This window comes from Aequorivita flava, assembly GCF_038742595.1.
Taxonomy (GTDB): Bacteria; Bacteroidota; Bacteroidia; order Flavobacteriales; family Flavobacteriaceae; genus Aequorivita; species Aequorivita marisscotiae.
Map to the genome: position 1 here is coordinate 173014 of NZ_JBANCF010000002.1, position 230686 is coordinate 403699.

Sequence of the window (230686 nt, forward strand, 5' to 3'; positions counted from 1 at the left end):
CGTTCACTCTATTTACGTTACCGACAAACACGGAAAACTAAAAGGAAGGCTTTCGTTAAAAGATTTACTTACCGCCCCCGGACGTGCACATATTAGCGAAGTTTATATTCCAAAAGTAGATTATGTAAACGTGCACACCGAAGCCGAAGATGTAGCGCGTATTATGCAGAAATACGATTTGGAAGCTCTCCCCGTTGTTGATGAAGATGGCATTCTAGTAGGACGAATTACTATTGACGATATAGTAGATTTTATAAAAGAAGAAGCCGAGAAAGATTACCAAATGGCTGCGGGTATTACAAAAGATGTGGAGGCAGACGATGGTATTTTTAAACAAACCCGTGCCCGTTTGCCTTGGTTGTTAATTGGTATGTTTGGCGGCTTGGGCGCTGCGAGTATTATTTCTGGGTTTCAGGAAATATTGGAGAGCTTTCCGCGAATTTTGATTTTTGTTCCACTTATTCAGGCAACTGCCGGAAATGTAGGGGTACAATCCAGCGCCATTGTAGTTCAAGGTTTGGCAAACAATACTTTAAAAGGCAACATAATTGCCCGTCTTTTTAAGGAGTCTGGGCTGGCGTTAATTAATGGTCTTTCAATCGCAATGATTGTTCTTTTTATAAGTCATTTTATATTTCACACAAGTTATTTAGAATCCATTAGCATTGGAGCAGCGCTTATTTCAGTTATACTTTTGGCTGCACTCATTGGTACTTTTATACCAATTATCTTAGACAAAAGAGGTATTGATCCCGCAGTAGCAACCGGTCCGTTTATTACAACTAGCAACGATATTTTCGGAATACTTACCTATTTTTTAATTGCAAAAATGATTTTAGGATTTTGAAAACTTCTGTTTATAAACATCGCTTTATCGTACCGGCTTCGGCTATAGACGAGTTAAACCATGTAAATAATGTAACGTACCTTCAATGGTGTTTAGATACCGCTGAAGAACATTGGATTTCAAAAACTACCGAAGAACAACGCAAAGAAAATGTGTGGGTAGTTTTAAATCATTTTATTTCGTACAGAAACCCTTCATTTTTAGGCGAAGAATTGGAAACCCAAACCTGGATAGACAGTTATGAAGGCGTTAAAAGCGAACGGCATTATAAAATAATTCGACCAGCAGATGGTAAAACAATCGTAGAAGCAAAAACACTGTGGTGCTTTTTAGACGGAAAAACTTTTAGACCTACAAAAATTCCACGGGAAATTGGCGAACTTTTTAATTGATAAGCCCAATCATAATTACCTGATTGCCCAATATTTTCAATACTTTTATGCTATAAAACTTCACCCAATTGAGCGTTTTCAAAAAACTTTTTAAGCAAACTTTTATTTATGGGCTGGCCACCGTACTCCCGCGTTTGCTTACGGTTATTCTTGTTCCGCTATACGTAAAAGTGCTATTGCCCGAAGAATACGGAATTTATTCTACCGTAATGGCTTTTCTTATTTTGGGAAATGTGCTTCTTAGCTACGGAATGGAAACCGCCTTTTTTAGATTTATTACCAAACACACCTCGCAGCAAAAAATTGTACAATCCACTACCCTTACCTCACTAACGGTTTCAACTTTACTCTTTTTGGGAATTACCCTGTTATTAAGAAATAATATTGCAGAAATTTCTGAATTTAAACCCGAGTTCGTTACCTATGGCTTAATAATCTTGGCGTTAGACGCTTTGGTGGTACTGCCCTTTGCCTGGTTTCGCGTAAATGAAAAACCTACTCGATATGCCGCAATTAAAATTTTTAACGTGGTAATAAACCTTGCTTTTAATATATTTTTCCTCTTAATACTTCCCAAACTAGCTGCTAATAGCAGCTATTGGAACGCCCTATGGTATCCCGAAAATAAGGTGGCTTACGTTTTTATTGCCAATTTAATAGCAAGTGCGGTAACACTTTTGGTATTACTTCCGCTCTATGTAAAAATTGGTTTGGGCTTCAATCGTGTTATTTGGAAACAAATGATGCGTTATGCCCTGCCCGTGCTATTTGCGGGTATTGCTTTTAGTATAAATGAAGCCTTTGACCGGATTCTCTTAAAATATTTATTGCCCGAAAATATTGCCGAAATACAGGTGGGGCTTTATTCCGCCTGTTATAAACTCGGCATGTTTATGACCCTTTTCGTAATGGCTTTTAGACTGGGGATAGAACCTTTCTTTTTTAATCATTCAAAAGAAAGTAACGCAAAAACTACGTATGCAACCATCACAAAATATTTTACCCTTTTTGGGTGTTTTATTTTATTGGTGGTAGTAGTTTATATTGATGTTTTTAAACGCATTTTAATTCCAAATAGTCAATATTGGGAAGCATTAAAGATTGTACCGCTCATTTTATTGGCCAACTTGTTTTTAGGAATTTATCACAATCTCTCGGTTTGGTACAAGGTTACAGATCGTACAAAATACGGCGCATATATCTCTATTTTTGCAGCAGCAGTAACTCTCGTGCTCAATTATATTTTAATTCCAATAATTGGTTATATGGGCTCTGCCATTGCAACACTCGCCGCCTATGGCAGTATGATGGTGCTTTCGTATCTTTACGGCCGGAAGTACTACGATGTGCCCTACGACGTAAAAAAAATAAGCAGCTATCTATTGTTGGCAGTTGGCTTTTCCGGTATTTCCTTTTACATTTTCAACGGAAATATTTATCTCGGAACAGCGTTGTTATTAGTATTTACAGCTATTATGTATTATTCCGAAAAAAATGATTTTTTAAAAATTATTAAAAAGTAATCAAAATCTCGGTCTCGGGCAGCCAGGCCTTTTTAAATTGTATATATGAATATAAATGAAGATATGCCCTCAGCGAATAAGGTTCAGCAATGCGTACCTACCGGCATAAAAATCATCAATAAATCTAACCATCCGTTGCCATCGTATGAAACTATTGCTTCGGCCGGAATGGATTTGCGTGCAAATGTAGACCAACCTTCAACCTTAAAACCATTACAGCGCGCCATAGTAAAAACCGGACTTTTTATAGAATTACCTATTGGTTTTGAAGCGCAAGTTCGGCCTCGAAGTGGGCTCGCAGCCAAAAAAGGAATAACGGTATTAAATTCTCCCGGAACAATTGATGCCGATTATCGCGGCGAAATTGGAGTAATTTTAGTAAATCTTTCCAACGAAGATTTTACCATTGAGCACGGCGAGCGCATCGCCCAATTAGTAATCGCAAAACACGAACGCGCCGTTTGGGAAGAAGTGGAAGAATTAAGCAATACTTCGCGAGGTACGGGCGGTTTTGGAAGTACTGGAACAAAATAATAACAGCGTCGCAATACAATAGTGCACCGCTATAAAATAAATTATCAACTTTAAAAAATTCCCGCCATCGCGGGCATACATATGAAAATAATAGTACCAATGGCAGGCCGCGGAAGTCGCCTTCGCCCACATTCACTAACAGTCCCTAAACCATTAATTCCAGTTGCAGGAAAACCAATTGTGCATCGTTTGGTTGAAGATATTGTCGGGGTGTTAGATGAAGAAATAGACGAAATAGCATTTATTCTGGGCGATCCAGCTTTTTTTGGAGACGACGTTATAAAAGCGTTAGAAGAACTGGCAAAATCTCTTGGAGCCAAACCCACAATTTATCGTCAACTTGACCCAAAAGGAACGGGTCACGCTATCATGTGCGCTAAAGAATCGCTTTCAGGCCCAGCGGTAATTGCATATGCCGATACATTAATTCGTGCCAATTTCAATTTAGACAAAGATGCAGACGCGGTTATCTGGACAAAAAAAGTTGAAAATCCCGAAGCTTATGGCGTAGTAAATCTCAACCAAAAAAATGAAATAATAGAACTTGTTGAAAAACCAGAAGAATATGTAAGCGACCAAGCCGTTATAGGTATTTATTATTTTAAAGATGTTGCACAACTTAAGAACGAATTGCAGTTCGTTTTAGACAACAACATAATAAACGGTGGCGAATACCAAATTAACGACGGTATAAAAAGGATGATGGCCGCAGGTAAAATTTTTAAAACCGGAACGGTAGACGAATGGATGGATTGCGGCAACAAAGAGGTAACTGTAGAAACCAATAAACGAATGTTAGGTTTCCTTTCAGCAGCAAACAGCCCGCTTATTTCGGAGAATATTCGCAATGAAAATTCAAAAATAATCGAGCCGTGTTTTATCGGTGAAAATGTTACACTTAAAAATAGCACCGTGGGTCCTTACGCCTCTATTGGTGCAGGAACGGTAGTTGAAGACAGCACAATAAAAAACAGTATAATCCAAACCCATGCAACAATTAAGAATGCAACTTTAAACAACGCAATGATTGGTAATTATGCTACTTTTGATGGTAAATTCACCAATGTTAGTATTGGTGATTATTCAGAGTTAAAACAATAATAAATATACACGGGCGCGGCCGAGGGTTTTAAAATAAATGAATTAAAAAAGTCTCCACTGCGCTCGAACAGACATTAAATTTGAAATTAAAATTTTTAAATATAGTACTTCTTTTCTGCGGAATTCTTCTTCCGAAGCAACTCTGTGCGCAGGAAATTAAAAATGATTCCATCCAAAATCCGATGGACCAATTAGGCGATGTAACCGACGATTTTCAGGAAAATTTCTTTGAAGCTTTAAAACAAAAAGGTATTGAAAATTATGAATTGGCGCTCACGGCACTACAAAAAGCCGAAAAAGCAGCTAAAACCGATGAAAATAAAGCTGTTGTGTATTTTGAAATGGGTAAAAACCACACCTATTTAAAACAGTATGCCGAAGCCGAAGCAAATTTTAACAAAGTGTTGCAGAGCCAAGGCGACAGGCTAGATGTTTTAGAGCAGTTTTACGAATTGTACCACCAACAGAAAGAGTACGATAAATCAATTCCGTTGGTACAGCGGCTTATTACTTTTGACGAAGATTATAAAGAAGATCTAGCCAATCTTTACACGCTCACAAAACAATATAACAAAGCTTTGGCACAATTGGATGAGCTGGACGAAGCTTGGGGCGAAAGCGACATCCGAAACGCGCTACGGGCTCAAATATATCGCGCAACTGGCAATACCGATGGCGCAATAGAAAACCTAGAAGAGAAAATAGATAACAACCCAAAAAACGAAAAAGAATACCTAAACCTCATCTTTCTTTACAGCGAACAGGGCAATACCGAAAAAGCTTTTGAAGCAGCTAAAAACCTCTTAAAAAACAATCCAAAATCGCAGTTGGTACATTTGGCTCTCTATAAATTTTATTTGGATACGGGAAATACTTCGGAAGCCATTTCTTCAATGAAAATTATTTTTTCTTCAGAAGAAGTTGACAAGGAAACCAAGTATAAAGTGTTGGGCGATTTTATTCAATTTGTAGATAAAAACCCTTCATTTGAAACCGATTTAAATCAAATTGTAAATCAATTTTCTGTTGAAAATGGTCGTGTTTATGAAAAAATCGGCGATTATTATGCCACAAAAAACAGGAAAAAAGATGCGCTTAATGCATACGAAAAAGGTATTGCTCGCGCGCCAGATAATTATAATCTATTGCGAAATACGCTGCTATTTCAAATTGAATTTAAAAAATATGAAGCCGCAGCCAAATTAAGTTCCGAAGGGCTCGAAATTTTTCCTGCCCAAGCGCTTTTATATTTATTAAACGGCGTTGCCAACAACGGCCTTAACAAAAGCGATGCAGCTATTGAAAGTTTAGAAACCGGATTAGACTTTATATTGGGAGATCCGAAAATGGAGCGCGATTTTTACCAACAGCTGGCATTTGCATACACGGCAAAAGGCAATGTTGAAAAAGCAAAAATGTATTCCGAAAAAGCCACTGCAACAAAATTGCCGAACTAATATTTTATGAAATTGAAACCCTTCTATTTAATACTTTTATTATTATTTGTTTCCTGTGGTGGCGCCAAAAGCATTACAAATATTGAAAGCGCCTCTGCCAAAGATGTAATTGCCGCACACAAAGCTGCCACTCCAGATTTTAAAACACTGGCCGGACGGGCACAATTGGTTTACGAAACCGAGGAAAAATCGCAGAGTATAACGGTTAGTCTTCGGATGGAGAAAGACAAAAATATTTGGATAAAAGCTTCAATTTTAGGAATTACCGTTGCCAAAGCTTTAATAACACCCACACGTGTAAGTTATTATGAAACCATCGGAAAGACCTATTTTGAAGGTAATTTTGCCTTGTTGGGCGAATGGTTAGGTACGCCAATTAATTTTCAGCAAACGCAAAATTTACTTTTGGGACAGTCTATTTTTACCTTAAATCCCTCGGAATATAAAGTGGCAATCGCACAGAATAAGTATAAAATACAACCCAAACAACAACCGCAAGATTTTATACATTCGTTGATTTTAAATCCAGAAAATTTCAAAATTTCATCAGAAACACTTGGGCAACCCAGTGCAGAACGCCTGTTAAGTATTCGCTACGGCGATTATCAAAATATTGAACGACAATTTTTTCCCTCAACTATATTAATAGATACTTCTGAAAAAAATTCAAAAACCAAAATTGAAATTAATTACAGAAAAATTGAAATTAATGCAAACGTTAGTTTTCCGTTTGAAATACCCCAAGATTACGAAGAAATACAACTTAATTAAATGAAGCAGTTACGCACATATCTCTTTTTATTCGTTTGCATTATTTCGGTTTCAACGCTTTCTGCACAAGTAGATAAGCAAAAGGAACTGGAAGAAAAACGGCAAGCCATTTTAGAGGAAATAAAACAGATAAACTCACTTCTTTTTAAAACAAAAAAAGAAGAAAAGTCTGTGCTTTCGCAAGTTGAAGATTTAAACCAGCGTATTGCTGCTTCAGAAAATTTAATTCGCGTTACCAATCAACAAGCCAATTTGCTCACCCGAAGCATAAATAGTAATATTGAAAAAATAAGTTCTCTTCGCGAAGAATTAAAAATAATGAAGGCAGATTATGCGGCAATGATTCAAAAGTCGTACAAAAGCAAAAACCAGCAGAGCCGCATTATGTTTTTACTATCTTCACAAAATTTTTTGCAGGCGTACAAGCGCGTTCAGTATATGAAGCAATATGCAAAATTCAGAAAAAAACAGGGAGAGGGTATCCGGATAAAAACCGAAGAACTTCAAAAATTGAATGCCGATTTAATATCACAAAAAAAGACGAAACAAAAACTAATAGCCGAAAACGAAGTGGCGAAAGCCCAATTAACCGAAGAACGCAAGGATCAGCAAGCTTTAGTTGCTACTCTTAAAAAGGATGAAAGCAAATTTGCTTCGCAAATCAGGACAAAGCAAAAACAAGCAGACGCTATAGATAAACAAATTGATGAACTCATTAGAGCCGCTATTGAAGAGGCCAATAGAATTGCCCGCGAAAAAGCACTGGCAGCCGAAAAAGCAAAAGGTACGGCCAGCACTTCTACTTCAACTAAAAATGTAATTACCAAACCTGCTAAAACAGAGGAATTTGCACTAACGGCAGAAGAAAAATCACTTGCGGCTAACTTTACCAATAATAAAGGAAAACTACCGTGGCCAGTGGAAAAAGGAATGGTTGTAAAAAGTTTTGGAACACATCAGCACCCGCAATTTCCCAATGTAACTACAAATAGCAGCGGTGTAGAAATAGCAACAGCAGATAACGAGCAGGTACGCTCTATTTTTGATGGGCAGGTTATGTCTATTCAAATAATAAAAGGTGCAAACAAGGTGGTCTTTATTCAGCACGGAGATTATATTTCGGTGTATAGCAATCTCGCAACCGTCTCCGTAAAAAAAGATGATAAAGTTTCAACTAAACAAACTATCGGAACCGTGGCAAAAAGTCCAACGGAAGGTAGAACGGTTTTAAAATTTTATATCTATCAGAACAAAACGAAAATTAATCCTGCAGACTGGATTTATAGAATGTAAAAAAAGGGAGCCAAATTGGCTCCCTATAAAGTTTAGCTATTAATTGATTTTGCTATTGAACTATTAATTTTTTAGTTGCAAGTTTCTCTCCTGCTTTAATAGTTATAAAATAAACTCCGCTAGCATAACCCGAAACATTGAGTACGCCCACTGATTTTCCAGCCATTTGGCTTTCTGAAATAGTTTGCAAACGTTGCCCCAAGCTGTTGAATAAGCTAATGGAAACATTGTCTTGCACTGCGTTATTCAAATTGATAAATACTTCGCTCGATGCAGGATTTGGATAAATTGCAAGCTCAGTAAAATCTGCTTCAACAACACTTAATACACCGCTAACGTTTATATTATCTATAAATGTACCATTTCCGTAGCCATTAATATTCACAAATCGCAATTGAATATTGTTACCTAAGAATGCTGCCAGGTCAATAGTTTCTGTTCTCCAATCACTCGCAGATGTTGGCTGCCAGTTTGAAGTATTATAACCGGAAATGGTAGATAAATCCAACCCATCTTTATAATAGATTTGAGTAAATGTAGCTCCACAATCAACTGAGATATCTACTCTAAAAGCATCTGAGAACCCTGCAGAATATTGCGCTTTCGCCAAATCAAAATCTAAAGCAGCTGAGCTTGCCATCGTTAAATCTATAAACAATGTTTCTAGAGTGTCTTCTTCACCTTGCCCATTATAACCAAAATTATCTATATAAGCAGTTACTGTCTGAGAGCCAGAGCTACCCACAGTAGTACGTTGCACCCAAGTATCTGAATTATCCGGATTAATAATATTCCATCCTGCCGGAGGCACTCCGTTTACATCAAACGGCTCTGCATAATCCAACTGTTCAGAGTCAGTAGCTGCAAAAAATGTTAGTGAGTCCATATCGTTACTCGGATTTTCATCCCCGGTTAAATCTACTGTCACGGTAAGTGTATAAGTTCCTGAGTTAGTAATATTTAATGGCGTAGAAAAATCATAAATCTCTTGCTGTCCGGATGCTACGGTGCCAGTAAATGTTTCGGTTACTACTGGTTGTGCATCTAATTGATAGCTAACATCAAAATTACTTTGTGATGCTACTCCTGTATTTAAAATTACAACCGAAACTGTTGCAGGGCCCGGATTACAAACCAAATTAAAATCGGCAGGATCGTTATTGCTTTCTATGCCAACATCGTTTGCAAGTGAGCAATTCAATAGTCCTCCGGAATAATAGGTTGCTATTGATCTTCGGCTTTCCCAATTATCTGTAGCATTTTTTGCCACTGCTGCAAACCACATCGGACTATTAGGATCTGTAATTGGTACGGTAATGCTGTTCGTAGCAGAGGTACCTACCACTTCCATATATTTAGTACCTAAAATATACAAATCGTACGATTCTGCTCCCGAAACGGCGTTCCAAGCAAATGTTGCTTCATCTGGGCAAACTTGATTTAAATGAACGTTGGTAACTAAAGGTGCAATAGCGAAATTTTCATCACTAACATCCTGCGAAGCGCCGTTGCTAACCCTAATCAATGCGCTCCCAGTTACAGAGTTTGGCACATTCCAACCGTAGTTGGTAGTTGTATTAGAAACTGTTGCAATAGCATTCCAACTAGCACCATTGTCAATAGAGTATTCCAGTTCAAAATCTGAAGTAGTATTTACAGCCACCGCATCCCAGTGAATTGATTCGGTTTCGCCTGGAACAAAGCTTTCGCCTGCATTCGGGTAAGTAACTGTTATGTTATCTGAAATAATTTCATAAACTACAAAATATTCCTGAGGCCCTACCGGAACATTAAACCCATCAACATTTATGGTATAATTGCCAGCTGCCGGATTATTTATAAGTACTTGTTCCATATTATTTAAATGGTCTGGACCATTTGTAGCAGGAAGGTTTAGTGTAACAGGATTTGGAGTATGGTCTAAAATATAAGGTTCCAAAACTGTGCTAGATGGATCTGTAACTAATAAATCCAAATCGTTTACCAACGCCGGATTAGCTCCGGGCGATGCAGGAACATCGCTCCAATAAACCATAAACCGAACTTGTTTGGTACCCGCAGGAACATTTATATTGTGATTGTTAGAAGTACCTTGTGTAACTTGATCTGAGAGAAAACGATTTTCTTCAATCAATTTTGCGGCTCGTAGGCCGTTTACAATTCCCCAACCAAATTTATAATCCGGTCCAACATTTCCAGCATCGTTCGCCGTGTTAAGCAAGGTAGCCTTAATAAGAGCCGATGGTGGTAGAACGTTGCCATTTGCTTCGGAATAGGCTTGATAAAGTTGTGCAGAAACTCCGGCAATTCCAGGAGAAGCGCCCGAAGTACCACCAAAACTCTGATAGGTATTATTTTCCGCAGTTGATATCTGGTTTTGACCATTAGCAGCAATATCCGGTTTAATTCTACCATCGTGCGCAGGGCCACGACTACTAGAATTTACCAACGAACCATCAAAAAATACGTTTGCGGTTGCAATTACGTTTTTACCTTGTTTGTGGCCACCCGTAATATTACCCCACTGATTTCCGGCTCCATAACCACAGTTATTATTGTTAGAATTTCCTGCCGAAAACGTATGTTGTAAGTTTGGCAAGGTTTTAACTTGTGTGTCAACGGTTTGGGTAATGGTAGTATAACCGGCATTACACCCATTACTATAGGATGAGTTTGTGATAACTGCATCTCCACTGTTTATAAGTGTAACTGTTGGTGAATCTAAAAAGCTTGGCTCATAATTTACAACGTATAACATAGAGCCCGCAGCCATACCTCGATTAGAAGGATTGAGGTTTCCAGCGCCAGCCATAATACCCGAAACGCCATCGCCGTGCGTTTGGCCAGTACCACTAGCCAAGGTATTATCTATTCTACCCTGAAAGTCTATATGCGGACCAACGATACCGTCATCCCGGCACATTACCCCTATATCTAGACCTGTATAATTTCTTCCCGCTGTAGTCTGTGTATCTAAATTGCTTGAGCGGTGTAAGCTGCGGCCACGAGTGTCATCATGTACAGATGGCGCTACAATTAATTCTACCCATTTAACAAAAGGCAGATTTGCCAAATCTACCAAACAATTATTAGGAATAGAAAGATCTATATTATTAGCTCCTTTATACGCTTGTTTTACCGTTATTTGATGCGCAGCCAATTGCTGAATTACATAATCAATAGCAACGAATTTATGAAATTGAAGTGTTACTAAAATATTATCGCCGTCCATAGCCCAACTCTCATAAGGCGGATTTTTTAATGTTGAAGAAATTTTTGCACTGGCTTCTACCGGTACAATTGTACGCACACCGTGGTTTCTAAGAAAATTTACGGAAGTGTTATTCGGAAAATAAAAAAGATAGGTTTTATGTGGAATATACTCCAGAAGCTCTAGATTGTTTCTTTTAAAAGCGTCCTGTATTTTCTGTGTTGGCGTTTCATAAAATTGAACCCAACCCACATAACCATTTGCCAATTTTGAAGATTCTGGCATTTGGCTCCATTGAAAATTAGCTATATTTTCAGGCATTGCAATGGTTTCACCCTGAAAGTTAATGGTAGCTGAATTTTGGCCAAACGACATGGAAAACACCAAGGCTAAGGTTAAAAACAGCAGGCTTCGAAATGAAGGAATAGTAGTTTTTTTCATAGTTGAAATAGATTTTGAAATAGATTCGAAAAAATCCTTACAGAAAATATTCTTGCGAACATTTTAATAAAGACTTCCAAATATATTTAATACCACTATGAAACGCACTATTAAATTGATGAAATAATTAACTTTTAACTAAAATGAATTGATATTTAAACCTACACTTTCAGAAATTTAAACAGAATACCTCCTATTATTGAAACAACGCTTTAAGCTCCGTAGCATCTTTCGGTTTCATTTTTCCGGCGAGTACCAAGCTTAATTGTTTTCGTCGCAAGGCTGCCTCAAACCGCGATTTTTCAACTTCAGTTTCTGGAACTAACTCAGGCACACGCACAGGATTGCCAGTTTCATCAACAGCCACAAAAGTATAAATAGCTTCGTTGGAAAGACTTCGTTCCCCACTTTCGCGGTCTTCGATAAAAACGTCCATATATACTTCCATAGAGCTACTAAAAGCCCGTGAAACTTTGGCTTCAACCGTTACAACACTTCCCAACGGAATCATTTTGTTAAAGGCCACGTGATTTACCGATGCGGTAACTACAATTCTGCGGCTGTGGCGGCGTGCGGCAATGCTCGCAGCACGATCCATTCGCGCTAATAGTTCGCCTCCAAACATATTGCCAATGGGGTTGGTTTCGCTGGGCAATACCATATCGGTATATACGGTTAAAGACTGTTGCGGTGTTTTGGCTTGCATCTGTGAAATTTTTTGCAAAGATACCTAAGTATAAATATTGGGAAGTGAAAAATGAATAAAGAATTTTTACTTAATTTCCTGCACCAATAGCCAGGCATCGGCATTTTCGGTTTTTTGAATTTCAAGAAGTTTTCGCTGTGCTTCCAATTTATCGTCAAAACTGGCGTAAAGCACTTGGTGCAGTCCGTAGCGATTGGCATCCATTTTTAAAGGAGAATATCCTTTTTCGCGTAATTGCGCTACTTTCTTAGAAGCGTTTGCTTCCATCCGATAGGCACCGGCAACCAGGTGGTACATTCCCGTGTGTTTCGGAACTTGCAAACTAAGTACGGGCAACGGATTTTCAATTATAAAGGTGGCTTCCTGAATTTGGTTCTCAACAAGCGAATTTGCCTTTTCGCGTTCCGCATAATTAAACTGCTGAACTTGATTTTCGTAAACTTTCATTCCTCCAAAACCTAAAGCTGAAAGCGCAATAATGGCAATTGCGGCGTATTTAAGATAGGGTTTAGCCTCTCTTCTTTCGGGCGTAAAATGAATGGCCGCCTTTTCTTCTAAATCAGAAACTGTTTCCTTATAAGTTTCGCGATTTATTTTAGGTGAAACAAATGATGAAAGACCAAAAGCCGAAGTACTGTAATTATGTTGGGTAAAAGGCTCAAATTGAAGTAACTTTTCATCGTTCAACGAAAACTCGCCTATATTTTTGAATGAAACAGTTTTTCCTTCATATAAATCGCGTGTAATTTGAGCTGTAAAATTCCGTATTCTTTGTAAGGCGGTTTCATAACTACATTTCTCCACCGAAGCCACGTAATTCGCAAACAAGCCATCGTTTGCCTGCAATTGCTTATTAAACGAAACTATTTTAGAAGGCGGGTTAAACGTGTTTGATACCTCGTCAACATGTGCAGATTTGTAGCGGGTTAAAAACGCTCCAAAGCCAGGAATAATAACACATTCGTAACGATAAAGCAGATCGGAAATGTAGGTTGTAAGTTGCATAATAACAAATTTAGCCTTTTTTCGAGGCAATCCAATTTTTGTTTTGGTAATTTATTAACAACTTAAAATTTTCGTATTTTTAAAAATCCTCCCCGGTTGTAAATTTTAAGATATGCTTTCCAAAAACGAACTACGCTATACGCTTGCTTTACAGCGAATACCCAATTTGGGCGATATTTCGGCAAAAAAGCTATTGCGTAAAATGGGCTCTGCAGAAGCTATTTTTAAAGAGAAGAAAAGTAATCTCGCCAAAATAGATGGCATCGGCATTATTCGTTTAAAGGAAATTAATCTGAAGCTACAACTGGATCAAGCAGATGAAGAACTTCGCTTTATTGAAGAAAATAATATTGAATTCAGCTATTTTAAAGACAAAACCTATCCCGACAGATTAAAACATTGTATTGACGGCCCTATTTTATTTTTTCATCGCGGAAACATTGATTTGGTGGGCAAGAAAATAATTAGCATTGTAGGTACACGCAAAATTACAAGCTACGGCAATACGTTCTGCCAAAATTTAATTGAAGAAATTGCACCCCTAAACCCCGTGATTGTCTCGGGCTTGGCATACGGTGTAGATATTTGCGCGCACAAGGCAGCCATTGAAAACAAATTGCAAAATATTGCGTGTTTGGCGCACGGACTAAATCAAATTTATCCGAAGGATCACAAAAAATACAAAAAGAAGATTGAGGAAAATGGCGGTTTTATTTCTGAATTTTGGAGCAGCGACGCCTTTGACCGCAACAATTTTTTAAAGCGAAACCGAATCATAGCAGGGCTTTCCGAAGCAACCATTGTTATTGAATCTGCTGAAAAAGGAGGTAGTTTAGTTACGGCAGATATAGCCCATTCATACAACCGCGAAGTTTTTGCCGTACCCGGACGAGCCACAGACAATCAAAGTCGCGGCTGTAACAATTTAATAAAACAACAGAAAGCCCAATTGCTCTCAAATGCCGCCGATATTATTTATATGCTAGGCTGGGAATTGAAGGAAAACCAAAAACCAAAACAGACCCAACTCTTCGTTGAACTGGATGATACGGAAAAAGTAATTTTTCGATTTTTAAAAGAAAAGGAAAAAGAACTGCTAGATACCATTGCCTTAGAATGCAACCTTCCGGCCTATAAAGCAGCAAGTATTTTAATGAATATGGAATTGAAAGGCGTTGTGCGGCCACTGCCGGGAAAGTTATTTCAATTGGTTTAAAACACATTTAAACATCTAAAATTCATTAAAGATCCTACTTAACTGTGAAGCCATTGGCTCCTCAAAACTGGGTAGCTAAGCGCAGCCGAAGCTAATACCCAACCTTCTCCCGAACTCTTTTCAAAACGCCATCGGCAACTTTTTGAGCTTTTTCGGCACCGGCAGTTAAGGCTGCTTCTATTTCCGAAAGGTTTTGCATATAGTAAGTATAGCGTTGGCGTTCTTCAGAAAATTTTGTAACTATTAACTCAAACAATGCTTGCTTTGCGTGACCGTAACCGTAATTTCCGCCTTCATAATTTTTACGCATTTGCGCAATTTCTTCTTTTGAAGCCAATAATTTATAAATGCCAAAAACGTTGCAAGTGTCCGGATTCTTTGGTTCCTCTAGCGGCGTGCTGTCAGTTTCAATTGCCAGGACTTGTTTCCGAAGTTGTTTGTCATTCAAGAAAATATTTATGTAATTTCCTTTAGACTTACTCATTTTAGTTCCATCTGTACCGGGAACGTACATGGTTTCTTCCTGAACTTTTCCAACGGGCATAACAAAAGTTTCTCCCATCTGCGCATGAAAACGAGAAGCGACATCGCGAGTAATTTCCAAGTGTTGCATTTGGTCTTTTCCCACGGGAACAATTTCGGCATCGTATAAAAGTATATCGGCAGCCATAAGCATTGGATACGAAAACAGCCCTGCATTTACATCTTCCAAACGATCTGCCTTGTCCTTAAACGAATGTGCCAACGTTAATCGCTGAAACGGAAAGAAGCAACTTAAATACCAAGACAATTCGGTAGTTTGGGGTACATCGCTCTGCCGATAAAAAGCCACCCGTTCTATGTCTAAGCCAAAAGCCAACCACGTTGCCGCAACGCTATAGGTGTTTTCGCGAAGTGTTTTGGCATTCTTTATTTGCGTTAAAGAGTGCATATTCGCAATAAAAAGAAAAGAATCATTTTTCGGATCGTTCGTCATTTCAATAGCGGGAATAATTGCCCCCAAAAGGTTTCCGAGGTGTGGCGTGCCCGTGCTTTGTATTCCTGTAAGTATTCTAGACATTATTTTAAAAAATTTTAGCAAAGGTACTTTATTTGATTTATTTGCATCGTTCAATTTGTTACTTTTGAACTTCAATGAAACTATTTCAACAACTTTTTGCAGTCTTTTACCGTATTTGGTTTTATTTGGTAATAGCGATAGCCACATTACTGCTATTTCCATTTCTTATAATTAGCATTTTAAAACATTCTTGGTACCCACTTTTCTTTAAAGTTGCCCGAACTTGGTCGGCATTTATAATTTACGGTATTGGCTGCTATCCGATACTTAAACGCGAAGTTGAATATAAAAAAGGCAAAAGTTATATGTTTGTTGCCAACCATACTTCTATGACAGACATAATGTTAATGTTTTACGCTACCAAAAACCCGTTTGTTTTTGTTGGCAAAAAAGAATTGGCAAAAATTCCATTATTCGGTTATATTTATAAACGCACCTGTATTTTGGTTGATCGCGGAAATACCAAGAGCCGCGTTGAGGCTTTCCGAAGGGCTGAAAAACGCTTGGACGAAGGTTTGAGTGTTTGCATCTTTCCAGAAGGGGGCGTGCCCGAGGATCTTTCACTAATATTAGACGAATTTAAGGATGGCGCCTTTCGGCTTTCAATTGAGCACCAAATTCCTATTGCGCCCATGACTTTTCACGATAATAAAAAGCGTTTTCCCTATTCATTTTTTAAAGGAGGGCCCGGTAAAATGCGAGTGAAAATCCATAAACTCATTCCTACAGCTGGACTAACATTAGAAAACCGAAAGGAACTAAAGAAAAATACGCGCGATGTAATTTTAAACGAATTAAAAAACCCTACGGTTTAAGATAAGTTCCAAAACAGACTCGTAAGATTACATTTGACACAGGAATAAAAAAACCGTCCTATGGCGCAGAACGGTTTTCCCAATCATTTTGCTTGAAGTATATCAAACAAGTTCAACTAAAAATTAACCTAAAACTTGAAACTCAATCCACTGTAAACGCCCAAATAGTATGGCTTAAAGTTTACAGATGAATCGGTATAAGGGTTGAGCTGGTACTTAAACATTGGCTCAATATTAAACGTAAATTTTTTGGACAATTTGTAGTCCACTCCCAGCCCGACGTTAGTTGAAAAACTTAGTGCTGAAAGATTATTGGCTTCTCCCAATACACTATTAAAATTATCGGCTTTTACCGAAACTTCATTATTTCCTAAAAATAAGGTGCTAATTCCACCAATTAGGTTAAGGCCAAATTTGCCATCAATTACGGCGTATTTAAGCTCTACCGGTACTTCGTAATAGTTTATATTCTGAATAAGTCTTGCTTCTCCTTTTGTAGATTTCGGCATAATTTCACCAAAACCATTAGATGGCGCGGCATTGGCCAAGGCACCTTTATCAACCGCGGTAAGCACTATTTCTCTACCGCCATAATCTACAGTGCGAAGTGCCAGTGCAACAGGGCCCGAACCTACCTCAATGCCAGCCGTGCTATAACTTAAATCTACATTATTTACACCTGTGCGAACGCTCAATCTGCTATTTAACGCATAACTAACCTGCACGCCATAACTCATATTAACGTCACCTTCCTGCGGATTGTCGCCAAAACTTGGGTCTATCGAAGAGCCGTTGCCCAAACTGCTGTAATATACTGGCGCAATATTTGGCGCAACATTCCAGCGGTGTTCAGGTTTTTGTTTGGCCTTCTTTTCAGAAATTATTTCATCGTCTTGTTCAGCGATTGCTTCAAAAATTGACTTTTTGTTTTTATTCTCTTCTGCTAATTGTGCCTCGGTTTTAACAATACTTTCTTCGGAAGAATCTTTTTTTGGAGGTTTGTTAACAGCGAGGTTTTCCGTTTTGGAATCAAAAATTGGGTCGTCTTTTCTGATAATATTCTCGTGGGTTTTATCTGAAATATTATCGGCTTTTACTTTTTCAGAAATATTTTTTGAAGTGGCAATTCCTTCCTCCAAATTATTTATTGAAGTGTTTTTTTGAATTGCATTTTTATTTGAATTTTCTTTAGAATCGTCTGAAGCAATTACCGAGCGGTTTGATTTTTCAGCATTATTTTTGAAAACTTTATTCGAAGATTTTGCATCGGTTCCTTTTTCAGAAATATTCGATTTTGAAGCATTTTCGGTTTCAACGGCTTTTCTTTCAATTATTTTTTCTTCCGAAGCTACTTGTGGAGTTTTATAGAAATTTTCTATTTCAGATTTATTTTTTTCAAAAGAATTTTCAACTTCATTTACATTTTCATTTGTAATAGAAGGAGCGGTATTGGAAGAATTATAAAGTGAATTACCCACGGTTAACAATAGAGCAATTAACGCAGCAACACCGCCAAACTTAATCCACAGTGGAATAACTTTACGATCTTTTTTCTCCTTTTGCAACTCCGCTTGGATGTTTTCCCAAACGCGCGGCGAAGGAGTGGCTTCAAAATTTTTGAAACCTTCGTTAAAAATGTTGTCTATGTTTTTCTTTTCTTTCATTCTAAATAAACCTTTGGTTCCGTACAGGATACGCCGGTTTTAAGCTTTTTTTTTAAAAACCCCAACCCTGAGGCAGGGGCTTTCTCTTTCAATCTAAACAATCATACAATGCTTTAAGTGTTATAGTTTTTAGCATTATAATGTTCTATCTTATTTTTTAAAATCGCTCTAGCACGCGCTAGGTTTGATTTAGACGTTCCATCGCTGATTCCTAACATTTCTGCTATTTCTTTGTGCTGATAGCCGTCCATCACGTACATACTGAAAACCAATCTGTATCTGTCTGGCAGCTCTTGCACAATTTTCAGCAAAAATTCCAACGGAATTTCTTCACTTTCAATGTCAACCTCGGCTTCATCTGCTATCTGGCCTTCATCAACAATATCAAAAGTGCGTTGCTTTCGGTATTTCTGAAGTACGGTGTTAACGGTTACCCGTTTCATCCAACCTTCAAAAGAACCTTTGCCATTATACTGCTCCACTTTTTTAAAAATGGTTATAAAAGCATCCTGCAAATTATCTTCTGCCTCTGTATAATTAGGCGAATAGCGAAGACAGATGGCAAAGAGAACGCTGCTGTACTTTTTGTACAATTCGCCCTGCGCCGTTGCATTCTGCTTTTTGCATTGTATTATGAGCTCGTCTAACGTCAAATGTGGTACCGTGAGTTATCGTTCCGTTGTAAATACCTCTTTTTTTAGAGGGCAACCGTACTAATCAAGGTTCCTACACTTGGTAGATGCCACAGTATCAAAAGGGTTGCGTGGATTGCCGAAGTTTTATTCGTTTATTGTAGCTATAGCGGCTTTAATTTTTGTTTCCAACTCTTCCATTAATTCAGGATTGTCCAATAGAAGCGCTTTTACGGCGTCGCGACCTTGCCCCAGTTTTGTATCGTCATAGCTAAACCAAGAGCCTGCTTTTTTCACAATTTCAAAATCTACACCTAAGTCTATAATTTCGCCAACTTTTGAAATTCCTTCGCCATACATAATGTCGAATTCCACTTGTTTAAAAGGCGGCGCCACTTTGTTTTTCACAACTTTTACGCGCGTTTTGTTTCCGGTGGCATTGCTGGAAGTGTCTTTAATTTGTGTGGAACGGCGTATATCTAAACGTACCGAGGCGTAGAATTTTAATGCATTTCCACCTGTAGTGGTTTCAGGGTTACCAAACATTACTCCAATTTTTTCACGCAATTGGTTAATAAAGATAACCGTACATTTTGTTTTGCTGATGGAACCCGTAAGTTTTCTAAGTGCTTGACTCATTAAACGTGCGTGAAGCCCCATTTTGCTGTCGCCCATTTCGCCTTCTATTTCGCTTTTTGGCGTTAATGCCGCAACGGAGTCAATTACTACTATGTCTATCGCACCACTTCTAATTAAGTTGTCGGCAATTTCGAGGGCTTGTTCGCCATTGTCGGGTTGCGAGATTATTAAATTTTCTACATCCACCCCAAGTTTTTCGGCATATACACGATCAAAAGCGTGTTCTGCATCAATAAAGGCGGCAATGCCTCCTTTTTTTTGGGCCTCTGCCATTGCGTGAAGCGTTAATGTGGTTTTACCCGAAGATTCCGGGCCGTATATTTCAATAACCCTTCCGCGTGGATAACCGCCTACGCCTAGGGCAACATCCAAACCTAACGAACCGGTTGGAATTACGTCTACATCTTCTACGGCGCTATCGCCCATTTTCATTACCGTTCCCTTGCCGTAAGTCTTGTCTAATTTATCGAGAGTAAGCTTTAAAGCTTTTAGTTTTGCGTCTTTTTCAGTGCTCATTTTCAGTATGTTTTATGATGGAATTTTAAGTAGCTAAGATACTATTTCTTTGGGCGTGGGACAAAATTTAAATGGAAGGCAGAAGGATTTTTGTTAACAAATGACGCTTTGAGCCAAGACGGTTTGAAACCCGCCCTTAACTTTTACAAAGTTTAAAACTTTGTCAAAGTTGTGTAAACCAAAACAGCCACTACTAAAGCGGCTATTCGGGAATTAATGATTGTTTTAAAGTTATTCCTTCATGAATTTTTTGATTGTGGTGTTGCCATTTTCATCTTCTATGTTTAGAAAGTAGATGCCGTTTAGGAGTTGGGAGACATCTATTGCCTTTTGGTCTTGAAGCGTTATGCTTTGTGCGCTTAACACTTTGCCTTCTATATTGAAGATTTTTACTTTTAGATTTTCTGTGGTGTTTTTTGCAGTTAAAAACAGTTCGTTTTTGGCGGGGTTGGGGTGGATAGCGAACTGTGAACTGTAAAAATCTTCACTGGATAAAATATTGTCGCCGTAAATGGCCTTGTCTCCAGTAGGCGATGTTAACAGCAAAACTTTATAACCGTTTGTGTCTGTGGTAATTGAATAGTTATAAATACTACCAAAGGGAGCGTAAAAAAAATTAAAATAAAGCCCCTCATAGTCTTCGTTCACTTGAAGAGTACACGTAATGAATGTGTTTTCTTGATAGGTAAACGAAAAAACAGGATTAAATTCATCATAAATTAGCAGTCCGTATATTTCATTACAAACGAAGGTAATAAACGCATCGGCACTATCGCCATTTGAAATGGCATAAAAACGAGCTTGCACGTTTTGTATCTCGGAATTACGAGGAGGAGGATGATGCTCGCCGTTTATAATAAGGTCTTGTAAATACCAATCGACACCCGCCAATTGTGGGTCTTGGGCATAAGAGATAGCGCCTATATTGAGGATTAAAATATATAATAATGTTTTCACGGTCTATTGTTTTATAAAGTTAGTTAAATTACTAAATTATGCTACAACATTTAAATAAAAAATGGTTTTTTCCTGTTATTCTAGGCCGATCCTAATTTTACAAAAAAACCCGTACTTTTGCCCCATTATCAAAATCAATTCTTTTCACCTAAAAAAGTATAGCATGCAACTGTACAATAAATTAAGTGCAAAAGAGAGGGAAACACTTTTGGAACAGGCCGGCGAAGAACGGCTTACCCTTTCTTTTTATCAATATGCCAAAATTGGCAATCCACATTTATTCAGAAATCATTTGTTTATCGCTTGGCACGAGCAGGATGTTTTGGGCCGAATTTATGTTGCCCACGAAGGTATTAACGCCCAACTTTCGGTTCCGGCAAAGCGTTTTAAGGAGTTCAAGAAATTTCTGGATGGTATTTATTTTTTGAAAGACGTTCGATTAAACATCGCCATTGAACAGGATTTAAAATCGTTTCTAAAACTGAAGGTAAAAGTGCGCGATAAAATTGTGGCGGATGGTTTGAACGATGAAACTTTTGATGTTACCAACAAAGGAATTCACGTAGATGCGCAAAAATTCAACGAACTTATTGAAGATCCGAACGTGGTTTTGGTAGATATGCGAAACCATTACGAAAGCGAAATAGGCCATTTTAAAAACGCTGTAACGCCAGACGTTGATACGTTTCGTGATTCTTTAGACATTATTGAAGCAGATTTAAAAGATCACAAAGAGGATAAAAAACTGGTTATGTATTGCACCGGCGGAATCCGTTGCGAAAAAGCCAGTGCCTACTACAAACACAAAGGTTTTAAAAATGTGTTTCAGCTTGAAGGCGGCATTATTGAATATGCGCGACAAGTAGAAAATCTAGGTTTGGAAAATAAATTTATTGGTAAAAATTTCGTCTTTGATCATCGTCGTGGCGAACGTATTACGGAAGATATTATTAGCCATTGCCACCAATGTGGAGAAGCCTGCGACGAACATACCAACTGCGCCAATGAAGCCTGCCATTTGCTTTTTATTCAATGTAAAAAATGCGCCGTGGCAATGGAAAACTGCTGTTCTGAAGAATGTGTGGAAATAATTCAACTGCCTTATGAAGAGCAAAAAAGACTCCGCCAGGGCATCCCAAATAGCAACAAAATTTTTAAGAAAGGGCGTTCGGAAAAGTTGAAGTTTAAGAAATAGTTTTCAGTACAGATGCTAGATGTAGTGAGGCGGTGGATAAAATTTAGCATGTCTTACAACCTGCTGCGCTCAATATCGTAAAATGATTTTATTTCTTTAATTTTTTAAGTAAGATTGAACATAATATTTTAAGTATAAATTGAGTATTTCATAATTGCATAAATTTAGGATAAAATAGTATGAAAATTTAAAGATTATATGATAAATAATGCCTATTTCAAATGTCTTAATGTAGGTTTTAAAATTATGTATGTATAGTTCAGACTGCCTTAATGTAACGTTCATGCCTTGTTAATGTATTGTTCATGTACCTTTCATGCTACTCTAGTGCTACTTTTATGCTAGTCTTTCCCTACTCTCCCCCTAGTATCGTACTACTTTCAAAACACAAGTACTCTTTAAATATGAAGTGTTCACACAAACATTTTTAGTCTTAAAGCAGTCAAGTGGAATAAGAGACAAGCAGTGCATTCAAAACACCCAAACATCTTTGACAGAAAATCGAAAAACTGAAATCCGAAATCGAAAAATTTATTGGTATCTTTACCGATTAACTGTTTTGTTTAATTTTCGTCCCTCTTCAATTAGAAAAGGGCTTTATATATAAAAAATATGGGCTGTACCAGCTGTGCCACAGGCACCACGGGACAACCAAAGGGTTGCAAGAACAATGGTACTTGCGGAACCGATGGCTGTAACAAATTAACGGTGTTCGACTGGCTTTCAAATATGCAACTTCCCGCCGATATGGAACCCTTTAATGCGGCCGAAGTGCGTTTTAAAAACGGGAGAAAAGAATTCTTCCAAAATTCTGAAAATATTACTTTAAGTATTGGCGACATTGTAGCTACAGAAGCTTCGCCGGGCCACGATATAGGTATTGTTACACTCACCGGAGAGCTAGTACGTGTACAAATGAGGAAGAAAAAAATACCTTTAAAGGTTCAAGCGCTTCCTAAAATTTACCGAAAAGCCACTCAAAAAGATATTGATATCTGGCAAGGCGTTCGCGATAAAGAAGCCGATGTTCAAAAACGCTCGCGACAAATTGCCATTCGCCTCGGACTTCAAATGAAGATTAGCGATGTAGAATTTCAGGGCGATGCCTCAAAAGTAATTTTTTACTACACCGCTGAAGAACGCGTAGATTTCCGCGAATTAATAAAAGAATTCGCTCGTACGTTCAACACCCGAATTGAAATGAAACAAGTAGGTTTTCGCCAAGAAGCTGCTCGTTTAGGCGGTATTGGTAGCTGTGGCCGCGAACTGTGCTGCTCTACTTGGCTCACCGATTTTCGCTCGGTAAACACATCTGCTGCACGGTATCAACAACTTTCTTTAAATCCACAAAAACTCGCCGGCCAGTGTGGAAAACTGAAATGTTGTTTAAATTACGAGTTAGACACCTATTTGGAGGCATTAGAATCCTTCCCCAGCACCGATACCAAATTGCAAACTGAAAAAGGGTATGCAACCTGCCAAAAAATTGATATTTTTAAAGGCGTTCTATGGTATGCTTATGAAAAGGAATTTATGAATTGGCACGAGCTATCTGCCGAAAAAGCCAACGAAATAATTGAACTTAACAAAAAAGGCAAAAAGCCAATGGCTTTGGAAGAATTTATAATTGAAGCTCCCAAAATTGACAAAGAGCCCTTTAGCAATACTGTCGGGCAAGACAGCCTTACACGTTTTGATAAACCAAAGCAAAAAAGTAAAAAACGCCGAAATAAAAAACGCAATAAAAAAAGTAGTGTTGATGCAACTTCAGGAAATGCGCCCAAACGCAAACCAAGAGGTAATTCATCAAAACCTTCAGGAAATAGGTCCCAAAAAAATAGAAATCGCAAGCCGAAAAAAGATGAATAGAGTATTGGCATTTTTATTGATAACCGTTCTCTTAGTTTCTTGTGAGTCTGATACGGTTTTTAGCGAAATTCGCGCTATGGATGATCATTGGGGCGCTAATGAAGTAGTATCCTTTGCACTCCCTGAGTTAGACTCGCTTAAACAGTACAATCTATTTGTAAATATTAGAAATTCGAATGAATACAAGTTTAACAACCTATTTTTGATAGTTTCAATGAACTTTCCGCACGGAAAAACCGTTACCGACACCCTCGAATACCGAATGGCAAACCCAGATGGTTCTTGGATGGGTCAAGGCATTGGCGATGTAAAGGAAAATAAGCTGTGGTATAAAGAAAACGTCCGGTTTTTAGAAAACGGTCACTACACAGTAGATATAGCCCAAGCAATGCGCAATAATGGTGATGTAGAAGGCGTTACAAAACTCGAAGGCATAACCGATGTTGGTTTTAGCATTGAAGAAGCTTTCAAACAGTAAATAATTTATGGCAACAAAAAAAGCAGCTTCCAAAAAAAAGAAACAGAATGATGTAGGCCGTCATATTAAAACTTTTTGGAAAATTTTTGCAGGGTTTATATTCGTATTTATAGCGTTCTTTCTCTTGGCTTCCTGGGGCGTTTTCGGCAGTCTACCCGATGAAACGAGCCTTGAAAATCCAGAAAAAAACCTCGCAACCGAGATTATTTCTTCAGATGGAAAAACAATTGGAAAATTTTATAAGGAAAACCGAACACCTGTACCTTACGATTCCTTGCCCGATCATTTGGTAAATGCGCTAATAGCCACCGAAGATGTACGTTTTCACGAACATTCCGGTATTGATGGAAGAGGAACCGTAAGAGCGGTTGCATTTTTAGGCTCTCGCGGCGGCGCAAGTACCATTACCCAACAGTTGGCAAAATTATTCTTTACCGGCGAAAGAGCTTCCAATAAAGTAGAACGCGTGCTTCAGAAAATAAAGGAATGGATTATCGCTACCCGTTTAGAACGACGCTATACCAAAGAAGAAATAATAACCATGTACTTTAACGAGTACGATTTTCTAAACCAAGCCGTTGGTATTGAAAGTGCAGCCCATATTTATTTTAACAAGCCGCCTTCGCAATTATCTACGGCCGAGTCAGCGATGTTGGTAGGTATGTTTAAAAACTCTTCACTTTTTAATCCAAATCGAAGACCAGAATTGGTTCGCGATAGGCGAAATGTTGTATTGGCCCAGATGGAAAAGTACAATTATATTTCAGAAACAGTTATGGATTCCCTTCAAGCCCAGCCGCTTAATTTAAACTTTACACCTCAGGGCCACGACGAAGGAAGCGCTACCTATTTTCGCGAATACGCCCGTCAATTTATGGAAGACTGGATAAAGGAAAACCCTAAAACCGATGGCAGCAAATACAACATCTATGAAGATGGCCTTAAAGTGTATGTAACCATAGACAGTAAAATGCAGGAATATGCCGAAAAAGCTGTGAAAACGCATATGGCGCGTTTGCAAAAAGTTTTCGATGAGCAAAACGAAAAAAACAAAACCGCACCATTTAGGGATATTACAGAAGCAGAAACCCAAAATATTTTAAATAACGCCATGCGCAGAAGCGATCGCTGGCGCGAAATGGAAAAACAGGGCAAAAATGAAGAGGAAATTATCAAGAGCTTTAAAAAGAAAGTACCCATGCGTGTATTTTCTTGGAAAGGCGATATTGATACCATTATGACTCCATTAGACTCCATTCGTTATCACAAATCGTTTTTACAAGCAGCAATGATGTCCATGACCCCACAAACGGGCGAAGTAAAAGCGTGGGTGGGCGGTATAGACTATAAGCATTATAAATACGATATGGTGAAAAAAGGAAAACGCCAAATTGGCTCCACTTTTAAACCATTTGTTTATGCCACTGCTATGGACCAAATGCATATGTCGCCTTGCGATACTTTGCCAAACACGAGCTACACAATTCCCGCAGGAAAACACAATTTATTAAAACCTTGGACCCCAAAAAATGCCGGCGGCGGTTACGGCGGTATGGTTACACTTAAATATGCCTTAGCAAATTCTATAAATACAATTACCGCAAGATTGATAGATAGAGTTGGTCCTGAACCGGTTATAGATTTAGTAGAAAAGATGGGGGTAGATACTAAAAATATGCCTGCCGTGCCTTCCATAGCATTGGGCACCCCAGATGTATCGGTCTATGAAATGGTTGGTGCCTATAGCACTTTTGCAAATGAAGGGGTATATATAGAACCTATTTTAATACAGCGCATTGAAGATAAAAACGGAACAGTACTTTATCAAAATGTACCTAAAACAAAAGATGTTATTAGTAATGAGGCGGCTTATGTTACCGTTAGTTTAATGGAAGGTGTAACGCAATCAGGAACCGGCGCGCGTTTGCGTGGTACTTGGGCCAAAGATAATGCGTACTATAAGAGCGTAATTACCGGATATCCATACGATTTTAAAAACCCAATTGCAGGAAAAACCGGAACAACTCAAAATAACAGCGATGGTTGGTTTATGGGAATGGTGCCAAACTTAGTTACAGGGGTTTGGGTCGGAGGAGACGATCGGGCAATTCATTTTAGCTCCACACGCTATGGCCAAGGCGCAACTATGGCATTACCCATTTGGGGAACCTATATGAAAAGTTGCTATGAAGACGAAGACCTCGATGTTTCAACCGGTAGCTTTAAACGTCCGGCAAATCTTTCAATTGAAACTGATTGTTCTAAATGGAAAGAAGGAGACCCAGATGTAGAAGAAATTCCGGATGAATTCGATTTCTAATATTAATATTTCAACTTAAAAGTTTAACCTCACAAGTTTTTTGAAGCCTTGTGAGGTTTTTTTATAGTTCGAAATTTTGTAATTTTCAGAAAATTTTAAACATGATAAAAAAGACAGTTGCAAACGTTCGCGAAGCCTGTGAAGGCATTGAAGACGGAATGACTTTTATGCTCGGTGGCTTTGGTCTCTGCGGCATTCCTGAAAATATTATTTCAGAATTGGTTCGAAAAAATATCCAAAACGTTACTTGTATTTCAAATAATGCAGGGGTGGACGATTTCGGTCTTGGACTTTTACTGAAAAAACATCAAATAAAAAAAATGATTTCTTCGTATGTTGGCGAAAATGCCGAATTTGAACGCCAAATGCTCAGTGGCGAAATGGAGGTAGAACTTGTGCCGCAGGGAACTTTAGCGCAACGTTGTGAAGCCGCGCGCAGCGGAATTCCAGCATTTTTTACCCCCGCCGGTTACGGTACAGAAGTAGCAGAAGGTAAAGAAACACGCGAATTTAACGGAAAAATGTACGTGATGGAACAAGCATTTCAAGCAGATTTCTCGTTTGTAAAAGCTTGGAAAGGCGACGAAGCCGGAAACCTCATCTTTAAAGGTACCGCTCGAAACTTTAATCCTGCCATGTGCGGCGCCGGAAAAATTACAGTGGCCGAAGTAGAAGAACTAGTGCCGGCCGGACAATTAGACCCGAACCAAATTCACATTCCCGGAATCTTCGTACAGCGAATTTTCCAAGGAGAAAAATTTGAAAAAAGAATTGAGCAATTAACAGTTAGAAAAAGAAACTAATGGCTTTAACTAAAGAACAAATAGCACAACGCATAGCGAAGGAGGTAAAAGATAGGTACTACGTTAACTTAGGTATCGGAATTCCTACTTTGGTTGCCAACTTTGTACGCGACGATATAGATGTTGAATTCCAAAGTGAGAATGGCATACTTGGCATGGGCCCCTTCCCTTTTGAAGGTGAAGAAGATCCAGATTTAATCAACGCCGGAAAACAAACAATTACAGCCCTTCCCGGCGCGTCCTTTTTTGATTCGGCAATGAGCTTTGGTATGATTCGAGGGCAACACGTAGATTTAACCATTCTTGGAGCAATGGAAGTTTCACAAAACGGCGATATCGCAAATTGGAAAATTCCCGGCAAAATGGTAAAAGGTATGGGTGGCGCTATGGATTTGGTTGCCTCAGCAGAAAATATCATCGTTGCCATGATGCACACAAACCGCCAGGGAGAATCAAAATTATTACCCGAATGTTCCTTACCACTAACTGGAGTACAGTGCGTTAAAAAAATAGTGACCAATCTCGCGGTGCTCGAAATTCGTGACGGAAAGTTTCATTTGCTCGAACGCGCTCCCGGAGTGTCCATAGAAGAAATCAAACAAGCAACAGCTGGCGATTTGGTCGTGGATGGCGAAATCCCTGAGATGAAAATTTAAGTTTTAACCCATAAAACTGCTTTTAAAAACCATGATATTCATGGTTTTTTTGGTTAAAAGAACCAAATTTAGCTCCAAATGTTAAATTTATATGTATTTCATCGAATATTTATGTATTTAATCGTGTAATTCGATTTATTCCCGCATATTTACAAACCCAAATCTTACCAACCTAACCTCATATGGAGAAAGTAATCAGATCGTTAAAAAGAACAAGTGGATTGATACAAAACGTACTTTTCATTTTTAAGAAAGTGTTCTTCTTTGTCTGATTTTTTTTTATGGTTTTTTGTCCCAAATCTGTCACAGTTACAGATAAATTATTAAATCCCGTTCTTCGTGAGGTTAGAACGGGATTTTTTTTGTTGCAGTCTATGGCAATCACCAAAATTCATTTAGTTATTAAAAAATCATTTCATGCTCCTCCTCAAATTATAATATAAACTACATAAAACCCGTAAAAGTTAAATTTTTATGCATTTCATCGAATAATCTTGTATTTTATCGTTTATACTAAAAATTTTTGCATCTTTGAAGTCCCAAATTTTACCAAACCTATCTAATGAAAAAGTATTAGATCTAATAAACACCGTAATGCGAAAAACCTACTTTTCAAATTTAAAACTGTGTAATTGTTAACCTAATCTTTTTCTTATGGTTTTTTGCCCTAAATCTGTCATAAACGCAGATTTATAATAAAGCCCGTTCTCAATTAAAATTGAACGGGCTTTTATTTTGTACAAAAACAAGTTTAAATTCCTTTAGGAATTGCAGCTATAAGCTTTTTGGAATATACGGTCTGTGGATTTTCATAAATTTCATCGGCATCGCCCAATTCTTCAATCTTACCACTATTCATTACCAAAAGCTGATCCGACATATATTTTACCACGGCCAAATCATGCGATATAAAAATATAGGTAAACCCAAAATCATTTTTTAATTCGTTCAATAAATTAAGGACTTGCGCCTGAACCGAAATATCCAAAGCAGATACAGACTCATCGCAAATAACAAGTTTTGGTTCCACTACAATTGTACGGGCAATTCCAACACGCTGCCGTTGCCCTCCAGAAAGCTCGTGCGGATAACGATAAAAATAACTTTTGTCTAAACCCACCCTTTCCAAAAGTGAAAGCACCCGGTTTTTTCGTTCGCTTTTAGAATTTCCTAAACCGTGCACTTCCATCGGCTCCATTAACGCCTGGCCAATCATTAAACGCGGATTTAACGACGAATAAGGGTCTTGAAAAATAATTTGCACTTCCTTTCGCAGTTTTCTAATCTCCGTTTTAGAAAGTTTTACCAGCTCTCTTCCCCGATATTTAATGCTGCCACCCGTAACATTTTCTAATTGAAGAATTGTTCTTCCCAATGTAGATTTACCACATCCCGATTCGCCAACCAGCCCTAAGGTTTCGCCTTCAAAAACCGAAAAACTAACCGCATCCACGGCTTTAACAATTTCCTTTTTAGCAAAAATTCCCACACTGCTGAAATAGTATTTCTTTAAATTGGCAACCTCCAAAATTGGTTGTTGCGTATATATATTTTTATGTCTTTTGGCACGTTCCACAGGTTTAATCTCTCGCGGTTTAAAACTTTTATCGGCGATGGAAGCAATGGTTGGCAGTTTTGCCAAACGCACATCTAATGCAGGTCGCGACGCCAAGAGCGCTTTTGTATATTCCGCTTGGGGATTTTTAAAAATTTCAATAGTAGTTGCCTTTTCAACAATATTACCTTTATACATTACCACAACCGTATCAGCAATTTCAGAAACTAAGCTCAAGTCGTGCGAAATAAATAGCATCGCCATTTTAGTTTCCTGCTGTATGGATTTTAAAAGTGAAATAATTTCCTTTTGCACCGTAACATCGAGTGCTGTGGTTGGTTCGTCTGCAATTAGTAGTTTGGGTTTGCAGGCAATGGCCATAGCTATCATAACCCGCTGCATTTGTCCACCGCTTATTTGATGCGGATAACTATTATAAATTTCAGTTGGCCGCGGTAATTTCACCTTTTTAAAAAGTGAAATGGTTTCATTTTTGGCCTCTTTTGCATTCATCTTTAAATGAAGTTGAAGCACTTCGGCAACTTGAAATCCGCATGTTAAGGACGGGTTTAATGCGCTCATGGGTTCCTGAAAAATCATAGCTATTTCCCGGCCTCTTATTTTTCGAAATTCCTTTTCATTGAGTACCAGTAAATTTTGTTTTTCAAAGAAAATTTCACCCTCCACATGTGCATCTTTTGAAGGCAACAAACCCATAATTGATAATGAAGTAACCGACTTTCCCGAACCGGATTCGCCTACAATTCCTACAATTTCACCCTCGTGAACATCAAAAGATATGGTGTGTAAAACCGAGGTTTCGGTATTCCCTTTACCAAAGGAAACCGATAATTTTTTGACCGAAAGAAGAGGGGGTGTATTCATAATTTCAAAGATAGAATAAATGCCGTGAATAATACTTTAACAGTATTTCATCGAAATAAATAGGTTTTAATCGAAACATGTTGTTAATTTATATGATTTTATTAAGAAATCAAACACAAACATTCACTAAAACCTATTTATTATGAAAAAAATTAACAAATTCGTTTTATTCTTTTCGTTGCTTATCTTCGGGTTTTCAGCGGTAGTTTCCGCCCAAAACAAAGATCGAGAAATGAAAAACAACACGTCATCCCAAAGTTTAGTGGTTTTTGATGCCTCACAATCGTACTCGCTTCAAAATGCTACACAAATTTTTAAAGAAGTTTTTAATCCTTCGGGCCCAACTTCTTTTACTTCGCTAAAACAAGAAATTGATCCGTTAGGTTTTACGCATAAAAAAATGCAGCAGTATTATAACGGTATAAAAGTGGAATTCGCAACAATTACACTTAACAGCAAAAATGGAACGGTGCAGACTTTAAATTCTTCCTACGCTCCTATTGCCGAAGATTTTTCTACCACTCCTACTATTAGTAAATCGCAAGCATTTAACAACGCTACTGCCCATGTAGGTGCCATAAAATACATGTGGCAAAACCCAAACGAAGCTGCGATGGCAGACTATCAAAAACCATTGGGCGAACTCGTTATTTTCCCCGCGATTAAAAATATTTCTGAAACAAACCGACTTGCTTATAAATTTGATATTTATGCAACAGCACCGTTATACAGGGCCGATGTATATATTGATGCAACAACGGGACAATTTATCATGGAAAACAAAAAAATTCATCACGCCAATGTACCCGCCACCGGAACCAGCCTTTATAATGGCAACGTTTCCTTTACTGCCGATAATGCATCGGGGCCTTATCGTTTACGGCAAACAGCAGATGGCGGTGGAATTCAAACTTTTGACTTGAATAATGGCACTAATTATAACAATGCCGTGGATGTTACAAGTAGTTCAACAAACTTTACTTCCAACCCAACCGGAGTTCAAGCACATTTTGGTGCTGAACGCACGCACAAATATTTTAGCCAGAAACATGGCAGAAACTCCTACAACAATGCTGGAGCTATTATAAAATCGTATGTGAGTTATTCCACCAATTATGTAAATGCATTTTGGGATGGTAGCCGAATGACTTACGGCGACGGTGATGGTGTAAACTATGGCCCATTGGTATCCTTAGATATATGTGGTCACGAAATTACTCACGGGGTTACTGAGTATTCTGCAAATTTGGTTTATAGCTACCAGTCCGGAGCGTTAAACGAATCGTTTTCCGATATTTTCGGCGAATCTATTGAAAAGTTCGCCTCTGGCACAAACGATTGGCTAATGGGCGACGACATTGGCGCTGGCGGTAGCGGTGGAGCTTTGCGCTCCATGAGTAATCCAAATGCCTATGGCGACCCCGATACATATCAAGGTACAAACTGGTATTCCGGTTCGGGAGATAATGGAGGAGTACACATTAACTCTGGTGTACAAAACTTCTGGTTTTATGTGTTAAGTGTAGGTAAAAGTGGAACCAACGACAAAGGAAACAGTTACAATGTTACCGGAATCGGGATGGACAAAGCCGCAGCAATTGCTTACAGAAACCTAACGGTATATTTAAATTCAAACTCACAATACAGCGATGCCAGAAATGGGGCCATTCAAGCTGCGAGAGATTTGTACGGCGCAGATAGCCCTGAAGAAATTGCAACTACAAACGCTTGGTATGCAGTTGGTGTTGGTGCTGCTTATGGCGGTGGCGGTGGAAGCGACTATTGTGCCTCACAAGGAAATAATGTGAATGATGAATATATTAGCCGCGTACAATTAAACACAATTGACAATGCTTCTGGTGCGCAGTTTTATTCAGACTTTACGAGTATTTCTACTTCGTTAAATGAAGGCTCAACGTACACTATAACTGTTACCCCAACTTGGACTGGAACTGTTTATAACGAAGGCTACGCTGTGTGGATTGACTATAATGGCGATAGTGATTTTGGCGATGCTGGCGAATTGGTCTGGTCTAAAGCCGCTTCAAAAAACACACCGAATAGTGGAACGTTTACCGTACCTTCGGGCACAGTAGGCGGAGAAACTAGAATGCGGGTTTCTATGAAATACAATGGAATTCCAACTTCGTGTGAAACTTTCAGTTATGGTGAAGTAGAAGATTACACTATAAACTTGGGCGGTGCCGGACCAGATACCCAAGCACCAACGGCACCTTCTAGTTTGGCAGCTTCAAATGTAACGCAAACCACCCTCTCACTTTCGTGGAATGCTTCCACAGATAATGTAGCTGTTACGGGCTACGATGTTTTTGAAGGCAGTACAAATTTAGGAAGTGTTACAGGTACTTCGGCAAATATTACTGGTTTGTCCCCTTCAACTGGGTATTCATTTAAAGTACGGGCGCACGATGCTGCCGGGAACAATTCTGGTTTCAGCAATACGGTAAATGTTACTACACTTTCAAACTCCGTAACCTATTGTACTTCGCAAGGAAACAATACAAATGACGAATATATAGATCGCATTCAACTGGGAAGCATCAATAATTATTCTGGCAATAATGGTGGTTATGCAGATTTCACAAGTATGTCTACCACACTATCTAAAGGAAGTAGCAATACCATTACAATTACTCCAAGATGGACCGGAAGAAAATACCGTGAAGCGTATAGAGTGTGGATTGACTACAATCAAGATGGCGATTTTAATGACTCTGGCGAACAAGTATATTCACGTTCGCGAACTACTTCTACTTCTATCTCTGGAAGTTTTACGGTGCCATCATCTGCCCTTTCCGGAGCAACGAGAATGCGAGTTTCTATGAAGTACAACGCCTACCCATCTTCTTGTGAAACCTTCAGTTATGGTGAAGTGGAAGATTATACTGTAATTATTAGTAATTCGGTTAATCAAGGAATTACGGGCGATACAGGTTTTAATAGTTCAGAAATTTCTATCTACCCAAATCCTGCCAAACACACGCTGAATATTTCATTGGTTAACTCAGTGGGAACAGATTACGTTATCTATAACGTAATTGGGCAAGTAGTTGGCAAAGGTGCGTTTACACCGAGCTTAGACATTTCTACTTTGCAAAGCGGTGTTTACATAATGGAAGTAAATACAAATTTTAACAAACTTATGAAACGATTTGTGAAAGAGTAATTTTTAATTACAACAAATAAAACGGCCCGCTTCATATTTGAAACGGGCCGTTTTTATATATAATTTGTTTAAAGCGGATCGCCCACTTTTATATCGCACCTGTGTCCTGGCTGTCCGTGTGGCGGATTTATACCACTACCAGAAGCCGGAGTTGAAACAGGCACTGCATTTGATGAATTAATTGCAGGTGCTTTGTTAGCACTGCCAGCCGCTGCATTTAATGGAGCGCCTACCGGAATATCACAACGGTGGCCCGGTTGTCCGTGGGCAGGATTTATTCCACCCGCTGTATTTGTTGTTGTACGCGTATTTGCAGGAGGTGCTACATTTTGTAGCGCTTGTTTCTTTTGCTCAAGGGTTGCTTCCTGTACCGCTGCCGGCGCTGCTTCCTCAGTGGTTTCTTTGTCTTTACAAGAAATAAAGAAAATAGAAATTGCAAACACAGGAATTAAAAACGTTTTTAGATTAAATTTCAGAATTGTCATAAAAGTATATTTTGAATATGGCTGGTAAATCTACTAAATTTTAAATAGAATTCCATATTGAAAGATTTGCCTTCTTAAAACTTCTTTAAATTGAAAGAATTTCGTCGGCAACTAATATTTCTTCATTCCGAAGTCTTAAGAAAATTTGTGCAACCGTAACGGTGTCCTTTTCGCAATAAACAATTATTCTATCAATATCCTTTTCTTTGTAAAAAACATCTCGCACCTCGCTGCCATCAATATCATCTTTTGGGGATGGAATACCTAAAACGTGCGCCATTAACTTGAGAGAGGTAAAGGTTTTATAATCGCCAAATTTCCAAAGCTCCAAGGTATCCAAGTGCGGAACTTCCCACGGCTTTTTTCCGAAAAGATCTAATTTAAAAGGAATGTCTATGCCATTGATAATCATCCGGCGGGCAATGTAGGGGAAGTCGAATTCCTTCCCATTGTGGGCACAAAGTAAATGATGCGGTTTATTAAAATGGGATTCGAGCAATGTTTTAAATTCCTTTAAAATCTTTACTTCATCACCGTGAAAACTGGTTACACGAAAGTTTCTTACATCGCCTTTTAGTACAAAATAACCCACCGAAATACAGACTATTAATCCAAATTCTGCCCATATGCCGGCACGTTCGTAAAAGTCTTCGGCCGAAATATCATCCTTTCGTTGGTATTTGCTTTTCAATTCCCAAAGCGTTTTGGAAGTGTCGTCCAATTCGGAGTAATATTCCTTTTGCGGGACGGTTTCAATATCCAAAAAAAGGATATGCTGTAAATTAATACGCTTAATCATGTTTCTGAAATTATAATCGGGGAGATGCTTAAAGCTACGTAAAATTATTGATTTTCTCCAAGCATCTTATAAACTTCATCAATATATACGTAGAAATCTGAACTAAAAGGCAAGTCGGTTTTTGTTCCTCTTTGGTGGCCTAAGCGTACAATTATTATATCGTCCTGAGGGATTACGATAACATACTGCCCTAAAATGCCACGCATTGCAAATATTTTCTTTCCCAAAAAATCGCTCAACCAAAAGCCATATCCGTATTCGGGACTTTTAGCAAACCTCGGAGTAATGCTTTTCGCCACAAAGGTAGAATCTAACAATTGCTTACCGTTCCATTTGCCGTAATCTTTATACAATTTTCCGAAACGTGCAAAGTCGCGGGCATTGCTTCCCAAACAGCAGTACGCTTTTACCAACCTATTTTCTGCATCATCAATTTGCCAAAGGGCCGGTTGTTCAAAACCCATTGGTTGCCAAAAGCTTTCCTGTAAATATTCACTTAAATCAATACTTGCATTTTGAAGCGATTTCTGAATAACCATCGCCAAAAGCTGTGTGTTTCCACTTAAATATTTAAAATTTTGGCCCGGTTTATCCACCACTTTTAGCTTCAGAATTGTTTCTGCCAAATGTGAGTCATAATACGCTTTTGCTGTCATTCCGAACGGATTGGAGTACGATTCGTCCCAATCTAAACCAGAAGCCATTGACGAGAGATCGCCAACCGTCATTCCACTATGAGCGTATTGCGGGTAAAAATCGCCAACGGGCTGATTTAAACTTTCAATAAAACCATCGTCAATTGCTTTTCCCAATAAAGCCGATGTAATACTTTTAGCCATGGAGAATGAATTGGTCTGCGAATTCTTTCCAAATCCGTCAAAATATTTTTCGAACCAAATGCTGTCATTTTTTATAACCAGAAATGCAACCGTTCCAAGTTTATCATTTATTTCAGAAAGCGCGTTAGTTGCTTGAACCGTGTTATAATCTTTATGAATTTTCCAAGGTTGCGGATGGGCACTTGCGGGAATCATTTCGGTGTCAAAAAATTGAAAATCATCAATATAAGCGGTGGTGTGACCGTGGAGGTAAACCACCCAAACACCCTTTAAAATATACCCATAGCCCGTAATATAAAGACCCAAGACTACAAAAATAAGTAGCATTAAGACCCATTTTAAAAATTTTAATATTTTTTTCATCTAAAACAACGATTGTTGTGGCCACGGGTTTTCGTGTTCCAATAACCATTTTTTTCTGTACAATCCGCCGGCATATCCAGTGAGGGAGCCGTCGCTACCAATAACGCGGTGACAGGGAATAATAATTGAAATGGGATTTTTACCATTGGCCGAAGCAGCCGCGCGAATTACTTTTGGATCGCCAAGTTTGTTCGCCATTTGCTGATAGCTAGCAGTTTTTCCGAAAGGTATTTCCTGTAATTGTTTCCAAACTCGTTTCTGAAAATCTGTACCCTCCGGCGCGAGTTTTAAATTGAATTGGTGCCGCTTCCCTTCAAAATATTCTCGCAATTGAACAATCGCTTCATTTAAATATTCGGGGCATATTTTAGAAATAGCCACATTTTTATCGTCTGTAAAATAAACCGAAGCAAGACCCTGGGCACTGCCTTTTAGTTCCAAAACTCCTATTGGTGAATTTATATAGGCCGTTTCCATTATGTGTTGTTCTCCTCGTCTTCGCCGGTAATATCTGTATTGATTTGAATTCCCATCCGTTTGGCCCGACGCTCCCAATTTTTACGCGCTTGTAGTTGCATATCTTCTATACTGTCACTTTCGTCCATAATTTCAAGACCCAAGAGCGTTTCAATAATATCTTCCATAGTAACTACACCAATGGTATTGCCAAAGTCGTCAACTACAGAAGCAATATGCACGCGTTGTTTTATAAATGTTTCAAAAAGTTCCGGGATTGGCTTTTCGGCAGCAACAACAAATATTTCGCGTTTTAAATCGCTTAACAGCTTATCGCCCCGATCTTCCACAATTTCTTCCAGCACATCATCCCGAAGCACAAAACCGGTAATGTTATGCGATTTGTCTTTATAAACGGGAATACGAGAAAACCGCAAACTTTTATGATCTTGATGAAAAGCCTCGAGACTTTTAGATTCGTCTTCTAAAGTTACAACTGTAAATGGCGTCATTACATCTTTTGCGTGTACGCTTTTAAACACCAATAAGTTTTTAATAACGGTAGTTTCATTTTCTTCAAACACTCCTTCTTCTTCGGCGGCATCTGTAATTGCCATAAATTCTTCCCGACTCATGGTACTTACATGGGCAGATTTGCCCACCAAGCGGGTAATTAGCATTAACAGCCACAGAATACCAGTGTACTTTAAGGGAAAAATAATTAGTTTTAGAAAAAGTGCTGTAAACGACCCCAATTTTTTCCAATAGGTAGCACCAATAGTTTTTGGAATAATTTCAGAAACCACTAAGATGAGCATCGTCATTATAGCTGAAACAATTCCCACAATATTTACTCCCCATATTTCAACTTTATAGGGGAGTTTTTCAGCTTGAACACCTACTAAAATTGCTCCTACAGTATGTGCAATTGTATTTAAGGTAAGTATAGCAATTAATGGTTTGTCTATATCTTTTTTAAAATTTGTTAAGGTTATGGCGTACGATTTTCCTTCATTGGTTTTCATTCGCAGATAAGTAGGGGTAAAACTAAGCAGCGCTGCCTCCAATATAGAACACAAAAACGAAAAGAAAATAGATAGTATAGCGTAGATTAATAATAAGGCCATAGGTGGTTTTAATAAATTTCAACTAAAATAAAGATTTATTAATTCTTTTTATGCAATGCTTTGTTAATTGCATAAAAAAAACCGCCACAAAGGACGGTTTTTTTAAATTATACTACGAAGCTTTTAGCAACGGTTTTAATGTGGTCTCCCAGCGTTTGGCGTCTTGTAGGCACACGTGGGGATCTCTTGTGTATTCTTCGTCATTCGTTTCAATATAGAAAGGAATTTCAAGTCGACCAGATTTAGCAACAAATTCCAGTCCTACCCAATCCAGGGATTTGCCAGAAAGTTTTACGCTTTTTGCGCGACAATCTTTAATTTCTTCCATATCAATTATTTTGAAATCGCCTGTAGGATTTGACTTTGAAGTATAAACCAATTTTTTGGCGTTTTCATCTACTGCAATGATACAATTACCAATAAAATCGATGTTTTTTAATTGAATACCATTGTTGTGCGAAAGTTGCGAAATAACATTTCGAAGTTTCTTTTCCTTGCCTGAAGCATTTACGATTAAATAGGTTACAGGCACGAATATCAATAATAATATAACTACCCCGATAAAGGTTGTGTTTAATTCCATTTTAAAAAAATTTTAAGTGAATAAATTTGAGTGAATTTATGCTCGAAAAAGAAATCGAGCAGGCCAAACAAGCATCAAAAAATCACCAAAAAAAATGAAATGGAAATAAGTGCTTAAAGATAAGTTCGCGTTTATCTTTTGAAGAATAATAACATTTGTAATTTGAAGAAACACGTGCGTAAACAACATTCTGGTAAGCAAAAATGCTTCCCGCCAAATCTAAGCCCAAATATTCGTGTTGCGAAACTGTTTGCGAAACTTCGCCAACAGCGATAGCGTCAAAAACAAAAGGCTTGCCTTGGTCTTCATCCTGAAGCGCAGATATTACAGTAGCTTTACCGTTATCTGCAATTGCTCCATGAGCTAAAAGCACATTCCCAAATACCAAAAATATGGCTGTGGAAAATATAAAATTAACTATGTGTTTTTCAGTGCTTTTCACCACGCAAATGTATGCGAAAAATTGATGCGGAAGTAAAAAATTTTGCTAATTAATAAGCTTCACTACATCTTTCGCAAAATAGCTGGCAATCATAGAAGCGCCGGCTCTTTTTATGGCCGTAACTTGCTCCAGCATAACTGCATCGTGGTTAAGCCAGCCTTTTTCAGCTGCAGCTTTTAGCATTGCATACTCACCACTAACTTGATATACGGCAACGGGAACATGTACCGCATTTTTTATTTCGCGAACTATATCTAAATAGCAAAGGCCAGGTTTCACCATTACAATATCGGCGCCCTCGTCAATATCCATCAAAGTTTCTCTAATGGCTTCTTCGCGATTGCCAAAATCCATTTGATAGGTTTTTTTATCTTTCGGAATATCCTTGACATCAACGGGAGCAGAATCCAAAGCATCGCGGAACGGCCCGTAAAAGGCAGAAGCATATTTAGCGCTGTATGCCATAATTGCGGTATCGCAAAAGCCTTCATCTTCCAGCAGTGTTCTAATTTCGAAAATACGACCGTCCATCATATCGCTCGGCGCAACAACATCTGCACCAGCTTTGGCGTGGCTTAAAGCCATTTCGGCTAAAACCGCATTGGTATCGTCGTTAATTATTTTTCCTTCGGAAATTATCCCGTCATGGCCAAAACTTGAAAAAGGATCCATCGCCACATCGGTCATTACTATCATTTCAGACACAGCATCTTTAACCGTTTTTATAGCGCGTTGCATTAATCCGTCGGGATTTAAAGCTTCTTTCCCACTATTGTCTTTCAATTTGTCGTCAACTTTTACAAAAAGCAAAACAGATTTAATGCCGAGTTTCCGCAGTTCTTTCACTTCCTTTTGAAGCAAATCCAAGCTCAATCTGTAATAATTTGGCATGGAGGCAATTTCCTCTTTCACGCCTTTTCCTTCCACCACAAAAAGTGGAGCTATAAAATCGTTAGGGCTTATAATTGTTTCCCGAACCAAGTTTCTCATGCTTTCATTGGTTCGCAATCTTCGGTTTCTTCGTAATGGATACATAATTTTTAAATTTGTCCGGTCGAACGCAGTCGCGACCTATTTAGCATTCTATTTTTTGTAAAAACCCCTCCACTGCGTTCGAGGGAATAGTGTATTATACCCAATCTTTCGGATTTTTTAAAACCTCCACAAGTTTGTATTCTTCACTTCCAGCTTCTGGATGATAATCATATTTCCACTGCACATGTGGTGGTAAACTCATCAAAATGCTTTCGATCCGTCCGTTAGTTTTTAGTCCGAAAAGCGTTCCTTTATCGTGAACCAAATTGAATTCAACATAACGACCACGGCGTATTTCTTGCCAGTTTCTATTTTCTTCGGAAAAAGATAGACTTTTTCTTTTCTCAACAATTGGAATATAGCATTCCAAAAAACTATCACCAATTTCGGTTACAAAATTATACCAATCTTGCATCTCCATTTCATCTGTTTTCTTTAAATAATCGAAGAAAAGTCCGCCAACTCCTCTCGCTTCATCACGATGTGCATTCCAAAAATAATCATCGCAACGTTTTTTATAGGTTTCGTAAAAAGCTGGATTGTGTTTGTTGCAAGCAGTTTTGCAAACTTGATGAAAATGGATGGCATCTTCTTCAAACAAATAGTAGGGCGTTAAATCCTGCCCACCGCCAAACCAACTATCTACAATGTTTCCTGTGGCATCATACATTTCAAAATAACGCCAATTGGCGTGAACCGTAGGTACCATCGGGCTTTTTGGGTGAAGTACCAAACTCAATCCACAGGCAAAGAAATCGGCATCTTTTACACCAAAATAAGCCTGCATACTTTCGGGCAATTTTCCGTGCACTTCACTAATGTTAACGCCGCCTTTTTCGAAAACATTTCCGTTTTCAATCACGCGCGTTTGTCCGCCTCCACCTTCAGTGCGTTTCCAAACATCTTCTTTGAATTTTGCTTTTCCGTCAATTGCTTCCAAAGCGGAAGTGATTTCGTTTTGCAAATTTTTTATATATGCTACAAATTTTTCTTTCATTGAATTAGTGGGTATTGAGTAAGGTTGCCGTTGGTTATTTCCTGCAAGGTGTTCCCCCGTCTTTTCAGCGGGGGCTCCTTGTAGGTCTTTCTCCCCTAATACGGCGCCAATTATTTGTATCTCTTTTGAATGTGAATACTCTAGGTTTTTTGCGGAATCAAAAAGATTATTAATTACATAAGTTTTTGAAAGTTTAAAATAATCAGGTTCACTATTATTTAAATAATTATGATAAGAAGAGAACCTATAAGTTTTATGATTCTGAATTTCTGTTGGATTTTTGTGAATATAAATCAAGAGGTTCTTAATATAATTTTCATCTTCAATTTTTTTTCTTTTAAAATGTTTTTCAAACAAACTTCCCGTGCGCCCAGCAAATCTATTGAATGCTTTTGCATAAGCATTAAAGAAATTTGACATTGCCTTGGTGAATTCTTCCGAGACAGAATTCACTTTAATTAGAAAATGAAAATGATTGTCCATTAAACAATATCCAAAAATTTCCACGTGTTGTGCAACATACTTTCCAAACAGCTGGAGAAAGTAGCGTTTATTTTCGTCATTTTTAAATATAGCAGTTCCATTAATGCCACGATTATAAATGTGATAATAATGAGATTGTTCTATATTTTGTAAATTCATAATGTCTTAATTTTTAGACCTACAAGGTTTTGGAAACCTTGCAGGAGGTTTTGGAAACCTTAATTCCTATCCAATTCTCCGTTAAAGCCAATTTGCTTCGTTGATTCCAAAACTTTTAGAGTCTCCGTACTCGCGGCAGTTACCGAAAGTGGTAAAACTAAAATTATTCCCACAACGGGAATTAAAAGCATTAGCATAAAAACCATGCCATTGCCAATTGCCAAACCTTTGTTCCTACTCACAAACTGGATGCTTTCGGAATATTTATAGTGCCGTTCCAAAGTGTAATCCATATTTCCGAAACCTGCGTAATAGCTCTGTACTAAAAACAAAAGTACCGAAGAAATTATCCCGATTACAGGTATAAAACCTATCAAAATAATTGGAATAGTGAACAATAATTCCATTAATAAATTGCGAACGTTTATACGTATGCCCCGCCAAAGCTGACCCAGATTTGAGGTATTACGGTGCGAATGGTTTTCGCCAAAAAGATGTTTTTCAATCTTTTCTGAAACGGGACTCATAAATGGAGCGCTCAAGGCCATTACAATATGCCGGTAAAGAATTAAACCTAAAGCAATTATTATTAAAGCTCCAATAAAATCACTGATGGTTCTAAAAGTTTCAGCGCCCCATTCCCAAAACCAAATTTTCGAAATAAAAGCTCCCAAATTGTCACTCAAACCCCAAGCTAAAAAACCAATTGCAACCGCGGTTAAAAAGCTAATGGCCATAGGTACGCCGAAATACTTCCAAAGCCCAAGTTGCCCAATAAGCTTGAAAGTGCCTGCGTATGCTTTTATTGCATTTAAAATGTTTTTGATCATTCCCGTTCAAATGTCTGGTCGAGCGCAGTCCAGACCTAAATTGAAGTTCGCGACTGCGCTCGAATAGACAATTCATTCTATATAAACTAAATTATTCTCAAGTTGTTCTAAATTTTTAACAGTTGAAATCTTTATTGCTTCCGAAGCCTTTTGTTTCAAGAATGAAACGATTTCCGCTTCGTTTTTATTTTTTATTGATTCAAAATAAAGAATTCCAACGCGATTATTATGCAAATCCATTGCTTTTGCCAAAGCCTTGTTAGGCGAAAATTTTTCATGCCAATCTGTAAATTCCTTTGCCCATGCTTTTGCCATCTCTTCATTATTGCGCCACTTTAAACATTTTTTAATAATTAAAGTTACCCATAGTGCATGCCGAAATGCATTAGCTTTGTTGCTTAAATGATGCCTGCTTCCGTATTCTTTATAGGCAATATTCATACAACGCTTTGTAGCAAAAATAGTAGGAAATGCGTAAAGCGGATTTTTTAAAAACATATAAAACAACCCGAAAAGTTGCCTAAAATCTAACTTTTTAAAAATCTGCCAAAGCATTTATTCTTGTTTGTATTCCTTTACAGCTTCAATAAAAGCACCCGCGTTCTCCAGAGGAATATTTGGCAGAATTCCGTGACCTAAATTTACGATGTAACGGTCTTTTCCAAATTCATCAATCATTTGTTTTACCATCTTTTTTATTTCCGATGGCGGACTAAAAAGGCGTGTTGGATCAAAATTTCCTTGTAATGTAATATTTCCACCGGTTAAATATCGAGCGTTTCTTGGCGAACACGTCCAATCTACTCCTAAAGCCGAAGCGCCGCTTTTCGCCATGGTATCCAAAGCAAACCAGCAACCTTTTCCGAAGGCGATAACTGGAGTTTCATCCTTTAAAGCATCTATTATTTGCTGCATATATTGCCAGCTAAATTCCTGATAATCGGTTGGCGAAAGCATGCCTCCCCAACTGTCAAAAACCTGCACCGCGTTTACCCCAGCCTTTACTTTTTCTTTTAGGTATAAAATTGTTGTATCGGTAATTTTCTGAAGTAATTCGTGTGCCGCAACTGGCTGCGTAAAACAAAATTCCTTCGCTTTGTCAAAATTTTTACTGCCTTGCCCTTGCACGCAATAACACAAAATTGTCCACGGACTCCCAGCAAATCCAATTAACGGAACCTCATCGTTTAGTTTTTCCTTCGTCATTTTTATGGCATCCATCACGTAGCCAAGCGTTTCGTTAATATCTGGAACAATAACGCGTTCCAAATCCTTTTGCGAACGGATAGGCTCTGGCACCCACGGTCCAATTCCGGGTTTCATTTCTACATGAATGTTCATGGCTTGTGGAATTACCAAAATATCGCTAAACAAAATGGCGGCGTCCATGCCGTATCTGCGGATGGGTTGTACGGTAATTTCACTGGCAAGCTCGGGAGTTTGGCAGCGAGTGAAAAAATCGTATTTCGCTTTTATTTCCTGAAATTCGGGCAGGTATCTTCCAGCTTGGCGCATCATCCAAACGGGTGGTCTTTCCACGGTTTCGCCGCGGAGGGCTTTTAAAAATAAATCGTTTTTAATCATAATTATACTTTTGTCGTTTCGAGCGCAGTTGAGAGTTATAAGGAGTACTCGATTGCGATCGAACGGATATTACGTTATTAATAATTTTGCTGCCTTAGCAATAACACTTTCAACAGTCGTGGTATTTGAAATTACCACATTTTCCATAAATTTTCTTGCTTCGGAAGCAGTTGTTGTTCCTATACAAACCGCCGTTCCGTTAGTGAGTTTATTTTCTAAAAAAAAGCTTCGGACGCCACTGGGACTAAAAAAAAGCACGGCGTTAAATTGTCTGTTAATTTTTATAGGATTTAGCGTGGTTTTATAAGCCACTATTTCTTGAAATGAAACGTTATTTTCTTTTAATTTCGAGGGAATTTCTTCACTTCGAATATTTCCGCAGAAAAAATGAAAGGTATCGTCTTTATGATTTTCAACTAAATATGAAGCCAAATCTGCAGCATATTCAGTCATTTTAATCACCTTTAAACCGTTTTTTTCGAGAAGTAATTTTGTTTTTTCACCAACGCAAAAACAATTTTTAATTTCGCTCGACCGATTGTTCTCAAAAAAGGAATGAACCCCGTTCTGACTTGTAAATATTGCGTTTTTAATTTTCGGGGGAATTTCAAAAACTTCAAATTGAATTTTTATCGCGTTATATTCAACCAACGAAACAGATGCATTCAGCAACAACTCTCTTTGAGAAAGACTCAATTTTTTAGTTGAAAGAACGCTTTTCATTAAATTGAATATAAAAATTACTTATTGATCTGCTTTTTAATCTGCGCCATTAATTCGGTACCGCCGTTATTTAGGATATGCAAAGCACATTTTTTTCCAAATTCTTGGTAATTAGTTATTTTAACGGTTTTTTCAATTTCGAGTTTATTTTTACCATTTAAAGAAAATAAGCAACCTTTAAAAAGCACTTCATCGCCAATAATTTCGGCAAATGCTCCTATCGGAGCCGTGCAGCCGCCTTCTAAAGTTCTTAAAAATTCGCGTTCAATATGCGTACAAATCTGTGCTCGAATATCATTTAATTTTGACGTGGCTTCCGTACAAAATTTATCATTTTCCAAAGCCACCACAACCATTGCACCCTGTGCCGGTGCAGGAAGCATCCAGTGTAAGGCTTCGCCAGCCCCTGTAAAGGACGGACTTTTAATGGCATCGCCATTGGCAATACCCAATCTTTCCAATCCTGCTTTTGCGAAGATCGCACCTTGCCAATCGCTATCCTTTAATTTTTGAAGTCGAGTATTAACATTGCCGCGAATATCTACAACTTTGTGGTGTGGGTACCGATTAAGCCATTGTGCCTGTCGGCGGAGGCTTCCCGTTGCGATAGTGCACGGTTTTTCAAAATCTATTTTGGTTGTAGTTACTAAAATATCGTCTGAAGAAGCGCGCTCTAAAACAGCTGTTTGCACGATACCGTATGGCAATTGCGTTGGCACGTCTTTCATACTGTGTACGGCAATATCAACTTTGCCCTTTATCATGGCAACATCCAAGGTTTTTGTAAAAATACCGGTAATTCCCATTTCGTAAAGTGGTTTGTCTAAAACAAGATCACCTGTAGATTTTACGGGAACAAGCTCAGTGGTGTAACCTAAATTTTCGAGTTTAGACTTTACAGTGTTTGCTTGCCAAAGTGCAAGTTCACTGTCGCGCGTACCAATTCGGATTGTTTTTTTCAAGGTTAGGCAGTTTCAAGTTGGAAGACCCTTCTAATAAGTTCAATACTTTCGGCAGAGCCTTCTTCGCCCTTTAGATGGTTGGCGAAATGTGTAGTAATTTTTTGAATAAGGCGGTCGCTGATTATTTCGGCCTGATCTTGGTTAAAACCATCAATTTTTTTACTTTGATAATCTAATTCGCCGGCTTTAATTTCAATCAACTTATTTTTTAAAGCATTAATGGTTGGCGCATATTTTCTATGATCCGCCCATTTGTTGAATTCCTTTTCTATTTCGGCAATAATTTTTTTAGCGAGCGGAAGTTGCGCCGCACGTTGCTCCAACGTATGATCGGTGAGCGCCGAAAGCTGATCCATGTGCACCAGGGTTACCAATTCATTTTCCAAAACATCATCCGAAACGTTTTTAGGAATTGAAAGGTCTAAAATTAGCAACGGTCTATTTAGGTACAAAAGTTCCTGCGAAATAGTGGGTTGCTGTGCCCCGGTGGCGACAATAAGCACATCTGCCTGGGCAATTTCGCTTTGAATATCGGCGTAGTCTTTTACAACTAAATTAAATTTTCCAGCAACCTTTTCCGCCTTTTCCTTTGTTCGATTAACAAGCGTTATATGATCGTTTTTGGTATGTTTAATTAAGTTTTCGCAGGTATTTCTGCCTATTTTTCCAGTTCCGAAAAGGAGAATGTTTTTTTCTGAAATTTGCGGCACATGGGCCATAATATATTGTACCGCGGCAAAACTGACAGAAGTGGCACCCGAAGAAATACCTGTTTCATTTTTTATACGTTTGCTGGCCTGAATAACGGCATTGGCAAGACGCTCCATAAACGGATTAATCATGTCGCGCTTTTTAGACTCGCGGAAGGCATTTCGCAATTGACTTATAATTTCAAAATCGCCTAAAATCTGACTGTCTAGTCCGGTTCCCACGGTAAAAAGATGTGAAACGGCATCGCGGTTTTTATAAATGTACGCCACTTTTTCAAATTCCTCAACCGTGCCGTTGGTATATTGGCAGAGCAGTTTTATAAGCTGATACGGATGCTGGGCAAAACCGTAAAGTTCGGTGCGATTACAGGTAGAGATAACGGTAAGTGAAGGAATTCCGTCTGCCTTGCCCTGCTCTAATATTTTTTCCTTTGCGGTATCGTCAATGCTAAAATGACCACGTATCTCGGCATCTGCTTTTTTGTAGTTTAACCCGATGGTATAAAAATTACCTTCGAGTGCTTCTCCAGAATATGTTTTCAAATTAGTTTTCATTCATGGATTATATTTGTGAAATTTGGAAGGCTTTTTCGCAACGCCGAAAAGAAATAATGTAATTAAAATATTTTCTTTTGGTTGGTTTAAAATTTATTCGAAGCCATTTCATATAAAACAGAGCAAATGTAAGTGCATTGTTTTTTAAAAAGTAACGCCAGCGGTATCTTTTATGTCGATGTCTGTTAAAAATATTTAAAAAATGACTTTTATCATACTTTAGCCCTAAATTCGCGGTTTCCAAACCAAATTAATAGCGCTTTATTTAGAACAGTTCTAAATAGAATTAATTTAAAAACGAGATGGATTTACAAAAAAATGTCGCTCAAGGTTTCTACAGAGAAACTACAATTGAACCAGGGTTCCTTATCTTAAAGTTTAACAACGAAAGTGATGAAAATCAAACTTTTAAACGCGAAGTAAGCTCTAATTTTATACAGTTTCATTTTTGTATAAAAGGTACGGCGTCGTTTATTTTTAATGATGGAAATTACAAGTTACCAATTCAGGAAGGAAATTCGTTATTGCTGTATAATCCGCAGCGTGATTTGCCACTAGATTTAACGCTCAATATAAATTCGTGGGTGCTTTCTGTACTGCTTCCCATAAATAAATTTCACAGTCTTTTTTCTACGGAAGCAAACTATATTACCTTTTTAAGCGATGAAAATAAAGATCGAAAATACTATAAGGACGCACAAATTTCGCCATCGATGGCCATTGTGTTAAACCAATTGATGAATTATAATTTGCATCCTACCATTAAACCGCTTTATTTTAAAGCAAAAGCCTACGAACTGCTAAGCCTCTATTTTAATAGGCCTGTAGATGCCGATGTAGAGCAATGTCCCTTTTTAGCAGACGAAGACAATGTTTCTAAAATAAAAAAAGCGAAACAAATTATAATTGCCCGAATGACCGAACCCCCAACTTTGCAGCAATTGGCAGACGAGATAAATTTGCCCTTAAACAAATTAAAAGAAGGTTTTAAGCAAATTTATGGCGATTCGGTTTTCAGTTTTTTATTCGATTATAAAATGGAGGTTGCACGCCAACTTTTAGCCACGGGTTCGCACAATGTAAATGAAGTTGGACTAAAAGTGGGATATAGTGCCTCCAGCCACTTTATTGCAGCTTTTAAAAAGAAATTTGGCACAACGCCAAAAAAGTTTTTAATGGGATTGAATGTATAATTAATTAAAATAGCACTATTATTTTAAAGTGTCATCACCTTTGAGCATTGCGTTTTAAAAACGTAATTTTGCCTAAAATTTTTTCCTATGAAGGGAGTTCTCCTTGTAAATCTCGGCTCGCCAGACAGCACCGATCCAAAAGATGTTAAAAAATATTTAGACGAATTTTTAATGGATCCTCGGGTCATAGACGTGCCCTTTTGGTTGCGTTCCTTTATCGTTCGTGGAATTATTTTAAATACGCGACCAAAAAAATCTGCCGAAGCCTATCAAAAAATTTGGTGGGACGAGGGTTCGCCATTAATAGTGCTTTCTGAAAGACTTCAGAAAAAAATACAAAACAAAACTACGGTTCCGGTGGCCTTGGCAATGCGCTACGGTAGTATGACACTTAAAAAAGGATTACAAGAATTGGTAGATCAAGGCGTAGATGAAGTATTAACAATTCCGCTTTATCCGCAATTTGCAATGGCAACTACAGAAACCATTGACGTGAAGGTGGAAGAACTTAAAAATGAATTTTTTCCACAATTAAAAATTACTTCCCTCCCCGCATTTTACAATAAACCCGAATATATTGAAGTACTCGCAAAGAGCATGGCAGAAAAGCTGGAAGGTTTAGATTATGAGCATCTAATATTTAGCTATCACGGGGTTCCGGAAAGACATATTTATAAGCGCGATATTACAAAAAGCCACTGTAAAATTGATGGCAGCTGCTGCGTAACCGAGTCACCAGCACACCAATTTTGCTACCGTCACCAATGTTTTAAAACCACCGAATTAGTTGCTGCAAAATTAAATTTAAAACCGGGCACCTACTCCAATGCCTTTCAATCGCGTTTGGGTTTTGACCCGTGGTTAAAACCGCCAACCGATAGGACCATTGAGCGTTTAGGCCTCGAAGGCATAAAAAAAATAGCCATTGTAACTCCGGCATTTGTAAGCGATTGTCTTGAAACTTTAGAAGAAATAGCCATGGAAGGTGAAGAAATTTTTCACGAAGCAGGCGGAAAGGAATTCACGGTAATTCCATGCTTGAACGACCGCGACGATTGGGCCGAAGTGCTAACGGGCTGGATTGATCAATGGCGTATAGTTGATACAAAAACTGCGATTGCCTAAGCCCCTTTCAGATTAAAGGAACTAAAAGAAATGAACAATAAATCTGCCGCTTTAGGCACAGAACCCATTGGAAGTTTATTAATTAAACAAGCGGTTCCTGCCTCTATTGGAATTCTAGTGATGTCGCTGAATATTTTAGTCGACACCATTTTTGTAGGAAATTGGATTGGTTCCATCGCTATAGCTGCAATTAATGTGGTTCTGCCTGTTTCATTTTTTATCGCTGCCTTGGGAATGGCCATTGGAATTGGCGGTTCATCTATAATTTCGCGTGCTCTTGGAAGCGGAAATAAAGAGCGCGCATTAAAAACCTTCGGCAATCAAATTACCCTAACGCTGTTACTTACTACCGCAATGGTAGTATTCGGATTAATTTTTATAAATGAACTTATTCCGGCCTTCGGTGGTAAAGGGGCCATTTTTGAACCTGCCAAAATCTATTACCGTATTGTGCTCTACGGAGTGCCACTTTTGGCGTTATGTATGATGGGCAATAATGTAATCCGCGCTGAAGGAAAACCGAAGTTTGCAATGATTGCGATGATAATTCCGTCGGTGGGGAATCTGATCTTAGATTACATTTTAATTTATCATTTAGATATGGGAATGGCTGGTGCCGCTTGGGCAACCACCATTTCGTACGGTTTATGTTTTTTGTATGTGCTTTATTTCTTTTTAAGCGATAAATCGGAACTACAAATAAGTATGCCGCACTTTGGTTTAGATCTGCCTATTTTAAAGGAAATGTCTGCACTTGGATTTGTTACGCTTTCTCGACAGGCTGTGGTGAGCATAACCTATCTTTTAATGAACAATATTTTGTTCGACATTGGCGGCGAATCCTCCGTTGCTTCCTATGGTATTATTGCCCGCATGTTAATGTTTGCACTCTTCCCTATCCTTGGGGTTACACAAGGTTTTTTACCCATAGCTGGGTATAATTATGGAGCACATCAATTTACACGCGTACGCGAAAGTATTAACAAAGCAATACTTTATGCTGGCGGCTTGGGCCTCGTTATATTTACCGTTATAATAATTTTCCCTGAAGCTATTGTTTCAGTATTTACAAATGATATAGATATACTTTCAAAAACCCCTGAATATATGCGTTGGGTTTTTGCCGCAACACCTATAATTGCAATCCAACTTATTGGCTCCGCATACTTTCAAGCAATTGGGAAGGCTGTTCCGGCCCTGCTTCTAACTTTAACACGGCAAGGGTTTTTCTTTATTCCACTTATTTTTATACTGCCCCATTATTTTGGCGAACTTGGGGTTTGGATTTCCTTTCCCGCGGCCGATGTGCTCTCTACTATTGTAACGGGTTATTTTTTGAATCGGGAAATCCGGAAAACGCTTACGGACTAGGTCGATTTTTTAGTATCTTTAAAATACTAATTCCTCGGTTATGAAAAAACTACTACTTCTTGTATTTGGTATTTCAATGTTGTCATCATTCGCGCAGCCTGCTGGAATGCTGAACGAGACTTTTCGCTTAAAATCCTTATACATTGGAAATACGTATCTAACCCCTAATGGCGAAAATCCTAATTTAACCATTTACGAAGTTGCAGGGGATTACGTTTTGGAGGCTGACGGCATTTTCAATACAATGAATGCAGCGGCAAGCTTCAACGGAAATTCAATGACGCTCAATGATTATGGTGTTACGCTACACGATTGTATAGAACCTAATTGCTATTATGAAGATTTATATTTTTATGATGTCTTAACAAATCTGAATCTCGAGACTAAAACATTCACCTTTTTCTATTCTGAAAACAACGGTTTTAAATTTTTAAGGCTGAGAGATACAAATTACAATACAGCATATTATAGCACAGAACCTGCGCCCATAGCCAATCCCATGTTGTTTCAAACTTGGTATCTCTTTATGCAAGAAGGAGACATGGGCGATCCCATTTTTTATAACGGACCCAATCCACCACAAATAACTATAAATCCAGATTTTACATATACTGGCATTGAAAGCTGCGCAACAATTAGTGGCGATTTTATTTTAGGAAGTGGCGATATTTATTTATTTCAATTACAGCCACAGAATTATATAAATGACGAAAGCAATTGCCAGCCGGGTGAAGCAGAATACGCTTTGTATGAAATTCAAGGCAGAATGTTATTAGACACCAGTGTTTATGAAGGAAATGACGGAAATGATTATCTTTCATGGGAATATGCCCCAGGCTTTCTCTCCCATTTTACCAACATATTACTCTCCACTTCTGAAAATAACTTTTCTGATTTGAAGCTCTTCCCTAATCCAGCCCAAAACAAATTATTTATACAATCCATTATTAGTGACTTCGATTCAGTTTCCATTACAGATATTAACGGCAGAATAATTGTTTCATTTAAAAATATGATTTCAAATGAAATAGATGTTTCAGCATTAAAAGCTGGTATGTATTTTTTGAATATCACTTCTTCCGAAGGAAATACTACGAAGAAATTTATTAAAAATTAAGTTATGAAAAAACTGCTGTTTCTTTTTTTAATCCTTTTTACCACTCAAATTGCAGTTGCCCAACCACCAGAATATTTTGTTGACAACTGGTATTTGCACAGTTTTTCATTCAGTGATGAAGAAGTTTTCATAAATACATTAGGATTAACTGAAGGTCCTACCTTAATTACAGAAAGTGACTTTACGCTTCACGGAACTTCCTTTTGTAACAATTATTCCGGAAATTATGAATATATAGAACCTGGTCCTATAGGTGTTAATGAGATGTTTATTCCTCGGAATATTGTTCGTGAAACTGAAAATTGTGGAGATTTTGAGGCCATGGAAACACACTTTTTCATTCCTTTCCTTAATGAAGATGTGGCCGATATTTATTTCATAGATCTACCTGGGACTGAAAAAATGATCGTACTGCAATATTTTAGTTTTCCTGGATACCAAGTATATAAAAACTTTCCTGCGCTCAACATATCAGACAATAAATCTATTAAGGACTTACTTGTTTTTCCAAATCCGGCACAGAATAAATTAATTATCCATTCCGCTATTCACAATTTTGAATCTGTTTCAATAACAGATATTAACGGAAGAATTGTAATGAATTCGGTAAACAATAATTCAAAAGAAATAGATGTTTCCAACTTTAATGCAGGAATGTACTTTATTACCATTCAATCTTCCGAAGGAAATATTACAAAAAAATTCATCAAAAATTGAATCTCGATAAATAATTCGTCACTACTATTAGTTGATTAATTAGGTATCTTTACGGCCAAGTTTTTACGAAACTGAGCTATTAATGGAACAATATTACCCCTACATAAAATCGCTGCACTTAATATTTGTAATTACCTGGTTTGCGGGACTTTTTTATATTGTGCGTTTATTTGTTTATCAAATTGAAGCTTCACAAAAACCATCGCCCGACAAGGAAATTTTGGGCGAACAACTAAAAATAATGGCTTCGCGGCTATGGAATATTATTACATGGCCCAGTATGGTTTTGGCATTGGTATTCGGGTTTTGGTTACTCGGAATGCGTTTATTTTTTGTGAGCGACGCTTGGATGCAGGTAAAACTGGCTTTTGTAGTGGCTTTAATAATTTATCAATTTAAATGCCACCAAATATTTAAACAACTTCAAAAAGGCGAGGTTAAATACTCGTCCAATTATATGCGCCTCTTTAACGAAGTGCCCACTCTCATTTTATTTGCCGTGGTATTTCTGGTTATATTAAAAAGTGCCGTTAACTGGATTTATGGCACCGTGGGTATTTTCGTTTTTGCAATTATGTTAATGATGGGATATAAAATTTACAAAAGAATTAGAGAGAAAAACAATTGATATTTAAATTTTCATATTCAACTTCACAATTGAGCACAGAATGATTTTTTTTTGAAATTTTCCTTTTAGGTTCGATTATTGCTATCTTTCTATCTTCAAAATAATGTAAATGTACTTTTACAGAAAATCACTTCGCACGCGTATTTTTCTTTCCTTGTTCCTATTGGTTTTGGGAGCCTCTGTACTAATTGCTATTGTTACCGTTTTTCAATATAAAGAAGAAGCGCAGGATTATCATCGCGACAGACTTTTACGAAAAGAAGCCGCAATCAGGGAGAACATTAATTACATTTTAAAAACCACTACTTATCCCGTAGAAACCGCACAAATTCCGCTAATTTTTAAAGAGAAAATTTACGAAATTAAAGACATTCACAGTCTCGAGATTTTTCTTTACGATTTAAATGGCAATCTTTTAAAATCGTCAAAGCCTTCATTTTTTAAAGATACCGTTTTACCCAAGATGAATGAAAAAGCGCTGAATGCGCTTCAAAATTCGCCAACCAAAAGCTATATAAAAGAGTTTGAAGAAGGCGGCCAAAAGTATCAATCCTCTTACACCTACATTACCGATAGTTATTTTAAACCGCTGGCAATACTTAATCTGCCCTATATTGAAGACGACGGTTTTATAACCAAAGAACTCACCGAATATCTTTATAGGCTTGGGGTAGCCTATTTTTTTATGTTGCTAGTGGCAACTATAATGGCCTATTTTCTTTCTAAATATATTACCCGATCCCTAAAGGAAATTAGCGACAAATTATCTGAAACCCGTTTTGACACCCGCAATAAAAAAATTCATATTAGCGATACACCCCAAGAAATTGCCGTACTTATAAACAGTTACAACCAAATGATAGACGAGCTGGAAAAAAGTGCCGCACAACTTGCCGCCAGCGAACGGGAGACTGCTTGGCGCGAAATGGCAAAACAAGTTGCGCACGAAATTAAAAACCCGTTAACACCCATGCGGCTTACCGTACAAAGTTTTCAACGAAAATTTGATTGTAACGACCCCGATTTCGACACCAAAATGGCCGAATACACCAATACTTTACTTCAGCAAATTGATACGTTAAGCTCCATTGCATCGGCCTTCTCTACCTACGCAAAAATGCCTGCGCAGCAAGACGAAACACTAAATGTTGTGAAAATAAGCAAGTTGGCGTTGGATATTTTTAATGAGGATTATATCTATTTCTTTTCAGATGAAGATGAAATTCGAGCTCGGTTTGATCGTACACAGCTAATTCGCGTTGTTACTAATTTGGTAAAAAACAGCATTCAGTCTATAGAACAAAAGAAACCTTTAGATCCGCGGATAGACGTAATCGTAAAATTAGAAAATACCATTATTGATATTTTAGTATCCGATAACGGAATTGGCGTGCCCGAAGAAAATAGAAGTTGCATTTTTGAACCACAATTTACAACCAAAACCAGCGGAATGGGCCTAGGTTTAGGAATGGTAAAAAATATTGTTGAAACTTACGGTGGCACAATAACGTTGGTATCTACCCAAGAAAAAACCACTTTTAAAGTTTCATTTCCCGCAATGATTTAGGATTTTAGTAGCTTTGTGAGCTGACTGCGAATGCACGAATTTTTACATAATTATTCGTTAGCTCGTGGTAAATAAAATTCGACAATTCAAAAAAAATACAAATGAAATACAACAATATACTTTCTGAAACCAGTAACGGCATTACAACCATTACAATTAATCGCCCGTCTAAATTAAACGCTTTAAACCGCGAAACCATTCAAGAATTGCACAATGCGTTTGACGAAGCCAATGCATCATCAAAAACAAAGGTTATTATTGTAACCGGAAGCGGTGAAAAAGCCTTCGTTGCAGGTGCAGATATTAGCGAGTTTGCAAACTTTTCGGTTAAAGAAGGTGCAAAACTTGCTGCAAAAGGTCAGGAACTATTGTTTGATTTTGTGGCAAATCTATCTACACCCGTAATAGCTGCCATCAACGGTTTTGCCTTGGGCGGTGGTCTAGAGTTGGCAATGGCGGCTCACTTCCGTATTGCGTCCGATAACGCTAAAATGGGACTTCCCGAAGTATCTTTGGGCGTAATACCTGGTTACGGAGGTACGCAGCGTTTACCCCAATTGGTAGGCAAAGGCGGTGCGATGGAAATGATTATGACCGCCGGAATGATAGACGCAAATCAAGCGCTTCAGTACGGTTTGGTAAACCACGTAACCACTTCAGAAGATTTATTGGAATTCACGGAAAAAATTGCTGGAAAAATTATGAAAAATTCCTCCGTTGCAATCGCATCGGCAATTAACGCCATAAACGCAAACTACGAAGATGGCGAAAATGGCTTTAAAGTAGAAATTGAAGAATTTGGCAATTGCTTTGGCACTGAGGATTTTAAAGAAGGCACCCAAGCTTTTCTTCAAAAAAGAAAGGCAAATTTTCCGGGAAAATAATATTTTATTGTCGGTAATTTGATTTGGTTTTGTACTTTGGCAACCGTTAAACCCAAATCTTATTATAGATGAAAAAAATAATACTTCTCCTATTTTTAATAGGCTCATATGTTACGTTCGCCCAAGATATTTCAGTAAAATCTACTACTAGCGAAGTTTTTAAAGACGACAAGAAAAACACATCATTACTTTTTTCTGAAAGTGATGGAAATGGCGGCTTTATAACCGTTCGCGAATACAGAAGCGGCTTGCTGCAAATGCCAAAAGGCTACTATATAGATCATTACGACGCCAAACTAAATCAGATTAACGAAGCTGAAATTGAAATAGACAAAAGCCAGATAAAAGGCTTAATGATTAACAACGGAACTGTATTTTTACTAGAATCTGCACTGGACACAAAAGCAGACGTTTTTAATTTCAACATTCTTGAAAGCTCACTCAGCAAATTAAATTTTGAAAAACGAACGCTTTTTTCACTCGATGAGGAGGAAATAAAGAAATTTTTCGGTGTGGGCATAGGTCCCTTCTTTATGACCAATGGTTTTAATCAAATGGATTCAAATCCCTTTGGTGAAGTTACTTTTTCGGCTAAAAAGAACTTCTTTTGTGTAAATTTCGATATAAAGGACAAAGAAGCGCAAACGCAGCGATTGTATGTTTTCGACAAAGATTTTAAACCTGTTTTTGAAAGAGAGTTTAAAAGAAACATTCAAGACAGGTTATTTCAGTACGAAAACATTGACGTTGACGATGAAACGGGTGAGATTTATCTGCTCGGAAAAGTATTCGAAAATAATTCAACCAGAACCAAAAAGAAAGGCAAGGCAAATTACAATTACGAGCTTCATAAAATTACAGCATCTACCGAGAAAAGCGTAAGTTTTTCGCCAGACGAAAACTTTATAGGCTCACTGTTTACCGTGCGCGGCAAAAATAAAATTAGCTGTGCAGGTTTCTATTCTGAAAAAAATGATTTTCGTTACAAAGGCGTTTGCCGCTTTAATTTAGATCCAGAAACGCTTGCAATTACCAAGCAAAGCTATATGCCATTTTCTGAAGAGTTTATTAAAGATAAGTACGGAAAAGTAAAAGATAAAGAATTAAAAAACCTCAGTTTTAGAAGTGCTTTTATAAACGAAAAGGAAGACATTGTTCTAAACGCCGAAGAATTTTACACCGTAACCCACACACGATCTAGTATGAATGGTGGGATGAGCACAACTACCACCTATCATTTTAACGATATTGTATCTGTGAAAATGAGTCGCGATGGCGAATTATTGTGGGCTCGGAATATAAATAAAAACCAATCTACCGCCGGAGCAGTAATAGAATATTTATCATTTTCTTCATCTGTAATTGGTGATGACACCTACCTTTTTATAAATTGTTCCGATAAAATTAGGAAGATTAGCAACGACCGTATTGAGTTTAAACAAGGCAATATGAAGAAAGCCAATTTGTACGCCATAAAAATTGATAATAACGGAAATTACACCTTTAAAAACGTTGTAGACGCCGATGATTCCGATGTTTCCTATTTTGTGAAACAAGGCATTCACACTGCTATGGACGGCAGTGAATTGGTTTTTATAGGAAGAAAAAAATCTAAAAAACAATTTTTGAAACTAAATATAATGTAGGCCACAAGTGTAACTCGTATTTTTGAGGTAGAAAAAACCATACTTTTTACAACGCAATTTCCTTGGCCTTTCTTTAAAACGAAGGGCCATTTTTTTAAGTAGTATTTACACAATTATTCATAAATTATGAAAGCTATCCTTTTATCTATTTTTCTATTACTAAGTGCAATAAGTTATGCACAAACAGATTCGCTTAAAATTACAGCAAGTGAAATTTTTAAAGATGAAAAATTTAAAACAACGCTACTATTTGCCAAGGAAGATACCAACGGCGATATTTTTACGGTTCGAAATTATTATTCAAGCGTTTCAAACCCAAAAGGATATTATATTGAACATTACAGCAAAGATTTAAAATTGCTTAAAAGAACTACTGTTGACGTAAACCGAAACGAAATAAAAGGTCTGTTTTTAACCGAAGATTCGGTGGTTTTGCTACAGTTTCAGTATAATTATAAAGCGAAAGAATATGCCTTTGCTACCTTAACTTCTTCAAAGGAAAATTTCAATTTTAGCGAAAAAGAAATCTATGCCATAGACCGAAAACGTCTTAACAAATACGATCATTTTGGTATTCGCAGCGAGCCAGAATACAACCTGCATCATAATTATAACTTCGGTGATATTGTAGAATCTGAAAATGGAGAATTTATAGCACTAAATCTATTCACCAAAACTAAAAAGGGCAGTGCATTGTTGGTTATTGCTTTTAATAAAAATTTTGAAAAGCTATATGAATACGAATTTGAAAGTTTAATTTCTTTTAAAGAAATGGCAAGTAAACCGTTGCAATTACAATATTTCAATATGGTAATGAGTAACGATGGCACAGTTTATTTTTTAGGACGGGTTTTTAACGACAAGATAATTTTAGAAAAGAAAAACGCTCCAAATTATTATTTTATCCTTTTTTCAGCAGATAAAGTTTCTAAAAAACAACAGCCAATTTCCATAATGAGCAACAATATTATTCGTTCGCTCCAATTGGTAAATAATGCAGATAAGCTTGCCGCAGTGGGGCTTTACACAGACCCGTCAACCACAGGTTTTTTTGATAATTATATGGGCTATAGTGGCGTGGTGCGATTTAATTTGAACCCAAAAACATTAGCAACATCCACAGAATCTTTTCAACCTTTTTCGGAAGAATTTATGGTTGAAAAATACGGAAAAGTGAAAGAAAAATTAAAATCGTTCCTCTCTTATCGAAGCACATTTATGCTAGAAAATGGCGACATTATTATAAATGCTGAAGAATTTTGGATGGATGGATCTGGCGATTATGTAAATGCCAATAGAATCTATAAAGACATAATTAGTTGCCGAATAAGTGGTAATGGCGAATTAGTTTGGGCAAAAAACATCAATAAAAAACAAAGCGCTTGGTCGTTGGATAATATTCCTTTTCTATCCTATGCTTCCACTACAAAAAACAATGTTTCTTATTATTTTGTGAATGCGGCTTCCGATTTAAAAATTTTGAAAAATAATGAAGTAGAGTTTAAGGAAGGACCGCGCTTATACCTTCTAAAAATGTACGAAACTGGGGCATTTAGATATGAGAAAATTTTGTATCCAGATATTTACAACGCACACCTCGGGCTTCGATTTGGGATTATGTTAAACAAATCTGATATTTTGGTGCAAGCAGAAAGCAACGACAAACCCATGATGGTGAAACTGGCTTTTGAGGATTAAAATTGTATTATTGAAAGCTATTAAGCTTTCAGGAAGATTCGTAACTTTAAAAAATTCTTTTTAGAAATTATATTCTAAATATTATGAAAACTTACTTTCTATTATTTGCGGCTTTTCTATTTACTATTTCATCAATAGCCCAAGAAAAAGCCGAACCGTGGTTTAAAGATGGCGAAGCACAAATTGTTCCAGCTTTTGAAAATCAAGCAGATTGGATTCGTACCGATTTATGGGTGGAAACTACTTTTGATACCGATGGCGATGGGAAACCAGACCGTATGCACGTTGACGTTACAAGGCCAATACAAACCGAAACCGACGGTTTAAAACTGCCTGTTATTTATGAATCAAGCCCATATTTTGCCGGAGTGGCGCCAGAAACCGAAGGAGCATTTTATAACGTATACCAGGAATTGGGCGATGTAAGCGATCCAATAGTGCATCCATCTGTTACAAGACGCGGGGAGCGACCCATAATTTCAAACTCTCAAATACATACTTGGGTGCCGCGCGGTTTTATTGTTGTGCATTCCTCTTCGCCTGGAACGGGACTTTCGCAAGGCTCACCAACCGTGGGCGGGGATAACGAATCGCTAGCTCCAAAGGCAGTAATTGATTGGTTAAATGGTCGTGCAAAAGGCTATACAACTCCCACCGGAAACGAAGAGGTAAAGGCTTATTGGGCCACTGGAAAAGTAGGTATGACGGGCACTTCGTATAATGGAACTATTCCCTTAGCAGCTGCAACTACAGGCGTTGAAGGGCTCGAGGCAATTATCCCGATTGCGCCAAATACTTCGTATTATCACTATTACCGCTCCAACGGATTGGTGCGTTCCCCCGGAGGATATTTGGGGGAGGATGTGGATGTTCTTTACGATTTTATTCATAGTGGCGACGAATCTAAACGTGCCCACAACAACGCTAAATATCGTGATGACGAAATAATAAAAGGCATAGACCGCAAAACAGGAGATTATAACGAGTTCTGGGCTGGCCGCGATTATTTAAACGATATGGAACCGATGACCTCCGCATTGTTTATGGCGCACGGTTTTAACGACTGGAACGTAATGCCTGAACACAGTTTTAGAATTTATAAAAAAGCCAAAGAAATGGGGCTTCCAGTAAAAATTTACTACCATCAAAAAGGGCACGGCGGACCGCCACCGCTGCCGATGATGAATAAATGGTTTACAAAATACTTATTCGGAATTGAAAACGAAATAGAAAACGGCCCAAAAGCTTGGATTGTTCGCGAAGATGACGATAATAACAATCCTACCCCCTACGCCAATTATCCAAATCCGGATGCTGAAAAAGTTATGCTTAATTTAATAGCAACTTCAAAAAATGAAGGAATCTTAACGGTTGAAAAAACTAAAAAGCAAGGCACGCGAACTTTGGTTGATGACTATCATTTTTCGGGAGATTCACTCGCACAACTTGCAAATTCTATTCACAGATTACTATTTGTAACACCAGTTTTAAAGGAAGATTTACATCTTTCGGGCCTTTCAAAATTGCATATAAAATTGGCCAGCAGCAAACCAGCGGCTAGCCTTTCGGTTTGGATGGTTTCTTTGCCGTGGAACAATGCGCCAGATGCAAAAATAACCGACAATATTATCACTCGCGGTTGGGCAGACCCTCAGAATTATAAATCCATTTCGGAAAGTGAGCCTTTACAACCCGGTACATTTTATGAACTTTCTTTTGACTTACAGCCGGACGATCAAATAATTCCTGCGGGGCAGCAAATTGGACTAATGATTTTTTCGAGTGACAATAAATTCACTTTATTGCCAAAACCGGGAACAATTTTAACAATTGATCTTGATGAAACCACAATTGAAATTCCAGTTGTTGGTGGAACAGAGGTATTCAAAAAAGCCGTTGCCAACTAAAAACATTTAGTTTAATAGCCAATCGGAAAAAATTTGAAAATTTGTCATTTTAAAAATGTCAAAATGACACTATAAGTACAATAACTCTGAAAGTCTTTTGATAATTTTCTTAAAAATTTTTAAAAATTTCTTTAAATCAAAATATCTTTCAGTTTGGTATTTTTTTTGTTCCGTTATCGTTAAAAAGTTTAACTTAAATCTTAATTATTATGAGCACAGTAATGAATGTTCCTAAAAATGGAGGTTTAACTAGAACAACCAATAATAGTTCCAGCTACCTCCCTACTTGGTCCTCTTGGATAGACGATATTTTTAACAGGGAATTATCTTCCACCTTTTCGCAAAATTTCAATACCGGAATGAGTCTTCCTAAAGTAAATATTAAGGAAACCGCCGATGCGTATTTTGTGGAAATGGCAGTTCCGGGTCTAAAAAAATCTGATTTTAATATAAATCTGGAAAACCAAGTACTTTCTATTGCAACCGAGGTGGAAGAAAATAACGAAGAGACCAAGGAGAATTACACTCGAAAGGAATTTGGTTACTCCTCCTTTAAACGAAGTTTTACCCTTCCTGAAACCGTGGAAGACGGGAAAATTAAAGCTACTTATAACGAGGGAGTTTTACGAATCCATCTTCCAAAAAAAGAGGAAGCAAAACAAAAACCGCCTCGCAATATCCAAATTTCTTAAAGGAGTTTTTAACTGTATTAAAGGGTCTTTATTGACCCTTTTTTTACTCCAATCTAATATTAATTGTAGGAATAAATCCCATTTAATTAGGAATATTTCCAAATAATAAATATCTTTGAAGGTTTAAATTCTTCAACGTTTTTATGTCTGATACTATTTTAAAAGGTCGTGGCGCCCAAAAAAATGTTCACAATCGTTTCTCCGAAAACCAACACGAAGTGCTGAACGAGTATTTAAACTTCTGTGAAGCGGAAGGCGAAGAAGCAGATAAAAACAAAACAAAATACATTGAAATTTTCCCCAAAACCTTTGTAAACAAAGTAAATAGCCCAGACGTTGGAATGGGTTTTTCGGCAAATCCCTATCAAGGATGCGAGCACGGTTGCGTGTATTGTTACGCCCGAAATAGTCACGAATATTGGGGGTACGGCGCGGGCTTGGATTTTGAACGGAAAATTCTTTTTAAAAGAAATGCACCCCAACTTTTAGAGGAAAAAATCACTTCAAAAAATTGGGAGGGCGAAACAATTGTATTTTCAGGAAATACAGATTGCTACCAGCCTTTGGAGCGCAAAATGGAAATAACCCGAAAATGTTTGGAAGTAATGTCAAAGTGGAAACACCCAACCGGCATTATCACTAAAAATTCATTGATACTTCGCGATCTGGATATTTTAAAAGAAATGGCTAAACTGAACATAATTTCGGTAAATCTTTCCATTACTTCGCTTTCTGAAGATACGCGCAGATTGTTAGAACCTCGAACTGCAAGCATAAAGCAACGCCTTAAAACTGTGGAGATACTTTCGGCCAATGGCATTCCCGTTCGGGTAATGATGGCGCCAATAATTCCGTCGTTAAACAGCCACGAAATTCTTCCTTTAGTAAAAAAAGTTGCAGAGCTCGGAGCAAAGGATGTTAGCTACACCATTGTTCGCCTAAACGGACAGATTGCTGAAATCTTTACAGATTGGGCGCATAAAACCATTCCCGATAAAGCGGAGCGAATTTTAAATCAAATAGCCGAATGCCACGGCGGAAACCTCAACGATAGCAATTGGGGAAGACGAATAAGAGGCGAAGGTACCATTAGCGAGCAAATTAAAAACACGATGGCCATTGCTAAAAAACGATATTTAATTAATAGGGTAGCAGCGCCTTTAGATACATCGCATTTTCTTCAGCTTAAAAATCCACAGACTACGTTGTTTTAGTTTTTAATCCTGCGGTTCGGTTCGCAGATGCAAAATTCTACCTTGTGCCATTCCATTCGGCATAAAATTGTTGTAAAAACGCTTCCATAAAATCATGTCTTTGGGCGGCAATTTTCTTTCCGGTTTCGGTATTCATTCGATCTTTTAAAAGCAGCAATTTTTCATAAAAATGATTAATAGTAGGTGCGCTTGACGCTTTGTATTCAGATGGAGTCATTTTTAAATTCGGTTTAATTTCGGGGTCGTAAAGTTTTCTGTTTTTAAATCCGCCGAAATTAAAAGTGCGCGCAATGCCAATAGCTCCCAACGCATCTAACCTATCTGCATCTTGCACGACATCTAATTCTTTTGAGCTAAAACTTTGAGTTCTGTTGCCGCCTTTAAACGAAATATTTTCAATAATTTTTACAACGTGGGCTATAATTTCTTCAGAAACATTTTGAAATTTTAAAAATTGTCGCGCCTTTTTAGGACCAACCGTTTCGTCGCCACTGTGAAATTTTGAATCGGCTATATCGTGAAGTAAAGCTCCAAGAGCAACAACTGTTTTATTCACATTTTCACCTTCGGAAATTAGGAGCGCGTTTTTATAAACCCGTTCCACATGAAACCAATCGTGGCCGCCTTCGGCATTTTCTAATTCATCTTTTACAAAGGCAATTGTATTCTGAATTAATTCTTCAAAAGTAACTGAAATCATTATTCGTGTATTTTTGAAATAACCGTTTTTTCTACGTTATCAATTAATTCTTCCACTTCAAAATCTGAAATTTTAATGGCAGGATGTGCAATTAATTCTAAGCAAACGCCCATTTGTATCGGAAACATTCCATTTCGTTGTAATTTCCACGAATTATTTATAGTTACCGGCACAACATACCCATCCGGAATTTTTTTGAAAAGCGTTTGTAAACCGGTTCTTCTAAAAGGTTTTGGCGCTCCAGTTTTACTCCGTGTTCCTTCGGGAAAAATAACGCCGCTGCGGTTGTGCGTTTGAAGATATTTTGAAAACTTCACCATTTCAACAATGGCTTGTCGTGGGTTTTTTCTATCTATTAAAATTGAACCGCCATGGCGCAGGTTAAAAGATATGGACGGAATTCCCTTGCCCAATTCAACTTTCGAAATAAACTTGGGATGATATTTTCGCAAATACCAGCTTATGGGCGAAATATCCCACATACTCTGATGATTGGAAACAATTATAAGTGGTACGTTTTCGGGAATATTTTTATCAATTTTTATACTGAAAGTTGTTCCCACAACATTTAAACATCGCAAAAGTGTCCAATTAAAAGCATCGACCATTTTTTTATGGGCGCTGTACCCGAACCAATTAAACGCAGCCCATTGCAATGGATGAAAAACCAATATGGTTATCCCAAAAAATAGGTAAAACAATACTGAAAAGGGATAGCTTATGAGTTTTAAGAGTGCTTTCATTTGTATTCAAAAGTAAGAAAACCGCCCTAAAAAAGACGGTTTTTCCATTTGCAAATTTCAGTTGCTGATTTTAAGATTTTCTTTGTTTCGAATTCCGTTTAGATTTCGATTTATTCTTAAGTGTATTTCGGTCAATCTGGATAAAATTATAAACGCATATCGCAATTACCACAACCCAAAACGCACGGTAAAGCCAATTATTAACTTCCTTTCCCAATAAATGGGAAACTTGTGGAGCGTCGTAAAAATTATAAATAATGGCCCCGAAAGCTAAAACACCTATAACAATAGTTAGTGGTTTGTTGAGCTGTATCACTGCGTTTTAGCAATATTCGTTGTATGCTCCTTTTAGGTTTTCAGCAATCATTTGTGCAGGGCGGCCTTCAATATGGTGACGCTCTAACATATGTACCAATTCGCCGTTTTTAAACAAAGCCATTGATGGTGAACTTGGTGGGAACGGAACCATATTTGCTCTTGCCGCATCTACGGCCTCACGATCTACTCCGGCAAAAACCGTTACCAAGTGGTCAGGTTTTTTATCGTTTTGGATAGACATGGCTGCTCCCGGACGTGCATTGGCAGCTGCGCAACCGCAAACCGAATTTACCACTACCAAGGTTGTTCCTTCTTTTTCTAAAGCCGTTTCTACATCGGCTGCGGTATGTAATTCAGAAAAACCTATTTTTGTTAGGTCTTCGCGCATTGGTTTTATTAATTCTGGTGGATACATATTATTTCTATTTAAAGTGTATTAAAAATTGACTGCAAAGATACAAAATTTGAAATCGAAATGTTTTCAAATAAATCCCAAATCCCAAACATCAAGTTTTAAAAAAATAGTACATAAATGGCACAATAATTAAAAGCAATTAGTTTAATTATTGTTGTTTGTAATTTAGTTTTTCAAAATTATTTGGTATTTGAATTTTGAGATTTGGAGCTTTTAATAGTTACCTTTGTCGCCGTTTTAAAAGAAAAATTACAATTTATGATTCGTTGGTTATTAGCCGTACTAGGTTATTTTTTATATCGCTTCCCCGGTGCTGTGGCAGGATTTATAATTGGAAGCCTATTAGATAACCTAAGTGTAAAAGGCAAGACTTTTCAAACATCATTTGGTTCGTCACGACAAGTTACCCCGGCAGATTTTGAGCTAAACTTACTATCATTGGCTTCTTTAGTTATAAAGGCCGATGGGCAGGTTAGCCAAACCGAATTGGATTACGTTAGGCAGTATTTTGTGCAAGCCTACGGTCGGGAGCGGGCTAATGCAACTTTTAAGGTTTTTAACGAAGTAATTAAAAAGCGTGAAATATCTGCACAAAGCATTTGTAGCCTTTTGCGCCAAAGAACGCGTTATGAAAGCAGGTTGCAAATTCTTCACTTTTTATTCAGCATTGCAAATGCAGATGGAAGCGTTTCTACTGCCGAAGTAAATGAAATAAACCGTATTGCGGGTTTCTTGGGCGTTTACGCTCGCGACTTTGAAAGCATAAAAGCCATGTTCTTTAAAAATCCGGATAGCGCCTACAAAATTTTGGAAATAGACAAAACAGCCACGAATGCCGAAATAAAAGCTGCCTATCGCACAATGGTAAAAAAATACCACCCCGACAAACTACAGCATATGGACGAAGCACACCAAAAAGGAGGCGAAGAAAAGTTCAATAAAGTGCAGGAGGCCTACGAGCAGCTTCAAAAAGAGCGTGGATTTTAAATTCTAAAAGGACACGCAATTTTGTAGTTATTGTTTTTCAGATATAGTTTTTTCTAAAATTTCTGACAGTTGTTCCACATTTAAATATTGAAAATACCGGGCTTGTGCCTTAAATTTTTCATCTAAAATAATGAGCGCTGGTAACGAAAATGGTTTGTTTTTTCTGCTCGCCATTAGCAATGGAATTTGATGAATGGGGTTTCTGCGGTTCTGTCGTTCATTAAAAAAAACATCATTGCCAAACTGAATGGTATCTGTACTTTCAACATTCATTTTTACTGCGTAATACTGCTTACTTAATAATTTAATTATTTTTTTATCGGTAAAAACATGGCGCTGCATTTGCAAACACGGGCCGCACCAATCTGCATAAAAATCAATAAACACTTTTTTCGGATTTGTTTTTAACGAATCTTCCAATTGTTCAAAAGTAAGCCAGTTTACCGCTCCTTCCTCCTGCGAAGAAGCGGAACTGGCCCAAACCAAAAAACAAATTAGCAAAACAAAAATTCGTTTCATTTTAGATAGACTTAATTTTTAAACCCGCGAAAACAGTACGCGGTGCTCCCGGTCCGTAAACATAATTACTGTCGCGATTTTTTCCGAAGTCGAAATCATTTTGATAGCTATTGGTTATATTTTTTACACCTCCATAAAGTTCAAGTCCGGTGTTTATTTTTGAGAGATTAATAGTGTAACCCATTCGCAAACTCAATTCAGTAAAACTAGGAGTTGCGTAATATTCATTTATAGCCTGCCCCGTATTTGGGCCAGCAAGGTGAAGAATATCCATAGTGCCCGTGTACACCAAATTGGCAGTTGCGCTCAGTTTTTTGGTAGGAGTGTACGTTAGTGTTGCGTATCCGTAATTATTGGGAGTTCGTAAAAATTCGCGTTTTGCCGGAAGGCTATCAATATTTAAAACGGCCTCGTTAAACAAACTAGATTGAATGGTAAATCCGGCATCCAGTTCTAGCAAATAGTCGTAATTGGCTCTCGCCTCCAAAGTAATTCCTTTTACGGTAGCGCCATTACCATTGCGTTTTTCAAAACGCTCACCATAATCATCCTCCCCCAACGGAAAAAGATAAAACGCATCTTTTAAATGTGTGTAAAATCCTTCAACAGTAAAGCCCGCTATAAAGTGCTCGGTAGCTTTATCGTAATTTACCGAAGCGGTAAAACTGTTGGATTTCTCTTCAAATAAATCTTCAGCAAGTGAAATTCGCGATACTCCGCCGCCAGCAAAGGCTATGTGCAAATCTGTATCAAACGCTTGTGGCCCGCGAAAACCTGTACCCCATCCAAGCCGAAATTGTGTAGTTTCCTTTAATTTGTACAAAAGTGAAAGTCGCGGACTAAAAATGGCGTGATCTACCAAGTTGTGTTTGTCTATTCGGAACCCGGAAAGAAAATTAATATTTTTAAAAATGTCCCAGTCATTTTGTACAAAAGCACCCAAATTTTTAGTGGTTTGATCTGTTAGGTAGTTGTACGTTTCAATTTGATCAAAAACATCGTCATAAACGTATTCCAGACCCCCAGTTAGCACCGTTTTTCCACCTAAAAAGCTATTGATCTTGTGGTTGTATTGCGCTCCACCTTGATGCGTTGTAACTTCAGAGACACCGTATGGTGGAGCCGCAAAAAAGGCTTGTTGCTCCGCTTGATCATCAGGTATTATTCCCGTGTAATGATCGCGATCTGTTTTTTGAGCGCCATAATACACTATGAGCGAACTTTTATCTTCATTAAAATTAATTTGATAATCTAAACTTCCCATTAAAACATTGTGGGTACGCTCTTCCGATTGATTTGCTAGATATGCAGGTTTGTCAACCATTTCGCCGCCGTAACGATATTCGTTTAGGCTGCTAATACTCATCTCAAGTTTTGAATTTTCACTGGGAAGATAAAAAGCATTTACTCCAAATGAATTGCTTTTTAATTCGGGCAATTCAGAAAAGTTATCATCATTTGCATCATAAGCAGTTCTATTTCTATTACTTACAAAAAAATTTGCTCCTGCATTGTAATCTTTGTTTACAACTGTGGCATTTCCGTTAATTACATTTTGATACGCTTTACCGTCAATACTTTCGTAAGTATTGCTTAAGCTATAATTATTTTGTTTCGGAATTTTAGTAATTACGTTTACCGTTCCGCCAATGGCACTAGATCCGTAGAGTGCCGAAACGCCACCGCGAACAACTTCAATACGTTCAATCATATTTACAGGAATTTGTTCTAGGCCGTATAAACCGGTTAACGGACTGAAAATGGAGCGGCCATTAATGAGTATTTGTGAGTAGCCACCCTGTAATCCATTCATTCGAATTTGCGTGTAATTACAAGTCTGACAATCGGTTTCTACGCGTAGCCCTGGCTGAAAACGCAGGCCGTTGGCTAAATCTGTGGCAACTACCTTTTCGAGGGTTTCACTGTTAATTAAATTTACAATTACAGGTGAATCTACCCGGCGTTTTGCAGTACGTGTACCCGTAACTACAACTTGATCCAGTTCTTCATTTCGTTCAGATAATTCAAAATTCAGAGATACAAATTGCTTATTTTCTATAGTAATAGTTTTGCTTTCGGATGTGTATCCTTGCGATTGCGCTACGATTGTAAACGTGCCTTCGTCTAAATAAAATTGATACTTACCATCCTCGTCAGCACTTGCACCTTGTGTAGTACCTTTAACAAAAACCTGTGCAAAGGGAATGGGATTGCCCAGAGTCGATACTGTTCCGGAAATTGTAGATTTATTTACTTGAGCCGAAACTATGGTTGCTGAAAAAAGAAAAAAACATTGAAAAAATTTCATATAATTAGCTTTGGGTAATTAATATTTTAGGCAAAACTAAAACTATATTTTAGGATAAAAAAATATATCTTTGCATAAATATAAATTTAATGATGACACTTGCGGAAGAAAATTATCTAAAAGCAATATTCCATCTGGAATTGGAAAGCACGGGAGAGATTAGCACCAACGCCATTGCTGAGAGTATGGAAACCAAGCCATCTTCAGTGACAGATATGGTGCAAAAATTGGCAGAGAAAAAAATGCTTATTTACAAACGCTACAAAGGTGCTCAACTAACTGAAAAAGGCAGAAAAATTGCTGCTTCCGTAATACGGAAACATCGTTTATGGGAAGTTTTTTTAGTGGAAAAATTAAATTTCCATTGGGACGAAGTCCACGAAATTGCGGAACAATTGGAACATATTCAATCTGATGAGTTAATTACGCGTCTCGATAAATTTTTAGGCAGCCCCGATTTTGATCCTCATGGCGATCCCATCCCCGATAAACACGGCGTGTTAAAGCGTACCGAAAAAAAATTGCTTTCAGAAATTGAGAAAAATCAGCAGGGTGTTTGTGTGGGTGTAAAAGAATCCAGCACAGAATTTTTACAGTATCTCGACAAAAAACAAATAAGTATAGGCACTAAAATAAAGGTATTGGGTAAGGAATTTTTTGATGGCTCTATGGTTATTTCCGTGGGAAAAGATCAGTTTTTTATTTCGAAAACCGTGGCTGAAAATATTTACGTGCAAACACTTTAAGTGTGTAGGTATAATGCAAATACCGATTAAAATTATTGATTGGAAAAAGATAAAATACAATGAAAAAACTTATAGTACTAGCAATTTTAACCCTTCTAATTAGCTGTAATGACAAGGCTACGGACGATGGTAGAATAAAAGTTGTAACTACAACTACCATGCTAACCGATGCTGTTTCTGAAATTGGAGGGGACAATATTTCGTTAGAAGGACTTATGGGCGCTGGTGTAGATCCGCATCTTTACAAGGCGAGCGAAGGAGACGTTTCAAAACTTTACAACGCCGATATTATTTTTTATAGTGGCCTGCATTTGGAGGGAAAATTGGTTGATATATTCGAAAAAATGGAAGGATCCAAAAACACTGTCTCTCTAGGTGATAGGCTTCCGAAAGAGCAATTGATAGCTTCAGAAAATTTTGCTTCAAATTTTGATCCGCATGTTTGGTTCAATATTCAATTTTTCAAACAGTTTGCACAAATAATTACTGAAGAACTATCTAAAGCCGATCCAAAAAATGCCGAAAGCTATTCAGAAAACAACACTATTTATCAAAAAAAATTAGACAATTTAGAAAGCGAAGTCAAGGCTATTATTGCTACCTTACCTAAAGAAAAGCGCATTTTAGTAACAGCGCACGATGCCTTTAATTACTTCGGAAAAGCGTACGATTTTAAGGTAGTTGGGCTACAAGGCATTTCTACCGCAACCGAAGCGGGCGTAAAAGATGTGCAAAATCTTTCGGATTTTATTATTCAAAATAACATAAAAGCCATTTTTGTGGAAAGCTCCGTACCACGCCGAACTATTGAAGCGCTGCGAGCGTCTGTGCTGTCTAAAAACCACAATGTGGAAATTGGCGGCTCGCTCTACAGTGATGCTCTCGGAAATACGGGCACAGTAGAAGGCACCTACATTGGGATGTTTAAATACAACGTAAATACAATTGTAAACGCACTTAAGTAAGGTTTAAAATTTAAAAGAAATGAAGCAAAAAATTGCAGTTCAGATAGACGACCTTACCGTAGCGTATAATTATAAACCTGTGTTATGGGATATTGATCTGTCCGTTCCCGAAGGTGTGCTAATGGCTATTGTAGGTCCAAATGGTGCGGGTAAATCTACTCTTATAAAAGCTATTTTGGGCATCATAAAACCCATTGCGGGCAGTATATCTATCTATGGCAAACCGTATTCAAAACAACGAAAATTAGTGGCTTATGTCCCCCAGAAAGGCAGTGTAGATTGGGATTTTCCCACAACTGCGCTCGATGTGGTAATGATGGGCACCTATGGTAGTTTGGGCTGGATAAAGCGACCGGGGACAAAGGAGAAAAAAATTGCCTTAGAATCTATGGAAAAAGTTGGTATGCTTCCCTACAAAAATAGGCAGATAAGCCAATTAAGCGGCGGCCAGCAACAACGTGTTTTTTTAGCGAGGGCTTTGGTACAGGATGCTTCCATCTATTTTATGGACGAACCGTTTCAGGGCGTTGATGCTACTACCGAAATTGCAATTATTAATATTTTAAAGGAATTGCGAAAAGCTGGAAAGACCGTAATTGTAGTTCATCACGATTTACAAACCGTACCGGAATACTTTGATTGGGTAACTTTTTTAAATGTGAAGAAAATAGCCACCGGGCCGGTGAAAGATATTTTTAACGATGATAATCTAACCAAAACTTACGGAATTAACTATAAAGTTGCTGTGAATAAATAGCAACTAGCTAGTAGCGTTTAAACGAATCTGAAATACATTACATTGAAATATCCAATTTTTAAATTTGAAGGGTTCGTAGTGTATCAAAAACAGATGGGGGTTTAAATATAGTTTAACTCCAAAATGCAGCGAAACTCTGTTTCTGTTGGGAAAAAATGAATATATCACTACACAAATATGTAAAGAAAAACCAATAAAATCAATCGGCTAGCAACTTAAGACTTCTGACTCAATATTATGTCAATAACTGAATATTTCAACTTACTCTGGACAGATTACACCATGCGCACCATAACATTGGGAACGGCCGTGTTAGGCGCTATTTGTGGTATGTTGGGTAGTTTTGCCGTACTTAGAAAGGAAAGTCTGTTGGGCGATGCAATATCGCATGCAGCACTGCCAGGCATTGCAATGGCGTTTTTAATTACGGGAGCCAAAGATTCTGGCACCTTATTATTGGGCGCATTGGTCAGCGGCTTAATCGGTACTTTTTGGATTCGCGGAATTACTTCAAAAACTCATTTAAAAAGCGATGCTGCCCTGGGGATTATTCTTTCGGTATTCTTCGGTTTTGGAATGCTTTTGCTCACCTTTATTCAAAAACAGCCCAATGCAAACCAAGCGGGATTAGACAAATATCTTTTTGGGCAAGCGGCCACACTCGTAGAAAGCGATGTAAATTTAATGATTATCGTTACCGGAATTTCACTTTTGGTAATGCTCCTTTTTTGGAAAGAATTCAAAATACTTCTTTTTGACCCAGACTATACAAAAACCCTTGGTTTTAATACCAAATTTATTGATGTACTAATTACATTTTTAATTGTGTTGGCAATAGTATTGGGGCTGCAAACGGTCGGGGTGGTTTTAATGAGCGCTATACTCTTGGCTCCGGCGGCGGCGGCTCGGCAATGGACAAATAACTTGGGAACCATGGTTATATTGGCAGCCATTATTGGAGCGTTTTCGGGTGTATTCGGAACGGCAATTAGTGCGAGCCAAAACAATCTTTCAACCGGTCCAGTAATTGTATTGGTGGCCGGTGTATTTGTATTGTTTTCATTTATATTTTCCCATAAAAGAGGATTGCTATTTCGCGAAATTAGATTTCGTAAAAACCGATCTAATTTAAAACTAATGAAAACCCTTCAATTTATGTATGGCATCGTACAGGACCACAAAAATATTTCGCATCCGCACGCCATTCGTATCCTGAATAATTTTCACGGATTCACAAAGGGTTCGCTTAAAAAATTAGAAAATGAAGGCTGGATAGTTGTCGAAGGGCAGCAATGGGCTATGACACCAAAAGGTTATAAACAGGCACAGGAAATGTACAATCAAAAAACCGAAAATGAGTAATCCGCAAATAGAAATACAGCTTATTGCAGCCGTAGTGGCCATGGCTTGTGCCATACCCGGTGTATTTTTGGTACTTCGGAAGATGTCATTAATTAGCGACGCGATAAGTCATTCAATTTTACCGGGCATTGTTATTGGCTTTTTTATAACCCAAGATTTAAATTCGCCATTACTTATTTTATTAGCAGCACTTTTTGGTGTTATTACGGTGGTATTGGTAGAGTTTATTCAAAAGACTGGCCTTGTAAAGGAAGATACGGCTATTGGCTTGGTTTTTCCTGTATTATTTAGCATCGGAGTTATTTTAATAGCTAAGAATGCCAGTGACGTGCATTTAGATATTGACGCTGTTTTGTTAGGCGAACTAGCCTTTGCCCCTTTTAACCGGTTTATGGTAGATGGTGCAAATTGGGGCCCAAAATCCTTGTGGATAATGGGAAGCATTTTATTGATTACCGTAAGCTTATTAATACTGTTTTTTAAAGAATTAAAAGTAAGCACTTTTGATGCTGGCCTATCTTCGGCATTGGGAATTTCACCATTACTAATGCACTACGGCCTAATGTCTGTATCATCAATAACTGTAGTAGGCGCTTTTGATGCCGTTGGCGCAATCTTGGTTGTAGCTTTAATGATTGCTCCGGCCGCCACTGCCTATTTGCTCACTGAAGACTTAAAAAAAATGATTGCACTTTCGTTATTTTTCGGAGTGTTTTCGGCTGTATCGGGTTATTGGACCGCTAATTTATTAGATGCTTCCATTTCGGGTTCTATCGCTACTATGTTGGGTGCAATATTTTTATTGGTTTATTTATTTGCGCCAAAAAAAGGGCTTATTTCTGTGCTTTACCGCCAAAAACAACAGCGGATAGAAGTTTCGCTTATAACCTTTTTATTACATTTAAATAGGCATGAGGAAGTAAGTGAACGACATATAAATCATTTACAAGAACATATTAATTGGGGTGCCGTTAGGGCTAAAACCGTTTTAGATTTAGCCGAAAAAAACAATCTCGTTGAAATAGAAACCGATATAGTTTCACTAACGGAAAAAGGTCTCGCTTTTACCGAAAAATCGCTTGAATATATAATCAGCAATAAAGACGAAAAAATAGAACCGATGAAAAAGGATTTCTTCCTTTTTAGAGGATAAAATAGTTATCCGGATCACAAAATTTGCAGAGCTCATTTTACATCGCCGGTTTTTTGGCACTATTTTTTATAGTATCTTTAAATTCGAAAAAAAATAAATACGATGAAAAATTCACTGTTAGCTATACTTATTCTTTTTTCAACATTTGCCTTTGCACAGGACGATGCTGCCGAAACTCCTAAAATTGCAGTAAAAGTACCCAAAGGAGAAACCGTTGTTTTAAAAGGCATTTCAATAAAATTTTTGGAAGTGGTAGAAGATTCTCGCTGCCCAACGGGTGTAGATTGTATCTGGGCCGGACGTGCGAAAGTAAAAGTTGCCGTAACGGCAAACGGGAATACCGAGGAAAAAATATTAACTTTTGGCGAAACTAGACCTGGCGAAGCGAAGAATACGAATATATTCAGCTCCAAAGAATTTGCAATTAACGGTTTAAAACTAAATCCTTATCCAAGCTCAGAAGATGCTGGAAAAGAGAAAAAATATGTATTGTTAATTTGTGAAGAAAAGAACAAATAATCAGTGGCAACCACAGTCTCTTTTGCCACATTTTGTTTTTCCGCCATCCAAAGTGCCACTTGAGTTTTGGCGCGATTCAAAAATAGGGTTCCAAACAAACTTTTTAAGTAAAAAGCCTGCAGCGATTGAAAAAGTTATTAAAACTAATATTGTTTGCATAGTGCAAAGATACTCAATACCCTTCTATTTTACAACGAGGAAAATACTGTTGAATAAAAAACAGAAAGTTTAATGGAAACTACAACTACTGCAATCTGAATGGTCTCCGGGCTTATTTTTTATTCCACTTTTACTAGTTTTAAAAGGATTCCAAATAAACTTAGTAATCATATAAAATACGGCCAAAGCGAATGTTATTAAAACTAAAATTGTTTGCATAATAAAGCTATTTATTTTAAAAATTGATATGCTGCCAAGGATACTACATAGGCGATTACGGTCATAACAACCAACTGCCACATAGGCCATTTCCAGCTATTTGTTTCGCGTTTTACAATTGCTAGGGTACTCATACACTGCATTGCAAACGCATAAAATAACAAGAGCGACACACCACTGGCAAAATTAAACAACGGCCCTCCCAAAACAGGATTTACTTCGGCGGCCATTCTACTTTTAATAGTTTGTTCGTCGTCGTTGCCCACACTATATATGGTGGCGAGGGTTCCTACAAATACTTCGCGTGCAGCAAAAGAGCTAACCAGTGCTATTCCTATTTTCCAATCGTAACCCAAAGGGCGCACTGCGGGCTCAATGGCATGACCAATGTGGCCAATGTACGAATGCTCCAGCTTATACGAATCTATGTGCATTTCAATTTCTTCTTCTGAAAGATTTTGCGAAGCGTATTCAGATTTAATAATTTCTTCGGCATTATTAAAATTACCCGGTCCGTAGGAAGCTAAAACCCAAAGTATAACTGAAATAGCAAGAATTATTTTTCCGGCTCCAAAAACAAATGCTTTCGTTTTTTCAACAACGGTTATGAGTACATTTTTTGGCAGCGGAAGTTTGTAATTGGGCATTTCTACCACAAAGAAACTCTTGGAGCGTATTTTTAATATTTTATCGAGAAGATATGCCGAAAAAATTGCAGCTCCAAAGCCCAAAATATACATAAACATAAGGGTAAGCCCCTGTAAGCTGAAAATTCCCAAGACACGGGTATCGGGAATTACCAAAGCAATAATAATTAAATATACTGGCAAACGCGCCGAACAAGTAGTAAAGGGCGTAACTAAAATGGTTATTAATCGTTCTTTCCAGTTTTCAATATTACGGGTGGCCATAATTGCAGGAATGGCGCAAGCGGTACCAGCTACCAGTGGCACAACACTCTTACCGCTCAGCCCAAAGCGACGCATTAGTTTATCCATCAAAAAAACAACGCGGCTCATGTAGCCGGTTTCTTCCAAGATGGAAATAAAGAGAAATAGAAAGGCGATCTGTGGAATAAATATTACTATCCCTCCCAATCCTGGAATTATTCCTTCGGCTATTAAATTAGAAAATTCTCCCGCCGGCAATGTAGTTTTAGCCCATTCGCTCAAAGAGGCAAACGTTTGGTCTATAAAATCCATAGGGTATTCGCTCCAATCAAAAATAGCTTGGAAAATAAGGAGTAAAATTCCAAAGAAAATAACGTAACCCCATACTTTATGGGTTAATATACGGTCTAGACGACTGCGTAAATCTTTGGCGTTTGCCGAATCTATATGAAGGGTTTGTTTTAAAGTTTCGTTTATAAACTGATACCGAATAATGGTTTCTTTTTGCTGAAGCCGTTTTAAATTGCTCTTTGATTCTGTTTTAAAGGAAACCACTCCCTTTAATTCATTTCGGTCTAACTTTCCGAAGTTAACGTCCTGGGTTATAACCAACCACAATTTGTAAAGATCCTGATTTGGGAATGCCTTGCGCAAACGGTCAAAGTATTCAGGAGAAATACTACTGGCATTTAAACACGGCTTTGTGGAAAGCTGATTGTAATTTTCAATTAATTCTTTTAAATACTCGAATCCTAGATTTTTCCGTGAGCTTATAAGCGCAATTTTTGTCTGTAATTTTTCTTCGAGCAGCGGCACATCCAGCGATATTGCTTTCCGTTTCATGCGGTCAGACATATTAATGGCTAAAATGGCAGGAATACCTAAATCTTTAATTTGGGTAAATAATAACAAATTGCGTTTTAAATTTTCTACATCGGCAACCACAACGGCAACGTCTGGAAAATCTTTATCGTTTTTGTTGAGTAATAATTCAATTACTACATTTTCATCTAAGGAGGAGGCATTTAAACTATAAGTACCTGGCAAATCTAAGACGTGTACTTTACACGCACGGCCAAATTTGCACGAGCCTTGTTTTTTTTCTACTGTTATTCCGGGATAGTTACCCACTTTTTGGTTTAGTCCCGTAAGCCTATTAAACACAGATGTTTTTCCGGTGTTTGGGTTTCCAATAAGTGCTACATTTATGTGTTTTGCCATATTTTGACTTCGCTCAATAACCTAAATTAGGCTCCGCTCAAAGACAGCGGAATATTTTAAAAAATTAAATCAGTTCTATCTCAATCAAACAAGCCGTTTCTTTACGAATGGCAAGATGACTTCCGTTTATGTTTAAATAAAGCGGATCGTTAAAAGGCGCAATTTGTACTAGACTCACCTCATTACCGGGCAGACAGCCCATCTCTAATAATTTTAGGGGTACTACATCTACGGAAAATTCTTTAATAATGCCCCGTTGACCTTTCTTTAGTGAAGCAATCGTAATTGCCATATTTTTATTTAGATTGAGTTTAAACAAGGCAAAAGTAAGTGTTTTAATTTAGAAAGAAGAATTCGTGATTAATAATTATTAAACCCGACTAGCACAAAGCCGCAACCGGTACTTACCCTTACCGCTTAGTCTTCCTGTTCCAGTACTTTAATATCGTGAAGGAGTGATTCTATGGCTTCGGGATCTGTTCCGTCATAAAATCCGCGAATGCGTTTCTTTTTATCTACCAAAACAAAGTTTTCGGTATGTACAAGATCATTTTCCTGAAAAGGAACGTCCTTCGCAGCTAGGTACGATTTTCGAGCCAGATTATATATTTCCTTTTTGTCGCCGGTAACCAAGTTCCATTTATCATCATTCACTCCTTTTTCCAAAGCGTATTTTTTTAATTGCGGCACGCTGTCTATTTCAGGTGTTACCGTATGGGATAACAAAAGAACGTCGTGGTCGTTTTTGAGTTTTTCCTGAATTTCAACCATATGATCGGTCATTATTGGACAAATTGTTTGGCAGGTTGTAAAGAAAAAATCGGCAACGTAAATTTTATCTTTGTAATCGTCTTGCGTAATGGTCTTTCCGTTTTGATTTATTAAACTAAAATCTGCAATGGTATGATATCTTTTTACATATTGAAGTGTACTATCTACAAGCTCTGCCGAAACATCGGCCGGTTGAAATATTTTTAACGATTCCTTCGGCTTCATTATTTGATAAATCGCCGTTATAATAATGGCAGACAGGATAAATAAAACAATTGCGAAGAATTTATATTTACGGAAAAAAGAAAGCATTGCGTTAAATTTTAGACTCAATTTCTATATTCGAGAGCAAAAATAGTCTCTAAATTCATCAAAATGAATACATTTAACATTCAGAATTATTCTACTGAAATATTTCATTTCAACGCCTCATTTTTAAGAGATACGTTGTTGAAATTATTAAATTAAAAAATTATTTTAAAATGAAAACACTTCTACTCCCCGCCTTACTACTTATCTCACTTGTATCCTTTTCACAAAATTTTCAAAACGAATACATTAGCGAAGCCGAAGCTAAAGCAGCAACTGGCTGGTTTGGAAAACCAGTAAACCTAAACACCGGTAATTACGACCTTAAATACCACAGATTAGAATTTAACATAGACCCACAGCAGGCATTTATTTCGGGTAAAGTTACCTCGCATTTTGTAGCAAAAGAAGATTTAAACACTGTAACCTTTGAACTTGTAGATAATATGACGGTATCGCAAGTTACGCAGCGCGGCACCCCACTAAGTTTTACGCAAAACAACAACGACGAAGTTGTTATTACCTTACCGCAAATGCAGGCTACTGGCGTTTTAGACTCGTTAGCAATAAGCTACTCGGGCAATCCCATTAGTTCCGGTTTTGGATCTTTTGAAATAGACACACACAACGGCGACCCCGTAATGTGGACTCTTTCAGAACCTTTTGGCGCAAAAGCTTGGTGGCCGTGCAAACAGGATTTAAACGACAAAATAGATATGATAGACGTTTATATTACCACACCACGACTCAATCCTTCAAATGAAGAGTATATTGCGGTTGCCAACGGTTTGGAATTAAGCCAGACTATAAATGGAAACACTAAAACCACCCATTTTAGGCATCAATATCCTATTCCGGCTTATTTAATTGCCATTGCTGTTACCAATTATTCGGTTTATTCGCATACCGTTGCCAATAATGGGAATCCGTTTGAAATAATAAATTACATCTACCCCGAAGATCTTTCGTATGCACAATCGCGTACGCCCGTAACGGTAGATATTATGAATCTGTTTTCAGATCTCTTTGAACCCTATCCCTACGCCAGCGAAAAATATGGTCACGCCCAGTTTGGTTGGGGCGGCGGGATGGAACACACCACAGTTTCGTTTATGGGCAGCCTTGGACGCGGATTAATTGCACACGAACTTGCTCACCAATGGTTTGGTGATAAAGTTACGTGTGGTAGCTGGCAAGATATTTGGCTTAACGAAGGTTTTGCTACTTATTTGTCAGGGTTGGTGGTAGAAGATTTTGACGGGAGTACAGATTTTAGAGCTTGGAGGCAGGACAAAATTTCTTCAATTACCAATTATCCCGATGGTTCGGTTTATATACCCGCCCAAGACACTACCTCGGTAAACCGAATTTTTAGCAGCAGGTTAAGTTATAATAAGGGGGCGATGGTGCTGCACATGCTTCGCAAGAAATTGGGCGACGCCGTTTTTTATCAAGGACTAAAAGATTATCTGGCTGACCCTCAACTTGCTTATGGGTATGCCAAAACTGGCGATTTAATAAGAAATATGGAAACCGCCAGTGGCGCTAATCTTTCCGAGTTTTTTGATGATTGGGTATATGGCGAAGGATATCCGCGCTACACAATTACGTGGAATCAAGTAAATTCTGGAAGTATTTATGTGAAGATTTCACAAACTCAAAGCCATTCTTCCGTTTCGTATTTTGATGCGCCGGTGCCATTACGAATTAACGGAACACAGGGCGAAGTACTAGATATAGTTTTAGACAATACCACAAACAACCAAACCTACCAGCCAGCGGTAAACTTTACGGTACAAAGTGTGCGTTTTGATCCGGAATACGATATAATTTCAAGAAGCAACAATGTAATATTGGGTACTGAAAATTTCGCTTTAGAACAAAAAATTGTTGTTTATCCCAATCCAACTTCGGGAATTATTACTCTTGAAAAACCCGCATATTTAGACGTTCAGAAAGTTGAGATTTATAATTCGTTAGGGCAAGTTTTATACGCCGAAGCATTTTCAAAAACCATAAATGTATCAAAATTTAACACTGGAATATTGTTTCTTCGCTTAGAGACTTCGGAAGGCGTAATAAACAAGACAATAGTAAAAAATTAATTTTACCGTATTACCAGCTAGAATTTTTCTGCAAAACCACTGCTGTAATCACATTTTAATTTTTACAATTATATATTAAATACATCATAAATAAGCGGAACACACCCGCTTATTTTTTTTGCTAGTTGTAAAAGAGTACTTTTGTGCGATTTTTTATTGAATCGGTTAATTAATTATCGGAACCAAAAAATTACTGACAATTTTAAATTTGGCGCGTTTTTAGCGAAGCCAGCTTAAAATTTGACACTTTTATTAAAATTTCTAGTTAAACACCTATGACTCCATTTGCTGTAAAAGCCATACAATTACTTGTAAGTTTATCATTGTTAATCGTACTTCACGAATTAGGACACTATATACCCGCAAAACTTTTTAAAACCAGAGTAGAGAAATTCTATCTTTTCTTTGATGTAAAATTTTCACTCTTTAAAAAGAAAATTGGCGAAACCGTTTACGGAATTGGCTGGCTCCCGTTGGGTGGTTATGTAAAAATTTCTGGAATGATCGATGAGAGCATGGATAAAGAGCAAATGGCTCAACCCCCACAACCCTGGGAATTTAGAAGCAAACCGGCTTGGCAACGATTAATAATTATGCTCGGGGGAGTTACGGTAAATATTATTGTTGGTTTTGTAATATATATGGGTATACTTTATGTGTACGGAAGAAATATTACCACTAATGAAGATTTACCCCAAGGTTTTGCAGTTACTGAACAATTTAAGGAATACGGGTTTCAGGACGGCGACCAGATTTTAAGTATTAATGGTGAGCCATTAGACGATGTTTTAGAAATAAACCGTTATATTTTTGTTCGCGATGTTTCAAACGTAGAAGTAAAACACGCAGACGGCAGCGTTGAAATTGTTAAAGTACCAGAAAACGCTGGCTCCAAAATGTTTGAAAGCGGTATTATGCCTGCATTTAGTCCGAGACAAGAAATATCGGTTGACTCGGTATTTGGACCTGCTAAAAAGGCCGGCTTATTAGCAACTGATAAAATAGTTTCAATCAATGGAAAAACAGTAGAATACCGCGATGAATTTCAACGTATAATTGATGAAAACAAACTTGAGGCTAAACAAATTGTTTTTTTAAGAGGAAACGCAACGGATACCCTAAATATTACTCCCAATGAAGACGGATTTATAGGAATAGGATATTCTAACGAAAAAATAATATCGCAACTAGGGAAAACTAAAATAGATTACACTTTGGGCGAAAGCATTGTGGGAGGATTTGGTTTTGGTTATAATACTCTAAAAGACTATGTAGCCCAGTTTAAGTATGTTTTCACCAAAAAAGGAGCTACACAGGTAGGTGGATTTGGAGCAATTGGCAATCTATTTCCGGGTGTTTGGGACTGGCAAAGCTTTTGGGCAACCACAGCCTTGATTTCTATTATATTAGCGTTTATGAATATTCTTCCAATTCCCGCCTTAGACGGGGGTCATGTTATGTTCTTATTATACGAAATAGTTACTGGAAGAAAACCCAACGATAAGTTTATGGAATACGCCCAAATGGTCGGATTCTTTCTACTAATCGCGCTCGTGTTATTTGCCAACGGGAATGACATCTATCGCTGGCTGTTTGAATAAAGCGGTATCAACTTCTAAAAAAATACTTCGTTTCCACAACGAAGTATTTTTTTTTATGATAATTTTTTGATGACATTTCAACAGCTCTTCCGATGAGGTTATAATGGCAATGTATTTTTTTGGAACCAAGGGCGCAATAGTAACTCGTAAAACAGTTCATTTAAACAAAAAAAAGCGCCCGTTTATCCGAAACTGCCAAAAAATTTAGAGCGATTGTATTTTAATTGTATCTTTCTGTATTGTTTTATAACCAATGCATACAAGAAACGGAATAAATTTATACGATTTGCCAATTACAGAAGTTGTTGCGCTCATAAAAAATAATGATGCCAACACATTAAAAAAACTGTATGTACATAACTACCCTAATGTACGGCGTTATGTACTTAAAAATAGTGGTAACGAACATCAAGCAAAAGATGTATATCAAGAAGCATTTGTAGCAATGTGGCGAAATATTAAAGATGATAAATTTTCTGCTAAGAACCCGAAAATAATTAATGGGTATCTATTTCAGATTGCCAAATACAAATGGCTAGACCACGTACGATCTGTAAAATACAAAAATACCACATTTATTAATCGCGAAATAGAATCTGTTGAACCGGACCTTGAAATTGATACAGATAAAAATGAAAAAATAAATACAATAATGCACTGTATTGGCAATCTGGGCGATCGTTGTAAAGATTTATTAAAGTTGTTTTATTTTGAAAGAAGAACGTATAAAGAAATAGCTCAAATTTTAAAAATAGACGAAGCTTCAGCGCGTAATGCCAAGTATCGATGCCAAGAACAGTTAAAAAAAATGACTCAATCCCCCCCCAATGGAAACACATAATAATATAACAAACAATCAAGAAAATCAAGAGACGATAGATGCGTACTTATTAGAAAGTATGGATGCTAAAACACGTGCCCAGTTTGAAGAAAAAATGAAAAATTCCCCAGAATTCAAACAGGAAGTAGAAGAACAAAGAGCCGTAATGCAAAGTGTTGAAGAACTAAATCTCATAGAATCTTTAGACGGTTTTCACCAAGAAATTCAAGAAAAGCCTATTAAAAAGTGGGTTACTCCAGGCCTGTTGGCAATTGCAGCTTCCTTGTTACTTTTAATTGCTGTGAGTACCTGGGCTATCTTTTTTCACGAAAATTCGTATGATCGGGTTTTTGCAACCTACTTTAAACCAGACCCCGGACTCCCAACAACTATGGGAACAAATACAGACTATCAATTTTACTTTGGAATGGTAAATTACAAACGTAAAAATTATTCTGATGCCATTGCTAGCTGGGAACCACTATACGCTGCAGAACCAGAAAATGATACGTTGGTATATTTTCTGGGAGTAGCAAATTTGGCCAACGACAATCCCCGACAAGCTGAAAAATATTTTCAAACAGCCGAAAAAATTTCTGAAAGTGCTTTTTATGAAGAAATAAGATATTATTTGGCACTTACACTTCTTAGAAAAGACGAATTACAGGAAGCCAAATCGGTACTCAAGCAAAGTAAATCGCCCGCCAATAAAGCGCTACTAGCCGAATTGCAAAGTCTTTAACCCATAGACACTCGCTGTACTTTAAAAAATATTCAATTTAATTATTGATAAAGTTTCAAGTTTATTTTGATGGAATTAAAAAATAGACATATATTTGCAACCGCTAACGCAAAATTCCTCCTTAGCTCAGTTGGTTAGAGCATCTGACTGTTAATCAGAGGGTCCTTGGTTCGAGCCCAAGAGGAGGAGCTTAGTTAGAGAAAGCCTTCACAGAAATGTGGAGGCTTTTCTGTTTTGGGCACTTTTAGCTTGGGTATACGTATAAATTTTACAACCGTTTTTTAAAGAAGGTATAAAACAAATTCTGCCAAACACTTAACCGCTACACAAACCTTTGCGTTACAGACTCCTTAAAAAATCTTAAGAAGAATATAAAGTTACAACGGTCAAACTGTTTTTGTTCTATTTTTAAAGAAAAAACAATGTACCATAGAAAAAGGCACGGCAAAGGTTTTACATATAAGTACGAAAATGGAGCAACTATTAAAGATAAATCTACGCGCAAGTGGATAGAATCTCTTATTATCCCACCCGCTTGGACAGCCGTAGAAATAAATGAAAACAAAAATGCAGACCTATTGGTTACAGGTCGCGACGATAAAGACCGAAAACAATACATTTACCATCCCAATTATATAGAAAAGCAGAATTCCAAAAAATTTGACCGTATTGTAGATTTTGCAAATCAATTAGAACACATGCGCCGGGTAACAGGACAGCATTTGCGAAAACGTAAGTTAAATAGGGAAAAAGTTTTGGCCACCATGCTTCGTTTATTAGAGACTGCCTTTTTTAGGCCCGGCAGCGAAACCTACTCCAAAGAAAACGAAACCTATGGCCTAACAACATTGCGGTCCAAGCATTTAACCATTAATGGAGACGAAATAATTTTTAGCTACAATGGCAAATCTGGACAAGAGCAAGAAAAACAAATTGTAGATAAAAAGTTAGCCAAGATTGTTAAAGAGGTAGATAGCTTGCAAGGCTATGAGGTTTTTAAATACCTGGATGAAAATAACAACATCATAGACGTTAAAAGCGACGACCTGAACGCATATATCCGCGAGGTGATGGGCGACGAATTTTCAGCAAAGGATTTTAGAACGTGGGCCGGAACCATGATTGCCGCAATTGCACTCGACGAACTTGGCGTAGTAGATAAAAAGGATCAAAAATTATTAGACAAAAATATAAAGGAGGCTGTAAATCGCGTTTCAGAAAAACTTGGAAATACGCCTTCCGTTGCACGCGACTCGTATATAGACCCCAGGGTTATTGACGATTATACCAAAGGAAGAACCCTAAAATATTTTGAAAAGGAAATAAACAAATTGCTTACGGAAATTGAAAGCCTTTCAAAAGAAGAAGTCGGAGTGCTGTGCATGCTTCGCAATCGATTAAAAAAGAAATAACACCAGCTAGTTTCTAAATAAAAAACCAAAGAAAAACACCTTACGTAAGCCTTGCTAAAACACTAATATATGCAAGGTTTTGCAAATTACCTCACACCCAATTCTTTCCGTTTATTTAAAATTGTTGATAATCATTTAACAACATAATCTGGGTTGGATGAAAACACATTGATATAATTTTCATCTTTATACTTCAAATTTATTTCTAATTTTTAGTTCGCATTTCCATGGAAATTACCCACGTTATTAAAAGAGATTTCACCACAAAACTATTTCATTTACAGAAAATTACCGATGCAGTTTTAAAGGCAATGACCGCTGCAAAACACGGTAGTTTAGAAGATGCACAACGGATATCAGAAAAAGTTTATGCTGCCCTACTCGACCGAAAAAATCAAGACAGTAAATATATTCCTACAGTAGAGGAGGTTCAGGATTTTGTGGAAACTAAATTAATGGAAGGCGGTTTTTTTGATGTTGCCAAAGGATATATTCTCTATAGAAATCAACAAACCCAAAAACGAAAACTCAATATTTTTGAAAAACGCATAAACCTAAAACCATACGAATATCCCGCCTTGTACGAATATGTACCTGCCATCAGACATTCGTACTGGATACACACAGAGTTTAATTTTACGAGCGATATCCAAGATTTTAAAACCAGACTAACCAATGTAGAACAAAGCGCTATTAAAAACACCATGCTTGCAATTTCGCAGATTGAAGTTGCCGTAAAAAGTTTTTGGGGCGACATATACCACCGTATGCCAAAACCCGAAATTGGTTCGGTAGGAGCAACATTTGCCGAAAGCGAAGTTCGCCATCACGATGCCTACTCGCATCTCCTCGAAATTTTGGGTTTAAATGAAGAATTTAAAGACCTCAAAAAAAAGCCGGTCATTATGATGCGCGTACATTACCTTGAAACCGCACTCAAAAATGCTAAAAGTGAAGACAATAAAGAATATGCCGAATCTATATTGTTGTTCTCTCTTTTTATTGAACACGTTTCCCTCTTCTCCCAGTTTTTAATCATTATGGCTTTCAACAAGCATAAAAATATGCTTAAGGGAATTTCAAATGTGGTTGAAGCCACTTCAAAAGAAGAACAAATACACGGAGATTTCGGAATAGATATTATTAAAATTATAAAAGAAGAAAACCCAGAGTGGTTTGATGAAAGTTACAACGCCATGATTCAGGAAATCTGCAAGGAAGCCTTTACTGCCGAAAGCAGAATAGTAGATTGGATATTTGAAGAAGGCGAATTAGATTTCTTGCCGAAAGCAGTTGTAAACGAATTTATAAAAAACCGATTTAACAATTCGCTTGAAAGCATCGGAATTGAAAAAATATTTGAAATAGACGAAACCCTCTTGGCACAGACCGAATGGTTTGACGATGAAATTATCGGTACCAAACACGGTGATTTTTTCGTAAAACGCTCCATCAATTACAGTAAAAGAACTCAAAGTATAACCAGTGATGACCTTTTTTAAATGAACGAACAAAATCTAAACCTCGACACACAGACTACAAAAACAAATTCTGAAGCCAATAATCTTGTAAACGCTCGAAAGGAAGCGCTTCATCAGACCGAAAAAAACGAACCAAAAGGCTTTGAATGGCTTACGGAACACAGCCGTAATTTTTTGGCTTCAGGTTACCTAACTCCAGGTGTAACCGCGGAAGAACGAATTCGCGAAATAGCAGATAGAGCAGAGAAAATACTCGGTATTCCTGGGTATTCAGATAAATTTTACGGTTATATGTCTCAAGGATTTTTCTCTCTTGCCTCGCCTGTTTGGTCTAATTTCGGAAAAAAAAGAGGATTGCCCATTAGTTGTTTTGGCTCACATATAGACGACGATATGGGGAACATTCTATATACACAATCTGAAGTGGGCATGATGTCTAAACTCGGAGGTGGAACCTCTGGTTATTTCGGTAAAATTCGTCATCGTGGGGCCGAAGTAAAAAATAATGGACAAGCTTCGGGGGCAGTACATATCATGCAATTGTTTGAATCTATGGTCGATGTAGTTAGCCAAGGTTCGGTAAGACGCGGTCGTTTTTCTCCTTACTTACCTGTGGAACATCCAGATATTATGGAGTTTTTAGAAATAGGTACAGAAGGAAACCCCATTCAGGAACTAACCCATGGGGTTACCGTAACCAACCAATGGATGGAAGAAATGATTGCCGGCGATGTAGAAAAACGCTCCATTTGGGCAAAAGTGTTACAGCGTAGAGGCGAAATGGGATACCCGTACATTTTCTTTAAAGACAATGCCAACAATACCGCTGCAGATGTTTATAAAGATAAAAAACTGCCTATCTATGCCAGTAATCTCTGCACCGAAATAATGTTGCCGTCTAATGACGATTGGTCGTTTGTGTGCGTACTTTCTTCGGTTAATTTGTTGCATTACGACAAGTGGAAAAATACAGATGCCGTAGAAACAATGGTATATTTCTTAGATGCAGTAATAACCGAATTTGTTGAAAAACTAGAAGCGTACCGCGATTCTGAAAGCAGAGAAGACAAACAAACTTTCCTGTTTATGGAACGGGCCTATAATTTTGCCAAAGACAACCGCGCTTTGGGCTTAGGAGTTTTAGGGTGGCATTCTTTATTACAATCTAAAATGCTGCCTTTAAATAGTGCGGAGGCATACGACCTAAACAGCGAAATATTTAGAGTTATTAAAGAAAAATCGTACAAAGCTTCGGAAGAATTGGCAGAAAAATTCGGCGAACCAGAAGTGCTTAAAGGCTATGGCAGGCGGAATGCAACCTTAAATGCGGTTGCGCCAACAACTTCGTCGGCTTTTATTTTGGGTCAGGTTTCACAAGGAATAGAACCTATATGGTCTAATGTTTATGTAAAGGACATTGCCAAAATAAAAACCACGATTAAAAATCCATTCTTGGAACAATTACTGGAAGAAAAAGGATTCAATACACTTGAAGTTTGGCGAAACATTCGCGATTATGACGGCTCTGTTCAGCATCTTGATTTTTTAACCGATGAAGAGAAAGATGTATTTAAAACTTATTCGGAAATAGATCAAATGGATTTAATTTACCAAGCTGCCAACCGTCAAAACCATATAGACCAAGGACAGTCCGTAAACATTATTGTACATCCAGAAATGCCAGTAAAAGAAATTAATAAAATACACGTTACAGCTTGGAAATTGGGATTAAAGTCATTGTATTACCAACATAGCATGAATGCCGCCCAAAAATTTGCGCAGAAAAAAGACTGTGCAAGTTGCGAAGCGTAAACTTTTAATCGCAAATACTTTAATATAAAACAGGTTTCGGCATTGCTAAACCTGTTTTTTTATTTTGAATTATTGAAGAAGTAGGTTTAATTCATAAAGCAAACAATCTAAATTTATTTAAATTTGCAGTGAATTCTTTGGCTTCAAAATACAACGCACCTCACAAACCTTGAAGTTTTAGGGTCCCATAGTTCAAGGGATAGAATAGGAGTTTCCTAAACTCTAGATCCAGGTTCGAGTCCTGGTGGGATCACTAGTAACACACCCTAGTTTTGCTTAGTTCAGTTTGAAAACCTTTTTCACTTTTAAGAATATATCTTTTTTCTTTAGCCCGTACAGGTAAATCCAATTAAGGCACTTAATTACCCACAGCATAACGCAAATGTGATAAACTTTACCATCCATTTCATCAATCACAAACAATAGATTATTACTTTTTATAATAATTTTAAGGAGTGTCCAGCATTATTTCATTTAATTTATACCGTTGTATTATATATTGAATTATGAGAGAAAATAAAATAGCTTTTTTAATTATTGTTGGAGTTTTGGCGTTTGTTGGGATACTTTGGTACGCCTTTGAAAATCCAGCACTCAATCCTCGATTGGAAGAAGAAACCTATACCATTATACGCAAATGGGACATGCCTTTGGAGTTAAATGAAATTAGTGGCATTCGATGGATTTCAGAAAACAGAATTGCCGCCGTGCAGGACGAAGAGGGAATAATTTTTATTTATAACCTTAAGACAAATCTTGTAGAAAAAAAGATTTCCTTTGGAAAATCTGGAGACTACGAAGCAATAACCACTACAGATAATGCCGCATACGTAATGGAAAGCAGCGGCCGCCTTTTTGAAGTAGAAGATTTTTTAAGCGATACTTTCACCACAAATGAATATCAAGTGCCTTTTTCGGGCAGAAACAATATGGAATCATTGGTTGCCGATACCCTTAAAAACAGACTTCTTTTTACTGTTAAAGACAAGGATCCCAACAGCGAGGCATATAAAGGCATATATGCGTTCAACCTAGAAACTAAACAAACAAGTAGCTTGCCTGTTTTAAAAATTCCTTTAGATAGTTCCATTTTTAAACCGAAGGATGCCGATGACGATGTTGAAGCTTCAAACAATTTTTTTCCGTCAGATATGGCAATTCATCCTAAAACAGGACACTATTATATTCTGGAAGGAAAATATCCGCAGATGTTAATAATGGACAGTCTTGGAAAACCGTTAAAACTGCACAGATTATATAAAGAGTCCTTTGCCCAACCCGAAGGAATTACTTTTGCACCCGATGGCACACTGTATATTTCCAATGAAGGAAAAAATGGAACCGCCAATATTTTGGAAGTAATATTTAACGAGGATAAATAACCCTAATATTTATCGTTTAGGTTTGTAAGCATTATTTCGGTCATTTCATCTAAAGAAATTTCGCTTTTCCAACCCCAATCATCACGTGCTTCGCTGTCATCAATACTTTGCGGCCAACTATCTGCAATGGCTTGTCTAAAATCTGGCTCATAACTTATTTTAAACTCAGGAATGTGCTTTTTAATACTTGCAGTTATTTCCTCAGGATTAAAGCTCATGCCCGAAAGATTGTAAGCATTCCGCGTTTTAATTTTTTCCGTATTGGCTTCCATAATATTTACAGTGGCTTTAATAGCGTCGTCCATAAACATCATAGGCAAGGTAGTTTCAGCATTTAAAAAGCAAATGTATTTTTTATGTTTTAACGCTTTGTGATAAATATCTACCGCATAATCTGTAGTTCCGCCTCCTGGTAGGGTTTTGTAGCTAATGAGCCCCGGATACCGAACGCTGCGCACATCTACCCCGTACCGCTTAAAATAATATTCGCACCAACGCTCACCAGTTTGCTTGCTAATTCCGTAAACAGTACTCGGCTCCATCACGGTGCGTTGCGGCGTATCTATTTTAGGAGTGGTTGGACCAAATACAGCTATACTTGAAGGCCAAAATATCTTTTCAATTTTTTTATCTTTTGCTAAATTCAGCACGTGAAAAAGTGAATTCATATTTAAGTTCCAACCCTTCATCGGAAATTTTTCGGCAGTGGCCGATAGCATCGCAGCCATTAAATAAACGTCTGTTATTTCGTATCTAATTACTACTTCCTGAATAGCGTCGTAATTCATAGCGTCCAAAATTTCAAAAGGTCCGCTCTGCATAAGCTCTGCCTCGCCTTCTCTTATATCGCTCGCAATTACTTTATGATTGCCAAATTTTTCGCGTAAATAAAGGGTTAATTCAGTACCTATTTGGCCACAGGCGCCTATAATTAAAATCCGTTTTTTCATGGGTTTAATTTTCAAAAATGAAGTGTAAAGATACGTATTATGAGTTCTTTCAGCGTTAAAAAAAAGATATGCCATTTGGTTAATAACCAGTATATTTGTGGCCCTTTCGTTTTTTATGAAGATTTTAATTCCACTTTTAATGGTTGTTGGCTTTGTTTTTTCCTGCGGAAATAATTCCGAAGAAAACTTAGCTGAAGTTCCAAATAACGACGCATCAATTATTTTTGGCAATAAAAACCATGCCTTCCCACAACTCTCTGAGCCAGCACAAAAACAGGCGGTGCATTGGGGCGTTTTAGAAGATTTTCTGGCCGAAGCACAAAATGCAAACGGAACTAACTACCAAGATTTGCGAAACCGATCGGAGCTTTTAAACGAATACGCCGATTCGCTTTTTAAAAAAATTCCAGATACGCTAAATACCAAACCCATCCACAGCCGGTTAGTAGTGTTAAAAACCCGAACAGCGCTGCTTTCTCAAGTTTCGCATCAAGCAACTATCGATTCGCTAAAGGTGCAACTATCCTTAGAAGAAATGAATAGTGCGGTAAAAGATTTAATAGTACAACTAAATGAAAAGTTTCAAAAAGATAAAATAGACTTTTCAAGAAAAGAAGACGAAGAAAACGAATTAAAAAAACAACAACGCACCAAAGATTCCATTTTCAATTTGGAGCTTCAAGATAAAAAAAATAAAAAAGTGTAACATACCCACTTAAATGGCAACTTATACTTTCAGAATAATTTTAAATCAACAATTACTTTAATCTAAAATAATAAAATGAAAACCAATTTTTTAAAACCCGTTGTGGCTTTTGCAGTTATTGCAGTCGCCACAACCGCTTGTAAGGAAAAAACCGAAGTGGCCGTAACAGACAACGAACCACACGGAATTATTCTCGCAAACATGGACACCACCGTAAGTCCAAAAGACGATTTTTACAATTACGTGAACGGAAACTGGATGAAGAACAACGAAATTCCAGACGATGAAACCAGTTGGGCAGGCTTCACTATTTTGCGCAAAAAAACCAGTAAGGACATGCTGAATATTTTAGCAAAAGCCAAAGAAAGCGGTAAATACGCCCCCGAAACCGATCAAGCCAAAGCGTTAATGATATATGAGTCAAAACTGGACTCGGTTGCTAGGGACAAAGCGGGTATTGAACCGCTAAAACCAGCGCTCGAAAAAATTGCCGCTATGAATAGCATGGAAGATTTTCAAAAATTAATGGCGGAAGATGCCGTTGCAGTTTCACAACCATTTTTGGGGCTTGCAGCATTTTCAAACCCAAACAATAGTGCTATAAATTCGGCCTATATTACTCCTGGAAATTTAGGTCTGCCAGATCGCGATTTTTATACCAATACAGATCCTGCTTCGGTAAAAATACGTGAACAATATGTAGATCATATTACGAGAATGCTTCAGTTTTTGGGCGATACTGAAGAAGCTGCCCGCGAGCAGGCAGAAACTATTCTAGCTTTTGAAACTAAACTTGCCTCTCCGAGATTAGATAAAGTAGCGAGCCGCGATTTTAGAAATTTCAACAATCCAAGAAGTATTGAAGAATTGCAAAAAATGCTACCACAAATTAAGTGGGAACAAGCTTTTGAGCAAATGGGCATCGATAAAAAACTGGACACTGTTATCGTAATGCAGCCAAAATATATGGAAACTTTAAAACAAATGTTTGCCAACCCAGATTTAGATACCTGGAAAACCGTGATGCGTTGGTCTACCTTAAACAGTTCCGCAGGAATGTTAACCACTGAAATTGAAAAGGCAAATTTTGATTTTTATGCTACAACCTTAAAGGGCACCAAAAAACAAAAACCAGCAGATGAACGTGCTCTTGCCACCGTTAATGGAAGCGTAGGCGAAGCTTTGGGTAAACTTTATGTAGATGAAATGTTCCCACCAGAAGCAAAGGCTAAGGCAGAATCCATGATCGAAAATGTAATTGCAGCCTACAAAGACCGCATTAATGCCTTAGAATGGATGAGCGATAGCACTAAAGTGAAAGCCATTGAGAAGCTTGATAAATTCACTGTAAAAGTAGGGTATCCAGACAAATGGAAAGATTACTCCTCTATGGAAGTAAAACCAGAAAACACCTGTTATGACAATATGGTCGCGGTGCAAACTTGGAATCTTAAAGATAACCTTGAAAAAATAGACGAGCCTGTAGATCGTACAGAATGGGGCATGAGCCCACAAACCGTGAATGCGTATTTCAATCCTTTTAATAACGAAATCGTTTTCCCAGCTGCAATTCTTCAGCCGCCTTTCTACGATTATAAAGCAGACGAAGCCGTAAATTACGGTGGAATTGGCGCAGTAATAGGCCACGAAATTTCACATGCTTTTGACGATAGCGGCTCGCGTTTTGATGCTAACGGAAACCTGGTAAACTGGTGGACAGATACCGATCTTAAAAACTTTACCGAGCGTGGTAATAAACTTGCAGAACAGTACAGTAATGTAGAAGTTTTAGACAGTGTTTACATCAACGGACATTTTACCCTCGGTGAAAACATCGGTGATCTTGGCGGGGTACTTGGTGCTTATGATGGCTTACAACGTTTTTACAAAGAAAACGGACGTCCTGATAACATAGACGGTCTAACACCAGAGCAACGTTTCTTTATGAGCTGGGCCACGGTATGGCGTACCAAATCTCGCGACGAGGCATTGCGTAACCAAGTAAAAACAGATCCGCATTCTCCGGGTATGGTTCGTGCTACACAGCCTTTACTAAACATTGATGCGTTTTACGAAGCTTTTGATATTAAGGAAGGCGACCCTATGTATCTTGCGCCAGAAGATAGAGTGCGTATTTGGTAGTTTTTTAAAGTATTTTAATTGATTGAAAAAGGAGCTGTAACAGGCTCCTTTTTTTATATAGAAGTTTTAAACGAATAATCCAAGACTGATTGTAAATTATCGGAATCCACTTGCTTAAAAGTTCCGTTTGAAACCGCTTCCGCAAAAGTGGGAGCTTCCAACCCAAGCTCCTTTGCCTTTTGGATATAATATTCCGCTTTTTTTGGATGGTTCGGGTTTACTGCGTTAAAAACTTTTCCGAAGGCATCTTTCTTTAAAATTTCAACCAAGATATTAATACAATCATCCCGATGAATCAAATTTACGGGAGCGTTAGCATCAATCAAATCTTTTCTTCCTGCCAAATATTTCACAGGGTTTCTACTGCCGCCTATCAATCCGCCAAAACGCACTACGGTAGTCTGCAAGCCTTCGGCATTCATAAATAATTCTTCTACTTGCCGCAATTGCTTGCCGGCGATGGTTTCGGGTTTTGGCTCGTCCCGCTCCGTCACCCTCCCCTGTGAATCATCATAAACCGAAGTACTACTCACTAAAATAATTTTTCTTACGGCAGATTCGTTGATAGCCGAAAGTAAATGCGCCATCTTTAATACGTAATCTGCGCCCGTGTTTCTTCGTAGTCCGGGCGGAATCATTATCATAAAACAATCGGCATTTAATAACAATGCCTCTATTTCGCCTTCAATACCGTTTTCAGAAACTTCAACAGGAAAAGCGTTAAAACCGTTTTGTTGTAATAAAGTGGCTTTTTCAATAGAAGTTACCGAACCTTTTACCGTATAATTTAAAGCCGATAAACGATATGCTAAAGGTTGTCCGAGCCAGCCAAGACCCGTAATAGCGATTGTATTATTCATTGTGAGGGGATATTTTGAAAGTTTGCCTTTGTTGTATCTTCAACATGTATTCTAAGCGAATCTACTGAAAAAGTTCGTTTAACCATAATAGCATCCGTAATAACAAATGGTTTTGGCATGGTATAAATTGGTCTTTGGGTAATTTCAAATTGTGGCTCAGTCATTAAATTGAAAGAATATTCCATAATTTTAAAAGAAACCGGAGTATTTTTCTCTGCGGAATACGCCACTTTTAGCGAATCGCCTTCAGACACGTAATAATTAATTAGTGCACTATTTTTTGTACCTCTATAGTTGCTCGAAACTTTTGAAACAGGCATCGTTTGTCCGTTAAACTCCAAAGCTTTAAAAGCCGAAACTGCTCCACTGTATAAATCAATTTTATTCACTCTTCGGTGCGGAACGATGATAAACTTCACGTTCCGAAGTGCTTCAATTAAGGTGTCTTCTTTTAATATTATTTCAAAATCTGCAATATTTCTTTGTGGAGCTTTTGCCGCATAAGTAAAATTGGCGCCGTATTTACTGTATGCTGCATCGGCAACTACCGCAGATGCTTTTTTAGGGTTTTCACCTAAATAATTCTGCGTCCATTCATCAATTTCTTCGTCGTAGGTAAGCCAATAAAATTTATTGGTATCTGCATCCTTATAATAAATTAAACTGTTTGGTTTTCTTCGTTCTTCGGAATAATTACTTTTTGAATGCGCTATTCCGAAGCAAGTTATTGCAAGCAGCAAACACACAACAGAAAGTAAGCGTTTCATTTTGTAAAAACCAAAAACGGGCCAGAGCAACGCAAATAGTAAAACCGTAAAAACACAACTAATAACCAGCATTTTTAAACCCAAACCAACAGGAAAAAATTGAATAAGCGGTGCAAAAATAAAAAGCGCCGGAGCTGCCAAAAGCGCCATTGCCAAAAGATTTGGGCGCTCCTGCCGAAGCATTATAAAAAACGACAATAACCCAAAAAATACGGGAATAATAAAATACGCTGCTCCTTTTAAAACTATAAATACAGCCACGTTAATTAATAACCAAAAAAACAAGGGTGCTACGTAAAACGCAGGCTCATTAAATTTTTGGGTGAACTTTTTATAAATAGCGAAGGATACTGCCAATGAAATAAAAACGAAAAAGGCGATATACCAATGGCCATTATAGGTAAAACCTTGTTGAATTTCGGCGTATTGTGGGTATAGTGCCAAAATTAATTTCCAACCAAAAAAACCAAGTAGGCCACATAAAAGCAAGGAAAGCAAAAACGGAACAAAACCCAAACCAATAGATTTACCATTGAGCTTTTTTTGTTTTAAACCGTAATAAATTAAAAGAATAAATAGAATTGCAGCAATAATAAGCATAGGCAAAATCCATGCAAAAGGATAGCTTAGCATTTTAACCAGAGGTAGGTTTACGTACACATTATCTGTTTCGGCTTTTAACTCGGACAGATTGGCATCAGCAAAATAATGAATAAGCGGAAGCAAGTAACTACCTTGATGCATTAAACTATTCCATGCTAAATGGTACATATTGTCATTTGCTGTATGGTAGTTAAAATGGCTATCTATAAAGGCGAAGAAAAAACTATCAATATCGCCATCTTCCCTAAATACAGTAGAATCGGTATCGTTGGGCAACATTTTATAAACACTATACATTAATGAAGAAGCCACCGGAAAGTCTGGATTTGCCGCGATAAACTCCTTTACAAGTTTTGAATTTCCACCGTTGGTTTCTAAAATCATATTACTTGGACCGCTCGTACCACGCGCTTCAAAATTCAGTACCAATCCCACATTTTTTGCCCAAGGATGGTCATTTACAAATAATTTTGCGCCATCTAGCCCGATTTCTTCAGCATCGGAAAATAAAATTATAATATCGTTTTTAGGTTGTTTTCGGGAAGCCAGATACGCGCGTACACTTTCTAAAATAGTAACCAGGCCACTTCCGGCATCGCTGGCACCAAACGACGGTACAAGCGCGCTATCGTAATGCGAAAGTAACAAAAGCGCCTTTCCATCTTCGCTGCCCTTTATTCGCCCAATAATATTAACTGGTTTATTGAGCGTTTTAGAATCTGGATTCAAGCTAAAACCCGTTTGAATGTGAGGGTCTAAACCCAATTTTTGCATTTCGGCAATTAAAATTTTACGCACTTCTTTATGTCCATCAGAACCCAGATAATGTGGTTGTTTAGCAATTTCGCTTAAAGGTTCCAACGCTCTGTCAACCGAAAATTCAGTAGCTGGATAGGTTTTATTTTCATCGTAATGCGGGGTAAGTGAATAAAAGCTATAAAATAATAAGCCAACGATAAGCAGAAGGGAAAGAATGGCGCCAAGTTTTTTCATGGTTGGGAAGTTTTGATTGATAAAAATACACTTTTAATCACATTATGTTAAATAGATAAGGATTAATGAAACAGCAATATTAATAGGCAGTTCGCTATATAAAATAATTACTTATACCTCGAATAATTTAATTTGATAAAAATGATTATATTAGAAGTTCGCAAAAATTTGATATTATGGGAATTAAAAGTTTTATTGGTAGAAGGGCGAAGCCCAAAAAAGGGTCATCGGAAAAGGTAAAAGTTTCTGATTATATGACCCGTAACCTAATTACATTTAAACCAGAGCAATCTATTTTGGAAGTTATGGAAGTGCTTTTAAAAAAGCGAATTTCGGGCGGCCCAGTGGTTAATGACCAAAATGAGTTGGTTGGCATTATTTCTGAAGGAGATTGCCTTAAAGAATTGAGCGATGCCCGGTATCACAACCACCCCATGGAAGATGTAAAGGTAGAAGAGCACATGATTAAAAACGTTGATACTATTGATGGTGAAATGAATGTGCTGGACGCAGCCAATAAATTTTTGGAATCAAAACACCGTCGTTTTCCAATCTTGGAGAATGGTAAACTTGCAGGTCAGATTAGCCAAAGCGACGTACTTCGCGCTGCTATGAAATTAAAAGGCCAGACCTGGTAATTAGGCTTCTTCCTTAAAAATAATTTCTATCCGCTTATCGGGAATAAGCCACATTAAAGCCACCAAAATATATAACATACCCGCAATCCAAGGATTTACGAACGATCCCATTATTGCGATGGAATAAATAATGGGCGATGCCTTTCCTTTAAAGTCTTTTCCCAATGCTTTATTTAATAGAGAATCCTTCCCTTGTACCGCTAAAATACTTCGCTGTAAAATAAAATAGGCAATGGCAGCCATTAAAAGAACCCCTCCGTAGAGTGCCATAGGTAATTCGGCAAAATGATTTTCTCCCACCCACCCCGTAACAAAAGGAATTAAAGAAAGCCAAAACAACAAATGAAGATTGGCCCAGAGAATGGTGCCGTTTACTTTCTGTACCGTATGCATCATATGGTGATGGTTGTTCCAGTAAATGCCTACATAGATAAAACTTAAAATGTAACTTAAAAATACGGGCAATACGGGTACCAGATCATTTAACTTGGTGCCGTGCGGCACTTTTAATTCCAATACCATAATAGTAATTATAATAGCGAGCACGCCATCGCTAAAAGCTTCCAATCTGTTGCGGTTCATGGTAAGTTTATTTAAATGATATAAAGATAAAGTTGATTTTAAGTAGATTAAATTACTGAAAATTCGCAATATATTTCAGATTTAAATAAAGGATTTTATAAGCATACATCCAATTACAAACGCTTACAAACAACTATAAACGAAAGTAAATAAGTAAAAACCAACTAGCATTTGCCTGTCGCCGTAAGTTTGTCCTGTCGAATAAAATGAAGTTCGATAGTATCAATTGTTTAACATTAAATTTTAGAAATTATGAACGCACTTAGAAACAAAGTACAGTTGATTGGAAGATTGGGCCAAGACCCAGAAATAATAACTTTTGCCGATGGCAACAAAATGGCAAAATTCTCTATGGCCACAGACGACAGCTACAAAGACAAAAGTGGACAAAAAGTAGAACGCACCTATTGGCATAATATAGTGGTAAAAGGCGGTTTGGTAAAAGTTGTAGAAAACTATATAACCAAAGGCAAGGAAATTGTAATTGAAGGAAAACTTACCAACCGTTCCTGGGACGATAAGGAAGGCAACAAACATTATATTACCGAAGTATTTTGCAACGAGCTGGTCATGCTGGGGAGTAAATAAATGATCGGCCAATCAAGCCCTCGATTTTCTCGGGGGCTTATTTTATTTAACTTCGAATAGTTATTTTTACAAAAATGGAAACATCTGCCCAGCTTGATAAATTCGATTTACTTAAAACATTTTTCGGATACGACAAATTTCTTCCAAATCAGGAAGAAATCATAAATAATGTATTAGCTCAAAAAGACACTATTGCCATCATGCCCACCGGCGGTGGAAAGTCGTTGTGTTTTCAATTGCCAGCCTTGGCTTTGGAAGGTACGGCAATAGTAATTTCACCACTAATTGCATTGATGAAAGACCAAGTAGATGCTTTAAAAGCAAACGGAATTTCAGCCGCATTTTTTAATAGTTCGCAACCCTATGATAAACAGCAACAAATTTTAAAAGAATTACAAGACGAAAGTTTAAAATTGCTTTATGTAGCTCCCGAAAGTCTTCCGCAGGTAAATTTTATTCTGAAATCAATAAAAATAAGTCTCTTCGCGGTAGATGAAGCCCATTGTATTTCCAGTTGGGGACACGATTTTCGCCCTGCATACACACAACTTAATAGTTTAAAAAAACAGTTTTCACAAGTACCAATAATTGCACTTACGGCAACGGCAGACAGGCCCACGCGGGTAGATATTGCAACACAACTTACCATTCCAGACGCTAAAACTTTTATCGCTTCCTTTGATAGACCCAACTTGTATTTAGATGTCCGGCCGGGTCAAAACCGAAACAAGCAAATTTTAAACTTCCTCGCCAAACGCGGCACCCAAAGTGGCATAATATATTGCTTAAGCAAGAAAAGCACCGAGAAGCTCGCGGCAACTTTAAATTCCAAGGGCCACAAGGCACAAGCCTATCATGCCGGTCTTACTTCAGAAGAGAGAAGTAACATTCAAGATAATTTCTTAAACGACCAAACACCAATTATTGTAGCAACCATTGCTTTTGGAATGGGCATAGATAAAAGCAACGTACGTTGGGTAATACACTACAATTTGCCGAAAAACATTGAGGGCTATTATCAAGAAATTGGACGAAGCGGAAGAGATGGTTTAAACGCGCATACATTGCTTTTTTACAGTTTGGCCGATGTAATTATGCTTCGAAAATTTGCCGAAGGCACCGAAACCGAAACCTATCAATTGGCAAAGTTGGAACGCATGCAGCAATATGCCGAAGCCTTGAGTTGCCGAAGAAAAGCATTGCTTGGTTATTTTGGTGAACACATCACCGAAGATTGCGGCAATTGCGATATCTGCAAAACGCCACCCAAATATTTTGACGGAACTTTAATTGCACAGAAAATCTGTTCTGCAGTGGCGCGATTGCAGGAACAGGAAGCCTTGGGAATGGTTTTAGACGTACTCCGCGGCGCACAAAACGCACAGGTTTTCGACAAAGGCTACCAAAACATAAAGACCTTTGGCGCCGCTAAAGATATTTCATGGCGTGATCTTCAACAATATGCCATTCAACTTTTAAATCAAGGCGTGCTGCAAATTTATTTTCACGAAAACGGGAGGTTACTCCTCACCCCGCTTGCAAAAAAAGTTTTATTTGAAGAAAAAAAGGTACGTCTGGCAAATATTATACAAGAAGTTGAAAAGGTAAAAACCGAAAGAACGCCACGAAAACGAGCCGATCTTTTCGAGAAACTGAAAACCCTTCGTTTAAAGTTAGCGCAGGAAATTAGTATGCCCGCATATATAATTTTTAGCGATGCAGCTTTGGAAGATATGGAACATAAAAAACCGCGAACTCGCGAAGAATTTGCAGAGATTTCAGGCGTTGGCGAGGCGAAACTTGAAAAGTATGCAGACGATTTTCTAAAAGTTATCAATCGGCATTTAGACAGTTTGGAAAGTACCTTGCCTACCCACGAACGCAGCTATAAAATGTATGTTGAAGAAAGTCTTTCACCATTAGAAATTGCTTCAAAACGTGGGCTTTCAGAAGACTCAGTTTATGGACATTTTATTAAAATGCATAGACAGGGAAATGATTTCGACTTTTCACAATTTATTTCTTCCAAAGAAATTAAAAAAATAAAAAAAGCAAAAGAAACACTCGAAAATCCAGATGCATTAAAACCCTATTTTGAATATTTTGAAGAACGTTTGCCATACTGGAAAATTAAATTGGGGCTATATTTATAGCTCTATTTAGGCAGATTTTTCAGAATTTCCAAATATTGAACTCGCTGCATTCGTTGTTCAACAGTAAGATCAAAACACGGACAGCGTTTGCAGCGTTTATGTTCGCCTTTTTTTAAATACTTTTCGCAGCATTCGGTCTTAAAACCTTTTTTCTTGTCTGCTTTGTTTTTTTTCTTCCCCATTCAGAAAAAAATTTCCTGCGCCAACCGAAAAGTATTGGCATGCGCGTCAATAATAGTTTTTATTTCTGACGAATAGCCTCCACCCATGCTTACCTGCACCGGAATTTGCAAATCTTTGCAAAACTCTAAAACAAAACGATCGCGCGCTTTGCTTCCCGCAACAGTACAATTTAATCTTCCTAATTTATCGGTCGCCAAAATATCAACACCGCTTAAATAAAATATAAAATCCGGCTTTTGGTTATCGATTAATTTTGGTAGAGTTTCTTTTAATTTCTGAAGATAAATGGCATCGCCACTGCCGTCGGGAATTGCAATATCTAAATCGCTCTTTTCCTTTTTAAACGGATAATTGCCCGCGCCGTGCATGGAAAATGTAAATACAGAATCGTCATTTTGAAAAATCTGCGCCGTGCCATTGCCTTGGTGCACGTCTAAATCCACTATCAGAATTTTCTTTGCATATCCATTATTCTGAAGGTATCTGGCCGCAATAGCTTGATCATTAAGCAAGCAAAATCCTTCACCGTGTCCGGTGTATGCGTGGTGCGTTCCTCCCGCAATATTCATTGCAATTCCGTACTGTAATGCATATTCGCTCCCATCAATTGTTCCCTGGGCAATGCGAAGTTCCCGCTCAATTAGTGATTTAGATATAGGAAAGCCAATTTTTCGAGCAGCTCGTTTATCCAGTGTAAGATTCAATAAATCAGTAAAATATTCTTGGGTGTGTACAGCAAGAATAACGGCTTCCGCAGGGATTTTCGGTTTAAAAAAATTTTCAGGGGTGCAACTCCCTTCGTGTAACAGCTGTTGCGGCAGCAATTCATACTTCTCCATTGGAAAGCGATGTCCCTCTGGCAAGGGATGTTTATAAATAGAATGATAGGCTATTTTCAACATTTTAGAATTCAATTAAAACTTGAGTATAATAATGTTTAAACCTAACAAATATCATATTTTAAAAAGAACAGTTGGCCGACTTTTGTAGCAATTTTCAAATTTTACGGCAATGACTTCTTCTGGAAAAATAGAATTAATGGCTCCTGCGGGCAATTTTGAATCGTTACAGGCAGCATTAGACAATGGCGCAGACTCTGTATATTTTGGTGTTGAACAATTGAACATGCGCGCTCGGGCAAGCATTAATTTTACAATTGCCGATCTTCCCGAAATTGCTAAACGTTGTAAAAAAAATGGAGTTCGCACCTACCTTACTTTAAATACTATAATTTACGATCACGATTTATCGTTGATTAAAACTTTACTCGATGCCGCAAAAGCTGCCAGACTTACTGCGGTAATTGCCATGGACCAGGCCGTAATTGCATACGCCAGGCAAATTGGGATGGAGGTACACATTTCAACCCAAATAAATATTACAAATATTGAAACGGTAAAATTTTACGCACTTTTTGCAGATACCATGGTAATGAGTCGCGAATTGAGCCTGCGACAAGTAAAAAAGATAACCAGTGATATTGAAAAAGAACAGATAAAAGGGCCGTCGGGGAGTTTAGTTGAAGTTGAAATTTTTGGCCATGGCGCACTCTGTATGGCAGTTTCGGGCAAATGTTATTTGAGCCTTCATTCGCATAATTCTTCTGCTAATCGCGGAGCTTGCAAACAGAATTGCCGAAAAAAATACACGGTTATAGACCAAGAAACAGGTTTTGAAATTGAATTGGACAACGAATATATGATGTCGCCCAAGGATCTTTGCACGGTAGATTTTTTGGATCAAGTAATTGACACTGGCGTAAAAGTCTTAAAAATTGAAGGTCGCGGTCGCGCTCCCGAATATGTGGCCACTGTAGTAAAAACCTACCGCGAAGCCATAGATGCTTATTATGAAGGTACGTATTGCGAAGAAAAAGTAGAACAATGGATGCTCGAACTGGCTAAAGTGTATAACCGCGGATTTTGGAGCGGTTACTATCTGGGTCAAAAATTGGGAGAATGGAGCAACACCGATGGTTCCCAAGCTACGCAGAAAAAAGTTTATATAGGAAAAGGTGAACACTATTTTGCTAAAGCGAAAATTGCAGAATTCAAAATTGAAGCATACGATTTAAATTTAGGTGATAAAATTTTGGTTACTGGCCCAACAACTGGCGCCAAGGAGTTTCAACTTTCAGAAATGTTAGTAAACGACCAAGCCTTAACTACAGCGAAAAAAGGCGATTCCTGTACTATTCCAGTGCCGTTTAGAGTGCGCCCATCAGACAAACTGTATAAAATAGTAACTTCATAAATGGTAGTGGTAACGCTTCAGCGGAATAAATGCATTGGCTGCAATTACTGTGTAGAATTGGCTCCGGCGTATTTTAGAATGTCTAAAAAAGACGGCAAAACCGTATTGCTGCATTCTGAGGAAAAACGTGGTTTCTTTACGAGGAAAATTTCGGACAATGCCGAATTCGAAACTTGTGAGCAGGCCGCAAAAGCGTGTCCGGTAAAGATTATTTCAACAAAACTTATTTAACGGTTCTAAACTCCTTTTTCAATTTTTATCTCCTTGCCAATAATTGGGATTTTTTTGGAATAGAAAGTAACCCAAATTCCGAATAATAGAATAATTCCACCAATAATCATTTGGAAAGTAACCGTTTCATTTATAAACAACCACGCAAATATGGTGGTTAAAACCGCTTGGCCCAGCAAGCTCACCGAAACCCTTGTAGCACGCATGTGTTTTGTGGCGTAGCCCAACAATAACCACGCCGCCAATTGGCAAACTAAGCCTTGAATTAGCAACGAAATCCAACCCATTTCGGTAAAGCCCGTAAAGGGTTCATTTATAAAAAAACTTAGTACTCCCAGAAAAACGGCAGAGGTAAAAGTGCTTAAAGTAATAAACGGAAGTACCTCAACATCATAAAGCACAAACTTACTCACCAACATATAGATGGCATAAAACACACCTGAAAGAATTGCAAAGATAAAGGCCAAATTAAAATCTAAATTCACAAAAAAGTGGAATCCAACTAAAGTTATCATTCCAAAAATTGCGATCACTGTGCCAATCCAAAAATTGCGTGTGGGCTTATTTTTTAAGAAGAAAAACGCGCCTATTCCTACCCATACGGGAGATAGATTAGTTAAAAGTGTGGCTTGCGTAGCCGTAGATTCCTGAATTGCAATATTCCATACGGCCACATCTAACGCGAAGATAGTACCACATACCATGGTAAGTAAAAACAATTTTATAGAAGGAATTTTAAATTTTCCCGATAACAGCGCAAAGGGAACCAATATTGAAGCGGCAATTGCCATTCTATAAAATGCCGAAACTATGGCAGGCGCCAACTTGAGTTTCACCAAAATAGGAAAGATTGAAATACAAATAATTCCTAAGACAAGGGCAATTCTAGGCTTTGTCATATCACTGAATTTTAGCGATTTAAAGTAAAAAGCCGCAAAATTAGTCTTTAAATACCACTGTTTAATGATTTAAGTGAAATTTTAAGAATACCTAAGGTGTTAAATTATTTTTGTAACATTGAATTAAACCCTTACTGCACCTAAACAAAAATCTAAATTTTAATAGCTTTTACACATATTTAGCTGCAATTGCATAATCTATTTATTGAATTCATAAAAAAGATATTGTTTTTTTGCGTATATTTAAAACTGTATCCCCAATTATATTACAGAGATAGTAAATTCATTATTGCTGAAAATTATTTTATTATGTTGGGAGAAACGATAAAAATTGCATTGGGCGAATTGGGCCAAAAAGAAATTAAAGGTACCAATCATAACGAACGTATTCTTGAATATCAAGAAATGACAGGGCTAAACTTTGGCAACGACGAGGTTGCTTGGTGTAGCATTTTTGCAAATTGGGTGGCATTACAGGCCAATTTGCCGAGGTCTAATAGCGCCATGGCTAGAAGTTGGTTGAATATTGGCGCTAAAACAGATTGGCCGCAACCGGGCGATGTAGTGGTATTTTGGCGAAAAAGCAGAACCAGTGCCTTTGGCCACGTCGGTTTCTTTTTGGGCTTCACTAAAAGTGGTAAATCCATTTATTGTATTGGAGGCAATCAAGATGACGAAGTAAATATTCAAACTTTTCCCATATCCAGAATACTGGAATTCAGAAGTCTTACTGCAGATTTACAAGAAGATATAAAAGTTCCTACTGGCTATTTAAGGAGAGGCGACAGCAACGGAAACGTAAAATTACTGCAGAAAATATTGATTAAATTAGATTTTTTGGATGGTAGCGCAGATGGTGTATTTGGACCAAAAACCGAAGCCGCATTAAAAGCGTTTCAAACAAGCAATAATATTACGGTAGATGGTATTTACGGCAGCCAATCGAGAAGTGTACTTAAAAATGCATTAAATCTATAAGCTATTTATGCAATTTTAGCTGAATCCGTTTCCGCGCAACATCAACATCAAGCACTTTTACAATTATTTGTTGGTGCAAATGTACATGCTCGCTCACATCAGAAACATAAGCATCTGCAAGGTTCGAAACGTGGATCAAACCGCTTTCCTTTATACCAATATCCACAAAAGCGCCAAAATTGGTAATGTTGTTTACAATCCCCGGCAGCAGTTGTCCTTCCTGCAAATCAGCAATGGTTTTTATATTTTGATTGAAGGTAAAAACCTTCGCCTCTTCACGAATATCCAAGCCCGGTTTTTCAAGTTCCTTTAAAATATCCTTTAAAGTTATAAGCCCTATTTTTTCTGAAATATAGTTTTCAAGATTTATTTTCTGAAGCAATGTTTTATTGCCAATTAAATCTTGCACGTTTACTTTTTCATCCTTCGCCATTTTTGAAACAACCGAATAACTTTCGGGATGCACCGAAGAATCGTCCAACGGATTTTTACCATTTTTAATACGAAGAAAGCCAGCCGCTTGTTCAAAAGCCTTTTCACCCAAACGTGACACCTTTTTTATTTCTTCACGGGAAGCAAAAGCGCCATTTTCTTCACGATAATTCACCACATTTTCAGCCAATTTTGGACCAATCCCCGAAACATAACTCAGTAGCGGAATGCTCGCGGTATTGATATTTACCCCCACCGAATTCACACATAACGCTACGGTTGTATCGAGCGAATTTTGAAGTTTTGTCTGGTCTACATCGTGCTGATACTGCCCAACACCGATAGATTTGGCATCAATTTTTACCAGCTCCGCCAACGGATCCTGCAAACGACGACCGATAGAAACTGCGCCGCGCACCGTAACGTCGTAATTCGGGAATTCATCACGTGCAATTTTTGACGCCGAATAAATTGAGGCCCCGGCTTCGCTAACCACAAAAACCTGTGGTGGATTTTTAAAGTGAATTCGTTTTATAAACTGCTCTGTTTCTCGCGAAGCTGTTCCGTTGCCAATCGCAATTGCTTCAATTTTATGGGCGTCGGCAAGCGAACTTATCTTTTTCATCGCGGTTGAAGAATCGTTTTTTGGCGGATGCGGAAAAATGGTTTCATTGTGCTGCAAATTGCCTTGTGCATCCAGGCAAACTACTTTGCAACCCGTTCTAAACCCAGGATCAATTGCCAAAACACGTTTTTCACCCAAAGGCGAACCGAGCAAAAGTTGCTTTAAGTTTTTGGCAAAAACGTTAATAGCTGTTTCATCCGCCTTTTCCTTTGCAGCGGAAAGCGTTTCGTTTGAAAGTGCCGGAAACAAAAGACGTTTGTAGCTATCTTCAATCGCGAGTTTTATTTGTTTTGAAGCGGCATCTTTAGACTTTACAACGCGGTCTTCAATTTTAGAAAGTGCTTTTTCATCGTCGATTTCTATTTTATTTCGAATAAATCCTTCGGAAGTTGCACGAAGAATTGCCAATAATCTATGTGAAGGAATTCTGTTTAATGCTTCATTCCAATCAAAATAATCACGGAATTTCTGGGCTTTTTCATCATCGGCCATTTTCTTTACAACTTTAGTCGAAATTGTTGCATAACGTTCCAATTGATTCCGAAGCATATTCCGAATATCGGTGCGTTCGTTTATCCATTCGGCAATGATGTGTCGGGCGCCCTCCAAAGCTTCATCTTCGGAATTTACTTCGCCTTTTACATATCTTGAAGCGAGCGAAGAAATTTCAGAACTCGAAATACTTCGTGTTTGCGCCATTATAATTTTCGCCAAAGGCTCCAAACCATTTTCGCGCGCGGTATCAGCTTTTGTTTTTCGCTTCTTTTTGTACGGCAAATACAAATCTTCCAAAGCGATTAAATCTGTTGCTTCTTCAATGCTTTTTTGAAGTTCTGCTGTTAAAACTTCTTGCTCTTCCAAGGATTTTAGGATAGTAGCTTTCCGCTTTTCTAATGCTTCATATTGTTCCTTGAATTTTACGATTTCGCCAATTTGAACCTCATCCAGATTTCCAGTCAGTTCCTTTCGATAGCGTGAAATAAAGGGAATGGTGCAGTCCTCGTTTAGAAGTTTTACGGTGTTTTCAACGCTTTTTTTTGGGAGTTGGGTTTGGGAGGTTATATAAGCTACTAATGTTTTCAATAGGGTATGTATGTTTAATATCGCCCGCAGATCGCGCAGATTTTCGCAGATTTTTTTGTTAGTTTATCGTAGCCCCATTTTCAACCCCTTCTTCCCCAGGGTTAACAAAAACAAGTTTCCCTTCCGCATTTTCAGTCATTAAAATCATACCTTGGCTTTCCACGCCACGCAGTTTTCTTGGAGCAAGATTTACCAAAACCGTAACTTTTTTCCCGATGATATCTTCAGCCTTAAAACTTTCAGCAATTCCTGAAACTATAGTACGAACGTCGATTCCTGTATCTACTTTTAAAACTAAAAGCTTATCTGCTTTTGGCATTTTTTCAGCTTCAATGATTGTTCCCACTCGCATATCGAGTTTTGTGAAATCATCAAATTGAATTGTTTCTTTCTGCGGCGTTACTTTTTTATTGGCAATCTCATTCATCTTTTTACTGGCTTGTAGTTTATCTAATTGTTGCTGAATTTGTTCGTCTTCTATTTTGCTGAAAAGCAATTCGGCTTTGTTTATTTTATGACCCGGTTTTAATAATTCTGTTTTTAAAGAAATATCGTTCCAGCCCAATGAGGTCTCGACTGCGCTCGACCTGACATTGAGCATGTCTTTCAACTTGTCTGAAGTAAACGGCAAAAATGGTTCACTCAAAACTGCCAAAGCAGAAGCTATTTGCAAGGCAACATACATTACTGTTTTGGTGCGCTCTTCGTCGGTTTTTATTGTTTTCCACGGCTCTTCGTCTGCAAGATATTTGTTTCCGAGGCGGGCGACGTTCATTAATTCTGCCTGAGCTTCGCGGAAACGGTAACGTTCCAACGAACTTGCTATTACTGCAGGATACGCTTTTAATTCGTTTAAAATCTGCTCGTCAATTTCTGAAAAAACAGCAGGCTCGGGCACAACTCCTTCGTAATATTTATCAGTTAAAACCATCACTCGATTTATGAAATTTCCAAAGATGGCAACCAATTCATTATTATTTCGGGCTTGAAAATCTGCCCAAGTAAAATCATTATCCTTTGTTTCTGGGGCATTTGCCGTTAATACATATCGCAAAACATCTTGCTGGTTTGGAAAATCCTCCAAATATTCGTGCAACCAAACCGCCCAGTTTTTACTGGTTGAAATTTTATTGCCTTCCAGATTCAGAAATTCATTAGCTGGAACGTTTTCGGGTAAAATATAACCCCCTTCGGCTTTTAACATTGTTGGAAAAATAATGCAATGGAAAACAATATTGTCCTTCCCAATAAAGTGAAGCATTTTGGTTTTATCGTTTTTCCAATAATCTTCCCAGTTTTTTCCTTCGCGCTCGGCCCATTCCTTCGTTGAAGAAATATAACCAATGGGCGCGTCAAACCATACGTATAGTACTTTTCCGTCTGCTCCTTCCACTGGCACGGGAATTCCCCAATCTAAATCGCGGGTTACCGCACGCGGCCGTAAACCGTCATCGATCCAGCTTTTGCACTGTCCGTAAACGTTGGTTTTCCAATCCTTTTTATGGTCAACGAGTATCCACTGTTTTAGGAAATCTTCGTATTCGTTCAGTGGTAAAAACCAATGCTTTGTTTCTTTAAGAATTGGTACATTTCCCGAGATAGCACTTTTCGGATTAATTAATTCGGTAGCGTTTAAACTGGAACCACATTTTTCACATTGGTCGCCATAAGCTTCTTCATGGCCGCATTTTGGACACGTACCGGTAATGTATCGGTCTGCAAGAAATTGATTGGCTTCTTCGTCATATAATTGTTCGGTAATCTCTTCGGTAAATTTACCGTTCTCGTATAACTTCTTAAAAAATTCTGAAGCAGTTTTATGATGAATTTTCGCAGAAGTCCGCGAATAATTATCAAAGGATATTCCGAATTCCTCAAAACTCTTTTTAATAATGGCGTGATATTTATCTACCACTTGCTGAGGCGTAATACCTTCTTTTTTTGCCTTTATAGTAATTGGCACGCCGTGTTCATCGCTTCCGCAGATAAAGGCAACATCCATTTTTTGAAGTCGTTGATAACGCGCGTAAATATCTGCTGGCACGTAAACGCCAGCCAAATGGCCAATGTGTACGGGTCCGTTTGTGTATGGCAACGCGGCGGTAATGGTATATCTGTTTGGGTTCTTGTCCATAATTTTTTTTGAAAGCCCGCCAAAATGAGCGGGCAGGCACAAAAGTACATATAAATGTAGTAATTTGTGGTTTTAAATAAATCCATGATTACTCCAAACAGACTACAAAAGAACGATACAGTTGGCATCGTTTCAACCGCGCGTAAAATTTCAAAAGAAGAAATTAAACCGGCACTGCAACTGCTTGAAAGTTGGGGGCTGAAAACTGTTTTGGGTAAAACCATCGGTGCCGAAGAAAACCAATTTGCAGGAAGTGATGATTTGCGTGCAGCAGATTTTCAACAAATGATTGATGACCCTAAAATAAAGGCTATTTGGTGCGCAAAAGGCGGGTATGGCACCGTTCGGATAATTGATAAGCTGGATTTTTCAAACTTTAGAAAAAATCCGAAATGGGTTATTGGTTATAGCGATGTAACTGCGCTTCATTCACATATTCATACATTGGGAATTGAAACTTTGCACGCCCAAATTTTACAAAATCTTGAAAATAAGTCGAAGGCAACTTCCACTTCAATTAAAGAAATATTGTTTGGAGGTGATTACGAAATCAGTATTGCTTCCAACGAGAAATTAAATACACTCGGAGCCGCACAAGGGCCATTGGTTGGCGGAAACCTCTCACTCATTTATTCGCTATGCGGAAGTAATTCTTCGCTGAATACCGAAGGTAAAATACTTTTTATTGAAGATTTGGACGAATATCTGTACCATATTGATAGAATGATGATGAATCTAAAACGCAACGGCATGCTACAAAATCTTTCAGGATTGATTGTAGGCGGAATGACCAATATGCACGATAATGCTGTTCCTTTCGGAAAAACGGCGGAAGAGATTATTTTTGATTTAGTTTCAGAATATAATTTTCCCGTGTGTTTCAATTTTCCGGCGGGACATATTAATGATAATCGGGCTTTGATTTTGGGTCGGGAAGTAGAATTAAAAGTAACGAAAAACAATATTGCTTTAAGCTTTAAGAAGTAAACTTTTACGCTCTTTAAAAAAATGGCAAGCCACAACGAACTAGGAAAAATAGGTGAAGAAATAGCCGCACAATATTTATTGAAAAGGGGTTATAAAATTCTACGTCGTAACTTTTATTTTCAAAAGGCCGAAATAGATATAATTGCTCAAAAAGAAGAAGGAACCGTTGTTATTGTAGAAGTAAAGACCCGAAACAGCGCATTTTTTGGCGATCCGCAAAGCTTTGTAACTCCTTCAAAAATCAAACTTTTGGTAAAAGCGGCCAATGAATATATTGTTTCAAATAATTTAAATGTGGAAGTTCGGTTTGATATTATTGCAATTCTAAAAAACCAAAAAGAGGAAAAACTGGAACATTTTGAAAATGCTTTTTATCACTTTTAATTCCTGTGCTTCAACTGTCGCTCAGGATAAACTTTGGCGGAAATCTCTTTCGGTTTTTAATAAATCTTCAATTTTATAAAGCAAAATAATTTGCAAAATAGTAGCCGGAATTAAAAAGGCAAGTCCCAACCACGCCATAAAAACCAAGGTGAACAATATTCCGCTCACTACCTGAAATCCGCCGGCAATTTCTGGAATTTTCCCGAAATTACCTTTCAATCGCATTAACGCCAATCCAAAAATAACACTTCCAATTCCACAGAAAATAGATTGTATTGTAATTACGTATTCAATATAAAATGGCTCAAAATAAAGTGAAACCATATCATACCCATAAAATAAAATGGTGGTGCCAATTAAAAAGTAAGCTCCAATTTTCAGCAAATAATTATTGAAGATTTTCCCGCTTAAAACAAAACCCCATGAAAAATAAATAAAGGCCAGCATTATAATAAATTTCATACTTATGTAAGCGGCTTTTGGCAGTATCAATTCATCTTCATAAAATCGGGCGTAGTCCACTGCAAATTCCACAAAACCGGAAAGGAAATAAATAATTCCACAGATCCAAGCGAGTTTTATGTAAAACGCTGAAAATGCTATTTCCTTTAAATCGATATTTTTAAAAAAAGAAGGTTCTGATTCTTGCAATTTTTCCAAATCTTCGCCCAACACATTAAGTATGGTTTTCAGTGTAAAGCTGCGCGGCATTACTTCACCCGCTTCAATACGCTGAATGGTCCGCACGTTTATGTTGCATTGCTCCACAAGTTCTTCCTGCGTAAAGCCTTTTTGCTTTCGGAGTTCCAAAATTTTTCGACCGAGTTCTGGTTGTTTCATTTTTTAAAATTTTATGAAGCAATAGTACGATGGCAGTAAATATAGTACAATCTTTTCAAGTGAATTTCACCCGACATTTGCCCGACATTTGTTGATTTTAGAAGATATTACTTATTTTCTGAAAACCTTAAATTTATTATCAGGATTCATATTTGTCGGGAAAATTCGAAAAATTTTCACATTTTCCGAATCAATTTTGTAAAGAATAACGAACGGGAATTTTTTGACTGGAACCTGTCTAAAATCTTTATAAACAAATTGAAAAAGAAAAGGATTTTTCGATAAATACGCTATGGTTTTCTTTATTTCAGTAAGAAAGGACGCGCAAATTTTCAATGATATTTTTGAATACCAATCGTAGGCTTCGGCAATATCGAATTTTGCATCCTCTTCTATCAAAATTCGATAGTTGCCCATCAGCTTCTATTCTTCACATAATTTTCAACTTCTTCCCACGTATGAAAAACCGCTCTTCCTTCATTTTCCTTTTCTGAAGCAAAATCCAAAGCTTGTTTCTGGATTTCAGTCAAATCATTTGAATTTTTAAACCATTCTTCTGGTAGAAGAGATGCAAGTTTTGCTCTTTCAGAAATACTCAATTCCTGAAAAGCCTCGGCAAGTTGTTTAATAGTAAAATTATTTGTTGCGGACATAAACCAAATATACGAAATGCCTGTAAACAATTTGCATATAAACCGACGATGAATAATTCGGGCATTCCATCTTTCACTTTATCAAATATTCTATACAGATGAAATGATTTGTTATTCAGAAAAAGGCTCCAAAGCCCGAAGCGCTTTTTCAACCGAATAAATTCCTTCAAAATTAAGCAATAATCGCAATCCGTTGCGGGTTTGCTTTTCCTTCATTGTTACTTTTTGTGAATGGGTTTGCACGTATTGAAGCACTTTTGTAAACGACGGACTTTGGTAAAAAGCACTTTGTTGGTCTGCCACAAAATAACCTACCATTTTTTTCTGCTTCATAATTAATCGTTCCAAGCCCATAGATATTGCAATCCATTTTATGCGAACACTGTTCAGTAAATCTTCGGCTTGTTTTGGCATTTCCCCAAAACGGTCCAGCAATTCTTTTTCAAACTTTTGAAGCTCGGCTTCGTTTTTCAACTCGTTCAGTTTGGTATATAGATTAAGTCTTTCGGTAATATTGTTAACGTAATCATCTGGGAAAAGAAGTTCGAAATCGGTGTCGATGGTCATTTCTTTTACGAAATTCTTCTTCGGACCTTCTGTTTCTTCGTACAAATTTTTAAACTCTTTATCCTTCAATTCCTCAATCGCTTCGGCTAGAATTTTTTGATAGGTTTCAAAACCAATTTCGTTTATAAATCCACTCTGCTCACCACCCAATAAATCGCCAGCACCGCGGATTTCCAAATCCTTCATCGCGATGTTGATGCCGCTGCCCAATTCTGAAAATTGTTCCAAAGCCGTAATTCGTTTTCGCGCTTCGTCCGTCATTGCCGAATATTCCGGAGTGATAAAATAACAAAACGCTTTTTTGTTGCTTCGCCCAACACGACCGCGCATTTGGTGTAAATCTGAAAGTCCGAAATTATTAGCATTATTGATGAAAATAGTATTGGCGTTCGGTACGTCCAAGCCACTTTCAATAATAGTTGTGGATACCAAAACATCGAATTCATTGTTCATAAATCGAAGCATTAAATCTTCCAGTTTTTTCCCGTCCATTTGGCCGTGACCAATTCCAATTTTGGCATCTGGCACCAAACGTTGAATCATCCCAGCGACTTCTTTTATATTTTCAATTCGGTTGTGAACAAAGAAAACCTGGCCTCCGCGCGAAATTTCATAGCGAACCGCATCGCGAATACTTTCTTCCCCGAAACGAATAACGTGCGTTTCCACGGGATAGCGGTTTGGCGGCGGCGTGGTAATTACCGAAAGGTCACGTGCGGCCATCAAACTAAACTGCAACGTTCGCGGAATGGGCGTTGCCGTTAGCGTGAGCGTATCTACATTTTCTTTAATGGTCTTTAATTTGTCTTTTACGGCTACTCCAAATTTTTGCTCTTCATCAATAATCAAAAGTCCCAAATCCTTAAATTCAACCGATTTGTTTACTAATTGATGAGTGCCGATAACAACATCGAGTTTACCATTTTTCAACTCTTCCAAAACGGTTCTTCGTTCTTTCGCAGTTCTAAAACGGTTTAAATAATCAACTTTCACGGGCATCTCCGAAAGACGCTCTGAAAATGTTTTAAAATGCTGAAATGCCAAAATAGTTGTTGGCACCAAAACTGCGACCTGTTTTCCATTGTCAACTGCTTTAAAAGCCGCTCGAATGGCCACTTCCGTTTTTCCGAAACCCACATCGCCACAGACCAAACGATCCATTGGGCGCTCGTTTTCCATATCTTTTTTTACATCTTCGGTTGCTGTACTCTGGTCCGGGGTATCTTCATAAATAAAGGACGATTCCAATTCGGCTTGCAAATAGCTATCGGGGTCAAAGGCGAAACCTTTTAGCGTGCGGCGTTTGGCGTATAATTCAATTAAATTGAAAGCAATTTCCTTAACGCGCGTTTTGGTTTTTTGCTTTAATTTTTTCCACGCATCGCTGCCCAATTTATAGATTTTGGGCTCTCTCCCATCCTTGCCGTTGTATTTTGAAATCTTATGCAGCGAATGAATACTGAGATATAAAATATCGCGCTCGCCATAAAAAAGTTTAATGGCTTCCTGCATTTTTCCTTCTACCTCAATCTTCTGCAAACCGCCAAATTTCCCTATTCCATGGTCAATATGCGTTACATAATCGCCCACTTCCAGATTGGTAATTTCCTTTAAAGTAATTGCCTGTTTTTTAGCGTATCCATTTTTCAGTTGAAATTTATGGTAACGCTCAAAAATTTGATGATCAGTGTAGCAAACAATTTTTAAATCGTCATCAATAAATCCTTGAAATAGCGGAAAAACAATAGTTTCAAATTGATTTACATTCTGTTCAGCATCTTCAAAAATATCGTGAAATCGTTTTGCCTGCTGTTCGCTGCTGCAAAAAATGTAGTTTTTATACCCTTTTTCGGTATTATCATTCAAATTTTCAATCAGTAAGTTGAATTGTTTGTTGAATGATGGTTGCGGTTTGGTTGAAAACGAAAGCCCACTCCCAGCCCCTCCCGAGGGGAGGAAAGTTTTATTAATGCTTAGTTGAACTTTTGTAAAATCATTCAATTGCTCGTTTAACAATTCCGAAGTACAGAATAATTCCGAAGGTTTTGCGCGTTTTATTTCTGAATCGATTGAATTAAAAGCTTCTGTCGCTTTTTTGAAAAGATTATTTATCGCGCTACTGAAAAGCTCTTCGTTTTTTAGAAAAACCACTGTTTTTGAAGCTATATACTTCAAAAAACTTTCGCGATTTTCATCGACCATTTTGTTTTCCACATTCGGAATGATTGATACTTTTTTCACCTGTTCCAACGAAAGTTGCGTTTCCACATCGAAGGTTCGAATACTATCAACCTCATCCCCAAAAAATTCAATTCTGTAAGGTTCATCGTTGCTAAAACTGAACACGTCCAAAATTCCCCCACGCACTGAAAATTCGCCCGGTTCGGTAACAAAATCGGTACGTTTAAAGCGGTATTCAAACAAAACCTCGTTTACAAAATCTATTGAAAGTTGGTCGTTTATGGCAATTTTCAAGGTGTTGCGTTCCAACTCTTTTCGAGTTACAACTTTCTCAAAAAGCGCTTCGGGATAGGTTACAATAAGCGCGGGTTTTTTGCGGGAATTTATTCGATTTAAAACCTCGCTTCGCAATAAAACATTGGCGTTGTCTGTCTCTTCAATTTGATAGGGCCGCCGATAGCTTCCCGGATAAAAAAGCACATTTTTATCGCCCAATAAATTTTCCAAATCGTTTAAATGGTAAGCGGCTTCTTCTTTATCATTTAAAATTAGCAAAAATGGCAAATCCGTATTTCGAAAAGTTTGGGCTAAAACTATCGAGAGCGAAGAACCCACAAGACCTGAAACCGATGTACTTTTTTGAGATTGGACAATAGTTTCCTCCAGTTTTCGTGTTTGCGAAGACTGAGAATAAAGTGACGTAACTAGAGTTTTGCTCATCGGGACGGCAAATATAAATCAAACCTCACAGGTCTCAAAGACCTGTGAGGTTTTTCAAACAACTTTATCATTTTGATAACATAATGACCATTTTGCATTAACTACTTTTAGATTCGTAGATTATCATTAAAAGTTACCCGACAAAGTTTATCCTGAGCGATAGTCGAAGGGCGGGTATTGTTATGGCACAAAAAGAATACGACGTTTTTGTAATAGGAACCGGAACTGCAGGCAAAACTGTGGCATACGATTGTGCTGCCGAAGGAATGAAAGTGGCGATTGCCGACAACCGAGAATTTGGCGGAACTTGCGCCAATAGAGGTTGCGATCCGAAAAAAGTTTTGGTGGGAATTACAGAAGCAATGCAGCTTTCAGAAAATTTAAAAGGGAAAGGAATTGTTTCCGTTCCAAAAATAAGTTGGAAGGATCTTCAAAAGTTTAAATCCACTTTTACCGATGCCGTGCCGGCTGCCACTGAAAGAGATTTAAATGAAGTGGGAATTGAAATGTATCATCAATCGCCCAAATTTTTAGATGAAAACACTCTTTCGGTAGAGGGAAAAACAGTCCGTGCAAAAAAGATTGTAATTGCAACGGGACAAAAGCCAATAGAGCTGAAAATTCCTGGAAGGGAAAATCTGAAGGTTAGCGATGATTTTTTGAATTTGGAAAATCTGCCCGAAAGCATTGTATTTGTGGGCGCCGGATATATTGGGATGGAGTTTGCACATATTGCAGCACGTTGTGGCGCAAAAGTAACAGTGATAGAATTTGAGAATCGTCCGCTCGCACCTTTTGAAGCCGATATCGTTTCGCACCTCACAAAAGCTTCGGAAGAATTGGGAATCAAATTTATTTTCAATGCCGAAGTTTCTAAAGTTGAAAAACTTCAGAAAAATTATCGTGTTTCATTTAAAAAAAATGGTAAAACCGAATCAATTGATACCAGAATGGTTTTTAACACTGCTGGTCGCGCACCTTCAATTGATGAACTTGATTTGGAAAAAGGAAATGTTACTTTTGAAAAAGGTGGAATTTCGGTGAACGAATATCTTCAAAATACAACCAATAAAAACGTTTACGCTTGCGGTGATGTTTCGGCAAGTGGTTCTTTACCGTTAACGCCCACTTCTTCGCAGGAAGCTCGGATTGTTTCATTGAATATCCGTCAGGGAAACAGTACTAAAATGGATTTTCCGCCGGTTCCATCGGTTGTTTTTACTATTCCGCAGATTGCTGCAATAGGTTTAACCGAGAAAGAAGCAAAAGAAAAGGGCTACGATTTTGTGGTGGAATACAAAAGCGTTCCGAAATGGTTTAACGCGAAGCGAATCAAAGAAGAAGTTTATGCGTACAAAACAATTGTGGACAAAGAACGAAATATTGTATTGGGCGCCCATATAGTCGCTGCCGAAGCCGGAGAAATGATCAATCTTTTCGTCCTCGCAATGTGCGGAAAATTAACTACCGAAAATTTAAAAGCAATGATTTTTGCGTACCCCACTTGGGGCAATGACATTAAGGGAATGGTATAAAGAAGTACGAGTTGGGAAGTGAGAAGTACGAAATTATCTATTTAAATATTCCTTGCATTTATTCACAGGACTGGTATCGCGATTTTTGAATGCGTGATATCCACTGCTCACAAAAAGCACAGCAGCCACTGCAATTGCGGCATAGGCAACGGTTTGGCTCACTTCCCAATTAGCGACTGCTATTGCCGCTAAGGCCCACACGCCCACCAAGGCAAATTCGCGCATGTTTCTTCGCCATGTAACAACTAGATTAATGATTCCCGCTATGATTATCATCGTTACCGTCCACGAAATCTCGCTATAACCCCAGGCATTCCAATTAATGCTTGTTAAATATGCTGCAACATTTGCGATACTGGCAACGGTAACCCAACCGCTGTAAAAAACGAAAGGCCACCAAAGAAATGCAATGACCGAAATTGGTGCGTCCCAAAGTTCCATCCGGTTATTCATTACAATTTTTAAAAGTGAAAAAAGCAGTATAAAAATGGCGAGAATTGAATATTCCATGTAGCCATATAGCCAGAAAGTAATCCACATAATGTTGGCAAAGCAAGAAAGTACAAACCACCAGCCAGTTTTCAGGATAAAATCATCATCCTTCACTTTTGCGAAAAGACTTCGACTTTGATAAATTATAAACCCCAAAAGCATTAAATAAATAAGTCCCCATATAGAAAAAGCGTATCCCGCAGGCGTAAAAAGATTTTTGGAGGAATTTGAAATTTCGCCAATCGTCGTGTTGTTAATCGCCCCAGTGTTAGAAAGATAGTTTACGAATACCGTTGCCACAAAGGCAATGATGTTAGCTATTTGTAGTGTTTTTTTCATAATAAATTAGTTTCTTGAAACACAAATTACTTCTCCTTCAACAATGGCGAATATTTCATCATTTTCTGAAGGTTTTAAAATATGCTTTCCCGTAAAGTTTCCAAAAGCAGGGAGAATAAGGCTGTTAAGGGTTTTATAAAAACACGAAAACCGCAGGTATTGCCTGCCCACGCCCTTCATCCGAACGCCCGGATGCACGTGTCCACAAAAATTGAAGGTACCTTTTATTTCAGTGGGATGGTGGGTCAACAAAAAACCGTCGAGCAAAAATTCGTCAAAAACCTTAATTCCCAACTCTTCGTATAAATACTTTGGAATAATATCGTGATTGCCTGAAATAAGCACTATCTCGGCTTTTGTGTATTCCACCCACTTTTCAAAATCATGCCACTCTTGGTTTAGTTTACTGTGAAAAAGATCGCCTAAAAAACAAATAGTTTTAGGCTGAAAGTGATTACTGAGTTCGGTAAGTTTCTCTAGATTCTGAAATGATGCACTTGCCGGAACGGGCGCGCCGTGTTTTCTGAAATGTGCCACTTTTCCCAAATGAACATCGGCGATTAACAGCATTTTCTTGTCTTTCCAAAAGATGGCGCCACTAGGGTGTAATTTGAAGTCGTTATTTTTAATTGAAATATTTTGTATCATTTTTCCAATTGCAAAGTCATTTTTTTAATCCGATCCGCCAATTTTTCCGAAGAAAGTTTTTCGCGGAGCCTGTCCGTAATAATCGGAAAGCTGAAAGGCGTTGCTTTTTCACATTGTTTCCAAATTATTTTTTGTGAATTTATACGTTCCAAAGCTTGCCGCAATCTGCCTTCCTCCAATTGATGTTCAAAAGTTTCACGATAGGCTTGAAGGTACAAAAGATTGTCGGATTCGTAATCCCGAAAAACGTCAAAAAGCAATTGACTGTTGCTTTGCAAATGTTTTGTTTTAATGACTTTGTTTGGATATCCTTGAAAAACCATGCCGCTAATTACAGCAATATCTCGAAATTTTCGACGAGCCAATTCAGTGGAATTTAAACTTTTTTGAAGGTCTTCATATAAATATTCTGAAGAAAAAAGATTGTTGTCCAACACCGTTTGAATATCCAAAAACTGATCGCTTAGAAGTTCAAAGCCGTAGTCGTTGTACGCCAAAGAGAAGGTAATCGGCAATAGCAAACTTATCCGGTATGCCAGCAAACTGCTCATTGCCTCGTGTACAAATCGCCCCTCAAAAGGGTAAAAAAGCGCGTGATAGCCCTCGCGAGTTTTAAAGGTTTCAATCAAAAATTCGTTTTCGCCGGGAACAATACTTTCGCGTTCCTGTCTGTCAAAAATGTGACGCAGCGCCTTTAATTCTGGCGTGTTTCGTTTATGGTCCGCCTCACTCTGCATTTCTTCACGTAAAATTTTGCTCATTTGTGAAGAAAGGGGCAAACGCCCACCCATAAAACTTACAATATTTGCAGTTCGTTTGCTGCTTTTTCGAACTTGAGCCTGCATTTGCCGAATTCTGACCAATTCCAAAGTTCTTCCTGCAAAAACAAAGGTGTCACCGGGTTTCATTTTACTGATAAACCATTCTTCAATCGTGCCAATAAATCCGCCGGAAACATATTTTACGAGCATCATACTATCACTCACTATTGTGCCAATACTCAAACGGTGCATCATTGCAATCTGCCTGCTTTCCACTTTAAATAGCCCTTCGGGAGTAACTTCAACTTTTTTATATTCGTCGTAGGCTTGCAAACTTTGGCTTCCAATAGTTATAAAATTTAGGCACCATTTCCACTGTTCCTCTGTTATTCCTTGAAAGCAAAAGGTTTTTTTAATTTCTGGGAAAATTTCCTTTGGAAAAAATCCGTTACTTACCGAAAGTGTCACCAAATACTGAATTAACACGTCAAAACTGAGCAAATACGGATTTCTATCTTCAACAACTTCATCTTTTACAGCCCGTTTTAAAGCCGAAGCCTCCAACAATTCCAAAGCGTGGGTTGGCAAAAAGTAAATAACCGAAGGCTCCCCCGGACGGTGATTACTTCGCCCTGCACGTTGAAGAAATTTGGCAACTCCTTTAGGTCCGCCAATTTGAATTACCGTTTCTACAGGTGCAAAATCAACCCCCAAATCGAGACTGGAGGTTGCAACTACCGCCAATAACGATTCATTGCGAATAGCCTGTTCCACCCACAGCCGCGTATCTTTACCGATGCTTCCGTGGTGCATTGCAATTTCGCCGGCAAACTCGGGATGTTTTTCGAGTAGTTTCTGAAACCAGATTTCGCACTGTCCGCGTGTATTTGTAAAAATAATCGTGGTTTTGCTAGTCTTAATTATTGGAACAATTTCTTCCAAAAGATGCAGTCCTAAATGCCCGCGCCAAGGAAAAGTTTCCATCTTTTTTGGAATGATGGAACGTACTTCTATTTTCGACTTTTGATTGGATTTAATCAAAACTGCATTTTTTCTGAATTCAGAATCCATTCCCAAAAGTACATCCTGTGCTTCTTCAAGATTTCCAATGGTCGCCGAAATTCCCCAAATTCTCAAATGTTTTGAAACCGTTTTTAAACGTGAAAGCGCGAGTTCCATTTGTACGCCGCGTTTACTTCCCAAAAGTTCGTGCCATTCATCAACCACAATCGCAGTTAATGGCTTAAAGATTTTATCATAATCTTTTGACGCCAGCAAAAGCATCAGACTTTCGGGTGTCGTTATCAGCAGATCGGGCATTTGGCGTTTTTGCTTTGCGCGTTCGCTTTGGGTGGTATCGCCTGTGCGGATCCCAACGGTTAATCCTGTTCCCAAATCGTCGGCAAAACGCTGTGCCGCTTGTTGAATTTCTACAGAAAGAGCGCGCAATGGGGTAATCCAAATGGCTTTTAGTCCTTTTGTATGTTTTGTTTTATACGCGGGATTTTCCTTTAAATATTGAAGTACGATTGGTACCCAAAGCGCATAGGTTTTCCCACTTCCGGTTGGGGCATTTAAAAGGCCGTGCTTCCCGCCCAGAAATGCTTTCCACGTTTTTTTTTGAAAAGGAAATGACTTCCAATTTTTTGATTGAAACCAATCTTCCGCAATTGAAATAAGTTCAGATTGTTTCATTTTGGAATTAAGGCTTTAAGATCATCCAGAGTATTGGCTTCAGAAATTGGTTTGTCTTTTCTCCAACGAAGAATCCGCGGAAATCTAGTTGCAATACCGCTTTTATGGCGGCTACTTTCAGCAATTCCCTCAAAAGCAATTTCAAAAACATGATGCGGAGTTACACTTCGTACAGGCCCGAAACGTTCTAAGGTGTTTCGTTTTATCCAATTATCAACTTGTCTGAATTCCGCATCTGTTAATCCGGAGTAAGCCTTTGCAAAAGTTACCAGCTCGCCTTCATTCCAGAGTGCAAAAGTGTAGTCTGTATAAAGATTGGCGCGCCTTCCGTGCCCACGCATGGCGTAGGTTAAAACTGCATCAATAGTAAAGGGATCAATTTTCCACTTCCACCAATCTCCTTTTTTTCTGCCTACTAAATACGGTGAATCCTTGCGTTTCAGCATCAAACCTTCGCTGCGTTTTTCTCTGGAAAGATCGCGCTCTGCGGCGGCTTCTTCCCAGGTTTCAAAAATCATTGTTTCACTTAAATACAGCCCTATTTCTTCGGAATTGATTCTTTGAATTATTTCATCCAAAATCTCCCTTCTTTCCGCAAACGGTTTTTGCCTAATATCCTCACCATTCCACTCCAGCAAATCGTACGCATTTAAAATTACGGGTGTTTTTTTTAAGAGTGCTTTTGAAACATTTTTTCTTCCTATACGCGTTTGCAGTGCATTAAAATTACCGATCTCCCCGTCGCCGAAAGGCAATATTTCACCATCAATCACGGTGCCGTTGGGAATTGCCTTCAAAAAATTTTGAAACTCGGGATATTTATCTGTCACCAATTCTTCACCTCTGGACCATACAAATACCTCGTCGTTTCGAATAATAACCTGACTCCGGATGCCATCCCATTTATGCTCAAAACTCCAATCGGAAATTGGTCCCAAATCTTCCTGGAAACCGTCTTCGACTGCATAGGCCAAATAAAACGGATAGGGTTTACTTAGGTAATCCTCTTTATTTGTTTCGAGAATTAGTTTTTCATACGTAGTGGTTTCTGGGGTCCAATCGCCCATTAATTTATACGCCAAAACATCTTCATCAATCTCTGTAGCTTTGGCGAGAGCGCGCGTCATCAATTTTTGGCTAACGCCTATTCTAAAACTTCCAGTGAGGATTTTATTGAAAACAAACCTTTCAAAATAGTTTAAAGCCAGCCAATTGTCGTGTAAATATTTCTTTTTTTCCGGTTCGGAAAGTGACCGCAATTCAATAATTTCGGAAATAAATTGTGAAAGCGATTTATCGGAATGTGTTTCCGAAGTTGGCAAAATTAAAGCAATGGTTTCTGCCAAATCGCCCACAATATGATAACTTTCTTCAAAAAGCCAAAGAGGAATGCCACTTATTTCCGTTGCCCAAAGTCTGAGCAACGTTGTATTTACGGGGCGTTTTGGGCGACGGTGCGAAAGAATGGCGATGGTCCACAGTTTATCTTCCTCATTTGCATTTTGAAAATAAGTTGTTAGCGCCGCCACCTTTTCATTGGTTTTGTTGGTGCTGTCGAGCTTTTTTATGAGTTGGGCAAATTGCTTCATAGTCCCCCTTGCCCCCAAAGGGGGAATTTTATATGTATTGAAATATTAATCTTCATTTTCAATTTTCTTATCAATTTCGGCACTCTCCTCTTCGTATTGCGTTTTTTCGGTTCTTGCGTCGTAGCCTAATTCTTCCCGCAAATATTTCGCAAAAATATCTGTGTATCCGTGCGTGGCGATTACTTTTTCGCAGCCCGTGGCATCAATTGCCGAAAGCAAACCCTCCCAATCGGCGTGGTCGCTCAAGACGAATCCGCGGTCTATTGCGCGTCTTCTTCGCGCGCCGCGAAAGGTCATCCAGCCGCTGGCAGAAGCGGTTACATAGGGCACAAATCTTCGAATCCACGTACTGCCGTGGGCGCTCGGTGGGGCAACAATTATGTTTCCTTTTATTTCTTCTTTGGATGTATTGCGCGTGATTAAAGTAGTTTCGGGTAGTTTATAATTTTCCTTAACTACTTCCGTCATATTTTCAACGGCGCCGTGGGTGTAAATTTTTCCGATGGAAGCGTCTAAATGTTTTAGTAATCGCTGCGCTTTTCCTAAACTATAACCAAAAAGAATTGACGTCCGCCCCTCACTTTTATTGGTTGCCCACCAATTGTTTATATCGTTGAAAACTACCGCTTGCGGAGTCCATTTAAAGGCGGGCAAACCGAAAGTACATTCGGTAATAAATGTGTGGCATTTTACAGGTTCGTAAACTTCTGCCAAGCCGTCGTCTTCGGTTTTAAAATCGCCCGTAAAAACCCAAACTTCACCTTTATATTCAACCCTTACTTGCGATGAAGCAATAATATGCCCTGCGGGGTGAAGTGAAAATTTTACGCCATTAATGGTGAACGTTTCATTCCAAGCTTTACCGGTTACTGAAATTTCACCCAGTCGATGTTTAATAATCGGCACATTATTAGTGTGTGTAATATATTGCTTATGCCCCCACCGGCTGTGGTCTGCGTGGCCGTGGGTTACGATGCATTTATCTACAGGCCGCCAGGCGTCTATATACACATCTGCCTGCTGGCAGTAAATTCCTTTATCGTTAAAAACAAGTAATGGTTGCGTCATTTTTCCTTTTATAGCAGCTTAAAAATACTGAAAGACGAGTTTGTGGTGTGGGTTATTAAGAAAAGTTTAGGGGTCCTGCTTTTTTCAGAACAAATAAGGTGTAAAAAGTGGATTACAAATTTTATATTTGTACCATAAAACCAAATTTATGTCATTTACAGATTTATTCGAAAGTGGGGAGCATTCCCGAAATTTAGGACACTTTGCATCTATTGCAAATATTGCTTCGGTTAATGGTGAAATTAATCCAGAAGAGGAAAAACTCTTAAAGCGTTTTGCCCGAAAGCTCGATATTGAGGAATCTGAGTATATAGCTGTATTAAAAAATCCCGGAAAATACCCGATAAATCCTCCCAATGATGCAGAACGGCGTTTAGAGCGTATTCACGATTTGTTCGAAATGGTTTTTGCAGATAATGAAATTGACGATCACGAGCGTTTTCTACTTGAAAGATATGCCATTGGTTTGGGATATAATGCTGAAACTGCCCAACATCTTATTAAACGTTCCATTGAAATTTACAGCGGCGGGCTAGATTTTGAAGATTACCGTTATTTATTGAATAAAAAGTAAGTTGCCATAATTTCCTTACTGGAAATATAACATCTATAAAATAAAGAAGCTCCTTTCGGAGCTTTTTTTATGTGTTTAAATTAGGGTTGCTTTATTTAAAACTGCTAAAAATGAACTATTGAGACTTTTTCATAAATTCTTCGGCCTTCTCTACCATTTTAGTGCTTCCGCAGAAAAACGGAACGCGTTGGTGCAAACTTGTAGGTTTAATATTTAAAATATCCTCAAAACCATTACTAGCCTTTCCTCCTGCTTGTTCTGCGATCATTGCCATGGGGTTGCATTCGTACAAAAGTCGCAGTTTTCCATTTGGATCTTTGGATGTATTTGGATAAATATAAATTCCGCCTTTAATCATATTTCTGTGAAAATCTGAAACTAACGAACCAATATATCGCGAGGTGTACGGACGATCGTCTTCTTCTTTTTGACAATATTTTATATAATCTTTTACACCTTGGGGAAAGTGAACATAGTTTCCTTCGTTTACAGAATATATATGTCCGTCTTCAGGAAATTTCATATTTGGATGTGAAAGATAATAGGTGCCAATTGCCGGATTTAAAGTAAAGCCATTTACGCCGTGCCCAGTGGTATAAACAATCATGGTAGAAGTACCATAAACTATATATCCTGCGGCCACCTGATTAATGCCAGGTTGCAGAAAATCGTCGATAGTAACAGGAGTTCCCGAAGGCGTAATTCTTCTAAAAATTGAAAAAATAGTACCTACTGAAACGTTAACATCAATATTTGAGGACCCGTCTAAAGGATCCATCAGGACCACATATTTATTATCGTTTTTCTGATTTCTACCTTTAATGGTTATAAAGTCGTCTTCCTCTTCACTGGCAATTCCGCAAACAATTTCACGATTGGTAAGCGTGTTTATAAAAACCTCATTGGCAAATACATCTAGTTTTTGTTGGTCTTCGCCTTGCACGTTGTGGTTTCCGGCTGTTCCCAAAATATCTACCAATCCTGCTTTGTTTACTTTGTGATTTACAACTTTTGCAGCTAAGCGAATAGAATTGATTAGCCGTGAAAGCTCTCCGGATGAATATTTAAATTCGCTTTGGTTTTCAATGATAAATTCTCCGAGAGATTGATTTATTTTTGCCATAGGGTTGAAGGTATCCTGAATTTCCCGCAAATATCGGGATTTTTAAGAAATTGAACCGATATTTGTTGAGGTAAAACAAAATAGAAACTGAAATAGACACCATTCAGTTAAAAAACATAAAATGATGAATATACGGGAAGCTGTAAAATCTGATATGCCACAAGTTTTAGAACTAATAAAAGAGCTCGCTATTTTTGAAAATGAACCCAATGCGGTTGAAGTAAATGTTGCAGAATTGGAACGCGAGGGCTATGGCGAAAATCCGTTATTTACATGCTTCGTTGCCGAGTTGGAAAATGAAATTGTTGGGGCCGCACTAATTTACTTCCGTTTTTCTACTTGGAAGGGACGCACGCTTCACTTAGAAGATTTAATTGTAAAAGAATCTGAACGAGGAAAAGGCATTGGCGAAAAACTTTATAAACAGGTAATGCAATTTGCTTACGATCGTGGCTTAAAACGTGTGGCGTGGGATGTTTTGGATTGGAATACCGGAGCAATAAGATTTTACGAGCGTAGTGGCGCCAACGTTTTAGAAACTTGGCGTGTTGTACATATGGACGAGAACGCCTTACAGAATTATATTAAAAAATCAAGCAAAAAATAAATTTTGACCACAATCACACGAATATATTTAAAGAAGTTATTCGTGTATTCTGGTAAACTTTTTTATTTATGAAAATATTCAAATTTGGCGGTGCCTCCACAAAGGATGCCGCAAACATAAAAAATGTACTTTCAGTAATTAATCAATCTGGCGAAAAAAATCTGGTGGTGGTTATTTCTGCGATGGGTAAAATAACAAATGCCTTAGAAGATGTGGTAAATGATTATTTTTCTGACAAAAACAATCTCTATAAATCGCTTAACACTGTTTATGATTTTCACTTCGAAATTTTAAAGGGATTATTTTCGCCTTCACACGGATGTTTTGCTAAATTAGATACGCTTTTTAACGAGTTAAAACATTTTCTGGAAACCAATAAATCAAAAAATCACGCCTTCGTTTATGACCAAGTAGTTTCATACGGCGAACTTATTTCTTCAACAATTATTTCAACTTATTTTACAGAAAAGGGCATTCAAAACAAATGGTTAGATGTGCGCCAATGTATAAAAACCAATGAGAATTACCGCGATGCAACAGTAGATTGGGAAAAAACGCAACAAAAAATTTCAGAAAAAGTAAGTGATACAGGAATTACTATTACCCAAGGTTTTTTGGGTGCTGAAAACACAAATAATTTTACCACCACCTTGGGCCGTGAGGGTAGCGACTATACCGCCGCAATTTTTGCATATTGTTTAAATGCCGAAAATGTTACAATTTGGAAAGATGTTCCCGGGGTATTAAATGCCGACCCGCGTTATTTTACACAAACGCAACTTTATAACCATATTTCGTATAGAGAGGCTATTGAACTTGCTTTTTACGGTGCCTCTGTTATACACCCAAAAACGTTACAGCCTTTGCAACGAAAGGAAATTCCGCTGTATGTAAAATCGTTTCTTAATCCTTTAGCCCCCGGAACCTGCGTTGGCAAAGGAGTTGTTCTGGATCCGTTTACTTCATCTTTTATATTGAAAAAGGAGCAGGTATTAATTTCGTTATCGTCTTTAGATTTTTCATTTATGATGGAAGACAATATTGGCGATGTGTTTAAACTACTTCACGAATATAAAATGAAGGTGAATTTAATTCAAAATTCAGCCATTAGTTTTTCTGTTTGTGTAGATAACAAATTCCAAAATTTAGAGGCTTTACTGGCAAAACTTAGAGAAAACTTTAGCGTTAAATGGAACGAAAATGTTACCCTCTACACCATTCGTCATTTTAACCCTTCAGAAGTAAAGGCACTTGCCGAAAACAAAAATGTACTTTTAAAACAGGAAAGTAAAGAAACGGTTCAATTAGTAATTAAGGAATAAGCAATTTTATTTGTATTTAGAAATTGGATTTTAAAAGCCAAGTGAAACATCTTTACAGGACATTGATTGATTTGTATAAAGTTTATCATTGATGTTTCGTTATCTTTGTTTGATACAAACAACCAATTAATTTCATGGGATTAGTCAACGCAAAGGAAGTTGCAAAAGCGATAAACGTCGATAAATTCGGCTTTCTGGGTACATTTATGGGTTGGTCCTTAATGAAGGTTTTAAACATTTCTACACTCAATCAGATTTACGACAGAAACAAACATTTAAACGACCTTGAGTTTATAAATGGGTTAATTTCAGAATTCGAAATAAAGTTTGAAATTCCCGAAGAAGATCTTCGACGTATCCCAAAAACAGGTGCTTTTATTACAATTTCGAACCATCCGCTCGGTGGTATTGATGGTATATTGCTCCTAAAATTATTGCTGGAACAACGCCCAGATTTTAAAATAGTCGCCAATTTTTTACTGCATCGTATAGAACCGTTAAAACCTTATGTAATGCCCGTAAATCCTTTTGAAGATAGAAAGGATGCTAAATCGAGTATTTCAGGTTTTAAAAATGCCATCCTACATCTGCGTCAAGGACAACCGTTGGGTATTTTTCCGGCTGGCGAAGTTTCTACCTATAGAGATGGCAGATTATTAATAGACAAACCTTGGGAAGAAGCGGCAATGAAACTCGTACAAAAAGCCGAAGTACCCGTAGTACCAATTTATTTTCACGCCAAAAACAGCAAACTATTTTACCGTTTGGCAAAAATGAGCGATACACTGCGAACCGCAAAACTACCTTCAGAATTATTAACACAAAAAGAGCGTTTAATAAAGGTGCGGATTGGTAATCCTATTTCGGTTGAAGACCAAAAGGAACACCAATCGCTGGCTTCATTTACCGAATTTCTCAGGAAGAAAACGTATATGCTCTCCAATGCGTTTCAGAAGAAAAAATTGTTGGATAGCATTCCAAAAACGCTAAAATTTCCAAAGCCACCCAAGAAAATTGCAGGCCCCATTCCGTTGGAAGCCATGGAAGCCGAAATTGAAAAACTTCGCGAAAACGATAAACGATTGCTTATAAGTAAAAATTACGAAGTGTTTTTGGCCGAAGCAAATTCAGTTCCATACATATTACAAGAAATTGGCCGATTGCGCGAAATTACCTTCCGCGAGGTGGGAGAAGGCACCAATAACAGTACCGACTTAGATAAATTTGACAGCTATTACCACCATATGTTTTTGTGGGATAATGATGCGCAGAAAATGGCCGGAGCATACCGGATGGGACTCGGTTCCGAGATATTTGCGCGCTTCGGAATAGACGGGTTTTATTTACAGGATCTTTTTAGGTTTGAACCCGAATTGTACGACATGATGAGCAAGTCTATTGAAATGGGACGCGCTTTCATTATAAAAGAATACCAACTCCGGCCCATGCCACTTTTTCTACTTTGGAAAGGAATTGTACACACCACACTGCGCTACCCCGAACATCGTTATTTAATTGGTGGAGTTAGTATTAGCAACAAGTTTTCAGAATTTTCAAAAAGTTTGATGATTGAGTTTATGAAATCTAACTACTACGATCCGTATGTGGCGCAATATATAAATCCAAAAAAAGAGTATAAAGTAAAACTGAAAGATGCCGACAAAGACTTTATCTTCGACGAAAGTGAAGCCGATCTCAATAAATTTGATAAAATAATAGACGAAGTAGAACCGGGAAGTCTTCGTTTACCCGTGCTAATTAAAAAATACATTAAGCAAAATGCAAAAGTAGTGGCGTTTAATGTAGATCCGCTCTTTAATAATGCGGTAGATGGTTTAATGTACATTCGTATTGCAGATTTACCGGAAAGCACAGTAAAACCAGTGATGGAAGAATTTCAAGCCGAACTGGAAAAAAAATATTCAGATAGAAACAACGAAAATTTTGATTCTGAAAATTCTAAAGAAGAGCTTAAACCTGAATAATTTTTTAAAACCAATGATTTATGACCGCAACAAATATTGATGAAGTTATAGCGCGGTTAGATACTATCATTGAAGCCGAATGTCTGCAAAATTCTTGTATGGCATATTTTCCAATTCTTTACAGAAAGGTTACCATTCGAATAAAAGAAGGTATTTTAAACCGAGAATTTGCAAATAACCCACGAATGGAAAAGCTCGATGTGCTTTTTGCAAATCGTTATATTGATGCCTATGAGTGTTTAGCAAGCGGTAAACCCATAACAAAGAGCTGGAAAAAAGCCTTTGATGCCTCTAAAACAGAAAAGTTGCTGATTATGCAACATTTGCTGTTGGGCATTAATGCACATATTAATTTAGACCTCGGGATAGCCGTTGCCGAAACTGTTGGCAACGATGACGAATTGATAGATTTTGAAGACGACTTTAATAAAATTAATGAAATTTTAGCTTCGATGATAGCCGCTGTAGAATCGAAAATAATTTCGGTTTCCCCTTTGTTCGGAATGCTGGATAAGTTCGGCAAAGGACGGGAGGATAAATTAGTTAGTTTCAGTATAAATATTGCTCGCGACGGAGCTTGGCTTTTTGCAAACCAATATTACTTTTCACACAATAAAACGAACGAATTAAACGATCGGGACGTAATAATAGCAACCTTAGCCCAAAAGTTAATTCGTCAAAAAAGCTGGATTTTAAAATATTTAGTAAAAATTATTTACTTTTTCGAAAAGAAAGATGTTGCCAAAATAGTTGCCGTTCTTAAGGAATAAAACTATAAATTCTATACTGCAAAGTGCAAACAAAAGCCCTGCATTAGGCAACATTCAGCATCCTAATTACAAGTAATTTTTTCAACCTCTGTATCTAAGCCAGAAGTAGGGTTATCTCCCGTTATAATTGCTTTATCGTCGCGAAGTACAATTGTTATTGCCGTGGTTTGTTCAACACCTTCTTGCATAAAATGGTATGTAGCCTTAACGGTATTTTCGTTAATGGTACCATTTAAAAATCCGTTGCGCTGATTTTTTAACGCTGGCAGCCAATTGTAATTTCCCGATACCGCGTCCTTTAGAATAGTAAGGTTTAGCTCGAGAACATCAATATTTTCGGTACTGTCGGGAAAAGTATATTCATTTCGAAAACATAACGATTGTGCTGTCTCTGGTTCAATTTCTATTTTCTTTACTTCACTATTTTTAGTATTACAGTTAACGAAAAACAATAAAACAGTACAGAGTAAACAAAGCATTTTCATAATTTATTCTTTAAATTGAACTATTCCAAATACGGGTTGTAGCTTCCAAAATTCCAAATGTTTCCTTCCGGGTCTTTACAGCTATAACCGCGGCCGCCGTAGCTCTCATCTTTAATTTCTATTATAATTTCAGCGCCATTCGCTATCGCGTTTTTATAATGCGCATCAATATTTTCAATTACAAAATAAGGTGTTTGGGTATTATAACCATTTAGATTTTTAGGCAAATTCAACATCTTTCCAAATGCTGTGTAAGGGTTAAATGGATTCACCATGATTAAGGCATTGCCCAATATTAGTTGGGCATGAACAATATTGCCACTATCATTTTTATAAACCTTGTGTTCCTTAAAACCAAAAGCCGTTTTTATAAATGAGACCGCAGTATTTACATCGCTGTAAATTAAATTGGGGATTGCACCAAATTTGCTCATATATTAAAAATTTCTATAAAAATGTGCAGAAAATCAACACGCTAAAACCAGCCTTTTTTACCTACTTGGTATGTTTGGTAAAACTCCTCATCGCTTTTTGTAAGGTATATAATTCCTTCAATTAATGGAATTATACCACCAATACCGCAGGTAACAATAGTTATAACTATTTGTATTATACCCTCCTGTGTATACCCAAGAATAAATTTGTGAATACCTAAAGAGCCAATAACAATTGCCAATACACCAGCGAGCAATTTTTTATTTTCTTGACCGTGTGTTGCCTCATTCCAGCTTTCGTTAAAATCATTGGCACTATTTCTTGCCTGCTGCTCTGTAGTGTCTGTTTGTTTTGTGCTATCGTAGCCTGAATTTTGTTGTTCTTCCATTGTATAAATTAGTTAGTTTATATTCTTATTAAATATATAAAAATTTACAAGAATGCGCTATCCACAGGTTCCCAAAGTTCAATTTTGTTTCCTTCGGGATCTAAAATCCAACCAAATTTTCCGTAGTCATATTCTTCCATTTCACCAACAATAGTAACGCCTTCCTTCTTTAAAACTTTAAGAAGTTCAACTAAATTGTCAACTCTATAATTTATCATAAACTCTTTTTTGCTGGGCGAAAAATATTTGGTATCTGCCGCAAAGGGGCTCCATTGTGTGGAGCATTTATTACCGTTTTCGTCTTGCCACCAAAAAGTACAACCATAAGTATCGGTGTTTAAACCCAAATGGTTTTTATACCATTTTTTTGTAGCCTCGGGATCATCTGTTTTAAAAAAAATACCGCCAATACCGGTAACTCTATTTTTCATTTTTTTACTGTTTTAAAATTTTGAATAATCTTTTGGGCAATCACTGTTGCAAGCTTCTCTTTGCTTTCTATGGTCCAACCTGCAATATGTGGACTCAATATAACATTTTCCATCGAAAATAATTCCTTTAAGGAATTTGGAAGGTTATCGGAATCAAAAAGTGTTTCAAAAGAAAGTTTTTCGAATTCTAAAACATCCAATCCGGCACCTAAAATTTTGCCCGATTTTAATGCCGAAACCAAATCTGCCGTAACCACACTTTTGCCACGTGCCGTATTGAGAAACCAAAAAGGTTTTGAAAATGAGTTAATAAATTCTGAATTAATCATTTTATCGGTCAAGGGTGTCCAGGGGGTATGAACACTTAGTACATCAACTTTTTGTTGAAGCTCAGGTAACGAAACCTGCATTGCATTTTCATCGCCAATATTGTTTTTTATATCGAAAAATAGTACATCGCAGTCAAATCCTTTTAGTTTTTTTGCGAACGCTTTGCCCATGTTTCCGTACCCTATAATTCCCACGACTTTTCCGTCTAGTTCTACACCGCGATTGGCTTCGCGGTTCCATAAACCGTTTTTAACCTCGTTATCGGCTTTATTTAATTTGTTGAATAGCGAAAGAAGCATACCCAATGCATGTTCGCCCACAGCGTTTCTATTTCCTTCCGGGGCAGCTATTAATTTAACGCCTCGTTTTTCGGCATAATCAATTTCTATACTTTCCAAGCCCGCTCCAACCCGCGCTATAAATTTTAAATTTTTGGCAGCATCTAAAAATTGTTGGTCTATGTTAAAACGACTTCTAATTACAAGGCCATCATATTTTGAAATAATTGTTTCAACTTCAGACTTAGAGCTTTTATAATTTTCATCATTAGAAAATCCCGCTTCCTGCAACATTTTTAGCAAAAGCGGGTGATTGTTATCGAGGTGAAGTACTTTCATGATTTAGATTTTAGGATAATCTACAACTGTTTTTTTAGAAGAAACGTTGCCGGTGTGTTTGGTAGATAGTTTTTCAAAAAGTAGCACGTGCACCTCTTCACCGTTTTGAGTTTTTGGACAATGCTCCACACCTTTGGGAACAACTATTATTTCACCTTCGGAAACCACTTCAATTTTATCGCGAAAGTGCATTTCCAAAGTTCCTTTTTGTACAAAAAACAACTCATCCTCTTCTTCATGAGCATGCCAAACAAATTCATCTTTTAGTTTTGCCAACAAAACCTGCATGGAATCTACAATTGCAATTTGGTGCGGATGCCAATGTGCTTTAAAGCTAGAAAATTTCTTTTCGATGTTTATTGTATGCATAACTATTCATGTTGGTTTGGATTAGCCTGCGGGTACGGTATCATATCCCTTTGTGAAAGATTAGTGATTTTATAATAATTCCTTTTTTCTTTGTACTGATATTCCACCATCGCCTGATTGTGTTCTAGTTGAAAGGGAAATGATTTTGAAATGGTATTTTGCGTTTCCTTTACTGGATTTTCATCCATTATAATGTCGCGTTGTGCACTATTTTGTAAATATCCCACAAATTTGTTGGGGGACATTTCTGTGCTTTTAGCCGTAAGAATATGGTTTCTAAAGTAGATGTTTTTAACAATAACTGCGGGTTCCATTTCACCAAATGTTATATGCACATTAGTGCCCGAACCTCCTTCTTTTATGCCAGCAACCCAATTTTGATAGTAGGCTTCGGTAATTTTAAAGGGTGGATTTTGCTCCAACGAAATTTTCATATTGGTGTCCTTGGTTCCGCCACAATTGGTAAAACTTAAAAACAAAAATGGCAATGTTATAATTATAGCTAGGGTTTTCATAATATTTATCATTCACGAAATTTACGAATAATATAGAACAAAAAACCAAGCGACTTTTGAAAAAATAGAATTGGCAAAAAATACTTACAATTTAATTCCGCCTCCAATAAATACGGCAATTCCGCTAGCAGCATCTACATTTAGGGTAATATTATTTGCGTCAAAATACGGCAGCAATAGTTTTAAAAACCATGCTTCATTAATATTGTAATGCGCCCCAGTCCCAATATTAAAGATAGTTAAAGCACTGTTTTGAATAACACCTTGAGTTTGGTCCTCGAAGCCATAGCCATATCCTATTTGTGCAAAAACGTTCCATTTTTTCTTGTTGATAAAGTAGTAGTGGGCAGACGGAATAAAACTGTAGGAATGAATGGTTACTTGGCTATTATTTTTAAATAGTGTATTATTTGATATAGAAAAGGTTCCGGAAAGCGATATATTTTTGAAAGCGAAAAATTCAAAACTAGCCAAGCCCAAAATACCGAAGTCGTTTTTATTATTAGTAGTTGTGGGATAAGGTGAAGCCGAAAGTGAAAGCAGAGATTCTCCTTTTTGTATTTGGCCATAAGTTATGGAACTGAGTAAAAATAAAACAAGAATTATTACTTTCTTCATTTGTATAAAATTAAAAATGAAGATACTTAAATAATTTAAACAAAAAACCCCAAAGATCTTAAAGATCTTTGGGGTTCAAATAATGTATTGGTAGCCTAACGAGCGACAGCAAAACTATCCGGCCAGTGCCTCTGCACCTCCAACAATTTCTAATATCTCGTTAGTAATTGCAGCTTGACGGGCTTTGTTATATTGCAATTTAAGCGCATCGCGAAGCTCCGTTGCGTTATCGGTTGCCTTATGCATTGCGGTCATACGCGCGCCATGCTCACTAGCAACACTATCGCGTAGCGCTTTAAATAACTGTGTTTTTAAACTCTTTGGAATTAATGCCTCAACAATTTCTTCTTTTGAAGGTTCAAAAATGTAAAATGTATCGCTCGTCTTTACATCTTTACCTTCCATTGGTTTTGGAGGTAATATAGGTAAAAACTGCTCTGTCATTACTAATTGTGTGGCAGCATTTTTAAAATTATTGTAAACCAGAATAATTTTGTCGTACTTGCCTTCGGAGAATAAAAGCATCAATTTTTCGGCAATCTCGGCAGTATTTTCAAACGAAAGATCGTCGAAAATATCGTTATTGTTCTCGAGTATAGTGCCCGATTTTTTAAGTATATCGTTTCCTTTTTTCCCGAGCGTCATAAAATCTACTTGCTTCCCTGCGTATGAATTTACTGCAAGGTTGCGAGACTGCTTAATAATATTGTTGTTAAAAGCTCCGGCCAAACCACGATTACTCGTAATGGCAACCACTAAAACTTTATTTACTTCACGTTGATCTGAATATTTGCTACCAGTGTCGGCATCAAGCGTAGCGCTAAGATTCTGTAAAAGTTCTGTAAGCTTTTCGGAATAAGGACGCATTGCGGTAATAGCATCCTGAGCCTTCTTCAATTTTGCAGCAGAAACCATTTTCATGGCACTGGTAATCTGCATCGTTGAACTAACGGATGATATTCGGTTACGTATTTCTTTAAGATTCGCCATTCTATTATAGAATTGAGTATTTAGTATTGAGTATTGAGACCAAATAGCTCAATACTCAATACTGAAATCTAACTATTTTTTATATTTCGCTGAAAGCTCGGCTGCAACTGTTGTCATAACATCAATTGCTTCGTCAGTAAGTTTTCCTGCTTTCAAATTGTCCAAAGTATCTCTGTGCTTAACGTTAAGCATTTCAAGATAGTCTCTTTCAAATTCTTTGATTTTATCTACAGGAACGTTGCGCATTAGGTTCTTAGAACCTGCATATATAACTGCAATTTGATCTTCTACCGTGTACGGATCGTTTTCAGATTGCTTTAATATTTCAACGTTACGTTTTCCTTTTTCAATTACATTTAAAGTTGCGGCATCTAAATCTGAACCAAATTTTGCGAAAGCTTCCAATTCACGGAAAGCTGCTTGATCCAATTTTAAGGTACCTGCTACTTTTTTCATCGATTTAATCTGAGCGTTTCCACCCACACGCGATACCGAAATACCTACGTTAATCGCCGGACGAACTCCTGCGTTAAACAAATCTCCATCAAGGAAAATTTGCCCATCGGTAATGGAAATAACGTTTGTTGGAATATAAGCCGAAACGTCACCTGCTTGTGTTTCAATAATTGGAAGTGCAGTTAAGGAACCACCTCCTTTTACAATTCCTTTTAATGATTCTGGAAGATCGTTCATTTCTTTTGCAATATCGTCATCTGCAATTACCTTCGCGGCACGCTCTAACAATCTTGAGTGCAAGAAGAAAACGTCTCCAGGATACGCCTCACGTCCCGGTGGGCGACGAAGCAAAAGAGACACTTCACGATATGCTACCGCTTGTTTTGAAAGATCATCGTAAATAATTAGTGCGGGACGGCCCGTATCTCTGAAATACTCACCAATAGCTGCACCTGCAAAAGGAGCGTAAACCTGCATTGGCGCCGGATCTGATGCGTTTGCAGCAACAATAGTTGTATATGCCATTGCACCTTTTTCTTCCAAGACATTTGCAATGTTGGCAACAGTTGAAGCTTTTTGTCCGATAGCAACATATATACAATAAACAGGTTGCCCTGCATCGTAAAATTCTTTTTGGTTCAGGATGGTATCAATACAAACGGTAGATTTACCTGTTTGACGGTCGCCAATAACAAGCTCACGCTGGCCACGACCTACAGGAATCATTGCATCAATAGATTTAATACCAGTTTGAAGTGGTTCAGTTACCGGTTGACGGTAAATAACCCCAGGAGCTTTACGCTCCAATGGCATTTCGTAAGTTTCGCCTGTAATTGGACCTTTACCATCTATAGGCTGGCCCAGTGTATTTACCACACGACCAACAATACCTTCACCTACATTAAGAGATGCGATACGTTGGGTACGCTTTACGGTAGAACCTTCTTTAATTTCTTTTGAAGGACCTAAAAGTACAATACCTACGTTGTCTTCTTCTAAGTTCAATACAATACCTTCAAGACCACTTTCAAAGGCTACTAATTCGCCGTATTGCGCGTTAGATAGTCCGTATGCACGAACAATTCCGTCACCCACGGTTAAAACAGTTCCTACTTCATCCAGGGAAGCAGTTGCTTCGTAGCCTGTAAGTTGTTGCTTTAATATTGCTGATACTTCAGCTGGTTTTACTTCTGCCATTTTATTTAGATATTAGATGCTAGATTTTAGACGTTAGACTAAACCTAATTTCCTTATTATATTGATTTACTGAATTCTCTTTTTAAATTTCCTAATTGGTTCGCGATGCTTGCGTTGTATTGCGTATCGCCCATACGAAGGATAAATCCTCCTATAATTTCTGAATCAATTTGGTGGTTTAAGGTTACCTTGTCGCTGCCTGTTAATTCCTTAACCTTGGCCAAAACTTTGGTTTCCATTTCGGAAGTAAGTGGTACGGCCGTAATTACGGTTGCCGTCTTTACTCCCTGCTGGGTGTTGTAAATATCTACATAGCTTTTGGCCACACTTCCCAATAGCGAAGCACGTTTGTTAGCTATTAAAATATTAATTAACGAATGCGTAGCCTCAGATTGCTCCTTGAAAATTTTCAACAAAGCTTCTTTTTTATCATTGGCCTTAATAACTGGACTTTGAAGTACGGCTCTCAATTCGCGGCTATCTTCCAGCGTTGTATAAACAGACTGCATATCGCCAAAAACCACAGCTTCGGTGTTGTTTTCGTTTGCTTTCTGCAAAATTGCTTTCGCGTATCTTATGGCTGCTCTGCTCATTTAATATTAGTTTAATTTGGCTTCTCCCAACATTTCATTCACAAGCTTCATTTGCTTATCGCTATCAGAAAGTTCGTGTTTTACAACTTTCTCGGCAATGTCTAAAGAAAGGCTTGCTACTTGTTGTTTTAATTCCGCGATTGCCGCTTTCTTTTCGCTTTCAATGGCCGCTTGTGCTTGTGCTACCATTTTGTCGGCTTCTAATTTAGCATCTTCCTTGGCATCGGAAATCATTTTCGCTTTTAATTCACGAGCTTCTTTCATCATTGCTTCGCGCTCTGCACGGGCTTCTTGAAGTAGTTTCTCGTTGTCTGCATGCATGTTTTGCATTTCGAGTTTTGCCTTTTCGGCAGCTTCCAATGCATCATTAATAGAGGTTTCACGAGATCTTACGGCGCCCAAAATAGGTTTCCACGCAAATTTTCGCAAAAGAAATAAAAGCAATAAAAATATGATGGTTGTCCAAAATATTAAACTCTCAGGTGCTACTATATTCATTTGATGATATTTTTTAAAAAAACTTTTTTGTTTAAAACAACATCTCGTGGCCAACCGCCACGAAATGTTGTGTTTTAAAAATTAGGCAATTAATGCCACAACCACTGCGAAAAGTGCAACACCCTCTACAAGAGCTGCTGCAATAATCATTGCGGTTTGAATTTTTGCTGTAGCTTCTGGTTGTCTAGCGATTGCGTCCATTGCTGAACCACCAATTCTACCAATACCAATTCCGGCACCTATTACGGCTAATCCGGCTCCTACTGCTGCTAATGTTCCTGTCATAATTGAAACTTTTTAAAAATAATTAAACAAAATTAATGATGCTCCTCTACTGCCTGACCAATAAACAGCGCTGCTAACAATGTAAACACATAAGCTTGTAATGCGGCAACTAAAAGTTCCAGCACGCTCATAAATAGTACAAATGCTATAGACACCGGCGAAATGGCGGCAGTTTCGAAAATAAAAATCAAGCCAACAAGGCTTAAAATTATAATATGCCCAGCAGTAATGTTCGCGAATAAACGAACCATAAGTGCAAAGGGTTTTGTAAACATTCCAATTATTTCAATCGGAATCATAATTGGGTATAATGCTTTTGGCACATCTGGCGTAAGGATGTGTTTCCAGTAATATTTATTTCCACTGAAAATAGTAACGATAAATACAATTACCGCCATTACTAAGGTGAAAATAATGTTTCCAGTTACGTTTCCACTAAAAGGGAAAAAAGGAATTAGACCTATTAAATTATTTAACCATATAAAGAAAAAGATGGTTAATAATAACGGCATGTATTTTTGGTATTTGTTCCCGATATTTGGCAATGCAATTTCGTCGCGAACAAAAAGAATAACAGGTTCTAAAAGTCCAGAAATACCTTTTGGCGCCTTTTTATTTTTCTTGTAAGAGCGCGCTGCAAAACCGAATATAAGTACTAAAAGTAGCGACACCAAAAGCATAGAAAATACGGTTTTGGTTATAGAAAAATCTAACGGTCTGTCTTCATAAAGAAAGGGACGGCCCATTGTGCTAGCTGCTTCAAACTTCTCTTTGTCAAAACGGTCTGCATAAAAAATATGCTCCCGATATTTAACGAACTCCTGCCCATTAGCCTCAACCACCGTAGTCCCGGAATTATCGTGATGAAATTCTGAAGAAGGAAAAACGGTAAGACCATTTTCTGTCCAAAGAATTACGGGTAGCGCCAACGTGATAGGGTGCCCAGACCAGTCGGCAATATGAAATTCATGCGAATCCCATACGTGACTATTTATCAATTCCTTGGGATCAAATTTCCCATCACCCTCTTCTGGGTTAGGACCCGAAGCGGTTCCTAAAAAAGGCATCAATAAAAAAATAATTAATGCTAAGCTACCGATAAGTGTTTGAGTAAGCCTCATATGTTAATAACTATAAAATATTGTGCTCGTTAAAATTTGTGCAAAAGTACAACTTTTAACGACAAAAAAAAGGGGGGAAGTACGATTGTTTTATTTTTATGAAAATAATCGAGTTTACTTACGGAGCAGATTGACGTAAAAGCCTTAATGTGAGCACTATTTCAAGAAATAAATAAAGAAAATAAGGGCTGAAAAAGGATACAAAATCTGGAATTTTTGAAACTTGCTCCATTTTTATGAGCGGAATTAAAAACACAATGGCGGCAATCATCTTCAATAAAATAAATCCTAAAAAGGCAAAGCCTATATAATTAGGAACAATTTTACTAACAAGGTAAAGCACCGAAAGTATTACTAAAGTTACTACGAAATGAAAGGTATATACGCTCCAAATTGAATAGTAGAAAATAAAGCTATCAGAAATACTATCTACTATTAATCTATGAAGGAAGTACAGCGGCAGTGTTACTAACACCAAAAGCGTAGGAATGAAGTAAAATTTATTGACTTTCAAAATGTTTCAATCTTTTTTATTCATATTTTGAAGCTGTTTAATTACAGCATACAGCGAAATAAAAACGCCTAAAAGAGAAAAGATAATGGTATAGGCAGCGTATTTATTTGGATAAATTTCGTCTAATTTTCTGCCAGCAAATACCCCGATACCAATTGTTACACCCATCTGTATTGCAATGCCAGAAAACACAGCCCATTTTCGGAGATTATTATTATTGTCCGACATGCGCAAAATAGATTATGTTCATTCTTAAGAATCTGCTACTTTTTTGATCTGAGATTGACGGTCAAAAAGATTCGCTTTAGAATTCTCTGAATTTGAATTTGACTGATTAATAGCTGTTACAGTTTTAGCTTTACCCCCCTGCATTACACAGGATGCATTTAATGTAGCGCCAGGTTCAACAGATAATTTACCCACTGTTACATCGCCTTCAATTACTGCCGAAGCTCTTAAAGTAAGTGTTCCCGAAACCTGCAATGTTCCTTCAAATTTACCTTCAATATCTGCATTTTCGCAAGTAAGGGTTCCTATTATAACCCCTGCCTTTCCCAAGACTACCTTAGACGGTGTATTAACGTTACCATCAATTGAGCCATCAATTCTAAAAAACCCAGATGAGGAAACATCGCCTTTTAACTTGGTTCCTTCATTGATTCTATTTTGGGCCGAACCAGGTTCGGCATTTATTCGTTTTTCTTTTTTGTCGGAAAACATAATAGGTTGTATTTATATAATTTCTATACTGTTGTTCTGATTGCTTTAAAAATATTACTCAGCCACTTGACCTTGTAAATATTCGTCCAAGTTTTTATGGATTTGAATGATTTTATAATTCGGTGTAGAAATTTCAAAGAATTTATGTTTTACTTTATATTCTTTCTTTTCTTTTAGAATGTCGCCAAAGCCCTTGGCACCCAGTTTTGTATTTAGTCCGTGCACAATTACAAAATTTGTCTGCGGGGTGTAATAATCAATTGAGGTTACCATATTTGTATAGTGGTAATCTTTTATGGCCTTTTCAAGTTTATCTTTTAGTTGTTGTGCGGCCTCGGCTTCTTCATTGCTAAATTTGTAAACAAGCTTCCAACTATCGGATTCCTCTTCAGTTACAAAATCCTTTTCTGCTAAAAGAGGCAATGTATTGCTGTAAATTAGCTGCGCTTGCTTTCCTTCTTCGCTATTAGGGTAGTTTAGCGAAACAAAATTCAATGCTTTTTTATATGCCTCAAATCCTTGTTGACGGCCTATGGCGGTTGCTTTCAATAGTTCAAATTTAGGTACGATATCATTGCCGTTATACACTATAATATAATTATCTGCTTTGTTAATTACATCGGCATATTTAGATGCTTCAAATTCTTTATACAACTGTTTGTACTTAAATTCAGGACTGGATTCGTCCGTAGGTAATTGCGAATTTGGATTGCGGAGTATTTCTGCATAGCGTGTATCGGCGTGATTGGTCAATACATCAATTTTGTATTTATCTGCTGCGGAAGGGTTCTCCAAAATTTCGTAAATCTTCACCAGATTATATTTTGCCGGAACCACCAAACGCTCTTCAGGATTGTAAGAAAGTAATTTTTCAAGTCTGTTTGCGGCAAGATTGTATTCTTTAAATTTTTCTTTGTAAATCAAGCCTAATTGGTAATACGCAAAGTTTCTATCTTTTGCCAAACTATCAATTACTTTTTGCTCTGTGGGAATTTTAGCAATATAAGACTGAGGTTGGTAAAGTTCGTTCTCGGCAATTGGCGTTTCGGCAACTTCCTCCTCATCCTGCGTAATTAAAGAGCTCCTTTTACTCGATAGCCTCCAATTATCCTCTAAATTCCGATTGCCCCATATTTTTCTAAATTCTCCTTTTCCGTATGCTACGGTAGAAGTATTGTAAAAATAGAAGGTGCTTCCTTTGTTCGGACCTGCCGTGGTTTTTCCTTTTTCGTAGAATTCCTTATTGGCTATTTTTTCTTCAATTTTTATGGCTTCCAAGGAATCTTTGATAGCTTGTTCCTTTAGTCTAGTTGTGTATTCAGTAAAAAACGCAAGCTGTTCTGCCTCGTTCATTTTTGTTAACCTTAGAATACTGTCGTTTGCAGTGGCAATTTCTTCGTATTTTATTACATCGTCCAAATTTTCGCGCTTCTTTTTTACACGGCGCCACTGGCGGCTGTTTTCCTCCAGAAATGTGAGCGTACTATCGTAATAAGCACCGGCATTTTTATATTCTGCCGCATCAAAATTTATTAAAGCCAGGGTTTGGTAATTTACAGATTGAAGAATTCTGTCCTGCTTAAAAGCCTTAATAGATTTATTGTAATATTTTACTGCCGTTGCAATACTGTCGCTATTGTAATAATAATCTCCGAACTGATTGTAGATTTTATCTAAAAACGGACGGTTTTCGCGGTTTTTTTCAAGGTCTTGCAAAAGCTCTAAAAATGCGGTGCGATCTCCTTTTTCATAATCGAAGTTTTTACCTCTTTCCAAATAGGCATTAATCATATAGATTCTTGAAGTTTTTCTATTCATCTCTATAACTTCTTCAAAAGCTATATTAGCACTGTCTTTTGCGCCCAAACGATTGTATAACTGTCCTTTTATAAAAGTGTATCGGCCTTTTAACTCATTGTCTTTTACATTATCTGTCGCAATTTTAATGTAGTCTAGCGCGGGCTGTAACGAATCTAAATTTATAAAGGCCTGCGCCATCATTGCTGCGCCTTCTGCAGTTTCTTCTTCAGTAAGTTCAGCCTGCTCAAACATTTTTTTAAGGTTCTCTATGGCAAATTCTTCATTTTTTAAACGAATGTTCGTTTTAGCCTTCCAAACCTTAGCCACGTTTATATTATTGCTGGTGGGATAACGATCTAAAATAAAATTGAAAGCATCTAATGCAGGAATAAAACGACCATCGTAGTAACGGGCCTTCCCTAGTAACATATAAGCCTCGTCTATCTGCGGGTTATACTCCTTGCCGTCTATGTACATGGAATGTTTTTGAATTGCTTTAGTAGCTTTCTCCTCAGCTCGGTTAAAACCTCCGCTGTTCTGTTTATTGGCGCCAGGCGCCTTGACTTTTACCTCAGCTTCTACAACATCTATACGTTCTACAGGAAGTATCTCCCAAAAATTATCGCGAAATCCATATGCCAATTGGTCTTTAGCGTCTTCAAAAGCCATTTCGCCATTATACAGGGTATTGTATTCCGTAGTAACCGCTTGAATATTTCGGCTTAAAAAGGTATTTTTTTTACGAGAACACGCCGCTAAAAAAATAACAGCGAGAATAAATAAGGTAAGTTTATATGTGCCTTTCATCTATATTTTATATGCTATAATTGAATGATTGAATTTGCCGCTAAACATTATTTTGGTTGTGTAAAAAAATGTGTGCCGGCTCTTTTCAAAATGTATTCAGTTTATATGTTATTGTAACTTAAAAGGTTCTATTTTAGTATGTAGAATCGCTATAGAGCGGTAAAAATACATTTCTTTTTAATATCTACTTAAGGAAACACCGAAAAAAATGCTACATATTAAAGCGGCTGAAGCTTTGTTTCCTTGATTTCCTTTGTACTTTTGCAGAAAAAATATACGATTATGAGCGACTCTCATACGCTTACTGTTTCCGAAGTAAAAAAAGAAACCCCAAATTCCGTTTCTATTGCCTTTACTATTCCCGAAAAACTAAAAGACACCTTTGCTTTTAAGGCCGGTCAATATATTACAATAAAATACAACAAAGACGGAAAAGAGCTTAGGCGCGCCTACTCTATCTGCTCTTCACCAAAAAGTGGCATTTTAAAAGTTGGGGTGAAAAAGGTAGAAAAGGGTGCTTTTTCTGCGTATGCTAATTCAAAATTAAAAGCTGGTGACACTTTACAGGTAATGCCACCAACAGGAAAATTTATTCTGGAGCCTAATTTAAAAAATTATGTAGCTTTTGCTGCCGGAAGCGGAATTACCCCAGTACTTTCATTAATAAAAAGCACATTGGAAGAAATGCCCCAGAGCAATTTTCTTTTAATTTACGGCAATCAAAATATTGAAGAGGCCATGTTCTACAACGAGATTTTGGATCTTCAGAAACAATTTCCAAAACGTTTTTCAACCGAATTTGTTTTTAGTAGAAAAGAAGAAGAAAATGCTAAATTTGGTAGAATTGACCGGGCTATCGTTAACTTTTTTCTGAAAAATAAATACAATCAGACTACTTTTGAAGCATTTTACTTATGTGGGCCCGAAGAGATGATAGATGAAGTTTCAGCCACATTAAAGCATAACGGCATTAACTCAAAACAAATTCATCACGAACTTTTTTCAACTGCCGAAAAAGGATTGCTGGTTGAAAAGCATGACGGCAATTCGAGCATTACCGTAATTCTTGATGATGAAGAAGAGATTTTTGATATGCCACAAACAAAATCTATACTTGAAGCCGCATTAGACGAAGGATTAGATCCTCCGTATTCCTGTCAAGGCGGTATTTGTAGTACATGTATAGCTCGATTAAAAGAAGGAAAAGCCGAAATGCGAAAAAACCAAATTCTCACCGAATCTGAAATCGCAGACGGATTAATACTTACTTGCCAGGCCCATCCCACTACGCCAAAAATCGTGGTAGATTACGACGATGTGTAAACCGCTATCATCCCAAATGGTAAGATTTTACACTGGTTGAAAACGAATTACAAGGTATTTTAAGTTTTTAGGAATCCGGAAGTTAAATGCAATTTATTTAAGCAAATCGAAAATCTTTTCTACTATTGTTTTTGGTGAAATAGTCTGCATAGCATTTTTATATTCCTTCGGAAATTTATTGCCATAGATTGAAGTAGGAATCAACGGAAATTTTTCACGGTTAGCAAGCAATTGATTTTGAGCTGGCTGATTAAAAGGCACAAAGCCCGCATACGGATGTGTTACGCCCCAAAGTGTTACCACCGGCACCCCGTACATTGCCGCTAAATGCCCATTGCCGCTGTCCATGGAAAGCATTAAATCTAAATTTGAAATTAAGGTGAGTTCTTCTTCAAAGGTGATTTTTCCGGCTACATTGGTAACATTTGTAAATGGATTTTCAAGCTGCTGAAGTTGCTTTACTTCCCTTTTTCCTCCGCCAAATAGAAATATTCGGTACGTGTCCTTTTTGTCTAATTCGCGAAGCACTTCTGCCATTAAATTCAAGGGATACATTTTACTATCATAAGCCGCAAAGGGCGCGATACCAATCAATTTTTTCGGTTCCACCCCAATGAGCCCGTTTAATTTTGGCGTTAATCGTTTTCTTTCGGGTGCGATAAAGTTTTTTAAATCTATCGGAAAACCGAGTTTTTCAAAAACATCTGCATATCGCTGATGTGTGGTTTTAAGTTGTGAAATATTTTCCCCTACAGCAGCAATCAAAGCTTTTTTTTCTGCTCGGCCTTTATCGATTGTAGCGGTATTTAATCCTTTAAACTTTAAATATTTCGTTATTATTTTTGAACGAATTACATTGTGAAGATCTGCCACAGAATCAACGCCAAGCTCCTGAGCTTCTTTAGCCAATTTTAACAATCCGAGACGTTTATGTTCACCATAAACATCGGCTTCTAAAAAATTAAGATTCGGAATATCTTTAAAAAAAGGTTTAAAAAACGGACGGGAAACCACCGTTATCTTTACATCGGGATAGGTTTGCGCCAAAATGCCAATTACGGGAACCGTCATAGCCACATCGCCCATTGCAGAGAGACGGATTACCAGTATGTGGGTGGGTTTAGCCATTTGGGATTTGAAAAACCTCACAGGTTTTGAAAACCTGTGAGGTTTAAAATAATACTATTTTTTTCCGCGAAGCACTGGGTTTAGCTCATCGTCATTATACATTTTCATTTGCTTATAGACTTTCATATACTTTCTGCCGTGGGCAATATCATCCAACAATTGGTTAATTGCAGTACTTAAATCTACACGCTGTTCTAGCAGTATATTTAGTTTGGCTTTGCAGGCCATTAAATGCTCTTGTGAAGCATCTGTACGCGTTGCTTCTTCATTCATATGATAAACTTTTAGGGCTAAAATTGAAAGTCTATCAATTCCCCAAGCAGGGCTCTCGGTATTAATCGTTGCGTTCTCCTTCACCTTAACATCCTTGAATTTTTCAAGAAAGTAGCTGTCAATATACTCCACCATATCTGTACGATCTTGATTGGAGGCATCAATTTGGCGTTTTAATTTTAAGGCCCCTACTGGGTCAATATTTGGATCGCGGATAATATCTTCATAATGCCACTGTACGGTATCTATCCAACACTTTCTGTAGAGTAAATGTTCAATTAACTGGTTGTCTTTATCGTACGGATTATTAAATGGTTGATCCACGGTATTTATTTCGTGATATTTTTCGATAACTTCTGCAAAAATTTTATTGGCTTTGTCTGAAAACATAGTTTTATTTTTATTTTGAAATCTTAAGTAGGTTTCGACTGCGCTCAACCTGACATTTGGATTATGATTTTTCTAAAATATGCAAATATTCAAAAGTTGCTGTGGCCTTGTGGTTTCGGTTTTCGGTTTTATCGGCTTTAAAACGTTGGTATTTTTTGGTTTTCAAAGTATATTTTCCGAACCGTTCCATAACCGCTTGCACTTCTTTTTGACTCATTAATCCTTCGTTATTGTAACTCAGGAAAATATATTGAAATTGTGCGTTCTCAATCAATTCTTCAAAACTTTTTAGCACTTCGCCTGTTTTGCACCAATCACTTTTGTAGTAATCGCGCAAGCCAGTTTTCCCCTTTGGCACAAAGGTATCATATTTTGCGATAGTATTTAGCAAATGATAGTTGGCGCCGTATTGACGCGCGTTGTACGGCGGGTCTAAATATAGAATATCGCCTTTAATTTCCTTGATAAGTTGGTTGGCATCCTTTTGGAAAATTTGGTTTTTTTGAAAGGGCAATACTTTGGAAAACAGATCCTTTTTTGTCATTGCAGGTTGAATTATCATCGTTTTTGCTGCCGATTTTTTAATGTGTTTTAAATACGCCCCGTAAACCGAAGCCGTATTCGCCACTTTATCGGCACTTTCTAATAATGAAGCGAGCAAAAAGAAATATTGATCTTCAGTAATTTTTGAAGATTCTTTCCATTTCTCAATTTCAATACGAACAGCGTCAATTTTCTGCCCGTTTTCTGAAGTAAAATAGTTTCTGCCGGCTTTTCCATCTTCGGAATAATTTTGGAAAATGAAGCCTTTTTCGCCTTTTAGAAGATTCAATTCATTTATAAATCCTTCGTAATTGAAAACTATATGATTGCCGATATAATTTCGGTTTAACACAAAACTGTAATACTCCACATCGTTTGCGATAATTTGTTTTACGTGGGGTTTAAAATTTCGGCCTACGATACCCGTACCCGCGAATAGGTCGCAGAATGTTTTATTATGAAGGTCATTTCCGCAGGTTTCGGTAACTGTTTCAAATATGAAACTGGAGAGTTTGTGTTTGGAGCCTATGTAGTTCATTGAGAAACCCAGATAATATCGCTAAAAGTTTTCTGTTCGCCTACAAAAGTAAAGGAATGAAGTTGCTCCGGCCGGAAAGAATCAACATATTTTTGAATGGCATTTTTAAGCAGTGAAATTTCAGCTTTTAATTTCCAGTGCTCCCCGGTTTCATTATAAACAACAATAAAAAGTCGGTTTTTAAAATGATGTCTTTTTTGGGTGCTTTGATTTTTATAGAGCCACGAAATAAGTTCGTGTTTATGCGTTTTGGCATAGTTAAAAGTTTTGCCAAATTGTTTTGGGAAGACCGATGTTTTATGATCAAAAGGAATTCCGAAGAGGTAAAAATCCTTTTCTGAATCTTTGCAATCCGCCACCGATTCTACACCTTCTATTTCATTAAAAATTTGCTCTACCGCTCGAGCGCTCCAAAAGTTGTACCAGCGATTGGCGGCATATTGAAAAATATGCTGTTTGTTTAACTTCTGGGTGTCGGCCACATCAGCAATTTTCTGAATTAGAGCGTTCCAATTGTCTGTTCGGTATATAAAGTTTGTGTAACTGTCCCAAACATCGTTTTGCCTTTGAAACCATTTATAGGAAAAAGCCTGTCTTTTTTTAAGTTCTTTTTCAATATTTGAAAGAATTAATTTCATAAAAACAAAAATATAACGGGCAAGATTACAACCATCCACAACATAATTTCCTTAAACCAAAACTCTGAGGCGTCGTTTCTTCGATTCCTGTCCTTAAATGAACTTTCAATATAATTAGCGCATATAATTGAAACCGGAGCTAGAACAAAAAGTACCTCGGCACCCGTTTTATCGGGCGCGCCCAGCGCTACGAAAAGTGTGGTAAGACTAACATATAACAGTAGGATAAAATTTGGTTTTTCTTTTAATGGCAATGCCGGAATCTTTAAAACGCGATAAAAGCCAGTCCAAATATAAAATGCTGAAATAATAGTGACCGGAATTAATATTGAAACTGAATTATAAGCCGAAAAATTAAAACGTATTTCTTCTTTCCAAGTATAGAGCCACCCAATTGAATTATTAAACAACAATTGATAGGCCGTGTTCAAAAGTACTACGGCCAGAAAACCTGTAAAAGGGATCAATAATTGCTTGTAATTGCTATTAGGTTTTTGAACGATCGCAATCCAAAGAGGAATAAAAAACAACAGGCTCCAAAAATAGAACAGAGCCGCTAAGGTTATCCACAGACTGGCGTCCAATATTTTTTTAGACGAATTCCGATCGCTCCGCAAGCTCATAATTCTTCGCAGGGCTAGCAGTAAAAAGGCATTGGCAAATATTATTTTATGCTGAAGAAAAATTACAGGTAGCATTAGCATAAAACAAGTAAAGAAAAGAATAGCGTACGTATTGTTTTTAGTTAATTGATTTTTCCGGATTATAAAGTCCAAAAGCAACATGGCCAGCCCACTAATGAGCATAAAGAGTAAATGAAAAAAAACCTCTGAAATGGAAAAAGCTATAGCATTCGCCGAAATTTCGGCATACAAATACCCAGCAATTATAAAAACACCGAGAATTAAATAGTTTATTGGGTTAGATTTTCCAAAAAAGCTTGTTAGCATAGGGTGTTATTTTATATTTTTGTCTCTTAAAGATTAAAGATATGACTTGGAAAGGTTTTTGGGAAGGAATAGCTTCCCTTTTTGAAGATTTTCTATTTATACCCTACGACGCTTTAATGAAGTTAGAGCTCGATAGTTGGTGGTTGGCAAATATAGTTTCTTGGATATTTTTACTTATTGGTGCGGCAGCCTTTATTTATTGGCTACGCAAATTGAAAGATTTTAATGAAAATACCGAAGTAACTTACACCTTCGACGAAAATCCATAATTTTTATAGGTCGAAACCTATATCAGTACGATATTGCATCCTATCAAAAGATATATTTTTTATGTTTTGGTAGGATTTTTTTAATGCCTTTCTAAAATCACTATCCAGCGAAGTTACGGCCAATACTCGTCCACCATTGGTAAGTATTTTATCATTTTCAGCTTTGGTTCCCGCATGAAAAACAATAGAGCCTTCAATATTTTCTAATCCTTTAATTATTTTGTTTTTTTCATAATTTTCAGGATATCCACCAGAGACGAGCATGACAGTGGTTGCGGCTCTTTCGTCAATTTCAATAGTGCTATCGTTTAATTTTTTATGGTAGGTAACTTCAAATAAATCTACCAAATCCGTTTTTATGCGCGGTAGCACAACTTCGGTCTCAGGATCGCCCATCCGTACATTGTATTCTATAACATATGGTTCGTTCTTCACTTTAATCAACCCAATAAAAACAAAACCTTTATAATCAATATTTTCTTTTGCAAGCCCGTTAACCGTAGGTTTTACAATTCTATTTTCAATTTTTTCCATAAGCATTTCGTCTGCGAAGGGTACCGGGGAAATAGCGCCCATTCCGCCCGTATTCAAGCCCGTATCGCCCTCGCCAATACGTTTGTAGTCTTTGGCCGTGGGAAGAATTTTGTAGTTTTTACCATCTGTTAATACAAAAACACTGAGTTCTATTCCGTCTAAAAACTCTTCGATAACCACTTTGGAACTCGCTTCGCCAAATTTACTATGGGTGAGCATATTTTCAAGTTCTTGTTTGGCTTCATTTAAATTGTTTAAGATTAAAACACCTTTTCCTGCCGCCAATCCGTCTGCTTTTAACACATAAGGAGGGTTCAGTTTTTCCAGAAATAATTTTCCAGCTTCCAAAGATTTGGCCGTAAAGCTCTCGTATGCAGCCGTGGGAATGTTGTGCTGCATCATAAACTCCTTTGCGCGCTCTTTACTGCCTTCGAGCAAAGCACCTCTTTTTGAAGGTCCGATGAGCATAACCTTTTTTAAGTCTGGCGTTTCGGCAAAATAATTGGCTATCCCCTGCACTAAAGGATCTTCTGGACCCACAATTACCATTTCAATATTATTGTCAACAACGCATTTGTTTACCGCTTTAAAATCGGTTATGTTTAACGGAATGTTAGTTGCAATAGAGGCTGTTCCTGCATTTCCAGGTGCTACAAAAAGTTTATCGCAGCGTTTGCTCTGCGAAATTTTATAAGCAAATGTATGTTCGCGACCTCCAGACCCAAGAATTAAGATATTCATAATTGAAATGTTTTGTTTCGGTGTCAAAAATAATTGTTTGTAAATTGACACCCTAATTTATTCTAAAATGAATTTGTTCGAATTTACATTGAAGTTTAGTGGTTTCCCCATTGCCGAAGCCAAGCGGAAATTAAAGAATATTCAGCAAATTCCAGAAAATGAATTTGAAAACTATGTTCTTAGAGCGCGAGAAGAAATAGTTAAATACCACTTACAAAACACTCCGTTTTATAAAAATTTTATAGGAAAAAACAACGTGGCTTGGAAAGAAATTCCGGTGCTGACCAAGAGCCATCTTCAACAACCTTTAGAATTACGACTTTCTACCGAATATCAAAAAAATTCAATTTATATAAGTAAAACATCGGGTTCTAGTGGCACGCCATTTATTTTTGCGAAAGATAAATACTGTCATGCATTAGCTTGGGCAAAATTTTTATCCAGCTACGGCAAATTAGAAATTGATTTAAACACATCATTACAGGCGCGATTTTATGGAATTCCACTAGAATTAAAAGGATATTATAAAGAACGGTTTAAAGATTTTTTAGGTAAGCGATACAGGTTTCCAATTTTTAATCTTTCAGATGAAAAGTTAAAGGGAATTTTAAATTCATTTAAAAAGAAAGAATTTGTTTATATGAATGGGTACACTAGTTCAATTGTACTTTTTGCAAAATATATAAAAGAACAAAAGGTGGTTTTAAAACACATTTGCCCCACTTTAAAATACTGCATTGTAACTAGTGAAATGCTATTTGAAGACGACAAAAGATTGATGGAACGTGTCTTTGGTGTGCCCGTTATAAACGAATACGGCGCCTCCGAACTAGGGATGATCGCTTTTACGGATAAACAAGATAATTTAATTGGTAATAGCGAAGACCTATTTATCGAAATTCTTGATGACAATAATAATGCAGTTCCGTTAGGCCAAACTGGCCGTATAATAGTTACCTCCCTATACAATAAAGCACATCCGATGATTCGATACGAAATTGGAGATTCCGGAGCGCTCTCTACTTGCAGTACGTTAAAGCGACCGGTGTTGGAGAAACTAATAGGACGAACAAACGATTTTGCCAAATTACCAAGTGGTAAGGTAGTTCCGGGCCTTACGTTTTATTATGTTACCAAAACAATAATTTCAAATAGTGGTAACGTTAAAGAATTTGTTATTGAACAGTCTAAAACCAATACTTTTAATATCCAATATGTTGCAAATAGGGCGCTAGAACCGCAGGAAAAGTTAGATATCGAAAAATCGGTTGCTAAATATTTGGAAACCGATTTAAAACTTATTTTTGAAAAAATGCCGGTTTTAGAGCGAAGTAAAAATGGAAAGTTAAAACAGTTTACTTCATTGGTCGAGATGGAATAAGGTTTAATTTAAAGTTTCAATAAATTTAGGGCGAATAAAAAAATATTCCCATAAAAAGCAACTCATAAAATAGATTGAAACGGGAATTGAATACCCAAGGTGTTTTTTATAAAAATTATAGTTATGCTTCAACAGCCTCACTTTATTAGCACTTACAGAATCCTTTCTAATTCTGTAAAACGCCAAATCTTGAACAATTCCTTTTGCAGGTTTTTTACTTCTTTTTATTGCTTCCAACCACAATGCCCAATCTTGTCTCTTCGGAATTTCCGGCGACGCGATTTTTCCTAATGTGGCCGCGTGATACATTCCGGTTAAATTGCCAATATAATTATTGCTACGCTGTTTTTTAAAAGAAAGTACAGGCATTGCTATAACTCTTTTATTAAGTGGATTTCCATTTTCATCAATGTGAAGATAGCTTGTAAAAGACACGGCGCAAGCATTTTTTAGCATAAACTCTAATTGAACCTTTAATTTTTCTGGCGCCCAAAGATCGTCAGAATCTAGAAAGGCAATATAGGCGCCTTGGGCTATGTTTGTGGCTTTATTACGGCAATATCCAGGCCCTTGATTGGCAGATAATTTTAAGCACTTAATTCTGTGATCTTTGGCGGCAAGTTCTTCTATAATTGCGGCCGTATTATCGGTAGAGGCATCATCTACAATTATCAATTCCCAGTTATGATAAACCTGAGAAAGCACACTATTTACTGCTTCAGCAACAAATTTTGAAGAATTGTGAACTGGCATTATAACCGAAACAAGTACATCTTCGTTCACATCAATATGCTTTTTCTTCTCCTCGAATGGCATTGAAAATAGTTTGAAAAACAATTTTTATATCGAGGAAAAGACTCCAATTTTCTAGATAAAAAATATCAAACTTAACTCTATTAATAATATGATTATCGTCTTCTACTTCGCCGCGAAAACCACTTACTTGTGCCAATCCGGTAATGCCGGGTTTTATAAAATGGCGCACCATAAATTTATCTATTCTTTCGGCATACATATGGGTGTGGCTAACCATATGCGGACGGGGCCCCACCACAGACATTTCGCCTTTTAGCACATTTATAAACTGCGGCAACTCATCTATACTAGTTTTTCTAATAATCTTGCCAACTCGTGTAACTCGCTCGTCTCCTTTTCTTATTTGCTCTAGGTGAGCCATTGGGTTAGGAATCATACTGCGAAATTTATAACAGTAAAACTCTTTATAATCTAAGCCATTCCTTTTTTGCTTAAAAAAAACAGGTCCTTTGGATTCTAGTTTTATTAATAACCCTAGTAATGGAGTAAGCCAAGAGAGTATGCCAACAATGATTAGTAGCGACAATACTATATCGAAACTGCGTTTTAAAAACTTGTTGAACGGTTCGTCTATCGGTATTTTTCGCATCGATAGAATGGGCAAGACACCATAATATGAAAAGTCTAGTTTTTTACTGTAAATCTCTTTATTATCGGGAAGAAATTTTAATATTTTAAGGTTATTATCTACAAAATCAATTAATTTAATAAGGTCTTTATTGCCAATTTCGGCAACGGAAGAATATACCTCATCTATATTTTCTTTTAAAATATAGTCCATACATTCTTCAATAGTAACCTTATTTGGACCTCTTAAATCGAACGTTTTGTAAAGCTTATACCCATATACTGGATTGTCGGTGAAGAATTTTCGCAGCAATTCCGTTTTTTGGTTTAACCCAATAATTACCACTTTCCTAACATTGCCTCCAAGATGTAAGCGATACTTTTTAAGTAGAAAGAAAACGCTCAACTTCATAACAGTAACGCACAACAATACTAAACCAATATATTTAAATATGGTTAAAGCCGAAGTTGGCAACTCATTGTAAAAACCGAAAAAAGAAAAAACTATTAAAACGAAAATGATGCCCTGTTTTCCTATAAGCGACATGATTTTTGCTAGATGGGTAAATCTATAGATTTCATAAAATCCCGAACGTGTTGAAAGCAGCAACCAAGCAATGGTTAAGTAAATTACATAGTTAAAATAAGGGAATGGCAACCCAAAAAATTCAAATGCAAAAAAATGAATAAAGAAGAGATCTATTCCGTATGAAATAGGCCGTAATAAACCTGAATATCTTCCGCTTTTAAACATTTCTTTTATTTATTGTGCTTTGAAAAATCTTTGTGTTCGCTTTTCGTTAGTTCTTCCTTAGAAAGATTCTTAAAATACGCGAACGTTTTTCTCATTCCTTCTTCTCTTGAAATTTTAGGTTGCCAATCTAATATTTTTTTCGCCTTAGAAATATCGGGCTCGCGTTGCATGGGGTCATCCTGTGGCAAGGGTTTGAAAACAATTTTTTGTTGCGTACCGGTTAATTTAATAATTTCCTTTGCAAAATCTAGGATAGTTATTTCTTCCGGATTGCCAATATTTACTGGCAATGGATAATCGCTCATTAATAGGCGATAAAGTCCTTCTACCTCATCATCAACATAACAAAATGAGCGCGTTTGTAACCCATCGCCAAAAACCGTTAAGTCTTCTCCTCTTAATGATTGCCCTATAAAGGCAGGTATTACTCTCCCGTCGTTTAAGCGCATACGCGGACCGTAGGTATTAAAGATACGGGCAATTCGTGTTTCGAGTCCGTGAAATCTATGGTATGCCATAGTAATAGATTCCTGAAAGCGTTTAGCCTCATCGTAAACTCCTCGAGGACCAATGGTATTAACATTTCCGAAATATTCTTCGGTTTGTGGATGCACAAGAGGGTCTCCGTAAACTTCGGAAGTTGATGCAATTAAAATTCTCGCATTTTTTTCTCTAGCTAGACCCAATAAATTATGCGTTCCCAGCGATCCTACTTTTAAGGTTTGAATAGGTATTTTTAAATAATCTATCGGGCTTGCGGGAGATGCAAAATGAAGAATATAATCTACCTTTCCGGGAACGTGAACAAATTTGGTTACATCGTGATGATAAAATTCAAAAGTTTCTAGTTTAAAAAGATGGGCTATGTTTTTAAGATCGCCAGTAATTAGGTTGTCCATACCTATTACGTGAAAATCTTCGGCTATAAACTTATCGCAAAGGTGCGAGCCTAGAAATCCAGCAGCACCAGTAATTAAGACCCGTTTCTTCATAAATTTACAGCCTTTCTTCCAATGGAAATATAGGTAAATCCTTCTGTTTCCATATCGTTTATATTGTATAAATTTCTTCCGTCAAAAATAACTGGATTTCGCAGTAGTTCTTTCAATTTGTTGTAATCTGGGGTGCGGAAAATACTCCACTCGGTACAGATTAATAAAGCGTCTGCTTCTTCCAGAGCGCTATACATAGATTCTGAATAGGTTAATTTGTCACCAAAACGCTTGCTGATGTTTGGCATTGCCTCTGGATCAAAAACTTGAAGAATCGCTCCTTTTTCTAACAATGCATCCATGATAGCTATAGATGGCGCTTCGCGTATATCGTCGGTTTCGGGTTTAAATGCCAAACCCCAAACTGCAATGGTTTTTCCTTTTAAATCGTCATTGAAATATGCATCAATTTTAGGTAATAGAATTGTTTTTTGAGCTGAGTTAATTTCAATTACTGATTTCAATATTTTAAAATCATAGTCTGCATCCTTCCCTGCTTTTTTAAGGGCCTTTACATCTTTTGGAAAACAAGAGCCCCCATAACCAATGCCCGGAAACAGAAAGCGTCTGCCAATACGGCTATCGGTTCCCATACCGGCCCGGACCATATCTACATCTGCGCCAACTCTTTCGCAGTAGTTTGCAATTTCGTTCATAAAGGTAATCTTGGTAGCCAGAAACGAATTGGAAGCGTATTTTGTAAGTTCAGCAGATTTTTCGTCCATTACTATTATTGGGTTACCCGAGCGAACAAATGGGCTGTAAAGCTTTTTCATAAGTGTAGTTGCTCTTTCGCTACTTGAACCTACCACAATGCGTTCGGGTTTCATAAAATCATCTACTGCAAAGCCTTCTCTCAAAAATTCGGGATTGGACACAACATCAAATTCGCATTTTGCATTTTCAGCAATTATAGCACGTACTTTATCTGCCGTACCCACGGGGACCGTACTTTTATCTACAATTACTTTATAATTGCTAATTTTTTTTCCTATTTCTTCAGAAACGCTTAAAACATAGCTAAGATCTGCCGAACCATCTTCGTCTTCCGGCGTTGGAAGTGCTAGAAAAATAATTTCGCCATGCGCCAATCCCTCGGCAAGTGAAGTTGTAAATTTTAACCGATTGGCCTTAATATTACGCTCAAAAAGAACATCTAGATGTGGCTCATAGATAGGCACTTCGCCATTGCGCATTTTATCTACCTTGGTTTTATCTATATCTACACAAATTACTTCGTTCCCTGTTTCGGCTAAACAAGTACCCGTTACTAAACCAACGTAGCCAGTTCCTATTACTGAAATTTTCATAATTCTACCCGCGTTTTTATTTGTTCCCTACACTATTTAACTAATAAGCTCGGAGATATTCTATTGCGGTATTTTTTTAGTTTAACGCTTGCAAAAGTACAATTTGCAAATCTTATTATATCGTTTTTATGTTGTTGTTTTCCCCAGACCTAGCACTTGTAATTAATACAATTAAAATAAAACCTACATAGTAAGCTCCAATTTGTCTGTGGAAGAGATTTTCAATCATACAATATATCAGCAATATTGCTAACAATGCCATGGGGAAAAATTGTTTTCGGATCGATATAAAACTAGTAGCAATAAATGCCAAGAAAAGTACCAAGGCAATTATCCCTGCACTTAAGTAAAAATCTATAAATTGATTGTGTGTGTTGTAGCGTTCTGCTATAAATCGCTGTTTTTTATTTACATCGTTAATTTGGTTTTCATAACACGAAACCAATCTATCTTTTGTTATATCAAAGCCAATGCCTGTTAAAGTAAAACCTTCGTCATTAACTATATTTTGTGCACATTGCCACACTACGGCACGTAATTCGTAGGTTAATGAATTTTCAATAAATGTGGGTGAATTTCCTTGTTTAAAGGTTTTGTTTAGCCCAATATCCTTTTCACCTTTAATAACCACGAACAATACCCCCACCGCCATAATTGCGGCTAGTGCAATAAGGATTCTCCAAATTTTTCGCTTGCCATAAAATTGATGTATTAATACTAACACCAATAATGAAACCACTGCAATTTTTGAAGCGATAAGTACTATAAATACAGCATTTATTAAAATATTGGCCAAATAATAATTGTTATTTGGATGGTATTTTTTCTGAATTTCCTGAAATGAAATTAAAATACTAAATGTACAGAGTAGGCCCAAATACAGTCTGTCTATCAACAGCGATTCTACAACTTGCGGCGAATCGCCAAGGGCGAAATTTCCTACGGCGTCGGTTATAAGTACAAAATTATAAACCGAAAAAATGATTGCCGCCAACGAAGAAAAAATGATGGCGCTATTAATTTTTTTTGCATCAGCCACTGGAATATATAGTATTGCCAAACCTACTGCTATCATTACCTTTTTAATAATATTGAAATCTTCGACCAGTCTTCCACTGCTAAACGAATCAATAAATAAATAGCCGAAAAGAACTAAAAATATGGCAATGGGAAGCGATTTAAGTTTTTTGAAGTCTTCCTTCTTCACTATAAAAGGAAATGCGACCACCAAAATCGCCAACAGAATGTTTGGTAGCGCCCTAATATAATTATCAAAAGGTATAATGAGGTAGAGCAACAAAAAAGCATAGGGATATATGGCAGAAAGAAGTATCCTCATCGTTGTAAAATCTATTTTCTAAATTTTAGGGGAAGATAAAAAACTCTGACGAGATAATTTATGTTAAGTGCAACATATTAAACCCGGGTACATGTGTTACGCGAGTTTTGACAATCGCTTTTGCAAAAGCGCTAGCTCTCTATTAACGGAATGTATTTTCTTTTAAATTTAATCATCAATGCCACAGCTCTATACGCCACCCAAACAATAAGGGCGCTCCAAATGCCTATGAGCCCCCAACCCATATATTTTGAAAAATAAAGAACGGGTATAAAACCAAAAATTGTTGCGCCCAAAAGCACATTACGCAAATAACCCATTTCGCCCAAACCTTTAAAAATTGAATCTAAAGTAAAAGCCAAGGCATTAAATGGCAGACAAAGCAGTACCATAAAAAACATACCGTAAAATACAGTAAGTACTTGTGTATCTTTGTTAAAAAGTAACCCTAAGGGTTCATACAGTAAAAACCCCACAAAAACTAGTACAGCAGCTACCCCAACATTGTAAAGATTTACTTTTTTGGTTAGTTTCCATAGAGAACCATAGTTGCGCTCCCCTAAAAGTCTTCCTCCTAAAATATTTCCCGCCGCACCGTAGCCATCGATAAAGAAAGCAGTGAAAATCCAAATGTTAAAAGCAATGGTGTGTGCTGCAATATATTCCTTTCCTAAATCGGCCGCTTCTCGGGTTGCAAGTATCAATGCCGTATTTAAAGCCACAGATCGTAAAAATAAATTGAAACTCATACGCACCAATCGGGATATTTCCGGATGCAACGGAAATGTAAGTTTTAATGAAACCTCGGTTTTTTTTAAAAGAAAAAACAATGCCATTAGCGCCATGATGGCTTGGGCAATTAAACTAGCCCATCCAGCTCCTTTAATACCCATTGGTGAAATATATCCGTCTATCCCGTAAACTAATGCAAAATCGAGCGCAATATTTAGTGCTGCACCAATTGTAGCAATTACCATAGGCCAGAAAGTATTTTGCAAACCCCGGAACAATCCAAAAACGGCAAATGTAAAAAGCGTTAGCGGAAAACCCCAAACCCTAATATTGTAGTAATCTATGCTAAAAGACAATATCATTCCCTCAGCATTTAACAATCTGAAAATTTCTTCCACAAAAAAATATGTAGAAAATAGGACGATTATACTCAATGCAATATTAAAATAGATTGCCTGCGCGGGAAAGTTTTGTAAATCTTTTAATTTTCCAGCGCCCAAATTTTGTGAAACTATTGCCGAAATGGCGCTTCTAGTCTGCCCCAATATCCAAATAAGGGCAGAAAGAAATGAACCTACTATACCAACGGCTGCAAGAGATTCTATTGCAAATATGTCTAGATTTCCAACGACCGCTGCATCGGTAGCAGAAAGTACGGGTTCGGCAATTCCAGAAATAATAGCCGGAATAGCGAGTTGCTGGATTCGTTTAAAAGAAATATCGGTGTATTGCATAAATGCGCTAAGCTACAAAATAGCGGCCGTTAAGATGTTTTTTTTGGCAGTAGGAATTCGTAACAGTAAAAAGGATACTCACTTTGATTATAAAAATAAATAGCGTCCAAACGTATATACCCGCGCGCTTCATAAAATTTTTGATTACGTGCATTCTGGCTAAAGGTATCTAAGCGAATAGAGACCAATTTATTTTCAGCTCCTAATTTTTCAGCAAAATCCATCAGCGTTCGTGCGATTCCTCTTCCTTGACTATCGGGGTGAACTGCCAATCTGTGAATATAATAATTGTTAGAAGTAGGCGCGAGCCAATTTACAGTTTTGTACACAGCATCCATTTTGGTTGAAATTACAATGCAACCCACAATTTTGTTCCCTTCCAAATATATGTACAATTCACCGCGTTTAATATCTTCGATAAAAGCAGCTGCATTTGGGTAGTTATCATTCCATTGAAAAATTCCTAAACTTTGCATGGTATTTGCACAAGCCTTTGTTATAGCCAATAATTGGTCTATTTGCGAACTCTTTGCCTTTTCAATCATTATTGAAGTACATTTTTAAAATCAAAAAACCACCGCTGCTACGGTGGTTTTTTAGTGGAGAATATCGGAGTCGAACCGATGACCTCTTGCATGCCATGCAAGCGCTCTAGCCAGCTGAGCTAATCCCCCATAGTGTTTTTAAGCACACAGTTCCTAAGGAGTATTTGCTAATTAGGATGCCAAAAATAGTGATTTTTTTAATATAAGCTTCAATTTAAAAATGCAATTGTTACTTCCACTGCCTTTTTAAGTTGGTCGGGCAAATTATTTTCCTCCCACGGATGTTTGGCATTAAACACATGATCCGCAGTTTCAATAATTTTTAATTCGCTCGCAGGATTCCATCCGTGCATGGCAACAGCCTCTTTTACTGAAACTGTGGTATCATCACTGCCGTGAACAATTAGTTGGGAGGCACTTAAATTTTTAACTGCCCTATTTATTGTAAACCGCTTTTCATTTTGCTTAAAATCGCGATAAAATTGAAATTTATGTGGCAACATTTGCTTCGTTCTACTATTTTCAATGTGCGTAACCCCAGTTTCTTTCCAAGCTGTAAATTGCGGCGTATTTTCCTGAAATCTGGATTTAAAATCGCTCACACCTGCCCAGGTTGCAACTTTGTTTATTCGGTTATCTTCTTCGGCTTTTATTATAACAATGCCACCTCCACGGCTGTGGCCAATTAATGAAATTTTTGAAATATTTTTTGGAATATTTTGGTTTCCGTTTTCAATTTCGTTTAACACCCTATCTAAATCGTCCAATTCCAAACTGAAATTGTTTTCCGCAAAGGCTTCCAAATCTGGGAAATCGATAGGATTTTCCACAGTACCGCCATTATGCGAAAAATTGAATTTTATAAAACAAAATCCAGCCTCTGCGAACGCTTCGGCCACCAAATGCCACGCTCCCCAGTCTTTAAATCCTTTATAGCCATGGCAGAAAATCACAACAGGTACAGGGCCACTACTTTGGTTATAATACACATCGTAAAGAATGGGTTTTTTATTTTTAGACGTAAGAATATTGTTCTTTTTTATAATCATTAAGCTATTTCTTTTTCGGTGAAGGGAATGTTGGGATCGCAAATTTCCAAAATTAATTTCTTTAATTCAACTGTAAAAGTTTCCAAAACATCTGTATTAATCAGTTGTTCCTTTTTTCCGCGTGTAGTTGTTTTGGCGCCAAACTTTAGAAATCCACTTCCCAAATTTTTAAATGAAATGATTCCTGCTTCAGCATTGTTAATTGGTATTTCTCCATTCATCATTAGAGCGTACGTTAAAATCTGGAAGGCTTTACTAAATTTATAATCCTGATTTAATTCTTCCCATTCAGTAATTTCTACATCGCCTTGTTTTACTTGGCCCGTTTTGTAATCAATTATTCGAAGTTGCCCGTTGTATTCATCTACCCTGTCTACCTTTCCGTGGATATTTACAGGAAAACTGAGTTCTGCAAAGGGAATCTGCAAGGTAAGATTTGTTTCAATTTTTAATATTTTAATCGTGTTTCCGGCTTCCACATCTGCAATTTCGCGATCTATAAAATTTGAAATGTAACGTTTTGCTACCTCAAAGACAATTAGGTTTTTCCCTTTTGAAAAGGTACCGCCCTTAAATGTTTTTTTAAATTGCACACTTACTTCATCGTGAATGTTAGTTTTCATCTCCCGCAAATGTGCAACCGTAAGTTTCTGTCCTTCCAAGGGTAAATAAAATTCTTCCAATGTATCGTGAACAATGGTGCCCAAAGTATTCGCAGCTACGGTTTCTTCAACCTCTTCAAATTCTTGTAGCCTTAAAATTTTCTGAAAATAAAACTCTAAGGGGTTGCGGATATAGCTAGTTAATGCCGAAGGAGAAAAACCCCTTTCCGCAATTTGTTGGAGGCGATCCATGACGGCTTCGGTTTTTGCAATTTGACGCAATTCCTGCTTTTTTAACTGAACCTTTGGAGACAGCACACGTTTTTTAATGATGTGCTCTTGCTGTAATTCAACTTCTAACTGCCGGATAAATCGGCTCTTTTCGCCGGTATTTATTCCTTCCGAATGATTGTTATAAAGCACGGTAATATTTTTTGCTCGTTGCAACATTCTATAAAAATGATAGGTATAAATTGCATCCTTTTCGGAGAAAAGAGGAAGGTTGAATTGTTGTTTTAAATCGAAAGTAATAAATGACGAATTCGATTTTCCTGAAGGAAATATACCTTCGTTTACCGAAGTAATTATAACATTTTCAAAATCTAGAACACGAGTTTCCAATACTCCCATAAGTTGTAAGCCATTAAAGGCGTCGCCTTCAAAATCTAAGGAAGCTGTGGCCGTTAATTCGGAAAAAAGGGTGAGTACACTTTTAATAGATTTTAGGTGTGGATATCTTGTATTTAGTGCTTCAATTTTACCAAATACTGTTTTTAATTCGTGGAGTACAACACCTTCAACGGTGCTGGGTTTATGAGTTTTTTGTAGGTTTTCAATTATTTTTAATGAGGAAGTTATGGCCGTATTACTATCGTTTTTCCAATTGGCAAATAGCAATTCAATATTTTTATTTTCTGGGATAGTTGCTATTTCAATTAATTCGGTGGCAGTGATATGAGTTATGTTTTCACGCGTTAAAATTAGGGATATTTCGCTGGCATTAACTATTAAACTCTTGCCTAGGGGATGATTTAAAATTGAAAGGATATCTTTGTAATAAAGCGTTTCGGCATTGCGTTGCTGAATGGCAAAAAGTAGTTCAAAAAAAACAACAGCAGGAAAGTTTTTTAGCGAAACTCCCATAGTGAGGTTAATATTTTTTACATTTTCGGGTAACGAATAAAGCAACGGCATTAGAAGATTTTCATCGCCCAATACGATTGCTGTTTTATTTAAATCTTCCTCAGAATAGGTGGCTAGTAGTTCGCCAACGTGTTTTGCCTGTCCTATATTTTTTTGCACTTCTACAAGCTGAAAATGTTTTGGAGTATGGTAGTTTTCGGCAATAAATTTTGGGTCGTTGTTTTGATAATATTTCCAATCACCAATGTATTTTCTAATAAAATATGATGCGCTGTGTTTTAAATCCTCGAAAAAAACTCGATCAGTATCCCAGTAAATTTCCGTATTTCCTGCCTCCAGCAATTCCTGAATAATATTTTGTTCAGCCGTATTAAGCGCGTTAAATCCGAGAAAGAAATGTTTTTTATTTTTATTGCTAGAAATATAATGTTCTATATTGGCAGCTGCTTCGCGGTAAACCATTCCTTGATAACCAATATTTTCATTTAACAGTAAGGTTTGGATGTTCTCATAAAATAAAGGCAAGCTTTCCCAAAAGCGGATATAATTTGAAATCAGTTCTGTTTTTTCATCTTTAACACCCCAACGCTCCAATGTTTTTATACTGGCCAAATAATTAAAAAACGGCTCAGGATCTACCAGATAACGATCCATTTCATTAAAGTCGTTTAAGAGCGTAATTGCCCAAGTAGCATACGTTTCGAAGTCTTCTTTGTCGGGAATAGAGTCTGTGTTTAAATAGGCCTCGTAGCTTTTAAAAAGAAGTTCGGTAGCCTCTATAATTTTTAGACTGGAAAGCTCTTCTATAAATTCCTCTATACTACAAATGCGAGGTGCAAATTGCGTATTGTTTGGGTTGGTTTTTAATTCGTTTAAAAGAAAACCACCGGCACGTTTGCTAGGTAAGATAAAGGTAATTTCAGAAATGTTTATTCCTGTGTTTTTAATATGGTTCAGGGTTTGTTGAAGAAAAGTTTGCATAGTCTAAAAATAAGAAACGCCCCCGATAAACGGAGGCGTTTCAAAATTATTTATTAGAAATATTCTTCTAGATTATTTTTCTAAAGAAATTTCAACTCTACGGTTTTGTTGTCTACCAGCTGCAGTATTGTTAGTTGCAATTGGTCTTTCTTCACCAAAACCTTCAGAACGTAAGCGATCGTCATCCATTCCAATAGTCACTAAGTAATCGTGAACTGAAGCAGCTCTTTCTTTAGATAACTTCATATTGTATGAATCACTTCCTCGGCTGTCTGTATGACCTTCGATAAGGAAATTAGAATTTGGATATTCTTTCATAATATCAGCGATACTCTGAAGTGCTGAGTAAGATTCCTTTCTAATGGTTGCTTTGTCATAGTCAAACAAGATCGTTTTAGAGTACTCATTTAACTGCTTGATAATTTCTACGGAAACTTCAGGACAACCTTTGTTTGCTACAGTACCAGCAACATCCGGACACTGATCGTCTTTATCTAATACACCGTCACCATCTCTATCTTGGTAAGGGCAACCGTTATTTTCTTTTGGACCAGCTTCGTTAGGACAAGCATCGTCTTTATCTGCGATACCGTCACCGTCAGCATCAGGGCATCCGTTAAGAGCAGCTAAACCAGCCACAGTAGGACACTCGTCAAGGTGATCTGGAATACCGTCACCGTCAGTATCAGGGCATCCATTAAATTCAGCTAAACCTGGAGTATTTGGACACTCGTCAAGTCTATCTTCGATTCCATCACCATCAGTGTCAGGACATCCGTTAAATTCAGGAAGACCAGGAGTTTCTGGACATTCGTCATCTTTGTCGTATATACCATCACCGTCAGTGTCTTTTCCACCGAATTGGAAAACTATACCAGCAGAGTGTTGGAAGTGTGTGATTCCGTAAGAATCTTCGAAAGCATGTTTATAAGTGGATTGTAAGTTTAGAGCTAAATAGTCATTGAACCAAAACTTAACACCTGCAAGTGCGTTAGCAGAGCCAAACCCTATATCGTCTACCCAAGTGTAACCACCACCGATACCGATAGAAGGATCAAACCAACTGCTATTTAATGCACCTTTTAAACTGTACTTAATTTCACCATCTGCACTGTAGTAGCTCAGATCATCAGCAGGAAGGTCTCCTAATCTATCAATACGGTTGATTGAACCTGCTGCAGTGAATACAAAACCACTACCAATATATCTACTGATAGCAAGTCTTGAAACCGATGGAAGGATGTTCCAGTGGTCATTTGCATTAAAGTATTCGTCAAAAATATCCCCTCTAGCAGCAGCTGGGATACGTACTTGGTCTTCGTTGAGACCTGCTGGATAAACGTCAACAGCGTTTACACCAACCTCAACAGCCCAAGGATTGTTTTCGTCTTGCGCGTTCGCTACCCCGATTGCCATAAAAAGGACAGCAGCAACTAATAATCTGTTAAGATGTTTCATATTCGATTGTTTAATTTTTAAGTGTTAATTAAGAGCAAAAGTAAGTTGTTAAATTTTATAAACAAAAGCAAATCTAATAAAATTTTCCTAAAATCACTGCTATTGGTAGGGAAATAAAGGTTTTAATCGCCAATAACGTTTAATTCTTTTCCTACCTTAATAAAGGCACGTATCGCTTTATCTAAATGTTCCTTATTATGTGCCGCAGAAAGCTGCACTCGGATTCGGGCTTTACCTTGGGGAACCACTGGAAAAAAGAATCCGATTACATATATTCCCTCTTCCAATAATTTATTTGCCATTTCCTGAGAGAGTTTTGCGTCGTACAGCATTACCGGGACAATGGCCGATTCGCCATCAATAATATCGAACCCTGCATCTTTTAAACCTTTTTTGAAATATGCCGTGTTTTCAGTGAGTTTATCTTTTAAACTAGTATCGTTTGCCAGCAAATCGAACACCTTAATAGATGCTCCAACGATAGCTGGTGCCAATGAGTTGGAAAACAAATATGGACGCGAACGTTGGCGCAGCATATCTATAACTTCTTTGTTTCCCGTAGTATAACCGCCCATGGCGCCGCCTAGTGCTTTTCCGAGCGTGCCAGTAATTATATCAACACGGCCCATCACACCCTTTTCTTCCAAGGTTCCGCGACCGGTGTCACCAATAAAGCCTGTTGCATGACATTCATCTATCATAACCAAAGCGTCATATTTATCTGCTAAATCGCATATTTTGTCAAGTGGCGCAACTAATCCATCCATAGAAAAAACGCCATCTGTTACTATTATTTTAAAGCGTGCCCCATTTTTATTAGCGGCGATAAGTTGCTTTTCCAAATCATCCATATCATTGTTTTGATAACGATAACGTGCCGCCTTACATAATCGCACCCCGTCTATAATGGAAGCGTGATTTAGTGAATCTGAAATAATAGCATCCTCTGCACCCAACAATGGCTCAAAAACCCCCCCGTTGGCGTCGAAACAGGCGGCATAAAGAATTGTATCTTCGGTACCGTAAAAATCGGCGATTTTTTGCTCCAATTCTTTGTGGATATCTTGGGTTCCGCAAATGAAACGAACAGACGACATTCCAAAACCGTGTGTGTCCATAGTATCTTTGGCCGCTTGAATTACTTCTTTGTTGGCCGATAAACCTAAATAGTTATTTGCGCAAAAGTTTAAAACCTTTTGACCTGTAGAAATTGTTATCTCGGCACCCTGAGGCGAAGTAATAATTCGCTCTTTTTTGTATAATCCGTTTTCTTTAATTTCTTCCAGTTCTCGCTGTAGATGTTCTTTTATTTTTCCGTACATATTCTAAATTTTAAGTTCAAAATTAAACTTTATTTATTACTATTTCGTCCTCGTTACTATATATAAGTATTTTTTCGATATTTAAAAAGCCCATTTCTGTTAGCGCGTTTGCATATTGAGCCACTTGTTCTTTGTGCCTGGTTGTTGGCAGTCCCGTTTTGTAATCAATTACAACCGCTGTATTTTTTAAATTTACATTTATTCTATCGGGCCGCAAAACCAGACCATCTTTAGTAATAATACTGCGCTCGTTATAAACACTATCGGTACCCGAAAACAGATTTTCCAATTTGGGATGTTGTATAATTTTATAAACCGTTTGCTGTAATTTCTCTAATTCTTCCTTTGGAATTATTGCCCTTTCTTCCAGTTCCATCAAAACTTTTGTTGCATCGGCCTTTGTATAAATTTTAGCCATGGTTTCATGAAGCAAATTTCCAGCAGAAATTGCAGCAGCGGTATCTTCTTCCAAATAAAGTTCTTGAGGCGCGACCAGTTTTAGTCCATGCCGTTTTGGGCTACTGGATATATAACTTGGCTCTACCTGTGCAATGATTTTTTTAACCTTTGAGGTTTTCGTTGAATCACTTCCGAATTCATAAATCATTTGGTCATTATTCCACACCCCTTTCTGTTTTAAAAACTCCATAAAAAGCTGGTTGTAACAGGTAGGAATTCCGTCCTTTGAGTCTTTGGGCATTTCTGAAAAAATAAAAAGCTGCTCCACTGCGCGGGTTAAAGTAACGTAGAGTAAATTAATATTATCTAGCTCTAACTGGCTGCGATGATCGTTGTATAATTGCTCGCCCACTTGGCTATAATTAGCTATTTCGGACTTAAAGTTTATCTGCGCTTCACTAAAACTGAAATCTTCCATTTGTAAAGGATACCACAGTTTATCTAGCTTACCGTCGTACAATTGAATATCGGCAAATGGAAAAATTACCACTGGAAACTCTAATCCTTTCGCTTTGTGAACAGTCATCAATTGCACTGCGTTGGTTCCTTCACTAGCGGGAATGGAAGCGCTTTCTTTTTTGGTTTCCCAATAATCTAAAAACAAGACTTTATCGGCTTGTGGCTTTTGTTCAAAATCATAAACTAAATCCATAAAACCAAATAGATAAGCATCTGCTGTTTTCGCAATTTCAAATTTTTCAATGCAATATTCAAAAGCTTCGTAAAGTGAAACGGAACGCATTCGATTAAAGGTAAATTCGAGGTTGTATTCCTTAAGGTTTTCGACGAATTTTGTTTCAGAAATATTTAAAAATTTAGTAAAAAATGTATGTTTTTCTTTCGAAATTTTTAAATGATCGTGCAGTAAATCTAGTAGTTGTATTTTAGCCTCCTCTTTATTTGGATACACGCAAAGTTGCAATGCAAAAACCAATATTTGCACCAATGGCGAAGATTGTAGCAGTAATGTTTCTGAAGAAATAACTGGCACACCCCGCTCCATTAAAAAAGCACCGAGGGCAATTCCTTCTGCTTTTCGGCGCGTTAAAATACAAATATCGCTTTCGGAGAAACCGTTGTTTCTCGCTTTTAAAATAGTTTCAAAAACAAGGCTTGAATAGGTTTCGTTTTTTTCGGCCTTATTTTGCTTTTCAATAAATTCGAATTTTATGTAGCCGTTTTTTTTATCGTTGCATTCTTGTTTGTTACCTTCTAGATATAATTCACCGTGATTTGGATTGGCAAAATATGAAGACACAAAGCTGAAAAATTCATTATTAAATTTTACGATTTCTGCACAACTACGAAAATTAGTGCCCAATGTGTGTATTTTCTTTTCCCGCTGAAACGGATTCACTTTTCCGTACAAATCAATAAATTGTTCGGGCAACCCACCGCGCCAACGATAGATAGATTGTTTGGCATCGCCTACCAATAGCAAGCTACCAGAACTTGGTTCCAATTGTTGCGACAGGGCATTATCTATTAATGGTATAATATTTTCCCATTGCAACTTTGATGTATCCTGAAATTCATCGATAAAAAAATGACGGTATTTTTCACCCAAGCGTTCATATATAAAAGGCGCCGGTTGGTTCTTAATTTCCTTGTTTATCAACGAATTGAATTCTGAAATTGGCAGGACGTTTTTTTCCTCCTTGATAGCTTCAATTTCCCGATTTACTAAATTAATCACTGACTGTGGCGTTGTATTTTTTAGAATATTTTCAACTAGCAACAATTTAAAGACCATCGTTTTTGTTTGCTGAAAATTTTTGATGAATACGGGTGTTAGTTCATCTATTATCCCTTTAATTGCGTGAGAAACACGGCCTGGATACAGAGGCTTTTCGCCCATGGTTTCTTGCCATTTAGTTGAAAAATTAAGTTGGAATCTGCCGGTTGCAAGGTTCTGAAAATGCTTCGGCAAATAGCTACCGCTAAAATCATTAAACTGCAAGCCGCTTTCTTCAATTAGCGCGAGGGTCTGCAAAGCAATTGTTTCAATTTCGGCAGAGAGAATCTTCTTTCTTTTAAGTAATTGCTTTTTAAATTCGAGAAATTCTTCCAAAGATTTTTGTTTCAAAATAGAAACATGTGTGGCTTCATTTTCATTATAAAGCAATTTTGCGGCGCTGGCAATATCTCTCGAAATATCCCACGATTTGTCGTCATCGGTTTTCTCCAAGGCAAAATCGAGCAATACTTTTGTAATTTCTTTATTTTCACCCGCTTTGCTCAATAAAAGATCTACGGCTTCCGCCAAAAGTTCATCTGTTTCCAGCGTGACTTCAAAATTGGTTGCCAATTTTAAATCGCGCGCAAATGTACGTATAAGCCTATGGTTAAACCTATCAATAGTTTCAACGCTAAACGCCGCGTAATTATGGAGCAAGTTTTTAAGAATTCTTTTAGACCGTACTTGAATTTCTGTAATAGTGAGTCCGGTTTCTTCTGCTAAAATGCGCAACATGGGCAGCGGTGATGCAGCATTTTGCTCATTGCTAAAATTTACCAGAGTATCTACAATTCGCTGCTTCATTTCGGCAACCGCTTTATTGGTAAATGTTATTGCCAAAAGGTGCTTAAAATAGTCGTCGTTTTTTGCGGAAAGAATTTGTTTCAGATATTCTTTTACAAGGGTGAATGTTTTACCGCTCCCTGCGGCAGCATTATATATTGAAAAGGAGGTTTGTTTTTCCAAGGAAGTTACATTTTCCACTAAAATACGGCTTTTATGGTTTTAGAATCAAATTAATCTATAGTGAAATAGAAATCTTATAAAACCTATAACACAATTAAGTTTTTAGATTGCCTAAATTTGGGTAAAATTAGTAATAACCAAAAAACAAATATATTATGTCTTTCGAATTACCAAAATTACCGTATGCATTTCATGCACTAGAACCGAATATAGATGCAAGAACCATGGAAATACATCACGACAAACACCACCAAGGATATACCAACAATCTGAACGCTGCGATTGAAGGTACAGATATGGCAGGTAAATCTATTGAAGATATTTTAAAAAATCTTGATATGGACAATAAAGCCGTTCGAAACAACGGTGGCGGATTTTACAATCACAGTCTTTTCTGGAAAGTAATGTCGCCAAATGGTGGCGGAAAACCTTCGGGCGATTTGGCAAAAGCTATTGACGATGCCTTTGGAAGTTTTGAAGAGTTTAAAGAAAAATTCTCTACTGCCGCTAAAACTCAGTTTGGCTCAGGTTGGGCTTGGCTTTGCGTACACAAAGGAGGCAAAGTTGAGGTATGCTCCACGCCAAATCAAGACAATCCGTTAATGCCCAATGTAGGTTGCGGAGGCACGCCAATTTTAGGGTTGGATGTTTGGGAACACGCATATTACTTAAAATACCAAAATAAACGTCCTGATTATGTAGGAGCATTTTGGAATGTAGTTAATTGGGAAGAGGTTTCTGCCAACTACGATAAAAATAAGTAATACAATATATTATATACTAAATATAAAATCCACAGCTGTTTTTAAGCTGTGGATTTTTTTTGTGAATTTTTGAATAGAAAATTGAATATAAATTTTTTATAAAAAGTAAATGCAGAAAAAATAGAAACGGCTCGAACGAGATCTGATATTAATATGAAATTTTTGGAGGCTCGCCACCCCTTTTGGGACTGAGAGTGAACCAACCGAAAGACAGACAAAACAAACAAGTGCAGATAAGAAGAGAAACGGCTCGAACGAGATCTGATATTAATATGAAATTTTGGAGGCTCGCCACCCTTTTTGGATGTAAGAATGAACCAACCGAAAGACAGACAAAACAAACAAGTGCAGATAAGAAGAGAAACGGCTCGAACGAGATCTGATATTAATATGAAATTTTGGAGACTCGCCACCCTTTTTGGATGTAAGAATGAACCAACCGAAAGACAGACAAAACAAACAAGTGCAGATAAGAAAAGAAACGGCTCGAACGAGATCTGATATTAATATGAAATTTTGGAGACTCGCCACCCCTTTTGGATGTAAGAATGAACCAACCGAAAGACAGACAAAACAAACGAGTGCAGATAAGAAGAGAAACGGCTCGAACGAGATCTGATATTAATATGAAATTTTGGAGGCTCGCCACCCTTTTTGGATGTAAGAATGAACCAACCGAAAGACAGACAAAACAAACAAGTGCAGATAAGAAAAGAAACGGCTCGAACGAGATCTGATATTAATATGAAATTTTGGAGGCTCGCCACCCCGTTTAGATTTGGGCATAAAAAAAGACAAACGAGTGTTTGTCTTTTTTTGCCCCAAATCTACCATGAACTTAACCTACTTATGCTAATGGTATGCTCAAATATATAACTTTATCTGACTCGAAAATTTGCTTTTAGATGAATGGCTTGTTTATTCGATAAAAAACAATATTGAGTAGATTTAGTTCTAAAATTAAGCTATTTAGTTAAAATTTTAACATCGCGAAATGGCTTGAAAAAGTGTCCTTTACACTTCTGATCTGGAAGCGAAAAAATGTATTTGTTTAAAGCAGAAAAATACAGCTCTTTCGAAAGTGTATGATGAAACGGCTCGCAACCAAAATTGAAACAAGTTTTATAGTTTTTTATGAATCTTTCACATCGTAACTCAAATGAGAATGAAACCATCAAAGGGTGGAAAATGCAGCTCTTTCAAAAGAGTGGGAGAAAACGGCTCGCAACCAAAATTGGAACAAGTTTTATAGTTTTTTATGAGTCTCTCACATCGTAACTCAAATGCGAATGAAACCGTCAAAAGTTGGAAAATGCAGCTCTTTCAAAAGAGTGGGAGAAAACGGCTCGCAACCAAAATTGGAACAAGTTTTATAGTTTTTTATGAATCTCTCACATCGTAACTCAAATGCGAATGAAACCGTTAAAAGTTGGAAAATGCAGCTCTTTCAAAAGAGTGGGAGAAAACGGCTCGCAACCAAAATTGGAACAAGTTTTATAGTTTTTTATGAGTCTCTCACATCGTAACTCAAATGCGAATGAAACCGTCAAAAGTTGGAAAATGCAGCTCTTTCAAAAGAGTGGGAGAAAACGGCTCGCAACCAAAATTGGAACAAGTTTTATAGTTTTTTATGCTCGCCACCCCATATTTGGGGCATGAAAAAAGGCAGATCTTTCGATCTACCTTTTTTGCCCCAAATCTTACCATAGACCTAACCTACTTACGCCTTATGGTAAGCCCAAATATAATTCAAGTTTAAGCCATAAAGTATTGTCAATCAACATATTCGTTTAAGTGAATTAGAATTCCGTTAAACGGCAAATGTTGTGTTAAAATTTAATAGGCGCGTTCTGGATTTCCTTCAAAGAAATTAATATAAGCTCTGTTTACAACTCTGTTGCCTCCGGCAGTGGGATAGTTTCCTGTAAAATACCAGTCTCCAAGGTTTTTCGGGCAGGCTTTATGAAGATCATCAACCGATTGAAAGATGAGCTTTACCTTAGCTTTTATATCTTCATCGCTAATTATTTCCGAAATTTTATCCGAAATTTCCTCATCGGAAAATGGTGCATACAATTCTTTTACGTGATTGATAACCGAAGCATCTTCCATTACAACTTGTTCCTTACATTTATGATATATCTCTTCAACAATTCCGTATGTGCCACGATCCTTGTGAAGTGCTAAAGCAGCTTGAAACGCCACCAGATGTTCGAGCCGGGCCATATCTATTCCGTAGCAATCTGGATAACGAATTTGAGGCGCCGAAGAAACAACAACAATCTGCTTTGGATGAAGCCTATCCAACATCTTTAAAATGCTCTTCTTTAACGTGGTGCCGCGCACTATGCTATCATCTATAATAACAAGATTATCATTGGGTTTTACCACGCCGTATGTTACGTCGTATACGTGAGCAACCAGATCGTCTCGGCTACTATCGTCCGTAATAAACGTTCTGAGTTTAACGTCCTTTATTGCAATTTTTTCAGTTCTAATTTTATGCGCTTGTATTTGTTGCAGGCGCGCCGTGGTTAAACTATCTTTTTCGTTAAGAATAGCTTCATTTTTCTGCTTATTAAGTTCATCCTGTGCCGCTTCGAGCATTCCGTAAAATGAAGTTTCGGCAGTGTTTGGAATAAATGAGAAAACAGAATTTTCGGTATCGTGATCTATCGACTCTAAAACCTTTGGCATTACCAATTTACCAAGCATTTTTCGTTCTTGATAGATTTCTGCATCGCTACCGCGAGAGAAATAAATACGTTCAAAAGAACAAGATTTTCGTTCGAGCGGTGGAAGAATTTCAGCCAGTTTCATTGTGCCGTTTTTCTCTATGATAATGGCATTTCCAGGATCCAACTCTTTAACTTCTTCAAAAGGAACGTTGAAAACTGTTTGAATTGCCGGCCGTTCAGATGCCACTACAACAACCTCATCGTCTTGATAATAATAAGCCGGACGAATACCTGCCGGATCGCGCAGTACAAAGGCGTCTCCATGACCCAATAAGCCAGCCATTGCATAACCACCATCCCAATCCGCAGCCGATCGTCGCAAAATTTTAGCCACGTTTAAGTGTTTGGCTATATACGGTGAAGCCTCCTGTTTACTCAATCCTTTGGCCTTAGCTTTTTTATAAAGCTTACGAACTGCGTCATCTAAAAAATGACCAATTTTTTCCATTACTGTAACAGTATCGGCCTTTTCTTTTGGATGCATTCCGAGTTTTATGAGCGTATCAAAAAGCTCGTTGGTGTTGGTCATATTAAAGTTACCCGCAATAATTAAATTACGGTGCATCCAGTTATTCTGACGTAGAAATGGATGTACATTTTCAACACTATTTAAGCCAAATGTTCCATAACGCACGTGGCCAAGAAAAAGTTCGCCTATATACGGAATGTTCTTTTTTTGTGCTGCAACGCTATCCTTGTATTCGGGATGCTCAGAAAATTCAAGATTTATGCGTTCGTTTATTTGTGCAAAAATATCCTGAATGGGTTGCGCAGCGTTAGATCGTACGCGGCTTATGTAACGCTCACCAGGGTTTACATCTAATTTAATACTGGCAAAACCAGCACCGTCTTGCCCCCGATTGTGCTGCTTTTCCATCATTAAATACATTTTGTTTACTCCGTAAAAGGCCGTTCCGTATTTCTCCTTATAGTACTCTAAAGGTTTTAACAGTCTTACCAAGGCAATGCCACATTCATGTTTTAACGCGTCGCTCATATTTTTTCTGAAACTATATAAATGTACAAAAAACGCCCTTAATAAGTAAGGGCGCGTATTTAGGTTAATTTTATATCAAATTGTGTCAAGCTCTTAAATTGCTGAATGCGTTGATGCACATCCTTGTTTGTAAGGTTGAGCAATCGTTCTGGCCCAAATTTTTCAACACAAAACGAAGCCAATGCCGAACCATTAATTACTGCGTTCTTCATATTATCATAACTGTAATTACCGGTTTTTGCCAAATATCCGGTGAATCCTCCTGCAAAAGTATCCCCTGCTCCGGTAGGATCAAAGACCTCCCGTAAGGGCATTGCTGGAGCGAAAAAAACATCGTCGTCGCCAAATAGTAATGCACCGTGTTCGCCTTTTTTAATTACTACATATTTAGGTCCCATTTCCATTATTTTAGCAGCAGCCTTTACTAATGAATATTCGCCGGAAAGCTGTCTCGCCTCTTCGTCGTTTATTGTAATAACATCAACTTTTGCGATTACCTGCATTAATTCGTTCAAAGCACTATCCATCCAAAAATTCATAGTGTCTAAAACAATTAGCTTCGGCGAATTCATCTGCTCAATTACGCCCAATTGGACGAGCGGATGCAGATTTCCTAACATGACCACTTCGGCACCGCGATAGCCCTCGGGAACTTTAGGGTTGAAATCGGCAAGCACATTTAAATCTGTGATTAAAGTGTCGCGGGTATTCATATCGTTATGGTATTTTCCGCTCCAAAAGAAGGTTTTTCCATCCTCAACCACTTCGAGACCCGAAATATCCATCCCGTTTTCTTGAAGCATTTTAAGATCATTCTTCGGAAAATCGCCCCCAACAATAGAAACAATTGCGCCATCAACATTAAACTGCGATGCAGCCAAACCTATATAGGTAGCGGCGCCGCCAAGAATTTTATCGGTTTTTCCGAAAGGAGTTTCAATAGCATCAAAAGCTACAGTACCAACGATTACGAGTTTGCTCATAAAGGGATTTTTAAAGAGGGTGCAAATTTAATCAAATTAATTATAAAAGAATGAGCTTTTAACAGCTTTGAAAGAATCTTATTGTAGGTTTCACTTCCTTCCAAAATCCGCCGGAATTTCACCCCAAGCCTTGGTTTCCCATTTTACTATTTTCGTTTCGTATTTATTGGTTTTAAGCCAGTTTTCAGCACGTTTAACCAATTCAAAAAGGGTTTTATTTTTAGCAGATTGTTTTAGTTTTGTGTTGCATTTTTTCTTTTTTACCCAGCCCATCGCAATGCGCGAATCACTGTAAATAATACGGTCGCTGTTGTTCTTTTTAAGAAATGCCAAGCCGTGCACAAGTGCCAAAAACTCCCCAATATTATTGGTTCCCTGCTGAAAAGGGCCTTGGTGGAAAAGTTGTTTGTGCGTTTGCGTATCCACGCCCCGATATTCCATCTTTCCGGGATTGCCGCTGGAAGCTGCGTCCACAGCGATAGAATATAGATTCGGTTCGCCTATTTTAAGAAGCTGTTCTTTGGAAAGTGTCTTTTTTACAGTTTTCCCTTTATAATCTGCATATTCTTTATTGTAGGCTTTTTTAGCTTCATCAAACGTTTCAAAACTTTTGTATTGTGCGCCTTTTACCCCTTGGATGGAGCGTTTGCACTCCTCCCAGCTGCCAAAAATACCAGCGGGATTACCAAACCAAACTACGTAAAATTTCTGCTTTTTAGCCATAAAGATTAACGATTGTCGATTAACGATTTTTGATTGTTGAACTATTTAATAATAAATAAAGAGGATTTTCAAATTTTACTGAGGCTGTCCACTCAAAACTTCTTCAATTATTTTTGGAAACCATTCGTATTCCAATGTATGTACTTTTTTGGCGACCGTTTCAGGCGTTTCATTTTCTGAAAGCACTACCTTTTTCTGTGAAATAATGGCGCCCTCATCATAATTTTCATTTACATAATGAATGGTTATTCCCGTTTCAACTTCATTGTTTTTAACAACAGATTCGTGTACAAAACTGCCGTACATGCCTTTTCCGCCGTATTTTGGGAGCAGTGCTGGGTGAATGTTAATCACTTTGTTTGGAAATTCTTTTAGAATAATTTCGGGAAATTTCAACAGAAAACCCGCCAACACTATAATGTCTGGCTTAACTTCCTTCAAAATTTTTAAAACGCCGTTTTCAGAAAGCAGTTCTTCATTTGTAAAAGAAGCGGCTTCAACATCAAGCCTTTCGGCACGTTCCAAAACTTTGGCATTCTTCTTGTTTGACAGCACGCGAACGACCTGGGCAACTTGCGATCGTTGAAAGTATTTAATAATGTTCTCGGCATTGGTACCGCTACCCGAGGCAAAAATTACAATTCGTTTCTTCATTTCTGTTTCCAAAGGTTTTTCTCGAAGTAAAAATTAACAAATAAAACACAAAAGTAAGGCAATAGGGTTTTACTTCGCCCAAAAATGTTTAAATTGGTAGGTCAAAAACTACTTGAAAGTGAATAGGTAATAATCATCTCGTTCACATTTTCAACATTAAATGGTGTTTTCAATTAAAATATTTTATTTTTGCCACTTATAATTAAATTTAAAAATCAAGAATTATGTCAGACATTGCATCAAGAGTAAAAGCGATTATCGTAGACAAATTAGGTGTAGACGAAAACGAAGTTGTAAACGAAGCGAGCTTCACTAACGACTTAGGAGCAGACTCCTTAGATACGGTAGAGCTTATCATGGAATTTGAAAAAGAATTTGATATCCAGATTCCAGACGACCAAGCTGAAAACATTGCGACAGTAGGTCAAGCAATTTCCTATATAGAAGCAGCAAAATAAGAATTCTTCTATGGAATTAAAGCGAGTTGTAGTTACAGGCCTTGGTGCCCTTACCCCTATTGGCAACAATATTCAAGAATATTGGGATGGCCTCGTTAACGGGAAAAGTGGCTGTGCGCCAATAACGTATTTTGATGCTGAAAAGTTCAAAACTAAATTCGCTTGCGAATTGAAGAATTTCAACGCAGAAGATCATTTTGATAGGAAAGAAGCCCGTAAATTAGATCGCTTTGCACAATATGCCTTAGTATCTTCGGATGAAGCAATACTAGATGCCGGAATTAACCTTGATGAGGTTGATAAATTTCGCGTAGGGGTAATTTGGGGAGCTGGAATAGGCGGGTTGGAAACTTTTCAAAATGAAGTAATAAACTTTGCAGAAGGGGATGGAACACCACGTTTCAACCCCTTCTTTATTCCAAAAATGATTGCAGACATTGCGCCGGGAAATATTTCTATTAAGCACGGTTTTATGGGGCCAAACTATACAACGGTCTCTGCCTGTGCTTCCTCTGCCAATGCTATGATAGATGCACTTAACTATATACGGTTAGGCCATTGCGACGTTATTGTTACAGGGGGGAGCGAAGCTGCCGTAACTTTGGCGGGCATGGGCGGTTTTAACGCCATGCACGCACTTTCTACGCGTAATGAAAGTCCTGAAACAGCATCCCGACCTTTTGATGCCACCAGAGATGGTTTTGTTTTAGGTGAAGGAGCAGGCGCACTAATCCTTGAAGAATACGAACACGCCAAAAAACGCGGCGCAAAAATTTACGCCGAAGTAGTTGGCGGGGGTATGAGCAGCGATGCTTACCATATGACGGCCCCACACCCAGACGGAATTGGAGTGGAACGCGTTATGTTAAACACGCTTCGCGATGCCAATATAAGCTCAGACGAAGTAGATACCATAAATACTCACGGAACCTCAACGCCTCTTGGCGATGTTGCCGAGTTAAAAGCTATTGTAAATGTTTTTGGCAAACATGCAAAAGACATCAATATCAATTCTACAAAATCTATGACCGGGCACCTTTTAGGGGCTGCGGGCGCTATTGAAGCAATTGCCTCTATTTTGGCAATGAAACACGGCATTGTTCCACCTACCATTAATCACGCAACGGTAGATGAAAACATTGACTCTTCCTTAAACCTAACCCTCAACAAAGCTCAAAAACGCGACATTAAAGTTGCAATGAGCAATACCTTTGGTTTTGGAGGACATAATGCTTGTGTACTCTTTAAAAAACTTGACGCCTAAATTAATTAATGGCTTCCATTAAAAACATATTTACTTCCCGTACAGAAAAGAACGGGGAATTTTATAATTCCCTAAAAAAAATATTAGGGTTTAGTCCCAAAAATCTTTCCATTTACGAAACGGCTTTTACCCACCGTTCTACCAACGAAAAAAATACCAGCGGACAACCACAAAATTACGAGCGTCTAGAATTTTTAGGCGATGCCATGCTAGGAGCGGTAATTGCCGCACATCTTTTTAAAAAAGTACCAGGCGGAAATGAAGGCTATCTTACCAAAATGCGAAGCAAAGTAGTGAGCCGAGAACACTTAAATGAATTGGCGCGCGATTTAAACCTTATAAAATTTTTAAAAACAACCATTCCCACCCAACAGTTTAGCGGTAATATTTACGGCAATGTTTTTGAAGCCTTAGTGGGCGCCATTTACTTAGATCGCGGATTTAAATATTGCGAAAAATTTATCCAAAAAAGAGTTGTAAAACCTTATGTAGATATTAAAAAACTAGAAGGAAAAGTAATTAGCTACAAAAGCCTCTTTATTGAATGGTGTCAAAAGCACAAAAACCAATTTAACTTCGAAATATACGAAGACAACGGAAAAGACGAATTAAAACATTTTGCCGTTCGTTTAAAACTAGGGGACGAAGTAGTTGCAAAAGCCCGAGCTACTTCAAAAAAGAAAGCCGAAGAACGTGCTGCCAAAAGAGCCTTTTACAAACTTCACATAAAGGTAGATTCAGAAAAACCTTAGTGTTAAAAGTTATATTTCTCTCAAATTTACCATTAGCCTGCCCGTATTTTAGCTAATAGCTGTAAAGTTGCTTATTTTTGTCTGTAGGTAATTTACAACTACTGCATCTACTTCAAGAACCCTAAAAATTAATGGCGAATTACAAATTACTTTTTGACGAAGATTTTGAAGAACCCTTTGAGCTCATTGCCATTCATTGTAGTGAAGAAGATTATAAATTGGCATATTTAATGAACCGTAACCTCAACATGAGGTTAAAACGAAGTAAGACAGATCTCGATTTTTCAAGCAATGGGTTGTTAATTACATTTCCGCTATACGAATTTGAAGACGTACACAAATACACTCACTTCTATTTGGTAGCTAACAAATGCAAGTCGGTCGAAGCAGGTTTACAAAGTTCGGATGGTTTATTTGCCGAAATGCTTTCGGAAAAATCCCGAACCCACTACCTTCTTCCTGAATATAAAAAAGTAGATTATTTTCTAAAAATTTTTTCAGATTTTGAAACAGAATCGCTGCACAAAATCATTTCAGAAATTAACGATATAAAACAAGTTATTTCTGCCTATTCGGTAGCAATAGACAATATAAAATCTAAGAACAATTTAATTTTCGATTAAATGTCAAATCAAAAAAGAACAAAAATAGTCGCCACACTTGGCCCGTCCACTTCCTCCAGAGAAATTCTTAAATATATGATTTTGGAAGGCGTAGATGTATTTAGGGTAAACTTTTCGCACGCAAATTACGATACTGTAAAAGAGAACATAAAAACAATCCGCGAACTCTCAGAAGAGTTAGATACCCACGTAGCCATCTTAGGAGATTTGCAAGGTCCCAAATTGCGCGTGGGAATGATGAAAGAAGAAGTGGTTGTTCAGCCCGGCGACGAGCTTTTCTTTTGCACGGGCGATGAATTTGAAGGCAATAGAAAGCGGGTTTATATGAATTACGATAAGTTTCCGCACGATGTTAACCCAGGCGAACGCGTGCTTTTAGACGACGGCAAACTTATTTTTGAAATATTGGAAACCAACCGAATAGACCAAGTAAAAGCAATGGTTGTACAAGGTGGCCCACTTCGTTCCAAAAAAGGGGTAAACCTTCCCAATACAAATATTTCGCTTCCCGCGCTTACCGCCAAAGACAAGGAAGACGTCATATTTGCCATCGAGCAAAAAGTAGATTGGATGGCACTTTCCTTCGTGCGCCATGCCGAAGATCTAAAGGAATTACAGGCGCTGATTGAAGCACATTGCGAATATAAAATACCAATCATTGCCAAAATTGAAAAACCCGAAGCAGTAGCAAATATCGATAAGATTGTTGCTTATTGCGACGGCCTCATGGTAGCCCGTGGCGATCTGGGCGTAGAAGTTCCAGCCGAAGAGGTGCCATTAATCCAAAAAGAGTTGGTACTAACAGCAAAAAGAGCACGAATACCTGTAATCATCGCCACACAAATGATGGAAACAATGATAACTTCGCTAACGCCAACCCGTGCCGAAGTGAACGACGTGGCAAACAGCGTTATGGACGGCGCCGATGCCGTGATGCTTTCCGGTGAAACTTCCGTGGGTAATTATCCCGTTGCCGTGATAAAAACAATGGCAAAAATCCTAAAAAGCGTAGAAAATTCTGAATTGATCCGCGTGCCCCAAGAGCCACCACAAATTAAAACGAACCGCTACATTACAAAATCTATCTGCTATCACGCCGCACATATGGCAAACGAGATTGAAGCGCAAGCCATTTGCACGCTAACCAATAGTGGCTACACAGCTTTCCAGATTTCGGCTTGGCGGCCCTCAGCCTTTATCCTCGCCTTTACCAGCAACAAGCGCATTTTGGCCCGCTTAAATTTATTATGGGGCGTAAAAGCCTTCTATTACGATAGATATGTAAGTACAGACGAAACCGTGGAAGACGTAAACCGCATAGCTTTTGAAAGTGGTTTTGTGCATAAGGGCGATTTTTTAATCAATCTCGCGGCTATGCCTATTGTTGACAAAGGAATGGTGAATACGCTACGTGTGTCGCAGGTGAAATAACCTAACATTGACAAAGTTTAAAACTTTGTCAATGTTGAAAAGGTCAATCCACCACCTCTACCTTTTCCAGTTTCATCCCCTCCGCTTCCTTGGTAATGGTTATCGTATAGCCAAAACCCGTTGTTTTGTAGTTATACACTATTTTCTGTAAATCGTTATTATTTCGAGTAATCTGTAGTTCGCTTACAAAATCAGTTTTCTTTTTGTTGCCGTTTTGTTGGGTTTCGTTATTGGAGCCTTTTGGATTGGGAAATGCAAACACCTTCGGGATATTGAAAAGTTGTTGCGCCGTAAAAAATGCCTCGTGCCATTTATCAGTTGGAAGTAATAAGGTTTCAGTCTTTGTAGGCTTGCTCGCCGTTCCGCCCGTAGCTTCGGAATAGCTTACCTTCGGAAAATCCTTTTTCAATTCTTCGGCATAATGCTCTGCCGAAGCATTTTCCCCAGGAGGAAAAAACTTCGACAGAAAACCGTTAAATGCAAACCCTTTTTGGTTGTTGAATTCTACTTCGTCCATTGCGCCGTCAATTCCGCCCACATTCATCGTAGTTTTTCCTTCGGCATTAATAATTTTCACTTTTGTGCCTAAAGGCATCAATGCAAGTTTCGCACTTTGCAAGTTTGGAAATTCGCGCAAGGTCAATCCGCTAACGGCTGTAACGTACATTGCATCGGGAGCGGTTTCTGCAGGAATGGAATCTGCAGCAACAGTTTGCGCTTCGTCAGTGGTTTTGGCGTCGTTTTTACAGGAAAAAAGAAAAGTAAAACACGCAAGGGCAAGGACAGAAAAAGCTACAGTCTTCATAAATTTAGAGTTTTAAATTAGTTTAAAGATAAGTAGCTTTATATCATATTTAAAATTTTTACTGTTTTCCTCCCCTTTTTTTCAAGGGAAGTGCCGAAGACGGAGGGCCTTTAAAATTCAAGTTTCAATTGTACGTCTATGGACTCTTTCAAAATGTCCGTTTTCACAGATTTTTCATTGTTTAGGTGTGAAATTGAAATTCCCAACAACCGTACCGATTCCTTCATTTTTTCCTGAAATAACAATTCTTTAACCACAGTCATTATAGGTTGCTTTAAAGAAATAAATTCAGCAAGCGTTCTACTGCGGGTTTGAATGGTAAAATCGCGATACTTAATTTTTAAGGTTACGGTTTTGCCCGCTAGTTTTTTTGCAGAAAGTCTGTTTTCAACTTCGGTGGCAATTTCCTCCAGCCGTTCCAGCATAAAAATTTCCGAAGAAATATTCTCAGAAAAGGTATGCTCCGCCGCCAAAGATTTTTGCGTACGTGTTGGTTTTACTTTGCTGTTATGTATTCCGCGCACAACGTTATAATAAAAACCACCGCTCTTCCCGAAGTGATCCTCTAAAAATTCAAGTGATTTTCCCTTCAAATCCTTCCCCGTAAAAATGCCCAAACGGTACATTTTTTCCTTTGTCACTTTTCCAACGCCGTAAAACTTTTTTACATCCAACGTTTCCAAAAAAGGTTCCACTTCCTCGGGACCAATTGTTTTTTGTCCGTTGGGTTTATTGATGTCGCTGGCTATTTTCGCCACAAATTTATTTACCGAAATTCCGGCAGAGGCATTTAAACCGGTAACTTCTTTTATTCTATTGCGAATTTCTTGAGCAATCATTGAAGCGCTGGGATTGCCAATTTTGTTTACGGTAACGTCCAGATAAGCTTCATCCAACGAAAGCGGTTCTACCAAATCTGTATATTCAAGAAAAATTTTTCGAATCTGTTTAGAAACTTCTCGATATCTATCAAAATTAGTTCTAACAAATATTAAATCGGGACAAAGTTTTCGCGCCATTGCGCCACTCATGGCACTCCGCACTCCAAATTTCCTAGCTTCGTAACTTGCTGCCGCCACTACACCACGGACAGAACTTCCGCCAACTGCCAAGGGTTTTCCGCGCAAATCGGGATTATCCAACTGCTCTACAGAGGCGTAAAATGCGTCCATGTCTATGTGTATTATTTTACGGATGGGAAGCATTTCTTGCATAGCGTAAATTTAATACCTTTAAAGAGACTAAAACCTAACAGATTTTAAAATTTCCTGCAAGGTTTTCAAAACCTTGTAGGTATATTTAGACTATGAAAACAGCAATCATTCTCGGCGCCACGGGATTAACGGGCGGCATATTATTGGAAAAGCTATTAAAAGATGCTTCCTTTGAAAAAATAAAGTTATTCTCCCGCAGTTCGGCAAAAAAGCATTCGCCTAAAATTGAAGAGCATTTAATAGATATGTTTCAATTGGAAGATTATTCCGAAGCCTTTAAAGCCGATGTGGCTTTTTGCTGTTTTGGAACAACAAAAGCTAAAACTCCCGACAAAGAAATTTATAAAAAGATAGATTATGGTATTCCCGTTACGGCTGCAAAACTTGCCAAAAACAACGGAATTAAGACTTTTATTGTAATCTCAGCACTCGGTGCAGATGAAAATAGCAGTGTTTTTTACAACAAAACGAAAGGCCAAATGGAACGCGATGTTTTAGCGGAGAATATTGAAAACACTTATATTCTACAACCTTCGCTTATTGTGGGCGACCGTGATGAAAATCGTTTAGGTGAAAAAGTAGCGACTTTTTTTATGAAGTCTTTCGGCTTTTTAATTCCGAAAAAATACAAAATGATTAAAGCCGAAACTATTGCGGAAGCCATGCTGATTTTGGCAAAAAAAGAATATTCTGAAAAAATTATTACTTCGGAAAAAATTAGGGAAATTGGAAAATAGACCTTCTTTCTGCAAGGTGTTCCCGCCGCGGCTGGCTCCTTGTAGGTAAATACAATAAATACGCTTAATAGACCTACAAGGTTTTGAAAACCTTGCAGGATAATAAACAAAACATGCAAGAAATAGAACGTAAATTTTTGGTCACTTCCGAAGCTTTTAAAAACGAAGCACACAAACGCACACGCCTTGTTCAGGGGTTTTTAAATACCCATCGGGAACGTACCGTGCGCATCCGTATTCAAGGAAATGATGGATTTATAACTATTAAAGGGAAATCTAACAAATCTGGGCTTACGCGTTTTGAGTGGGAAAAACAGATTTCACAGGCAGAAGCTGAAGAATTGCTTCTTTTATGTGAACCAGGCATTATTGAAAAAACCCGTTATGAAATTTCAATAGACAACCATACTTTTGAAGTAGATGATTTTATTGGTGAAAATGCCGGGCTAATCATCGCTGAAATAGAACTCGATTCTGAAAACGAACCCTTTTCAAAACCTGAATGGTTGGGAATGGAAGTAACGGGCGAGGTAAAATATTACAATTCAAATTTGAGTAAAAACCCCTTTAAGAACTGGAAAAATGAAAGCTAAATTACTTGTTGCAATTTTAGGAATTACATTTTTAAGTTGTGAAACCAAAATTGAAAAGGAATATATCTCCGAACCCTGCCCAGAGGAAGTAAAAATTCCAATGTCGCAGCTAAAAGAGGAACTTACTCAAAAAGGCTTTCAAACTTTTGATTACGTTGATGAAAAATCTGGCGACACCATTTTAATGCAACAATATTTTATTGCATTTCTAAAAAAAGGGCCCGCTCGTTCCCAAACCAAAGAGGAAGCGGACAGCCTACAAACATTGCATTTGGCACATTTGGGACGGATGTACGAAGAAGGTTTTGCAGATATTTCAGGCCCTTTTGGCGATGATGGCGATATACGTGGAATTACCATTTATAACGTTCCTACCCAAAAAATGGCAGACAGTCTTGCAAATATGGACCCTATGGTTAAAGCTGGCAGGCTTTCAATTGAAATCCATCCTTGGTGGGCTGCCAAAGGTTTTCCGTTACGTTAATAATTCTTTAATTTTTTGAATGGTTTCTATATTTGAAGTGCTGACAATTCCTTCTTCAAAAAATGTTTTACTGTGCATGGAAACTTTCGGTTTCTGTTGGAGTGTTTGTTTTTTTGTTGTTGCTGAAAAGTGAATGCTTTTAAACCCAGCTTCTTTAAATTTCAAGGCATTTTCAAGATTAATTCCGCCGCCTGGCATAATTTCCAGTTTACCTTTTGAAAGATTTTGAAGTTTCTTTAACAATAAAATTCCCTCAATTGCTCTAGGTTTTTGTCCCGAGGAAAGCAATCTATTCACTTTTAAATCTATTAAATTTTGAAGCTCTTCTAACGGGTTTTCAACCCAGTCAAAAGCGCGGTGAAAAGTAAAGTCCATTTCTTCGGAAGCAGCAATTAACAGCTTCGTTTTTTCAAAATCAATTTTATTTTCCGAAGTTAAAAATCCGCTTACAATTCCTGCACAATCTAATTTTTTACAAAATGCAATATCGCGCAACATAACATTAAATTCTTCTTCGGAATAGGTAAAGTTTCCACTTCGCGGACGGATTAAAACGTGGGTTGGAATAGTTAATTCCGAAACTACTTTTTCAATTAGTCCGTGGCTTGGCGTGAGGCCGCCAACGGAAAGCTCGGTGCAAAGTTCTATTCGGTTTGCTCCTGCAAGTTGTGCATTTTGGGCACTTTGGAAGCTATTCGCGCAGATTTCAATTTGTGTATAACTCAACTTTGACAAAGTTTAAAACTTTGTCAAAGTTATATCATTCAATTATTATTTCGTCAATAAACGTCCACGCTTTGTGTCCTGCACCTTGCAAACCGTCTGGAATCATACCATAATTGGGGATTTTCAGTTTTATATATCTGGTCATTAAACCCCCTTTCTCGGCTAAATTAACTGCGACATCAATTAAGTTATCGTTTTCCGCATTTACTTTTTTAGTGAAGGAAACTATTTCGCCTTTTACATTTTCGCAGGAAATAGAAAGCTCTTTGGGTGAATATATCCAAACTCCGGGCGAATTGAAAAATCGAGTTTTTAGGGAACGTACTTCCGTTTCCTTTCCCAAATCGATTGTAATTTCTAAATCATCACCCCAAAAACCCAACCACTCTTTGTCGCCATAGCGTTTGTCTCTACCAGAAATTCCGTTGATTAATGCTTCCTTTCCGCCGGCTGCATACGCAGGATTTGGCGCTAAGTTGAGTTCAATTTTTCCTAAAATCCCTTTATGATATTTTATTTCTTCGGAAAAATCACGCCCTAGTTTTTCGTCATTCTTAAAAACATTAGCCGTAATCTTGGAATCCCTTTCAATTAAAATTGGCTCTGAGTAAAGTTTCGTTTTAGAGTTATTTATCGAATAATGAATTTCCTTTCCTTTGGTGGGCGTGGATAACTCGTAAAATACTTTGTTTTCCACTTTTATAATTTTGCCGTCAATTTCATATAAATAATTGGCGTAATTAATATTTAAAGCATCCAAACGCTTCATAAAATCTTCAACTCGCGAAAAGAAATCGGGATAATCCTTTTCAAAGTCTTTTGAAGGGCCATTCCAAACTACTTCACTCATAGCAAGTGTTCTCGGAAAAACCATATATTCTACCTGCATTTCCGTAGGAATGTATTCCGTCCACACATTGGCTTGGGCGCCAAGAATATATTTTGCTTCTTCTGCCTTTAATTCATGGGGAATTGGATTAAAGGAATACACCTTTTTCAACGGCAGGAATCCGCCAATTGCCGTGGGTTCATCTAAATTTTCACTTTGGTAATAATCAAAATAGCAATGCGACACGGGGGTCATAATTACATCGTGTTTTTGCTTTGCGGCGTCAATTCCGCCTTGCATGCCGCGCCACGACATTACAGTGGCGTTTGGCGCGAGGCCACCCTCCAAAATTTCGTCCCAACCAATTATTTTTTTGCCTTTGCTATTTACAAATTCTTCAATTCTATGAATAAAATAACTCTGCAACCCGTGTTCATTTTTTAAATTTTTATCCTTTATCAATTGTTGGCAATGTGCACAATTTTTCCAACGCAATTTTGGCGCTTCGTCGCCACCAATGTGAATATATTCGCCCGGAAATAATGGCATAACTTCGTTTAAAACATTTTCCAAAAAAGTAAATGTTTCTTCTTTTGGGCAAAAAATATCTTCAAAAACACCCCAAGTTGTCGCCACGGGAATCTGTTTCCCAGTGCAGCCCAATTCGGGGTACGAACTAATGGCAGCCTGCGCGTGCCCGGGCATTTCTATTTCAGGAATTATCGTTACGTTTTGCGTCGCAGCAAATGCAACTACCTCTTTAATGTCTTCTTGGGTGTAAAAACCGCCGTAACGTTTACCGTCGTACAATTCTGGTTTATCTTCGTAATGCCCTATTCGCGTTTCATTTCTAAACGCCCCTTTTGCCGTGAGTTCGGGATATTTTTTAATTTCAATTCGCCATCCTTGGTCGTCCGTCAAATGCCAATGGAAAGTGTTCATCTTTAGCATGGCCAGATTTGCGATGTATTTTTTTACAAATTCCTTATCGAAAAAATGCCGCGAAACATCTAAATGCATCCCGCGGTATTGAAATTTTGGGAAATCGGTTATTGTTAACTGTCGTATTGAAAAAGTCGCCTCTTTCGGAGATTTAGGGCTTTCAAGCTTCGGTGGAAGTAATTGCCGCAACGTTTGTATTGCATAAAAAGCGCCACTCGCATCGCTGGCTTTAATGTGAATTTTTGAATTTGAAATATCTAAAAAATAACCCTCGGAAGGTTGCGAAGCCTCTTTCTCAATTATAATGTTGGCATCTTCTTTTGAAGTATTTTGAAGCTGAAATCCAGCACCATTTTTAAGAAATTCGTTTAAGAAATTACTCGCAATCTCAAATTCAGGAGCAGTGAATAAACTTGTGTTTTTATCGAGGGTGAAATTACCATCTCGCAAGGCTAATTGTTGTGGTTTTGGAATTAAAACTACATCGGGATTTTGCGAAAAAACGCTAAGTGAAAATAATGTGAGAATTAGAGTATAAATAGTTCGCATAGCTAGGGAAAAAGTTGGTTTAAGGTTTTTAACTTCAATTTTGGTGGGGTTTTACTTTCGGTTGAAAAAAGAATTGTTTTGGGTTCATTCGGCAATAAATCGAAGAAATTATCATCAAATTTTCCCTTTTCATCTGCCTCTAAAAATACATTCTTTTGAAGTGTTTTTGATACAAGAGTTACGGAAAAACACAAATTATTGTCTGTTCGAGCGCAGTCGAGAACTTTGGAGTTTGATTGAAACGATAGGTCTCGACTGCGCTCGACCGAACAGCATACTTCAATTTCGATTTCCGCTTTTTTAAGCTTTAAATCTTTCGGTTTTACAAAATAATTTAAATATTCACTTTTCCCGAAATTGATTTTTAAAACGCTAAAATCTCTATCAAATTTTAAAGTTTCCAACGGAAGGGAATAGACAATTTTACTACTGTTTTCGGGGCTTTCAATCGCAAGTTGTTTTTTGTGAATTACTTCTCCATCAAAATTCAATAACTTTAAAACTAAAGAATCTTTAATGGTTTTAAAACTATCATTTACTACAAAAATATTAAGCGTATCCTTTTTTTCTTCAGTAGAAATCAAAACGTTTTCAAAGGCTTTCTTGGCTTTATAATGCAGTGCTTTCCAATTGCCCAAATAATCAATGCTGGACCACGAAATAGCCGGCCAACAGTCGTTCAATTGCCAATAAAGCGTGCCCATGTTATATGGTTTTGCACGACGGTGGGCGTGAATTCCCATCGTAATTCCACGGGCTTGCAAAAGCTGACTTACATACATATAATCTTCGGCATTTTGCGGCACTGGAAAGTCGCGCGCCATATATTCTTCAATAATCTTAAAACCTCTGACGTGTTTTTGATGGTTTGCAAAAAGCGGATCGTTTTTAAAAACAGAATCTCTTCCGGTGGCATATTTTACAGTTTCAGGACTGGGAAACGATTGAAAGCCAAATTCGCTCATAAAACGCGGAACTTTCTTTTCAAAATGTTCAAAGGGGTAACCGTCATGCCATACCCACCAATCGTGGGCATCGCCTTGAAATTGGTAGCGTTTGTCGCCTCGACCAAATTTTGGCGAACTTTCCCAATAACTGATTTTTGGGCTTAAACTATCTACAACGCGCGGTAAAATGTGGTTGAAGAGGGCGTAATAACTATCCCAAATTTCTTGTTTTTGGGCTTCGGTTTTTCCTTCCTGCCAACCCCAACGATGCCAGCCCTCGTTATTTTCGTTATTGCCGCACCAAAGCGCGATGCTCGGATGGTTCCGTAAACGCTTTACATTTTCAATTGCTTCTTGTTTGGCGTTTTCCAGAAATTCGGCATCGCCGGGATACATGGCGCAGGCGAACATAAAATCTTGCCAAATAAGGATTCCTTTTTCGTCACATAAATTGTAGAAATAATCATCTTCATAAATTCCACCACCCCAAATGCGAAGCATATTCATATTTGCCGAAACCGCATCACCAATCAATTGCGTGTATTTTTCTCGATCTATTTTTGCGTCCAACATTTGTTGCGGAACGTAGTTGGCACCTTTCATATAAACAGGTTTTCCATTCAATTTAAAATAAAAACTTTCGCCAATGGAATCTTTTTCAGTAACTAATTCAATGGTGCGAATGCCAAGATTTTTTGAATAAGTTTCCAAGACATTCTTATTGTGAAGCAATTCAATTTCAATATCGTACAAAAACGAATCGCCTAAATTGTGCGTCCACCAAAGTTTGGGATTCTTTATGCTGAAAGGTATTTCATATTCACTTTGTCCCGATTTGGTTTTGAAATTTGAAACAAAAGTTTCGGAGGTGTTTTTATTCGTAATTTGAAGTGTTATTTCTTCGGCTTTTACTGTTTCAATTTCAAACTTCGCAACAATTTCAGCAAGAGAATCCGAAATAGATTTTGTTTGAAGAAAGACATCTTTTAGCCGTGCAATATCATAACTTTCTAATGAAACATTTCGCCAAATGCCCATAGTTTTTATAGTGGGTGCCCAATCCCATCCGTACTGATATTGCGGCTTTCGAGTAAAAACGCGATTACCTTCGGGAAGTTTGTAATTCAGTTTTTTAGCTTCAGCTTTTTCGATGGAATCTGGACTTTTAAAATCTACCAAAAGTTTGTTTTTGGCTTTTAAAGCATCGCTTACATCTACCTCCCAACTGCGGAAAGCGTTGTTTGCGGAAAGGATTAGACTATCATTGAGAAAGACTTCGGCATACGTATCCAAACCTTCAAACTTTAAAAAATGTTTGGCTCTTTTTAAGATTTCTTCGGAAACGGAAAATTGCTTTTTATACTGCCAATTTTTAGAAGAAACCCATTGAATGGAGTCTTCGTTATTTTTTAGAAACGGATCGGGAATTTCACCTAAACGCAATAAATCTGCTTGTACCGTTCCGGGAACATCTGCGGGTTGCCACTTAATTTTTTCAACTTCTGAAAACTGCCAATCTTCATGGAGCAAAAGTATTTTATTGGGCTTTTCTTCACAGGAAAGGAAAGTGAAAATAATTATGAAGAAAGTGTAGTAATGTTTTCCCATTGCACTAAAGTAGCAGTTTTCGGTATAACACATAAAAAAATCTGCCTTGAAAAATTTCAAGACAGATTTTCAACTATCAACAATAAAAAACTATGAAAAATCTATTGCCAGCCGCCGCCCAATGCTTCGTATAAATCTACGATGGATTGCAGTTGGCTATTCTTTGCATTAATTAAATTTAAACTAGAATTTAAGGCGTTTTCCTGCGCTGTTAAAACTTCCAAATAATTGGCAAAACCGTTGTTTAAAAGCTCTTCGGAATAATCCGTTGCCAAATTATAAGCTTCAAATTCCTTTTGCTTAACCTCTATTTTTTCAGTGGCTGCTTGGTAACTGTACAGTGCGTCAGAAACTTCTTTACTGGCATTTATAATTGCATATCTAAAATCTAAATAAGCCTGTTCCTGCTTCGCTTGCGAAACTTCGTATTGGGTACGAATCTGACGCTTGTTAAAAATAGGCTGCGTTAACCCGCCAATAATTGTGGCAAATAGTGAATTGGCATTAAATAGATTGTCAATTTCTATATTCTGAAGTCCGCCGGTAGCAGAAAGCGTTAAGGACGGATAAAAACCAGCTCGCGCTACATTAGTAAGTTCAAAAGCATTTATTAAATTGTATTCCGCGGCGATTACATCTGGTCTATTTCGAAGTAATTGAGAGGGAATTCCGGTTTTTAAAGAAACGTCTAATTTTTGGTTTTCCAAGCTGCTGCGTTCAACCATTCTCGGTGCGCTTCCCATTAAAATTGAAAGTGTATTTTCCAGCAATCGCGCTTGGTTTTTTAAATCGATTAAAATACCCTGCGCCGTGTATAATTGCGCTTCGGTTTGTTTCACGCCCACTTCGGTAACATTTCCCGCTTCTTTTAGAGCTTGGGTAGTTTCTAATCCTTTAGAGCGTGTTTCAATTGTTTCTTCGGTTATACGAATTTGCTCATCCAAGGCCAATAATTGATAATAAACTGAAGCAATATTGCCAATCAACCTACTTTTTACGGCTTGGTGCGCAGCCACTGTTTGTAAATATGAAGCATCTGAAGCGCGTTTTGTACTTCTAATTTTTCCCCAAATATCGGCTTCCCATGAAAGGCCTGCGCTTAATTCGTATTGGCCAATAGATGAAACATTGCCAAATTGATTGGTTGCTGGCAATTCCTGATGGGTGTATTTTGCATTTCCGTTTATGGAAGGTAAATAACCGGCTTTGCCCTGTTTTACATACGCTTCGGCAATTCGTATTTGCTGCAGCGCCACGCGAATATCCATATTGTTTTGTAATCCTTCCTCAATATAATTTTGAAGAATTGGGTCTGTAAACAACTCCTTCCATGAAAGTGTGGCAATGGTGAGTGTATCTTGCGACAATTGGTCCGTGCGGTAGTTTTGAGCTTCTACTATCGTTTCGGGTCTTTTGTAATCTTTGGCAACAAAACAAGATTGTAATGTTAAAAACGCCAGCGCGATTACAGCTCCTTTTATAAATTTCATAATCTGATTTCTTTTATTTTTCATCTTGAATCTCTACTTCAAAAGTGTCTGGGGTTTTATTCATTTTATCTTGAATCCACTGGAAGAAAATGTAAAGGATAGGAATAACAAATACTCCAAAAATGGTTCCTATTAATAATCCACCAACGGCTCCGGTACCAATTGCATTGTTTCCACGAGCACCGATACCTGAGGCAAATACAAGTGGCAAAAGACCCACGATAAAAGCAAAAGACGTCATTAAAATTGGACGAAGTCTTGCTTTGGCACCTTCAAAAGCTGAATTCATTCTAGAGAGTCCAGTTCTGCGTCTTTGAAGGGCAAATTCTACAATAAGAATAGCGTTTTTGGCGAGTAGCCCAATGAGCATTATCAACGCGATTTGGAAGTAAACATTATTTTCCAATCCCGCAAATTTAGTAACAATATAGGCTCCAAAAACCCCAACTGGCACAGAGAATATTACTGAAAATGGAATTAAGAAACTTTCGTATTGCGCCGCTAGGATAAAGTACACAAATAGTAAAACCAAAATAAAAATAAAGGTGGTTTGACTCCCGGATGATATTTCTTCACGCGTAAGTCCTGAAAATGCCACGGTGTATTCTTGAGGTAAGTTTTTACTAACTTCCTGCACTGCTTTAATAGCATCTCCCGAAGAATATCCTGGTGCTGCTGCACCGTTTACGCTTGCAGAGTTAAACAAGTTAAATCTGGTTACCGATTGGGGCCCGTAAACTCTTTTTAAAGAAATGAATTCGGTAATAGGAGCCATTTCGCCCATAGCGTTACGAACAAACATTTGATTTAAACTTTCAACAGAAGTTCTATCTTCTGGCAATGCTTGTACAAAAACACGGTATTGTTTTCCGTATCGAGAAAAGTCTGCTGCGTAAATACTTCCTATATAGCCTTGCAAGGTTGTAAGAATGGAACTTACACTTATTCCGGCTTCTTTTGTTTTAGTAATATCTACATCTATTTCGTATTGGGGATAATCGGTATTAAATGAAGACTGGGCATACATAATTTCCGGCCGTTGCATTAATTCTTGCAGATAGGTTTGGGTTGCCGCACTCAGGTCGTTAAAGCTACCGCCCGTTCTATCTAAAACTTTCATCTCGAACCCTGAAGATATTCCAAATCCTGGAACACTTGGAGGTTGGAAAAATAAAATTTTTGCGTCCGGAATACTTGCAGCAATTCCGAATAGTTGGCCGGTAATAGCTTCTACCGATTTACTATCCTCTTTTCTTTCAGACCAATTATCTAATTTAATAAACCCAATACCGTAGTTACTTCCCGAACCACTTATAATACTAAAACCATTTACTAACGAAATATCTCTAATTCCGGGAACATTCTTAATTTTTTCTTGTAATTCTTTAGTTACTCCAACAGTTCGGTCTAATGAAGCACCAGCTGGAAGCTCAATATTCGCAAAAATAAGTCCTCTATCTTCGTCTGGAACAAAGCCTGTGGGCGTAGTATTGGAGGCCCAAACAATTCCGACTACACATAAAATAAGGAAAGCACCACTAATCCATTTGTGTTTATATAAAAAACCTAATGATCTAACGTATTTATTAGTTGTTACTGTAAATGCAGTATTGAATTTACTGAAAAAACGACCTAATAAATTTTTCTTTTTAACTTCTTCATCGTGGGTTTTTAGAAAAATAGCACACAATGCCGGACTCAGTGTTAACGCGTTTACCGCAGAAATTATAATTGCCACAATAAGAGTAACGCCAAATTGTTCGTAAAATACACCTGTTGGTCCGGTAATAAAAGTTACAGGTATAAACACAGCCGCCATAACCAAAGTAATTGATATAATAGCGCCCGTAATATCATCCATTGCCGAATGCGTTGCTTTTAGTGCAGATTGGGCCCCTTCTTCAAGTTTAGCATGTACCGCCTCTACAACTACAATTGCATCATCTACTACAATACCAATTGCTAAAACAAGTGCAAACAGTGTAAGTAGATTGATTGAGTAACCAAACAAATTGAGAAAAAAGAAAGTTCCAATAATAGATACAGGAACTGCAATTGCAGGAATTAATGTAGAACGAAAATCCTGTAAGAAGATAAACACTACTAAAAACACTAATAAAAATGCTTCAATTAATGTGGTAATTACTTTACTTATCGAAGCTTCTAGAAATTCATTAGAATCGAAGTTTACGATATATTTTACTCCTTTTGGAAAATCTTTTTCCATTACTTTGAACTTCTCATGAACTGTACGGATAATTTCTTGAGCATTAGATCCTGCTGTTTGATAAATTGCCATACTAACGCCTGGGTTTCCATTTGTAAATGAAATGGAGCCATAGTTTTGTGCATCTAATTCTACATCGGCTACATCTTTTAGGGTAAGAAACTTACCACTGCCCAATGATTTAATTACGATATCTTCATATTGTGAAGCTTCTTTATATCTACCACTGTAAGTTAAAACGTATTCAAAAGATTCTGCATTATTTTGTCCTAAGGAACCAGCTGCAGCCTCTCTACTCTGTTCACGGATAGCTGCAGTAATATCTGCAGGTTCTAGGTTGTATGCAGCTAATTTCTCTGGTTTTAACCATATACGCATTGCGTAATCTTTACCACCAAATACATTAACACCACCAACTCCATTAATTCTTTTTAGTTCTGGAAGAACATTAATGTTTAGATAGTTTTGAATATAAGTGCCGTCGTAATTTTCATTTTCCGAATATACTGTAAGGAACATTAAGGCACTCGTTTGTTGTTTTTGAGTTATTACGCCAGATTGCGTTACTTCTGATGGCAATAATGAACTTGCGCGAGCCACACGGTTTTGAACGTTAACTGCTGCAATATCCGGATCTACATCCTGATCAAAAAATACATTAATGCTAGCGCTACCATTGTTACTTGCGGTAGAAGTAATATAAGTCATTCCTTCTACTCCATTAATTTGTTCTTCAATAGGAACAATTACACTTTCAAGAACAGTTGCCGCATTAGCCCCAGGATAATTTGCAGAAACCTGTACCGTTGGTGGAGCTATTTCTGGATATTGGGTGGTAGACAGAGTTGTAATACCTAAAACCCCCAATATTAATATTATAATGGAAACGACACTCGATAAAACGGGTCTTTCTATAAACTTCTTTATCATGGTCTTTTCTTATTTAAATACTTTTTCTAATCCTTGTGCAATACTATCAAAGCTAGCTGACTGAGCAACAATAGGAGTTTTATCTCGTAGTTTTCCAACTCCTTTCGCAACAATTTTATCGCCTGGCGCTATGCCTTCTTTTACTATTACCATGTTATCTACACGGTCTATTACCTGAATAGCGCTAGTTGTTGCAAGAGTATCGCCTTGTACTTTATACACATACGTTATTCCTTGTCTTTCATACGTAGCGGAGGCAGGTACAACCGTTGCGTTTTCATAGGTATTTGGAAGTTGTATTATTCCACTATAACCACTTGACAGAATTCTATTTGGGTTGTCAAAAACTGCTCTAAAAGACACTGTACCGGTAGATGGATTTACCTGCGAGTTTATAGTTTCTATAGTTCCCTCTTTATCATAAAGACTTCCATTGGCTAGTACTAACCGCACTTTCGGAAGATTTTTAATTTTTTCCTCTAAGGTGCTACCTTCGTTCTTTTCAATAAAATCTAAATACGCTTTTTCATTTAGTGAAAAGAAAGCATATATCTTTTCAATATTAGCAACCGTTGTTAAAGGCATTTGAGAGGTTGGGCTAATTAAAGCACCCTCCCTAAAAGGTATAGCCCCAACATAGCCATCAACAGGACTTTTTATTGTGGCGTACCCTATGTTTGCAGCAATAGCGTTATACCCGCTTTGGGCTTGGGCCAATTTTGCCTTCGCCGTTTCTAATTGTACACCGCTAATTATATTTTTTTCAACGAGTGGTTTTAGTTTATTAACCTCCACCTGTGCGGCATTCACATTAGCTTTGGCAGCAGCCGCATCTTGACTCAATGCCTGGGTTTCTAACCTAAAAAGTGTTTGCCCTTTTTTTACTTTTTCTCCTTCGTCCACCAAAACCTGTGTAATATAACCGGAAGTTTTTGCGCGAACTTCACTATTAATTATACCCTCTAAACTGGTTGGGTAAGTAGCATAAGCGGTAACCGTTTTTGTAGGTACGGTAACTACCGGAAATGGTAACGCTTGCGGAGCTTGTTGCCCCGTTTTTTCTTCGCCACAGGAAGTAAGCATAAATAAAATCCCTAAAGCAATGGGAAATAAATAAAGTTGATTTATCTTTTTCATTGTTGATTTAATTAGTTGTTTGTATTTTTTTCAGTAAGTTTTTTTTGAAGTTTTTCAATAGAAGCGCTCGCTTGATTTAGAAATTCCAAGTAATCTGTATGAAATTCCAAATCGAAGATTTCATCGGAATCCTTGGGAAGCGATTCATTTATTTCCTTTTTATATTCCATTATTTCTAAATGCAACCGCTGTTCACATTTCCAATTTTTTAGCATATCGGCCATGGCATGAATCATAACATCCGGAATTAAGATGAAATATTTTTTCCGATCACCAGATTTTGTATAATATGTAATTCTACTGGCCGCTTGTAAGGTGGTAAGATGGGTAGATATTGTACTTTTACTTGCTCCCAGTTCACAAACCAAGGCCTCAAAGGTTGTTCCCTGTTTGCCCGTTAGTATTAGCGTTGCCAAAATCCTGGCGGCCAAAGGCGCAATTTGCTCCTTTCCTTCTATATGCACGCCAAGCTTTTCAATTAAATTTTTTCGTTTAGTCAAAACAACTAAATTTTATAATTAGGGCGCAAAAATACGATTGGTTCGGTAATAACCGAACTAATCGAGGCCTAAATTTTTGTTAAATAATTTAATATGCACTTTAACAACATTGTCATTTTCACAATAATTCGTTTTAAAAATATTGAATAGGCAATTTTTTAAGATTTAATTTCCGAAACCGTATTTTGAATTTTATAAATCTCTGACATTTATCAAATATATTATCTCTTTATATGTTTGATTTTCAATTGATAATACCAAAATTATTTTGGTATTAAGTAAAAATAAATGATACCTTCGGCGAAAATTTTTAAAACCTAATAACAAGAACAAATTCTATTCTTTAGTACTACTTTTAGTAGTAACATCCCTTTCTTATGCACAGTCTGGTGTGCTAGACACTTCCTTTGGCAACAACGGAATAGCAACTACCCAGGTTTCCCCAACCTATAATTTTGTTACCGCTACCACAGTTCAGCCTGACGGTAAAATAATTCTTGTTGGAGATTCAGGCGAACCAGCAACTTATAAAGCTACAGTGGTGCGTCTTAATACCGACGGAACTTTAGACACTTCTTTCGGAACTGGCGGAAATGCAACCATTACTATTCCAACCGCAAAGTCATTCGGAATGGATGTTGCGCTTCAAGATGATGGAAAAATCGTGGTTGGTGCTAGAACTTGGGATAATGTTAGCGGAAATATGGTTTTAGCCAGACTTAATACCGATGGTTCTTTTGACAGCTCTTTTGGCACAAACGGTGTTGTGATAGCAAATTCTGGCGGGAACGATGTATTGGCTTCCGTTATAATTGCCGATGATGGAAAAATCTATATCGCCGGAGATTCCGACAATAACTTTTCTATCGCAAAATTCAATACCGATGGTACAATGGATACTAGCTTCGGTACAAATGGATGGTCCTCTATAGCATTTTCCTCTTCTAGCTATGCCCAAGATATTGCTTTTCAAAATGACGGTAAAATCGTAATGGGAGGATTCAGCATTATATCAGGAGGTCGATATCAAATGGCGGCTGCAAGAATAACCGCTGATGGGGCTTTAGATAATAGTTTCGGAACCGATGGAAAGGTTGCTTTTAACTTCGGTATTGACCACGATATAGCGACTACCTTTGGCATTCAATCTGATGGAAAAATCGTTTTGGGAGGACACACTTATATTACCAGCAACCCAAGATTAGCCTATGATTTTGCTGTGGCAAGACTAAATACGGACGGAAGTCTTGATAATACGTATGGAAATAATGGAGTGGCCACAACGCAAATTGTAGATGAAGCCAATTATGCCAACGGTTTAGTAATACAGGCAGATGACAAAGTAGTTTTAGCAGGCCGTACAGTGAAATTGTTTGATTATGATTTCGCAATGATTCGTTTTAATACTGATGGCACCTTGGATTCTACCTTTGGAAATGGTGGAAAAGTGAGCACAGATAATAACGGAAAAGAAGATCATGGGTATGCAATTGCAATGCAGCCAGATAACAAAATTATTTTAGCGGGTCACTCATATTCTGCAGCAGGTAGCGATTCTGAAATGGTTGTTGCACGTTATCAAAATGATGACACTGCAGAAATTGAAGGATTTATAAAAAATGATATCCGCCTTTATCCAAACCCTGCAAACGGACAAATTACAATTGAATTAAGCGATGCTTCTTCAAACTATCAAGTTGCTATTTTTGATGTTTTGGGCAAAAAAGTATATGCTTCCGAAATTCAAAAAGTAGGACAGATTGATGTTTCTGCTTTGGCTTCGGGCACCTATTTGGTAAAACTTAATTCTGATAACAAATCAAGCGTTGTTCGATTTGTGAAGCAATAATTCATTCGAATAAGATTCCAAAGAGACTATCTATTTTTAGGTAGTCTCTTTTTTTGGTTAATTATTGAAGCGTTTTAATTTCAATTTTTTCTCGAAGCTCATTGCCTTCCGCGTCCACCGCTGTCAATAAATATTTTCCGGGCTTTGGCGAAACTGCCAACTCGTGAAAGGTTTCAGTCTTCCCAATATATTTTGAATCCAAATACCAAAAGACAGTGGTTTCCGGCGATCGGTGGGCGAGTTTGAAAATTACTTCGTTTACGTTTTCATCAAAATTCTTCGGAAGCAAAACCGCTTCATTTTTCTTCGGATAAATAAAAGCCATTAACTTTTCGACTTCCTGCAAACAGTCGGGCGCAAAAGGGGGAAGAATTTTATATTCCGGGTGAAGATGGGCATAATAATATTCCATCACCGGTGGCAATACAAACCAATTTTTCTGAACCATTTCTGAAAGCGGATAACACGACGAATTCACCCGATAATTTTGTGAAGCATCTAGAAATACAGTTTGCTGATACGGACAAGCCTCGGTTCTCACTCCTTTTTTTGGAATCCATTCCTCTTTTATTTCATCGCAAAAAAGTCCGGCGAGATGCCCACTTTTAGAACAAACCTCTACCTCAACCAATTCATCATATGGAATTTTGAACCATCCCGATTGTGGTAAAACATTTAAAATATCAAAGAGAACGGGGGCTGCGGCCTGAATTCCCGTTAATCCCGGGCGGCCTTCGCCATCGGCATTTCCCACCCAAACCCCGATTGCGTATTTTGGCGTTACCCCCACTGCCCACGCATCTTTAAATCCGTAGCTCGTCCCGGTTTTCCAAGCTAGCGGCTGACTGCTGGTAAAAAATTCCCAGTTTTCTTCCCCGCTCGGACGATTCACTTTTTGCATTGCGTTGAAAGTTTCATAAATGGCTCCAGCATTCCAAACGGAAGGTTTTTGTTGAATTTTGCCGATCCCGATAGCTATCGGGACATCGTGCTCTTTCACATAAACAGGTTCCACAAATTCATTTTTCCGATATTCGCTGGAAGAATTATTGAAGAAATTTAACGTTGAAGCCATTCCTGCATAAGCTTTTGTAATATCCCACAAACTACTTTCCGCGCCACCGAGAATCAACGAAAGTCCGTAATAATCTGAAGGTTTATCTATTTCGTTTAAATTAATTTTGCCCAAAACATTATAAAAACGCTGCAATCCAAAATCACGTAACATTCGCACCGCGGGAATATTCAGCGAACGCGAAAGTGCAACGCTGGCCGGCACTGCGCCATTAAATTGTTTGTCGAAGTTTTCAGGCATGTACCCATTCACCGAAGTTGGAATATCAGCAACCAATGTATTTGGAAGAATTTCGCCCGCATCGAGCATTGAAGTAAATAGAAAGGGTTTCAATATACTGCCCGTGCTTCGTGGTTTTTCAATTATATCTACAAAATTGTTGTGCTCGCGTGTGGTTGGTGAATTGCCCACGTACGCCAGAACTTCCCGAGTATTCACATCCAAAACCAAAACGGCGAGGTTATTTATTTGATTTTGCGCCAACATATAATGTTGTTCTTTTACAATATTATTTACCTTTTGCTGAAGCGAAAAATCAATTGTGGTTTCAATGCGTTTTCCGTGATGTTCCTTTCTTATTTTTTCGGTTAAATGCGATGCAAATTCTGGTAATGGCAAAGGTTTTCCCGGCAATTTTTCATCCAAAGCCAATTGATACGTGGTTTCATCAATCACTTCATTTCTGAAAAGTTTCAGCAATAACCCATCTCTTTTTTTCTTTAAAATTTCTTCGTTTTTGCCAGGAAAAATAAGCGACGGCGCATTTGGAAGCACTGCCAATGCCGCTGATTGCCCCCAACTCAGTTCGCTAGCGGGAATTCCAAAATATCGCCACGAAGCAGTTTCGAGCCCCACCACATTTCCACCGAAAGGCGCGTAGGAAGCATATAAACTTAGAATTGATTTCTTTTTGTAACCCGCTTCCAATCGCGTGGCTTGAAAAATTTCAACCACTTTTTCAAAATAAGTACGTCCTTTATTTTGTCGGGAAAGTCGGATTACTTGTTGCGTAATTGTACTTCCACCACGGCGGGAATCGGTAGTAATATTGTGCCAGAGCGCTTTTGAAATTGAAACCGGATTAAAACCGGGATGCCAATAAAAATGTTCATCCTCAAAATAAAGAATGCATTTTTCGAACCGTTCCGGCACAGAATCCATTTGTGGAAAACGCCATTGGCCGTCAACTGCAATTCGCGCACCAAGCATCTGGCCAGTGCTACTTTCCGCAACGGTCGCGGTTGGAACGTTAAATAATGGGGATGGAAGGCAGAATAGCCAAAGCATGAATAATAGCCCCAATGCCCCCTTCGCAAAGAGAAGGAGTTTTTTTTTGGATGCCTTATTCTTTTCGGAAGTTTTCAGGATTTTTCTTTGTAGGATAAACGGCTGTAACTAAAATAAATTCATTTATAATTTTATAAACGACTCTAAATTTTCCTTTAACAATAACTCTTCGGCAAGTTGGGTCAAACTCATCCACCTGCCATTGTTTGGTAAAGACCATTTTTTCGGTTTCTGTAATTATGCTTACTATATTTTTAGAAGCAGAATTTGGGGGGTTTTTAAAATAGAATTCAAAAATCTCTTCCAAATCCCGTTCGGCTTCGGGAGACCAATGGATGCCTTTAACTTTATCATCCATTATTGTTTTTAGCTGAGTTGAATTTATCTTTTAATTGCGCGGAAGTTTTAAATTTTCCTTCTGAATAATCAGCTACGGCACGGTCATTTTTATCTCGATATTCTTGCAAGGAAATTTCTCGCCCATTCACGGATTTTGCAACTATAGTTGAATCTTTTAAAGATTCACTTTCTAAAATTTCTTCAAAACGAGAAACATTTTCATCGTTCACTAGACGAAGAATTTTTTCCACAAGTTTTATTTTTCTTTCAGCAATATTCATTTTCAGACTATTAATTATAAGTAAATATAAGAATTTTACTGTTCAATCGTTACCCACATCCCTTTATTCCTCGCATAATAGCTATTATCATACATAGCCTCAACCTGCGTTCCGGGCAAATAATACGTTCCTAAATAGGATGCATTTAATTTCACGGCGAAAGTTTTCGTTTCATTTTTCTTTAAATCGAAGAAAAAATTCACGCGGTCGTCGCGAATGTCTGTGTATCGCGCATTTCCACTTGCGCCGCCACCCAATTCAGAAAAACTTGTGTTTACAATTTCCCAGCCGCTTGGGAAGATTTTTGAGAGCGCCACATTATTTATTTCATTATTGGAAGTATTGGTTACACTCACCTTTGCAATGATTTCAGTTCCCTGTCTTACAGTTGAAATATCCATTGGTTTCCCGACACCGTCCAAATATTCGGCTTTCAATGAAAGATTGCGTCGTTCGGCAAGTTCCTTTCCCAATGGAAGTTTTCCATGTTGTGAAAGCGTAACGTAAACCACATTTCCTTTTAAGTTGGTCACAGAAACGGAATTACTTCCCATTACAAACGAAAGATCGCGCTGCGCAATGGCCCGATCGGTTTTTACCTTAACAGATTTTCCGCCATTTGTAAACGTAAGTTCCATCGCTTTTCCGCCGTTTTTGGCAACCATTTTCGCCATTGCCATCAGCGCATACGAAGTTTCCTGGGTGCTGTACCAATTTCCGGATGACAAATCCTTCGCAACAGAAATCGCTAAATCGCGTTGTTTCGAATCACCCAAAAGCACCAAAGTTTCCAAAGCCATCGCCCTATTTCTGAAAGGCGAGCCATAAGTGTAATAATCATACTTCTGCGGAACAAAATTTATGTTGGCCGTTTGTGCAATTTGTTGTGCAACTTCTTTTTTTCCAGCCAAAGCGTACGCAGCAGCCAAACGCCATTTTGCATCATTGCTCAATTCCTTGCTTTCGCGAAGTCGATTCATCGATGCCAATTCCGGTTTTCCAGCCAGCGCCAATGTGTAAAGCCGATAAGCCTGCGTTAAACTGGAATTGTAAACCTTGTAACTATTTCGCCATTGGCGTGCTGCATTTTGTTGATATAGCAACCAATTGCTCATAAAACTTATAGGAAGCGCATACCCTTTTTGCTTGGCTTCGAGCATAAAATGACCTGCAAAATTGGTACTCCATTCATCCGCTTCCCGTTCGCCGGGCCAATACGAAAGTCCGCCATTGGGGAGTTGAAATCTGCCCAAACGTTCAATTGCAGCTTTTACGTTTTTCTCGATTTCTTTCTTTTTTTCGAAAGTTATGTCGAAAACATCTGCTAAATAAAGCTGCGGAAAGGCCGACGATGTAACTTGTTCCAAACAGCCATACGGATAGTGGATTAAATATTCCATTCGTTTGCCAAAATCCATCGGTGGCAAGGTTGAAAATTCAAGCATCGCAGCATTGCTTCCGGGCACGCCAAAAGTTTCAAAAGTAATGGTTTGCGAAGCGTTTCCATCCAACGTATAATTTATAGCTTTTTGCGAAATAGGATTCGGGTTTTCCACATCGATTTCTACTTTATAACTCGCCTTTTCGCCGTTGCCAGAAGCGGTTACTTCAATAGTTTGAAATTTCTTGGTTGGTAAAACTTCGAATTCAAAATTCACAATTTGCTCGCCCGGACTGCTGAAAGAAACAGTTTTTGAAGCACCATTTTTCGGTTTCAATGCATCGCCAGTTTTCACAGTAATCGTAGCAGTTTTCACTTTATTTTCCATCGCAAAAACGGTAACGGGAAGCGTAACGGTTTCGCCCGGCGACAATTTCCGCGGAAGCGAAGCCAGCACCATTAATGGTGTACGGACGGGCGTAGTTTTATCGACACTTCCGTAGGCACTTTTCGTTTTATCACCGGCAATTACCATAGTCCGAACGGATCCCACATAATTCGGCATCACTAAAGTATGCGTCGCTGTTTTTCCGGCGGCGAGTTCGAATGGTCCAAGATATTTTACAACCGGTTTAAACCGGTCCGCTTTTCGGTTTTTTGCACCCAAAGCCGCATCGCCACCGCCAATTGCGTAAATATTATCCACGCTGCCGGAATACGCGCCAATCACGTAATCATACATATCAAAGGTTTTTACGCCCAGAGCTTCACGACTGTAAAAAGCATCGTGAATATCAGGCGTTGCGAAGCGGGTTAAATCCAATAAACCTTCATCCACAACCGCCAAAGTATAAGTCATCGGTTTGCCTTTTTCCTCGGAAACTTTTACGGTGAAATTTTCCTCAGGTTTCAACACATTTGGCATCGTAATTTGTGGATGCAAAACAGTTGAAGGATCTTCCACCGAAAGCGGAATAACGCCGTAAAGCCGTATTGGCAAATCATTTTTCGTCTGGCTGTGCGGCTGTAACAGCGAAATATTCACATAAATATTCGGCGCCATTTCCTTTGTAATTTTTATCGCAGCTTTGGTTTCGCCCTTTTTGGTTTCAATCCAATGCGTTGTTAAAACCTCGGTGCCGTTTTCAACGCTAATCAAAGCTCGGCCATCACTTCCTGAAGGAAAGGTTATAAACGCTTCCTCGCCAACGTTGTATTTTTCTTTATCTGCGGAAAAAAGTAACATTCGTGCACTTTCAGCATCACCGTCGCTTGGGCGTTGCCACCAATTTCGGTAGAAATATGTAATGCGCCCTGTTGCGTGCCCGGATTGTTTATCGATTACGCGAATTAAATATCTTCCGCCCTCTTCTTCGGGAATATTTACTGTGAATTTCCCCTTTCCGCTGCCATCGGTTTTTACGGTGAATTCTTTCACCGGACGATGCACGGTTGAATTTTCATAGGTTGAAAGATTGTCTTCTCCCCGATTCCACCACCAACGCCATTCAATTTTAAAGACTTTTACTTCCAGTTCGCGATTGGCTGCAGCTTTGCCTTGGGCATCTACGGAAACCACATCAAAATTTGTGTTTTCATCTGTAAAATAAGAACCGTAACGGCCGGCTTCGGGCGATTTTAAACCGACAAAATGTGAGAATGGCGCTAAATCCTTTGAAAAAATATCCATTGAAAAATCGCCACCGCCTTCGTACACTTTCGTTAAAAAAGTAGCTTTCAACATTCCGGGAGCGTTCTTTCCAACTTCCAGGTTTTGGCTGAAAGAAGTACTGCCTTCCGAAGAAAGTTGCGCATCCAAAATAGGAATTTCAACCTCCTCAAATTTTCGGATTGGGTCGATGAAATTGTATTTTGAATATTTCGGAAAAGCGGAATTGCTGGCGCGAAGCGTAGCGGTCATATCAATTTTCAAATTGCGCGCAGGCGAGCCGTGAAGCCACATTGCGCTTGCGGTTCCTTTTACGGGCTTTGTTGCATCGAGGATTTCATCTTCAAAATCCAGCTTAATTTTTAAACGATTTGGTTTAATAGTCGCCACTTTTAAAGTATGCGAAAATTGCGCGCCGCCCACGGTTATTGTCGCGTTCCAATTGCCGGTTGGTGCAGACGCGTCTGTTGCGATTGGGAAATAATAAAAACCCTTCAGCCCTCTGGTCCCCGAAGGGGGGATTACTGTTTCAGATTTGTTCGAATTTAAAACACTTCTTTGCACAAGTTTTCCACGGGCATCGGTTACTGAAAGTGTAATGGGGTGGTTTTTCGGAAGAGGATTTGCGTTGTCGTTCAACACAAAAGTAAGGTGAATACTGTCGCCGGGACGGTAAACGCCGCGTTCGGTGTAAGTGTATCCTTTTAAGCCCTTTTGCAATTCATTCCCCGAAATGTCGAAATTGCTCATGGAAAGGGCGTTACCGTCTTCCAGTTTAACGTAGGCATAATTGTTTCCTTTTTGAGCTACGGCGAAAGCTGCATTTCTGTTACTATCGTAAAGAGTGGATCCATCACTCTCAGTAGTAACGGTTTCAATTAATTGCTGCTGATAATTAAAAAGTTTGATTTTTACTCCGCCCTCAGGCTTTGCGGAAATAAGATTCGTAGCAAAAAAATGATACGATCTATTGTTGCCTTTTTTCACAATCAATCCTAAATCGGAGCCCAAAATATTTGCGGTAACTACGCGCTCTTCGTTGTAATATGCGGGGTGGCACGGATTGTCCTGCTGCTCCCAATTATAGGTGTAATTCCGCCAGCGGTAAATTTCATTGTCCCAATAGCGCTCTTCGCGTAGTTCCTCATCTTCGGTGGTATCGTTGGCATAATAGGGGTCATCTTCGTAATAATCATCAGAATATCCGTTATCTTCGGAATTATCTTCTTCCGAAATCATTTCGGCACAATCGTAAGTAATATAATCCTTTTTAAAACTGAGTTCCAACTGATAGATAGCGCCGGGATCTGCCTTAAAATATTCCGAAAGATTGATGGCGTAGGCTTTCCAATTGCCGTTGTTGCCCAAATTGTCATTCTGAAGGGTGATGGTTTTTTTGGCAATTCGTCTTCCCACGCGTTTAATATCGTAGGTATTGTTATCATTCAAATTATAACTTTGAAGAAATTGCAACACGTTATTTTCGTAAATTTTAATGATGCGAACATCGACTTTTGAAAGATTTACCGCTTCAAAATAAACCGGCGTTGAAGTAGAATTTGGAAGAATGACGCCTTTTGAAATCATCCGAACGGCGGGTTTTAACTGTTCAAAGGAAACCAATTCTGAAAATTCCTTCTTCAATTCGAAACCTTCCGTGTTTTTTATTCCTGTAAATACGGTGACTTTTACATCGCCAACCACGCGGTTTGGCGGATACACATTTAGTACATTTCCATTGACTTCGTACCGTAAATCCTGCGTGTTTTCAATAGTTACCAAGCCTGCAAAATCCTGATTTTCCAGCAAAGGATCGGAAAAATTAATGCTCAAAAGCGCGGCAGGTGCCAACGTACTACTGATGTCAATGATTGTAAAATTGTTTTGACCTGGAATTGCAAATGTATTTTCACCTTTGTTTTCAGCATCAATTGGTTTGCCATCCCATTTAATAATGATTTCGGAATCGTCTATTTTTCGGTTGATACTGTCAATTTTAAAATTGAAATATTTGGCGTCAGCAGCTTCCGCTGGCCATTTCAGCTTTAAACTTTTTCCATCTTGCGAAACCGAAACTAATTGCTTCGCTTTTTCCAATGAAATTACATCCGACGCTTCAATAGATGCTTCAACATATTGCCATTGCTTGCTATAGCTTTGAAGTTTTCCTACTTCAACCTTAAAATTTGGGGTAATGGTGTGAAAACTGAAAGTATAGGTTTTAAAATCCGCTGAAATGTCTTCGTAAAATTTATTCAGTTTTACGGTTACAGTATATTCTGTATCCGGTTTTAAATATTCCGAAGGTTGGAAGATTAGTGTTTTGCCGTTTTCAACAATTAGTTTTCCTTTTGTGGATGGGGAAATTTTTAAATAATCATCAGCTGAAAGTTCCTGCGTCATCTCAAATTGCTCCAATGGTTTTGCAAGTTCAACGCGAATGGCCGTTGTTATGGATTGGTTTCCGTAAGTGTTATACGAAATATAATCCTTGAATTTGAAAAGGTTGTCGGTTTCGGAGTGCTTGTCTTTGTCTTTACAGGAAAAGACGAAAAACAATAAAAGTACAGGCAGGAACTTGAGCAGAGTTTTCATCAGCATATAATATTTTAATAAAGCGGAAGATGGAATGCCGCATTGTGTTTCTTCAATTGATTTGAATTCTATAGATGGGCATTTCATAAGCGATGGTTAAAAGCATTTAAAAATAAGGCAAAATGATTGGGCTGCAAAGCAAAAACCAAATCGTTTTGTTTGAAATAATTACTTAAATACGTTTTATGGGTGGGGAGGTTAAATTTCTAACGTTCAACTATTTTATAATCGTATTTTAAAATTTAACATTTGGGATGGAATTAACAAAAAAGACTGTTTATTGATCATTTAAACAGCTTATTATAAGCAATGTATTCAGGCAAATTCCAAGATAGAAACCCTTTGGATTCCCATTCCTTTTTAAATACTGTTTTTTTGAATTCAATATGTTGATAATATTCTTTAGCGTTCATAAAATCAGTTTCAAAAGCAAATTTTTCTTTTTGGATATTTTCAATCTTCATCAATTCAGAAAAAGACTTGTCTAAATAGGGCAAGGATTTATTTGACAAATTTGCCAAATAATCAAAATGTAAAAAGGCCTCGTCTGCATGTGCAAAATTATATTTCGCAATCAAAGTGTCCCCATTAACGATGGAGCTTAGCACCAAAATAATATAAATAGCCATTGCGTTTGTACGGAAAAGATAAAATCCAGACTTCGAATTTTTAATTTTTATAAAAACTGAATACAGTCCATATAAAGTCAAAATCAAGAATAGTACAACCCCAATTCTTTTATATGCCAGCGAAAAATATTCTATATACCAATAATTGCGAAAGCCTACCGATATTGCTAAAATTGCGTTTTGAAACAACCATAAATAGCTCAATTTTTTAAGTAATTTATTCTTTTTGTAAAAATTAATATTTCCTCTAAAAAAGTAAAGAACAATTGCAATGGAAATTAAAATGGAGAAAATTAAAAGGTAAGTTCCTTCGTGCACGAACTGCTTTAAAGTTTGTCCGTCCCACTCAAAATTGAACCAAACCAAGTAAATATCTGTGATGTTCAATATCAATAAAATTGCGTTCAAAATGAAAAGCAGAAATAATGCTGCCTTCAATTCATTTTTTAAACTTACTGTACCAAAGCTTCTGGAATTTTTCTTTCTATTTCTTATTAATAAATCGCTGGATTTTGCATCATTTTCTCCAAGGGAAGGGCTCTTTGTTCTGAATAAAAGAATATTGCTGATCAATAATCCCAGTAAAAAAGTTAAAACAAATAGAAATTCAATATCACTAAAAATAAAGTCCAATGCATTTTGAAACACGCTTCCCAAGTTTACTGTCAGTTTGTCGAAAATTGGATTTGAAGCCTTGTATATTGCTACAAAAACAAAAATAACCACTGCGGGAATTATAAAAATTCTGAATTTCCATATAGTTTTTCCGAAGCTTTTTCCTTTCACTTTTGAGTTTGTTACGCTTCTGAAAAACTCAATTTGCGATTGAAAGATTGAAATAATTGAAATGAAAAAAATGTTTATGATAGATTTTGCATAGGGATAACTAAGAATTCCAACATAAACCAATAAGGATATGAAATGTATTATATATGAAAAAGTTGAATGGGTAATTACTGTAAAAATAGCTGTCAATAAAAATCCTACGGAGCAAACTATTTGAATTTTACTGGAAAACTTAACCTGTTTTGTTAGAAATAGAAAAATGACAAATGAAGCCTCAAAAATAAGAAGATTAAGCCCTAAGGCTTGTTTGTAAAATAAAATCGAAAAAAGTATTGCGCTAAGAAAAGCTACTGGAAGCAAGTTTTTTACCAACATCTATTTACTATTAAGGATTAGATGTAGTTTTTATCTATAATTTGGTTGGTTTAAAAATTACTTTTATAATTTATAGATAAGAAAACCTTTAAAAGGTTGCGCAAGAAAATACTAGCTGAGGTTTTATTTGCACTATCCAAAAATTCGTACTCTCTTTCCACCTTACAAATCCTCACTTTATAATAGGAATACCATTGTTCACGCCCTTTTTTCTGTGCAATTAAATGATCAAGATTCGCTTTCCAGTTTTTAATATTTTCAAGACTTTGCCAATAACTTACGGTAATGCCAACTTCATTTCGGGCACTTTAAATCCCTAAAAAACCTGGTTGTTGTTTTGCCAAAGTTTCCATTAAATCTGCCATTTCAGCATAGCCTTCAATATTTTCGGTTTGGATTGAAGTGAAGATTACAGCGTAATACGGTTCCATTTATTCTTCTTTATAGATTTTAATAATTAATTCACCTTCAGAATTCATTGTGGCGCGATACATTCCTGCAGTGTTGAATTCCATCGCTACATTTCCGTCTTTATCAATTGCAACAATGCCGCCGTCACCACCCAGTGCTGGTACTTTTTTCTGGATAACTTCGGAAGCGGCTTCCTGTAAGGTCATTCCTTTATATTCCATCAGCGCCGAAATATCATAAGCAACAACAGAACGGATAAAATACTCGCCCCAGCCCGTTGAAGAAACTGCACAGGTTTTATTATTCGCGTAAGTTCCAGCGCCAATAATTGGGGCATCGCCAATGCGGTTCCAGCGTTTGTTTGTCATCCCGCCCGTTGAAGTTCCGGCGGCAAGATTGCCGTTTTTGTCAAGAGCAGCGCAGCCCACGGTTCCAAATTTTGAATTTTTAATAAAGGGATCTTCAAAAGAAACCTTCTTTTCGTCTTTACTCTTTTCCATTTCCAAAACCTTTTGCAAAGACTCATATCTATTTTGGGTATAGAAATAGGAAGTATCCATCATTTTATAGCCTAAACTTTGGGCAAATTCTTCTGCTCCCTGACCGTACAGCATTACGTGTTCACTTTTTAGCATAACATCACGGGCTAAATCTATTGGATTTTTAATATGCTTTACCCCGGCAACTGCCCCGGCATTTAATGTAGCTCCATCCATTATGGAGGCGTCCAATTCATTTGCGCCAGTATGGGTAAACACGGCGCCTTTTCCTGCATTAAATAGAGGAGAGTTTTCCAAAATATTTATGGTTTGGGTAACGGCCTCTAAAGAAGTACCTCCATTCTTTAAAATTTCGTGGCCCGTACTAATTGCTTCTTTCAATTTTAACATATAAGCGGTTTCCAGCGAATCGCTCATATTCTCTTTTAAAATGGTTCCGGCACCTCCGTGAATTACAATTCCAAAGTTTTTTGACGATTTATTGCTGTCGTTAGACGGATAATTAATCGACGAAGTGTCATTTTTTCCGTTTTTACAACCTAAAAACAGAAAAATAGCGATAAAATATGTTAAAGTTTTAATCATGGCTAATGTTTTAATTTTACTACTAATATACGTGAAATATATAATGTTTATAGTAGATAAGCCGATTTCGATTTTATCCAAGAAATACAAAATACCTGTCTTTTATCGATTAAGTGCAATATTTTTACGACTAAAAGCATTTTTATTCAATATTTGTTTTATATTTGTCTCAACATCATGCCCCAAATTTGATGCCCCTAAAATTATGAACCTACTCAAAAGCAACCTACTTGCATTAGCATTAACATGCCTCGTTTTCACTTCTTGCTCAAAAGAAGATACTGTTGAAGTTGAAGCCGCTAAATACGATATAGATTTAGCTCTGGCTCAAAAAAATGACGCCATTATGTCGTCTGAAATTTTAAGGTTAGTAAATGACCATCGTACCTCTATTGGGCTTACAGCACTTAAGTTAGATAGCCAATATGCCTCGGCATTTGCTGTAGATCATACAGATTATATGATTGATAAAGGACAAATAAATCACGATAATTTTGGATACCGTTCTGAAGGTATAAAATTCCACGATAACGCAAAAGTGGTTGGCGAAAATGTAGCTTACGGCTACAATACTGCCGAAGATGTAGTAAACGCTTGGCTGAAAAGTCCTGGACATAAAGCTATTATTGAAGGCAACTACACACACACTGGATTTGGCGTGATGAAGTGCCCTAAAGGCCGCACATACTTCACCCAACTCTTTTACAGAAAGTAACCCTCACTTCCCTTTTTCTATTAGCTCATTTTGCCGTATTTTTACGTAACAATTAAAAATACGGCAATGACTATTAAAAAACCTTTCAACTTAACTAAGTGGGTAAAAGAAAATCGCGATCTACTTAAACCACCCGTTGGCAATAAGAATTTATACGTAGAATCTGATGATTACATCGTAATGGTCGTCGCCGGCCCCAATGCCAGAAAAGATTATCACTACAACGAAACTGAAGAACTTTTTTACCAACTTGAAGGAAATATTCAAGTTGCAATTCAGGAAAACGGTGAGAAAAAAGTAATGGAACTCGGTCCCGGCGATATGTATCTACATCCCGCAAAAGTGCCACATTCTCCTAGTAGAAGTGCCGGTTCAATTGGTTTGGTAATTGAAAGAAAACGTACCGATTTAGAAGGAAAAGATGGATTGCTTTGGTTTTGCGACAATTGTAACAATAAATTATACGAAGTTTACTTTCCCTTAAATAATATTGAAACAGATTTTTTGAAGCATTTTAAACATTTCTTCGGAAGCGAAGAACTTCGCACTTGCGACAAATGCGGAACGGTGATGGAAGTCGATAAACGTTTTATACAAGATTAACTCTGTATTCATCAATCAAATATAGTTTCGTTTTACATTCTACAATGCATTGTGTACCTTTGCCAAATTCCCGCGAAGGCGGGAATCTTTAGAAAATTTAGATAATTAATTAAAATTTTTCCGCCTAAGTTTATCTCAAGTGTTATTCGAAAGGCGGAGATACTATATCAATAAGATTCCCGCCTTCGCGGGAATAAAAAAAATAAATATATGCAAGCAACAACCACTAGCTTCGGGATTGAAGAAGCATTGGAACAATTAGGAATTAAAGATACAAATCTAGGAACCTCTACAGGAAATAATTGGTTTTCAAATGGGGAGGAAATAACTTCATATTCACCCGTAGATGGCAATGTAATTGCAAAAGTAACTGCTACCTCAAAAGACGATTATGAAAAAGTAATGACGGCGGCTACTTCAGCTTTTAAAGATTGGAGAGTAAAACCTGCACCGCAAAGAGGCGAAATTGTTCGTCAATTTGGTGAAGAGTTAAGAAGATTAAAAGAACCGTTAGGAAAACTAGTTTCTTATGAAATGGGAAAAAGTTACCAAGAAGGTTTGGGTGAAGTACAAGAGATGATTGATATTTGCGATTTTGCAGTTGGTCTTTCTCGTCAGCTTCACGGCTTAACTATGCACAGTGAACGTCCGGGACACAGAATGTACGAACAGTATCACCCACTTGGAGTGGTAGGAGTTATTTCTGCCTTTAACTTCCCAGTTGCGGTTTGGGCTTGGAACACAGCATTGGCTTGGGTTTGTGGCGACGTTTGTGTTTGGAAACCTTCAGAAAAAACACCTCTAACAGGCGTAGCTTGTCAAAAAATTGCAGCTAAAGTTTTTGCCGATAATAATTTGTCAGAAGGAATTTCTTGCCTGATTAACGGCGACTATAAAGTTGGCGAATTAATGACCAACGACAAGCGCGTACCTTTAGTTTCGGCAACGGGTTCTATTAGAATGGGTAAGATTGTAGCGCAAGCTGTTGCAGCGCGTTTGGGAAAATCGCTTCTTGAACTGGGCGGAAACAATGCAATAATCGTAACGCCAGATGCAGATATTAAAATGACCGTTATTGGAGCCGTGTTCGGTGCTGTTGGTACTGCAGGACAACGTTGTACATCTACTAGAAGATTGATTATTCACGAAAGCATTTACGATCAGGTTAAAGATGCTGTTGTTGCAGCTTATAACCAACTTCGAATTGGAAATCCTTTAGATGAAAACAATCACGTGGGGCCACTTATTGATAAAGATGCTGTTAAAAATTACCAGAATGCTCTTGATAAAGTGGTAGAAGAAGGTGGTAAGATTATAGTTGAAGGTGGCGTTCTGGAAGGTGAAGGATATGAAAGCGGATGCTACGTAAAACCAGCAATTGCCGAAGCAGAAAACAGTTATGAAATAGTACAACACGAAACATTCGCACCTGTATTGTATATGATGAAATACAGCGGAGATGTTGAAAACGCTCTAGAATTGCAGAATGGAGTTGTACAAGGGCTATCTTCTGCGATTATGACTAACAATTTACGCGAAGCAGAACATTTCTTATCTGTTCAAGGATCAGATTGTGGAATTGCAAACGTAAATATTGGAACCAGCGGTGCCGAAATTGGCGGTGCATTTGGTGGCGAAAAAGAAACCGGTGGCGGACGCGAAAGTGGAAGTGATGCTTGGAAAATTTATATGCGTAGACAAACCAATACAATAAACTACACTACTGAGCTACCGTTAGCGCAGGGAATTAAGTTTGATTTGTAATAGCCCCTAACCCCGGTAGGGGAAATGCTGTGGGTACGAAAAAAACCTCACAGGTCTCAGAGACCTGTGAGGTTTTTTCTTGAGTTACAATCTCCTCCCGTTCGGGGAGGTCGGGAGGGGGTTACACCACCCCATTCGGCTCAACCCATTTAAATCGATTTGCATCTTCTGGAATTTTAATTCTTTCAGCAATGCGTAACATTCTCGATGGTAGTTTCAACAGATAGTCACGCGCTTTCTCAGCTTCATCAGTAAGATTACTAATTTTTGAAATTTCCCAATGGGCATTTAATTTTTCGAGAATATCAATATAATCAAAAGTAGTGTAAACACCCAAACGTTGGGCTGCGTTACTGAAATCATCAAAAGCCGATGCCATTTTGCCGCCACTTTGACGAAGGTTCTGTGCGGGCATAATAATTTTTTTCTGCATCATATCTTGGAAAGCAATCATCATTTCGCTGGCATCGTATTCAAAAATAGTTTTTACAAAATGACGATACGCCAAATGGTGGCGCATTTCGTCACCGGCAATTAGATTGCACATTTTTGCCAACGACTTGTTTCCTTTCTTTTTCGCTATTTTGCCCACACGATTGTGCGAAATATTGGTGGCAAGCTCCTGAAAACTGGTATAAATAAAATTTCTGTAGGGATCGCGACCTGTTCCTACTTCAAAACCGTCGTTGATTAAGTGTTGAGTGGTTATTTCAACTTCTCTCATATTCACCCTTCCAGATAAATACAAGTATTTGTTCAAGGTGTCGCCGTGACGATTTTCTTCGCCGGTCCATTGCCGAATCCATTTACTCCAACTATTTCGGCCGTGCTGGTCCACCCCTTCCATGTCCATCAACCAACTTTCGTAGGTAGGTAAAGCTTCTTCCGTGACCATATCGCCTACCAATACAATCCAGAAATCGTACCCCAGCTCTTTAGCTTCTTCACGTATTTGGGTTACCTCTTCCATATAATTTTCTCCTTGAAAATCAGGAAGTAAATCGGTAGGTTGCCAAATTTCCTCAACAGGAATAAGGTATTGGTTTATATAGCTATCAACTTCTTTTTCAAGAGTTCGCATTACTTCAAGTCGTATGTTTTTAAGTGCCATGATATTTTTATAAAGAGGTAATTACAAAGATAGGGACTGTTCTGCGGAAATTATTATAAAGAAGTATTAATTCCTGCCAAATTCATTGGGATATAACTTAAATACCGGCTCGCTCTGCCAAATTTCTTTAGAATCTACATCGAGCATTGAGAGTTTTCCTCTAAAAGCGGCACCCGTATCTACATTCCAAACATTGGCGAAATTAGCGGGTTTGTCATATCCTACGCGAATGGTGGGTGTATGACCAATAAAAATTTCCTTAAAAAGTTTTAATCGCTTTGGGTATTTATCATCGTTTTCGGAAATAGACGAATCCATTGCGCAGACCATTTCCCAAAGAGTCCGGTCCCAATAAACCATATTTGGATAATACTCGTTTTGAGGCCCGTGCTGATTGGTAAATCCGGCGTGCAAGAAAAGACGGTTTTCAGAATCGATATAATAATTTTGAAGATTTTCTAAAAACCGAAGATGGATATTCTTCTTTGTTTTAGACAATTCTGAATAACTGTTAACGCTACTTTGGCCTCCTTGGCTGAGCCACATTGGATTGTCATCACCTGTACGCAAATAATTTAAAAGCAACTCATCGTGGTTTCCGCGAAGAAAAATACAATCGTACTTTTGCGAAAAGTCTATTAGGTACGAAATAACTTCGGCAGATTGACTCCAACCGTCCACGTAATCGCCCACAAAAATATATTTTGTGTCGGAGGGAAGATTGGCGCGCTCTATTAATTGTTTTAAGGCTCTAAAACCTCCGTGTATGTCTCCTATGACAACCGTTTTCATTTTGAAAATATAAGGAATATCTAAATTGAAATAGTTAATAATTTTATAAATCCGTTGGACTAAAATTTCTACTGAACGAATACATGTTCGCAATCAATTATAACTCACCTTCCGTAAAATCCGCAATGATTCCTTTGAAAGTTGATAGGCTTCCTCATCGTATTCTCTTAAAAATTCCTTGGTTTCCTGCAATTTGTCTTTTGCATCTTCAAAATTGTTGAAATAACAAATTAAATATGTAGATGGAAGATTGCGCAAGTCCCGTTTTTCGGAAGGATTTAAAGGAATATTACTTTTCAACTTTTTTAAAACTGCATTGTTCGCATTATAAATATGATACAGCGTTTTTTTGTTGAATTTTGGCGGGTCAAATATTAACTGGGAATCTATATTATAGGAGCCGTTTTCATAAAAACTGATGGTAACTTCTTCTAACGGATAATATTTAAATTGTTCATTCAGACCTAAGTGTACGTATTCTACGGTTCTAAAATAATCGTCGGTAAATTCAATACTCACTTCATCTAAAGCCGAATAAAACAGTCTAACTTGTTCGTTAATAAGTTCTATATCTACACGCGAATAATAAGTTTTGTCCTTTAGTTTCTTCGGATTTCCTGCCCAGCATACCACAAATTGTTCCTTAAAAACCTTGTAATGGCTTTCCAAATCCTTATGCCGGTGCGTTACAAAATCCATTACACCGTCCAGGGTAAGTTGAATATTGTTTTTTGCAGCGTTTTCAATAGCTCGCACGATTTCAGAATTTACATCCTTTATTTCAATATCGAAATCTTTTGGCATGGAAATACTGCCATCGCGAAGAAAGATAGACCCGCCCCAATACTTCCAAATGTTTTTGCGCAAGGAGGTTATTTTGCCATTCGGTCTAATAGTAACCAACCCAACAACTTTATCTGAAGGCAAATTGGGAAAAGCCACATTTTCATAAATAATCAATGGTGCGTGGGTAAGATAAGCGTTCACCAAATTTTGAATTTTACTATCGTCAAAAAAATCTACGCCCCTTATTTCGTTGGTTTCATCTTCAACGCCAATTACGATAAACGAGTTATTTGCCGGATTGCTATTACTTAGTGCACAAATATGTTTTAAGAATTTTGCTTTTCCTTCTTTAGTGCCGAGATCAATTTTTCGCTTTTTATCATAGAAACTGCTTTCGTCGTTATGGGCGAGCAGGTTTTTGATAAGAAGTCTTTTATTGATCATTTGGTTAAATGTCAGGCCGATCGCAGTCGAGACCTATATTAAATAGAAAAATAGTGCTATTTCGCAAACCCCTCGACTGCGCTCGAGGAGACAATTTAATTTTTATTCACAATAGTAGAAGAAGCCTGGTCGAGACACATAACGGTTAAATCTGCAATATTTACGTACGGTGGCCGGGTTACGGCAAACCAAATAATATCGGCAATATCTTCGGGTTTTAATGGGGTATAACCTTGATAAACTTTTTCGGCTCTTTCCGAATCTCCTTTAAAGCGCACTTCGCTGAATTCCGTTTCTACCAAGCCGGGGTTTATGGCACCTACCTTTATTCCCTTTCCGTTTAAATCTAATCGCATACCTTGGTTTATGGCGTCCACGGCGTGTTTACTGGCGCAATACACATTGCCTTTAGGATAAACTTCCTTTCCGGCGGTACTGCCAATATTTATAATATGGCCCCTTTTCCGTTCTATCATTTTTGGAACAATAGCTTTAGAAACATACAATAAACCCTTCACATTAATATCCAACATAGCATCCCAATCGTCTGTATTGCCATCGTTAATGGAGTCTAGTCCGTGCGCATTGCCCGCATTGTTTATTAAAATATCTATTTCAGAAAAATTCTTTGGAAGCGATTGTACAGCCGAAAAAACTTCTTCTTTATTGCGAATGTCAAATTTTAAAGTGTAAACTTCAGTTGATGCAGAGAGCTCGTCCGAAATTGTTTTTAATCTATCTGCTCTTCTTCCGCAAAGCACTAATCTTACACCATTTTTAGCGAAAAGATTTGCTGTGGCTCTTCCAATTCCAGAAGTTGCGCCAGTTATAAATGCTGTTTTACTCATCTTATTTATCCTGCTATTTATTATTATTGTGCTAAACTTAAACTTTCCTTAAAAGTACTATTTCTGAAATATTTGAAACACCATTTTATTCAATATTAAAAATCTTAACAAATGCCTGCAATTGCTAAGAAAACTTTAAGTTTCCACTTTTTTTAATTTAACCAATTGTTAACAGGCTTTTTAGCAATTAATGCACAATTTGCATCCACTTTTTAAAAAGCATTCTACATTGAATCTAAATACAATATGGAAAATACAAATTCGACCTTTGACATTGGGGCGTTAAACGAAAAAATTGAAAGGGAAAGTGCCTTTGTGGATATCCTTTCAATGGAAATGAACAAAGTAATCGTGGGCCAAAAGCACATGGTGGAGCGGCTTTTAATTGGCCTTTTGGGGCAGGGCCATATTCTTTTGGAAGGGGTTCCCGGCCTAGCAAAAACACTTGCTATTAATACACTTGCCAAAGCAGTTCACGGTACTTTTAGCCGAATTCAGTTTACGCCAGATTTGCTACCTGCAGATGTGGTGGGAACTATGATTTACAATATGAAGGTGAATGATTTCAGCATTAAAAAAGGACCCATCTTCGCAAATTTTGTACTCGCAGACGAAATAAACAGGGCTCCGGCAAAGGTACAATCTGCACTTTTGGAGGCAATGCAGGAAAAACAAGTTACCATAGGCGAAACTACTTTTACCCTCGATAAACCATTTTTGGTAATGGCAACGCAAAACCCAATTGAGCAGGAAGGTACCTACCCATTGCCCGAAGCGCAGGTTGACCGTTTTATGCTCAAAACCGTCATTAAATATCCGCAAATTGCAGAAGAACAATTAATTATTCGCCAAAATTTAAAAGGCGCTTATGAACAAATTAATCCAGTTGCAAGCGTAGAGCAAATACTTAGAGCACAGGCGGCCGTTCGCGAGGTTTATATGGACGAAAAAATTGAGAAATATATACTCGATATAATTTTTGCCACAAGAACACCGGAAAATTTTGGACTTTCAGATTTAAAGCCACTTATTAATTTTGGCGCTTCACCACGAGGAAGCATCAACCTTGCAATTGCTGCTAAATGTTATGCTTTTATACGCCGTCGCGGTTATGTAATTCCTGAAGATATTCGGGCCGTTGTACACGATGTGCTTCGCCACCGAATTGGAATTACCTACGAAGCAGAAGCTGAAAACATTACTTCAGAAGATATAATCAATAAGATTGTAAATGTAATTGAAGTACCTTAAAAAAGTATGCAGTGTTCAGTAGCAGAAGGCAGTAAGCTAATTAACTAAAAGCGATCTGTTTATACTGCCAACTGTAACTGCCAACTGGCTACTACACAGAAATGGATACTAAAGAACTTCTTAAAAAAGTACGGAAAATCGAGATCAAAACACGACGCTTAAGCGATCACGTGTTTGGAGGCGAGTACCACAGTACTTTTAAAGGTCGCGGTATGACTTTTAGCGAAGTGCGCCAATATCAGTTTGGCGATGATGTTCGGAATATAGATTGGAATGTTACCGCACGTTACAATGAACCTTTTGTAAAAGTTTTTGAAGAAGAACGCGAGCTTACGTTAATGCTAATGGTAGATATTAGCGGTTCCGAATTTTTTGGAACACAAGAACAATTTAAAAATGAAATTATTACTGAAATAGCCGCAACCTTGGCATTTTCAGCAATGCAAAATAATGACAAAACAGGATTGATTCTTTTTTCAGATGAAATTGAACTTTACATTCCACCCAAAAAAGGAAAATCGCACGTATTGCGAATTATTCGCGAATTAATTGAATTTAAACCAAAAAGCAACAAAACCGATATCGCCAATGCGCTAAAATTTTTAAGTAGCGTGATGAAAAAGAAGGCTATCGTTTTTGTGCTTTCAGATTTTATAGCAGACAATTATCGAGATACGCTGAAGATTGCCGCAAAAAAACACGATTTAACAGGTATCAGAGTTTACGATAAAGCCGAGGAAAACATTCCAAATCTAGGCATGGTACAGATGGAAGATCAAGAAACTGGTGAGCTTTTATTGGTAAACACTGGCTCCAAAAACGTTCGAAACCAATATTATAGTTATCACCGCGAACGTGTAGATTACTTTTCTGAGGCTTTTACAAAAAGTGGTGCAGGCGCCTTAAGCAGTAGAGTTGATGAAAGTTATGTAAAAAAATTGTTGGGGTATTTTAAGAGAAGATAGATTTTAGAAGTGAGATTTGAGATGTTAGACTTTAAACAAAATAAAAATTTAAAAAACCGAAATTTAAAATTTCAGCGCAATCGCTATTCTCTGTTTTCTATTCTCTTTTTTCTTTTTACTTTCTTCGCAACCGCCCAAGTAACATCATCCGTTGATTCTACAAAAATTAAAATTGGGGAAGAAATTCTTTACACTATAAATGTTCAAATAGATTCCACCGATGTAGTTGTATTTCCTGAAGAGCAAACTTTTGCGCCTTTAGAAATGATTGAATCATATAAAACCGATACAACGTTTGAAGGCACCAAATATAGACTCATAAAAAAATACGGTTTAACGCAATTTGACAGTGGTAATTACACCATTCCGCCGCAACGCATTTTTATAAATAACAATCCATTTTTAACAGATTCCATAAAAGTTGAAGTGGCTGACGTTCCCGTTGATACCACCAAACAGAAAATGTTCGATATAAAACCTGCGGTTGAAGTAAAAGGCCCTCGGTTTGAATGGCTATTGTTGCTGTATTGGCTCGTTCCTATTGTTTTAATTATTGTAATTGCCATTTATTTATTTCAAAGGAAAAAACGAAAAGATGCTGCACAGAAGCAATTGCCGCCTTACGAAGAAGCAATTGTAGCCTTAAAAACGCTAGACAACAGTCAACTTTTAAAAGAAAATAAAAACAAGGAATATTACAGTAATCTCACCATAATCGTAAAGCGATATCTAGATCGAGAAGTGGACGAAGCGGCGCTGGAAAGTACGAGCGACGAACTTATTACCCGGCTAATGATGCATAAAGACGCGGGAAGTTTCGATTTCGATTTAGAAACCATCCGTAAATTAGATTCAATATTTAAACGTGCCGATTTGGTCAAGTTTGCAAAGTTGAATCAAGAATCTGGGCAAGCAGAAGTTGATAGAAAAACCATTGAAGAAATTATTAATGAAACACACGAAGCTGTTCCTGAGCCTACGGAAGAAGAGCTTTTAAAAAATCAAGAATACCTGGAAAAACTGCACAAAAAACGCCAACGCAGAAAATGGATCTTAGGAATTTCTGGAGTTGTTGCAGCAGTAATTTTGGCAGGTACAATTTACGGAGCAGTGACTGGTTTCGATAATTTAAAAGATAAAGTATTAGGAAACCAAATGCGCGAACTTGCCGAAGGCCGATGGGTAAAAAGCGAATACGGAAGTCCCGCCGTAATTTTAGAAACACCCGAAGTGCTAATTAGAGCCGAAGTACCCGTTACAAACGCTTCTAAAAGCACAGTAAGTGGAAGAGACATTTTCACTTTTGGCCAAATGAATTCGCCATTGTACATTATGGTTTCAACAATGCGTTTTAACCAAAAACAAGACATTGCTTTAGATTCGGCTTTAGATGCAGTATTGGACGATTTGGAACAAAGTGGCGCTAAAAATATGATTGTAAAACGCGACGATTTTGAAACCGAAAAAGGAATAAAAGGTTTGAAAGCTTATGGCGAATTCAACGTACAAGTTTCTGACAATAAAGTTTTAAAAGAAAAAAGCACCTATGAATTGTTGCTTTTTGCACAGCAAAACGGTTTGCAGGAGGTTTTGATAGTATATCAAAACGATGGCAAATACGCCGAAGAAATATTAAAAAGAATTGAAGCTTCCATAGAGCTTGAAATTTCAGCAAAAAATGATGGGCAGTAATTTCGAATTTGTAAATCCGCAGTTTTTCTGGTTGTTTCTTATACTTCCAGTGCTCGTGCTATGGTATTTATGGAAACGTAAACAACAAACTGCTTCATTAAAAATTTCGAGTATTCAAGGATTTAAAACCGGTAAAAACTGGTTGGCACAATTAAAACCCATACTTTTTGCACTACGGCTTGTGGCACTTTCGGCATTAATTATTGCCATGGCGCGACCTCGAACAGTAGACGAATCTACAAAAACAAAAACCACTCGCGGAATAGACATTGTAATGTCTATGGACCTCTCGGCGAGTATGCTTGCACGCGATTTAAAACCCAACCGATTGGAGGCTTTAAAAACGGTAGCGGCGCGCTTTATAAACAGCCGCCCCAACGATCGGATTGGTTTGGTTGAATACGCCGGAGAAAGTTACACCCGTACCCCATTAACCAGCGATAAAACCATAGTTCTGTCTTCTTTAAAAAGCATGAGCTATAACACTACAATTGAAGGAGGAACGGCAATTGGCTCCGGTTTGGCAACGGCCGTAAACCGATTAAAAGATAGCCGCGCAAAAAGCAAAGTAATTATACTATTAACCGATGGCGTAAATAATTCTGGCTTTATAGATCCGCGAATTGCAAGCGAATTGGCTGTAGAATTTGGCATAAAAGTTTACACCATTGGTCTGGGAAGCAACGGAATGGCCATGTCGCCAATTGGTATCCGTCCCGACGGTGGATTTCAATACGGAAATGTGCAGGTTGAAATTGACGAAGCCTTGCTAAAAGAAATTGCCCAAAAAACGGGCGGTCAATATTTCCGCGCCACCAATAATACAAAACTGGAAGAGATTTACGAAGAAATAAACAAACTTGAAAAAACAGATATCGAAGAATTCAAATACACAAATTACGACGAAATGTTTCGCCCCTGGGTGATTTTTGGACTGATTTTAATTGGCTTTGAGTTTTTGTTGCGAATAACCATATTTAAAGGATTTTTATAAAAATGTATCAATTAGAACAACCCATATATTTTTACATTCTCTTCGCCATTCCGGTGATAGTGGTGGTTTTTCTATTGCTTTTAGTTTGGAAAAAATCGGTTCAGAAAAAATTTATCGACAAAGAATTACTGAAAAAATTAAGTCCGAATCGATCCATTTTTAAATCTGTTTTAAAGATTTTGGTACTCTGTTTGGCTATTGCCTGTATGAGTTTTGCATTGGTAAACCCAAAAATTGGAACCAAACTCGAAACCGTAAAACGCGAAGGTGTGGACATCGTTTTCGCTTTAGATGTTTCAAAAAGTATGCTTGTTGAGGATATTGCCCCCAACCGATTAGACAAATCAAAACAACTCATTACCCAGATAATAAATAATCTTTCTGGAGATCGCGTTGGTATTATTGGATATGCCGGTAGTGCATTTCCGCAGGTACCTATAACAACAGATTTTGCTGCCGCAAAACTATTTTTAAACGGCATGAATACCAATATGGTTTCATCGCAGGGAACAGCAATTACGGAGGCTATTGAAATGGCCCAGACTTTCTACGATGACGAAAGCCGAACAAACCGCGTTATGTTTTTAGTTTCAGACGGAGAAGATCACGGTGGCAACATTGCCAAAATTGCCGAAGAAGCCGCCGAAAAAGGAATTAGAATATATCCTATTGGTGTTGGAACTGTTGAAGGTGGGCCAATTCCCATTAAAAACAATGGAGTACTGCAATATTACCTTCGCGATAAAAATAACGAACAAGTTATTAGCAGATTAGGTGAAGAAACTCTTAAAGAGATTGCGAAAACCACTAATGGTGAGTATCTTGACGGCGATAATACAAAAGCCGTTGTTGACCGAGTAAAAGCCATTTTGGGCGGCATGGATAAAAAAGAATTTGAAGCAAAACAATTTACCGACTTTAAAGATCAATTTCAATGGTTTTTAGCCGGGGCATTATTTTTGCTAGTATTAGACGTGTTCTTTTTAGAACGACAAACTGCTTGGCTTAAAAAGTTGAATTTGTTTAATGAGAAGGAAAAATAATTAAGATGATGGTTGGAGATAATTCAGTTTTTCAAAATAAAATTAGGGTGCAAATTATATTTATTGTTTGTGCGGCTGCATTTTCTTTAAATTCATTTGCACAACAAACCCAAGCGCAGCAAAAAGAAATAAAGGCTGCGCAGCATTTTATGAGCGAAGCCCAACAAGCGCTTCAGAAAGATAAATTTGCGATTGCCGAAGCAGATTACCGCCAAGCCATTTCCTTAAATCCGAAAAACGAAACAGCAAAATACAATTTGGGAACGGCATATTACGGTAAAGAAAAAAATGCCGAGGCAATGCTCCGATTTAAACAAGCTGCAGCAACCGCAGATAGTAAGGCCGAAAAACACAAGGCTTTCCACAATTTAGGAAATACGTATATGAATGAAAAAAAATATACCGAAGCCGTGGAAAGTTATAAAAATGCACTTCGAAATAATCCCAATGACGATGAAACTCGTTATAATTTAGCGCTGGCAAAGGATATGCTGGAAAAAAACCCGCCGCCACCGCAAGATAAAAACGACGAAAACAAAGATAAAAACGAAGACAAAAAAGATCAGGAAAACAAAGATCAAGAAAATAAGGACAATAAAAATAACGAAGGCGACAAAGGCGACGAAAAAGAAGATAAAGATAAGGGCGACCAGCAAGAAGATAAAAAAGAAGGCGATAACGAAAAAGACCAAGGAAAGCCCGATAAACCAAAAGACGAAGAAGGCGACAAACCGCAACAACAGCAGCCTGTTCCCGGGCAACTTTCGCCTCAACAAGTAAAAAGTCTGTTGGAAGCAATGAACAACGAAGAGAAAAAAACACAGGAAAAAATAAATGCTGAAAAGCAAAAAGGCACAAAAGTGCAATCTGATAAAGATTGGTAGATTATGAAGACGATGAAATTTTTATTTCTTTTAGGGTTTGTGTTGTGTGGCATGGCCGTCACGGCACAAGTTCAGTTTGATGCCAAAGTGAGCAAAAAGAGACTCGGAATTAACGAACGTTTGCGCGTAGATTTTGAAATGAACCAAGACGGCGATAATTTTAGACCGCCAAATTTTAACGGGTTTCGCGTGGTGGGCGGACCAAATCAATCTATTAGCAATTCGTGGATAAATGGTAAACGAAGTTTTTCAAAAACCTATTCTTATTTTTTATCCCCGCAAACTCGTGGAAATATAACCATTGGCCAAGCCACTATTGAAATTGAAGGCGAAACCTATAAAACACTACCCGTTGAAGTTGAAGTTACTGCTGCCGTTGCCGTTCCAAAAGATGGAAATAACGCCGAATATGTAGCCAGTGAAAATGTACATTTGGTGGCAGAAGTGTCTAACGCCAATCCTTTTTTAAATGAAGCCATTACAGTTACTTACAAATTATATGTTTCGCACGATGTAAGTATTACAAGTCAATGGCGTGAAATAGACACCCCAAAATACGCCGATTTTTGGAGCCAAAATATAGACAATCAAAACAATTATAAAGTTTCTGAAGGCAAATACAACGGCGAAGATTACCGCTATGTAATTTTAAGAACCACAGTTCTGTATCCTCAAAAAACTGGCGAGCTAGAAATTGAACCGCTTACGCTAGATGTTCCCATAGACGTTCAAGGCAATCGTCGCGATATTTTTGGCCGTAGATTGATGGAGCGCGTTAATAAAACAATTTCTGCAGGAAAACGTACCATAAACGTAAAACCACTTCCGTTAGATGGTAAACCCGATGGTTTTAATGGGGCGGTTGGCGATTTTTCTTTTAACGTAAATACAAATAAAACTTCACTAAACGCAAACGAATCGCTACAACTAGATATAAAGGTTTCGGGAAAAGGAAATTTAAAATTATTTACCATTCCTTCAATAAAGCTTCCAAATACATTAGAGGTTTACGAACCAGAACACAACGAAAACGTAAGTACCACCGCTGGAGGTATGCAAGGTTCTATCACCGATTCGTACACTATAGTTCCACAATTTAAGGGTACCTACCCTATAAATCCGATTACTTTTTCATATTTCAATCCAAAGACTGAAAAATACCAAACCATTACTTCAAAAGAATTTACCATTGAAGTGGAAAACGGGCCATTATCTGCCTCCGCACCACAGGTTACCACCAATGACGGTAACAAACAAATTGTACTTTCAAAAGATAATTTTAAATACATAAAATTAGAAGCCAATTTAAAATCTATTACTCAACAAAGTTTCTTTAAATCGGCATTGTTTTGGTCTCTTTTGGGCGGACCGTTTTTATTAATTCCATTATTTATTATCGCAGGAAAAAAACGCAGACAACGTTTAAATGATGTTGAAGGAAATAAATTAAGACGTGCAAACAAACTGGCAAAGAAATATCTTTCAGAAGCCAAACGCAATATGCAAAACCCAGTTGCTTTTTACGAAGCCTTAGAACGTGCGCTACATAATTATTTAAAAGCAAAATTGAATATTGAAACGTCGGAAATGGAAAAGAGCCTGATTTCAAATATGTTATTGGAACGTCAGGTTGAAACACCCGTAGTTGACGATTTTATCAGTTTATTAAAAAGTTGCGAATTTGCACGATACGCCTCTACTTCTAAAGCTACAGTGCAACAAGATTACTCAAAAGCGGTAGAAGTAATTTCAAATATTGATAAGCAAATACAGTAAAAATGAAGAAGATGAAAAAGCTGCTGTACCTATTAATTTTACTCGTTTCTTTCTCGAGTATTGCTCAAAACGAAAATCTTTTCGACCAAGGAAAAGATCTATATAAAAATGGAAAATACCAACAAGCCATAAACGCATGGATGCAGATTTTGGACAAGGGCCAACATTCTGCGGAGCTGTATTTCAATATAGGAAATGCCCAGTACAAACTTAACCAAATTGGTCCGAGTGTGTATTATTATGAAAAAGCACTTCAACTTGCTCCCAATGATTCCGACATAAAAAATAATCTCGCCTTTGCCGAAAACGCGCGAATTGATTCAATAGAACCTTTGCCCCAAACCGTTTTTTCGAAATGGTATTCAAGTATTGCAGGAATTTTTACATTTAATGGGTGGGCAATCCTGGCAGTAGTTTTTTCAATCCTTTTTGTGGCTCTGTTTCTTTTTTATTATTTCGCTTATATCGAAAAAAGAAAGCGTTTGCTTTTTGCCAGTTCCATGGTTGCGGGAATATTTTTGGTTGCTTCGTTAACGATGGCATTTTTTACCTATGCCGATTTCACCAATAAACAACCCGCCATAATTTTTGCAAGTGAAATTGAAGTAAAAACCGAACCATCTATGGGGAGCAGCGCCGCATTTACTCTTCACGAAGGCACAAAGGTTCAAATTGCTGCCCAGGATGGCAATTGGTATCGCATTACACTCGCCGACGGCAAAGATGGCTGGATTCCTGCCACAGATTTAAAACAATTGTAAAGCGATTACTCAATACTATCTTTAACCGTTTCATTTTCTAGTGGCGTGTTTATTTCGGGAAGTTCAATATTTAAATCATCCACTTCTTTCATTATTGCAGGAAGAATAGCCGGTGCCATGGCAGCAACGGGAGTGTATAAAATAGAATCGTCTCGTTGCTCGGGCGAAAGTATTCGGTAATCTTCAGATGCATTTACAAACATAAAAACCACGCTTACCAAAAAGGCATATTTTAGCGCATTAAAAACTCCGCCAAAAAGTTTGTTTACAATACCCATCATTGCAAAATCAGCCATCTTTGTTAATAGTCTTCCAAGCAGGGCAAAGAGGAACATAATTAAAAAAAACGTGATTAAAAAAGAGGCTATACTGGTTAAATCTTCACTCCAGTTAAACCATTTTTCAATATAAACACGTACGTAATCTGAAAAAAACATGGCACTATAAACCCCTGCCACCAGACCAATTAACGAAGCTAACGATCTTAAAATTCCCTTTCTGAAACCTAAGAAAAAGGCAATTATTAAAATAATTCCAAGAACGATGTCGATAGTATTCATGTTTTTAAATTTTTGATAAATATACCATTTTCAAAATTCTGAATTAAAAATTGGCGATTTTAAAACAAAACCTTCTAAATTGATTATAAAATCATTTTGCTATCATAATCATTTAAAACAACCTTCGTTTTTGCTATTTCTTTAAATTTTGATATTTGCTATTTGAAATTTTAAACCAGTATCTTTGCAAATTAATTTTTGTATTAAAATGGCACGAGACGAACAATTAAAAATGCAGTGGGAAGCAGTGGTAAAGCTACTTAGCAACCGCTTTGCCGATGGAGATACTCTAGATTTGGACGCTATAATTTATTTGGTTGGTTTGCAGGAATTGGGGCAAGTTCACCGAAAGTTTAAAAAAGACGAAAAATTAAACTTAATGCACATAGCCATCTGCCGCCTTCTTGAACCGTATGGCTATTACAAGTTTGATTATTTTGACGATGAAGGCTGGCCGCATTACATTGTTTTAGAACAATTACCACCATTAAAAGCTGGCGAACAAAGCGTTTTAATGAAAGAGGCTATTGTACAGTATTTTGTTGAAAAGAATGTAATTAACTAAAATATTTTTCCTTAGAAAATTTAGTAATGATAAACACACTAAAAAAACACATAGCCGAAGTACAGGATTTCTCTTCCACCAATAAAGAAGAAATAGAAAACTTCCGCATAAAATATTTGGGCAAAAAAGGAATTTTAAACAACTTTTTCGCCGAGTTTAAAAATGTGCCCAATGCCCAGAAAAAAGAATTTGGGCAAGTTATAAACACGCTTAAAAATGCAGCCCAAAATAAAGTAGATTCGCTAAGGGAAGCTCTCGAAAACAGCACAGAAGTTAAAGGCATTTACGGCGATCTTTCCCGACCGGGTGAAGTTATTCCGTTAGGTGCACGTCATCCTATCTCTATTGTTAAAAACAAAATAATAGATATTTTTTTACGCATTGGTTTTAATGTTTCTGAAGGTCCCGAAATAGAGGACGACTGGCATAACTTCACTGCTTTAAATTTACCGGAATATCACCCCGCCCGCGATATGCAGGACACGTTTTTTGTGCAAACCAATCCGGATGTTTTGCTGCGCACCCATACTTCGTCTGTTCAAGTGCGATATATGGAAAACAACAAACCGCCAATTCGCACAATATCGCCCGGTCGTGTTTACCGAAATGAAGCTATCTCGGCACGTTCGCACTGCTTTTTTCATCAAGTGGAAGGTTTGTACGTTGATAAAGGTGTAAGCTTCGCAGACCTTAAGCAAACGCTGCAATATTTCACTACTGAAATGTTCGGAAAATCTAAAATCCGTCTTCGTCCCTCCTACTTTCCCTTTACTGAGCCCAGCGCCGAAGTTGATGTTTATTGGGGTTTGGAAACCGAAACAGATTATAAAATTACAAAAGGAACCGGCTGGTTAGAAATTGGTGGCTGTGGAATGGTAGATCCCAACGTTCTTAAAAATTGCGGCATTGACCCCGAAGTTTACTCCGGATTTGCTTTTGGCGTAGGCATAGACCGAATAGCAATGCTGTTGCACCAAATTCCAGATATTAGAATGTTCAGCGAAAACGACATTCGCTTTTTAGACCAATTTAAAAGTGTGCTTTAACTAACATTTTTACACATTATAAATTTCGCAAGTATTTAAACCCTCAGTTTATGAAAAAATATTTTATCATCGCGCTCCTTGTAATTGTTGGTTTAACCGTTGCATATTTAACTTTTGTAATTGCGGCAATTAAAATTATAATCGGTTCCATTTTATTGGGAGTTGCAGCAATTGCCCTTTTAGCAGTTTGGATTATGTGGAAAATTGACGATTAGCTATGCAAAAAGATATTGTAATTCCGCAAGCTGAAAACATTTATATAGTTGCCAAAAACGAATGGGATGAATCTATTTCGGCAGCGCTGTGGAACGTGTATTTTATAAACAATCGCGAAGAAAAGGTTGACACCGTTCTGGTACTTTCTCGGGGAAATAACGCAGATAAAAAAACAACAACCTTACGCCGCAACTTAGGTAATGTAGCTCCAAAATCCGCGATTAAAATAGAATTTATCTCAGATGAAGTATTAGCATTCACCAATGAATATTTGGTAACTTTCTTTGCTGAAAATTTACTCTTAGAACGAAAATTCACCTTTGCTCCCAATAGTATTGCTGAAGAAAAAACAGTTCAACTGCCAGTAGTTAATAGCAAGGGAATTATAGCAAAATAAACCTGGGCGATGCTAAAAGTTGAAATAGATTCCTTTTCCTATTCCGAAAGAACAATATTAACAAACATATATTTCACGTTAAAACCCGGTGAGCACCTCAGCATACTTGGAGAAAGCGGCTGCGGAAAATCTACCGTTTTGCATCTTATTTACGGATTGCTTCATTTAGAATTCGGAAGTATCTTTTACAATGGGAAAAAATTACTCGGACCAACAAAAACGCTTATTCCGGGTGAAACGTTTATGAAACTTGTAGCGCAGGAATTTAATATTATGCCTTTTACCACGGTAGCCGAAAATTTAGCATCGCATCTTTCTGGCCTAAATCAGGAAAAAGATACACAGCGAATAAACACTCTGCTTGAAGTGGTAGAAATGGAAGCCTTTAAAAATACTTTGGTTAAAAATCTTAGTGGCGGTCAAAAACAACGGGTGGCCTTGGCAAAAGCATTGGCAAACAAACCCGAAATTCTTTTACTGGACGAGCCTTTCAGCAATATTGATACTTTTAGAAAGAATAAACTTCAGCGAAAAATTTATAATTACTTAAAAGAAAAGCAGATTAGTTGCATTACCGCAACCCACGAAAGTGATGAAGCTTTGGCATATTCTGATCAAATTTTAATGTTGAAAGATGGTTCCAATGAAATGCTCGGCACCCCTGAATTTATCTATAATAATGTTAAAACCGAATATCAAGCGGGATTTTTTGGCGAGGCGAATATTCTTCCAAAAAAATTATTCTGTAAAACTAAAACTGATGAAACAATAGTTGTCTTTCCACATCAATTAAATATTTCTGACAAAAAAACCAAGCTTGAAGTATCAATTATACAAAGCTACTTTAAAGGTGACCATTATCTTATTGAAAGCCATTGGAACGCGCAGACAATCTTTTTTAATCATCGCGATTCGCTCGCAACAAATAACGTTTATTTTCTTTCGTTTTTTAATAAAAAAAATTAGCGATAAAAGTGTGAATTTTGGACGTAACCAATTTTTACGTTTTTACTCTTAAATCGCGGGTATGATATAAACATGAAACGAATTAGACCTTTTACACCGTTAATGTAGTTTATATACGTACATTATATTTTACACTACAACAATCATTTTTCCCTTGTTTTTACCATCAAATAAATCTATAAAAGCCTGTGGAATATTTTCAAAACCCTCAACAACGGTTTCCAAATAGGTGAGTTTATCTTCCTCCATCCATTTTGCAAGTTGTTTTTGGGCAGGACCAAAATCTTTTACAAAATCGCGTACAATAAAACCCTGCATTAAAATACTGTTTTTAATAAGTAGCGGTTCAACTCGGGGTCCAGTTGGTGTTTCAGTTTTATTGTAAAGTGAGATGGCACCGCAATTAATAACTCTTCCGTACCTATTCATATTTACAAGTGCGGCATCTAAAATTTCACCACCAACATTGTCAAAATAAACATCAACGCCATTGGGGCAGGCAGCCGCAACCGCCTTATTAATATTTGTTGTAGTCTTGTAATTAATGGCAGCATCAAACCCAAATTTCTCTTGAATTCTAT

At 37.6% G+C, this 230686-nt stretch carries 202 protein-coding genes, 3 tRNA genes and 2 pseudogenes (2 of these 207 running past the window's edge); 92 read left to right on the top strand and 115 right to left on the bottom strand.

Annotation, left to right across the window (positions count from 1 at the left end):
* From mgtE to VZD24_RS03195, 8 genes are all read left to right on the top strand, one after another.
* Positions 1 to 847, top strand: the 3' portion of a protein-coding gene (gene mgtE, locus VZD24_RS03160) for a magnesium transporter (protein WP_279449830.1). It extends 509 nt beyond the left edge of the window; only the last 847 of its 1356 coding nucleotides appear in the window; its start codon lies off the left edge, out of view; the stop codon is at positions 845 to 847.
* Complete coding sequence (locus VZD24_RS03165) at positions 844 to 1239, top strand: acyl-CoA thioesterase (protein ID WP_342686894.1); 396 nt, start codon at positions 844 to 846, stop codon at positions 1237 to 1239. Before mgtE ends, VZD24_RS03165 begins: the two co-directional genes overlap by 4 nt.
* A gap of 68 nt (positions 1240 to 1307) precedes the next feature.
* On the top strand, positions 1308 to 2762 hold the full coding sequence (locus VZD24_RS03170; RefSeq protein WP_342686893.1) for an oligosaccharide flippase family protein: 1455 nt from the start codon (positions 1308 to 1310) through the stop codon (positions 2760 to 2762).
* A 63-nt stretch (positions 2763 to 2825) separates the two neighbouring features.
* Positions 2826 to 3296 (top strand): dUTP diphosphatase, encoded by a 471-nt coding sequence (dut, locus tag VZD24_RS03175; RefSeq protein WP_342686961.1) that lies wholly within the window; start codon positions 2826 to 2828, stop codon positions 3294 to 3296.
* A gap of 81 nt (positions 3297 to 3377) precedes the next feature.
* A complete protein-coding gene (locus tag VZD24_RS03180) occupies positions 3378 to 4397 on the top strand; it encodes a sugar phosphate nucleotidyltransferase (RefSeq protein ID WP_279449827.1) in 1020 nt (339 codons plus the stop codon).
* 80 nt (positions 4398 to 4477) lie between these two features.
* Positions 4478 to 5854: a tetratricopeptide repeat protein gene (locus VZD24_RS03185; RefSeq protein WP_342686892.1), complete on the top strand. Its 1377-nt coding sequence runs from the start codon at positions 4478 to 4480 to the stop codon at positions 5852 to 5854.
* 6 nt (positions 5855 to 5860) lie between these two features.
* On the top strand, positions 5861 to 6625 hold the full coding sequence (gene lolB1 / locus VZD24_RS03190) for a lipoprotein insertase outer membrane protein LolB1 (RefSeq protein WP_279449825.1): 765 nt from the start codon (positions 5861 to 5863) through the stop codon (positions 6623 to 6625).
* Positions 6626 to 7918: a murein hydrolase activator EnvC family protein gene (locus VZD24_RS03195; protein ID WP_342686891.1), complete on the top strand. Its 1293-nt coding sequence runs from the start codon at positions 6626 to 6628 to the stop codon at positions 7916 to 7918.
* Positions 7919 to 7970: 52 nt separating this feature from the next.
* Here VZD24_RS03195 and VZD24_RS03200 read toward each other — a convergent pair whose 3' ends face one another.
* The 3 genes from VZD24_RS03200 to VZD24_RS03210 all read right to left on the bottom strand — a co-directional run bounded on the left by VZD24_RS03200 (position 7971) and on the right by VZD24_RS03210 (position 13281).
* Positions 7971 to 11570, bottom strand: a complete 3600-nt coding sequence (locus tag VZD24_RS03200; protein ID WP_342686890.1) for a S8 family serine peptidase — start codon at positions 11568 to 11570, stop codon at positions 7971 to 7973.
* Positions 11571 to 11766: 196 nt separating this feature from the next.
* Positions 11767 to 12276 (bottom strand): acyl-CoA thioesterase, encoded by a 510-nt coding sequence (locus VZD24_RS03205; protein WP_279449822.1) that lies wholly within the window; start codon positions 12274 to 12276, stop codon positions 11767 to 11769.
* A 66-nt stretch (positions 12277 to 12342) separates the two neighbouring features.
* Entirely contained in the window at positions 12343 to 13281 is a 939-nt protein-coding gene (locus tag VZD24_RS03210; protein ID WP_342686889.1) for an HU domain-containing protein, read from the bottom strand.
* Between the two features lie 112 nt (positions 13282 to 13393).
* Between VZD24_RS03210 and dprA the strand changes: the two genes are divergently transcribed.
* Positions 13394 to 14497, top strand: coding sequence for a DNA-processing protein DprA (gene dprA, locus VZD24_RS03215; RefSeq protein ID WP_279449820.1), 1104 nt, complete (start codon positions 13394 to 13396; stop codon positions 14495 to 14497).
* A 91-nt stretch (positions 14498 to 14588) separates the two neighbouring features.
* Here the strand turns inward: dprA and trpS are convergent, their stop codons facing one another.
* Positions 14589 to 15557 (bottom strand): tryptophan--tRNA ligase, encoded by a 969-nt coding sequence (gene trpS / locus VZD24_RS03220; protein ID WP_342686888.1) that lies wholly within the window; start codon positions 15555 to 15557, stop codon positions 14589 to 14591.
* A 74-nt stretch (positions 15558 to 15631) separates the two neighbouring features.
* On the opposite strand from trpS, the gene VZD24_RS03225 reads away from it, so the two are divergent.
* Positions 15632 to 16372, top strand: a complete 741-nt coding sequence (locus VZD24_RS03225; protein ID WP_342686887.1) for a lysophospholipid acyltransferase family protein — start codon at positions 15632 to 15634, stop codon at positions 16370 to 16372.
* Positions 16373 to 16500: 128 nt separating this feature from the next.
* Here the strand turns inward: VZD24_RS03225 and VZD24_RS03230 are convergent, their stop codons facing one another.
* The 4 genes from VZD24_RS03230 to VZD24_RS03245 form a co-directional block, all read right to left on the bottom strand.
* Complete coding sequence (locus VZD24_RS03230; protein WP_342686886.1) at positions 16501 to 18036, bottom strand: outer membrane beta-barrel protein; 1536 nt, start codon at positions 18034 to 18036, stop codon at positions 16501 to 16503.
* A 113-nt stretch (positions 18037 to 18149) separates the two neighbouring features.
* Positions 18150 to 18689: an RNA polymerase sigma factor gene (locus tag VZD24_RS03235; RefSeq protein ID WP_279449816.1), complete on the bottom strand. Its 540-nt coding sequence runs from the start codon at positions 18687 to 18689 to the stop codon at positions 18150 to 18152.
* 126 nt (positions 18690 to 18815) lie between these two features.
* Positions 18816 to 19823 carry a recombinase RecA gene (recA, locus tag VZD24_RS03240; RefSeq protein ID WP_342686885.1) on the bottom strand — a complete coding sequence of 336 codons (1008 nt, stop codon included), beginning with the start codon at positions 19821 to 19823 and terminating at the stop codon, positions 18816 to 18818.
* Positions 19824 to 20054: 231 nt separating this feature from the next.
* A complete protein-coding gene (locus VZD24_RS03245) occupies positions 20055 to 20780 on the bottom strand; it encodes a T9SS type A sorting domain-containing protein (RefSeq protein WP_342686884.1) in 726 nt (241 codons plus the stop codon).
* A gap of 163 nt (positions 20781 to 20943) precedes the next feature.
* On the opposite strand from VZD24_RS03245, the gene trhO reads away from it, so the two are divergent.
* The 6 genes from trhO to VZD24_RS03275 all read left to right on the top strand — a co-directional run bounded on the left by trhO (position 20944) and on the right by VZD24_RS03275 (position 28101).
* A complete protein-coding gene (gene trhO / locus VZD24_RS03250; protein WP_342686882.1) occupies positions 20944 to 21975 on the top strand; it encodes an oxygen-dependent tRNA uridine(34) hydroxylase TrhO in 1032 nt (343 codons plus the stop codon).
* Between the two features lie 612 nt (positions 21976 to 22587).
* The gene (locus VZD24_RS03255; RefSeq protein ID WP_342686881.1) at positions 22588 to 23844 is read left to right on the top strand and encodes a PSP1 domain-containing protein; all 1257 of its coding nucleotides are present in this window, start codon (positions 22588 to 22590) and stop codon (positions 23842 to 23844) included.
* The gene (locus VZD24_RS03260; RefSeq protein WP_279449811.1) at positions 23837 to 24322 is read left to right on the top strand and encodes a gliding motility lipoprotein GldH; all 486 of its coding nucleotides are present in this window, start codon (positions 23837 to 23839) and stop codon (positions 24320 to 24322) included. Before VZD24_RS03255 ends, VZD24_RS03260 begins: the two co-directional genes overlap by 8 nt.
* A gap of 7 nt (positions 24323 to 24329) precedes the next feature.
* Positions 24330 to 26642 carry a penicillin-binding protein 1A gene (locus VZD24_RS03265; protein ID WP_342686880.1) on the top strand — a complete coding sequence of 771 codons (2313 nt, stop codon included), beginning with the start codon at positions 24330 to 24332 and terminating at the stop codon, positions 26640 to 26642.
* 101 nt (positions 26643 to 26743) lie between these two features.
* Positions 26744 to 27445 carry a CoA transferase subunit A gene (locus VZD24_RS03270; protein WP_279449809.1) on the top strand — a complete coding sequence of 234 codons (702 nt, stop codon included), beginning with the start codon at positions 26744 to 26746 and terminating at the stop codon, positions 27443 to 27445.
* Positions 27445 to 28101, top strand: a complete 657-nt coding sequence (locus tag VZD24_RS03275; protein WP_342686878.1) for a CoA transferase subunit B — start codon at positions 27445 to 27447, stop codon at positions 28099 to 28101. The genes VZD24_RS03270 and VZD24_RS03275 overlap by 1 nt, the downstream gene beginning before the upstream one ends.
* Positions 28102 to 28852: 751 nt before the next feature.
* On the opposite strand, the gene VZD24_RS03280 is transcribed toward VZD24_RS03275, so the two are convergent.
* Positions 28853 to 30541 carry an ABC transporter ATP-binding protein gene (locus VZD24_RS03280; RefSeq protein ID WP_279449807.1) on the bottom strand — a complete coding sequence of 563 codons (1689 nt, stop codon included), beginning with the start codon at positions 30539 to 30541 and terminating at the stop codon, positions 28853 to 28855.
* A 142-nt stretch (positions 30542 to 30683) separates the two neighbouring features.
* On the opposite strand from VZD24_RS03280, the gene VZD24_RS03285 reads away from it, so the two are divergent.
* The gene (locus tag VZD24_RS03285) at positions 30684 to 33728 is read left to right on the top strand and encodes a M4 family metallopeptidase (protein ID WP_342686877.1); all 3045 of its coding nucleotides are present in this window, start codon (positions 30684 to 30686) and stop codon (positions 33726 to 33728) included.
* 68 nt (positions 33729 to 33796) lie between these two features.
* Here the strand turns inward: VZD24_RS03285 and VZD24_RS03290 are convergent, their stop codons facing one another.
* The 16 genes and pseudogenes from VZD24_RS03290 to hemA all read right to left on the bottom strand — a co-directional run bounded on the left by VZD24_RS03290 (position 33797) and on the right by hemA (position 46860).
* Positions 33797 to 34213: a hypothetical protein gene (locus tag VZD24_RS03290; RefSeq protein ID WP_279449805.1), complete on the bottom strand. Its 417-nt coding sequence runs from the start codon at positions 34211 to 34213 to the stop codon at positions 33797 to 33799.
* Between the two features lie 85 nt (positions 34214 to 34298).
* Positions 34299 to 35012, bottom strand: a complete 714-nt coding sequence (locus VZD24_RS03295) for a 3'-5' exonuclease (RefSeq protein WP_342686876.1) — start codon at positions 35010 to 35012, stop codon at positions 34299 to 34301.
* A gap of 44 nt (positions 35013 to 35056) precedes the next feature.
* Positions 35057 to 36214 carry a serine hydrolase domain-containing protein gene (locus VZD24_RS03300; RefSeq protein ID WP_342686875.1) on the bottom strand — a complete coding sequence of 386 codons (1158 nt, stop codon included), beginning with the start codon at positions 36212 to 36214 and terminating at the stop codon, positions 35057 to 35059.
* Positions 36215 to 36691 carry a methylated-DNA--[protein]-cysteine S-methyltransferase gene (locus VZD24_RS03305; protein WP_342686874.1) on the bottom strand — a complete coding sequence of 159 codons (477 nt, stop codon included), beginning with the start codon at positions 36689 to 36691 and terminating at the stop codon, positions 36215 to 36217.
* Complete coding sequence (locus VZD24_RS03310; RefSeq protein ID WP_279449801.1) at positions 36691 to 37797, bottom strand: CNNM domain-containing protein; 1107 nt, start codon at positions 37795 to 37797, stop codon at positions 36691 to 36693. Before VZD24_RS03310 ends, VZD24_RS03305 begins: the two co-directional genes overlap by 1 nt.
* A gap of 112 nt (positions 37798 to 37909) precedes the next feature.
* Positions 37910 to 38380: a hypothetical protein gene (locus VZD24_RS03315; protein ID WP_279449800.1), complete on the bottom strand. Its 471-nt coding sequence runs from the start codon at positions 38378 to 38380 to the stop codon at positions 37910 to 37912.
* Between the two features lie 82 nt (positions 38381 to 38462).
* Positions 38463 to 38822 (bottom strand): hypothetical protein, encoded by a 360-nt coding sequence (locus VZD24_RS03320; protein ID WP_342686873.1) that lies wholly within the window; start codon positions 38820 to 38822, stop codon positions 38463 to 38465.
* 45 nt (positions 38823 to 38867) lie between these two features.
* The gene (hemB, locus tag VZD24_RS03325; RefSeq protein ID WP_342686872.1) at positions 38868 to 39857 is read right to left on the bottom strand and encodes a porphobilinogen synthase; all 990 of its coding nucleotides are present in this window, start codon (positions 39855 to 39857) and stop codon (positions 38868 to 38870) included.
* A gap of 94 nt (positions 39858 to 39951) precedes the next feature.
* On the bottom strand, positions 39952 to 40854 hold the full coding sequence (gene hemF, locus VZD24_RS03330; RefSeq protein WP_342686960.1) for an oxygen-dependent coproporphyrinogen oxidase: 903 nt from the start codon (positions 40852 to 40854) through the stop codon (positions 39952 to 39954).
* Between the two features lie 288 nt (positions 40855 to 41142).
* A pseudogene (locus tag VZD24_RS15290) lies at positions 41143 to 41496 on the bottom strand (transposase); the annotation flags it as partial.
* A gap of 59 nt (positions 41497 to 41555) precedes the next feature.
* Positions 41556 to 42326, bottom strand: a complete 771-nt coding sequence (locus VZD24_RS03340) for an EI24 domain-containing protein (RefSeq protein WP_342686871.1) — start codon at positions 42324 to 42326, stop codon at positions 41556 to 41558.
* 72 nt (positions 42327 to 42398) lie between these two features.
* A complete protein-coding gene (locus VZD24_RS03345; RefSeq protein ID WP_373693848.1) occupies positions 42399 to 42881 on the bottom strand; it encodes a DUF6973 domain-containing protein in 483 nt (160 codons plus the stop codon).
* Positions 42882 to 43910, bottom strand: a complete 1029-nt coding sequence (hemE, locus tag VZD24_RS03350; protein WP_279449795.1) for a uroporphyrinogen decarboxylase — start codon at positions 43908 to 43910, stop codon at positions 42882 to 42884.
* 69 nt (positions 43911 to 43979) lie between these two features.
* A complete protein-coding gene (locus VZD24_RS03355; RefSeq protein WP_342686870.1) occupies positions 43980 to 44633 on the bottom strand; it encodes a uroporphyrinogen-III synthase in 654 nt (217 codons plus the stop codon).
* A gap of 17 nt (positions 44634 to 44650) precedes the next feature.
* The gene (hemC, locus tag VZD24_RS03360; protein ID WP_342686869.1) at positions 44651 to 45595 is read right to left on the bottom strand and encodes a hydroxymethylbilane synthase; all 945 of its coding nucleotides are present in this window, start codon (positions 45593 to 45595) and stop codon (positions 44651 to 44653) included.
* 2 nt (positions 45596 to 45597) lie between these two features.
* Positions 45598 to 46860: a glutamyl-tRNA reductase gene (hemA, locus tag VZD24_RS03365; protein ID WP_342686868.1), complete on the bottom strand. Its 1263-nt coding sequence runs from the start codon at positions 46858 to 46860 to the stop codon at positions 45598 to 45600.
* A gap of 302 nt (positions 46861 to 47162) precedes the next feature.
* Here hemA and VZD24_RS03370 point away from each other — a divergent pair, with 302 nt between their 5' ends.
* The 13 genes from VZD24_RS03370 to VZD24_RS03430 all read left to right on the top strand — a co-directional run bounded on the left by VZD24_RS03370 (position 47163) and on the right by VZD24_RS03430 (position 62619).
* The gene (locus tag VZD24_RS03370) at positions 47163 to 48053 is read left to right on the top strand and encodes an AraC family transcriptional regulator (RefSeq protein ID WP_342686867.1); all 891 of its coding nucleotides are present in this window, start codon (positions 47163 to 47165) and stop codon (positions 48051 to 48053) included.
* 87 nt (positions 48054 to 48140) lie between these two features.
* Positions 48141 to 49178, top strand: a complete 1038-nt coding sequence (gene hemH / locus VZD24_RS03375; RefSeq protein WP_279449790.1) for a ferrochelatase — start codon at positions 48141 to 48143, stop codon at positions 49176 to 49178.
* 30 nt (positions 49179 to 49208) lie between these two features.
* Complete coding sequence (locus tag VZD24_RS03380) at positions 49209 to 50549, top strand: MATE family efflux transporter (RefSeq protein WP_279449789.1); 1341 nt, start codon at positions 49209 to 49211, stop codon at positions 50547 to 50549.
* A gap of 40 nt (positions 50550 to 50589) precedes the next feature.
* The gene (locus VZD24_RS03385; RefSeq protein WP_342686865.1) at positions 50590 to 51666 is read left to right on the top strand and encodes a T9SS type A sorting domain-containing protein; all 1077 of its coding nucleotides are present in this window, start codon (positions 50590 to 50592) and stop codon (positions 51664 to 51666) included.
* Positions 51667 to 51669: 3 nt separating this feature from the next.
* Positions 51670 to 52383, top strand: coding sequence for a T9SS type A sorting domain-containing protein (locus VZD24_RS03390; protein ID WP_279449787.1), 714 nt, complete (start codon positions 51670 to 51672; stop codon positions 52381 to 52383).
* Positions 52384 to 52465: 82 nt separating this feature from the next.
* The gene (locus tag VZD24_RS03395; RefSeq protein ID WP_342686863.1) at positions 52466 to 53011 is read left to right on the top strand and encodes a CopD family protein; all 546 of its coding nucleotides are present in this window, start codon (positions 52466 to 52468) and stop codon (positions 53009 to 53011) included.
* 109 nt (positions 53012 to 53120) lie between these two features.
* Positions 53121 to 54578 carry a sensor histidine kinase gene (locus VZD24_RS03400; RefSeq protein ID WP_342686861.1) on the top strand — a complete coding sequence of 486 codons (1458 nt, stop codon included), beginning with the start codon at positions 53121 to 53123 and terminating at the stop codon, positions 54576 to 54578.
* A 101-nt stretch (positions 54579 to 54679) separates the two neighbouring features.
* Entirely contained in the window at positions 54680 to 55462 is a 783-nt protein-coding gene (locus tag VZD24_RS03405) for an enoyl-CoA hydratase/isomerase family protein (protein ID WP_342686859.1), read from the top strand.
* Between the two features lie 68 nt (positions 55463 to 55530).
* The gene (locus tag VZD24_RS03410; RefSeq protein WP_342686858.1) at positions 55531 to 57108 is read left to right on the top strand and encodes a hypothetical protein; all 1578 of its coding nucleotides are present in this window, start codon (positions 55531 to 55533) and stop codon (positions 57106 to 57108) included.
* A 126-nt stretch (positions 57109 to 57234) separates the two neighbouring features.
* Positions 57235 to 58806 carry a hypothetical protein gene (locus VZD24_RS03415; RefSeq protein WP_342686856.1) on the top strand — a complete coding sequence of 524 codons (1572 nt, stop codon included), beginning with the start codon at positions 57235 to 57237 and terminating at the stop codon, positions 58804 to 58806.
* Between the two features lie 83 nt (positions 58807 to 58889).
* The gene (locus VZD24_RS03420) at positions 58890 to 60713 is read left to right on the top strand and encodes a Xaa-Pro dipeptidyl-peptidase (RefSeq protein WP_342686854.1); all 1824 of its coding nucleotides are present in this window, start codon (positions 58890 to 58892) and stop codon (positions 60711 to 60713) included.
* A gap of 209 nt (positions 60714 to 60922) precedes the next feature.
* Complete coding sequence (locus VZD24_RS03425; protein WP_279449780.1) at positions 60923 to 61405, top strand: Hsp20/alpha crystallin family protein; 483 nt, start codon at positions 60923 to 60925, stop codon at positions 61403 to 61405.
* Between the two features lie 143 nt (positions 61406 to 61548).
* Positions 61549 to 62619, top strand: coding sequence for a PA0069 family radical SAM protein (locus VZD24_RS03430; protein ID WP_342686852.1), 1071 nt, complete (start codon positions 61549 to 61551; stop codon positions 62617 to 62619).
* A 37-nt stretch (positions 62620 to 62656) separates the two neighbouring features.
* Here the strand turns inward: VZD24_RS03430 and VZD24_RS03435 are convergent, their stop codons facing one another.
* The 3 genes from VZD24_RS03435 to VZD24_RS03445 form a co-directional block, all read right to left on the bottom strand.
* A complete protein-coding gene (locus VZD24_RS03435; RefSeq protein ID WP_342686851.1) occupies positions 62657 to 63319 on the bottom strand; it encodes an HD domain-containing protein in 663 nt (220 codons plus the stop codon).
* Entirely contained in the window at positions 63319 to 64062 is a 744-nt protein-coding gene (locus VZD24_RS03440; protein ID WP_279449777.1) for a lysophospholipid acyltransferase family protein, read from the bottom strand. Before VZD24_RS03440 ends, VZD24_RS03435 begins: the two co-directional genes overlap by 1 nt.
* A gap of 322 nt (positions 64063 to 64384) precedes the next feature.
* A complete protein-coding gene (locus VZD24_RS03445; RefSeq protein WP_342686850.1) occupies positions 64385 to 64795 on the bottom strand; it encodes a BrxA/BrxB family bacilliredoxin in 411 nt (136 codons plus the stop codon).
* 258 nt (positions 64796 to 65053) lie between these two features.
* On the opposite strand from VZD24_RS03445, the gene VZD24_RS03450 reads away from it, so the two are divergent.
* The gene (locus VZD24_RS03450) at positions 65054 to 65782 is read left to right on the top strand and encodes a TerB family tellurite resistance protein (protein ID WP_279450232.1); all 729 of its coding nucleotides are present in this window, start codon (positions 65054 to 65056) and stop codon (positions 65780 to 65782) included.
* Positions 65783 to 65809: 27 nt separating this feature from the next.
* On the opposite strand, the gene VZD24_RS03455 is transcribed toward VZD24_RS03450, so the two are convergent.
* Positions 65810 to 66301 (bottom strand): thioredoxin family protein, encoded by a 492-nt coding sequence (locus tag VZD24_RS03455; RefSeq protein WP_279449775.1) that lies wholly within the window; start codon positions 66299 to 66301, stop codon positions 65810 to 65812.
* A 1-nt stretch (position 66302) separates the two neighbouring features.
* Positions 66303 to 68609 (bottom strand): TonB-dependent receptor, encoded by a 2307-nt coding sequence (locus VZD24_RS03460; protein WP_342686849.1) that lies wholly within the window; start codon positions 68607 to 68609, stop codon positions 66303 to 66305.
* Between the two features lie 89 nt (positions 68610 to 68698).
* Here VZD24_RS03460 and VZD24_RS03465 point away from each other — a divergent pair, with 89 nt between their 5' ends.
* The 6 genes from VZD24_RS03465 to VZD24_RS03490 all read left to right on the top strand — a co-directional run bounded on the left by VZD24_RS03465 (position 68699) and on the right by VZD24_RS03490 (position 74111).
* A complete protein-coding gene (locus tag VZD24_RS03465) occupies positions 68699 to 69355 on the top strand; it encodes a metal-dependent transcriptional regulator (protein ID WP_279449773.1) in 657 nt (218 codons plus the stop codon).
* A 59-nt stretch (positions 69356 to 69414) separates the two neighbouring features.
* Positions 69415 to 70320: a metal ABC transporter solute-binding protein, Zn/Mn family gene (locus VZD24_RS03470; protein WP_279449772.1), complete on the top strand. Its 906-nt coding sequence runs from the start codon at positions 69415 to 69417 to the stop codon at positions 70318 to 70320.
* A gap of 19 nt (positions 70321 to 70339) precedes the next feature.
* Positions 70340 to 71077: a metal ABC transporter ATP-binding protein gene (locus VZD24_RS03475; RefSeq protein ID WP_279449771.1), complete on the top strand. Its 738-nt coding sequence runs from the start codon at positions 70340 to 70342 to the stop codon at positions 71075 to 71077.
* A 237-nt stretch (positions 71078 to 71314) separates the two neighbouring features.
* A complete protein-coding gene (locus VZD24_RS03480; protein WP_342686848.1) occupies positions 71315 to 72439 on the top strand; it encodes a metal ABC transporter permease in 1125 nt (374 codons plus the stop codon).
* Positions 72432 to 73592, top strand: a complete 1161-nt coding sequence (locus tag VZD24_RS03485) for a metal ABC transporter permease (RefSeq protein ID WP_342686847.1) — start codon at positions 72432 to 72434, stop codon at positions 73590 to 73592. Before VZD24_RS03480 ends, VZD24_RS03485 begins: the two co-directional genes overlap by 8 nt.
* Before the next feature lie 102 nt (positions 73593 to 73694).
* Positions 73695 to 74111 carry a hypothetical protein gene (locus VZD24_RS03490; protein ID WP_342686846.1) on the top strand — a complete coding sequence of 139 codons (417 nt, stop codon included), beginning with the start codon at positions 73695 to 73697 and terminating at the stop codon, positions 74109 to 74111.
* Positions 74112 to 74500: 389 nt separating this feature from the next.
* On the opposite strand, the gene feoB is transcribed toward VZD24_RS03490, so the two are convergent.
* The 3 genes from feoB to VZD24_RS03505 form a co-directional block, all read right to left on the bottom strand.
* Positions 74501 to 76600: a ferrous iron transport protein B gene (feoB, locus tag VZD24_RS03495; RefSeq protein ID WP_342686844.1), complete on the bottom strand. Its 2100-nt coding sequence runs from the start codon at positions 76598 to 76600 to the stop codon at positions 74501 to 74503.
* A gap of 64 nt (positions 76601 to 76664) precedes the next feature.
* The gene (locus VZD24_RS03500; RefSeq protein ID WP_279449764.1) at positions 76665 to 76892 is read right to left on the bottom strand and encodes a FeoA family protein; all 228 of its coding nucleotides are present in this window, start codon (positions 76890 to 76892) and stop codon (positions 76665 to 76667) included.
* A gap of 125 nt (positions 76893 to 77017) precedes the next feature.
* Positions 77018 to 77683 (bottom strand): SCO family protein, encoded by a 666-nt coding sequence (locus tag VZD24_RS03505; RefSeq protein ID WP_279449763.1) that lies wholly within the window; start codon positions 77681 to 77683, stop codon positions 77018 to 77020.
* 170 nt (positions 77684 to 77853) lie between these two features.
* Between VZD24_RS03505 and VZD24_RS03510 the strand changes: the two genes are divergently transcribed.
* From VZD24_RS03510 to VZD24_RS03555, 10 genes are all read left to right on the top strand, one after another.
* Positions 77854 to 79785, top strand: a complete 1932-nt coding sequence (locus tag VZD24_RS03510) for a M1 family metallopeptidase (protein WP_342686843.1) — start codon at positions 77854 to 77856, stop codon at positions 79783 to 79785.
* A gap of 275 nt (positions 79786 to 80060) precedes the next feature.
* Positions 80061 to 81386 carry an RIP metalloprotease RseP gene (gene rseP, locus VZD24_RS03515; protein WP_279449761.1) on the top strand — a complete coding sequence of 442 codons (1326 nt, stop codon included), beginning with the start codon at positions 80061 to 80063 and terminating at the stop codon, positions 81384 to 81386.
* A gap of 253 nt (positions 81387 to 81639) precedes the next feature.
* Positions 81640 to 82227, top strand: coding sequence for an RNA polymerase sigma factor (locus VZD24_RS03520; RefSeq protein ID WP_279449760.1), 588 nt, complete (start codon positions 81640 to 81642; stop codon positions 82225 to 82227).
* Positions 82214 to 82948 (top strand): hypothetical protein, encoded by a 735-nt coding sequence (locus VZD24_RS03525; protein ID WP_342686842.1) that lies wholly within the window; start codon positions 82214 to 82216, stop codon positions 82946 to 82948. Before VZD24_RS03520 ends, VZD24_RS03525 begins: the two co-directional genes overlap by 14 nt.
* A 115-nt stretch (positions 82949 to 83063) precedes the next feature.
* Positions 83064 to 83137: transfer RNA gene (locus VZD24_RS03530), tRNA-Asn, on the top strand.
* A 233-nt stretch (positions 83138 to 83370) separates the two neighbouring features.
* Positions 83371 to 84360 (top strand): DNA topoisomerase IB, encoded by a 990-nt coding sequence (locus VZD24_RS03535; protein ID WP_279449758.1) that lies wholly within the window; start codon positions 83371 to 83373, stop codon positions 84358 to 84360.
* A 227-nt stretch (positions 84361 to 84587) separates the two neighbouring features.
* On the top strand, positions 84588 to 85862 hold the full coding sequence (locus VZD24_RS03540; RefSeq protein WP_279449757.1) for a ribonucleotide-diphosphate reductase subunit beta: 1275 nt from the start codon (positions 84588 to 84590) through the stop codon (positions 85860 to 85862).
* A complete protein-coding gene (locus tag VZD24_RS03545; RefSeq protein ID WP_279449756.1) occupies positions 85863 to 87653 on the top strand; it encodes a ribonucleoside-diphosphate reductase subunit alpha in 1791 nt (596 codons plus the stop codon).
* 181 nt (positions 87654 to 87834) lie between these two features.
* Positions 87835 to 87906, top strand: a tRNA-Arg gene (locus tag VZD24_RS03550).
* A gap of 253 nt (positions 87907 to 88159) precedes the next feature.
* A complete protein-coding gene (locus tag VZD24_RS03555; protein ID WP_342686841.1) occupies positions 88160 to 89035 on the top strand; it encodes an SdiA-regulated domain-containing protein in 876 nt (291 codons plus the stop codon).
* Between the two features lie 2 nt (positions 89036 to 89037).
* On the opposite strand, the gene VZD24_RS03560 is transcribed toward VZD24_RS03555, so the two are convergent.
* Positions 89038 to 89985, bottom strand: coding sequence for an NAD-dependent epimerase/dehydratase family protein (locus VZD24_RS03560; RefSeq protein ID WP_342686840.1), 948 nt, complete (start codon positions 89983 to 89985; stop codon positions 89038 to 89040).
* A gap of 97 nt (positions 89986 to 90082) precedes the next feature.
* Here VZD24_RS03560 and VZD24_RS03565 point away from each other — a divergent pair, with 97 nt between their 5' ends.
* Positions 90083 to 90691, top strand: coding sequence for a hypothetical protein (locus tag VZD24_RS03565; RefSeq protein ID WP_342686839.1), 609 nt, complete (start codon positions 90083 to 90085; stop codon positions 90689 to 90691).
* Between the two features lie 75 nt (positions 90692 to 90766).
* Positions 90767 to 92833, top strand: coding sequence for a M13 family metallopeptidase (locus VZD24_RS03570; RefSeq protein WP_342686838.1), 2067 nt, complete (start codon positions 90767 to 90769; stop codon positions 92831 to 92833).
* A 53-nt stretch (positions 92834 to 92886) separates the two neighbouring features.
* Here the strand turns inward: VZD24_RS03570 and VZD24_RS03575 are convergent, their stop codons facing one another.
* Entirely contained in the window at positions 92887 to 93693 is an 807-nt protein-coding gene (locus VZD24_RS03575) for an SDR family oxidoreductase (protein ID WP_342686836.1), read from the bottom strand.
* The gene (locus tag VZD24_RS03580; RefSeq protein WP_342686835.1) at positions 93690 to 96056 is read right to left on the bottom strand and encodes a M28 family peptidase; all 2367 of its coding nucleotides are present in this window, start codon (positions 96054 to 96056) and stop codon (positions 93690 to 93692) included. Before VZD24_RS03580 ends, VZD24_RS03575 begins: the two co-directional genes overlap by 4 nt.
* A 176-nt stretch (positions 96057 to 96232) precedes the next feature.
* Between VZD24_RS03580 and VZD24_RS03585 the strand changes: the two genes are divergently transcribed.
* Positions 96233 to 96694, top strand: coding sequence for a CBS domain-containing protein (locus tag VZD24_RS03585; protein WP_279449749.1), 462 nt, complete (start codon positions 96233 to 96235; stop codon positions 96692 to 96694).
* On the opposite strand, the gene VZD24_RS03590 is transcribed toward VZD24_RS03585, so the two are convergent.
* Positions 96695 to 97276, bottom strand: a complete 582-nt coding sequence (locus VZD24_RS03590) for a TMEM175 family protein (RefSeq protein ID WP_342686834.1) — start codon at positions 97274 to 97276, stop codon at positions 96695 to 96697.
* Positions 97277 to 97528: 252 nt separating this feature from the next.
* On the opposite strand from VZD24_RS03590, the gene VZD24_RS03595 reads away from it, so the two are divergent.
* Together VZD24_RS03595 and recQ are read left to right on the top strand one after the other, a co-directional pair.
* Positions 97529 to 97864, top strand: a complete 336-nt coding sequence (locus VZD24_RS03595) for a single-stranded DNA-binding protein (RefSeq protein ID WP_279449747.1) — start codon at positions 97529 to 97531, stop codon at positions 97862 to 97864.
* A gap of 74 nt (positions 97865 to 97938) precedes the next feature.
* Positions 97939 to 100017 carry a DNA helicase RecQ gene (recQ, locus tag VZD24_RS03600; protein ID WP_342686833.1) on the top strand — a complete coding sequence of 693 codons (2079 nt, stop codon included), beginning with the start codon at positions 97939 to 97941 and terminating at the stop codon, positions 100015 to 100017.
* Positions 100018 to 100019: 2 nt separating this feature from the next.
* Here the strand turns inward: recQ and VZD24_RS03605 are convergent, their stop codons facing one another.
* Both VZD24_RS03605 and VZD24_RS03610 read right to left on the bottom strand, forming a co-directional pair.
* Positions 100020 to 100199 carry a hypothetical protein gene (locus VZD24_RS03605; protein WP_279449746.1) on the bottom strand — a complete coding sequence of 60 codons (180 nt, stop codon included), beginning with the start codon at positions 100197 to 100199 and terminating at the stop codon, positions 100020 to 100022.
* Positions 100200 to 101102: a histone deacetylase family protein gene (locus VZD24_RS03610; protein ID WP_342686832.1), complete on the bottom strand. Its 903-nt coding sequence runs from the start codon at positions 101100 to 101102 to the stop codon at positions 100200 to 100202.
* Positions 101103 to 101211: 109 nt separating this feature from the next.
* Here VZD24_RS03610 and VZD24_RS03615 point away from each other — a divergent pair, with 109 nt between their 5' ends.
* Together VZD24_RS03615 and VZD24_RS03620 are read left to right on the top strand one after the other, a co-directional pair.
* The gene (locus tag VZD24_RS03615; RefSeq protein WP_342686831.1) at positions 101212 to 102453 is read left to right on the top strand and encodes a peptidase U32 family protein; all 1242 of its coding nucleotides are present in this window, start codon (positions 101212 to 101214) and stop codon (positions 102451 to 102453) included.
* On the top strand, positions 102454 to 102684 hold the full coding sequence (locus VZD24_RS03620; protein WP_279449743.1) for a ferredoxin: 231 nt from the start codon (positions 102454 to 102456) through the stop codon (positions 102682 to 102684).
* 5 nt (positions 102685 to 102689) lie between these two features.
* On the opposite strand, the gene VZD24_RS03625 is transcribed toward VZD24_RS03620, so the two are convergent.
* A complete protein-coding gene (locus tag VZD24_RS03625) occupies positions 102690 to 103583 on the bottom strand; it encodes a DMT family transporter (RefSeq protein WP_342686830.1) in 894 nt (297 codons plus the stop codon).
* Between the two features lie 309 nt (positions 103584 to 103892).
* Here VZD24_RS03625 and VZD24_RS03630 point away from each other — a divergent pair, with 309 nt between their 5' ends.
* Positions 103893 to 104561 carry a C40 family peptidase gene (locus VZD24_RS03630; RefSeq protein WP_342686829.1) on the top strand — a complete coding sequence of 223 codons (669 nt, stop codon included), beginning with the start codon at positions 103893 to 103895 and terminating at the stop codon, positions 104559 to 104561.
* Between the two features lies 1 nt (position 104562).
* Here VZD24_RS03630 and VZD24_RS03635 read toward each other — a convergent pair whose 3' ends face one another.
* Together VZD24_RS03635 and metG are read right to left on the bottom strand one after the other, a co-directional pair.
* Positions 104563 to 106701, bottom strand: a complete 2139-nt coding sequence (locus tag VZD24_RS03635; protein ID WP_342686828.1) for a Tex family protein — start codon at positions 106699 to 106701, stop codon at positions 104563 to 104565.
* Between the two features lie 58 nt (positions 106702 to 106759).
* Positions 106760 to 108835: a methionine--tRNA ligase gene (metG, locus tag VZD24_RS03640; RefSeq protein WP_342686827.1), complete on the bottom strand. Its 2076-nt coding sequence runs from the start codon at positions 108833 to 108835 to the stop codon at positions 106760 to 106762.
* A gap of 84 nt (positions 108836 to 108919) precedes the next feature.
* On the opposite strand from metG, the gene VZD24_RS03645 reads away from it, so the two are divergent.
* Entirely contained in the window at positions 108920 to 109822 is a 903-nt protein-coding gene (locus VZD24_RS03645; protein ID WP_342686826.1) for a S66 peptidase family protein, read from the top strand.
* A 21-nt stretch (positions 109823 to 109843) separates the two neighbouring features.
* Positions 109844 to 110206: a YraN family protein gene (locus VZD24_RS03650; RefSeq protein ID WP_342686825.1), complete on the top strand. Its 363-nt coding sequence runs from the start codon at positions 109844 to 109846 to the stop codon at positions 110204 to 110206.
* Positions 110207 to 110227: 21 nt separating this feature from the next.
* On the opposite strand, the gene VZD24_RS03655 is transcribed toward VZD24_RS03650, so the two are convergent.
* From VZD24_RS03655 to mfd, 4 genes are all read right to left on the bottom strand, one after another.
* Complete coding sequence (locus tag VZD24_RS03655; RefSeq protein ID WP_279449736.1) at positions 110228 to 111046, bottom strand: helix-turn-helix domain-containing protein; 819 nt, start codon at positions 111044 to 111046, stop codon at positions 110228 to 110230.
* 111 nt (positions 111047 to 111157) lie between these two features.
* Positions 111158 to 111463: a type II toxin-antitoxin system RelE/ParE family toxin gene (locus tag VZD24_RS15225; RefSeq protein ID WP_373693807.1), complete on the bottom strand. Its 306-nt coding sequence runs from the start codon at positions 111461 to 111463 to the stop codon at positions 111158 to 111160.
* Positions 111463 to 111699 carry a hypothetical protein gene (locus tag VZD24_RS03660; protein ID WP_279449735.1) on the bottom strand — a complete coding sequence of 79 codons (237 nt, stop codon included), beginning with the start codon at positions 111697 to 111699 and terminating at the stop codon, positions 111463 to 111465. Before VZD24_RS03660 ends, VZD24_RS15225 begins: the two co-directional genes overlap by 1 nt.
* A 111-nt stretch (positions 111700 to 111810) precedes the next feature.
* Entirely contained in the window at positions 111811 to 115167 is a 3357-nt protein-coding gene (gene mfd / locus VZD24_RS03665; protein WP_342686824.1) for a transcription-repair coupling factor, read from the bottom strand.
* A 182-nt stretch (positions 115168 to 115349) separates the two neighbouring features.
* Here mfd and VZD24_RS03670 point away from each other — a divergent pair, with 182 nt between their 5' ends.
* Positions 115350 to 116702, top strand: coding sequence for a dihydrolipoyl dehydrogenase family protein (locus VZD24_RS03670; protein ID WP_342686822.1), 1353 nt, complete (start codon positions 115350 to 115352; stop codon positions 116700 to 116702).
* 33 nt (positions 116703 to 116735) lie between these two features.
* Here VZD24_RS03670 and VZD24_RS03675 read toward each other — a convergent pair whose 3' ends face one another.
* Genes VZD24_RS03675 through VZD24_RS03695 form a run of 5 tightly spaced genes read right to left on the bottom strand, consistent with a single transcriptional unit; the run spans position 116736 to position 123294 of the window.
* Positions 116736 to 117533 (bottom strand): TspO-related membrane protein, encoded by a 798-nt coding sequence (locus VZD24_RS03675; protein ID WP_342686821.1) that lies wholly within the window; start codon positions 117531 to 117533, stop codon positions 116736 to 116738.
* A gap of 6 nt (positions 117534 to 117539) precedes the next feature.
* Positions 117540 to 118181, bottom strand: coding sequence for a ligase-associated DNA damage response endonuclease PdeM (pdeM, locus tag VZD24_RS03680; protein ID WP_342686820.1), 642 nt, complete (start codon positions 118179 to 118181; stop codon positions 117540 to 117542).
* Complete coding sequence (locus VZD24_RS03685) at positions 118178 to 120637, bottom strand: ligase-associated DNA damage response DEXH box helicase (protein ID WP_342686819.1); 2460 nt, start codon at positions 120635 to 120637, stop codon at positions 118178 to 118180. The genes pdeM and VZD24_RS03685 overlap by 4 nt, the downstream gene beginning before the upstream one ends.
* Positions 120634 to 122226 (bottom strand): ATP-dependent DNA ligase, encoded by a 1593-nt coding sequence (locus VZD24_RS03690; RefSeq protein WP_342686818.1) that lies wholly within the window; start codon positions 122224 to 122226, stop codon positions 120634 to 120636. The genes VZD24_RS03685 and VZD24_RS03690 overlap by 4 nt, the downstream gene beginning before the upstream one ends.
* Positions 122227 to 122271: 45 nt before the next feature.
* Positions 122272 to 123294, bottom strand: coding sequence for a ligase-associated DNA damage response exonuclease (locus VZD24_RS03695; RefSeq protein WP_342686817.1), 1023 nt, complete (start codon positions 123292 to 123294; stop codon positions 122272 to 122274).
* Between the two features lie 148 nt (positions 123295 to 123442).
* Between VZD24_RS03695 and VZD24_RS03700 the strand changes: the two genes are divergently transcribed.
* Positions 123443 to 123868, top strand: coding sequence for a tellurite resistance TerB family protein (locus VZD24_RS03700; RefSeq protein ID WP_279449727.1), 426 nt, complete (start codon positions 123443 to 123445; stop codon positions 123866 to 123868).
* 115 nt (positions 123869 to 123983) lie between these two features.
* Here the strand turns inward: VZD24_RS03700 and fbp are convergent, their stop codons facing one another.
* Entirely contained in the window at positions 123984 to 124991 is a 1008-nt protein-coding gene (gene fbp / locus VZD24_RS03705; protein ID WP_342686816.1) for a class 1 fructose-bisphosphatase, read from the bottom strand.
* A gap of 124 nt (positions 124992 to 125115) precedes the next feature.
* Between fbp and VZD24_RS03710 the strand changes: the two genes are divergently transcribed.
* From VZD24_RS03710 to VZD24_RS03725, 4 genes are all read left to right on the top strand, one after another.
* A complete protein-coding gene (locus VZD24_RS03710; RefSeq protein WP_342686959.1) occupies positions 125116 to 125598 on the top strand; it encodes a GNAT family N-acetyltransferase in 483 nt (160 codons plus the stop codon).
* A gap of 68 nt (positions 125599 to 125666) precedes the next feature.
* On the top strand, positions 125667 to 126920 hold the full coding sequence (locus tag VZD24_RS03715; protein ID WP_342686815.1) for an aspartate kinase: 1254 nt from the start codon (positions 125667 to 125669) through the stop codon (positions 126918 to 126920).
* A 134-nt stretch (positions 126921 to 127054) separates the two neighbouring features.
* Positions 127055 to 128905, top strand: coding sequence for a GNAT family N-acyltransferase (locus tag VZD24_RS03720; protein ID WP_279449724.1), 1851 nt, complete (start codon positions 127055 to 127057; stop codon positions 128903 to 128905).
* A 20-nt stretch (positions 128906 to 128925) separates the two neighbouring features.
* The gene (locus tag VZD24_RS03725) at positions 128926 to 129675 is read left to right on the top strand and encodes a DUF5995 family protein (RefSeq protein WP_279449723.1); all 750 of its coding nucleotides are present in this window, start codon (positions 128926 to 128928) and stop codon (positions 129673 to 129675) included.
* A 62-nt stretch (positions 129676 to 129737) separates the two neighbouring features.
* Here VZD24_RS03725 and VZD24_RS03730 read toward each other — a convergent pair whose 3' ends face one another.
* The 18 genes from VZD24_RS03730 to porW all read right to left on the bottom strand — a co-directional run bounded on the left by VZD24_RS03730 (position 129738) and on the right by porW (position 142844).
* On the bottom strand, positions 129738 to 130160 hold the full coding sequence (locus tag VZD24_RS03730; protein ID WP_279449722.1) for a hypothetical protein: 423 nt from the start codon (positions 130158 to 130160) through the stop codon (positions 129738 to 129740).
* Between the two features lie 20 nt (positions 130161 to 130180).
* A complete protein-coding gene (locus VZD24_RS03735) occupies positions 130181 to 130594 on the bottom strand; it encodes a VOC family protein (protein ID WP_279449721.1) in 414 nt (137 codons plus the stop codon).
* Between the two features lie 41 nt (positions 130595 to 130635).
* Complete coding sequence (locus VZD24_RS03740; protein ID WP_279449720.1) at positions 130636 to 130983, bottom strand: TM2 domain-containing protein; 348 nt, start codon at positions 130981 to 130983, stop codon at positions 130636 to 130638.
* Between the two features lie 44 nt (positions 130984 to 131027).
* Positions 131028 to 131414 carry a VOC family protein gene (locus VZD24_RS03745; RefSeq protein ID WP_279449719.1) on the bottom strand — a complete coding sequence of 129 codons (387 nt, stop codon included), beginning with the start codon at positions 131412 to 131414 and terminating at the stop codon, positions 131028 to 131030.
* Positions 131411 to 132361, bottom strand: a complete 951-nt coding sequence (locus VZD24_RS03750; protein ID WP_279449718.1) for a 2-hydroxyacid dehydrogenase — start codon at positions 132359 to 132361, stop codon at positions 131411 to 131413. Before VZD24_RS03750 ends, VZD24_RS03745 begins: the two co-directional genes overlap by 4 nt.
* Before the next feature lie 3 nt (positions 132362 to 132364).
* Complete coding sequence (locus tag VZD24_RS03755; RefSeq protein WP_279449717.1) at positions 132365 to 132730, bottom strand: cupin domain-containing protein; 366 nt, start codon at positions 132728 to 132730, stop codon at positions 132365 to 132367.
* A gap of 2 nt (positions 132731 to 132732) precedes the next feature.
* On the bottom strand, positions 132733 to 133245 hold the full coding sequence (locus VZD24_RS03760) for a hypothetical protein (protein ID WP_279449716.1): 513 nt from the start codon (positions 133243 to 133245) through the stop codon (positions 132733 to 132735).
* A gap of 84 nt (positions 133246 to 133329) precedes the next feature.
* Complete coding sequence (locus VZD24_RS03765; protein WP_279449715.1) at positions 133330 to 133863, bottom strand: outer membrane beta-barrel protein; 534 nt, start codon at positions 133861 to 133863, stop codon at positions 133330 to 133332.
* A gap of 114 nt (positions 133864 to 133977) precedes the next feature.
* On the bottom strand, positions 133978 to 134853 hold the full coding sequence (gene atpG / locus VZD24_RS03770) for an ATP synthase F1 subunit gamma (RefSeq protein WP_279449714.1): 876 nt from the start codon (positions 134851 to 134853) through the stop codon (positions 133978 to 133980).
* A 72-nt stretch (positions 134854 to 134925) separates the two neighbouring features.
* Positions 134926 to 136506, bottom strand: coding sequence for a F0F1 ATP synthase subunit alpha (gene atpA / locus VZD24_RS03775; RefSeq protein WP_279449713.1), 1581 nt, complete (start codon positions 136504 to 136506; stop codon positions 134926 to 134928).
* 56 nt (positions 136507 to 136562) lie between these two features.
* Positions 136563 to 137099 carry an ATP synthase F1 subunit delta gene (gene atpH, locus VZD24_RS03780; protein WP_342686814.1) on the bottom strand — a complete coding sequence of 179 codons (537 nt, stop codon included), beginning with the start codon at positions 137097 to 137099 and terminating at the stop codon, positions 136563 to 136565.
* A 6-nt stretch (positions 137100 to 137105) separates the two neighbouring features.
* Positions 137106 to 137597: a F0F1 ATP synthase subunit B gene (locus VZD24_RS03785; protein ID WP_279449711.1), complete on the bottom strand. Its 492-nt coding sequence runs from the start codon at positions 137595 to 137597 to the stop codon at positions 137106 to 137108.
* Between the two features lie 81 nt (positions 137598 to 137678).
* Complete coding sequence (gene atpE, locus VZD24_RS03790; RefSeq protein WP_237601234.1) at positions 137679 to 137882, bottom strand: ATP synthase F0 subunit C; 204 nt, start codon at positions 137880 to 137882, stop codon at positions 137679 to 137681.
* Positions 137883 to 137914: 32 nt separating this feature from the next.
* Complete coding sequence (gene atpB / locus VZD24_RS03795) at positions 137915 to 139003, bottom strand: F0F1 ATP synthase subunit A (RefSeq protein ID WP_279449710.1); 1089 nt, start codon at positions 139001 to 139003, stop codon at positions 137915 to 137917.
* Positions 139004 to 139121: 118 nt separating this feature from the next.
* Positions 139122 to 139517, bottom strand: coding sequence for a hypothetical protein (locus VZD24_RS03800; RefSeq protein ID WP_342686813.1), 396 nt, complete (start codon positions 139515 to 139517; stop codon positions 139122 to 139124).
* Between the two features lie 6 nt (positions 139518 to 139523).
* Positions 139524 to 139745, bottom strand: a complete 222-nt coding sequence (locus VZD24_RS03805; protein WP_279449708.1) for an AtpZ/AtpI family protein — start codon at positions 139743 to 139745, stop codon at positions 139524 to 139526.
* A gap of 24 nt (positions 139746 to 139769) precedes the next feature.
* Positions 139770 to 140237 carry a bactofilin family protein gene (locus VZD24_RS03810; protein ID WP_279449707.1) on the bottom strand — a complete coding sequence of 156 codons (468 nt, stop codon included), beginning with the start codon at positions 140235 to 140237 and terminating at the stop codon, positions 139770 to 139772.
* Positions 140238 to 140291: 54 nt separating this feature from the next.
* A complete protein-coding gene (gene porW, locus VZD24_RS03815; protein ID WP_342686812.1) occupies positions 140292 to 142844 on the bottom strand; it encodes a type IX secretion system periplasmic lipoprotein PorW/SprE in 2553 nt (850 codons plus the stop codon).
* Positions 142845 to 143126: 282 nt separating this feature from the next.
* On the opposite strand from porW, the gene VZD24_RS03820 reads away from it, so the two are divergent.
* A complete protein-coding gene (locus tag VZD24_RS03820; protein WP_279449705.1) occupies positions 143127 to 144167 on the top strand; it encodes a 2Fe-2S iron-sulfur cluster-binding protein in 1041 nt (346 codons plus the stop codon).
* A gap of 93 nt (positions 144168 to 144260) precedes the next feature.
* On the opposite strand, the gene VZD24_RS03825 is transcribed toward VZD24_RS03820, so the two are convergent.
* From VZD24_RS03825 to VZD24_RS03845, 5 genes are all read right to left on the bottom strand, one after another.
* Positions 144261 to 145295 carry a glycosyltransferase family 9 protein gene (locus VZD24_RS03825; RefSeq protein ID WP_342686811.1) on the bottom strand — a complete coding sequence of 345 codons (1035 nt, stop codon included), beginning with the start codon at positions 145293 to 145295 and terminating at the stop codon, positions 144261 to 144263.
* A 54-nt stretch (positions 145296 to 145349) separates the two neighbouring features.
* Complete coding sequence (locus VZD24_RS03830; RefSeq protein WP_279449703.1) at positions 145350 to 145958, bottom strand: DUF4254 domain-containing protein; 609 nt, start codon at positions 145956 to 145958, stop codon at positions 145350 to 145352.
* 61 nt (positions 145959 to 146019) lie between these two features.
* Positions 146020 to 147039 carry a DNA adenine methylase gene (locus VZD24_RS03835; RefSeq protein WP_342686810.1) on the bottom strand — a complete coding sequence of 340 codons (1020 nt, stop codon included), beginning with the start codon at positions 147037 to 147039 and terminating at the stop codon, positions 146020 to 146022.
* Positions 147036 to 147677 (bottom strand): hypothetical protein, encoded by a 642-nt coding sequence (locus VZD24_RS03840; protein WP_342686809.1) that lies wholly within the window; start codon positions 147675 to 147677, stop codon positions 147036 to 147038. Before VZD24_RS03840 ends, VZD24_RS03835 begins: the two co-directional genes overlap by 4 nt.
* On the bottom strand, positions 147674 to 148627 hold the full coding sequence (locus VZD24_RS03845; protein ID WP_342686808.1) for a DUF6427 family protein: 954 nt from the start codon (positions 148625 to 148627) through the stop codon (positions 147674 to 147676). The genes VZD24_RS03840 and VZD24_RS03845 overlap by 4 nt, the downstream gene beginning before the upstream one ends.
* A gap of 41 nt (positions 148628 to 148668) precedes the next feature.
* On the opposite strand from VZD24_RS03845, the gene VZD24_RS03850 reads away from it, so the two are divergent.
* Positions 148669 to 148896, top strand: coding sequence for a DUF6341 family protein (locus VZD24_RS03850; protein WP_279449699.1), 228 nt, complete (start codon positions 148669 to 148671; stop codon positions 148894 to 148896).
* A gap of 3 nt (positions 148897 to 148899) precedes the next feature.
* Here the strand turns inward: VZD24_RS03850 and purD are convergent, their stop codons facing one another.
* Positions 148900 to 150171 (bottom strand): phosphoribosylamine--glycine ligase, encoded by a 1272-nt coding sequence (gene purD, locus VZD24_RS03855; RefSeq protein ID WP_342686807.1) that lies wholly within the window; start codon positions 150169 to 150171, stop codon positions 148900 to 148902.
* Between the two features lie 67 nt (positions 150172 to 150238).
* Here purD and VZD24_RS03860 point away from each other — a divergent pair, with 67 nt between their 5' ends.
* Entirely contained in the window at positions 150239 to 151552 is a 1314-nt protein-coding gene (locus VZD24_RS03860) for a phenylacetate--CoA ligase family protein (protein WP_279449697.1), read from the top strand.
* Between the two features lie 3 nt (positions 151553 to 151555).
* Here VZD24_RS03860 and VZD24_RS03865 read toward each other — a convergent pair whose 3' ends face one another.
* The 13 genes from VZD24_RS03865 to VZD24_RS03925 form a co-directional block, all read right to left on the bottom strand.
* Positions 151556 to 152368, bottom strand: coding sequence for a glycosyltransferase family 2 protein (locus tag VZD24_RS03865; RefSeq protein WP_279449696.1), 813 nt, complete (start codon positions 152366 to 152368; stop codon positions 151556 to 151558).
* The gene (locus tag VZD24_RS03870) at positions 152337 to 153689 is read right to left on the bottom strand and encodes an exopolysaccharide biosynthesis polyprenyl glycosylphosphotransferase (protein WP_279449695.1); all 1353 of its coding nucleotides are present in this window, start codon (positions 153687 to 153689) and stop codon (positions 152337 to 152339) included. The genes VZD24_RS03865 and VZD24_RS03870 overlap by 32 nt, the downstream gene beginning before the upstream one ends.
* 5 nt (positions 153690 to 153694) lie before the next feature.
* Complete coding sequence (locus VZD24_RS03875) at positions 153695 to 154681, bottom strand: UDP-glucuronic acid decarboxylase family protein (protein ID WP_279449694.1); 987 nt, start codon at positions 154679 to 154681, stop codon at positions 153695 to 153697.
* Positions 154678 to 155991 carry a UDP-glucose dehydrogenase family protein gene (locus tag VZD24_RS03880; RefSeq protein ID WP_342686806.1) on the bottom strand — a complete coding sequence of 438 codons (1314 nt, stop codon included), beginning with the start codon at positions 155989 to 155991 and terminating at the stop codon, positions 154678 to 154680. The genes VZD24_RS03875 and VZD24_RS03880 overlap by 4 nt, the downstream gene beginning before the upstream one ends.
* 115 nt (positions 155992 to 156106) lie before the next feature.
* Positions 156107 to 157330: an O-antigen ligase family protein gene (locus tag VZD24_RS03885; RefSeq protein WP_342686805.1), complete on the bottom strand. Its 1224-nt coding sequence runs from the start codon at positions 157328 to 157330 to the stop codon at positions 156107 to 156109.
* 131 nt (positions 157331 to 157461) lie between these two features.
* The gene (locus VZD24_RS03890; RefSeq protein ID WP_279449691.1) at positions 157462 to 158796 is read right to left on the bottom strand and encodes an MATE family efflux transporter; all 1335 of its coding nucleotides are present in this window, start codon (positions 158794 to 158796) and stop codon (positions 157462 to 157464) included.
* 29 nt (positions 158797 to 158825) lie between these two features.
* Positions 158826 to 159341: a GNAT family N-acetyltransferase gene (locus VZD24_RS03895; RefSeq protein ID WP_342686804.1), complete on the bottom strand. Its 516-nt coding sequence runs from the start codon at positions 159339 to 159341 to the stop codon at positions 158826 to 158828.
* Positions 159342 to 159396: 55 nt separating this feature from the next.
* Positions 159397 to 159470 (bottom strand) — tRNA-Ala (locus tag VZD24_RS03900).
* A gap of 80 nt (positions 159471 to 159550) precedes the next feature.
* Entirely contained in the window at positions 159551 to 160390 is an 840-nt protein-coding gene (locus VZD24_RS03905) for an alpha/beta hydrolase family protein (RefSeq protein WP_342686803.1), read from the bottom strand.
* Positions 160390 to 163116: a PD-(D/E)XK nuclease family protein gene (locus VZD24_RS03910; protein ID WP_342686802.1), complete on the bottom strand. Its 2727-nt coding sequence runs from the start codon at positions 163114 to 163116 to the stop codon at positions 160390 to 160392. The genes VZD24_RS03905 and VZD24_RS03910 overlap by 1 nt, the downstream gene beginning before the upstream one ends.
* 72 nt (positions 163117 to 163188) lie before the next feature.
* Positions 163189 to 164574: an OmpA family protein gene (locus VZD24_RS03915; RefSeq protein ID WP_342686801.1), complete on the bottom strand. Its 1386-nt coding sequence runs from the start codon at positions 164572 to 164574 to the stop codon at positions 163189 to 163191.
* Positions 164575 to 164696: 122 nt separating this feature from the next.
* The gene (gene kbl / locus VZD24_RS03920) at positions 164697 to 165896 is read right to left on the bottom strand and encodes a glycine C-acetyltransferase (RefSeq protein ID WP_279449686.1); all 1200 of its coding nucleotides are present in this window, start codon (positions 165894 to 165896) and stop codon (positions 164697 to 164699) included.
* A 22-nt stretch (positions 165897 to 165918) separates the two neighbouring features.
* The gene (locus VZD24_RS03925; protein WP_342688766.1) at positions 165919 to 169077 is read right to left on the bottom strand and encodes a UvrD-helicase domain-containing protein; all 3159 of its coding nucleotides are present in this window, start codon (positions 169075 to 169077) and stop codon (positions 165919 to 165921) included.
* A 137-nt stretch (positions 169078 to 169214) separates the two neighbouring features.
* Here VZD24_RS03925 and VZD24_RS03930 point away from each other — a divergent pair, with 137 nt between their 5' ends.
* Positions 169215 to 169823 carry a superoxide dismutase gene (locus VZD24_RS03930; RefSeq protein WP_279449684.1) on the top strand — a complete coding sequence of 203 codons (609 nt, stop codon included), beginning with the start codon at positions 169215 to 169217 and terminating at the stop codon, positions 169821 to 169823.
* A 1836-nt stretch (positions 169824 to 171659) separates the two neighbouring features.
* Here VZD24_RS03930 and VZD24_RS03935 read toward each other — a convergent pair.
* From VZD24_RS03935 to purN, 4 genes are all read right to left on the bottom strand, one after another.
* Positions 171660 to 173558: an amidophosphoribosyltransferase gene (locus tag VZD24_RS03935; protein ID WP_342686799.1), complete on the bottom strand. Its 1899-nt coding sequence runs from the start codon at positions 173556 to 173558 to the stop codon at positions 171660 to 171662.
* A gap of 59 nt (positions 173559 to 173617) precedes the next feature.
* Entirely contained in the window at positions 173618 to 174541 is a 924-nt protein-coding gene (locus tag VZD24_RS03940; RefSeq protein ID WP_279449682.1) for a PfkB family carbohydrate kinase, read from the bottom strand.
* Positions 174542 to 174631: 90 nt separating this feature from the next.
* A complete protein-coding gene (locus VZD24_RS03945; protein ID WP_342686798.1) occupies positions 174632 to 175264 on the bottom strand; it encodes a ribonuclease H1 domain-containing protein in 633 nt (210 codons plus the stop codon).
* Between the two features lie 75 nt (positions 175265 to 175339).
* The gene (gene purN / locus VZD24_RS03950; RefSeq protein ID WP_279449680.1) at positions 175340 to 175918 is read right to left on the bottom strand and encodes a phosphoribosylglycinamide formyltransferase; all 579 of its coding nucleotides are present in this window, start codon (positions 175916 to 175918) and stop codon (positions 175340 to 175342) included.
* 224 nt (positions 175919 to 176142) lie between these two features.
* Between purN and VZD24_RS03955 the strand changes: the two genes are divergently transcribed.
* The 5 genes from VZD24_RS03955 to pyk all read left to right on the top strand — a co-directional run bounded on the left by VZD24_RS03955 (position 176143) and on the right by pyk (position 180446).
* Positions 176143 to 176376 carry an acyl carrier protein gene (locus tag VZD24_RS03955; protein ID WP_014781833.1) on the top strand — a complete coding sequence of 78 codons (234 nt, stop codon included), beginning with the start codon at positions 176143 to 176145 and terminating at the stop codon, positions 176374 to 176376.
* Between the two features lie 10 nt (positions 176377 to 176386).
* Positions 176387 to 177640 carry a beta-ketoacyl-ACP synthase II gene (gene fabF, locus VZD24_RS03960; RefSeq protein WP_279449679.1) on the top strand — a complete coding sequence of 418 codons (1254 nt, stop codon included), beginning with the start codon at positions 176387 to 176389 and terminating at the stop codon, positions 177638 to 177640.
* An 8-nt stretch (positions 177641 to 177648) separates the two neighbouring features.
* On the top strand, positions 177649 to 178392 hold the full coding sequence (gene rnc / locus VZD24_RS03965) for a ribonuclease III (protein WP_279449678.1): 744 nt from the start codon (positions 177649 to 177651) through the stop codon (positions 178390 to 178392).
* Between the two features lie 131 nt (positions 178393 to 178523).
* On the top strand, positions 178524 to 179015 hold the full coding sequence (locus VZD24_RS03970) for an IPExxxVDY family protein (protein WP_279449677.1): 492 nt from the start codon (positions 178524 to 178526) through the stop codon (positions 179013 to 179015).
* Entirely contained in the window at positions 179016 to 180446 is a 1431-nt protein-coding gene (pyk, locus tag VZD24_RS03975) for a pyruvate kinase (protein ID WP_342686797.1), read from the top strand.
* 43 nt (positions 180447 to 180489) lie between these two features.
* Here pyk and VZD24_RS03980 read toward each other — a convergent pair whose 3' ends face one another.
* Complete coding sequence (locus VZD24_RS03980) at positions 180490 to 181251, bottom strand: SH3 domain-containing protein (RefSeq protein ID WP_342686796.1); 762 nt, start codon at positions 181249 to 181251, stop codon at positions 180490 to 180492.
* Between the two features lie 110 nt (positions 181252 to 181361).
* Positions 181362 to 182465: a DNA polymerase IV gene (gene dinB, locus VZD24_RS03985; RefSeq protein ID WP_279449674.1), complete on the bottom strand. Its 1104-nt coding sequence runs from the start codon at positions 182463 to 182465 to the stop codon at positions 181362 to 181364.
* A gap of 92 nt (positions 182466 to 182557) precedes the next feature.
* Here dinB and VZD24_RS03990 point away from each other — a divergent pair, with 92 nt between their 5' ends.
* The 3 genes from VZD24_RS03990 (at position 182558) to VZD24_RS04000 (ending at position 184279) form a co-directional block, all read left to right on the top strand.
* Positions 182558 to 183202, top strand: coding sequence for an NAD(P)H-binding protein (locus VZD24_RS03990; RefSeq protein ID WP_342686795.1), 645 nt, complete (start codon positions 182558 to 182560; stop codon positions 183200 to 183202).
* Positions 183203 to 183315: 113 nt separating this feature from the next.
* Positions 183316 to 183795: a CYTH domain-containing protein gene (locus VZD24_RS03995; RefSeq protein ID WP_279449672.1), complete on the top strand. Its 480-nt coding sequence runs from the start codon at positions 183316 to 183318 to the stop codon at positions 183793 to 183795.
* Positions 183785 to 184279 carry a YciI family protein gene (locus VZD24_RS04000; RefSeq protein ID WP_342686794.1) on the top strand — a complete coding sequence of 165 codons (495 nt, stop codon included), beginning with the start codon at positions 183785 to 183787 and terminating at the stop codon, positions 184277 to 184279. The genes VZD24_RS03995 and VZD24_RS04000 overlap by 11 nt, the downstream gene beginning before the upstream one ends.
* Here the strand turns inward: VZD24_RS04000 and VZD24_RS04005 are convergent.
* From VZD24_RS04005 to VZD24_RS04035, 7 genes are read right to left on the bottom strand one after another with little or no spacing between them, the layout of a single operon-like run.
* On the bottom strand, positions 184271 to 185005 hold the full coding sequence (locus VZD24_RS04005; RefSeq protein WP_342686793.1) for a copper homeostasis protein CutC: 735 nt from the start codon (positions 185003 to 185005) through the stop codon (positions 184271 to 184273). The genes VZD24_RS04000 and VZD24_RS04005 overlap by 9 nt on opposite strands.
* 34 nt (positions 185006 to 185039) lie before the next feature.
* Positions 185040 to 187325, bottom strand: coding sequence for a beta-N-acetylhexosaminidase (locus VZD24_RS04010; protein ID WP_342686792.1), 2286 nt, complete (start codon positions 187323 to 187325; stop codon positions 185040 to 185042).
* 2 nt (positions 187326 to 187327) lie between these two features.
* Positions 187328 to 189940, bottom strand: coding sequence for a beta-mannosidase (locus tag VZD24_RS04015; protein WP_342688767.1), 2613 nt, complete (start codon positions 189938 to 189940; stop codon positions 187328 to 187330).
* 41 nt (positions 189941 to 189981) lie between these two features.
* Complete coding sequence (locus tag VZD24_RS04020; RefSeq protein ID WP_342686790.1) at positions 189982 to 191370, bottom strand: efflux transporter outer membrane subunit; 1389 nt, start codon at positions 191368 to 191370, stop codon at positions 189982 to 189984.
* A gap of 13 nt (positions 191371 to 191383) precedes the next feature.
* Entirely contained in the window at positions 191384 to 194527 is a 3144-nt protein-coding gene (locus VZD24_RS04025; protein ID WP_342686789.1) for an efflux RND transporter permease subunit, read from the bottom strand.
* 9 nt (positions 194528 to 194536) lie between these two features.
* A complete protein-coding gene (locus VZD24_RS04030) occupies positions 194537 to 195664 on the bottom strand; it encodes an efflux RND transporter periplasmic adaptor subunit (protein ID WP_279449664.1) in 1128 nt (375 codons plus the stop codon).
* Between the two features lie 11 nt (positions 195665 to 195675).
* Complete coding sequence (locus tag VZD24_RS04035) at positions 195676 to 196164, bottom strand: GbsR/MarR family transcriptional regulator (protein ID WP_279449663.1); 489 nt, start codon at positions 196162 to 196164, stop codon at positions 195676 to 195678.
* Positions 196165 to 196555: 391 nt separating this feature from the next.
* Between VZD24_RS04035 and VZD24_RS04040 the strand changes: the two genes are divergently transcribed.
* A complete protein-coding gene (locus tag VZD24_RS04040; RefSeq protein WP_342686788.1) occupies positions 196556 to 198013 on the top strand; it encodes a T9SS type A sorting domain-containing protein in 1458 nt (485 codons plus the stop codon).
* Positions 198014 to 198074: 61 nt separating this feature from the next.
* On the opposite strand, the gene pbpC is transcribed toward VZD24_RS04040, so the two are convergent.
* The 7 genes and pseudogenes from pbpC to VZD24_RS04075 form a co-directional block, all read right to left on the bottom strand.
* Positions 198075 to 200375 (bottom strand): penicillin-binding protein 1C, encoded by a 2301-nt coding sequence (gene pbpC / locus VZD24_RS04045; RefSeq protein WP_342686787.1) that lies wholly within the window; start codon positions 200373 to 200375, stop codon positions 198075 to 198077.
* A gap of 55 nt (positions 200376 to 200430) precedes the next feature.
* Complete coding sequence (locus VZD24_RS04050) at positions 200431 to 200733, bottom strand: type II toxin-antitoxin system RelE/ParE family toxin (protein WP_342686786.1); 303 nt, start codon at positions 200731 to 200733, stop codon at positions 200431 to 200433.
* Positions 200726 to 200995 carry a hypothetical protein gene (locus VZD24_RS04055; RefSeq protein WP_279449659.1) on the bottom strand — a complete coding sequence of 90 codons (270 nt, stop codon included), beginning with the start codon at positions 200993 to 200995 and terminating at the stop codon, positions 200726 to 200728. Before VZD24_RS04055 ends, VZD24_RS04050 begins: the two co-directional genes overlap by 8 nt.
* Positions 200996 to 201030: 35 nt before the next feature.
* Positions 201031 to 206640 carry an alpha-2-macroglobulin family protein gene (locus tag VZD24_RS04060; RefSeq protein WP_342686785.1) on the bottom strand — a complete coding sequence of 1870 codons (5610 nt, stop codon included), beginning with the start codon at positions 206638 to 206640 and terminating at the stop codon, positions 201031 to 201033.
* Between the two features lie 284 nt (positions 206641 to 206924).
* Positions 206925 to 208430 (bottom strand): DUF4153 domain-containing protein, encoded by a 1506-nt coding sequence (locus VZD24_RS04065; protein ID WP_342686784.1) that lies wholly within the window; start codon positions 208428 to 208430, stop codon positions 206925 to 206927.
* A 140-nt stretch (positions 208431 to 208570) separates the two neighbouring features.
* A pseudogene (locus tag VZD24_RS04070) lies at positions 208571 to 208861 on the bottom strand (antibiotic biosynthesis monooxygenase family protein); the annotation flags it as partial.
* Positions 208862 to 209926 carry an isoaspartyl peptidase/L-asparaginase family protein gene (locus VZD24_RS04075; RefSeq protein ID WP_279449656.1) on the bottom strand — a complete coding sequence of 355 codons (1065 nt, stop codon included), beginning with the start codon at positions 209924 to 209926 and terminating at the stop codon, positions 208862 to 208864. It abuts the pseudogene before it with no gap.
* A gap of 205 nt (positions 209927 to 210131) precedes the next feature.
* On the opposite strand from VZD24_RS04075, the gene VZD24_RS04080 reads away from it, so the two are divergent.
* From VZD24_RS04080 to amaB, 3 genes are all read left to right on the top strand, one after another.
* A complete protein-coding gene (locus VZD24_RS04080; protein WP_279449655.1) occupies positions 210132 to 210641 on the top strand; it encodes a CAP domain-containing protein in 510 nt (169 codons plus the stop codon).
* Between the two features lie 66 nt (positions 210642 to 210707).
* On the top strand, positions 210708 to 211244 hold the full coding sequence (locus VZD24_RS04085; protein ID WP_279449654.1) for a 3-hydroxyanthranilate 3,4-dioxygenase: 537 nt from the start codon (positions 210708 to 210710) through the stop codon (positions 211242 to 211244).
* 210 nt (positions 211245 to 211454) lie between these two features.
* On the top strand, positions 211455 to 213008 hold the full coding sequence (gene amaB / locus VZD24_RS04090) for an L-piperidine-6-carboxylate dehydrogenase (RefSeq protein WP_279449653.1): 1554 nt from the start codon (positions 211455 to 211457) through the stop codon (positions 213006 to 213008).
* Between the two features lie 121 nt (positions 213009 to 213129).
* Here the strand turns inward: amaB and VZD24_RS04095 are convergent, their stop codons facing one another.
* From VZD24_RS04095 to VZD24_RS04110, 4 genes are all read right to left on the bottom strand, one after another.
* Positions 213130 to 214119 (bottom strand): acyl-ACP desaturase, encoded by a 990-nt coding sequence (locus tag VZD24_RS04095; RefSeq protein WP_279449652.1) that lies wholly within the window; start codon positions 214117 to 214119, stop codon positions 213130 to 213132.
* A 66-nt stretch (positions 214120 to 214185) separates the two neighbouring features.
* Entirely contained in the window at positions 214186 to 214911 is a 726-nt protein-coding gene (locus tag VZD24_RS04100; protein WP_279449651.1) for a metallophosphoesterase family protein, read from the bottom strand.
* Positions 214912 to 215004: 93 nt separating this feature from the next.
* On the bottom strand, positions 215005 to 216141 hold the full coding sequence (locus VZD24_RS04105; RefSeq protein ID WP_342686783.1) for an ATP-binding protein: 1137 nt from the start codon (positions 216139 to 216141) through the stop codon (positions 215005 to 215007).
* 95 nt (positions 216142 to 216236) lie between these two features.
* Entirely contained in the window at positions 216237 to 216989 is a 753-nt protein-coding gene (locus VZD24_RS04110; RefSeq protein ID WP_342686782.1) for an SDR family NAD(P)-dependent oxidoreductase, read from the bottom strand.
* Positions 216990 to 217235: 246 nt separating this feature from the next.
* Between VZD24_RS04110 and VZD24_RS04115 the strand changes: the two genes are divergently transcribed.
* From VZD24_RS04115 to VZD24_RS04150, 8 genes are all read left to right on the top strand, one after another.
* Entirely contained in the window at positions 217236 to 218240 is a 1005-nt protein-coding gene (locus VZD24_RS04115) for an AAA family ATPase (protein ID WP_279449648.1), read from the top strand.
* Between the two features lie 101 nt (positions 218241 to 218341).
* Entirely contained in the window at positions 218342 to 219205 is an 864-nt protein-coding gene (locus tag VZD24_RS04120; RefSeq protein WP_342686781.1) for a DUF58 domain-containing protein, read from the top strand.
* A 21-nt stretch (positions 219206 to 219226) separates the two neighbouring features.
* On the top strand, positions 219227 to 220897 hold the full coding sequence (locus VZD24_RS04125) for a DUF4381 domain-containing protein (protein WP_342686780.1): 1671 nt from the start codon (positions 219227 to 219229) through the stop codon (positions 220895 to 220897).
* Complete coding sequence (locus VZD24_RS04130) at positions 220887 to 221891, top strand: vWA domain-containing protein (protein ID WP_279450229.1); 1005 nt, start codon at positions 220887 to 220889, stop codon at positions 221889 to 221891. The genes VZD24_RS04125 and VZD24_RS04130 overlap by 11 nt, the downstream gene beginning before the upstream one ends.
* 2 nt (positions 221892 to 221893) lie before the next feature.
* Entirely contained in the window at positions 221894 to 222934 is a 1041-nt protein-coding gene (locus VZD24_RS04135) for a VWA domain-containing protein (protein WP_279449645.1), read from the top strand.
* A 47-nt stretch (positions 222935 to 222981) separates the two neighbouring features.
* Positions 222982 to 223818 carry a tetratricopeptide repeat protein gene (locus VZD24_RS04140; protein WP_342686779.1) on the top strand — a complete coding sequence of 279 codons (837 nt, stop codon included), beginning with the start codon at positions 222982 to 222984 and terminating at the stop codon, positions 223816 to 223818.
* 3 nt (positions 223819 to 223821) lie between these two features.
* Positions 223822 to 225594, top strand: a complete 1773-nt coding sequence (locus VZD24_RS04145) for a BatD family protein (RefSeq protein WP_279449643.1) — start codon at positions 223822 to 223824, stop codon at positions 225592 to 225594.
* 11 nt (positions 225595 to 225605) lie between these two features.
* Positions 225606 to 226355 (top strand): tetratricopeptide repeat protein, encoded by a 750-nt coding sequence (locus VZD24_RS04150; protein WP_342686778.1) that lies wholly within the window; start codon positions 225606 to 225608, stop codon positions 226353 to 226355.
* A 5-nt stretch (positions 226356 to 226360) separates the two neighbouring features.
* On the opposite strand, the gene VZD24_RS04155 is transcribed toward VZD24_RS04150, so the two are convergent.
* Positions 226361 to 226915: a CvpA family protein gene (locus VZD24_RS04155; RefSeq protein WP_279449641.1), complete on the bottom strand. Its 555-nt coding sequence runs from the start codon at positions 226913 to 226915 to the stop codon at positions 226361 to 226363.
* 208 nt (positions 226916 to 227123) lie between these two features.
* Here VZD24_RS04155 and VZD24_RS04160 point away from each other — a divergent pair, with 208 nt between their 5' ends.
* From VZD24_RS04160 to VZD24_RS04180, 5 genes are read left to right on the top strand one after another with little or no spacing between them, the layout of a single operon-like run.
* Positions 227124 to 227480: a hypothetical protein gene (locus VZD24_RS04160; RefSeq protein ID WP_279449640.1), complete on the top strand. Its 357-nt coding sequence runs from the start codon at positions 227124 to 227126 to the stop codon at positions 227478 to 227480.
* Positions 227481 to 227506: 26 nt separating this feature from the next.
* Complete coding sequence (gene pheS / locus VZD24_RS04165) at positions 227507 to 228526, top strand: phenylalanine--tRNA ligase subunit alpha (protein ID WP_342686777.1); 1020 nt, start codon at positions 227507 to 227509, stop codon at positions 228524 to 228526.
* A 50-nt stretch (positions 228527 to 228576) separates the two neighbouring features.
* Positions 228577 to 228741 carry a hypothetical protein gene (locus VZD24_RS04170; RefSeq protein ID WP_279449638.1) on the top strand — a complete coding sequence of 55 codons (165 nt, stop codon included), beginning with the start codon at positions 228577 to 228579 and terminating at the stop codon, positions 228739 to 228741.
* A 2-nt stretch (positions 228742 to 228743) separates the two neighbouring features.
* Positions 228744 to 229139, top strand: a complete 396-nt coding sequence (locus VZD24_RS04175; RefSeq protein WP_342686776.1) for a hypothetical protein — start codon at positions 228744 to 228746, stop codon at positions 229137 to 229139.
* 9 nt (positions 229140 to 229148) lie between these two features.
* The gene (locus VZD24_RS04180) at positions 229149 to 230105 is read left to right on the top strand and encodes an ABC transporter ATP-binding protein (RefSeq protein WP_279449636.1); all 957 of its coding nucleotides are present in this window, start codon (positions 229149 to 229151) and stop codon (positions 230103 to 230105) included.
* Positions 230106 to 230234: 129 nt separating this feature from the next.
* Here VZD24_RS04180 and VZD24_RS04185 read toward each other — a convergent pair whose 3' ends face one another.
* Positions 230235 to 230686, bottom strand: partial view of an NADP-dependent oxidoreductase gene (locus VZD24_RS04185; protein ID WP_279449635.1) — the final stretch only. It continues 547 nt past the right edge of the window; the window shows 452 of its 999 coding nt (coding positions 548-999); its start codon lies beyond the right edge, outside the window — the gene reads right to left on this strand; the stop codon is at positions 230235 to 230237.

Excerpts from the sequence above, each read along its gene's own strand:
- VZD24_RS03630 (WP_342686829.1), top strand. The coding sequence starts at position 103,893 with ATGTTGGGAGAAACGATAAAAATTGCATTGGGCGAATTGGGCCAAAAA.
- VZD24_RS03935 (WP_342686799.1), bottom strand. The coding sequence starts at position 173,558 with ATGAGCGACGCGTTAAAACATGAATGTGGCATTGCCTTGGTAAGACTG.
- hemH (WP_279449790.1), top strand. The coding sequence starts at position 48,141 with ATGAAGGGAGTTCTCCTTGTAAATCTCGGCTCGCCAGACAGCACCGAT.
- VZD24_RS03290 (WP_279449805.1), bottom strand. The coding sequence starts at position 34,213 with ATGACAATTCTGAAATTTAATCTAAAAACGTTTTTAATTCCTGTGTTT.
- VZD24_RS04010 (WP_342686792.1), bottom strand. The coding sequence starts at position 187,325 with ATGCGAACTATTTATACTCTAATTCTCACATTATTTTCACTTAGCGTT.
- VZD24_RS03475 (WP_279449771.1), top strand. The coding sequence starts at position 70,340 with ATGAAGCAAAAAATTGCAGTTCAGATAGACGACCTTACCGTAGCGTAT.
- VZD24_RS04120 (WP_342686781.1), top strand. The coding sequence starts at position 218,342 with ATGGATACTAAAGAACTTCTTAAAAAAGTACGGAAAATCGAGATCAAA.
- VZD24_RS03650 (WP_342686825.1), top strand. The coding sequence starts at position 109,844 with ATGGCAAGCCACAACGAACTAGGAAAAATAGGTGAAGAAATAGCCGCA.
- VZD24_RS03295 (WP_342686876.1), bottom strand. The coding sequence starts at position 35,012 with ATGATTAAGCGTATTAATTTACAGCATATCCTTTTTTTGGATATTGAA.
- VZD24_RS03255 (WP_342686881.1), top strand. The coding sequence starts at position 22,588 with ATGGGCTGTACCAGCTGTGCCACAGGCACCACGGGACAACCAAAGGGT.
- VZD24_RS03415 (WP_342686856.1), top strand. The coding sequence starts at position 57,235 with ATGAAAGCTATCCTTTTATCTATTTTTCTATTACTAAGTGCAATAAGT.
- VZD24_RS03675 (WP_342686821.1), bottom strand. The coding sequence starts at position 117,533 with ATGAAAAAAACACTACAAATAGCTAACATCATTGCCTTTGTGGCAACG.
- trpS (WP_342686888.1), bottom strand. The coding sequence starts at position 15,557 with ATGTCTAGAATACTTACAGGAATACAAAGCACGGGCACGCCACACCTC.
- VZD24_RS03460 (WP_342686849.1), bottom strand. The coding sequence starts at position 68,609 with ATGAAATTTTTTCAATGTTTTTTTCTTTTTTCAGCAACCATAGTTTCG.
- VZD24_RS04075 (WP_279449656.1), bottom strand. The coding sequence starts at position 209,926 with ATGATTAAAACTTTAACATATTTTATCGCTATTTTTCTGTTTTTAGGT.
- VZD24_RS03400 (WP_342686861.1), top strand. The coding sequence starts at position 53,121 with ATGTACTTTTACAGAAAATCACTTCGCACGCGTATTTTTCTTTCCTTG.
- VZD24_RS03660 (WP_279449735.1), bottom strand. The coding sequence starts at position 111,699 with ATGTCCGCAACAAATAATTTTACTATTAAACAACTTGCCGAGGCTTTT.
- dinB (WP_279449674.1), bottom strand. The coding sequence starts at position 182,465 with ATGCAAGAAATGCTTCCCATCCGTAAAATAATACACATAGACATGGAC.
- VZD24_RS03715 (WP_342686815.1), top strand. The coding sequence starts at position 125,667 with ATGAAAATATTCAAATTTGGCGGTGCCTCCACAAAGGATGCCGCAAAC.
- VZD24_RS03370 (WP_342686867.1), top strand. The coding sequence starts at position 47,163 with ATGGATTTACAAAAAAATGTCGCTCAAGGTTTCTACAGAGAAACTACA.
- VZD24_RS04145 (WP_279449643.1), top strand. The coding sequence starts at position 223,822 with ATGAAGACGATGAAATTTTTATTTCTTTTAGGGTTTGTGTTGTGTGGC.
- atpE (WP_237601234.1), bottom strand. The coding sequence starts at position 137,882 with ATGACAGGAACATTAGCAGCAGTAGGAGCCGGATTAGCCGTAATAGGT.
- VZD24_RS04180 (WP_279449636.1), top strand. The coding sequence starts at position 229,149 with ATGCTAAAAGTTGAAATAGATTCCTTTTCCTATTCCGAAAGAACAATA.
- VZD24_RS04155 (WP_279449641.1), bottom strand. The coding sequence starts at position 226,915 with ATGAATACTATCGACATCGTTCTTGGAATTATTTTAATAATTGCCTTT.
- VZD24_RS04025 (WP_342686789.1), bottom strand. The coding sequence starts at position 194,527 with ATGATAAAGAAGTTTATAGAAAGACCCGTTTTATCGAGTGTCGTTTCC.
- VZD24_RS03910 (WP_342686802.1), bottom strand. The coding sequence starts at position 163,116 with ATGCAAACTTTTCTTCAACAAACCCTGAACCATATTAAAAACACAGGA.
- VZD24_RS03300 (WP_342686875.1), bottom strand. The coding sequence starts at position 36,214 with ATGAAAAAAATATTAAAATTTTTAAAATGGGTCTTAATGCTACTTATT.
- VZD24_RS03890 (WP_279449691.1), bottom strand. The coding sequence starts at position 158,796 with ATGCAATACACCGATATTTCTTTTAAACGAATCCAGCAACTCGCTATT.
- atpB (WP_279449710.1), bottom strand. The coding sequence starts at position 139,003 with ATGAGGCTTACTCAAACACTTATCGGTAGCTTAGCATTAATTATTTTT.
- VZD24_RS03380 (WP_279449789.1), top strand. The coding sequence starts at position 49,209 with ATGAACAATAAATCTGCCGCTTTAGGCACAGAACCCATTGGAAGTTTA.
- VZD24_RS03970 (WP_279449677.1), top strand. The coding sequence starts at position 178,524 with ATGGCGAATTACAAATTACTTTTTGACGAAGATTTTGAAGAACCCTTT.
- VZD24_RS04000 (WP_342686794.1), top strand. The coding sequence starts at position 183,785 with ATGAAAGCTAAATTACTTGTTGCAATTTTAGGAATTACATTTTTAAGT.
- fbp (WP_342686816.1), bottom strand. The coding sequence starts at position 124,991 with ATGGCAAAAATAAATCAATCTCTCGGAGAATTTATCATTGAAAACCAA.
- VZD24_RS03485 (WP_342686847.1), top strand. The coding sequence starts at position 72,432 with ATGAGTAATCCGCAAATAGAAATACAGCTTATTGCAGCCGTAGTGGCC.
- VZD24_RS03445 (WP_342686850.1), bottom strand. The coding sequence starts at position 64,795 with ATGTATCCACCAGAATTAATAAAACCAATGCGCGAAGACCTAACAAAA.
- VZD24_RS03395 (WP_342686863.1), top strand. The coding sequence starts at position 52,466 with ATGGAACAATATTACCCCTACATAAAATCGCTGCACTTAATATTTGTA.
- VZD24_RS03405 (WP_342686859.1), top strand. The coding sequence starts at position 54,680 with ATGAAATACAACAATATACTTTCTGAAACCAGTAACGGCATTACAACC.
- VZD24_RS03545 (WP_279449756.1), top strand. The coding sequence starts at position 85,863 with ATGAACGAACAAAATCTAAACCTCGACACACAGACTACAAAAACAAAT.
- VZD24_RS03440 (WP_279449777.1), bottom strand. The coding sequence starts at position 64,062 with ATGAAAGCACTCTTAAAACTCATAAGCTATCCCTTTTCAGTATTGTTT.
- atpG (WP_279449714.1), bottom strand. The coding sequence starts at position 134,853 with ATGGCGAATCTTAAAGAAATACGTAACCGAATATCATCCGTTAGTTCA.
- VZD24_RS04150 (WP_342686778.1), top strand. The coding sequence starts at position 225,606 with ATGAAAAAGCTGCTGTACCTATTAATTTTACTCGTTTCTTTCTCGAGT.
- VZD24_RS04050 (WP_342686786.1), bottom strand. The coding sequence starts at position 200,733 with ATGGATGATAAAGTTAAAGGCATCCATTGGTCTCCCGAAGCCGAACGG.
- VZD24_RS04060 (WP_342686785.1), bottom strand. The coding sequence starts at position 206,640 with ATGAAAACTCTGCTCAAGTTCCTGCCTGTACTTTTATTGTTTTTCGTC.
- hemA (WP_342686868.1), bottom strand. The coding sequence starts at position 46,860 with ATGAAAACTAATTTGAAAACATATTCTGGAGAAGCACTCGAAGGTAAT.
- trhO (WP_342686882.1), top strand. The coding sequence starts at position 20,944 with ATGCAACTGTACAATAAATTAAGTGCAAAAGAGAGGGAAACACTTTTG.
- VZD24_RS03590 (WP_342686834.1), bottom strand. The coding sequence starts at position 97,276 with ATGAACCGCAACAGATTGGAAGCTTTTAGCGATGGCGTGCTCGCTATT.
- VZD24_RS03700 (WP_279449727.1), top strand. The coding sequence starts at position 123,443 with ATGTCATTTACAGATTTATTCGAAAGTGGGGAGCATTCCCGAAATTTA.
- VZD24_RS03200 (WP_342686890.1), bottom strand. The coding sequence starts at position 11,570 with ATGAAAAAAACTACTATTCCTTCATTTCGAAGCCTGCTGTTTTTAACC.
- VZD24_RS03470 (WP_279449772.1), top strand. The coding sequence starts at position 69,415 with ATGAAAAAACTTATAGTACTAGCAATTTTAACCCTTCTAATTAGCTGT.
- VZD24_RS03785 (WP_279449711.1), bottom strand. The coding sequence starts at position 137,597 with ATGAATATAGTAGCACCTGAGAGTTTAATATTTTGGACAACCATCATA.
- VZD24_RS04080 (WP_279449655.1), top strand. The coding sequence starts at position 210,132 with ATGAACCTACTCAAAAGCAACCTACTTGCATTAGCATTAACATGCCTC.
- VZD24_RS03425 (WP_279449780.1), top strand. The coding sequence starts at position 60,923 with ATGAGCACAGTAATGAATGTTCCTAAAAATGGAGGTTTAACTAGAACA.
- VZD24_RS03725 (WP_279449723.1), top strand. The coding sequence starts at position 128,926 with ATGACCGCAACAAATATTGATGAAGTTATAGCGCGGTTAGATACTATC.
- VZD24_RS03180 (WP_279449827.1), top strand. The coding sequence starts at position 3,378 with ATGAAAATAATAGTACCAATGGCAGGCCGCGGAAGTCGCCTTCGCCCA.
- VZD24_RS03945 (WP_342686798.1), bottom strand. The coding sequence starts at position 175,264 with ATGGCTAAAAAGCAGAAATTTTACGTAGTTTGGTTTGGTAATCCCGCT.
- VZD24_RS03275 (WP_342686878.1), top strand. The coding sequence starts at position 27,445 with ATGGCTTTAACTAAAGAACAAATAGCACAACGCATAGCGAAGGAGGTA.
- VZD24_RS03615 (WP_342686831.1), top strand. The coding sequence starts at position 101,212 with ATGACTTCTTCTGGAAAAATAGAATTAATGGCTCCTGCGGGCAATTTT.
- rnc (WP_279449678.1), top strand. The coding sequence starts at position 177,649 with ATGGCTTCCATTAAAAACATATTTACTTCCCGTACAGAAAAGAACGGG.
- VZD24_RS03840 (WP_342686809.1), bottom strand. The coding sequence starts at position 147,677 with ATGAAATTAATTCTTTCAAATATTGAAAAAGAACTTAAAAAAAGACAG.
- VZD24_RS03625 (WP_342686830.1), bottom strand. The coding sequence starts at position 103,583 with ATGACAAAGCCTAGAATTGCCCTTGTCTTAGGAATTATTTGTATTTCA.
- VZD24_RS03580 (WP_342686835.1), bottom strand. The coding sequence starts at position 96,056 with ATGAAAAAACTTGGCGCCATTCTTTCCCTTCTGCTTATCGTTGGCTTA.
- porW (WP_342686812.1), bottom strand. The coding sequence starts at position 142,844 with ATGAAAGGCACATATAAACTTACCTTATTTATTCTCGCTGTTATTTTT.
- VZD24_RS03710 (WP_342686959.1), top strand. The coding sequence starts at position 125,116 with ATGAATATACGGGAAGCTGTAAAATCTGATATGCCACAAGTTTTAGAA.
- VZD24_RS03510 (WP_342686843.1), top strand. The coding sequence starts at position 77,854 with ATGAAAACACTTCTACTCCCCGCCTTACTACTTATCTCACTTGTATCC.
- VZD24_RS03870 (WP_279449695.1), bottom strand. The coding sequence starts at position 153,689 with ATGTTTAAAAGCGGAAGATATTCAGGTTTATTACGGCCTATTTCATAC.
- pheS (WP_342686777.1), top strand. The coding sequence starts at position 227,507 with ATGATAAACACACTAAAAAAACACATAGCCGAAGTACAGGATTTCTCT.
- VZD24_RS03760 (WP_279449716.1), bottom strand. The coding sequence starts at position 133,245 with ATGAAAACCCTAGCTATAATTATAACATTGCCATTTTTGTTTTTAAGT.
- VZD24_RS03280 (WP_279449807.1), bottom strand. The coding sequence starts at position 30,541 with ATGAATACACCCCCTCTTCTTTCGGTCAAAAAATTATCGGTTTCCTTT.
- VZD24_RS03605 (WP_279449746.1), bottom strand. The coding sequence starts at position 100,199 with ATGGGGAAGAAAAAAAACAAAGCAGACAAGAAAAAAGGTTTTAAGACC.
- VZD24_RS03940 (WP_279449682.1), bottom strand. The coding sequence starts at position 174,541 with ATGAGCAAACTCGTAATCGTTGGTACTGTAGCTTTTGATGCTATTGAA.
- VZD24_RS03260 (WP_279449811.1), top strand. The coding sequence starts at position 23,837 with ATGAATAGAGTATTGGCATTTTTATTGATAACCGTTCTCTTAGTTTCT.
- VZD24_RS03540 (WP_279449757.1), top strand. The coding sequence starts at position 84,588 with ATGGAAATTACCCACGTTATTAAAAGAGATTTCACCACAAAACTATTT.
- pdeM (WP_342686820.1), bottom strand. The coding sequence starts at position 118,181 with ATGATACAAAATATTTCAATTAAAAATAACGACTTCAAATTACACCCT.
- hemF (WP_342686960.1), bottom strand. The coding sequence starts at position 40,854 with ATGAAAGAAAAATTTGTAGCATATATAAAAAATTTGCAAAACGAAATC.
- atpA (WP_279449713.1), bottom strand. The coding sequence starts at position 136,506 with ATGGCAGAAGTAAAACCAGCTGAAGTATCAGCAATATTAAAGCAACAA.
- dprA (WP_279449820.1), top strand. The coding sequence starts at position 13,394 with ATGCTTTCCAAAAACGAACTACGCTATACGCTTGCTTTACAGCGAATA.
- VZD24_RS04065 (WP_342686784.1), bottom strand. The coding sequence starts at position 208,430 with ATGTTGGTAAAAAACTTGCTTCCAGTAGCTTTTCTTAGCGCAATACTT.
- VZD24_RS03390 (WP_279449787.1), top strand. The coding sequence starts at position 51,670 with ATGAAAAAACTGCTGTTTCTTTTTTTAATCCTTTTTACCACTCAAATT.
- VZD24_RS04160 (WP_279449640.1), top strand. The coding sequence starts at position 227,124 with ATGGCACGAGACGAACAATTAAAAATGCAGTGGGAAGCAGTGGTAAAG.
- VZD24_RS03980 (WP_342686796.1), bottom strand. The coding sequence starts at position 181,251 with ATGAAGACTGTAGCTTTTTCTGTCCTTGCCCTTGCGTGTTTTACTTTT.
- feoB (WP_342686844.1), bottom strand. The coding sequence starts at position 76,600 with ATGGCAAAACACATAAATGTAGCACTTATTGGAAACCCAAACACCGGA.
- VZD24_RS03505 (WP_279449763.1), bottom strand. The coding sequence starts at position 77,683 with ATGCTTTCTTTTTTCCGTAAATATAAATTCTTCGCAATTGTTTTATTT.
- VZD24_RS03645 (WP_342686826.1), top strand. The coding sequence starts at position 108,920 with ATGATTACTCCAAACAGACTACAAAAGAACGATACAGTTGGCATCGTT.
- VZD24_RS03835 (WP_342686810.1), bottom strand. The coding sequence starts at position 147,039 with ATGAACTACATAGGCTCCAAACACAAACTCTCCAGTTTCATATTTGAA.
- VZD24_RS03340 (WP_342686871.1), bottom strand. The coding sequence starts at position 42,326 with ATGATCAAAAACATTTTAAATGCAATAAAAGCATACGCAGGCACTTTC.
- atpH (WP_342686814.1), bottom strand. The coding sequence starts at position 137,099 with ATGAGCAGAGCAGCCATAAGATACGCGAAAGCAATTTTGCAGAAAGCA.
- VZD24_RS03905 (WP_342686803.1), bottom strand. The coding sequence starts at position 160,390 with ATGATTATAAAAAAGAACAATATTCTTACGTCTAAAAATAAAAAACCC.
- VZD24_RS04020 (WP_342686790.1), bottom strand. The coding sequence starts at position 191,370 with ATGAAATTTATAAAAGGAGCTGTAATCGCGCTGGCGTTTTTAACATTA.
- purD (WP_342686807.1), bottom strand. The coding sequence starts at position 150,171 with ATGAATATCTTAATTCTTGGGTCTGGAGGTCGCGAACATACATTTGCT.
- VZD24_RS03225 (WP_342686887.1), top strand. The coding sequence starts at position 15,632 with ATGAAACTATTTCAACAACTTTTTGCAGTCTTTTACCGTATTTGGTTT.
- VZD24_RS03720 (WP_279449724.1), top strand. The coding sequence starts at position 127,055 with ATGGGATTAGTCAACGCAAAGGAAGTTGCAAAAGCGATAAACGTCGAT.
- VZD24_RS03305 (WP_342686874.1), bottom strand. The coding sequence starts at position 36,691 with ATGGAAACGGCCTATATAAATTCACCAATAGGAGTTTTGGAACTAAAA.
- VZD24_RS04125 (WP_342686780.1), top strand. The coding sequence starts at position 219,227 with ATGTTAGACTTTAAACAAAATAAAAATTTAAAAAACCGAAATTTAAAA.
- fabF (WP_279449679.1), top strand. The coding sequence starts at position 176,387 with ATGGAATTAAAGCGAGTTGTAGTTACAGGCCTTGGTGCCCTTACCCCT.
- VZD24_RS03455 (WP_279449775.1), bottom strand. The coding sequence starts at position 66,301 with ATGAAACGAATTTTTGTTTTGCTAATTTGTTTTTTGGTTTGGGCCAGT.
- VZD24_RS03595 (WP_279449747.1), top strand. The coding sequence starts at position 97,529 with ATGAACGCACTTAGAAACAAAGTACAGTTGATTGGAAGATTGGGCCAA.
- VZD24_RS03525 (WP_342686842.1), top strand. The coding sequence starts at position 82,214 with ATGGAAACACATAATAATATAACAAACAATCAAGAAAATCAAGAGACG.
- VZD24_RS03670 (WP_342686822.1), top strand. The coding sequence starts at position 115,350 with ATGGCACAAAAAGAATACGACGTTTTTGTAATAGGAACCGGAACTGCA.
- VZD24_RS04095 (WP_279449652.1), bottom strand. The coding sequence starts at position 214,119 with ATGGCACTTAAAAACATACGACTTGAAGTAATGCGAACTCTTGAAAAA.
- VZD24_RS03535 (WP_279449758.1), top strand. The coding sequence starts at position 83,371 with ATGTACCATAGAAAAAGGCACGGCAAAGGTTTTACATATAAGTACGAA.
- VZD24_RS03465 (WP_279449773.1), top strand. The coding sequence starts at position 68,699 with ATGATGACACTTGCGGAAGAAAATTATCTAAAAGCAATATTCCATCTG.
- VZD24_RS03570 (WP_342686838.1), top strand. The coding sequence starts at position 90,767 with ATGAAAACCAATTTTTTAAAACCCGTTGTGGCTTTTGCAGTTATTGCA.
- VZD24_RS03480 (WP_342686848.1), top strand. The coding sequence starts at position 71,315 with ATGTCAATAACTGAATATTTCAACTTACTCTGGACAGATTACACCATG.
- VZD24_RS03755 (WP_279449717.1), bottom strand. The coding sequence starts at position 132,730 with ATGCATACAATAAACATCGAAAAGAAATTTTCTAGCTTTAAAGCACAT.
- VZD24_RS03860 (WP_279449697.1), top strand. The coding sequence starts at position 150,239 with ATGAATTTGTTCGAATTTACATTGAAGTTTAGTGGTTTCCCCATTGCC.
- VZD24_RS03490 (WP_342686846.1), top strand. The coding sequence starts at position 73,695 with ATGAAAAATTCACTGTTAGCTATACTTATTCTTTTTTCAACATTTGCC.
- VZD24_RS03500 (WP_279449764.1), bottom strand. The coding sequence starts at position 76,892 with ATGGCAATTACGATTGCTTCACTAAAGAAAGGTCAACGGGGCATTATT.
- VZD24_RS03410 (WP_342686858.1), top strand. The coding sequence starts at position 55,531 with ATGAAAAAAATAATACTTCTCCTATTTTTAATAGGCTCATATGTTACG.
- rseP (WP_279449761.1), top strand. The coding sequence starts at position 80,061 with ATGACTCCATTTGCTGTAAAAGCCATACAATTACTTGTAAGTTTATCA.
- VZD24_RS04055 (WP_279449659.1), bottom strand. The coding sequence starts at position 200,995 with ATGAATATTGCTGAAAGAAAAATAAAACTTGTGGAAAAAATTCTTCGT.
- VZD24_RS03270 (WP_279449809.1), top strand. The coding sequence starts at position 26,744 with ATGATAAAAAAGACAGTTGCAAACGTTCGCGAAGCCTGTGAAGGCATT.
- VZD24_RS03880 (WP_342686806.1), bottom strand. The coding sequence starts at position 155,991 with ATGAAAATTTCAGTAATAGGAACTGGCTACGTTGGTTTAGTAACGGGT.
- VZD24_RS03765 (WP_279449715.1), bottom strand. The coding sequence starts at position 133,863 with ATGAAGAAAGTAATAATTCTTGTTTTATTTTTACTCAGTTCCATAACT.
- VZD24_RS03750 (WP_279449718.1), bottom strand. The coding sequence starts at position 132,361 with ATGAAAGTACTTCACCTCGATAACAATCACCCGCTTTTGCTAAAAATG.
- VZD24_RS15225 (WP_373693807.1), bottom strand. The coding sequence starts at position 111,463 with ATGGGCAACTATCGAATTTTGATAGAAGAGGATGCAAAATTCGATATT.
- pbpC (WP_342686787.1), bottom strand. The coding sequence starts at position 200,375 with ATGCTTTGGCTATTCTGCCTTCCATCCCCATTATTTAACGTTCCAACC.
- VZD24_RS03885 (WP_342686805.1), bottom strand. The coding sequence starts at position 157,330 with ATGAGGATACTTCTTTCTGCCATATATCCCTATGCTTTTTTGTTGCTC.
- VZD24_RS03450 (WP_279450232.1), top strand. The coding sequence starts at position 65,054 with ATGATTCGTTGGTTATTAGCCGTACTAGGTTATTTTTTATATCGCTTC.
- VZD24_RS03555 (WP_342686841.1), top strand. The coding sequence starts at position 88,160 with ATGAGAGAAAATAAAATAGCTTTTTTAATTATTGTTGGAGTTTTGGCG.
- lolB1 (WP_279449825.1), top strand. The coding sequence starts at position 5,861 with ATGAAATTGAAACCCTTCTATTTAATACTTTTATTATTATTTGTTTCC.
- VZD24_RS03435 (WP_342686851.1), bottom strand. The coding sequence starts at position 63,319 with ATGATTTCAGTTACTTTTGAAGAATTAATTCAGAATACAATTGCCTTT.
- VZD24_RS04135 (WP_279449645.1), top strand. The coding sequence starts at position 221,894 with ATGTATCAATTAGAACAACCCATATATTTTTACATTCTCTTCGCCATT.
- VZD24_RS03560 (WP_342686840.1), bottom strand. The coding sequence starts at position 89,985 with ATGAAAAAACGGATTTTAATTATAGGCGCCTGTGGCCAAATAGGTACT.
- VZD24_RS03745 (WP_279449719.1), bottom strand. The coding sequence starts at position 131,414 with ATGAAAAATAGAGTTACCGGTATTGGCGGTATTTTTTTTAAAACAGAT.
- VZD24_RS03695 (WP_342686817.1), bottom strand. The coding sequence starts at position 123,294 with ATGACGCAACCATTACTTGTTTTTAACGATAAAGGAATTTACTGCCAG.
- metG (WP_342686827.1), bottom strand. The coding sequence starts at position 108,835 with ATGGACAAGAACCCAAACAGATATACCATTACCGCCGCGTTGCCATAC.
- VZD24_RS04170 (WP_279449638.1), top strand. The coding sequence starts at position 228,577 with ATGAAAAAATATTTTATCATCGCGCTCCTTGTAATTGTTGGTTTAACC.
- VZD24_RS03895 (WP_342686804.1), bottom strand. The coding sequence starts at position 159,341 with ATGATTGAAAAGGCAAAGAGTTCGCAAATAGACCAATTATTGGCTATA.
- VZD24_RS03830 (WP_279449703.1), bottom strand. The coding sequence starts at position 145,958 with ATGTTTTCAGACAAAGCCAATAAAATTTTTGCAGAAGTTATCGAAAAA.
- VZD24_RS04030 (WP_279449664.1), bottom strand. The coding sequence starts at position 195,664 with ATGAAAAAGATAAATCAACTTTATTTATTTCCCATTGCTTTAGGGATT.
- VZD24_RS03825 (WP_342686811.1), bottom strand. The coding sequence starts at position 145,295 with ATGGCTAAACCCACCCACATACTGGTAATCCGTCTCTCTGCAATGGGC.
- VZD24_RS03820 (WP_279449705.1), top strand. The coding sequence starts at position 143,127 with ATGAGCGACTCTCATACGCTTACTGTTTCCGAAGTAAAAAAAGAAACC.
- VZD24_RS03990 (WP_342686795.1), top strand. The coding sequence starts at position 182,558 with ATGAAAACAGCAATCATTCTCGGCGCCACGGGATTAACGGGCGGCATA.
- VZD24_RS03285 (WP_342686877.1), top strand. The coding sequence starts at position 30,684 with ATGAAAAAAATTAACAAATTCGTTTTATTCTTTTCGTTGCTTATCTTC.
- VZD24_RS03955 (WP_014781833.1), top strand. The coding sequence starts at position 176,143 with ATGTCAGACATTGCATCAAGAGTAAAAGCGATTATCGTAGACAAATTA.
- VZD24_RS03385 (WP_342686865.1), top strand. The coding sequence starts at position 50,590 with ATGAAAAAACTACTACTTCTTGTATTTGGTATTTCAATGTTGTCATCA.
- VZD24_RS03805 (WP_279449708.1), bottom strand. The coding sequence starts at position 139,745 with ATGTCGGACAATAATAATAATCTCCGAAAATGGGCTGTGTTTTCTGGC.
- VZD24_RS03865 (WP_279449696.1), bottom strand. The coding sequence starts at position 152,368 with ATGCCATTCGAGGAGAAGAAAAAGCATATTGATGTGAACGAAGATGTA.
- VZD24_RS03655 (WP_279449736.1), bottom strand. The coding sequence starts at position 111,046 with ATGAAACAACCAGAACTCGGTCGAAAAATTTTGGAACTCCGAAAGCAA.
- VZD24_RS03915 (WP_342686801.1), bottom strand. The coding sequence starts at position 164,574 with ATGAAACATCTTAACAGATTATTAGTTGCTGCTGTCCTTTTTATGGCA.
- VZD24_RS03315 (WP_279449800.1), bottom strand. The coding sequence starts at position 38,380 with ATGGAATTAAACACAACCTTTATCGGGGTAGTTATATTATTATTGATA.
- VZD24_RS03345 (WP_373693848.1), bottom strand. The coding sequence starts at position 42,881 with ATGCTTTGGCAGATTTTTAAAAAGTTAGATTTTAGGCAACTTTTCGGG.
- VZD24_RS03685 (WP_342686819.1), bottom strand. The coding sequence starts at position 120,637 with ATGAAACAATCTGAACTTATTTCAATTGCGGAAGATTGGTTTCAATCA.
- VZD24_RS03930 (WP_279449684.1), top strand. The coding sequence starts at position 169,215 with ATGTCTTTCGAATTACCAAAATTACCGTATGCATTTCATGCACTAGAA.
- VZD24_RS04115 (WP_279449648.1), top strand. The coding sequence starts at position 217,236 with ATGGAAAATACAAATTCGACCTTTGACATTGGGGCGTTAAACGAAAAA.
- VZD24_RS03230 (WP_342686886.1), bottom strand. The coding sequence starts at position 18,036 with ATGAAAGAAAAGAAAAACATAGACAACATTTTTAACGAAGGTTTCAAA.
- VZD24_RS03610 (WP_342686832.1), bottom strand. The coding sequence starts at position 101,102 with ATGTTGAAAATAGCCTATCATTCTATTTATAAACATCCCTTGCCAGAG.
- VZD24_RS03420 (WP_342686854.1), top strand. The coding sequence starts at position 58,890 with ATGAAAACTTACTTTCTATTATTTGCGGCTTTTCTATTTACTATTTCA.
- VZD24_RS03875 (WP_279449694.1), bottom strand. The coding sequence starts at position 154,681 with ATGAAGAAACGGGTCTTAATTACTGGTGCTGCTGGATTTCTAGGCTCG.
- pyk (WP_342686797.1), top strand. The coding sequence starts at position 179,016 with ATGTCAAATCAAAAAAGAACAAAAATAGTCGCCACACTTGGCCCGTCC.
- VZD24_RS03310 (WP_279449801.1), bottom strand. The coding sequence starts at position 37,797 with ATGGCCTTATTATTAATCTACGCTATACTATCTATTTTCTTTTCGTTT.
- VZD24_RS04105 (WP_342686783.1), bottom strand. The coding sequence starts at position 216,141 with ATGATCAATAAAAGACTTCTTATCAAAAACCTGCTCGCCCATAACGAC.
- VZD24_RS03210 (WP_342686889.1), bottom strand. The coding sequence starts at position 13,281 with ATGCAACTTACAACCTACATTTCCGATCTGCTTTATCGTTACGAATGT.
- VZD24_RS04130 (WP_279450229.1), top strand. The coding sequence starts at position 220,887 with ATGGGCAGTAATTTCGAATTTGTAAATCCGCAGTTTTTCTGGTTGTTT.
- VZD24_RS03690 (WP_342686818.1), bottom strand. The coding sequence starts at position 122,226 with ATGAAGCAATTTGCCCAACTCATAAAAAAGCTCGACAGCACCAACAAA.
- hemB (WP_342686872.1), bottom strand. The coding sequence starts at position 39,857 with ATGTATCCATTACGAAGAAACCGAAGATTGCGAACCAATGAAAGCATG.
- VZD24_RS03585 (WP_279449749.1), top strand. The coding sequence starts at position 96,233 with ATGGGAATTAAAAGTTTTATTGGTAGAAGGGCGAAGCCCAAAAAAGGG.
- VZD24_RS03735 (WP_279449721.1), bottom strand. The coding sequence starts at position 130,594 with ATGAGCAAATTTGGTGCAATCCCCAATTTAATTTACAGCGATGTAAAT.
- VZD24_RS03265 (WP_342686880.1), top strand. The coding sequence starts at position 24,330 with ATGGCAACAAAAAAAGCAGCTTCCAAAAAAAAGAAACAGAATGATGTA.
- dut (WP_342686961.1), top strand. The coding sequence starts at position 2,826 with ATGCCCTCAGCGAATAAGGTTCAGCAATGCGTACCTACCGGCATAAAA.
- recA (WP_342686885.1), bottom strand. The coding sequence starts at position 19,823 with ATGAGCACTGAAAAAGACGCAAAACTAAAAGCTTTAAAGCTTACTCTC.
- VZD24_RS03575 (WP_342686836.1), bottom strand. The coding sequence starts at position 93,693 with ATGAATAATACAATCGCTATTACGGGTCTTGGCTGGCTCGGACAACCT.
- VZD24_RS03995 (WP_279449672.1), top strand. The coding sequence starts at position 183,316 with ATGCAAGAAATAGAACGTAAATTTTTGGTCACTTCCGAAGCTTTTAAA.
- VZD24_RS03740 (WP_279449720.1), bottom strand. The coding sequence starts at position 130,983 with ATGGAAGAACAACAAAATTCAGGCTACGATAGCACAAAACAAACAGAC.
- VZD24_RS04175 (WP_342686776.1), top strand. The coding sequence starts at position 228,744 with ATGCAAAAAGATATTGTAATTCCGCAAGCTGAAAACATTTATATAGTT.
- VZD24_RS03205 (WP_279449822.1), bottom strand. The coding sequence starts at position 12,276 with ATGCAAGCCAAAACACCGCAACAGTCTTTAACCGTATATACCGATATG.
- hemE (WP_279449795.1), bottom strand. The coding sequence starts at position 43,910 with ATGATTAAAAACGATTTATTTTTAAAAGCCCTCCGCGGCGAAACCGTG.
- amaB (WP_279449653.1), top strand. The coding sequence starts at position 211,455 with ATGCAAGCAACAACCACTAGCTTCGGGATTGAAGAAGCATTGGAACAA.
- purN (WP_279449680.1), bottom strand. The coding sequence starts at position 175,918 with ATGAAGAAACGAATTGTAATTTTTGCCTCGGGTAGCGGTACCAATGCC.
- VZD24_RS03520 (WP_279449760.1), top strand. The coding sequence starts at position 81,640 with ATGCATACAAGAAACGGAATAAATTTATACGATTTGCCAATTACAGAA.
- VZD24_RS04100 (WP_279449651.1), bottom strand. The coding sequence starts at position 214,911 with ATGAAAACGGTTGTCATAGGAGACATACACGGAGGTTTTAGAGCCTTA.
- VZD24_RS03810 (WP_279449707.1), bottom strand. The coding sequence starts at position 140,237 with ATGTTTTCCGACAAAAAAGAAAAACGAATAAATGCCGAACCTGGTTCG.
- VZD24_RS03355 (WP_342686870.1), bottom strand. The coding sequence starts at position 44,633 with ATGAAAAGCGTTCTTTCAACTAAAAAATTGAGTCTTTCTCAAAGAGAG.
- recQ (WP_342686833.1), top strand. The coding sequence starts at position 97,939 with ATGGAAACATCTGCCCAGCTTGATAAATTCGATTTACTTAAAACATTT.
- VZD24_RS03430 (WP_342686852.1), top strand. The coding sequence starts at position 61,549 with ATGTCTGATACTATTTTAAAAGGTCGTGGCGCCCAAAAAAATGTTCAC.
- VZD24_RS03845 (WP_342686808.1), bottom strand. The coding sequence starts at position 148,627 with ATGCTAACAAGCTTTTTTGGAAAATCTAACCCAATAAACTATTTAATT.
- VZD24_RS03620 (WP_279449743.1), top strand. The coding sequence starts at position 102,454 with ATGGTAGTGGTAACGCTTCAGCGGAATAAATGCATTGGCTGCAATTAC.
- VZD24_RS03195 (WP_342686891.1), top strand. The coding sequence starts at position 6,626 with ATGAAGCAGTTACGCACATATCTCTTTTTATTCGTTTGCATTATTTCG.
- mfd (WP_342686824.1), bottom strand. The coding sequence starts at position 115,167 with ATGAGCAAAACTCTAGTTACGTCACTTTATTCTCAGTCTTCGCAAACA.
- VZD24_RS04110 (WP_342686782.1), bottom strand. The coding sequence starts at position 216,989 with ATGAGTAAAACAGCATTTATAACTGGCGCAACTTCTGGAATTGGAAGA.
- VZD24_RS03730 (WP_279449722.1), bottom strand. The coding sequence starts at position 130,160 with ATGAAAATGCTTTGTTTACTCTGTACTGTTTTATTGTTTTTCGTTAAC.
- kbl (WP_279449686.1), bottom strand. The coding sequence starts at position 165,896 with ATGTACGGAAAAATAAAAGAACATCTACAGCGAGAACTGGAAGAAATT.
- VZD24_RS04085 (WP_279449654.1), top strand. The coding sequence starts at position 210,708 with ATGACTATTAAAAAACCTTTCAACTTAACTAAGTGGGTAAAAGAAAAT.
- VZD24_RS03850 (WP_279449699.1), top strand. The coding sequence starts at position 148,669 with ATGACTTGGAAAGGTTTTTGGGAAGGAATAGCTTCCCTTTTTGAAGAT.